Annotated in this window: 202 protein-coding genes, 1 tRNA gene and 1 riboswitch (2 of these 204 cut by a window edge); of the genes, 155 read left to right on the forward strand and 48 right to left on the reverse strand. The window is 46.1% G+C overall.

What is annotated here, in order from left to right:
• Nucleotides 1-900, reverse strand: the 5' portion of a protein-coding gene (gene coaA, locus MHH25_RS08910; RefSeq protein ID WP_036610217.1) for a type I pantothenate kinase. It extends 30 nt beyond the left edge of the window; only the first 900 of its 930 coding nucleotides appear in the window; the start codon lies at nt 898-900; its stop codon lies beyond the left edge, outside the window.
• A 195-nt stretch (nt 901-1,095) separates the two neighbouring features.
• Here coaA and MHH25_RS08915 point away from each other — a divergent pair, with 195 nt between their 5' ends.
• The 6 genes from MHH25_RS08915 (at nt 1,096) to odhB (ending at nt 8,710) form a co-directional block, all read left to right on the forward strand.
• Nucleotides 1,096-1,884, forward strand: a complete 789-nt coding sequence (locus MHH25_RS08915; protein WP_253506943.1) for a DUF3891 family protein — start codon at nt 1,096-1,098, stop codon at nt 1,882-1,884.
• Nucleotides 1,885-2,122: 238 nt separating this feature from the next.
• The gene (locus MHH25_RS08920; RefSeq protein WP_340019837.1) at nt 2,123-2,632 is read left to right on the forward strand and encodes an 8-oxo-dGTP diphosphatase; all 510 of its coding nucleotides are present in this window, start codon (nt 2,123-2,125) and stop codon (nt 2,630-2,632) included.
• Nucleotides 2,633-2,992: 360 nt separating this feature from the next.
• Nucleotides 2,993-3,490, forward strand: a complete 498-nt coding sequence (locus tag MHH25_RS08925) for a GNAT family N-acetyltransferase (protein ID WP_036610208.1) — start codon at nt 2,993-2,995, stop codon at nt 3,488-3,490.
• Complete coding sequence (locus MHH25_RS08930) at nt 3,491-3,925, forward strand: NUDIX domain-containing protein (RefSeq protein WP_253506948.1); 435 nt, start codon at nt 3,491-3,493, stop codon at nt 3,923-3,925.
• A 634-nt stretch (nt 3,926-4,559) separates the two neighbouring features.
• Complete coding sequence (locus MHH25_RS08935; protein ID WP_340019838.1) at nt 4,560-7,433, forward strand: 2-oxoglutarate dehydrogenase E1 component; 2,874 nt, start codon at nt 4,560-4,562, stop codon at nt 7,431-7,433.
• Nucleotides 7,434-7,438: 5 nt separating this feature from the next.
• Entirely contained in the window at nt 7,439-8,710 is a 1,272-nt protein-coding gene (gene odhB / locus MHH25_RS08940; protein WP_074094281.1) for a 2-oxoglutarate dehydrogenase complex dihydrolipoyllysine-residue succinyltransferase, read from the forward strand.
• Between the two features lie 126 nt (nt 8,711-8,836).
• Here the strand turns inward: odhB and MHH25_RS08945 are convergent, their stop codons facing one another.
• The 4 genes from MHH25_RS08945 to MHH25_RS08960 all read right to left on the reverse strand — a co-directional run bounded on the left by MHH25_RS08945 (nt 8,837) and on the right by MHH25_RS08960 (nt 12,564).
• Nucleotides 8,837-9,817: an alpha/beta hydrolase gene (locus MHH25_RS08945; protein ID WP_340019839.1), complete on the reverse strand. Its 981-nt coding sequence runs from the start codon at nt 9,815-9,817 to the stop codon at nt 8,837-8,839.
• 41 nt (nt 9,818-9,858) lie between these two features.
• Nucleotides 9,859-10,836: a type I phosphomannose isomerase catalytic subunit gene (locus MHH25_RS08950; protein WP_340019840.1), complete on the reverse strand. Its 978-nt coding sequence runs from the start codon at nt 10,834-10,836 to the stop codon at nt 9,859-9,861.
• Between the two features lie 189 nt (nt 10,837-11,025).
• Nucleotides 11,026-11,610 (reverse strand): class I SAM-dependent methyltransferase, encoded by a 585-nt coding sequence (locus tag MHH25_RS08955; RefSeq protein ID WP_036669733.1) that lies wholly within the window; start codon nt 11,608-11,610, stop codon nt 11,026-11,028.
• Entirely contained in the window at nt 11,611-12,564 is a 954-nt protein-coding gene (locus tag MHH25_RS08960) for a TIGR01212 family radical SAM protein (protein ID WP_036669734.1), read from the reverse strand.
• A gap of 439 nt (nt 12,565-13,003) precedes the next feature.
• Here MHH25_RS08960 and MHH25_RS08965 point away from each other — a divergent pair, with 439 nt between their 5' ends.
• Nucleotides 13,004-13,204 (forward strand): hypothetical protein, encoded by a 201-nt coding sequence (locus MHH25_RS08965; RefSeq protein ID WP_036610190.1) that lies wholly within the window; start codon nt 13,004-13,006, stop codon nt 13,202-13,204.
• 152 nt (nt 13,205-13,356) lie between these two features.
• A complete protein-coding gene (gene trmB / locus MHH25_RS08970; RefSeq protein WP_076252463.1) occupies nt 13,357-14,112 on the forward strand; it encodes a tRNA (guanosine(46)-N7)-methyltransferase TrmB in 756 nt (251 codons plus the stop codon).
• A gap of 130 nt (nt 14,113-14,242) precedes the next feature.
• On the opposite strand, the gene MHH25_RS08975 is transcribed toward trmB, so the two are convergent.
• Nucleotides 14,243-16,495, reverse strand: a complete 2,253-nt coding sequence (locus MHH25_RS08975; protein WP_340019841.1) for an AraC family transcriptional regulator — start codon at nt 16,493-16,495, stop codon at nt 14,243-14,245.
• A 408-nt stretch (nt 16,496-16,903) separates the two neighbouring features.
• Between MHH25_RS08975 and MHH25_RS08980 the strand changes: the two genes are divergently transcribed.
• The 3 genes from MHH25_RS08980 (at nt 16,904) to MHH25_RS08990 (ending at nt 20,423) form a co-directional block, all read left to right on the forward strand.
• Entirely contained in the window at nt 16,904-17,809 is a 906-nt protein-coding gene (locus MHH25_RS08980) for an ABC transporter permease subunit (protein ID WP_017689672.1), read from the forward strand.
• A 30-nt stretch (nt 17,810-17,839) separates the two neighbouring features.
• Nucleotides 17,840-18,769: a carbohydrate ABC transporter permease gene (locus tag MHH25_RS08985; protein WP_081745926.1), complete on the forward strand. Its 930-nt coding sequence runs from the start codon at nt 17,840-17,842 to the stop codon at nt 18,767-18,769.
• Between the two features lie 106 nt (nt 18,770-18,875).
• A complete protein-coding gene (locus tag MHH25_RS08990) occupies nt 18,876-20,423 on the forward strand; it encodes an extracellular solute-binding protein (protein WP_340019842.1) in 1,548 nt (515 codons plus the stop codon).
• A gap of 140 nt (nt 20,424-20,563) precedes the next feature.
• Here MHH25_RS08990 and MHH25_RS08995 read toward each other — a convergent pair whose 3' ends face one another.
• Nucleotides 20,564-21,715, reverse strand: coding sequence for a UDP-N-acetylglucosamine--LPS N-acetylglucosamine transferase (locus tag MHH25_RS08995; protein WP_036669745.1), 1,152 nt, complete (start codon nt 21,713-21,715; stop codon nt 20,564-20,566).
• A gap of 50 nt (nt 21,716-21,765) precedes the next feature.
• Nucleotides 21,766-22,293, reverse strand: a complete 528-nt coding sequence (locus MHH25_RS09000) for a phosphatase PAP2 family protein (protein WP_017689668.1) — start codon at nt 22,291-22,293, stop codon at nt 21,766-21,768.
• A 710-nt stretch (nt 22,294-23,003) separates the two neighbouring features.
• Here MHH25_RS09000 and MHH25_RS09005 point away from each other — a divergent pair.
• From MHH25_RS09005 to MHH25_RS09045, 9 genes are all read left to right on the forward strand, one after another.
• On the forward strand, nt 23,004-24,242 hold the full coding sequence (locus tag MHH25_RS09005) for a glycosyltransferase family 2 protein (protein ID WP_036610177.1): 1,239 nt from the start codon (nt 23,004-23,006) through the stop codon (nt 24,240-24,242).
• Between the two features lie 336 nt (nt 24,243-24,578).
• On the forward strand, nt 24,579-25,073 hold the full coding sequence (infC, locus tag MHH25_RS09010) for a translation initiation factor IF-3 (protein WP_017689666.1): 495 nt from the start codon (nt 24,579-24,581) through the stop codon (nt 25,071-25,073).
• A gap of 24 nt (nt 25,074-25,097) precedes the next feature.
• The gene (rpmI, locus tag MHH25_RS09015; RefSeq protein ID WP_017689665.1) at nt 25,098-25,301 is read left to right on the forward strand and encodes a 50S ribosomal protein L35; all 204 of its coding nucleotides are present in this window, start codon (nt 25,098-25,100) and stop codon (nt 25,299-25,301) included.
• Nucleotides 25,302-25,389: 88 nt separating this feature from the next.
• Nucleotides 25,390-25,749, forward strand: a complete 360-nt coding sequence (gene rplT / locus MHH25_RS09020; protein WP_017689664.1) for a 50S ribosomal protein L20 — start codon at nt 25,390-25,392, stop codon at nt 25,747-25,749.
• 579 nt (nt 25,750-26,328) lie between these two features.
• Nucleotides 26,329-27,369 (forward strand): BMP family ABC transporter substrate-binding protein, encoded by a 1,041-nt coding sequence (locus MHH25_RS09025; protein WP_076327056.1) that lies wholly within the window; start codon nt 26,329-26,331, stop codon nt 27,367-27,369.
• Nucleotides 27,370-27,668: 299 nt separating this feature from the next.
• A complete protein-coding gene (locus MHH25_RS09030; protein WP_036610171.1) occupies nt 27,669-29,207 on the forward strand; it encodes an ABC transporter ATP-binding protein in 1,539 nt (512 codons plus the stop codon).
• A complete protein-coding gene (locus MHH25_RS09035) occupies nt 29,200-30,279 on the forward strand; it encodes an ABC transporter permease (protein ID WP_036610168.1) in 1,080 nt (359 codons plus the stop codon). The genes MHH25_RS09030 and MHH25_RS09035 overlap by 8 nt, the downstream gene beginning before the upstream one ends.
• Nucleotides 30,280-31,242 (forward strand): ABC transporter permease, encoded by a 963-nt coding sequence (locus MHH25_RS09040; RefSeq protein WP_036610165.1) that lies wholly within the window; start codon nt 30,280-30,282, stop codon nt 31,240-31,242.
• A gap of 214 nt (nt 31,243-31,456) precedes the next feature.
• Nucleotides 31,457-31,846, forward strand: a complete 390-nt coding sequence (locus MHH25_RS09045) for a hypothetical protein (RefSeq protein WP_047842246.1) — start codon at nt 31,457-31,459, stop codon at nt 31,844-31,846.
• Between the two features lie 6 nt (nt 31,847-31,852).
• Here MHH25_RS09045 and MHH25_RS09050 read toward each other — a convergent pair whose 3' ends face one another.
• Nucleotides 31,853-32,299: a GNAT family N-acetyltransferase gene (locus tag MHH25_RS09050; RefSeq protein WP_100529523.1), complete on the reverse strand. Its 447-nt coding sequence runs from the start codon at nt 32,297-32,299 to the stop codon at nt 31,853-31,855.
• A 601-nt stretch (nt 32,300-32,900) separates the two neighbouring features.
• On the opposite strand from MHH25_RS09050, the gene ilvB reads away from it, so the two are divergent.
• The 4 genes from ilvB (at nt 32,901) to MHH25_RS09070 (ending at nt 38,066) form a co-directional block, all read left to right on the forward strand.
• Nucleotides 32,901-34,652: a biosynthetic-type acetolactate synthase large subunit gene (gene ilvB / locus MHH25_RS09055; RefSeq protein ID WP_036610160.1), complete on the forward strand. Its 1,752-nt coding sequence runs from the start codon at nt 32,901-32,903 to the stop codon at nt 34,650-34,652.
• Nucleotides 34,649-35,131 (forward strand): acetolactate synthase small subunit, encoded by a 483-nt coding sequence (ilvN, locus tag MHH25_RS09060; protein WP_024628317.1) that lies wholly within the window; start codon nt 34,649-34,651, stop codon nt 35,129-35,131. Before ilvB ends, ilvN begins: the two co-directional genes overlap by 4 nt.
• A 261-nt stretch (nt 35,132-35,392) precedes the next feature.
• Nucleotides 35,393-36,385, forward strand: a complete 993-nt coding sequence (gene ilvC, locus MHH25_RS09065; RefSeq protein WP_036669754.1) for a ketol-acid reductoisomerase — start codon at nt 35,393-35,395, stop codon at nt 36,383-36,385.
• Between the two features lie 139 nt (nt 36,386-36,524).
• Complete coding sequence (locus tag MHH25_RS09070) at nt 36,525-38,066, forward strand: 2-isopropylmalate synthase (RefSeq protein WP_017689653.1); 1,542 nt, start codon at nt 36,525-36,527, stop codon at nt 38,064-38,066.
• Nucleotides 38,067-38,327: 261 nt separating this feature from the next.
• Here the strand turns inward: MHH25_RS09070 and MHH25_RS09075 are convergent, their stop codons facing one another.
• Nucleotides 38,328-39,308: an aldo/keto reductase gene (locus MHH25_RS09075; RefSeq protein WP_036610151.1), complete on the reverse strand. Its 981-nt coding sequence runs from the start codon at nt 39,306-39,308 to the stop codon at nt 38,328-38,330.
• A gap of 233 nt (nt 39,309-39,541) precedes the next feature.
• Between MHH25_RS09075 and leuB the strand changes: the two genes are divergently transcribed.
• The 14 genes from leuB (at nt 39,542) to MHH25_RS09145 (ending at nt 60,217) form a co-directional block, all read left to right on the forward strand.
• On the forward strand, nt 39,542-40,627 hold the full coding sequence (gene leuB, locus MHH25_RS09080; RefSeq protein WP_340019843.1) for a 3-isopropylmalate dehydrogenase: 1,086 nt from the start codon (nt 39,542-39,544) through the stop codon (nt 40,625-40,627).
• 277 nt (nt 40,628-40,904) lie between these two features.
• Nucleotides 40,905-41,444 (forward strand): peroxiredoxin, encoded by a 540-nt coding sequence (locus MHH25_RS09085; RefSeq protein ID WP_036610146.1) that lies wholly within the window; start codon nt 40,905-40,907, stop codon nt 41,442-41,444.
• A gap of 357 nt (nt 41,445-41,801) precedes the next feature.
• Nucleotides 41,802-42,218: a hypothetical protein gene (locus MHH25_RS09090; protein ID WP_017689649.1), complete on the forward strand. Its 417-nt coding sequence runs from the start codon at nt 41,802-41,804 to the stop codon at nt 42,216-42,218.
• 448 nt (nt 42,219-42,666) lie between these two features.
• Complete coding sequence (locus MHH25_RS09095) at nt 42,667-43,773, forward strand: ATP-binding protein (RefSeq protein WP_340019844.1); 1,107 nt, start codon at nt 42,667-42,669, stop codon at nt 43,771-43,773.
• A gap of 121 nt (nt 43,774-43,894) precedes the next feature.
• Nucleotides 43,895-44,860, forward strand: a complete 966-nt coding sequence (locus tag MHH25_RS09100) for a MoxR family ATPase (RefSeq protein WP_017689647.1) — start codon at nt 43,895-43,897, stop codon at nt 44,858-44,860.
• A gap of 4 nt (nt 44,861-44,864) precedes the next feature.
• Nucleotides 44,865-45,980 carry a DUF58 domain-containing protein gene (locus MHH25_RS09105; RefSeq protein WP_036669763.1) on the forward strand — a complete coding sequence of 372 codons (1,116 nt, stop codon included), beginning with the start codon at nt 44,865-44,867 and terminating at the stop codon, nt 45,978-45,980.
• The gene (locus tag MHH25_RS09110; protein WP_340019845.1) at nt 45,977-47,290 is read left to right on the forward strand and encodes a DUF4129 domain-containing protein; all 1,314 of its coding nucleotides are present in this window, start codon (nt 45,977-45,979) and stop codon (nt 47,288-47,290) included. Before MHH25_RS09105 ends, MHH25_RS09110 begins: the two co-directional genes overlap by 4 nt.
• Before the next feature lie 83 nt (nt 47,291-47,373).
• Nucleotides 47,374-48,330 (forward strand): aldolase catalytic domain-containing protein, encoded by a 957-nt coding sequence (locus tag MHH25_RS09115; RefSeq protein ID WP_036610133.1) that lies wholly within the window; start codon nt 47,374-47,376, stop codon nt 48,328-48,330.
• Nucleotides 48,331-48,619: 289 nt separating this feature from the next.
• Nucleotides 48,620-50,746: an EAL domain-containing protein gene (locus MHH25_RS09120; RefSeq protein ID WP_076318305.1), complete on the forward strand. Its 2,127-nt coding sequence runs from the start codon at nt 48,620-48,622 to the stop codon at nt 50,744-50,746.
• Nucleotides 50,747-50,905: 159 nt separating this feature from the next.
• Nucleotides 50,906-50,976, forward strand: a tRNA-Gly gene (locus MHH25_RS09125).
• Nucleotides 50,977-51,496: 520 nt separating this feature from the next.
• Entirely contained in the window at nt 51,497-53,389 is a 1,893-nt protein-coding gene (abc-f, locus tag MHH25_RS09130; protein WP_340019847.1) for an ABC-F type ribosomal protection protein, read from the forward strand.
• 410 nt (nt 53,390-53,799) lie between these two features.
• A complete protein-coding gene (gene pheS, locus MHH25_RS09135) occupies nt 53,800-54,834 on the forward strand; it encodes a phenylalanine--tRNA ligase subunit alpha (protein ID WP_340019848.1) in 1,035 nt (344 codons plus the stop codon).
• A gap of 82 nt (nt 54,835-54,916) precedes the next feature.
• Nucleotides 54,917-57,370 carry a phenylalanine--tRNA ligase subunit beta gene (gene pheT / locus MHH25_RS09140; protein WP_340019849.1) on the forward strand — a complete coding sequence of 818 codons (2,454 nt, stop codon included), beginning with the start codon at nt 54,917-54,919 and terminating at the stop codon, nt 57,368-57,370.
• A gap of 138 nt (nt 57,371-57,508) precedes the next feature.
• The gene (locus tag MHH25_RS09145; RefSeq protein WP_340019850.1) at nt 57,509-60,217 is read left to right on the forward strand and encodes a hypothetical protein; all 2,709 of its coding nucleotides are present in this window, start codon (nt 57,509-57,511) and stop codon (nt 60,215-60,217) included.
• 104 nt (nt 60,218-60,321) lie between these two features.
• On the opposite strand, the gene MHH25_RS09150 is transcribed toward MHH25_RS09145, so the two are convergent.
• Both MHH25_RS09150 and MHH25_RS09155 read right to left on the reverse strand, forming a co-directional pair.
• Nucleotides 60,322-60,714 carry a cytochrome c oxidase subunit II gene (locus MHH25_RS09150; RefSeq protein WP_036669784.1) on the reverse strand — a complete coding sequence of 131 codons (393 nt, stop codon included), beginning with the start codon at nt 60,712-60,714 and terminating at the stop codon, nt 60,322-60,324.
• Between the two features lie 220 nt (nt 60,715-60,934).
• Nucleotides 60,935-61,294 (reverse strand): phage holin family protein, encoded by a 360-nt coding sequence (locus tag MHH25_RS09155; RefSeq protein WP_036610114.1) that lies wholly within the window; start codon nt 61,292-61,294, stop codon nt 60,935-60,937.
• 188 nt (nt 61,295-61,482) lie between these two features.
• Between MHH25_RS09155 and MHH25_RS09160 the strand changes: the two genes are divergently transcribed.
• The 4 genes from MHH25_RS09160 to MHH25_RS09175 all read left to right on the forward strand — a co-directional run bounded on the left by MHH25_RS09160 (nt 61,483) and on the right by MHH25_RS09175 (nt 66,370).
• On the forward strand, nt 61,483-63,849 hold the full coding sequence (locus MHH25_RS09160) for an endonuclease MutS2 (RefSeq protein ID WP_340019851.1): 2,367 nt from the start codon (nt 61,483-61,485) through the stop codon (nt 63,847-63,849).
• A 50-nt stretch (nt 63,850-63,899) separates the two neighbouring features.
• A complete protein-coding gene (locus MHH25_RS09165; RefSeq protein ID WP_082219034.1) occupies nt 63,900-64,340 on the forward strand; it encodes a DUF350 domain-containing protein in 441 nt (146 codons plus the stop codon).
• A 119-nt stretch (nt 64,341-64,459) separates the two neighbouring features.
• On the forward strand, nt 64,460-65,026 hold the full coding sequence (locus MHH25_RS09170; protein WP_076327048.1) for a hypothetical protein: 567 nt from the start codon (nt 64,460-64,462) through the stop codon (nt 65,024-65,026).
• Between the two features lie 129 nt (nt 65,027-65,155).
• On the forward strand, nt 65,156-66,370 hold the full coding sequence (locus tag MHH25_RS09175) for an MFS transporter (protein WP_340019853.1): 1,215 nt from the start codon (nt 65,156-65,158) through the stop codon (nt 66,368-66,370).
• Nucleotides 66,371-66,465: 95 nt separating this feature from the next.
• On the opposite strand, the gene MHH25_RS09180 is transcribed toward MHH25_RS09175, so the two are convergent.
• Nucleotides 66,466-67,686, reverse strand: coding sequence for an FAD-dependent oxidoreductase (locus MHH25_RS09180; RefSeq protein ID WP_340019854.1), 1,221 nt, complete (start codon nt 67,684-67,686; stop codon nt 66,466-66,468).
• Nucleotides 67,687-67,783: 97 nt separating this feature from the next.
• Between MHH25_RS09180 and MHH25_RS09185 the strand changes: the two genes are divergently transcribed.
• The 7 genes from MHH25_RS09185 to MHH25_RS09215 all read left to right on the forward strand — a co-directional run bounded on the left by MHH25_RS09185 (nt 67,784) and on the right by MHH25_RS09215 (nt 72,050).
• Entirely contained in the window at nt 67,784-68,020 is a 237-nt protein-coding gene (locus tag MHH25_RS09185) for a hypothetical protein (protein WP_036610100.1), read from the forward strand.
• A 31-nt stretch (nt 68,021-68,051) separates the two neighbouring features.
• Complete coding sequence (locus MHH25_RS09190) at nt 68,052-68,447, forward strand: spore coat protein (protein ID WP_062833450.1); 396 nt, start codon at nt 68,052-68,054, stop codon at nt 68,445-68,447.
• Between the two features lie 160 nt (nt 68,448-68,607).
• The gene (locus MHH25_RS09195) at nt 68,608-69,108 is read left to right on the forward strand and encodes an Lrp/AsnC family transcriptional regulator (RefSeq protein ID WP_024628343.1); all 501 of its coding nucleotides are present in this window, start codon (nt 68,608-68,610) and stop codon (nt 69,106-69,108) included.
• Between the two features lie 13 nt (nt 69,109-69,121).
• Nucleotides 69,122-70,330 carry an aminotransferase class I/II-fold pyridoxal phosphate-dependent enzyme gene (locus MHH25_RS09200; RefSeq protein ID WP_047842264.1) on the forward strand — a complete coding sequence of 403 codons (1,209 nt, stop codon included), beginning with the start codon at nt 69,122-69,124 and terminating at the stop codon, nt 70,328-70,330.
• A 143-nt stretch (nt 70,331-70,473) separates the two neighbouring features.
• On the forward strand, nt 70,474-70,740 hold the full coding sequence (locus MHH25_RS09205) for an aspartyl-phosphate phosphatase Spo0E family protein (protein ID WP_017689627.1): 267 nt from the start codon (nt 70,474-70,476) through the stop codon (nt 70,738-70,740).
• Between the two features lie 178 nt (nt 70,741-70,918).
• A complete protein-coding gene (locus MHH25_RS09210; RefSeq protein ID WP_017689626.1) occupies nt 70,919-71,470 on the forward strand; it encodes a hypothetical protein in 552 nt (183 codons plus the stop codon).
• Between the two features lie 37 nt (nt 71,471-71,507).
• Nucleotides 71,508-72,050: a bifunctional adenosylcobinamide kinase/adenosylcobinamide-phosphate guanylyltransferase gene (locus tag MHH25_RS09215; protein ID WP_036610092.1), complete on the forward strand. Its 543-nt coding sequence runs from the start codon at nt 71,508-71,510 to the stop codon at nt 72,048-72,050.
• A gap of 85 nt (nt 72,051-72,135) precedes the next feature.
• Here MHH25_RS09215 and MHH25_RS09220 read toward each other — a convergent pair whose 3' ends face one another.
• Nucleotides 72,136-72,747 carry a DedA family protein gene (locus MHH25_RS09220; RefSeq protein WP_340019855.1) on the reverse strand — a complete coding sequence of 204 codons (612 nt, stop codon included), beginning with the start codon at nt 72,745-72,747 and terminating at the stop codon, nt 72,136-72,138.
• 148 nt (nt 72,748-72,895) lie between these two features.
• On the opposite strand from MHH25_RS09220, the gene MHH25_RS09225 reads away from it, so the two are divergent.
• The 8 genes from MHH25_RS09225 (at nt 72,896) to MHH25_RS09260 (ending at nt 80,207) form a co-directional block, all read left to right on the forward strand.
• Entirely contained in the window at nt 72,896-73,471 is a 576-nt protein-coding gene (locus MHH25_RS09225; protein WP_036610088.1) for a cob(I)yrinic acid a,c-diamide adenosyltransferase, read from the forward strand.
• Complete coding sequence (locus tag MHH25_RS09230; protein ID WP_340019856.1) at nt 73,468-74,451, forward strand: RluA family pseudouridine synthase; 984 nt, start codon at nt 73,468-73,470, stop codon at nt 74,449-74,451. The genes MHH25_RS09225 and MHH25_RS09230 overlap by 4 nt, the downstream gene beginning before the upstream one ends.
• A gap of 399 nt (nt 74,452-74,850) precedes the next feature.
• Nucleotides 74,851-75,216, forward strand: a complete 366-nt coding sequence (locus MHH25_RS09235; protein ID WP_047842267.1) for an arsenate reductase family protein — start codon at nt 74,851-74,853, stop codon at nt 75,214-75,216.
• A 139-nt stretch (nt 75,217-75,355) separates the two neighbouring features.
• Nucleotides 75,356-76,249: a 5'-3' exonuclease H3TH domain-containing protein gene (locus MHH25_RS09240; RefSeq protein ID WP_017689620.1), complete on the forward strand. Its 894-nt coding sequence runs from the start codon at nt 75,356-75,358 to the stop codon at nt 76,247-76,249.
• Nucleotides 76,250-76,254: 5 nt separating this feature from the next.
• On the forward strand, nt 76,255-77,361 hold the full coding sequence (locus MHH25_RS09245; RefSeq protein ID WP_301291341.1) for a phosphodiester glycosidase family protein: 1,107 nt from the start codon (nt 76,255-76,257) through the stop codon (nt 77,359-77,361).
• A gap of 30 nt (nt 77,362-77,391) precedes the next feature.
• Nucleotides 77,392-78,078, forward strand: coding sequence for an MOSC domain-containing protein (locus MHH25_RS09250; protein ID WP_340019857.1), 687 nt, complete (start codon nt 77,392-77,394; stop codon nt 78,076-78,078).
• Between the two features lie 72 nt (nt 78,079-78,150).
• Nucleotides 78,151-79,029 carry an ROK family protein gene (locus MHH25_RS09255; protein WP_047842269.1) on the forward strand — a complete coding sequence of 293 codons (879 nt, stop codon included), beginning with the start codon at nt 78,151-78,153 and terminating at the stop codon, nt 79,027-79,029.
• A 176-nt stretch (nt 79,030-79,205) separates the two neighbouring features.
• Nucleotides 79,206-80,207 carry an HRDC domain-containing protein gene (locus MHH25_RS09260; RefSeq protein WP_076318310.1) on the forward strand — a complete coding sequence of 334 codons (1,002 nt, stop codon included), beginning with the start codon at nt 79,206-79,208 and terminating at the stop codon, nt 80,205-80,207.
• A 70-nt stretch (nt 80,208-80,277) separates the two neighbouring features.
• Here the strand turns inward: MHH25_RS09260 and corA are convergent, their stop codons facing one another.
• A complete protein-coding gene (gene corA / locus MHH25_RS09265) occupies nt 80,278-81,213 on the reverse strand; it encodes a magnesium/cobalt transporter CorA (protein ID WP_340019858.1) in 936 nt (311 codons plus the stop codon).
• Between the two features lie 451 nt (nt 81,214-81,664).
• Nucleotides 81,665-81,788, forward strand: a riboswitch (SAM riboswitch).
• A gap of 236 nt (nt 81,789-82,024) precedes the next feature.
• Between corA and metA the strand changes: the two genes are divergently transcribed.
• The 6 genes from metA to MHH25_RS09295 all read left to right on the forward strand — a co-directional run bounded on the left by metA (nt 82,025) and on the right by MHH25_RS09295 (nt 88,921).
• The gene (gene metA, locus MHH25_RS09270; protein WP_340019859.1) at nt 82,025-82,942 is read left to right on the forward strand and encodes a homoserine O-succinyltransferase; all 918 of its coding nucleotides are present in this window, start codon (nt 82,025-82,027) and stop codon (nt 82,940-82,942) included.
• 24 nt (nt 82,943-82,966) lie between these two features.
• Entirely contained in the window at nt 82,967-84,154 is a 1,188-nt protein-coding gene (locus MHH25_RS09275; RefSeq protein WP_036669806.1) for a PLP-dependent transferase, read from the forward strand.
• A complete protein-coding gene (locus tag MHH25_RS09280) occupies nt 84,151-85,323 on the forward strand; it encodes an aminotransferase class I/II-fold pyridoxal phosphate-dependent enzyme (RefSeq protein WP_340019860.1) in 1,173 nt (390 codons plus the stop codon). Before MHH25_RS09275 ends, MHH25_RS09280 begins: the two co-directional genes overlap by 4 nt.
• 241 nt (nt 85,324-85,564) lie before the next feature.
• Nucleotides 85,565-86,701, forward strand: coding sequence for a cyclic dehypoxanthinyl futalosine synthase (mqnC, locus tag MHH25_RS09285; protein WP_074096829.1), 1,137 nt, complete (start codon nt 85,565-85,567; stop codon nt 86,699-86,701).
• A gap of 232 nt (nt 86,702-86,933) precedes the next feature.
• Nucleotides 86,934-87,911, forward strand: coding sequence for an aldo/keto reductase (locus tag MHH25_RS09290; RefSeq protein WP_340019861.1), 978 nt, complete (start codon nt 86,934-86,936; stop codon nt 87,909-87,911).
• Nucleotides 87,908-88,921 carry a zinc-binding alcohol dehydrogenase family protein gene (locus tag MHH25_RS09295; RefSeq protein WP_340019863.1) on the forward strand — a complete coding sequence of 338 codons (1,014 nt, stop codon included), beginning with the start codon at nt 87,908-87,910 and terminating at the stop codon, nt 88,919-88,921. Before MHH25_RS09290 ends, MHH25_RS09295 begins: the two co-directional genes overlap by 4 nt.
• An 85-nt stretch (nt 88,922-89,006) precedes the next feature.
• Here MHH25_RS09295 and MHH25_RS09300 read toward each other — a convergent pair whose 3' ends face one another.
• The 4 genes from MHH25_RS09300 to MHH25_RS09315 form a co-directional block, all read right to left on the reverse strand.
• A complete protein-coding gene (locus tag MHH25_RS09300) occupies nt 89,007-89,912 on the reverse strand; it encodes a YitT family protein (RefSeq protein WP_051447155.1) in 906 nt (301 codons plus the stop codon).
• Between the two features lie 113 nt (nt 89,913-90,025).
• Nucleotides 90,026-91,264 (reverse strand): cation:proton antiporter, encoded by a 1,239-nt coding sequence (locus tag MHH25_RS09305; protein WP_036610060.1) that lies wholly within the window; start codon nt 91,262-91,264, stop codon nt 90,026-90,028.
• Between the two features lie 4 nt (nt 91,265-91,268).
• The gene (locus tag MHH25_RS09310; RefSeq protein ID WP_036610059.1) at nt 91,269-91,763 is read right to left on the reverse strand and encodes a cation:proton antiporter regulatory subunit; all 495 of its coding nucleotides are present in this window, start codon (nt 91,761-91,763) and stop codon (nt 91,269-91,271) included.
• 293 nt (nt 91,764-92,056) lie between these two features.
• Nucleotides 92,057-92,461: a hypothetical protein gene (locus tag MHH25_RS09315; RefSeq protein ID WP_051447154.1), complete on the reverse strand. Its 405-nt coding sequence runs from the start codon at nt 92,459-92,461 to the stop codon at nt 92,057-92,059.
• Nucleotides 92,462-92,641: 180 nt separating this feature from the next.
• Here MHH25_RS09315 and MHH25_RS09320 point away from each other — a divergent pair, with 180 nt between their 5' ends.
• From MHH25_RS09320 to MHH25_RS09395, 16 genes are all read left to right on the forward strand, one after another.
• Nucleotides 92,642-93,586 (forward strand): putative sporulation protein YtxC, encoded by a 945-nt coding sequence (locus MHH25_RS09320; protein WP_124113713.1) that lies wholly within the window; start codon nt 92,642-92,644, stop codon nt 93,584-93,586.
• Nucleotides 93,587-94,001: 415 nt separating this feature from the next.
• A complete protein-coding gene (gene thrS / locus MHH25_RS09325) occupies nt 94,002-95,939 on the forward strand; it encodes a threonine--tRNA ligase (RefSeq protein ID WP_036610058.1) in 1,938 nt (645 codons plus the stop codon).
• Nucleotides 95,940-96,115: 176 nt separating this feature from the next.
• Nucleotides 96,116-96,907: a 3D domain-containing protein gene (locus MHH25_RS09330; protein WP_256720077.1), complete on the forward strand. Its 792-nt coding sequence runs from the start codon at nt 96,116-96,118 to the stop codon at nt 96,905-96,907.
• A 111-nt stretch (nt 96,908-97,018) separates the two neighbouring features.
• Nucleotides 97,019-97,234 (forward strand): hypothetical protein, encoded by a 216-nt coding sequence (locus tag MHH25_RS09335; RefSeq protein ID WP_340019865.1) that lies wholly within the window; start codon nt 97,019-97,021, stop codon nt 97,232-97,234.
• A 199-nt stretch (nt 97,235-97,433) separates the two neighbouring features.
• Nucleotides 97,434-98,462 (forward strand): cell wall-active antibiotics response protein LiaF, encoded by a 1,029-nt coding sequence (liaF, locus tag MHH25_RS09340; RefSeq protein WP_340019866.1) that lies wholly within the window; start codon nt 97,434-97,436, stop codon nt 98,460-98,462.
• Between the two features lie 3 nt (nt 98,463-98,465).
• On the forward strand, nt 98,466-99,491 hold the full coding sequence (locus MHH25_RS09345) for a sensor histidine kinase (protein WP_036669825.1): 1,026 nt from the start codon (nt 98,466-98,468) through the stop codon (nt 99,489-99,491).
• An 18-nt stretch (nt 99,492-99,509) separates the two neighbouring features.
• Nucleotides 99,510-100,172, forward strand: coding sequence for a response regulator transcription factor (locus MHH25_RS09350; RefSeq protein WP_017689597.1), 663 nt, complete (start codon nt 99,510-99,512; stop codon nt 100,170-100,172).
• A 148-nt stretch (nt 100,173-100,320) separates the two neighbouring features.
• Complete coding sequence (locus MHH25_RS09355) at nt 100,321-101,985, forward strand: trypsin-like peptidase domain-containing protein (RefSeq protein ID WP_340019867.1); 1,665 nt, start codon at nt 100,321-100,323, stop codon at nt 101,983-101,985.
• A 175-nt stretch (nt 101,986-102,160) separates the two neighbouring features.
• Nucleotides 102,161-102,850 carry a response regulator transcription factor gene (locus MHH25_RS09360; protein WP_338708229.1) on the forward strand — a complete coding sequence of 230 codons (690 nt, stop codon included), beginning with the start codon at nt 102,161-102,163 and terminating at the stop codon, nt 102,848-102,850.
• 1 nt (nt 102,851) lies between these two features.
• Complete coding sequence (locus MHH25_RS09365; protein ID WP_340019868.1) at nt 102,852-104,312, forward strand: HAMP domain-containing sensor histidine kinase; 1,461 nt, start codon at nt 102,852-102,854, stop codon at nt 104,310-104,312.
• A gap of 67 nt (nt 104,313-104,379) precedes the next feature.
• Nucleotides 104,380-105,333 (forward strand): 4-hydroxy-3-methylbut-2-enyl diphosphate reductase, encoded by a 954-nt coding sequence (locus MHH25_RS09370; RefSeq protein ID WP_036669829.1) that lies wholly within the window; start codon nt 104,380-104,382, stop codon nt 105,331-105,333.
• Between the two features lie 286 nt (nt 105,334-105,619).
• A complete protein-coding gene (aroF, locus tag MHH25_RS09375) occupies nt 105,620-106,684 on the forward strand; it encodes a 3-deoxy-7-phosphoheptulonate synthase (RefSeq protein WP_036610039.1) in 1,065 nt (354 codons plus the stop codon).
• A gap of 413 nt (nt 106,685-107,097) precedes the next feature.
• The gene (glnA, locus tag MHH25_RS09380) at nt 107,098-108,522 is read left to right on the forward strand and encodes a type I glutamate--ammonia ligase (protein WP_036669830.1); all 1,425 of its coding nucleotides are present in this window, start codon (nt 107,098-107,100) and stop codon (nt 108,520-108,522) included.
• Nucleotides 108,523-108,919: 397 nt separating this feature from the next.
• Nucleotides 108,920-110,008, forward strand: coding sequence for a 3-phosphoserine/phosphohydroxythreonine transaminase (gene serC / locus MHH25_RS09385; protein ID WP_340019869.1), 1,089 nt, complete (start codon nt 108,920-108,922; stop codon nt 110,006-110,008).
• Nucleotides 110,009-110,147: 139 nt separating this feature from the next.
• Nucleotides 110,148-110,615 carry a tRNA (uridine(34)/cytosine(34)/5-carboxymethylaminomethyluridine(34)-2'-O)-methyltransferase TrmL gene (gene trmL, locus MHH25_RS09390; protein ID WP_017689589.1) on the forward strand — a complete coding sequence of 156 codons (468 nt, stop codon included), beginning with the start codon at nt 110,148-110,150 and terminating at the stop codon, nt 110,613-110,615.
• Nucleotides 110,616-110,782: 167 nt separating this feature from the next.
• Nucleotides 110,783-111,037, forward strand: a complete 255-nt coding sequence (locus tag MHH25_RS09395; protein WP_036610032.1) for an AbrB/MazE/SpoVT family DNA-binding domain-containing protein — start codon at nt 110,783-110,785, stop codon at nt 111,035-111,037.
• A 101-nt stretch (nt 111,038-111,138) separates the two neighbouring features.
• On the opposite strand, the gene MHH25_RS09400 is transcribed toward MHH25_RS09395, so the two are convergent.
• A complete protein-coding gene (locus tag MHH25_RS09400) occupies nt 111,139-112,062 on the reverse strand; it encodes a serine hydrolase (protein ID WP_340019870.1) in 924 nt (307 codons plus the stop codon).
• Between the two features lie 473 nt (nt 112,063-112,535).
• On the opposite strand from MHH25_RS09400, the gene MHH25_RS09405 reads away from it, so the two are divergent.
• From MHH25_RS09405 to MHH25_RS09430, 6 genes are all read left to right on the forward strand, one after another.
• Nucleotides 112,536-113,300, forward strand: a complete 765-nt coding sequence (locus MHH25_RS09405) for an alpha/beta hydrolase family protein (RefSeq protein ID WP_076318319.1) — start codon at nt 112,536-112,538, stop codon at nt 113,298-113,300.
• An 11-nt stretch (nt 113,301-113,311) separates the two neighbouring features.
• Entirely contained in the window at nt 113,312-114,271 is a 960-nt protein-coding gene (locus tag MHH25_RS09410; RefSeq protein WP_017689585.1) for an ABC transporter permease subunit, read from the forward strand.
• Between the two features lie 18 nt (nt 114,272-114,289).
• The gene (locus tag MHH25_RS09415; protein ID WP_036610027.1) at nt 114,290-115,192 is read left to right on the forward strand and encodes a carbohydrate ABC transporter permease; all 903 of its coding nucleotides are present in this window, start codon (nt 114,290-114,292) and stop codon (nt 115,190-115,192) included.
• A 52-nt stretch (nt 115,193-115,244) separates the two neighbouring features.
• The gene (locus MHH25_RS09420; RefSeq protein ID WP_047842284.1) at nt 115,245-116,840 is read left to right on the forward strand and encodes an ABC transporter substrate-binding protein; all 1,596 of its coding nucleotides are present in this window, start codon (nt 115,245-115,247) and stop codon (nt 116,838-116,840) included.
• A 98-nt stretch (nt 116,841-116,938) separates the two neighbouring features.
• On the forward strand, nt 116,939-119,104 hold the full coding sequence (bglX, locus tag MHH25_RS09425; RefSeq protein ID WP_076318320.1) for a beta-glucosidase BglX: 2,166 nt from the start codon (nt 116,939-116,941) through the stop codon (nt 119,102-119,104).
• A 77-nt stretch (nt 119,105-119,181) separates the two neighbouring features.
• On the forward strand, nt 119,182-120,198 hold the full coding sequence (locus MHH25_RS09430; protein WP_076318321.1) for a LacI family DNA-binding transcriptional regulator: 1,017 nt from the start codon (nt 119,182-119,184) through the stop codon (nt 120,196-120,198).
• 298 nt (nt 120,199-120,496) lie between these two features.
• Here the strand turns inward: MHH25_RS09430 and MHH25_RS09435 are convergent, their stop codons facing one another.
• A complete protein-coding gene (locus MHH25_RS09435) occupies nt 120,497-121,561 on the reverse strand; it encodes a phosphodiester glycosidase family protein (RefSeq protein WP_338708232.1) in 1,065 nt (354 codons plus the stop codon).
• Complete coding sequence (locus MHH25_RS09440) at nt 121,558-121,968, reverse strand: uroporphyrinogen-III C-methyltransferase (RefSeq protein WP_017689578.1); 411 nt, start codon at nt 121,966-121,968, stop codon at nt 121,558-121,560. The genes MHH25_RS09435 and MHH25_RS09440 overlap by 4 nt, the downstream gene beginning before the upstream one ends.
• Before the next feature lie 439 nt (nt 121,969-122,407).
• Between MHH25_RS09440 and MHH25_RS09445 the strand changes: the two genes are divergently transcribed.
• From MHH25_RS09445 to MHH25_RS09455, 3 genes are all read left to right on the forward strand, one after another.
• A complete protein-coding gene (locus tag MHH25_RS09445) occupies nt 122,408-123,064 on the forward strand; it encodes a response regulator transcription factor (RefSeq protein ID WP_017689577.1) in 657 nt (218 codons plus the stop codon).
• Between the two features lie 136 nt (nt 123,065-123,200).
• Nucleotides 123,201-124,424 (forward strand): PLP-dependent aminotransferase family protein, encoded by a 1,224-nt coding sequence (locus tag MHH25_RS09450; RefSeq protein ID WP_036610015.1) that lies wholly within the window; start codon nt 123,201-123,203, stop codon nt 124,422-124,424.
• A gap of 190 nt (nt 124,425-124,614) precedes the next feature.
• Entirely contained in the window at nt 124,615-125,241 is a 627-nt protein-coding gene (locus MHH25_RS09455) for an FMN-dependent NADH-azoreductase (RefSeq protein ID WP_036610012.1), read from the forward strand.
• Between the two features lie 111 nt (nt 125,242-125,352).
• Here MHH25_RS09455 and MHH25_RS09460 read toward each other — a convergent pair whose 3' ends face one another.
• The gene (locus MHH25_RS09460; RefSeq protein ID WP_338708233.1) at nt 125,353-126,198 is read right to left on the reverse strand and encodes a DUF2161 family putative PD-(D/E)XK-type phosphodiesterase; all 846 of its coding nucleotides are present in this window, start codon (nt 126,196-126,198) and stop codon (nt 125,353-125,355) included.
• 361 nt (nt 126,199-126,559) lie between these two features.
• Here MHH25_RS09460 and MHH25_RS09465 point away from each other — a divergent pair, with 361 nt between their 5' ends.
• From MHH25_RS09465 to MHH25_RS09485, 5 genes are all read left to right on the forward strand, one after another.
• Nucleotides 126,560-128,455 carry a PrkA family serine protein kinase gene (locus tag MHH25_RS09465; protein WP_036669848.1) on the forward strand — a complete coding sequence of 632 codons (1,896 nt, stop codon included), beginning with the start codon at nt 126,560-126,562 and terminating at the stop codon, nt 128,453-128,455.
• A 243-nt stretch (nt 128,456-128,698) separates the two neighbouring features.
• Nucleotides 128,699-129,706 carry a globin-coupled sensor protein gene (locus tag MHH25_RS09470; protein ID WP_076318323.1) on the forward strand — a complete coding sequence of 336 codons (1,008 nt, stop codon included), beginning with the start codon at nt 128,699-128,701 and terminating at the stop codon, nt 129,704-129,706.
• 129 nt (nt 129,707-129,835) lie between these two features.
• Nucleotides 129,836-130,840, forward strand: a complete 1,005-nt coding sequence (locus MHH25_RS09475) for a LacI family DNA-binding transcriptional regulator (protein WP_017689571.1) — start codon at nt 129,836-129,838, stop codon at nt 130,838-130,840.
• A gap of 273 nt (nt 130,841-131,113) precedes the next feature.
• Nucleotides 131,114-133,936 carry an endo-1,4-beta-xylanase gene (locus tag MHH25_RS09480; RefSeq protein ID WP_340019871.1) on the forward strand — a complete coding sequence of 941 codons (2,823 nt, stop codon included), beginning with the start codon at nt 131,114-131,116 and terminating at the stop codon, nt 133,934-133,936.
• Between the two features lie 265 nt (nt 133,937-134,201).
• Complete coding sequence (locus MHH25_RS09485; RefSeq protein ID WP_340019872.1) at nt 134,202-136,682, forward strand: EAL domain-containing protein; 2,481 nt, start codon at nt 134,202-134,204, stop codon at nt 136,680-136,682.
• A 139-nt stretch (nt 136,683-136,821) separates the two neighbouring features.
• Here MHH25_RS09485 and MHH25_RS09490 read toward each other — a convergent pair whose 3' ends face one another.
• Entirely contained in the window at nt 136,822-138,258 is a 1,437-nt protein-coding gene (locus MHH25_RS09490) for a SpoVR family protein (RefSeq protein WP_076252399.1), read from the reverse strand.
• A complete protein-coding gene (gene yhbH / locus MHH25_RS09495; protein WP_036609998.1) occupies nt 138,255-139,424 on the reverse strand; it encodes a sporulation protein YhbH in 1,170 nt (389 codons plus the stop codon). The genes MHH25_RS09490 and yhbH overlap by 4 nt, the downstream gene beginning before the upstream one ends.
• 254 nt (nt 139,425-139,678) lie before the next feature.
• On the opposite strand from yhbH, the gene MHH25_RS09500 reads away from it, so the two are divergent.
• The 10 genes from MHH25_RS09500 to MHH25_RS09545 all read left to right on the forward strand — a co-directional run bounded on the left by MHH25_RS09500 (nt 139,679) and on the right by MHH25_RS09545 (nt 149,898).
• Complete coding sequence (locus MHH25_RS09500) at nt 139,679-141,013, forward strand: MFS transporter (protein WP_340019874.1); 1,335 nt, start codon at nt 139,679-139,681, stop codon at nt 141,011-141,013.
• A gap of 424 nt (nt 141,014-141,437) precedes the next feature.
• Nucleotides 141,438-142,706 carry a sulfotransferase gene (locus MHH25_RS09505; protein WP_340019875.1) on the forward strand — a complete coding sequence of 423 codons (1,269 nt, stop codon included), beginning with the start codon at nt 141,438-141,440 and terminating at the stop codon, nt 142,704-142,706.
• On the forward strand, nt 142,703-144,634 hold the full coding sequence (locus MHH25_RS09510) for an asparagine synthase-related protein (protein WP_036609989.1): 1,932 nt from the start codon (nt 142,703-142,705) through the stop codon (nt 144,632-144,634). Before MHH25_RS09505 ends, MHH25_RS09510 begins: the two co-directional genes overlap by 4 nt.
• A gap of 65 nt (nt 144,635-144,699) precedes the next feature.
• On the forward strand, nt 144,700-144,834 hold the full coding sequence (locus tag MHH25_RS09515) for a paeninodin family lasso peptide (protein WP_105598020.1): 135 nt from the start codon (nt 144,700-144,702) through the stop codon (nt 144,832-144,834).
• A gap of 53 nt (nt 144,835-144,887) precedes the next feature.
• Nucleotides 144,888-145,025, forward strand: coding sequence for a paeninodin family lasso peptide (locus tag MHH25_RS09520; RefSeq protein ID WP_174806426.1), 138 nt, complete (start codon nt 144,888-144,890; stop codon nt 145,023-145,025).
• 139 nt (nt 145,026-145,164) lie between these two features.
• Nucleotides 145,165-146,112: an aldolase gene (locus MHH25_RS09525; RefSeq protein ID WP_340019876.1), complete on the forward strand. Its 948-nt coding sequence runs from the start codon at nt 145,165-145,167 to the stop codon at nt 146,110-146,112.
• Nucleotides 146,109-146,408, forward strand: coding sequence for a lasso peptide biosynthesis PqqD family chaperone (locus MHH25_RS09530; protein WP_036669864.1), 300 nt, complete (start codon nt 146,109-146,111; stop codon nt 146,406-146,408). The genes MHH25_RS09525 and MHH25_RS09530 overlap by 4 nt, the downstream gene beginning before the upstream one ends.
• A 1-nt stretch (nt 146,409) precedes the next feature.
• On the forward strand, nt 146,410-146,895 hold the full coding sequence (locus tag MHH25_RS09535; RefSeq protein ID WP_101313307.1) for a lasso peptide biosynthesis B2 protein: 486 nt from the start codon (nt 146,410-146,412) through the stop codon (nt 146,893-146,895).
• Nucleotides 146,896-146,947: 52 nt separating this feature from the next.
• Nucleotides 146,948-148,081 (forward strand): nucleotidyltransferase family protein, encoded by a 1,134-nt coding sequence (locus MHH25_RS09540; RefSeq protein WP_340020479.1) that lies wholly within the window; start codon nt 146,948-146,950, stop codon nt 148,079-148,081.
• A complete protein-coding gene (locus MHH25_RS09545) occupies nt 148,081-149,898 on the forward strand; it encodes an ABC transporter ATP-binding protein (protein WP_340020480.1) in 1,818 nt (605 codons plus the stop codon). Before MHH25_RS09540 ends, MHH25_RS09545 begins: the two co-directional genes overlap by 1 nt.
• A 77-nt stretch (nt 149,899-149,975) precedes the next feature.
• Here the strand turns inward: MHH25_RS09545 and cysC are convergent, their stop codons facing one another.
• Nucleotides 149,976-150,614 (reverse strand): adenylyl-sulfate kinase, encoded by a 639-nt coding sequence (gene cysC, locus MHH25_RS09550; protein ID WP_017689556.1) that lies wholly within the window; start codon nt 150,612-150,614, stop codon nt 149,976-149,978.
• Between the two features lie 207 nt (nt 150,615-150,821).
• On the opposite strand from cysC, the gene MHH25_RS09555 reads away from it, so the two are divergent.
• Together MHH25_RS09555 and pdaA are read left to right on the forward strand one after the other, a co-directional pair.
• Entirely contained in the window at nt 150,822-151,232 is a 411-nt protein-coding gene (locus MHH25_RS09555; protein ID WP_036609973.1) for a hypothetical protein, read from the forward strand.
• Nucleotides 151,233-151,329: 97 nt separating this feature from the next.
• Nucleotides 151,330-152,109 carry a delta-lactam-biosynthetic de-N-acetylase gene (gene pdaA / locus MHH25_RS09560; protein ID WP_340019877.1) on the forward strand — a complete coding sequence of 260 codons (780 nt, stop codon included), beginning with the start codon at nt 151,330-151,332 and terminating at the stop codon, nt 152,107-152,109.
• Nucleotides 152,110-152,304: 195 nt separating this feature from the next.
• Here pdaA and MHH25_RS09565 read toward each other — a convergent pair whose 3' ends face one another.
• Nucleotides 152,305-153,153 (reverse strand): DegV family protein, encoded by an 849-nt coding sequence (locus tag MHH25_RS09565; RefSeq protein ID WP_036609970.1) that lies wholly within the window; start codon nt 153,151-153,153, stop codon nt 152,305-152,307.
• A 106-nt stretch (nt 153,154-153,259) separates the two neighbouring features.
• Nucleotides 153,260-153,730 carry a hypothetical protein gene (locus MHH25_RS09570; protein WP_340019878.1) on the reverse strand — a complete coding sequence of 157 codons (471 nt, stop codon included), beginning with the start codon at nt 153,728-153,730 and terminating at the stop codon, nt 153,260-153,262.
• Nucleotides 153,731-154,017: 287 nt separating this feature from the next.
• Between MHH25_RS09570 and MHH25_RS09575 the strand changes: the two genes are divergently transcribed.
• Complete coding sequence (locus MHH25_RS09575; protein WP_017689551.1) at nt 154,018-154,404, forward strand: DUF423 domain-containing protein; 387 nt, start codon at nt 154,018-154,020, stop codon at nt 154,402-154,404.
• A 124-nt stretch (nt 154,405-154,528) separates the two neighbouring features.
• Here the strand turns inward: MHH25_RS09575 and MHH25_RS09580 are convergent, their stop codons facing one another.
• On the reverse strand, nt 154,529-155,101 hold the full coding sequence (locus tag MHH25_RS09580) for a hypothetical protein (protein ID WP_340019880.1): 573 nt from the start codon (nt 155,099-155,101) through the stop codon (nt 154,529-154,531).
• A gap of 463 nt (nt 155,102-155,564) precedes the next feature.
• Between MHH25_RS09580 and MHH25_RS09585 the strand changes: the two genes are divergently transcribed.
• The 3 genes from MHH25_RS09585 to MHH25_RS09595 all read left to right on the forward strand — a co-directional run bounded on the left by MHH25_RS09585 (nt 155,565) and on the right by MHH25_RS09595 (nt 157,101).
• Entirely contained in the window at nt 155,565-155,825 is a 261-nt protein-coding gene (locus tag MHH25_RS09585; RefSeq protein ID WP_340019881.1) for a hypothetical protein, read from the forward strand.
• Between the two features lie 144 nt (nt 155,826-155,969).
• Entirely contained in the window at nt 155,970-156,584 is a 615-nt protein-coding gene (locus MHH25_RS09590; RefSeq protein WP_340019882.1) for a hypothetical protein, read from the forward strand.
• A gap of 214 nt (nt 156,585-156,798) precedes the next feature.
• Nucleotides 156,799-157,101, forward strand: coding sequence for a DUF1805 domain-containing protein (locus tag MHH25_RS09595; RefSeq protein ID WP_017689545.1), 303 nt, complete (start codon nt 156,799-156,801; stop codon nt 157,099-157,101).
• 127 nt (nt 157,102-157,228) lie between these two features.
• Here the strand turns inward: MHH25_RS09595 and mtnA are convergent, their stop codons facing one another.
• On the reverse strand, nt 157,229-158,302 hold the full coding sequence (mtnA, locus tag MHH25_RS09600; RefSeq protein WP_340019883.1) for an S-methyl-5-thioribose-1-phosphate isomerase: 1,074 nt from the start codon (nt 158,300-158,302) through the stop codon (nt 157,229-157,231).
• Between the two features lie 23 nt (nt 158,303-158,325).
• Complete coding sequence (gene mtnK / locus MHH25_RS09605; protein ID WP_340019884.1) at nt 158,326-159,543, reverse strand: S-methyl-5-thioribose kinase; 1,218 nt, start codon at nt 159,541-159,543, stop codon at nt 158,326-158,328.
• A gap of 296 nt (nt 159,544-159,839) precedes the next feature.
• Between mtnK and MHH25_RS09610 the strand changes: the two genes are divergently transcribed.
• The 10 genes from MHH25_RS09610 (at nt 159,840) to MHH25_RS09655 (ending at nt 169,417) form a co-directional block, all read left to right on the forward strand.
• Nucleotides 159,840-160,301: a Dps family protein gene (locus MHH25_RS09610; protein WP_017689542.1), complete on the forward strand. Its 462-nt coding sequence runs from the start codon at nt 159,840-159,842 to the stop codon at nt 160,299-160,301.
• A gap of 124 nt (nt 160,302-160,425) precedes the next feature.
• Nucleotides 160,426-161,001, forward strand: coding sequence for a DUF1802 family protein (locus MHH25_RS09615; protein ID WP_338708266.1), 576 nt, complete (start codon nt 160,426-160,428; stop codon nt 160,999-161,001).
• A gap of 378 nt (nt 161,002-161,379) precedes the next feature.
• Nucleotides 161,380-162,162 (forward strand): Fe-S cluster assembly ATPase SufC, encoded by a 783-nt coding sequence (gene sufC, locus MHH25_RS09620; RefSeq protein WP_036609931.1) that lies wholly within the window; start codon nt 161,380-161,382, stop codon nt 162,160-162,162.
• Nucleotides 162,163-162,187: 25 nt separating this feature from the next.
• The gene (gene sufD / locus MHH25_RS09625; protein WP_237176150.1) at nt 162,188-163,492 is read left to right on the forward strand and encodes a Fe-S cluster assembly protein SufD; all 1,305 of its coding nucleotides are present in this window, start codon (nt 162,188-162,190) and stop codon (nt 163,490-163,492) included.
• Entirely contained in the window at nt 163,489-164,709 is a 1,221-nt protein-coding gene (locus tag MHH25_RS09630) for a cysteine desulfurase (RefSeq protein WP_017689538.1), read from the forward strand. Before sufD ends, MHH25_RS09630 begins: the two co-directional genes overlap by 4 nt.
• Entirely contained in the window at nt 164,699-165,130 is a 432-nt protein-coding gene (gene sufU / locus MHH25_RS09635; protein WP_017689537.1) for a Fe-S cluster assembly sulfur transfer protein SufU, read from the forward strand. Before MHH25_RS09630 ends, sufU begins: the two co-directional genes overlap by 11 nt.
• Before the next feature lie 20 nt (nt 165,131-165,150).
• Nucleotides 165,151-166,548: a Fe-S cluster assembly protein SufB gene (gene sufB, locus MHH25_RS09640; protein WP_036669904.1), complete on the forward strand. Its 1,398-nt coding sequence runs from the start codon at nt 165,151-165,153 to the stop codon at nt 166,546-166,548.
• 298 nt (nt 166,549-166,846) lie between these two features.
• Nucleotides 166,847-168,199 (forward strand): jacalin-like lectin, encoded by a 1,353-nt coding sequence (locus tag MHH25_RS09645; RefSeq protein ID WP_340019885.1) that lies wholly within the window; start codon nt 166,847-166,849, stop codon nt 168,197-168,199.
• A gap of 207 nt (nt 168,200-168,406) precedes the next feature.
• Nucleotides 168,407-169,126, forward strand: a complete 720-nt coding sequence (locus MHH25_RS09650) for a M23 family metallopeptidase (protein ID WP_338708271.1) — start codon at nt 168,407-168,409, stop codon at nt 169,124-169,126.
• A 150-nt stretch (nt 169,127-169,276) separates the two neighbouring features.
• On the forward strand, nt 169,277-169,417 hold the full coding sequence (locus MHH25_RS09655) for a hypothetical protein (protein WP_017689533.1): 141 nt from the start codon (nt 169,277-169,279) through the stop codon (nt 169,415-169,417).
• 132 nt (nt 169,418-169,549) lie between these two features.
• On the opposite strand, the gene MHH25_RS09660 is transcribed toward MHH25_RS09655, so the two are convergent.
• The gene (locus MHH25_RS09660; RefSeq protein ID WP_036609925.1) at nt 169,550-170,599 is read right to left on the reverse strand and encodes an HD-GYP domain-containing protein; all 1,050 of its coding nucleotides are present in this window, start codon (nt 170,597-170,599) and stop codon (nt 169,550-169,552) included.
• Nucleotides 170,600-170,723: 124 nt separating this feature from the next.
• On the reverse strand, nt 170,724-171,470 hold the full coding sequence (locus tag MHH25_RS09665) for a molybdenum cofactor biosynthesis protein MoaE (protein ID WP_036609923.1): 747 nt from the start codon (nt 171,468-171,470) through the stop codon (nt 170,724-170,726).
• Between the two features lie 120 nt (nt 171,471-171,590).
• On the opposite strand from MHH25_RS09665, the gene MHH25_RS09670 reads away from it, so the two are divergent.
• The 8 genes from MHH25_RS09670 to MHH25_RS09705 all read left to right on the forward strand — a co-directional run bounded on the left by MHH25_RS09670 (nt 171,591) and on the right by MHH25_RS09705 (nt 178,924).
• Entirely contained in the window at nt 171,591-173,021 is a 1,431-nt protein-coding gene (locus MHH25_RS09670; RefSeq protein WP_338708273.1) for a 5'-nucleotidase C-terminal domain-containing protein, read from the forward strand.
• Between the two features lie 73 nt (nt 173,022-173,094).
• Nucleotides 173,095-174,216 (forward strand): HD-GYP domain-containing protein, encoded by a 1,122-nt coding sequence (locus MHH25_RS09675; RefSeq protein WP_338708275.1) that lies wholly within the window; start codon nt 173,095-173,097, stop codon nt 174,214-174,216.
• Between the two features lie 219 nt (nt 174,217-174,435).
• On the forward strand, nt 174,436-175,572 hold the full coding sequence (yfkAB, locus tag MHH25_RS09680) for a radical SAM/CxCxxxxC motif protein YfkAB (RefSeq protein ID WP_143781368.1): 1,137 nt from the start codon (nt 174,436-174,438) through the stop codon (nt 175,570-175,572).
• 46 nt (nt 175,573-175,618) lie between these two features.
• A complete protein-coding gene (locus tag MHH25_RS09685; protein ID WP_340019886.1) occupies nt 175,619-176,971 on the forward strand; it encodes a hemolysin family protein in 1,353 nt (450 codons plus the stop codon).
• A 278-nt stretch (nt 176,972-177,249) separates the two neighbouring features.
• Nucleotides 177,250-177,489 (forward strand): spore coat associated protein CotJA, encoded by a 240-nt coding sequence (locus MHH25_RS09690; RefSeq protein WP_036609912.1) that lies wholly within the window; start codon nt 177,250-177,252, stop codon nt 177,487-177,489.
• Nucleotides 177,479-177,754 (forward strand): spore coat protein CotJB, encoded by a 276-nt coding sequence (locus tag MHH25_RS09695; protein ID WP_036609910.1) that lies wholly within the window; start codon nt 177,479-177,481, stop codon nt 177,752-177,754. The genes MHH25_RS09690 and MHH25_RS09695 overlap by 11 nt, the downstream gene beginning before the upstream one ends.
• Nucleotides 177,755-177,852: 98 nt before the next feature.
• Nucleotides 177,853-178,422 (forward strand): manganese catalase family protein, encoded by a 570-nt coding sequence (locus MHH25_RS09700; protein ID WP_101313332.1) that lies wholly within the window; start codon nt 177,853-177,855, stop codon nt 178,420-178,422.
• Nucleotides 178,423-178,615: 193 nt separating this feature from the next.
• Nucleotides 178,616-178,924, forward strand: coding sequence for a hypothetical protein (locus tag MHH25_RS09705; RefSeq protein WP_076327012.1), 309 nt, complete (start codon nt 178,616-178,618; stop codon nt 178,922-178,924).
• 263 nt (nt 178,925-179,187) lie between these two features.
• Here the strand turns inward: MHH25_RS09705 and MHH25_RS09710 are convergent, their stop codons facing one another.
• The 4 genes from MHH25_RS09710 to MHH25_RS09725 form a co-directional block, all read right to left on the reverse strand.
• Complete coding sequence (locus tag MHH25_RS09710) at nt 179,188-180,180, reverse strand: 3-oxoacyl-[acyl-carrier-protein] synthase III C-terminal domain-containing protein (RefSeq protein ID WP_076252338.1); 993 nt, start codon at nt 180,178-180,180, stop codon at nt 179,188-179,190.
• Between the two features lie 54 nt (nt 180,181-180,234).
• Nucleotides 180,235-180,585, reverse strand: coding sequence for a hypothetical protein (locus MHH25_RS09715; protein WP_036609902.1), 351 nt, complete (start codon nt 180,583-180,585; stop codon nt 180,235-180,237).
• 186 nt (nt 180,586-180,771) lie between these two features.
• On the reverse strand, nt 180,772-181,140 hold the full coding sequence (locus tag MHH25_RS09720) for a carboxymuconolactone decarboxylase family protein (RefSeq protein WP_017689521.1): 369 nt from the start codon (nt 181,138-181,140) through the stop codon (nt 180,772-180,774).
• 12 nt (nt 181,141-181,152) lie between these two features.
• A complete protein-coding gene (locus tag MHH25_RS09725; protein WP_340019887.1) occupies nt 181,153-182,784 on the reverse strand; it encodes a thiamine pyrophosphate-binding protein in 1,632 nt (543 codons plus the stop codon).
• A 412-nt stretch (nt 182,785-183,196) separates the two neighbouring features.
• Between MHH25_RS09725 and MHH25_RS09730 the strand changes: the two genes are divergently transcribed.
• On the forward strand, nt 183,197-184,168 hold the full coding sequence (locus tag MHH25_RS09730; protein WP_340019889.1) for a Gfo/Idh/MocA family oxidoreductase: 972 nt from the start codon (nt 183,197-183,199) through the stop codon (nt 184,166-184,168).
• A 179-nt stretch (nt 184,169-184,347) separates the two neighbouring features.
• Here MHH25_RS09730 and MHH25_RS09735 read toward each other — a convergent pair whose 3' ends face one another.
• On the reverse strand, nt 184,348-186,066 hold the full coding sequence (locus tag MHH25_RS09735; protein ID WP_100529464.1) for a methyl-accepting chemotaxis protein: 1,719 nt from the start codon (nt 186,064-186,066) through the stop codon (nt 184,348-184,350).
• Nucleotides 186,067-186,360: 294 nt separating this feature from the next.
• On the opposite strand from MHH25_RS09735, the gene MHH25_RS09740 reads away from it, so the two are divergent.
• The 8 genes from MHH25_RS09740 (at nt 186,361) to MHH25_RS09775 (ending at nt 196,544) form a co-directional block, all read left to right on the forward strand.
• Entirely contained in the window at nt 186,361-187,047 is a 687-nt protein-coding gene (locus MHH25_RS09740) for an HAD hydrolase-like protein (protein WP_036610980.1), read from the forward strand.
• A gap of 205 nt (nt 187,048-187,252) precedes the next feature.
• Nucleotides 187,253-188,143, forward strand: coding sequence for a sugar ABC transporter permease (locus tag MHH25_RS09745; protein WP_340019890.1), 891 nt, complete (start codon nt 187,253-187,255; stop codon nt 188,141-188,143).
• A gap of 203 nt (nt 188,144-188,346) precedes the next feature.
• Nucleotides 188,347-189,216 carry a carbohydrate ABC transporter permease gene (locus MHH25_RS09750; protein ID WP_340020481.1) on the forward strand — a complete coding sequence of 290 codons (870 nt, stop codon included), beginning with the start codon at nt 188,347-188,349 and terminating at the stop codon, nt 189,214-189,216.
• Between the two features lie 14 nt (nt 189,217-189,230).
• Entirely contained in the window at nt 189,231-191,072 is a 1,842-nt protein-coding gene (locus tag MHH25_RS09755) for a sensor histidine kinase (RefSeq protein ID WP_340019891.1), read from the forward strand.
• Between the two features lie 11 nt (nt 191,073-191,083).
• A complete protein-coding gene (locus tag MHH25_RS09760; protein WP_340019892.1) occupies nt 191,084-192,688 on the forward strand; it encodes a helix-turn-helix domain-containing protein in 1,605 nt (534 codons plus the stop codon).
• Nucleotides 192,689-192,823: 135 nt separating this feature from the next.
• A complete protein-coding gene (locus MHH25_RS09765; RefSeq protein WP_340019893.1) occupies nt 192,824-194,221 on the forward strand; it encodes a sugar ABC transporter substrate-binding protein in 1,398 nt (465 codons plus the stop codon).
• 68 nt (nt 194,222-194,289) lie between these two features.
• A complete protein-coding gene (locus tag MHH25_RS09770) occupies nt 194,290-194,625 on the forward strand; it encodes a cupin domain-containing protein (protein WP_036669940.1) in 336 nt (111 codons plus the stop codon).
• Nucleotides 194,622-196,544, forward strand: coding sequence for an alginate lyase family protein (locus MHH25_RS09775; RefSeq protein ID WP_340019894.1), 1,923 nt, complete (start codon nt 194,622-194,624; stop codon nt 196,542-196,544). The genes MHH25_RS09770 and MHH25_RS09775 overlap by 4 nt, the downstream gene beginning before the upstream one ends.
• Nucleotides 196,545-196,606: 62 nt before the next feature.
• Here MHH25_RS09775 and MHH25_RS09780 read toward each other — a convergent pair whose 3' ends face one another.
• Genes MHH25_RS09780 through MHH25_RS09800 form a run of 5 tightly spaced genes read right to left on the reverse strand, consistent with a single transcriptional unit; the run spans nt 196,607 to nt 202,969 of the window.
• Nucleotides 196,607-197,785 carry a YheC/YheD family protein gene (locus MHH25_RS09780; protein WP_143781262.1) on the reverse strand — a complete coding sequence of 393 codons (1,179 nt, stop codon included), beginning with the start codon at nt 197,783-197,785 and terminating at the stop codon, nt 196,607-196,609.
• A 35-nt stretch (nt 197,786-197,820) separates the two neighbouring features.
• Nucleotides 197,821-198,927: a YheC/YheD family protein gene (locus MHH25_RS09785; RefSeq protein WP_340019895.1), complete on the reverse strand. Its 1,107-nt coding sequence runs from the start codon at nt 198,925-198,927 to the stop codon at nt 197,821-197,823.
• Nucleotides 198,927-200,300: a YheC/YheD family protein gene (locus MHH25_RS09790; RefSeq protein WP_036609869.1), complete on the reverse strand. Its 1,374-nt coding sequence runs from the start codon at nt 200,298-200,300 to the stop codon at nt 198,927-198,929. The genes MHH25_RS09785 and MHH25_RS09790 overlap by 1 nt, the downstream gene beginning before the upstream one ends.
• Nucleotides 200,301-200,360: 60 nt before the next feature.
• A complete protein-coding gene (locus MHH25_RS09795; protein WP_076252321.1) occupies nt 200,361-201,551 on the reverse strand; it encodes a YheC/YheD family protein in 1,191 nt (396 codons plus the stop codon).
• Between the two features lie 50 nt (nt 201,552-201,601).
• Nucleotides 201,602-202,969 carry a YheC/YheD family protein gene (locus MHH25_RS09800; RefSeq protein ID WP_340019896.1) on the reverse strand — a complete coding sequence of 456 codons (1,368 nt, stop codon included), beginning with the start codon at nt 202,967-202,969 and terminating at the stop codon, nt 201,602-201,604.
• Between the two features lie 237 nt (nt 202,970-203,206).
• Between MHH25_RS09800 and MHH25_RS09805 the strand changes: the two genes are divergently transcribed.
• The 3 genes from MHH25_RS09805 to MHH25_RS09815 all read left to right on the forward strand — a co-directional run bounded on the left by MHH25_RS09805 (nt 203,207) and on the right by MHH25_RS09815 (nt 205,582).
• On the forward strand, nt 203,207-203,554 hold the full coding sequence (locus MHH25_RS09805; protein WP_036609862.1) for a YlbF family regulator: 348 nt from the start codon (nt 203,207-203,209) through the stop codon (nt 203,552-203,554).
• A gap of 196 nt (nt 203,555-203,750) precedes the next feature.
• The gene (locus MHH25_RS09810; protein WP_085981456.1) at nt 203,751-204,035 is read left to right on the forward strand and encodes a hypothetical protein; all 285 of its coding nucleotides are present in this window, start codon (nt 203,751-203,753) and stop codon (nt 204,033-204,035) included.
• 212 nt (nt 204,036-204,247) lie between these two features.
• Nucleotides 204,248-205,582 (forward strand): DRTGG domain-containing protein, encoded by a 1,335-nt coding sequence (locus MHH25_RS09815; RefSeq protein WP_036609860.1) that lies wholly within the window; start codon nt 204,248-204,250, stop codon nt 205,580-205,582.
• Nucleotides 205,583-205,727: 145 nt separating this feature from the next.
• On the opposite strand, the gene MHH25_RS09820 is transcribed toward MHH25_RS09815, so the two are convergent.
• The 3 genes from MHH25_RS09820 to MHH25_RS09830 form a co-directional block, all read right to left on the reverse strand.
• The gene (locus MHH25_RS09820; protein WP_017689501.1) at nt 205,728-206,069 is read right to left on the reverse strand and encodes a YtpI family protein; all 342 of its coding nucleotides are present in this window, start codon (nt 206,067-206,069) and stop codon (nt 205,728-205,730) included.
• An 82-nt stretch (nt 206,070-206,151) separates the two neighbouring features.
• Complete coding sequence (locus MHH25_RS09825; protein WP_036609856.1) at nt 206,152-206,640, reverse strand: hypothetical protein; 489 nt, start codon at nt 206,638-206,640, stop codon at nt 206,152-206,154.
• A 21-nt stretch (nt 206,641-206,661) separates the two neighbouring features.
• On the reverse strand, nt 206,662-206,991 hold the full coding sequence (locus tag MHH25_RS09830; RefSeq protein ID WP_026081169.1) for a YtrH family sporulation protein: 330 nt from the start codon (nt 206,989-206,991) through the stop codon (nt 206,662-206,664).
• Nucleotides 206,992-207,259: 268 nt separating this feature from the next.
• Here MHH25_RS09830 and MHH25_RS09835 point away from each other — a divergent pair, with 268 nt between their 5' ends.
• The 8 genes from MHH25_RS09835 to MHH25_RS09870 all read left to right on the forward strand — a co-directional run bounded on the left by MHH25_RS09835 (nt 207,260) and on the right by MHH25_RS09870 (nt 217,586).
• Nucleotides 207,260-211,405: a DNA polymerase III subunit alpha gene (locus tag MHH25_RS09835; RefSeq protein ID WP_340019897.1), complete on the forward strand. Its 4,146-nt coding sequence runs from the start codon at nt 207,260-207,262 to the stop codon at nt 211,403-211,405.
• Nucleotides 211,406-211,713: 308 nt separating this feature from the next.
• On the forward strand, nt 211,714-212,205 hold the full coding sequence (locus MHH25_RS09840) for a phosphatidylglycerophosphatase A (RefSeq protein ID WP_036609851.1): 492 nt from the start codon (nt 211,714-211,716) through the stop codon (nt 212,203-212,205).
• Nucleotides 212,206-212,489: 284 nt separating this feature from the next.
• Nucleotides 212,490-212,678: a hypothetical protein gene (locus MHH25_RS09845; RefSeq protein WP_017689496.1), complete on the forward strand. Its 189-nt coding sequence runs from the start codon at nt 212,490-212,492 to the stop codon at nt 212,676-212,678.
• Between the two features lie 405 nt (nt 212,679-213,083).
• Nucleotides 213,084-213,977: an acetyl-CoA carboxylase, carboxyltransferase subunit beta gene (gene accD / locus MHH25_RS09850; RefSeq protein ID WP_036609844.1), complete on the forward strand. Its 894-nt coding sequence runs from the start codon at nt 213,084-213,086 to the stop codon at nt 213,975-213,977.
• The gene (locus tag MHH25_RS09855; RefSeq protein ID WP_036669951.1) at nt 213,978-215,009 is read left to right on the forward strand and encodes an acetyl-CoA carboxylase carboxyltransferase subunit alpha; all 1,032 of its coding nucleotides are present in this window, start codon (nt 213,978-213,980) and stop codon (nt 215,007-215,009) included.
• A gap of 105 nt (nt 215,010-215,114) precedes the next feature.
• Nucleotides 215,115-216,542 (forward strand): pyruvate kinase, encoded by a 1,428-nt coding sequence (pyk, locus tag MHH25_RS09860; RefSeq protein WP_017689492.1) that lies wholly within the window; start codon nt 215,115-215,117, stop codon nt 216,540-216,542.
• Between the two features lie 101 nt (nt 216,543-216,643).
• A complete protein-coding gene (locus MHH25_RS09865) occupies nt 216,644-217,180 on the forward strand; it encodes a thioesterase family protein (protein WP_340019898.1) in 537 nt (178 codons plus the stop codon).
• 7 nt (nt 217,181-217,187) lie between these two features.
• The gene (locus MHH25_RS09870) at nt 217,188-217,586 is read left to right on the forward strand and encodes an FxsA family protein (protein ID WP_036609835.1); all 399 of its coding nucleotides are present in this window, start codon (nt 217,188-217,190) and stop codon (nt 217,584-217,586) included.
• A 100-nt stretch (nt 217,587-217,686) separates the two neighbouring features.
• On the opposite strand, the gene ytvI is transcribed toward MHH25_RS09870, so the two are convergent.
• Nucleotides 217,687-218,805 carry a sporulation integral membrane protein YtvI gene (gene ytvI / locus MHH25_RS09875; RefSeq protein WP_036609832.1) on the reverse strand — a complete coding sequence of 373 codons (1,119 nt, stop codon included), beginning with the start codon at nt 218,803-218,805 and terminating at the stop codon, nt 217,687-217,689.
• A 531-nt stretch (nt 218,806-219,336) separates the two neighbouring features.
• On the opposite strand from ytvI, the gene citZ reads away from it, so the two are divergent.
• The 4 genes from citZ (at nt 219,337) to MHH25_RS09895 (ending at nt 223,407) form a co-directional block, all read left to right on the forward strand.
• Nucleotides 219,337-220,449 carry a citrate synthase gene (gene citZ, locus MHH25_RS09880; RefSeq protein ID WP_017689488.1) on the forward strand — a complete coding sequence of 371 codons (1,113 nt, stop codon included), beginning with the start codon at nt 219,337-219,339 and terminating at the stop codon, nt 220,447-220,449.
• Nucleotides 220,450-220,596: 147 nt separating this feature from the next.
• The gene (icd, locus tag MHH25_RS09885) at nt 220,597-221,889 is read left to right on the forward strand and encodes an NADP-dependent isocitrate dehydrogenase (RefSeq protein WP_036609828.1); all 1,293 of its coding nucleotides are present in this window, start codon (nt 220,597-220,599) and stop codon (nt 221,887-221,889) included.
• Nucleotides 221,890-221,904: 15 nt separating this feature from the next.
• Nucleotides 221,905-222,846: a malate dehydrogenase gene (gene mdh / locus MHH25_RS09890; protein WP_340019899.1), complete on the forward strand. Its 942-nt coding sequence runs from the start codon at nt 221,905-221,907 to the stop codon at nt 222,844-222,846.
• A gap of 141 nt (nt 222,847-222,987) precedes the next feature.
• On the forward strand, nt 222,988-223,407 hold the full coding sequence (locus MHH25_RS09895) for a hypothetical protein (protein ID WP_036610969.1): 420 nt from the start codon (nt 222,988-222,990) through the stop codon (nt 223,405-223,407).
• A 263-nt stretch (nt 223,408-223,670) separates the two neighbouring features.
• Here MHH25_RS09895 and MHH25_RS09900 read toward each other — a convergent pair whose 3' ends face one another.
• Nucleotides 223,671-225,230: a histidine kinase N-terminal 7TM domain-containing protein gene (locus MHH25_RS09900; protein WP_036609826.1), complete on the reverse strand. Its 1,560-nt coding sequence runs from the start codon at nt 225,228-225,230 to the stop codon at nt 223,671-223,673.
• A gap of 390 nt (nt 225,231-225,620) precedes the next feature.
• On the opposite strand from MHH25_RS09900, the gene MHH25_RS09905 reads away from it, so the two are divergent.
• From MHH25_RS09905 to MHH25_RS09920, 4 genes are all read left to right on the forward strand, one after another.
• Complete coding sequence (locus MHH25_RS09905) at nt 225,621-226,493, forward strand: SDR family oxidoreductase (RefSeq protein ID WP_076326999.1); 873 nt, start codon at nt 225,621-225,623, stop codon at nt 226,491-226,493.
• Nucleotides 226,494-226,971: 478 nt separating this feature from the next.
• Entirely contained in the window at nt 226,972-228,792 is a 1,821-nt protein-coding gene (locus MHH25_RS09910; protein WP_036669981.1) for an ATP-binding protein, read from the forward strand.
• Between the two features lie 116 nt (nt 228,793-228,908).
• A complete protein-coding gene (locus tag MHH25_RS09915) occupies nt 228,909-229,637 on the forward strand; it encodes a response regulator transcription factor (RefSeq protein ID WP_036609823.1) in 729 nt (242 codons plus the stop codon).
• Nucleotides 229,638-229,789: 152 nt separating this feature from the next.
• Nucleotides 229,790-230,686, forward strand: partial view of a methyl-accepting chemotaxis protein gene (locus MHH25_RS09920; RefSeq protein ID WP_340019900.1) — the 5' portion only. The gene runs 285 nt beyond the window's last position; the window shows 897 of its 1,182 coding nt (coding positions 1-897); it begins with the start codon at nt 229,790-229,792; its stop codon lies off the right edge, out of view.

The raw sequence follows: 230,686 nt of genomic DNA on the forward strand, positions 1-230,686 counted from the left end.
GGAGTGATCGGCTTCCTTTTTCAGAATCAGTCTGGCACGTCCTTTGGTTGGCAAAATGTTTTCATGCAGGTTTTTGGCATTGATATCTTGCCAGATCTGGTTGGCCGTACGTACGGTTTCTTCTTCATCGATATTGGCGAATCGTTGATGGAAAAAGGAATCTGTGTTCTGGAACGCTGTATTGCGGAGTAGCTTAAAACGCTCAACGTACCAGTGTCGTATATGCTCTTCTTCCGCATCAATGTAGATGGAAAAATCGAAGAAATCACTAACCAGCAAAGGCGTTTCCTTTTTGATCTGAAGTACATTGATACCTTCAATAATGAGAATATCCGGTTGACAGATCTGCTTCTCTTCTCCTTGAATGACATCGTAGGCGAGGTGAGAGTAGACGGGTGCTTTCACTTCGGGTTTGCCAGATTTCACATCACCCATGAACTGAATCAGGGATTTGATATCATAACTTTCCGGGAATCCCTTGCGGTTCATGATGCCCTTCTCTTGCAGCACCGCATTGGGATATAAGAAACCGTCGGTTGTGACAAGGTCAACCTTCGGGCTATTCTTACCTCTGGCGAGCAGTGCCTGTAGTAAGCGGGCCGCTGTACTTTTGCCCACGGCAACACTCCCCCCGATTCCAATGATGTAGGGAGTGGGGAGGGCTTCTTTTTTCATAAAGGAGGCCGTCAGTTGATTCAGCTCTCGTGAAACTCTTGCATATAGGTCAATAAAGTGGGTAAGAGGCAAATATATATCTTCGACTTCTTGAATCGATACCTCTTCATTCAATCCCTTTAACTGTTCTAATTCGGCTTCCGTCAGTGGAAGAGTGGTCTGATGTTCTTTAAGTTCAGCCCATTCCTTGCGGTTAAACTCGATGTAAGGAGAGTATAAATTCATGAGATCCCGCTTTCTGTATGTAATATAATTGTGGACACAACCTTTAGTGTATCAAATTTCAGGAAACTGACAACACCTTTACATTGTGCCTTTCATAATGCCTTTCGTCAAAATGGAGCGAAAAACAACTTACTAGGAAAGTTTAACCCAATTTATGTTAAAGTCAACGTATACCATGCGGAAGGGTGACAGCACATGATCGTATATGAGAGAGAGCATGATTTTGTTTTGACCGCACAGCATGAGCATGGATTAGTAGCCGGAGAGATGGCTTCCCACTGGAAAAATGAATTATTAGCCGATGCTGCGCATCGGGATGAATTGATTCTTGCGGCCAAGGAACATGACCGTGGTTGGATTGAACTGGATTCATCTCCGTTCTGGAATGATTACAGTCAATCGCCGTATTCGTTTCGTGACTTTCCATTGCGTCCGCGTTTTGTATTCTACCATAAAGGGATTGAAGAAGTTCGTCAGAAAAACCTCTACGCCGGATTATTGTGTAGCTTGATGTACACCGAGCTATTTCAGAAAAATCTGGGGGCCAATGCTCAGGATGATGATGACATCCGAGATTATCTGCAACAAGAACACGAACGTCAGCTGGATTGGGAGAAACAGCTTGGTGGTGATGCTGAAGCACTGAAACAGAGGCTGCAAAGCGATGTGGAGATTATGCTTTTCTGTGATCAGCTCAGTCTGTTTCTCTGTATGGAGGAACCTGGAACACCTGCTGCGCGTTATGATTTTTTTGCAGAAGGGCTCAGTTGTACATTTGATGCCTGTTCCAGACAACCGATTCAGGCAGAGTGGTTATCCAATGAAAAAGTAGGCCTGTCTTTTTTCCCGTTTGATGAGGACTTTACGATCGTTTTACCATATAAATCGGTACCAAAGGCAAGTATCCGCAAATTTGGTATGCAACAGGCTTATCGCCGGGCTGAATGGAAGGAACGCCGGGTGTTGATTACGGAATTGAACTGAGAACTGGAAACTCCAGGCTTGAGGAAATAGCAGCATAGAATATAACAAAACAGGCGGGCTTCTGATGTACAGGTGTACAGGGCGTCCGCCTTTCGTATGCATATATATCATCATAGACTATACTGTGAGACCGGTGAAAATACGAATGAATCAGAGTGGGAATAAAGAAGGAAAACACAGGTTATTCCCAGAAATGTTAGTGTACAACAGAGAAGCGCATGTTAGCAGGAGGACGAATATGGATACTAGAATAGAGATATTAACGATGTGTATGGTATGGGACAAAACGAATGATCAGGTGTTGTTAATGAATCGGCCGGACCGCAAAGGATTTCCGGGATACATCGCTCCTGGGGGGAAGGTAGATTTTCCGGAGAGTATCGTGGATGGTGCCGTGCGGGAGGTTCTGGAGGAGACGGGGCTAATAGTTAATGAGATTACGTATAAAGGGCTTGATGAGTTCTGTGATCCCGAACAAGGGTTGCGGTACATGGTATTTAACTATTTGGCGACTTCATTCGAGGGTCGGTTATTGCAAGATCCGCCCGAAGGCGAGCTGTTATGGGTGCCGATGAAGCGGGTTTTTGAGCTGCCTATGCAGGATTGGTTCGCTGAACGTTTCCCACGTTTTTTCCAAAAAGGCACTTTTGAGCGGAGTGTGATCTGGGAGAAGTCGTCCGGACGTACGTTGCAAGAAACATTTATGGTGTATAGCGATTCCGTACTTGAACAGAGTAGGACCCGATAAGTTAAACCGTCAGAAGGAGGAAAAATCATGGGATACCAGCATGCCCTGCAAGGATACATTGCGGCGACGCTTGATGGGGAATGGAAATTAATCCATGAGCATTTAAGCTTGGGTTAGGATATAAAATAATGCCTCATAATGTATCATCCATATCTATATATTTATATCCAAATATTATGATATAATGAAGTTTACTATTTTTATAGGAGATGACTAGTCTGTGGGTAATAGTGTGTGATTAATAGCTTGAGTAAACTAGTTTGTTGAAATGAAGAATGATATATTTGTAGATTTGCCATACATAGGCTTCTGCAAACAGAACGTAAATGAATATTGTACGATGAAAAGGTGGAGATTGGCATGAAATTGTCGTTCCGGATTTTGGACTGGGAAGAAGAGAGACCCTACGAACTTTTGTTGATGGCTGATCCTTCAAAAGCAATTGTGGATGAATACCTGAGTCGGGGTGTTTGTTTTATTGCCGAGTACGAAGGAGAGATGGTTGGGGAGTTCGTATTGTTGAAGACTCGTCCAGAGACTGCGGAGATTGTTAATATTGCCGTACAGGAAGAACTGCAGGGACAAGGTGTAGGCAAACACATGATTAAGGAAGCGATGGAAGCTGCACGTAGATTGGGATGCCGAATTCTCGAGATTGGGACGGGCAACTCCAGCTTTCATCAATTGAAGTTATACCAACGTTGCGGTTTCCGCATTATCGGGGTTGATCGTGACTTCTTTGTGAGGCATTATGAGGAAGAGATTATAGAGGATGGTATCCGCTGTGTGGATATGATCCGTATGGCCATAGATCTGGATGCTGTTACAGAGGATGAAAACGAAAGGAAGAGTCCTTAAGTGAATCGGCATACACATATTGGGGTATATGGCTTGGTAGCTTGGGAGGGCCAATTCCTGTTGATTCATAAGGCTCGCGGAGCATATCAGGGGCAATGGGATTTACCAGGCGGAAGGCTGGAATTTGGCGAGCAGCCAGAGACTGCTCTTCATCGTGAGATTGAAGAGGAGACGGGCCTGACCCATCTACAAGTGATGATTCGTTCTGCGGAGTCTACGGTACTGGAATGGGTGTATCAAGGTGAGCCGGAAGAGTTGCACCATATCGGGATGTTGTATGATGTTGTTTTGACCGCAGCCAGTCAGCCGGATCATATCAAAAAAGAACCCGATGGTGAAGATTCGTTGGGCGCGGACTGGTTTACACTGGAGCAAGTTAGAGATCTTTCCCTAACGCCGTTTGCAGAGTATATGATTAGCCAAAGTACATCTTGATGTGCATCCTCAACTTTATTGTTAACTTAAATTTGATGAATCCAAAGAAGCTGCTCGGATAATTTATGTCTGGGCCAGCTTTTTGCTGTGGGTCTCCTGAAGAAAACCCCAATTATTTGTTGAATGTGACGTCAAATGGTTAATGTTTAACTTGACGGTTTGTTTTTGCACATAATGGACCACAATTCAATTAAGGAGGTAAAATGGGAGATCGTATGCCTATTTTGTTGTAATTAAGCGTTCGTTGTTCTACCCAAATTGATCGATTTATTCGATTCATCTAATTTATGCATCAATTGAACTAAAAATAGGAAATGCTCCTGAGCGTAAAAGTTTATAGAATAGATAGTAGAACATGGACTTCACTTGAAGAAGTGGAGAAAGTGTAACCTTCGAACGGATCAGGACAGTATTCGACATCTGTGCGACGGTATATACAATCATTGTTTTACTTTGATTTTGAAAACGCAGACAAACCTTGACGGGAGCGTCGGACTAACGTTACTACCACCAACAGCACGATTATTGGACTTCATGAAAAATTTCGCTTAAAATGTTGAACGAACGCAAATTACGGCTTAGTCAATGATTTCCGTCAAAAACTTATGACTAAATCAAGACGGAGGGAACGTCGATGACGATCGTGGAAGGCAACAAGAAGCCCTGGGAAAGTTACTATGGCCCCAATATGGGATACGTACAGGAACAATATGAATTATTCACTCAAGACCCTGGTTCGGTTACACCGGCTTATCGTGAACTATTTGAACAATGGGGTGCACCGCCGATGTCTGGCAGGGATGCACGCACAACCTTGAATTCCGGCAACGCCCAATCGGCTTCCGGAAGCGTAGACATTCAACTATTACAGAAAGCGGTTACAGCGGGTAAACTGGTATGGAACATCCGCACCTATGGTCATCTTGCTGCAGATATAGATCCGCTTGGAATCAGTGAAGATACAGACACATCTTTGCTAGAACCTCAGCATTTTGAATTAAACGAAGAAGATCTGAAAGCTTTGCCTGCTTCCCTGATCTGGGAAGGTGCAGATGGGCAGACAGCAACCGGATGGGATGCAATCCAACGTTTGCGTCAGATATACACTGGACCCATGGCCTACGAATTCAGTCATGTGCACGAAGTTCAAGAGCGTGAGTGGCTGAATCGTCGTGCGGAATCTCGGACATCACCGGCTCCACTTACGCCGAAAGAACGTAAGGCTTTGCTGGAACGTTTGGTTGAAGTCGAGCAATTTGAAGATTATCTTCACAAAACATTTGTTGGGCAGAAACGTTTCTCCATCGAAGGTAACGATGTGCTTGTGCCGATGCTGGATGAAGCTGTTCGCATCATGGCAGAAGCCGGATCAAGCCACATTCTGATGGGTATGGCCCACCGTGGACGGTTAAATGTACTGGCTCATGTTTTGGGCAAACCGTACAGCAAAATTTTCTCTGAATTTCATCATGCTCCGAACAAAGATTTGGTTCCATCGGAAGGTTCGACTGGGATCAACTACGGTTGGACGGGGGATGTCAAATATCATATGGGTGCCAACCGTTTTGTGAAAGACGGGGAAACTGTACAGGCACGCCTTACTCTGGCGAATAACCCGAGCCATCTGGAATACGTTAATCCGGTTGTACAAGGGTTTGCTCGTGCGGCTCAGGATGACCGTCGTGACCCTGGGTATCCGAAGCAGGACGTGACGAAGGCAGCTACCATTTTGATGCACGGTGATGCAGCATTCCCTGGAGAAGGGATCGTTGCAGAGACGCTTAACTTCAAAGCTCTGCCAGGATATCAGAATGGCGGAACCATCCATATTATCGTCAACAATCGTCTGGGTTTCACTACAGATAGCAGTGATTCCCGTTCAACGTACTACGCAAGTGACCTTGCTAAAGGGTACGAAATTCCGATTGTACACGTGAATGCGGACAATCCGGATGCTTGTATTGCAGCCATTCGTATGGCAGCCGAGTATCGCAATCGCTTCAAAAAGGATTTCCTGATCGACTTGATCGGTTATCGTCGCTACGGCCATAACGAAACCGATGATCCCGAAACAACTCAACCTATCGTTTATGACAAGGTGAAAAACCATCCAACGGTAAGCCACTTGTATCAGGATCAGTTGAAAGAGGAATCGATTATCGATGATGCATCCATTACGAGCATTCGCGATGGAGTAACGAACAAATTAAAAGAAGCTTATGACCAGATGAAGAAAAATGAAGTACATGAATATTATCAGCGGAAAATCAGTGAGCCGGAGGCTGTTACGATTACTCCGACTGCGGTACCGCTTGAGAATCTTCGCAGCATTAATGCCGATCTGCTGAAATGGCCTGAGAACTTCAATGTGTATCCGAAGTTACAGCGAATTTTGCAACGCCGGAGCACTTCCCTGAACGAAGGGGAAAAAGTGGATTGGAGCCTTGCGGAGACACTCGCATTTGCAACCATTCTGGCAGATGGCAAGCCAATTCGGATTAGTGGACAGGATGCCGAGCGTGCTACATTCGCTCATCGGAATCTGGTGTTGCATGATTCGGAGAATGGAGCAAAGTTCTGCCCATTACATCACTTGCCACAGGCAAGAGCATCCTTTGCAATCTATAACAGTCCGTTGTCTGAAGAATCCGTTGTTGGATTCGAATACGGATATAACGTATATTCACCCGATACACTGGTCATCTGGGAAGCTCAATTCGGTGACTTTGCCAACTGTGCACAGGTTATCTTTGATCAGTTTGTATCAGCGGGTCGTGCCAAGTGGTCTCAGAAATCCAGTCTGGTCATGTTGCTTCCACACGCGAATGAGGGTCAGGGACCTGAGCATACAAGTGCTCGTCTGGAACGCTTCCTGCAGCTTTGTGCAGAAGACAACATGACGGTTGCCAACTTGTCGAGTGCTTCGCAGTACTTCCACTTGTTGCGTCGTCAAGCTTCGTTGACTGAAACGGAAGATGCTCGTCCACTTGTGATGATGTCACCGAAAAGTCTCATTCGGAATCCGCGTGTTGCTTCACCGGCAGTCGAATTCAGTGAAGGCAAGTTTGAGCTTGTGCTGGAGCAAGCCGGACTGGGTACACAGCCGGATCGCGTAGAGCGCATTATTTTGTGCAGTGGCAAGATTGCCATTGACTTGGAAGATGCTTTTGAAAAAGATAAAGCAGATTGGTCATGGCTTCACATCATTCGAGTGGAACAGCTATATCCGTTCCCGGCAGAAGAGCTTAAACGCATACTCGCACGTTTCAGCAATGTAAAAGAACTGGTATGGGTACAGGAAGAAAACAAAAACATGGGTGCCTGGACATACATGGAGCCTCGTCTTCGTGAAGTTGCCCCGGAAGGCACAACCGTTAGATACGAAGGTCGCCCGGAACACGCAAGTCCTTCCAGCGGTTATCAGCTTGTGCATAGTATGGAACAGCAACAGATTATTACATCTGCGTTGAAACAAACGACGAAGAATAATATTCCACTGGGGAGGTAACAGCTGTGAGTGAAATTAAAGTACCTGCAATGGGTGAGTCAATAACTGAGGGAACTGTATCCAGATGGATGGTTAAAGAAGGGGATACCGTTAATCAGGGTGATGTGCTTCTTGAACTGGAAACGGATAAAGTAAATATTGAGATCAGCGCAGAAGAAAGTGGCGTGCTGGAGAAGATCATTCGTCAGGAAGGAGAGACGGTAGTGATCGGTGAAACGATCGGTACACTCTCAGCTGGTTCTGGAGGAGGAAGCGGTGCACCCGCTTCCGAACCAGCAGCTGAAGAGAAAAAGGCCGTTACTCCTGCACCTGAAGCTCCAACACCACCACCAGCACCTGTTGCGGCAGCACCGGAGTCATCCGATAGTGCCAAGACGGCTTCACCGTCTGCCCGTAAGCTTGCACGTGAACGTGGTATCGAACTGGATCAGGTTCAGAGCAAAGATCCGATTGGACGGGTATACCAGGATGATGTGAAGAGTCATAACAATCAGGCGCCTGCTCCTGCTGCTCCACCTGCGAGTAAAGCTCCAGCAGCACCAAGTGCTCCGGCAGCTGGAAATTCAACCTATACCAAACCAGTGGAGCGTCAGCGGATGTCTCGCCGTCGTGCAACCATTGCGAAACGTCTGGTAGAGGCTCAGCAGACAGCAGCCATGTTGACTACGTTTAATGAAGTTGATATGACTGCGATCATGGATGTACGTAAACGCCGTAAGGACAAGTTCAAAGAGAAACATGAAATTAACCTGGGCTTCATGTCCTTCTTCACCAAAGCGGTTGTGGGGGCTCTGAAAAAATTCCCTACAATTAACGCAGAGATTGATGGCGAAGATGTTGTACTCAAAAAGTATTATGATATCGGCATCGCCGTATCTGCGAAGGAAGGACTGGTTGTACCGGTTGTGCGTGATGCAGATCGTCTGGGCTTTGCCGAGATCGAGAAGAGCATTGCGGACCTGGCATCCAAAGCTCGTTCCAACACTTTGGCGTTATCTGATCTGCAAGGTGGAACGTTCACCATCACCAATGGTGGAACATTTGGTTCCTTGTTGTCTACGCCAATTCTGAATACACCTCAAGTGGGTATTCTGGGGATGCATAAGATCCAGCTTCGTCCAGTGGCGATTGATGCAGAACGGATGGAGAACCGTCCAATGATGTACATCGCGTTGTCCTACGATCATCGGATTATCGACGGTAGTGAAGCTGTTCGTTTCCTCGTGACCGTGAAAGAACTGCTTGAAGACCCGGAATCCCTGTTAATTGAAGGTTAATCCATAACGTTTGATTATAGCTATCATTCATATCGCTTAACAAGAAAACCCCTGAACTGGTGCGCAGCGTGAGCTGTACATCCGATTCTGGGGTTTCTTTTTGCTCTTGATATGTCTCCGACTCTATTATATAGAGTCAGCCGTCTCAGTACGGTTCAACGGACTAGAGTGTGTATTCGGGCCAGGGGTATTCCGCTCTAACCAGTTCACAACATGCTGAGCCACTTCTGTTCGGTTGATCTCATGCAGCATTTCATGCCGTCCATCCGGATACAGGCGATACTCAATGTTCTCCAGCTGAAGTTTCTTATACTGCGAGACCAGATTAAGAACGCCTTTGCCATGAAGTCCGACAGGGTCCTTCTCACCTGAGAACAGGTATACGGGTTTGTGTTTGGGTATGCGCTCCATATTGTGTGGAAGATGGACTTCAAGCAGCAATTTGAAGAAGTCGCGGAAAAAGCCTGCTGTACACACTGCTCCGCACAGGGGGTCATCAATGAATCGCTGAACCTCTTGTGAGTCCCGGGACAACCAATCAAACGGTGTCGTTGCAGGGCGGAAAGAGCGATTAAATCCACCAAATACAATCGCGTTGAGTAGCATGCTGGGGTGGGTAGCACCCTGAATGCCGCACTGCAAGAAGGCCAACTTCTCTCCAAACCGGAGCAGACCACGTCTGCCGTTTGTCCCGGATAAAATAAAGGCATGGTACTGCTCATGACCAGCGTACATGAGATGTTGTACCAAGAATGAGCCCATGCTATGTCCCATTAGAAACAGGGGCACCCCAGGATTCTCTTTGGCGGCTACTTCGCCCAGATTGATCATATCACTCGCCATCCAGCGGAAGGCATCGATACCAGCATTACCAAGCAACTTGGCATTCTCCACAGTTTTGCCATGACCCCGATGGTCATTAGCATAAACCGCATAGCCATTTTGGGTAAGGATGTCGGCAAATTCGGCGTATCGGGCTGCTGTCTCGCCCATGCCGTGTGCAATTTGCACTACACCTTTAACGTTGCATTCCGGATCGGGAAGCCAGCGGTACACATAAATACGGGTACCTTCACTAGCGACCAAGGCAAAGGTAGATTCCTGCATCTCGTGTAATTCCTCCTTCACAGGTTACATATAAGCTTGATTTAGGGTAGATAAGAGCGAAGAACAGTGGTATTCCCGTTCAATGTATAAGAACCCAGATTGGCTGGCAAGAGATAACATTGTCCAGCTTTCAATTCAATGCTGTCTGATTCAACATGTGCCCACTCCAAAGTTCCTTCTCCTTCACAGACAACGAGAATCGTGAAGCTGTCAGGATTGGTGGAGAGTTCCCAACGTTTGTTCACAATACCTTTTTCAACTACAAAATAAGGGCATTCCGCAAGCTTGAGCCATTCACCAGGAGTAGCGTTATTTGTTTTCATCGTTGAGGCACCTGCGCCCTCATAGGCGGTGACATTTAATGAGTCTTCAACATGCAACTCGCGTGGTTTGCCATCCAGTCCTGGACGATTGTAATCGTATATCCGGTACGTCGTATCCGAGTTTTGCTGAATCTCAGCGACAACGACACCTGCACAGAGCGCATGCACTGTTCCGGCAGGGATAAAGAACGTATCACCAGCTTCTACAGGTACCTGACGAAGGGTATCCATCACCGTGCCGTTTTCCAATGCTTCTTTTAATGTTGCCCGATTAACGCCTTCGTTCAAGCCATAGATGATGTGTGCGCCCGGTTTTGCGTCGAGTACATACCACATTTCTGTTTTGCCAAGCTCGCCAGGAGGAAGTGCCTCATACTCGTCAGTTGGATGAACCTGAACGGACAGGTCATCGTTGCAGTCAAGCAACTTAATCAGAAGGGGGAAACGGCCGCCTTTTTCAGAGACACCTTTGGTTCCAAGCCATTCGGTGCCCAGTTGTTCACGAACTTCATCCAGACCTTTGCCAGCCAGTGCTCCATTTAATACCTTGGTTGTACCGTTGGGATGATCCGCAATCATCCATCCTTCTCCGATATGTCCTTCAGGGGGCGTAAGGCCGAATTGCTCCAGCGCACGACCGCCCCACACACGTTCTTTGAACTCAGGTTGGAATTGTAATGGGTATGGCGTAGACATCAGTAATCTCTCCTCTAGTATATGAAATGGTGGATCGCTTTAATCAGTCATGGGCATGTAGTCGCCATGAGCAAACAAGTGAATACGTTTGCATATGTAGATGTAGAACACAGATCGCAGTAAGAAAAAGCCGTTAATAGCTCGCCTTGCGATTGTGTCTAGTTTATTGTATTTGGTGAACAAAGGAAATTATTTTTTCTCGATTCCGATCAGAAAAGGAGAAGTTTTTCGCTGTAACTGGCGATACATCACAACCTGTGCCTGTTCCACCGGAAGGGCAGAGGACCAGTCCAATACAGCTTCTGCTTCCTGTGCCCCTCCGTCATGACCGGGGTAGAGCACAACTGTAATAATTCCGCGAGGGCGTAATAAAGCGAGTGCAGCCTCGAGTGCAGCGATTGTGCTGTCAGTCTCGGTGATGATGGAGGAATCTGCACTTTCTGAAGGCAGGTACCCCAGATTGAACATAACTGCACCAACCGTACCAAGCCATGACTCAGGAACTGCTTCTGCCATTCGATCATGGCTTAGTTGAAGCATGGAGATGGAGCCAAGCTTGGCTTCATCGGTTTGTTTTCGAATCCGGGCCTGTGCCAGCGTGAGGGCTTCACTTTGAATATCGAATCCAATGACTTGACCACGCCGGCCTACTTGTTGTGCCAAAAATAGTGTGTCTGCTCCTGTACCCACCGTTGCATCTATGGCCAGATCACCTGGCTGCAGACGGGAAGCAATCCACTGATGCGCACAGCTGAGAACTGAAAGAAAGCCCATCTATGCTCGCCTCCAATACTTACCTTGCCATGAATCCCGCTCTCGCAGCTCACGATCAATGGAGTTCAACACTTCCCATTTGTTCATGGACCACATCGGTCCAATCAACAGATCACGTGGTGCGTCGCCTGTAAGACGGTGTACGATCATTTCCGGTGGAAGCATCTCCAGTGTATCTACGATCAGCTTGATATACTCGTCCTGATCCAGAAAACGTAAAAGACCAGCTTCGTATTGCTTCACCATTGGTGTTTTGCGCATCAGATGCAGCAGGTGAATCTTGATTCCCTGTACATCCATATTGGCAACTGCCCGTCCAGTGTCCAGCATCATCTCATGTGTCTCTTGAGGCAGACCATATATGATATGTGTGCACACACGTATATTCCGTTTACGCAGTTTCTCAACCGCCTCTTCGTAACACTTCGTGTCGTGCGCGCGATTAATCAATGTTGATGTGGAATCATGGATGGTTTGAAGCCCCATCTCAACCCACAGGTAGGTGCGCTCGTTCAGTTCAGCCAAATAATCAACAACGTCATCTGGCAAACAATCCGGGCGAGTGGCGATGGACAAACCAACAACACCGGGTTGCTCCAGAATTTCTTCAAAATATTCGCGCAGCTCCTCAACCGGAGCATACGTATTCGTATAGGCTTGGAAGTAGCCAATATAATGGGCTTTAGGCCACTTGAGGTGCTGTTTATCTCGAATTGTATTGAATTGGGTGACCAGATCTTCACGTCTGCTGCCAGCAAAATCGCCTGATCCACGCGCACTGCAGAAGGTGCATCCACCTTTGGCAATGGAGCCGTCGCGGTTGGGACAGGTGAATCCAGCATCCAGCATCACTTTGAAAACCTTATTGTTAAATTGATCGCGCATCTCATAATTCCAGGTATGGAATCGTTTATCTCCCCACAGGAGAGGGGACTGTAATGCAGGTGCATTCATCTTCAGGGTACTCCTTTGGCTGTCGAATTACCGTAATCATACGTGAACAAAAGAAGAAGCGCTATGCGATTTCCGTCATAGACGATGGATAGCGATTATAGGTGTCTTCATGAACTTTAGCATTTTGCATTATTCGATTTCAATCACTCACGGGTACAAGATATGGACAGGAAAAAGCATCCTGATCCATATCTTGCTGATTGGAAGACGCTTATGGGATTTATGCAAAATGCTCACTTTATCATTGTATCAAAAAACTAAAAAAAAAGGGAATCTAAACGCAAAAATAGGCCGTAAAATCAAGGTTTTCTCCTTGCTATAGTTTACACCTTATGTTATATTTAAATCAGCGTCAGACACCATCTAATGGGTATTATTCATCATAGCATTTGAATCAACGTTGACGTCATGGACCATACTATACCGTGAGGTGATATGAATGAATTCCCAAGTTAAAAACAATGAATTGAATCATGTGTCTGTTGAATTGACGGCAGAAGAAGCACTGGCTTTAACAGGTGTTCGTTTTAATGGAAATCCGAAAGTGAAAGCGGCTGCAAGACAAAAAGTTCGCGATGCTTTCGAAAAGACATTTGATTTTTCACACCAAGATAAGGTAGACTATGAACTACTAAAGTAGTTGGACCCCAATTCCAAATAAATCGAAGAGGGAATCTTTGAGATTTGCCCAAAGTGGCAGATCCGAAGATTCCCTTTTCATTGCTCTTTACAATTTGCCAGTTCTTCGGCAAAATAAGTCTGAGACAAGTATGGGACAAACGGAGGAATAACATGCGTTTACGTGGCAGAAAAGGGATAAGAGAAAATCTGGAGCAGCAAGTTGATCTTGTTGTACTGGACCCGAAGCAACATAAAGGAAAATGGTCTGAACTGTTTGGCAATGACCATCCGATCTTCGTGGAATTTGGTATGGGTAAAGGTCAATTTATCAGCCAAATGAGTTATAAATATCCGGAATTTAATTTCATCGGTATTGATATGTATGATGAACTGGTGCGTCGTGCCAGTGAGAAAGCTCGTAATGCGTGGAGTCAGGCTGATGTGGAGACACCTCCGAACCTGAAGCTTGCGCTGGCGAATATTGAACAGATCGAAGAAGTTTTTGAACCGGAAGAACTGGAACGCATTTATTTGAACTTCAGTGATCCTTGGCCAAAAGCAAAGCATGCACGTCGTCGTTTGACGCACCCGCGCTTCCTGAAGAAATACACGGAATTGCTTAATCCCAAAGGTCAGATTCATTTCAAAACCGATTCGGAGACGCTGTTTGATTTCTCACTCAACGCCATTGCCGACTTCGGCCTGCAAATGACCAATATTTCTTTGAATCTGCATCGTGATGGTTTGAATGAAGAACATGTGATGACGGAGTACGAGCAGAAATTCATGGGTAAAGGTATGAACATTCACCGGGTTGAAGTGATTGTGGGTGAAGAGGCCCTGCGTGAGTATCAGCAGACACGTCTGGACAAGTATAAAGTTCGTGAAGCTTCTGATGAGTCTGGTGAAGATCAGGAACAGGAATAAATCGAAATCTAACTTAAACTCATTAAAGAAGAGCGACACATGAGGTGAATGATTCATTCTCATAGGTCGCTCTTTTTTTTGCATTAACAATCCATGTGCAATGCTCCATAAACTCAAGTCTGGGATGATTTCAAAAGTTTTCTGAATGAAATTCTTTGCGGCGATAATCGTTTGGTGTAACCCCATTGAACTTTTTGAACATGCGATAGAAGTATGAACTGTTGGTGAATCCGGTCCTCTCGGCAATGTCGGCAACGGAGTTTTCTGTCTCCACCAGCAGATGCTGTGCCTTGGCTATGCGGGTTTCGTTAATCACGTCCGTGAGCCCTTTCAGGGTAAGCTGTTTGTAGAGCCTGCTTACATAGATGGGCGACATGCCCAACTCATCTGCGATAGAAGTTAGACATAGATTGGGGTCCGCATAGTCCCGCTCAATAATGCCATTGATTTTACGAATCAACTCTTCGTGCTTCAGCGTACGTTTCTCCTCCACTTTGGAACCAAGCTCATCAAACATCCGATAGAAGTGTTCATGTACTTCACTGATGTCTTCCGCGTCTTTGACAGGCAACATTAGACCATCCGAGACTGAATTAAGCGTGAGTTGATTATTCTTCTTGAGGGTATTTCGTACATGGTTCAGTGTCATCGTCAGATGGGATAAGGCTAGCTGGAAGACGGTAAATGGATATGCAGCTGTTTCGCCCACGATATCTGCATAGACTTGTTTTGCTTCTTGCGTCTTACCTGTCATTAGATGATCGACAAGTTGTCTTTCCTTACCTGCTGGGAATGCGTACTCCTTGGCGTGATAAGCCATGATGTCAGAGGTATAGATCAGACAGCCTGGTCCCATGAACAAACGATGCAGTGAGGCTTCGGCTGATCTGGTGTAGGATGCAATACTGTCTTCCAATGAATCTTCTTCCGTGCCGATCGTACAGGAGATGGAGCATTTCAAATGGGTCATTACAGCTGCCTGCATCATACGTAGCAGCTCTTCAATCCGGTTATGAGCAGTTTGCTCAAGTTCATGGCTTTCCGCTTTCTCATTGAAGATGAGTGTGATCAGATCACCGCCCATGTCCACAGCTTCCGCATTGTAGTGGAGATCGGCTGTCTCGGTGCATATGTTCATCATGGCGTATTTTACAAGCTGGGTCTCATCACGGTACGTTTCGCAGAATTCGGTAAAATGGTCAATACGCAGCAATACCAGCCTGGATGCACGCTGAACATCAATGGAGGAACCATAGAACTTCATCCGTTCTTCCAGCATACCTCCAGTTACTGTTTCGCGGCCTTGCAGGGCTCCTCGTAGAAAATCCTGCCGTAACAAATGAAGACTGCCACGTCGCTCTGCTTCCATCACACGTAAACGAACAAGCACCTTATCAATAGGGTGATATAGTTTTCGGGACACAAGGTAAGAGAGCAGCAAGCCTGCAATGAGAAGTCCGACACAAAACAGAACGGTATGTGTGCGCATACTCCGTATATCTGAAGTAATCAGATCATAAGGTGTTATTCTCACATAACGCCAACCCAGGTCATCGGGAGCGGTATAGGTGATGAGCGATTTTTCTCCGTCGACCTTCTCGGTAAAGTAAGCTGATTGCCCCGTATCCTGCATAATTGGCTTCATAAAAGCTTCGCTGGAGAGATTTTTCATCAATGCACGGTCGGCAAAGTCAGATAAAAGGTCTCCATTCTCATTCACGATAAAGGTTTTGCCTGGTTGATCCACAGCATTCATATTTGGGCTGAGCCAATCATCCTTGATATTAACGATGACAGCATAATTTAGCTTTGCGTTATCATTAATCGTGTCATAACAGAGATAGGTGTAGCTGTTAACCTCTGTTGCTTCGGTAGACCCGACCTGATATGTACGCGGGATGGGGACAAAAGGTTTATAGTCATGGAAGCGTTGGAGGATGCTTGTAATCCCCTGATCGTCGATTTCCGAGACGGACTGCTGCCCATTGCGCACGTTGGAACTGATAAAGAATTCATTGCTTTTGGAGTTATATACATAGATGGATTCGATAAAGGGAAGGGACATACGGTAGTTGTCTAGCTGCTCCATCGCCGATGTGATCTCATAGATATTCGGTTTGGAATAGAGCAGTAATGAAGAGATGGTGTAGTCCTGATAAATCTGATATGACAATGATTTTGCAGTCTCGGTCATTTTGGCCACTTCACGGCTGGTTTGAGTAAGACTGTTCATATCTGTACGATACACCTGACGAAGAGCAATCCGATTATAGTTGACGTACAAAATAGAAGAAGCCACAAGTAAGGTAGCGACGGTACTGATAATAATGCCGATCAGAATCCGTGTGAAGACCTTCTGACTGTCCTCTGAACGTTTACGCATTCTGTTTCCCCCTCAGACCTCCTATTTTGGGTGAACAACATAGAATTTCATATACATATGTGAGGCTTCATATATCGATGTACAGAAGAGCAAGAGTAACTTGAATTATATATTATGTATGCGTTTACATCAATGCTGGACAGGCCATTTTGCCTGTTTTCTCTACATAAAGTTCAACTTTCGCTGGATTGTTCACTAGGTGTAGCCTATGCACGATATCAACATTTGTGAACGGATGTGTGTGGATGTCTGTTCATTTCATGGTTCGTTCATTTTGTTCATAGTTCATTTCGCAGAATCGTTCATTTTCTGAAGGGAAGCTTCAGTATCCGTGAGTGAAGAGAGCATCTACAATAAAAAGAGAGCTCCACCACGCAGCACCGCAAGAAATTCGGGAGGGATCGAGCCATGCTCAAAGAATTGAACAAAAACAAAATCATGTTTCTGATGCTGTTGCCCACGCTGATCTTTTTTCTGATTAACTCCTATTTTCCGATGGTCGGCATCTATTATGCGTTCACCCGGTATGATTTTGAAGGCGGATTATTTGGCAGTCCATTTGTCGGCCTGGAGAACTTTAAGTTCCTGTGGCAATCCGGAATGCTGCTGAAGCTCACAACCAACACTGTGGGTTACAATCTCGCCTTCATTATATTAGGAAACGGTCTGGCGATCTTCTGCGCGATCATGCTTAGCGAGATCCGGGGCAGGTTATTCAAAAAAATCACGCAATCCGTCATGTTCTTGCCGTATTTCATCTCATTTGTACTATTAAGTGTAATCGCTTACAACATGTTTAACTACGAGTCGGGTTTTGTGAACACTGTGCTCAAACGTTTTGAGGCCGGCCCGGTCGACATTTATAACACACCCTGGATCTGGGTGTTTCTGATCATCATCTTTTATCTATGGAAAAATCTTGGATACAGCATGGTCATCTATCTGGCCGCCATAACGGGTATCAGTGACGAGTATTATGAGGCTGCCCGAATCGACGGAGCCAATATTTTTCAGCGGATCTGGTACATTACGGTACCGATGCTAAAGCCAACCTTTGTCATCCTGCTGTTGTTCTCGCTTGGCAGCATTATGAAGGGGCAGTTTGACCTGTTCTATCAACTGATCGGCAACAACGGGGTGTTGTACAACGCTACAGATATTATTGATACGTATGTGTATCGTTCACTGAAAGTAACGTTTGATATCGGGATGGCAACAGCTGCCGGTTTGTATCAGTCGTTATTCGGATTCATTTTGATCATGACCGTCAACTATATTATCCGCAAAGTAAATGAGGACTACGCCTTGTTCTAGAACGCCCGCAGGGCAGGAGGGAGAACGATCATGAACACGCCAATGAATACTCACACTCGTACGAATACTCGTCTCAGAGATTCGGAATTCACTTTCATGTTCCAACTGATTTCCTACAGCTTCATCATCATTTTATCAATCATGTGCTTGCTACCGTTTCTGCTGATTTTATCCGGTTCATTCAGCAGCAACGAGTCCATTGTGAGGGATGGTTATCACCTTTTTCCAACGGACTTTTCCCTGGAAGGTTACAAAATGGTGTTCAAATTCCCGACTCAGGTACTCAAGGCTTATGGGGTAACGGTCTTTACAACGGTGGTGGGGACTACGCTAGGGCTGTTCCTCATCACGATGGCTGGATTTGTGCTCCAGCGTAAGGATTTTAAATATCGGAACACGTTCTCGTTTTTTATCTACTTCACAACCCTGTTTGGTGGGGGACTTGTGCCTTGGTACATTATGCTGGCGAACTACTTCAATCTCACAGATACGTACACCGTACTTATTTTCCCGGGGTTGATGACGCCATTCCTCATTATCCTGATGAAAAACTTCATTCGCTCGGCAGTGCCGGATGAATTGATTGAGTCCGCCAAAATTGATGGAGCGAATGACTTCCGTATCTATTTCAGCATTGTGTTGAAACTGGCGATGCCTGGTATCGCCACCGTAGGTCTGTTCTTGGCACTCGGTTACTGGAATGACTGGTTTACCTCATCCCTCTTCATTAACAACCCGGATATGTACCAACTGCAATTTTATCTCTACAACACGATGAACACGATCACATTCATTGACCAGATGGCGATTGGCACAGGGATCACACTCAGTCAGGATGTGCCTACCGAATCAACCAAGATGGCAATGGCCATCGTTGTAACGGGACCGATTTTGTTCCTGTATCCGTTTGTACAACGTTATTTTGTCAAAGGACTCACCATTGGTGCAGTGAAAGGTTAGAACGTGAACACGCTGTGGGTGTCAGGCCATTGACATCATTTCCGGTCTGAAGCATGGCGAGTCTGCGCTAACATATAAAGGTTCACCACAAAAAGGGAGGATGCGTATGCGTAACAAAACAATTCGGCACCTGTCTCTGGTACTTGCCCTGATGTTGTTCGCCGGGGTGCTTGCCGCATGTAATAACGGTTCGGGGGGACCGACGCAAGGAAGCGAGCAGGGAGGAACATCCGGGAACAAAGGAGAGAAAGTCACACTTCAATTTTACATGCTTGGGGATGCTCCGAAAGATCTACCTGTTATTGAATCCGAGATCAATAAGCTGGCGGAGGCTGATCTGAACGTCAATGTGAAATTCAACTACACCTCATGGACCGACTGGGATCAAAAATATAAATTGCTGCTGTCTTCCGGACAGCCGATCGATCTGATCTTCACAGCAGATTGGACATTCTACCAGTCCTATGCCAAGAAGGGTGCGTTCCTGCCACTGGATGAAATGTTGCCTACAGCAGCGCCAGCGCTGAAAGCTCATGTACCTGATGACATGTGGAATGCTGTCAAAATCAATGACAAAATCTATACAGTTCCATCCACTTGGATTGAGTATGTAACCGAGGGAATTGCGTACCGTGAGGACTTGCGCGAGAAGTACAATCTTCCGAAACCGGAATCCTTGGAGACGCTCGAAGCGTATCTGGAGGGCATCAAAGCCAACGAACCCAATATGATTCCGATTGCGGATAGCAATGCCAACCATACCCATGGTATTCGTCAATTGACATCCAAGCTGGTTAATACAGCAGGTCAACTTCCATATGGACTGGATATTATGTATGATACACCAACAACTGTGACGTCCTACTGGGGATCGGCGCAACACCTGGAAGACCTGAAAACATACAAACGTTGGATGGACAAAGGATTTTTCCCGAAAAACGTACTGAATGTAAAGGATACTTCCAACTCATTGCTGCAAAATGGAAAAGCGGCTGTTGTTCTTTCCGGGGAGAACCCGAACAAATTTAATGCAGATGTCATCAAGGTGCAGTCTACTCATCCAGATTGGAAACTGGCTTATTTCCCGTACCCGAATGCGAAAGGGTTTGCACAACCGGTTCACCCGATCCACAATGGTTTTGCGATTCCGCGTAGCAGTAAAAACCCGGAAAAAGCATTGGCATTTTATGAGAAACTGGTGACAGACAAACGATATAACTGGTTGACTGAATACGGCGTTGAAGGCAAAAACTTCGAGGTAGATAATGGATACTACAAAATGGTAGGCGATGCACAAACAAACGGCTTCCCGCGTGAGGGCATGAATGGTTGGGCATGGCGTAACCCGGAATTCATGCTCTATGACAAAACCTTTGATGACGTGCTGACCATGTTTGAAGATCTCGACAAAATCAAAAAGCCGGATATTTATACCGGATTTGCTGAAGACTGGACACCGTACCAAGCCGAGAAGGCTGCATTGGAACAAGTGGAAAAACAATATCTGTATCCGCTTAATGTAGGTTTGGTGGCAGACGTAGAGGCTGGATTGAACACATTTATGGAGAAGGCTAAACAAGCAGGTTTGGAAAAAATTCAGGCAGAATACACCAAGCAGTGGCAGGAGTATTTGAAGTCAGCAGGCACTCAATAGTTTGTACTTTCCTTCATAAAGAAAAGGTGCCTTCAAATTCGAAGGCACCTTTTCAATGTGGTTGCAGGCTTGTTTGAAGCCGTTGGTTAGAGGCGTTATTGGACGAAGAATACAGGAAGCGACATCCTAATAGGATAAATTCATAAACGGGCCTCTTCTGCGGATGAAGGACGAACGTCCTCCAGCAGATCGATAATACTTTGAGCGCTCTGCATTGGATGAACCTTGGCGATTTCCGCCAGATGACGTTTGCGTTTACGTACAACATCCGGGTAGTGATGCAACAGCTTGTTCATCCATTTAACCACTACGTCGGGCGAAGTTATGGGTTCTCCCAACCCTCTTGCTGTAAAATAATGGACGTTTTCTTCTTCCTGACCAGGTATAGGGTTGTGGAACAACATGGGAATTCCTTTCGCCAAGCCTTCACTGCATGTCATTCCCCCAGGTTTGGTGATCAGAAGGTCGGATACTTCCATTAATTTGTCCACTTCGTTGGTGTACCCCATAATGTGAATATTTTCTTTGCGATACATCGGGTTCTGTTCCATGCTGATCCGTGTTTTATCATTGCGACCCAGACAAAAAATGATCTGAATATCTTCATGCCAGCGTGTCAGCAACGGATGGACCAGCTTGTCGCTGAGCATTCCCCAACCGCCGCCCATCACCAGTACAGTAGGCATGTTCTTGAGGTTAAATCTGCTTCGGATCTCTTCTCGCCCGGGATGCTCCCAAAAATTTGGATGCACCGGAATGCCCGTGACTCGAATGTTGTCTGCAGGTACGCCTCGTAGCATTAGTTTGGACTTAACCTCATCTGAAGAAACCAGATAAAGGTCTACTTCACGGTTAATCCACGTCCCATGTGCATCATAGTCGGTGATGACTGTGCATAGGGGAACCTGTACACCCAGACGTTTCAGTCTGGATATGACAGCACTTGGAATCGGATGTGTACAGACAATCGCATCGGGACGTAACTGGCGCACAACGCTGCGTGTGTGTGTATAGAACAGTTTATGCAACGCCAGTGTGGTCAGCCTGTTCAATGATTTTTTATATTGGTGTCTGTATACGTATCCGAAAAGTTTGGGTTGGTTGGTAACCGTTTTTTTGTATGCTGTTATAATCAGAGGTGCAACCTTTGGATTTAAGAAACTTCCCAGTTCAAGCACTTTTGTCTGCACGTCTGGCGAGAGCTTTCGCAAATTGCTGGACAGTGCATAGGCGGCTTGAGTATGACCCGTACCAAAGCCTTCAGATAATAGTAATACTCTTTTTTTCTCCACGCTTACTTCACCTGTTCCTGCTAGGTTTTTCTGAGTCTAACATATCGGCTTTAAGACCAGAATGCAACTGTTGCAAGTGCGACTAAAGTACCTATTGTGGCACCCGCCAGAACATCGGAAGGATAGTGTAACCCCAGATAAATTCGAGAGAATCCGACAATAAGGGCCACAGGCAACAAGATTAGCAATAAGATCGGATCAGTGGTCATAAAGGGAACTGTGACCGAAAAAATGGCAGTTGTGTGCCCTGAAGGAAACGAGTGATCCGTCAGTGGATTACGGAACGTAATTGTATCCGGCAAGGCCAGATAAGGTCGAATGCGGGGATACAATTTTTTCGCGATGGCTACAGGGATGTGGCTGACCGCAAGGGCGATACATGCCTGGAGTCCTGTTGTGCTCCATGGAGCTGGAGCAAGCAGCCAGATTAACAAGGATATTGCAATAGATGAAGTTGCTCCACCCAGATGGGTGAAATAATACAGCCAAAAATTCATAAAACGATTATGAAGTCGGCCGTTGATCCACATAAAAACATTTCGATCATAATCTTGAAACTTTAAGAATAAACGGCTCATATTGGCCTCCTGCCAGTCAGGCCGCCCGTAATGGCGGCATTATTTCCGGTGATTTTCTGCATCCGGTTTCGTCCTGATTAGTATATAACCGTTTTTCATGAACTTGAGGTTATTTCAGGTATATGTTTATCATATTTTTAAATGTTGTCCTTTTCAAGAAGAACCCATGTAAAGAACGTGAAATTCATGTTAAAGAGTGGATATATACCCATCTTAACTTTTTGACTTGGGTCAGCCAAAAAAGATACAATGATTCAACATGGCTGAAATGAGGTAAAAAAATGTGAGTTCTGTTTCAAACTTTCTGAGGTCTGTTTGCGTTATTTGTTATAGAGCCTCTGACGAAGATTATCATGCTGATGAAAAAAGCAGGGACTTTAGAAATAAAAATCAAGTAAACGGCTGAAAATAAGATATAACAGGCATGAATGCGAGGTTGTGGTATCACGAAGTGTCTATTCAGCGTTTAAAGATCACATTTCTGCTTCAGAAAGTGGAATTGGGGTTTTGACAAATGACTGAAAAGGATACAGAATCGATAAAGCAGCCAACTGATAGCAACCAAGCTTTGAAACATTGCCTGATATATTCACGTAGTACACAAAAGAACAGGGTCATATTCTGCAGATCAAAAAAAAATAAATTGCAGAATCAGGAAGAGAAATGCTTGAGTAAACTGGGTTTTGAAAAAAAGGGGGTAACAGAGAACGATGTTGGACGCTATATTCGTCACGATGCAGGTCATTCTGGCACTGCTAGCCGTGTACCAATTCACGTTTTCGCTTTTCGGTCTGATTAAGAAAAAGAAAAAGAAACATTATCCGGCGACAAAATCATTCGCTGTACTCGTCGCAGCACACAATGAGGAACAAGTCATTGGTGCCTTGATGGAGAACTTGAAACAACTTGATTATCCGGAAGATCTGTACGATGTGTTTGTCATCTGTGACAACTGTACGGATGGAACGGCTCAAATTGTCAGAGAGCATGGATTAAACGCCTGTGTACGTACCAATGCCGATTTAAGAGGTAAAGGGTACGCCATCGAATGGATGCTTAAGTACTTGTGGAAATTGCCACGTCAGTATGACGCAGTTGTTATGTTTGACGCGGATAACCTGGTTGACCGTAACTTCTTGCTTGAGATGAATGATGACTTGAACAATGGTTCGCGTGTTATTCAAGGATACATTGATACGAAAAATCCGGAGGATTCCTGGATTACTGCAGCTTACGGTGTTTCTTACTGGTACATCAACCGTCTGTGGCAGTTGTCTCGTCATAACTTGAATATGGCGAATTTCCTCGGAGGAACCGGAATGTGCTTTGAGACCAACCTGTTGAAGGAAATTGGTTGGGGTGCAACAAGTCTGGTTGAGGATCTGGAGTTTACGATGCGCAGTGTGCAACGTAATGTGTATCCTGTTTTCAACTATGACGCCAAAGTATTTGATGAGAAGCCATTAACATTCAAAGCTTCAGCGAGACAACGTCTGCGCTGGATGCAAGGTCACTTTACAGTTGCGCGTAGATACTTCTTCCCGTTGCTATGGCAGTCCATTAAGGAAAGAAGCCTGGTGAAATTTGACCTTGCTATCTACGGAGCCAATGTCTATGTGGTGTTGCTTACGTTCCTGATGACGGCTGTGATGTGGGTAGACATGGCTATATTCAGTGGTCCGCACATTGCTAATATTTATGGATACTTCCCGTTATGGGTTGGGTTCGTGGCTATTGGTTTGAACATTCTGACGTTCCTGTTGTCCATGGCGCTGGAGAAGGTTACCTTTGCCAAAGTTTATCTATATCTGATTTTGTTCCCGATCTACCTGCTGTCTTGGTACCCGATTACGTTCTACGCTTTCTTTACGCAGAACAACAAACAGTGGAGCCACACTCAACATACACGTGTTGTACGGTTGGATGAGGTACAGAGCAAGCAAGGGTAAGGAACATGCGTGCGATACTTTGTTGACATCTGATATAACAAATGTATAATTTGCGAAAAAAAAGTTGTGAAGAATGTTGACAATGTGTTTCATGGGTGATATAGTATTCAAGTGCCTTAAAACGAATAGCAATGGAATCACAAGCAGAAGTCCGACTTCTCACCTGATCAACAAACATGTTGGCTGGTCAACGATCCCAATAATTTATGAAGTGTATACTCATGAAGAATTGTGTTGATTACAGGGATGTCGGTAGCTTGACCGGCATCCCTTTTATTTTTGTTTAACTGGATATTCAAAATGACCTGGAGGTGGACGATTATTAGTAAAGATCACATGATTAATGATGAGATTCGGGCGAAGGAAGTACGCCTTGTCGGAGCTGAAGGAGAACAAATTGGGATTACGCCCATTCGCGAAGCACTGCAAATGGCGATTGACCTGAATTTGGATCTGGTCAATGTGGCACCACAGGCTAAACCGCCGGTGTGTCGTATTATGGACTATGGCAAATTCCGCTATGAGCAACAAAAGAAAGATAAAGAAGCCCGTAAGAACCAGAAAATTGTTGATATTAAAGAAGTATGGTTCCGTTCCAATATTGAGGAGCACGATTATCAAACGAAGCTTCGTAATGTAGTTAAGTTTTTGAACGAAGGCGACAAAGTGAAATGTTCTGTTCGTTATCGCGGACGTGAAATTGCACATGCCGCGATTGGTCAACGGATTTTGGAGCGCGTTAAGGTAGAAGTTGCAGAACTTTGTACTGTTGAACGTCAACCAAAATTGGAAGGCCGCAGTATGATCATGATCTTGGCTCCTAAAGCCTGATAACATTGGAGGAGGAAACACAAAATGCCTAAAATGAAAACACACAGCAGTTTGAAAGGACGCTTCAAAATTACCGGTTCCGGTAAGGTCCTTCGTTACAAAGCTCACAAAAACCACTTGCTTTCCCACAAATCCAAACGTGCTAAGCGCGTTCTGAACGGTAACCCAGTTATGGCTGCCGGGGATGTTAGACGTTTGAAACAAGGCTTGGCTAACTTGAAAGGCTAATTCTAATTAGTACATTCCGTATGGGGGATCGGCTACGGCCGTACACATACCACGGATACATTTATATTTATTTGGGAGGTTCTTTAATATGGCAAGAGTAAAAGGCGGTTTTGTAGTACGTCGTCGTCATAAAAAGGTTTTGAAACTGGCAAGAGGTTATTTCGGTTCCAAACACCGTATTTTTAAAACAGCTAACGAGCAAGTAATGAAATCCCTGGTATACGCATACCGTGACCGTCGCAACACGAAACGTAACTTCCGCAGACTGTGGATCGTTCGTATCAATGCTGCAGCACGTATGAATGGTTTGTCTTACAACAAACTGATCCATGGTTTGAAACTTGCTGGAGTAGACATGAACCGCAAAATGTTGGCTGATCTGGCCGTTAACGACATCAATGCGTTCAACTCTTTGGCTACTGTAGCTAAAGGCAAAATCAACGCTTAAATTGTATGATACAAGCCGCCGTACCTATATGGCGGCTTTTTTTACGGCTTGGAAGAAATTCGAAGATGAATCTCTGAATGAGTAGAGCGAATAGGCTATAGTCTGGAAGGGAACAATGAAACTAGATAACTGGTGAATAACGATCCATGGGAATACATAAAATACGAACGGTGAAATAATACAAATAAAAACAGGTAAATCCCACTCATCACTAAAGTTCGCGATATGTTTTTGTTATATAACATCACATCGTTGTAACGTTAGTGTGTTAAAACGCTAAATTATTAAGCGTTTTCAATAAAAAAAGAACAAAAATATGTGATATTTGGTGATGAAACATCTGGATTTTAACACTGGTTGATTGTATAATCACCTCTAGTAGGCTAGTCCTAGATTTTTCTCTCCATGTCATAATGTTCGGTTTTTCGACAGATGATAGGATGCTTTAAGGGTGAGAATGCGCTTTTAATGTCGAAGAAACCATACATTCTGCATAAAAGTCATTCCTGCTATCTGTTAACCGTTCAATTGTAGGCTGGATTGGAATGAGGGATATATCATTAAGGGGGAAAAAGAGAAATGAAAAAGATGCTCAGCTTGTCTTTGGTAATGTTGCTGGCGGTATCGGTTATGCTCGCAGGTTGCGGTAGCAAACCGAAAGAAGAAACAAATGCCGGAGGAGATAAAGGTGGTACACCCACTGAAGAGAAATCCGATCTCAAAATCGGTATGGTTACTGACGTAGGTGGAGTTAATGACAAATCCTTTAACCAATCCGCTTGGGAAGCTTTGCAAGCGACCGAAACAGAAACAGGTACTGCTGTTAAATACCTGCAAAGTAAATCCGATGAAGAGTACATTCCTAACCTGAACGAATTTGTTAAAGGCGGATATGATCTGACTTGGGGTATCGGTTTCCAATTGGCTGATGCAATCAAAACTGTAGCTGAGCAAAACCCTGATGCTAAACTCGCGATCATCGACAGTGTTGTTGATGCTCCTAACGTTAAATCCGTAACATTTGCTGAAGAAGAAGGATCTTATCTGGTTGGTGTTGTGGCTGGTCTGACAACTAAATCCAACAAAATTGGTTTTGTAGGCGGTATGGAAAGCCCACTGATCAAAAAGTTTGAAGTAGGATTCAGAGAAGGCGTTAAAGCAGTTAACCCTGATGCTCAATTCATTTCTAACTACACAGGTGCATTTGATAAACCTGACTTGGGTAAAGCAGCAGCAGCAACACTTTACAATGAAGGCGTAGATATTATCTTCCACGCTTCTGGCGCAACAGGTAATGGTGTGTTTAACGAAGCAAGTGCTCGTAAGAAACAAGGTCAAGATGTATGGGTTATCGGTGTAGACAAAGACCAATCTCTTGAGTTTGGTGATGAGATCACTTTGACTTCCATGATCAAAAAAGTTGACGAAGCAGTTAAGCGCGTTAACAAAGAAGTAGTTGATGGTACATTTGCTGGCGGTTCCGAGAACCTGACTTTGAAAGAAAACGGCGTAGGTATTGCTGATACCTCTACTGCCAATGTATCTGCTGATACACTTGCTAAAGTAGAAGAGTACAAAGAAAAAATCATCAGCGGCGAAATCAAAGTTCCTACAGAGTAATTTTGATCTAAGTTGCAAATGAATAATCATTGGGGCCGGTCTTGACCGGCCTTATGATTGCAAGAACAGGAACATTTGATCAAGTCATCATAACAATTGTACAAGGTCACTGTGCACCAACGCTCCGGTAGGAGCTTTTCTTAAGATAATGGAATTGAGTTGTTCTTAATGAGCTGAACCATTCGATTATCGCAAGAAAAACTTCAGCTAAGCGCGGTCTGTCTTCTTTGAAAGTACGTCGATAGACGTTTTTTTTTACGTTTGCGGAACCACACTATATCAGTTATAAGGGTGATTACATGGGTGCAGCAACCCCCGTCGTTGAGTTAAAACAAATTACGAAGCGTTTCCCAGGCATTGTTGCCAACGACGCCATCAGCCTTCAGCTTCGTAAGGGCGAGATCCATGCGCTACTGGGCGAAAACGGCGCTGGTAAGTCAACGTTGATGAATATTGTATTTGGTCTCTATCAGCCAGATGAAGGTTCCATTGAAGTGAATGGCAAGCCTGTCATCATCGACAGCCCTAACCGAGCGATCGATCTTGGCATAGGCATGGTGCATCAGCATTTTAAACTTGTACAGCCGTTCACGGTAACAGAGAACATTATTTTGGGATCTGAACCAACGAAGGGTCTCAATATTAACTATAAAAAAGCAGCCGCTGAAGTTCAGCGTCTTTCCGAACAGTATGGACTGAAGGTGAATCCTCATGCCAAAATTCATGATATTTCTGTCGGAATGCAGCAACGTGTAGAGATTGTTAAAACGTTGTATCGCGGTGCAGACATTCTGATTTTTGACGAGCCTACAGCCGTATTGACTCCTCAAGAGATCAAAGAACTGATGATCATCATGAAGAAGCTTGTAGCTGAAGGAAAGTCCATTATTTTGATCACGCACAAACTGAAAGAAATCATGGAAATCTCCGATACGGTAACGATTATTCGTCGGGGTAAAGTGATTGATTCGGTCAAAACTTCGGAAACGAATCCGAATGAGCTGGCAGAGAAAATGGTGGGTCGGAATGTCACATTCAAAGTGGACAAAAAACCGGCTACACCTGGAGCCAATGTGCTCGAAGTCAGTAAATTAACGGCCAAGAATAAAGAAGGTATTTCGGTTCTGAACCAACTTAACCTGAACGTACGTGCAGGAGAGATTGTCGGAATCGCAGGCGTGGATGGTAACGGCCAAAGTGAACTGATTGAAGCCCTTACCGGACTTCGTAAAGTAGAGAGCGGTTCGATTCTTTTGGAGGGCAAGGAGCTGTCCAATCATTCTCCGCGCCATATCTCGGAGTCGGGTGTAGCCCACATTCCGGAAGATCGACATAAACACGGACTTGTACTTGATTTTTCAGTGAGTGAAAATATCGTTCTGGAATCGTATTATAAAGCACCATACACCCGTAAAGGGTTCCTTAACTTCGATGCCATCAAACAGCAGGCGAAGCGGCTTGTTGAGGCATTTGACGTGCGTACACCAAGCATCGAGACCAAAGCTCGGTCCTTGTCCGGAGGAAACCAGCAAAAGGCCATTATCGCCCGTGAGGTAGATAAAAACCCTGAACTGCTTATCGCTGCGCAACCAACACGTGGTTTGGATGTAGGGGCTATTGAGTTCGTGCAAAAGCAACTGATTGCACAGCGCGATCAAGGGAAGGCTGTTCTGCTGATTTCATTTGAGCTTGATGAGATTATCAATGTATCTGACCGAATTGCTGTTATTTATGAAGGCCAGATCGTTGGCGAGGTGCTGCCGGAAGAAACCAATGACAGGGAGCTCGGCTTGATGATGGCGGGCAGCACCCAAAAGAGAGGTACTGCGCATGAATAACGTATTGAAATGGTTTACGCGAGATTCATTTATTTTACCTGTAGTAGCTATTATTATGGGTCTTATTCTCGGTGGAGTTGTCATGCTGATTGGTGGTTACAATCCAATTGAAGCCTATGGTGCATTGTTCACCAAGGTATTTGGCGACATGTACAACTTTGGTGAAGCAGTACGGGAAATGACACCACTAATTATGACTGGACTTGCATTTGCATTTGCATCACGTGCGGGGTTGTTTAATATCGGGGGAGAAGGTCAATTTCTCGTTGGTATGACCGCTGCAACATTTGTTGGTGTTAAGTTTGCAGGTTTGCCGATCTACCTTCATGCGCCACTGGCTTTGATTGCCGGTGCATTGTTTGGTGGTCTGTGGGCCGCTATTGCTGGTTATCTGAAGGCGGCACGTGGGGTCAATGAAGTTATCAGTAGTATCATGTTGAACTGGATTGGTCTATATCTCGCCAACCTTATCGTTCGCCAATTCTTGCTGTTGAAGGGCGAGAATCGTTCCGTGGATATCAGCGAATCGGCTTCGATTAGTTTGACATGGCTCTCTGAACTGATGGGCAATTCGCGTGTACACATGGGGACGTTGATTGCCCTTGTGATGGCTGTGCTCTTTTATATCTATATGTGGAAAACAAAACAAGGTTATGAAATCCGCGCGGTAGGTTACAACCCTAATGCGGCTGAATATGCAGGTATGCATGTTAACCGGAATATCGTAAAAGCGATGTTTATCAGTGGTATGCTTGCCGGTCTTGGTGGTGCATTCCAGGTTCTTGGTGTGTTCCAATACCAAACCGTAATGTCGGGTTCACCGGGAACAGGCTTTGACGGAATTGCGGTTGCCCTGATTGGTTTGAATCATCCATTTGGGGTGTTATTGGGGGCGGTATTGTTTGGTACCCTCACGTACGGATCTGCAGGTATGAGTTTTGCTGCGGATGTTCCGCCTGAGATTATTCGGATTGTGATCGGTTCGATTATCTTCTTCATTGCGGCACAAGGCATCGTGCGCTGGATACTTAAACCGTTCTATTCGAAGCGTAAGAAAGAGAAGGTGTTGTAGATGGACTTGTTGACAATTGGGCAAATTATCAATACGACGCTTGTCTTTGCTACGGCATTGATTTTTGCATCACTCGGCGGAATTTTTTCGGAAAAATCAGGTGTAACCAACCTTGGACTTGAAGGTTTTATGGTCTTTGGTGCCTTTGCAGCTGGAATCGGGGCGCATTATGCTCAAGAAGCGGGCATGGGCGGAACGACATCGGCCTGGATGGGGGTTTTGCTCGCGATTGTATTGGGCGTAATGGTATCTCTGATTCATGCCGTTGCGTCTATCACATTTAAAGCAGATCAGATTATCAGTGGTATCGTCATTAACTTTTTGGCAGCAGGAAGTACGTTGTACTTGGTTAAACTGTTGTTTGAAGGTTCTGGTGATTCACCGTTGGTTCAAGGTTTCAGCAAGTTTGATGTGCCATTGTTGAAAGACATTCCTTTGCTTGGAGAAGCCTTCTTCAAGAACGTATATCCAACAACATATCTGGCCATTCTGTTCGTATTCCTGACGTATTACATCATGTTCAAAACGCCATTTGGTCTGCGTCTTCGTTCTGTAGGTGAACATCCAAGTGCGGCTGATACAGTTGGTGTTAAAGTGCTTCGTTATCGCTATATTGGCGTTATGATCAGTGGTGCGCTTGCGGCTATTGGTGGAGCTGCGATTACGTTGACGACTACGGGTACATTCTCACACAATACGGTTTCCGGCCAAGGTTATATTGCCATTGCAGCTATGATTTTTGGTAAGTGGAATCCGATTGGTGCCTTTGGTGCGGCTGTCTTCTTTGGATTCTCACAAGCGATCCGAAACTATGTACAGTTGTTTGAATGGTCACAAAGTATTCCCCAGGAAATTATTTTCATGTTGCCTTACCTGCTTACCATCATCGTTCTCGTTGCAGCGGTTGGACGTTCTTCGGCTCCGTCTGCACTCGGTGAAGCTTATGATCCGGGTAAAAGGTAACAACCTTTTCCATATCAGCTTAGCTATTCAGAGTTCTGATAAAGGGTCCGCCATGTGCGGGCCTTTTTTTGTTTTCTTGAACGCCCATCGACTTTTACATGCTTAACTTGGTTCTCGTGCAGATACCCATATTTTCAGGTAGGGACAAAGAAACAGGCGAATTCAGTAATGGACGAATACACTGTTTTGAACGATCCGAGGAGGAGGGGAAAGTATGAAACAACAAGTTACGCGTGATGAAGCGATGAAATTAATAGGCAAAAATATTGTTGCAATCAAAAAAGACGGCACTCGGGTTACGGGAAAGCTGTTGAAAGTATCGGGCAACAAACTGGTACTCAAGCGTTTGAATGGCAAAAAAGTACGTACAAAAGCGATTCTGCCACTGGTATTGTTTGATCTGCTCGCTATTGCTACACTGCCTTATGCTTATGGAGGTGGTCCCGGCTTTGGTCCCGGATATGGACCTGGACCAAAACCAGGGCCTGGATATGGTCCAGGCTACGGACCGGGATATGGACCTGGAGGACCTGGTGGCGGATATGGACCTGGTCCTGGATTCGGCCCTTATGGTCCAGGTCCACGCCCACCAGGATTTTTCTAGGACATTCTATAATGTTTTTTCCAATTCGTAGCAGCGGCTTATCATGATGTATCGAATCGCACTGTATCCATTTTTTTGATAAAACTGAAGTCCTTTGGTATTGCCCTCATCCACCATCACTTTAGATCTTCGACAACCCCGAGATACCGCAAAGCTCTCTGCTTTGAGCAACAAAGTTTGCCCGTAACGTTTGCGTTGTTCTTTCGGACTAACGGCCATCATATCGACATAGAGCAATTCCCCATGCATGAGAAAATGGATGAATGCCACAGCAGCTTTGTCTGGCTCCGGCGAGACAACAAAGGTCATGCCCCTGTTCATTCGCAGGGGTATTTCTTTGCGGATTTTATTAATTTCCTTTTCGCTCATATGGGATAAAGGAACAAGTTGAGTGTCAATCAGCTTCATGATGGCGCCATCATCCAGCTTGGATGTGCGTTGCCGAATCACCATGCGGAGCCTCCTTTCAGGACCAGTCGTGCTGCTCGTATATCCTATGCCCGAAGCAAGATAAAAGGTGACTGAATGAATCGCTGGGATTAGGGCAACCTTATAGGCTGAAGAGGAAGGAAAGAAGGTTCTCTGAATTTTTATGCAAAACAGGTATTGACTTATCGGTTGGAGGAATCATATAATGTTCCTAACATTTAACGAGAATATTTCATCGGCTATGAAGAGGACGAAGTTTTAAGGGCTCTTTTGCTCAGAGAGTGGCTGGAATTGCTGAAACCACCACCATTACCCCTTATATACGAGCTCACCTCGGAGCTGTTTTCCTGAAAAGCACTGGATGTCACTCCTTTCGCGTATTAGGGAAAATCGTATGTCTGCGTTACAGACAACAGGTATGGGAAACGACTATGTTCGTTTGAGCTATTCGTTTTGTTGTACCTGGTAAGGTCCGTTATTGCGAAATTTCGGGCAAAGTTGGGTGGTACCACGGAAGCGATAACCTTTCGTCCCTCGCAAGCATGAACTTGTTTGCAGGGGATGGAAGGTTTTTTTTGTAACTTTAAATGTCAGAATGGTGTAAATTCCGAGAGGAGGATGACTAATGGGAGCTCAAATTCCAGAAGTACGATCGACAGATGAATTACGTGAAAAATGGATGAAGCCGGAGGTCATTAGCGGTTCCGAGATTCTGCTGAGAAGTTTGTTGCTTGAAGGTGTGGATTGCGTATTTGGTTACCCGGGTGGCGCAGTGTTGTACATTTACGATGCAATGTATGGTTTCGAGGATTTCAAACACGTCTTAACCCGTCACGAACAAGGTGCAATTCATGCAGCTGACGGATATGCACGTGCAAGCGGCAAAGTTGGTGTTTGTATCGCTACCTCCGGGCCGGGAGCAACCAATCTGGTTACTGGAATAGCCACGGCATATATGGATTCTGTGCCGCTGGTTGTCATTACGGGAAATGTTAATTCCAGCCTGATCGGCTCGGATGCTTTCCAGGAAGCGGATATTACCGGGATTACAATGCCGATCACCAAACACAGCTATCTGGTAAAAGATGTTAAGGATTTGTCGAGTATCATTCATGAGGCATTCCATATTGCCAACACCGGCCGTAAAGGTCCTGTACTGATCGACATTCCGAAAGATGTCTCAGCCAACAAAACCTTGTTTGAACCAAGTACTGAACCTGTTACATTAAGAGGGTACAATCCACGGACAGTACCAAACAAACTGCAGGTTGACCGTTTGGCTCAGGCCATTCAGGAAGCAGAACGTCCAATGATTCTGGCCGGTGGCGGTGTGGTATACTCGGGAGGACATGAAGAACTGTTCGAGTTTGTTGAGAAGACAGGCATTCCGATTACGACAACCCTTCTGGGGCTTGGTGCATTCCCAAGTGGGCATGAACTATGGACAGGGATGCCAGGAATGCACGGAACATACACATCCAACCTGGCCATCCAACAGTCGGATCTGCTGATTAATATCGGCGCACGATTCGATGATCGGGTAACAGGTAAGCTGGACGGATTCGCTCCACATGCCAAAATCGTTCATATTGATATTGATCCGGCTGAGATTGGTAAAAACATTGCAACCGATATTCCAATCGTTGGTGATGTGAAGACCGTACTTGAAATAGCCAACAAAGAAGTTGGACGTGCAGAGCGTGCAGATGCATGGAGAGACCAGATCAAACAGTGGAAACAAGAGAAGCCATACAGCTATACGGATTCAGACGAAGTGTTGAAACCGCAGTGGGTTGTTGAAATGTTGAATGATACAACCAAAGGTGAAGCGATTGTGACTACGGATGTGGGACAACATCAGATGTGGGCGGCACAATATTACAAGTTTAATCAACCACGTTCATGGGTAACTTCGGGTGGTCTCGGAACGATGGGCTTTGGATTCCCTTCTGCAATTGGTGCTCAGATGGCCAATCCGGACAGACTCGTTATCTCCATTAACGGTGACGGCGGAATGCAGATGTGTTCCCAAGAACTCGCAATCTGTGCCATTAACAATATACCGGTAAAAATTGTGATCATTAACAATCAGGTACTTGGAATGGTTCGCCAATGGCAGGAACTCATCTATGAGAACCGTTACAGCCACATTGATCTGGCAGGAAGCCCGGATTTTGTAAAACTGGCTGAAGCATATGGCGTGAAAGGATTGCGTGCAACGAATAAAGAAGAAGCAGCGCGTGCTTGGCAGGAAGCTTTGGATACACCAGGACCAGTCGTTGTAGAATTCGTAGTACGCAAGGATGAAAATGTGTATCCAATGGTTCCGCAGGGAGCAACAATTGATCAAATGCTGATGGGGGATGCTGACGAATGATTAGACATACGATTTCAATATTGGTAAACGATCAGCCAGGCGTCCTTCAGCGTGTGTCAGGGTTGTTCGGTCGACGCGGATTTAACATTGAGAGTATTACCGTAGGTCAATCGGAAGAACCAGGACTCTCCCGGATGGTTATTGTCACCATTGGTGACGATAAAACGCTGGAGCAGATTGAGAAACAATTGTATAAAATCATCGATGTTATTAAAGTGGTTGATTTCAGCCTGAAACCGATGGTAGCCCGTGAACTCGCTTTGATTAAAGTGAAAGCAGAGCCTTCCGAGCGTCCTGAAATTCTGGGTGTGGTAGAAACATTCCGCGCATCCGTTGTAGATGTTGGTCCAGGCAGCCTGATTGTGCAGGTAGTCGGAGATACGGACAAAATTGATGCTATGATTGAATTGCTCAAGCCATATGGTATTCGCGAATTGTCCCGTACAGGCATAACTGCATTGGTACGCGGCAACGTATAAAGTTATAATGAATGAAGAGGGACGACGGTTAGCTAACATATACAGTTGATCTTATGTGAGTGTCAGTCCCTTAACAGTTGTAATTTAACATTTTAGTGATGTAACGCTTGAAAATATAGCTACATTCCCGCATTAATGGGCGGGTGTCTGAACGGATCGGATCAGACCAGAGATGCTTTTGACACTCCAAGCGAGGCGGTCCCTTGAGACACCCGCTCATTAATGAAGGGTTCTTTACAATACAAAGGAGGACTTATAAACATGCCAGTAACTACTTATTATGAACAGGATGCAGAGCTTAACGTATTGAAAGGAAAAACGATCGCGGTAATCGGTTATGGTAGCCAGGGCCACGCCCAAGCTCAAAACCTTCGTGATAGTGGATTGAACGTAGTCATCGGACTTCGTGAAGGTAAATCCTTCGACACTGCAAAAAATGACGGATTTGAAGTTCTGTCCCCGGCTGAAGCAACAAGCCGCGCAGATGTAGTTCAAATCTTGCTGCCAGACGAAACTCAAGCTTCTGTATACAAAAACGAAATCGAACCAAACCTGAAAGAAGGCGCTGCATTGCTCTTCTCACACGGTTTCAACGTTCATTTCGGTCAAATCGTTGCTCCAAAAAACAGCGATGTATTGCTGGTAGCTCCTAAGTCCCCTGGTCACATGGTACGTCGTACTTATGTGGAAGGTTTTGGTGTACCGGGCCTGATCGCGATTGAGCAAGATGCAACGGGTAAAGCTAAAGAAATCGGTTTGGCTTATGCTAAAGGTATCGGTTGTACACGCGCAGGGGTTATCGAAACTTCCTTCCGTGAAGAAACAGAAACAGATCTGTTCGGTGAGCAAGCTGTTCTGTGTGGTGGCGTGAGTGCATTGGTAAAAGCTGGATTCGAAACATTGACAGAAGCGGGTTACGCTCCTGAAATGGCATACTTCGAATGTCTGCACGAACTGAAGCTGATCGTTGACATGATGTATGAAGGCGGACTTTCAAGCATGCGTGATTCCATCAGTAACACAGCTGAGTACGGTGACTATGTAACTGGACCTCGCGTTGTAACTGAAGATACGAAGAAAGCAATGAAAGAAGTGCTGACGGATATCCAACAAGGTAAATTCGCACGTGACTTCATTCTGGAAAACCAATCCGGACGTGCATTCTTGACAGCTACTCGTCGTAACGAAGCTGAACACCCAATCGAAGTGGTTGGCGGACAATTGCGTGAGATGATGCACTGGATCAAGAAGTAAGCATTAACTTCTAGAACATGCACTATAAGGTATTCAAGTAAACTTAGAGCTTTAACTGGGAATAGCGGCCGTGCTTATGCGTGAGCCGCTATTGCTGGTTCAGAGAAACATATAATAACAAGTACAGGAGGTGCGAAGCGTGCGTAAAATCTATGTATTTGACACAACGCTGCGTGATGGAGAGCAATCCCCGGGAGTCAATCTGAACACTCGTGAAAAGGTGGAAATTGCCCATCAGCTCGAGCGGCTTGGCATTGACCGGATGGAAGCGGGTTTCCCGGCGGCATCTCCAGGTGATCTGGCAGCTGTCAATGCAGTAGCAAATGCGGTCAAAAATGTGACTGTAATTGGCTTGTCCCGTTCCAGAGAGCAAGACATTGATGCGGTTAAGGAAGCACTTAAAGGTGCACAGGACCCGTGCATTCACGTTTTCCTGGCAACTTCACCTATTCACCGCCAACATAAATTGCGCATGGACAAAGCGCAGGTACTGGATACAGCTCGTTCCGCGATTCGTTATGCAAAGAAAACATTCTCGAAGATTGAATTCTCCCTTGAGGATGCAGGTCGTACCGAGTATGATTTCCTCGTGGAAATGGTGAATATGGCTGTTGAAGAAGGTGCAGCCGTCGTGAATATTCCGGATACGGTTGGTTACCTGAGCCCATATGAATACGGAAACATTTTCAAACATCTCAAGGAGAATGTACACGGTATTGAAAAGGTACAGCTGAGTGCCCACTGTCATAATGACTTGGGTATGGCGACGGCCAATACACTTGCAGCCATTCTCAACGGAGCCGATCAGATCGAAGGTACGATCAATGGCATTGGTGAACGTGCCGGAAACACGGCGATCGAGGAAATTGCTATGGCGCTCGAGACACGTCAGGAATTTTTCCAGGCGAAAACATCGCTGCAGTTGTCTGAAATTGCACGGACCAGTCGTTTGGTTAGCCGTTTGACAGGTATGGTTGTGCCTGGAAACAAAGCCATTGTTGGGGCAAATGCCTTCGCACATGAATCAGGCATTCACCAGGACGGCATGCTTAAGGAAAAAACAACGTATGAGATTATGACTCCAGAGTCCATCGGTCTGAAGGAAAGTAAACTTGTACTGGGTAAACATTCTGGTCGTCATGCCTTCCGTGAACGATTGATTGATCTGGGATATGAGCTGGAAGAAGAAGCATTGAATCGGGCTTTCGCCCAGTTCAAAGATCTGGCTGATAAGAAAAAAGAAGTTACTGACGAAGATCTGCTTGCCGTAATCGAAGAGAAATTGCAGGATGCACCTGAGGTGTATAAACTGGAATCCATCTTCGTAACGTACGGAGACGAATCGGTACCAACGGCCAAAGTCCGCATTGCAACGCTTGACGGGGATACGCTTGAGAAGCAAGCAGAGGGTAACGGATCGGTAGATGCAATCTACAATGCGATTGACCAAGTGAGTGGGGAAGACGTAACGTTGTCTGACTATTCCATCAAATCGGTAACGCATGGTAAAGATGCATTGGGTGAAGTACATGTTGTGCTGACTCAGAATCAGGTTTCGGTACAAGGACGTGGCGTAAGCACAGATATATTGGGTGCAAGTGCACGCGCCTATGTAGACGGCCTGAATCAATTGATTGAGAAGCGCAAGACATATACGAACCGTGTAAACGTTAATCTGTAGGCTCCAATGCAAGAAGCACGCACCTTTCATTGAACTGAACTTTAAGCTGAGACACATGTATGCTGCTAGAATGATCTATCTTTAATTTAATGGATATAGAAGATCGTTCGGCTTGCTTTGTTACGTTCAGTGAGGGACGTAAAGAGTCTGACTCTCCTGTGGAGGGTCAGACTCTTTTGCTTATTATTTATATGATTATGGCAGTAAAACACAGAACATTTTCTACGATTACCTATTACATTGACTTACGCTATCAAGCTATTACCACGCGTATGCATTAGGTGCATGTCCACCTGGACCTGGGAAAATCTCATCCAGACGTTTGAGCACGGCTTCATCCAAAGTCACGTCCAAACATTTGAGTGCGGTCTCAAACTGCTCCAGCGTACGTGGTCCGATAATCGGGGCGGTCACCGCCGGATTGGCTGCAACCCATGCCAAAGCCACCGTATCCTGTGGTTCACCGAGATCACGACACAGTGCGGCAAAGTCTTCAAGCTGAGTTTGCTGTTGCTCGATCCTTCCAGCGATGCCCCCGCTGCGTGTTCCTTCCAGCTTTTGCAGAGCGTTACGTCCCAGTAATCCACCATCCAGTGGACTCCATGGAATGACGCCGAGGCCCAGCTCTTTGGCAGCGGGCAGTACTTCCAACTCAGGCAAACGACAGTTGAGACTATATTTATGTTGTTCGGAAACCAGGCCGAGGAAATGACGATTCTTGGCTTCACTTTGAGCGATTGCAATCTGCCATGCAGCAAAGTTACTCGATCCTACATAACCGATTTTACCCTGTTGAACGGCATTCTCGAACGAACCCCACAGCTCGTCCCACGATATGGCAGGGTCTACATGATGCATCTGGTATAACTCGATATGATCGGTCTGTAAGCGGCGGAGGGAACCCTCCAGATGCCGTCTGATTTTGTAGGCGGAGAGGCCAGCTTCGTTGTTGGGGCCATCTGTATCATCATGCATGGAGCCATAGACTTTGGTGGCCAGAACTACTTTTTCACGTCTGCCCCCACCCTGGTTGAACCAGCGTCCGATAATTTCTTCGGTAAGGCCGGAATTTTCACCCCAACCGTAGATGTTAGCGGTATCAAAAAAGTTCACCCCTGCATCAAGTGCTGCGTCCATAATGCGGAAAGCTTCTTTTTCATCTGTAGCAGGCCCGAAATTCATGGTACCGAGACAGATTCGGCTGACCTTGAGGCCTGATTTACCCAAATACGAATATTGCATATTGCTTATCCCTCCTGCGTACCTGATTTGAATTCAGCTATATTTTAACCCAGCCGGGAGATCAGAACAACTTGGAAAGGCCAATCTCTATTGGCTTATAGGTAAAATCTATTAAAGTCATAGATTGTATATCTTGGTCAAATGACCTTGGAATATGATACAAAAGAGAGAGTTAATATGAGACGTTACTTTATGAATAATTAATGAATGAAATATAAGGAGTGGACAACCCAATGGCAGACGTGAAAAAAATTGCAGTTATTGCAGGTGACGGAATTGGCCCTGAAGTCGTAGCTGAGGCTGAGAAAGTTCTTAAACGTACGGAGGAAGTATTCGGTTATCGTTTTGAGGCAGAGCATGCGTTGTTTGGCGGAATCGCGATTGATGAGAAGGGTACGCCTCTTCCTGAAGAAACACTGACTGTATGTAAAAGTGCAGATGCAGTCCTGCTTGGAGCGGTTGGTGGTCCAAAATGGGATAACAACAGCAAGGAGCTTCGCCCGGAAACAGGCCTGCTGGGTATTCGCAAAGCACTTGGATTGTTCTCCAACCTGCGTCCGGCTGTTGTATTTGATTGCTTGAAGGATGCTTCAACTCTGAAGCCTGAAGTACTGGAAGGTACAGATCTGATGGTGGTACGTGAGTTGACAGGTGGGATCTACTTCGGTGAGAAATTCAGACGTGAAAGTGCACAGGGCGAAGAGGCAGTAGATACGTGTGCATATAATGTAACAGAAGTGGAGCGGATCGTTCGTCAGGCATTCGAAATTGCGCAAGGACGTCGCAAAAAGCTGGCTTCTGTAGACAAAGCCAACGTATTGGAAACTTCCCGTCTCTGGCGTGAAGTCGTGAACCGGGTAGCACCGGATTATCCGGATGTTGAACTGGAGCATGTACTGGTAGACAACTGCGCGATGCAATTGCTGCGTCGTCCGTCCAGCTTCGATGTCATCGTAACGGAAAACATGTTCGGAGATATCTTGAGTGATGAAGCAGCGATGTTGACAGGTTCCATCGGTATGCTCGCATCTGCATCACTGGGAGAGGGCAGCTTCGGACTCTATGAACCGGTACACGGTTCCGCACCGGATATCGCAGGTCAAGGCCTCGCTAATCCGATTGCAACCATTCTCTCTTTGGCGTTGATGTTCCGTACAACCTTTGGTTATACAGAAGGTGCGGATGCCATTGAAGCAGCTGTGTCGGATGTATTGAATGCAGGACACCGCACGAGTGATATTGCTGTAGACAAGAGCACAGCGATCAGCACGACCGAAATGGGCGATTTGATCGTGGCGGCTATTCAGAAACAGGCGTAATTATATTACCAACTACAGGCAGCCCTTTGTTTCCAGTTATGGAATGTACAGAGGGCTGTTCCTTTATCATTTTTGCCACGAAAAATCCTTATTTATAATGATTATAAAAAAATAATGTTTATAATCTTGACTTTGGGAAGTCCGGATGATAACATTTTACTTGTACTTGTTATCAAGTATCAAATCATTTTAATTACAGGAAAAGCGTACGCGTTTTTCTTGATGATGAGCAATCCGCAAGGATGCTTACATAATCCCAAAGGAGGAATTTTTAGTTATGGCAGAACGTTTGGTAGGTAGACCAGCACCGGATTTCGCAATGGAAACAGTATCGGGAGACGGACAAGACTTCGGTTCCGTTAAACTGTCCGATTATCGTGGCAAATGGCTTGTATTCTTCTTTTATCCTTTGGACTTCACATTTGTGTGCCCAACTGAAATTACAGCTTTGAGCGTTGCTTCCGAGCAATTCAAAGCTTTGGATACAGAAATTCTTGGCGTGAGCGTAGACTCCGTACACAGCCACAAAGCATGGATCAATACACCTGTAGACAGCAATGGTCTGGGTCAATTGAACTTCCCGCTGGCTTCCGATATCACGAAGCAAGTGGCTAAAGATTACGGCGTTCTGATCGAAGAAGAAGGCGTAGCATTGCGCGGTCTGTTCATCATCGATCCAGAAGGCGAACTGAAATATCAAGTGGTTAACCACAACGATGTAGGCCGTAGTGTTGAAGAAACACTTCGCGTACTGCAAGCACTGCAATCCGGCGGATTGTGTGCAATGAACTGGAAACCAGGCGACACTAACCTGTAAGCCAGATTAACTTGAACGGTTTTTGTTCAAGCCCTCATCCCGTTAGGGATTGAGGGCTTTTTGCACCCTTTTGCCGGAAGTTATCACGAAGTTAATCAAAAGTGTTTGAACAAGCAGCTAAGCGTGTTAATAATATATTAGAAGAAAGTCTTCTTTTTATCTGTTGAAAGAGGAATTGATGGCCTTCAAGGCGAATAGGGTATGGAAACCCGGTAAATATTCCGGTGCTCTGCATTTATAATCTGTACATGAATGTGATACACTGATGGAACTATTCCTTTTTGGAAGTGCTGTAAGTGTACGGGATGGCATTTTAACAAAAAAAGTCCCGGCACGTAATAAGGAGGGTGAACAAAAATGAGTTACTGTTGTGGGGCAAGTATGGTTGGAACGAAGGGCACGCTGAAGCATTACCGCACCCAGGTTCATAATGTTCCCCTGCTGTTTTGCCCGGTGTGTCACCGGGTTGAGGTGCATTATAAAGTGGAAAACGAATACGAAATTCTGGCTGAATATGCGCATGGAGACGGTGCATCCGAGATCGACTTTCAAGATTATGTTACAGAAGATGAGGATGCGATTTTTGAAAACTGTGTAAACCGTGAGAGCGAGGATGCCATGGTCATTGTGCAACGCCAGATTGATATGGCTCTGGATTTGCTCAGGCTCGCCAAGGAAACCAAAGACGAGAAGTGGGAAAGCGAACTTAAACGTCGATTAGCTGTGATGAGTCAGCGCAGACTGAAAATTCAGCATAATAAGACCGGACTATAGATGATCTCGGATATATCACCAATTAAAGATATTAAAAACGAAGCTGATTTGCCTAACTGGGTGAAACGGCTTCGTTTTTGTGCTGTATTCTGGAACTAATTCGAGGTTTTTTTTAAAATAATTTCCATTCGACACTTTCTCCGATTGACTCTCTTCTATAAACTTGTCTATGATAAAAACAGACTTGCAAAAGAGGCGGAGCAAAAAATGTTCGTGTTTGGGAATAGGAGAAGGTCAGAATGGGACAAACGTATATGATTTTCCGGATCGACTGTTGGTTACCGGGAATAGACCAGCTTGAGTTCCGGCCATGCCATCCATATTTTCGGCTCAGCCCCCCAACGAAAGGGCACCGGTAATGAAAAATAAAATCGGCCCTTCCTGTTTCTGTGATGATATGATGTCCGAATGGCAAGTTTATCATTTACGTGAAAAGGAGGAACCTGACATGATTAGTGAATTTCAGGATACAGTGCCTCAACCAGCGGATGGTTTCCCGCCTGTGCATCTGGATAACAACAAGTACGAGAATGTACTGGAACATCTGGATAGCGGTATTATGTTGTTTGACAGTCACGGTGTATTGACGTTTATTAACGTTCAGATGGCAAAGTTGTTGGAACTTCCAAGAAGTCTGTTGAGCGGCTGCACCCTGATGCAAATGCTGCATCATCCGCAGATGAGCCGATTCAAGAAAAAGAAAATTTTACGTATCTATCGGGAAACTATTTTTCATCGTAAGCGCTATCATGAATTGATTGATGAATACGGAAGGCATTGGCTGGTTACTGTGACGTACGGTGATCAGATGGATGGCGACTTCTTATTCAGCGTCAAAGATGTATCTGATTATAAACAAATTGAACAGACCGCTTATCAAAATGACAAACTTGCGATGCTGGGGCGAATTTCAGCATCTATTGCTCATGAAATTCGTAATCCGTTGACTGCAATCCGTGGGTTTATTCAACTGCTCAGGCCCCATTTGCTGCAGCTCGGCAAAGACGAGTACGCTCGAATCATACTGACGGAGATTGATCGGGCGAATGACATCATCTACGAATTTTTGAATTCTTCCAAACCGTCAGCTCCACAGAAGACCGTGATATCCGTCGACTCTTTGCTCAAAGAGGTGGTCTTGCTGACCGAAAGCGAAGGGTTGATGAAGGGATGCGAGATCGTACTGGATGAAGGGGATGCCCCGCTGAATGTGTCCATTGATGTCAAACAGATTAAGCAGGTTATTTTGAATATGGTGAAAAACGCAATGGATGCCATTGAGGAAGTTGGCGAAGAACATACGGGTCTAATTCGAATATCTACCGCCACGGAAAACAAGTTCGTGCAGATCTCCATCGCGGATAACGGTCATGGGATGGACCATAACACGCTTGTACGTCTGTTTGATCCATTCTTCACGACCAAGGAGAGCGGAACGGGGCTTGGACTTTCGGTGAGTTACCGAATCATCAAGAACCATGGAGGCACCATCTCTGTGGATAGCAAAAAGGGCGAAGGCACGCGGTTTATAATTATGTTACCCTTGGTATATTGAGAAAAGCGGGGAGTCGAGGAGTTGGTCATTTGCCAACTCCTTTGTTTTATGTTGCCAATAACGGTTATAGTTAGTAATGAATGCGAATACATAAGCTCCATAACGGAAGGATGAGATGCAGATGGAAATCCAAGGAATGGAACGAATGAATCAACAACTGATGGATCACGTGGGAAAAGTGATTGTGGGAAAAGAGCATACGATAGAGCTGGTGATGACAGCGATCATAGCGTCAGGACATGTGCTGCTGGAGGATGTACCGGGTACTGGGAAAACGATGCTCGCCAAATCGGTAGCCTCTTCATTGGACTGCACATTCCAACGGATACAGTTTACACCGGACTTGCTGCCCTCTGACTTAACAGGGATTCATTTTTTTAATCAAAAAGAAGGGGATTTTGAATTCCGACCCGGCCCCTTGTTTGCCAATCTTGTACTAGCCGATGAGATTAACCGGGCTACACCGCGTACACAATCAAGCTTGCTGGAGTGTATGGAAGAGCGCCAGATCAGTATCGACGGTTCAACGAGACAGTTGGAACGGCCATTCATCGTTATCGCCACCCAGAATCCTGTAGATAACCAGGGAACTTTTCCGCTACCTGAAGCGCAGATGGATCGTTTTATGATGAAAATTCGCATGGGTTATCCAAGCAGTGAAGAGAGTGTAGAAATTTTGAGACGTACGGTAGCCAGTCGTTCTGTTGATGATCTCTCGGCAGTGATCAGTCGTGAAGAACTTTTGAAGGCGCAGGATACGTATAAAACAGTGCAAATCAACGAAGATTTGCTACGATATATCATTCAGTTAACCGAAGCGACAAGGCAACATCCAGAGCTCTCGCTTGGCGTAAGTCCACGAGGGGCTCAGGCATTACTCAAGGCAAGTCAGGCATGGGCTGCACTGCATGGCAGAGACTTTGTTTTGCCTGATGATATTAAAGTACTGGCGGAACCTGTGCTGGCCCACCGACTCGTATTCCGTAACCGGATCAGACAACAAGAGGGCTTGGCGGAGCGTATCATCCAGGAACTTCTGAATCAGACAGAAGTGCCTACGGAGAATCTCGCTACAAGCGGGCGTTAATCTTATGGCATTATTATGGCTTGTCCTTGTTGGAGGCATTGTCGTTGTTATACATGGTGTGTGGTTTGGACGACCTGCACTGCGAAAGCTCAGGTACAGCAGACAATTCAGCAAGCTGCGTTGTTACGCTGGAGATGAACTTGAGATGGTGGAGACGATATCGAATGAGAAACGAGTCTCCGTACCGTGGCTCAGACTTGAATCGATGATGCCAGTGTCGTTTGTATTTCGTTCCGGCTCAGGTATGGATATTAGTCAAGGCGAAATCTATCAGAACCATAAGAGTATTTTTACGTTAAAACCGTTTACTCGTATTACGCGCAAGCATCCTTTTACATGTACTCAGCGTGGAATTTATCCATTAAATACAGCAACGATGACAGGGGGGGATCTCTTTGGCGTGTGGCGTTCCACCAAACCGATTCCTTTGCAAATGTCTATGATTGTGTATCCCTCATTAGTGAATGCAGAGGATCTTCCTGCAATTTATCAGGTATGGCAGGGAGAAGTGGAAGTATCACGATGGATCGTTGAAGATCCTTTCTTGATTCTGGGTGTTCGGCCTTATGGTGCAGGCGACCCCATGAATCGTATTCACTGGAAAGCGAGTGCACGTACAGGTGAATTACAGGTCTACAAGCAGGGATGGACGGCTGATCCGCAATCCTGGATAGTAGTCAACATTCAGGAATCTGCAGACATGTGGAGTGTTGTTACTCGACCGGAAAAGATTGAGCGGGCACTTCGTTACGCTGCCACGGCTGCAGTGGATGCCATCGGTAGAGGGTTGCCAGCAGGTTTCGCCCATAATGGTTATCATGTGGGTGGAGGCCGCGATACACTTCGGATTGAACCGGATTATGGCACGCCCCATCTGGAACGGTTACTGGAAGCTATGGCTGAGACAGAGTTGAAATGCATGGTGCCCATGGAGCAATTCCTGAATGATGAAGTACGTCTGAATGAAGAAGCACAGCAAATCCGCAGCTATCTGCTGATTACATCCTATGTATCTGCCGCTATGGAGCACGAGATTGCACGTCTGCACGAACAAGGACATCGTGTAACGATTCTCCCGGTAGAGGACGTGAAGGGTAATACGAAGGCGGTGAGTGCATGAGGAACAGATCAGTAGCGACGACCACAGGACTCATAACAATGCTTGCCGTCTTGATGGCTGGCATATACCTTTTTCCGATATTTACGCTTGCTTCATTCTACGCAATGGAACATTTGCCGTACACATTATTCATCCTGGTTGTTCTTGTAGGTTGGTTAGGACAGTTCATTCAGCATAAAATTCCAGGTTTTAGCGAGAAAAGCACACTCATTCGTGGATTAACGGCACTCGTCATAGGATTTCTCTTCGCACTCGTTGTTGGGATGAGCCTTATTCTCCCGTTGCCGGATATCATCACATTGGTACTGTGTGGAGTCATATCGGCTTATACAGGTCTGACCTTCCAGCCAGTCTTTCATTCAGTGTTGTTATGGCGCTTGCAGATTATGGGTGTAATTAGTGCAATCGTGCTTATGATTGCTTCGAATTCGTTGGAATTCATGCAGCCGATACAAACCTATACCCTATGGATCTATATTGCGGGAGTGATCAGTTTTGCCTTTTGGCTGGTTGGACGATATATGCTACAACTGGATCAGGCAATACTCAATGACGGCAAGAGAAGATTGGTATTAAGAGATTTTGCACGTGCGAATCATCAGCGGTTCATGTGGATGTTTATTGTTATCGTAGCGATTGGTGCTTTCCCAAGTCTGGCTGCCTGGCTGGGACCGCTACGTGATCGCTTGCTCGCATGGATCAGGGGATGGTTTGGTCCGATTTCCGGCGAGGAGCCACGATTACCAATGGACAACCCCAATCAGCAGTTAAATATACCGAATGACTGGAGAGAGCCGCCATCCGAGCCCTCAGTCTTCTGGAACATCCTCGGATGGGTAGTGATGTGTGCTGTAGCAGGAGCAATTCTGTGGCTGCTTCTGAGGTTGGGACAAAAAACGATAAACAGACTTATGGACCGATTCAAGGGGATGTTACAACCAGGTGAAAAGAAGGCAGAACCACGGACGGAGTATATCGATGTCAGTGAGACGCTTGATGCGCCAGCAAAAGTCCGAAAGAATTGGTTTCGCAAGAAAGAGGCGCCCCCTGCACAGGATGCCGAACGTGTTCGGTATTACTATCGGACTTGGATTGAAAGAGCAGCTCATCGAGGCGTGGAAATACAGGGGACGCATACTCCGCTGGAGGCTGCACAGACCATTATTCAGAATGGTGTGAAGGTAGAAGAAGATGAGCTGTCTGCGAGACTACCAGATACGTATAATGCCGTTCGTTATGGAGAGAAAGCTCCCGATCGTTCTGATATGGTTGAGATTGACCGAATCTGGAGATCTTATCGAAGTAAATAAGTCCGGAATCCCTTTACTTTTCTTGTCACGTTCAAGTATCATGAGAGGAATACACAAGTTGGTCAGAAAAGGAGCAGACATTAATGAAGACAAATCATTGCAAAATTGTAGATTGTACGATCCGTGATGGCGGATTGGTGAATAATTGGGACTTTAGCGTGGACTTTGTTCAACAGCTATATGCTGGATTGAATGAAGCCGGCGTTGATTATATGGAAATTGGATATAAGAACTCTCCGAAGTTGCTTAAAGGTGCTGAGGAAGCAGGACCATGGCGTTTCCTGAACGATGATTTCCTGCGTAAAGTTATTCCTCAAAAAGGAAATACCAAACTGTCTGCACTGGTTGACGTTGGGCGTGTGGACGAAAATGATATCTTGCCTCGCAGTGAGAGCATGCTGGATCTGATCCGGGTTGCCTGCTACAGCAAAGATGTAGACAAGGCACTTGCACTGGTTCAAACATTCCATGATCGTGGATATGAAACTACACTTAATATTATGGCACTCTCCAATGTTATGGAGAATGAATTGCTGGAAGCATTTGAATTGATCAAAGAAAGCGCTGTGGATGTTGTTTACATTGTAGACTCCTACGGTAGCTTGGATCATAATGATGTGAAATATCTGGTAGAGAAGTTCAAGACTCACTTGCCTAACAAACGTCTTGGTGTTCACACACATAATAATATGCAACTTGCGTTTTCTAACACATTGGTTGCGGCAGAACTTGGCGTTGAACTGCTTGACGCTTCTGTGTATGGTATGGGACGTGCGGCAGGAAACTGTCCAACCGAATTGCTCGTAGCTCATCTGAAAGGAACAAAATACAATCTGCGTCCAGTACTTGGTGTATTGGAACAGTTGATGGTTCCACTCAGAGAAAAAGAAGAATGGGGTTACATTCTGCCTTACATGATTACAGGTGCGTTGGACGAGCATCCACGTTCAGCGATGGCGATTCGCTCATCGGAAGACAAGGATAAGGTTGTTGATTTCTATGATAAATTAACAACACCAGAAGTGAATTTTGAGAAGTAATATAGTCTGAAATACAGTTGCAAAATAGGAAAACATGGACTCTAACTGGAGATCCATGTTTTTTTAGTTCTTAATGCCTTGTTTTTCTCTATATTTGTGAATAAATATTCCTAGGAGTAACTATTTTTTAGTTCACGTATACAAAATTAAATGTTATTATGTACCAGATAGCATGTGTATGCATGTGAATTGAACGTTGGTTAATATGTTTTTTGTCGAATCATGTAGTAAGTTGTTGAGTTTGGTTAATGTAATTCAGGATAGGTGATCCCGGGAAGGAAAACACGGCATGAAGGTTAATCTGCAAGATCAGAGAAAAATAATTTGGGTCGCTGTGGGCGGCTTATTATGTTTCCTCGCAAGTCAATGGTTTCGTTCTTCTTCAAGCTCTGATCTGATCATATCGGGTTACCCGGTTTTGACACTCTTGGGTGGATTTGCTGCGGTAGCGGCTTGTATCGGCATCTATAATCAAAGCTGGTTGTTTCGGACACAGAAGCTAACGCTTCGGAGGACATTATTGACAACACTCTTTTTATTGATTGGTCTGTTTGAACTGGTTCATATCGTTTCATTTGCAGAAGAGATTCCAAATGGAGCCATGATGGAATCGGAGTTCTCCTTAATGATGTCAACCATGGGATCTTTGGTATGTTCCGTAGGTTTACTGCTCGTGTATACCTTAAATGAGAAAGAATTTGCATTACCACGCAAATTCTTACTTTTAAGTGGGACATTGGGTACCTTTGTTATTTTGTACATACTGGCTATTCAGGAATGGAGCATGTTGCCGAGTATGCTTGATGGGGAAGTGCTTGGTGGTATCTTCACTCGAGTTCATCTTATGGTTGGATTGCTCTATGGCATTATTGCAGTTCTTTTGTTTGTACAATGGAAAAAAACCAAAGACGGTGATTTACCAACCATTCTATGTGGCATTCTGTGTTTCTTTTTTGGTGAATGTTATTTTGTTTCAGCAACTGGGGTGAACGATCTCAATCTGTTATTAGGATTGCTGAGTAATTGTATGGCATATTTTTTCATTCAAAAAGGGCTGTATACGTCCGTAGTGGACACACCTTTCCTGCAACAGCAGGTCGCGGAAGCCAAGATGAACTATATTGCTCATCATGATGACGTGACGGGACTTCCAAACCGTCGTCGCCTTTCACAGCAGCTGAAAAAGATGATGGATGATGCCGTGGTGCAGGAACAGCTTGTTGGTGTATTGGTCCTGAATATTAATCGGTTCAAGACCATTAATGATTCGCTTGGACAGCAAGCAGCTAACCGTGTTTTGCGTCAGGTAGGTCAACGACTGAAACAATTGTCCCTTCCAGGAGAAGAAGTCTTTGGATTGGGAAGAGATGAGTTTGCATTAACGATGACAGATTTCAGTTCAACCGATACAGCGTTGCGTCGGACAAGATCCATTTTGCAACTTTTTGAGAAGCCCGTCTTGGTTGATGGCAATGAGTATCATCTGACACTTGGAATTGGGATGGCCATTTTCCCACATGATGGGGAGTCACCACTGGAGATTATTCAGAATGCCGATACGGCTTTGCACAGTGCTAAGGAACAAGGAATGGAACTGAATCGTTTTGCCCATGCGATGCAGATGAAGGCACAGGAGCGTTTGCAGCTTGAGAATGATCTGCGCAAGGCGTTGGATCGAGGTCAGTTCTACCTGGTCTACCAGCCGCAGGTTAATCTGCAAAGTGGGCTAATCGTCGGCATGGAAGCTTTGGTGCGTTGGCAGCATCCGCAACGAGGCTCGGTATCTCCGGCGGACTTTATTCCTCTGGCAGAAGAGAGTGGGCTCATTGTGCCACTTGGCGAATGGGTGCTTCGTGAAGCGTGTGCACAGAACAAACAGTGGCAGGAAGCCGGTTATCGTAAACTGTGTGTTTCGGTGAATCTGTCGATGAGACAATTCAGGCACTCCCATTTGTTGGACAATATCAATGGCATTCTCAAAGAGACGGGACTAGAGCCTGTATGGCTTGAACTGGAGATTACAGAGAGCATGACATTTGATAAAGACCGGTCATTCGAACAGTTGCGCAAAATCAAAGAAATTGGTGTGCATATCAGTATCGATGATTTTGGAACGGGATACAGCTCGTTGCACTATCTGAAGGATCTGCCAATTGATCGGCTTAAGATTGACCGTTCATTTGTGAATGAAGTCATGGAGGACAGCAATAACGCAGCGATCGTATCTACCATCACTTCAATGGCGCATCATTTACAACTGAAAGTCACAGCTGAGGGCGTGGAGAACGAAGATCAGATGGTCTTTCTTCGCAATCAACACTGTCACGAGGCTCAGGGTTATTTCTTCAGCAAACCGATTAAAGCCGCTGAATTTGAAAAGCAGTTTTTGAGAGATGTGGATAAGCCTACAGGATAGGGAACAGCGGGGGCGCGAGGGTGCTCCTGCTTTTTTTGATGGATTCGTAATGAAAAAAATGGAAAATATGACTTGCATGCTATAGAGGATCATGGTATATTATTATTTGTAAAATCACTGTTAAATTCCTAAGGAACTTAACAATAAATCTTCAATCATGCGGGTGTAGTTCAATGGTAGAACTTTAGCCTTCCAAGCTAATAGCGTGGGTTCGATTCCCATCACCCGCTTAACGAAGCAGTACCGAAGCCCTTGCGATGCAGGGGCTTTTTCTATTACCTTAAAGGGAAATCCCGTGGTAACAGCGATCAGAAGATTTTTCTGTTTTCGGAGTAGCGAGTAAGTAAGTATTCTTTAGTTTAATGTATATACCCTTTGCTTTTTTCCAATGATCTGGTACAATAACGGAGAAATTGATACTACACATGAATGAGAGGTAACCATACGTCCCATGAAGTAAAACACATGAATTGAACCCCAGTTAACTGCAGACGGTTTTATGACGCAGTCAGCCAGAGCGGCTGAGCAATGAGGGGATTCGTGTGTCCAAATTCAGCTATGGGAAAAGGTATGGAGCAAGTAAGCCATTGAGGTTTACGTGTACCCTGTATTTTGGGTTTCTTTGTTCATGCCGTAGCTTACCTTAGATCTGTCTTTGAATGCTTGATCCAACCCTGAATTGCCAAACCGCCGGCTGATGCCAGCGGTTTTTTTTGTTCGGCAAAAAGGATGCAGGAAGGATGAGGCCTCATGATGACATTGGTACGCTTACATGAAGTATCAAAAGAGTGGAACGGTATTGAATTGTTTACAGGATTGAATTTGGAGATTAATGAGGGCGAACGACTCGCCATTTTGGGTCGCAACGGATGCGGCAAGACAACGTTGTTACGCATCATTTTGGGTGAGGAGCATGGTGGTGGACGGATCGAACGTCATAGCCCTCAGCAGGAATGGGGGTTCATGCGCCAGCGCTCGGAGATTGAGACCGGGATGAATGTACTGGATGCGGTCCGGCGTGAGAGCGGTCAGATCTATGAAGTGAAACGGAACTTGGAAGAACTGGAACAACGGTTGAGCATGAGCACTGAAGCGGATGAAGAGCTGCTTGCAGCTTATACACAAGTGATGGAGCAATATGAACAGTTGAACGGTTATATGTGGGAGACTGAGGTAGAGAAGGTACTGACTCGCCTTGGATTATCCGCAGAGCATTGGAACAGACCCTATCATTCCTTGAGTGGTGGACAAAAAACAAAGGCTCGTTTGGCGGGGCTACTTGTCAGCAAACCCAAATTCCTGATCCTGGATGAACCGACAAATCATCTGGATGAGGGAAGCATGCGCTGGCTGGAAGAGTGGTTATCCTCATATGAAGGTACGCTGTTATTTGTATCACACGATCGTACGTTTATTGATCAGGTAGCAACAGGAGTCATTGAGTTCAGTCCAGATGCCCTGACCAAATACAAGGGCGGATACTCCGACTACAAGATCCACAAAGAGCGTGAATTACGCGAACAGGAAACGATCTACCGCAGGCAGGAATTGGAACGTAAGGCGTTGGAAGAAACGATTCGAAATTATCAGGAATGGTTCCATAAAGCGCATAATTCGGCGACCGATGTAGAGGTGAAGATCACCCAGAGCTTCTACAAGGCCAAAGCCAACAAAAATATTTCACGATACCATGCGAAACAAAAACAGCTGGAACGTTTGGAGCGGGAACGGGTGGATAAACCTCGTGAAGCTGCAAAGTTGAACATGGAATTACAGATGAATCCACTGGCCGCACGCCAACTGCTTGCGCTGGAAGAGGTGAGTTTTTCATATACGGGAGAGAAACCATTACTGCGTGATCTTCGGATTGCTGTGGAACGTGGAGATCGGCTTGCTGTACGAGGTCCTAATGGAACGGGCAAGACAACACTGCTGAAGTTGATGATTGGTGAACTGGAACCTTCGCAAGGCAAGGTCACACGGCATCCACAGCTGAAAATCGGTTACTTTTCACAGGAGCTGGAAGGGCTTCCCGAGAATCAGACGCTGCTGGACAGCTTGCTTACCCTTCCATCCATGACACAAAGTGCGGCACGTACCATTCTGGGATGTTTCCTATTTTCCAGAGATGATGTGTTCAAGCGCATTGGGGATTTGAGCATGGGGGAAAAGTGCAGAGTGGCATTTCTGAGACTGTATTTTGGCGGAGCGAATCTGCTGGTGCTGGACGAACCAACGAACTATCTGGACATCGATACCCAGGAAGTCATGGAAAATGTATTAAAACAGGCTTCAGGTGCTTTGGTGCTTGTATCCCATGACCGGATGCTGACGAAGTCACTCGCGAATCGGTTATGCGATCTGGAGGCTGGTGGCACAGTAACTCTGTTTGAAGGAGGTGTGTCGGATTGGGAGCAGTCCACCAAACTTCGGGAGGTGGCGCTGGAGACCCGGGAATCCGATGATGAGCGGTTACGATTGGAGATGCGCCTATCGGAGTTGCTGTCTCCTGTGAGCACTGCTGGAAAAGACAGTCTGACACAGCCCGAGCATTCGAATGAGCGAGCAGTCGAGGCAGCTGAGATTCGCGAAATCCAGCAGCGCCTGAAACAATTGAAAGATAATGGTGCAAGCATAAATTAGAACATGGACGGCTTGCTATTTCGATCTATTTTGCATATAATTATGAACGATCATCGATGATTACATCGATATAGGTAAACTAAGCAAACGTGATGATGGAGATAAGTAAGCAGTGCCTCTGGACAGGGAGGAAGCGCCGTAGATTGAGAGCGTTTCTGTAGAACAAGGCTGCCGAAATTCACTCCGAAGCGGTTCCCTGAACCTGTTTGTGTGCAGACACAGAGGCAACAGTAGGGGCAAACGGTTAACGGTCGTTATTCCGTACAAAGTGAGACAGAACCAGTTGCAGGCCATAAGGGCCACGCAGCAATGGATGTCTAACAAGGGTGGTACCACGGTCTTTTCGTCCCTTCAGGGGAGAGAAGGCCTTTTTTTGTTGCAAAAACACCACAAAAAGGGGGCAATTACACATGAAAGAACGTTTAGAGGCATTGAAGATCGAAGCGCTGGAGCAGTTGTCTGGTGTGAATGATCCGCAGACGCTCGGTGATCTGCGTGTAAAGTATTTGGGGAAAAAGGGTGCATTAACTGAGATTTTGCGTGGTATGGGTGCGCTTAGTGCGGAGGAACGTCCAGTTATTGGTCAAGTCGCCAATGATGTTCGGGCTGCCATTGAGGAAGTCATCGACAGCAAGCAGGATCAGTTCCAGAAGGAAGAGACGGCGAAGCGTCTGCAATCCGAGAAAATTGATGTGACTCTGCCAGGACGTCGTGGACGTCAAGGCGGACTGCATCCACTGACCAAAGTGGTACAGGAGATCGAAGATATTTTCATCGGTATGGGATACCGCGTTGCGGAAGGTCCTGAAGTCGAAATGGATTATTACAACTTTGAAGCATTGAATCTGCCGAAGAATCACCCGGCGCGCGATATGCAGGATTCTTTCTATGTTACCGAAGAATTGTTGATGCGTACCCATACATCTCCGGTTCAAGTACGTACCATGCAGAGCATGAAGGGCGCAGTGCCTGTCAAAGTCATCTGCCCAGGTAAAGTATACCGCCGTGATGATGACGATGCGACGCACTCTTTCCAATTCAACCAGGTTGAAGGATTGGTCATTAGCGAAAACATTCGTATGAGCGATCTGAAAGGAACCCTACTGCAATTCGTACGCGAAATGTTCGGTTCCCACACAGAAATTCGTCTGCGCCCAAGTTTCTTCCCATTCACAGAGCCAAGTGCGGAAGTGGATGTAACTTGTGTACAATGTGGCGGCAGCGGCTGTCGCGTATGTAAGCAAACAGGCTGGCTTGAAATTTTGGGCGGCGGTATGGTTCACCCGAAAGTACTGGAAATGGGTGGATACGATCCGGAGAAATACAGTGGTTTTGCATTTGGAATGGGCGTAGAACGTATTGCGATGCTGAAGTATGGTGTCGATGATATCCGTCATTTCTACAATAGCGATCTGACCTTCCTGAAGCAATTCGGACGGCTGTAACTTTAAGACAAGAAAGATTAACCATATAGAGCAAGCGAATGAACCGGGAACACCAATTTATAGATGAAGGAAGTGAACGTCCATGAGAGTATCGACAGATTGGCTGTCTGATTATATTTCCCTTGAAGGTGTGACGCCACAGGAATTGGCTGAGAAAATCACCCGTGCGGGTGTCGAAATTGATGTAGTGGAGAACCGCAACAAGGGCGTCAATAAAGTTGTTGTAGGTTATGTGAAGAGCAAGGAGAAACACCCCGATGCAGACAAACTGAATGTATGTGTCATCGATGCTGGTCAGGAAGAAGATCTGCAGATCGTGTGTGGTGCGAAAAATGTGGATGCAGGCCAAAAAGTAGTCGTAGCCCTGGTTGGAGCAAAGCTCCCTGGTGGATTGGATATCAAAAAAGCCAAACTGCGCGGTGTTGTCTCCCTTGGCATGATCTGTTCCGCCAAAGAGCTGGGCATGAACGACAAATTGTTGCCGAAAGATCAGCAGGAAGGTATTCTCGTTCTGCCGGAACAAAAAGAGGTTGGCACGCCAATCAGCCAGGTTCTTGGTCTTGACGATCATGTTCTTGAACTGGACCTGACACCGAACCGTTCCGACTGTCTCAGCATGCGTGGTGCAGCTTATGAAGTGGGTGCCATCCTGGGTCGTGAAGTGAAGCTGCCAAGTCCCAAAGACCAACTGGTTGAAATTGGTGATGCAGCCGCGAATCATATCTCTGTAGAGATCAAGGCACAGGAGCAATGCATTCACTATGCAGCTCGTTATGTAACCGGCATTAAGCTGGGTGCTTCCCCGCTGTGGATGCAAAACCGTCTCATGGCGGCAGGTGTTCGCCCAATCAATAACATCGTTGATATCACGAACTATGTCATGCTGGAATACGGTCAACCGCTACATGCATTCGATGCGGATAAGCTGGAAAAGGGCCATATTGAAGTGCGGATGGCCAACGAAGGCGAAACGATTGTTACGCTGGATGGACAAGAGCGTAAGCTGGAGCCACACATGTTGCTCATCACGGATGGCGTGAAACCAGTAGCCATCGCTGGGGTTATGGGTGGCGAGAATTCCGAGGTATCGGAAGACACGGTGAATCTGTTGCTGGAGTCCGCCAAGTTCGACGGCGGAACCGTTCGGAAAACGTCGCGCCAACTGGGGCTACGTTCCGAAGCAAGCATGCGTTTTGAGAAGGAAGTAGACCCGGGTGCGGTGATTACGGCTTTGGATCGTGCGGCTGAACTGATTCAGCGTTATGCTGAAGGTGAAGTGCACCAGGGAATCGTGGAAGCTGGAGCAGAAGCTGCGGAGAAACGTGTAATTCAATTGTCGCTGGACCGACTGAATCGTTATCTGGGAACCGATCTGTCTTTGCTTGAGGTAAAAACGATCTTCGCTCGCTTGCACTTTGCATGTGGTGATGCTGATCAAGGATTGCTGGATGTGGAAGTGCCAACACGCAGAGGGGATATTACGCTTGATGTAGACTTGTTTGAAGAGATTGCACGCCTGTACGGATACGACAACATTCCAACCACATGGATTGAAGGACCGACGACTCCAGGGGCATATACACGCTCTCAAGCGATGCGTCGCACGATTCGTGGATTGCTCTCAGGCAGTGGCTGGCAGGAAATGATCAGTTACTCCTTTGTACACCCGGATAAAGCGACATTGTTCCCGGCATTGACACAAGGCAGTAAAGCCGTGAAACTCGCGATGCCTATGAGTGAGGACCGCAGTGTGCTTCGTACGAGTATTTTGCCGCAAATGCTGGATGCAGCGGTGTATAACATGAACCGTAAACAGGATTCACTGGCTGTATTTGAAGTGGGCAATGTGTTCTTCACTGAAGAAGATCAGTTGACCAAACAACCACATGAGATTCCGGTACTGGGCTTGCTGCTCACCGGGAATCGTGCAAGCCAGCAGTGGAATGTTGGAGCGGAGAAAGTAGACTTCTTCGATCTGAAAGGTGCTCTTGAGCATCTGTTCGCCTATGTGGGGCTTGAACAACGCATTCGCTTGGTAGCAAACAGCCCTGAAGGATTCCATCCGGGACGTTCCGCATCGGTTTACCTGGAAGGTAAGGATGGCGGGGAAGGCACATTGATCGGTACATTGGGTCAATTGCATCCGGAACTGCAACAGCAGTATGATCTGAATGATGTGTACATCGCAGAGATTGCACTTGAATCGATCTACAATGAAGCAGACGCTGACATTCGTTATCGTGAACTTCCGCGTTTCCCAGCCATGGAACGTGATATCGCGGTTGTTGTGAATGAGGATATTGAAGCGGGAGATATGCTGCGCGCCATTCGTGAATCGGCGGGTGAATTGTTACAAACTGTACAGGTGTTCGATGTGTTCACTGGTAGTAAACTGGGTGAAAACAAGAAAAGCGTGGCGATGGCACTGGTATACCGGAATCGTGAACGTACACTGACCGATGAGGAAGTTACTGAAGTTCATGCCCGTGTAGTGGCTCGTCTGGAAGAGCAATTCGGAGCGGAATTGCGTAAATAGGACAAAAGAAGATTTTTTGAACAAAGATTAGCAGGAATTGTTTGAAGTCACATCGAATCCTTAGCATTAGAGGATCGATGTGACTTTTTTGTGATTACAGCTTAGAATCAACATACAGACTTGAAGGAGGGCACAACTGTGACTACACCTGATCGTACACGCGTCACCGTAGAGATCTACGGGACTTCCTATAAACTGGTTGGCAGCAGTGCCGACTATATGAAACAAGTAGCTAACCTGGTAGATGAGCGTATGGGCGCGATCTCCAAGCAAAATTCCCGTCTGGATACTCCGCGTATTGCGGTACTGGCGGCTGTACATATGGCTGAACAGTCTCTTCAGACTCAGGAAATCCGTAATGAACTGAAGATGCTCACTGGAGAACGTACAGAACTGAGAAACGAATTGAATCGGTTAAACGCCATACAAAATGAACATCAACAAGAATTGGAACGGCGTGACCAGGCTCTTGCTGATTTGCAACAGCTGAAGATTGAAGCAGAGCAGGCGTTGCAAAAGTCCGAATCGGACAAAAATTCAGAGATAGCCAAGTTGAATAAGCTGCTGGAGCAAGAACGCGCTCAAGCAACGGAGCGAGTGCAGAAATTGCAGGCCCAAGCGACGGCACAACTGAAGGAAGCAGAAGCCAAGGGAACGAAACAGCTGAAGGAAATGGAAGAGAAAGCGGCTAACCAGCTTAAAAATGCACAGGCACAGGCTGCTTCCCAGCTCAAAGAAGCTCAGAACCGTTCTGCAGCCGAATTGCAGCAGGCGCAGGCCAAAGCTGCGGCGCAATATAAAGAGTTGCAGGACAAGACTGCAGCTCAATTAAAAGAAGCCGAAAGCCGTGCCGTTGCAGAACGTCAACAGATTGAAGCCAAGGCTGCGCAGCAGGTTCAGACAGCCAAGGAAGAAGCCGAGTCGGCCATTTTGTCCGAGTTGGAGCAGGCAGAGAGCAATCTGAAGAAAGCTCAGGAAGAGGCAACGTTGCAATATAACGAACTTCAGCAACAGATGGAACTTCGTCTTCAACAGGCTGAAGAAAAAGCGCTGCAACAGACACAAGAGCTTACGGATCAGGCGAATCAGGAACGGGCTGACTTGCAGGAACAAGCGGAGCAGAAGCGCCTGACTGAGATAAATCAGTTGAATGCGGAGTTCAAGGCGTTATCCGAGCAGTTGGAACTCGAATGGATGGAAAAAGAAGCAGCCCTCGAGGAACAATTGCAGCAAGCCAAGGAAGCAGCAGCGTCCCAGGCGAAAGAAGCCGAAGCGGCGGCAGAGGCCTTGTTGCAAGAAGAACAGGGCAAGCTCAAGCAGCAACTTGAGGAACAACGTAAACAGGCGGAGACTCGACTATTAGATGTCGAAGAGCAATTAGAAGAAGTGATGACCCAGCTCATCAGTGCACAGGACATGGTTGCAGAGCAAGAACAGCAGCTTCAGCACGAGCGTGGTCAATTGGAATCGTTACGTCATGAGCATGGGGTCCGTAAACAGGAGCAGGAAGTTCAGACTCGCCGAATTACGGAACTGGAACAACAACTGGAGCAGTTGAAAGAGGACCGTTCCCAGTTGCAGGAGCTTCTACGTGAAACGGAACAGGCTGCCCAGCAATCCCGTGATCTACAGGAACAATGGAAGCAGAAGTATAATGAAACTGTGGATAGAGAAACCTCTCTAACAGCACAGCTACGCAAACTTCAGGAGCAACATGCACAGCTTGAACAGGAAGCCCAAAAGCTTCGTGAGACTGAAGTGAAGTCGGAAGAGGAACAGCGCAGACTGCAAAAAGTGCTTGAACAGGCTCATGCTGCGGTGCGTACATTGCAGAATGAGATCGGCACGCTTACGGAACGTGAGCAGTCCTTGAAGGATCTTGCTGAGCAGCGATTGGCTGAGATCGGAGACCTGGAGAATCAGATTCTTGAAGTTGCTGAACAAAATGAAACGTTGGAGTCTGGTGTGCAATCCCTTCATGATGAATTGTCCGTGGTGAAGGAAGAGTCTCGTTTCAACCATGAAGAGGCTGTGCAATACCAGAAGGATGCAGAGCTTTTGGAAGAGAAACGCAATCAGCTTGAAGTTGAGCTAAATGTTGTTCGGGAAGAGCTGAACCGACTTCAGGATAACTATAAACAAATCCGTAATGATTACAGTGATGCATTACAACGGGAAGAGAATTACAGTTCCAAGCTGGATGAATTGAGCAAGGAGAAACAAGAGATTGTGAGCGCACTTGAAGAAGCAAGACAGTCTTCAGCTAAACTTTCCGAGCGCTACTCGGAGCAAGAGAGCCGGCTAGCCCAGACTGAGGAAGAAGCGTTGGAATGGCAGATCAAATACGAAGAACTGTCAGCCAAACAGACCGAGTTGGCATCCCGTCTGGAGCAGTTGACAAGACGTGAAGAAGAACTTCGCTCAAGCGTTGAACAAGCAGAGCAGAACGACCAGGTGTGGCAACGCCGTGCAGATGAATGGGCGGCTCAGGAACAATCCTGGCAGGAACGCTGGGCTACACTTGAGAATGAACTGACGGTTTGGAAGAGAGAAAGTGCGGCAAGTAGTGAGTTGCTGGAGGGACTGGAGCAAGAACGACAGCAGCTGGACAAGTTACGTGCAGAAGCGACCCAAGAGAAAGAGATCATGGAAACTGAACTGCTTGAGATGGGGGAGCGTTACGAACTAGCGGCCAATCAATTACGTTTGTTACAGGTTGAACGTGAAATGGAGCAGGAAAAGGCAGAGCAGCTGAACACGGAATATCGTCAGTTGCATGATGAATATACGAAATTGCAGACGGAATATAACGAATGGATTGAATTGATTGAACAGGACCAGACCTAGCGGAATGAATGTAGCAGAACTGGCTCGTGGGCAACGTACTCTGGTACAATTTGTTATACTAAAGAAGGAGCTCCCGTCGCTGCGGGGGCTCCTTGTCTTGAATACTATTCTTCAACGATAATTTTGGAGATCATGCTGCTGTGTCCTGAACCACAGAAGACAGAACAGGACATTTCAAACTCACCAACTTTGTCCGGGGTTATGACTTTGGAGCTATTTCTGGTATCCAGTTGAAGATTCAGCTCAGGCACAAGGATACCGTGATTCCCGTTTTCATTTTTATAAACAATGTTAACGGGAACGCCTTTTTTAAGATGGTACTCAGGTTGATCGAATTCATAGTTACTCGCCTTGATGACCAATTCTTCACTGGCTGTAACTCCAGCATCAGCATCGGATCCATTGCTGCCAGATTCTGCGGACTGTTTTGCCCCTCCACATGCAGTGAGGACCAGAATTAACATACAGGCAGCAAGCCATGTTATGCCTTTCTTCATCATATGCCTCCTTAAAGCGTGATATGGATAAAATTTGAATGATTGCTCCAGTCATCATACCGCAATATGTGGATGCCTGTACACGCTGCGTATGTCGTTTTTTTGAAAATTGTACGTGTACGGCAGAGCGTGTGTACTGCCCGAATGAAATAAACCCCTTCCGGCACAGGGCCTTCAGAGGTTTAGGAGAATACATGGGGACGTTAGGGTGAAGTGGAGATTAACTTTTGGAGCTTCGTCCGGCATCAAAAGGGGTGGATACCGGGATGAAGAGATCGATAATCCCGATAACCAGCGCAGCGAGAATGGCACCGAGCAGGCTGACTTCAACATGATCTACAACATATTGACCAAGCCAAATCACCAGTGCGCTAACGATAAATCCGACAATACCGCGACCAAACGGGTTGACTCTTTTGCCGAAGATACCTTCAACGATCCAGCCGAGCAGGGCAATGACAAGAGCAAGCAACAGAGCGCTCCAGAAGCCACCAACGGCGAATCCGGGAACGATCCAGCTGACCACCATTAATACAATTGCAGCGATGACAAATCGCACGACATGTCCCAGGAAATTCATGGTGTTTACCTCCTTTTATTCGGATTGAACTGAGCAGGGCAACTCCAAGGGGGATGGAGAGGTTGCACAATCCTGACACCTGTAGTTTGTGGTGTTATGGTTGAAGTTATGTGTGGAAGGATTCGTTAAATAGCGTAAGAAAGTTTCTTTCGTTATAATACAGATATAGTTTGGAAGGAGTTGTACACTTGGACACGAAAATTTTACACACACTGGAATATCGCAAAATTTTAAATACATTGCTTAGCTTTGCCCAGACGACCATGGGAAAAAAGAAAGCGGAGCAACTTGAACCAAGCAGTGAACTTGAAGAAGTGAAGCGGTTGCTGCAGCAAACCGATGAAGCCTTCACATTTGATCGCTTGAAAGGCTCACCGTCGTTTGGGGGAATTGTAGATATCACGGCTTCCATCAAACGTGCTGAAATTGGAGGCACACTTAACCCTCACGAACTTTTGGGAATATCCAATACAACCTTTGCAGCGCGGCGATTGAAACGTCAGATTGGTACTTTGCATGAAGATGAGCCCATCGAATCATTGTTCTATATCAGTGATCAACTGTCAGAGCAAAAAACGCTTGAGGATGCTATCAAAATCTGTATTGACGATAATGCAGAGGTTGCCGACAGTGCAAGCGTAACGTTGGCGCAGATTCGTCGTGAGCTGCGAGGCGGAGAAGCGCGGATTCGCGAAAAACTGGATTCCATGATTCGATCCTCTACCGTATCCAAGATGCTTCAGGATCAGCTCATCACCATCAGAGGAGACCGTTTTGTTATCCCGGTGAAAGCTGAATATCGTTCGTACTTTGGCGGGATTGTGCACGATCAATCCGGTTCGGGTGCTACATTGTTCATTGAGCCAGAATCCATTGTTGCAATGAACAACAAATTACGCGAGACCCGGATTCGGGAAGAACGCGAAATAGAAATTATTTTGCAGAAATTGACGGCACTTGTCAGTGAGCAGGGAGAGTGGCTGTTGTATGATGTCGACTTGCTGGGATCACTTGATTTTATCTTTGCCAAAGCACGTCTGGCTCGTGAACTGAAAGCAACATTGCCTCGCATGAATGACCGCGGGTTCCTGAAGCTCAAGAAAGGCCGCCATCCACTGATTCCGATTGAAAACGTGGTACCAATTGACATAGAGTTGGGCAATGATTATACATCCATTATCGTGACAGGTCCCAATACGGGTGGTAAAACGGTAACGCTCAAAACGATTGGATTGCTGAGCCTGATGGCCATGTCCGGTTTATTTGTTCCGGCTGAGGATGGCAGTCAGTTATGTGTATTTGATGCAATCTATGCAGACATTGGGGACGAGCAGAGTATCGAGCAGAATCTGAGTACTTTCTCCAGTCATATGACCAACATCATTCGCATTCTGAAAAACATGACACCAAAAAGTTTGGTATTGCTTGATGAACTTGGCGCAGGGACAGATCCGGCTGAAGGTTCCGCACTGGCGATCTCCATGCTGGAGCATATGCACCGGACGGGATGTCGCATGGTTGCAACCACTCACTACAGTGAACTGAAAGCATACGCATATGAGCGTAAAGGTGTCATTAATGCCAGCATGGAATTTGACATCAACACACTGAGTCCAACCTATCGCCTTCTGGTGGGTGTACCTGGACGAAGTAATGCATTTGCCATTGCAGAGCGACTGGGACTGCCGGGTTACATTCTCGACTACGCCCGTGGCGAAGTGAAGGAAGAGGATCAACGGATTGAACACATGATTGCTTCTCTTGAAGAGAACCGTCTTACGGCTGAACAAGAGCGTGAGAAGGCAGAGAGCTTGCGCCAGGATATGGAGAAATTACGCAGTCGTCATCAGACCGAACTGGAGAAGCTGGAACAGCAGCGTGATCGCCGGATTGAAAAAGCAGAAGAAGATGCACGCAGCATTGTGGACAAAGCTCGCGCGGAAGCCGAGAAGATTATAGCAGATCTTCGCCTGTTGGCTATGGAAGAAGGTGCTTCCGTGAAGGAGCACAAACTCATTGCTGCCCGCAAACAGCTGGACGAGGCTGAACCGGAGAAACGCAGAAAAACGGTCAAGAAGGCGGCAACAGCGCCGAAGACTCGTGCTATCGGTCCTGGTGATGAAGTGCTTGTCTACAGTTTGAATCAAAAAGGCCATGTTGTAGAGATGGCGGGCAGCAAAGACGCTATGGTACAACTGGGGATTATGAAAATGAAAGTATCCCTGGATGACTTGGAACTGCAGCAATCGGCTCCCGCAGCCAAACCAAAGCAAAAACCGGTAACGGGTATGAAGCGCACACGTGATGACAATGTGAAAAGTGAATTGGATCTGCGTGGTACCAACCTGGAAGAAGCCCTGATGGAGACAGACCGGTTCATTGATGAAGCTTTCCTTGCCAACCTGGGCCAAGTTTATATTATTCACGGTAAAGGTACAGGAATTTTACGTTCCGGTATTCAGGATTACCTGCGTAAGCATAAACATATTAAAAGCTACCGGCTGGGCAATTACGGAGAAGGCGGGAACGGTGTGACCGTCGCAGAATTGGAATAGCCGGTCCATGAATCAATGATATTCTGCGACCTTATTCATGAAGGTCGCAGATGGGGAGAGGGGAACGGTGCGTGATAGAAAGCATTGACCAATTGCTGTCTCATCCCTTGGGGATGGTACTCGGTTTTTTCTCGGTAGCGATTATGGAGCTGCTTGTATTTCTGGCTTGCTTCGAACTGGTGACCAAGTATAAATGCTGGACGGAGATCAAGAAGGGCAATGTGGCCGTTGCGATGGCTACAGGAGGCAAGATCTTCGGGATCTGCAACGTATTGCGGTTCTGCATACAAGCGAAATCTTCGGTATATGAAGCCATGACGTGGTCATTCGTAGGGTTTATCCTTTTGCTCATTGCCTACTTTTTGTTCGAATTCCTGACACCCGTGTTCTCCATTGATAAGGAGATCGAATCGGATAACCGAGCTGTCGGATTGATATCCATGATTATTTCAGTCTCGCTGTCGTTTGTTATTGGCGCGAGCATTATCTAGGGGGACCGGTCATGAAGATATTGATACGGATTTTGTTTGCGGCATCGATCGTGTTTTTTGCCATCGGTGTCATCTATGTAATGAATACATGATTATATGAAAGAGAAAGGTTGATCAATATGGAAACAACAGTATGCCCTTGGTGTCAGACGGAGATTGTATGGGATGAGGAGCTCGGTCCTGAAGAAGAGTGTCCTTATTGCCACAATGAGTTAAAAGGATACCGTACACTCAACATTAACATCGATGATGAAGAGAACGATGAAGCTGAGGACGACATCTATGATGTAGACGATGTAACGAACGAGAAACAGACTACGGATCTTTCGGATCTGTGGGGGGATGAAGTCGAACTCAAATTGCCGGAGTTGCGAACGTTAACCAAATACGCGGATGAAGGTAATGATCTCATTCAGTATGAACAAGGTGTACAGAAGCAACTTGATCATCAGGAAGAAGTACCAGAGTGCCCGAATTGCCGGGAATTCATGATTCTCGCAGGTACACAAGCTACAACGCAGGATAACTTCACACCAGTTGCTAACGCAGCTTCAGGCGAAGGGTCACTATTGGCATCACCGTTTAAAGTATTGACCTATGTATGCTCGGGATGTTTCCAAGTTCAATACAGTCTGTCTGAGGAAGATCGTCTGCGTCTGATCAAGAACCTGAGTACGCAGGAATAAACATTTCGGCGATTCTAACCAATTTCATAGCAATCCTGAAGATTCATCATGTTTTCCTCTTGCTTGGGGCACGTTAACCCTAAGACCTACCTGTACATAGTTCACTTCAGGTGGATGAAGGAGGAGCAGATGAAGATTACTTTAGGCCGACAATCCATTCTGCTTTTGGGCGTGAATGGATTGTTTGCGTTAGCCGGAGCGCTGTCGGGAACCTTTTTGAATGTGTTTCTGTGGAAAAGCCGTCCGGATTATGCCATGTTGGGGTGGTTCACTCTCAGCCAGCAACTGGCCATTGGACTGACATTCTGGCTTGCTGGCAAATGGGTCAAGGAACACAATAAAATGAGTGCACTACGACTAGGTACTGCGCTGTCCGGTATATTTTATATGATAGTCCTCTGGGCTGGTTCCAAAGCTGTAGACTGGATATGGCCTCTGGGTATGCTACTAGGTTGTTCCTTGGGGTTATTCTGGATTGCATTTAATGTTGTGTATTTTGAAATAACGGATCGGGAAAACAGGGATTTATTCAATGGCTGGGTCGGGTTACTTGGTTCGATGACAGGAATTATAGGTCCATGGTTCTCCGGTCTGATTATTACTCGCATGACAGACAATACAGGATATCGGCTCATCTTCACGGTATCACTCGTTATTTATGTTATAGCAGTAGTTTGTAGTTTTTTTCTGAAAAAAAGAAAGGTGAGCGGTACATACCGCTGGTCGGAACCTTGGATACAGCTATCCAAGCGGGATAGTCCCTGGAGGACCTTAGGCCTGGGTTTATTCGCTCAGGGTGCACGTGAAGGTGTCTTTGCCTTCCTGATTGCACTGCTTGTATATTTGGCTACCGCACAGGAGTACAAATTGGGGCAGTTCTCACTCATCACTTCAGCTGTGGCACTAGTAAGTTATTGGGCAGCCGGGAAATGGTTTAAACCACAGTATAGATCAAAAGGCATGTTCATTGGAGCCCTCATTCTGCTTGTTGTGCTTCTTCCTCTTCTCTGGAAAGTGACCTATGGAACGCTGTTAATCATGGGTATTGGGAGTGCTGTTGCGATGCCGTTATATGTATTACCGATGATATCAGCGGGATTCGACATGATGGGCACAAGTGGCGAAAATGTGGAGAAAAGGGTTGAACTTGTCGTTTTGAGAGAGTTATGCCTGATGCTTGGCAGACTATGTGGGTTGGCCATATTTATTGTGACGGTCTTAAATGCTCCGTCTCTACGCATGTTAACCTGGCTTATTATTGTCCTCGGTGCTTCTCCGCTAATTGGATGGATCTTTATGCGCAAGTTATTGAACCGAACGGAAGGGCAAGAGCCCTCGGCTTAGCAGGCTACCCAATATATAAACAGGGTACAGCGACGGGAAAAGAGAACTTTCCGTGTGCTGTACCCTATTTGTAGTTGTATTGATTCGGTTGTTGGTTATACAGGAGATGGTTTACTTGTACGTGTGAGAGAGAACAGATCCATATCAGGGTTTTGTTTGCCAGTAATAGCATCCACAATTAAGGAAGCAGCAATCATGCTGTATACGGTTCCGTTACCTCCATATCCTTCTACAAAATATGAATGCGGATAATCGGGATGTGTACCGATCAGGGGGAGGCCATCATTCGTATTACCAAACACAGCACCCCAGGCATACTCGACTTCAAGATCATCTAAAGGGAAATAGGAACGGACCTCTTCTAGGAGTGTATCTCCCCGGTGTTTTGAACGTATTTCACGTTGATCCTCTCGAGGTGTTTCTTCATCCAAACCGCCTGCGATGATTCTTCCGTCCGGTGTTGTTCGCATATACAAATATGGGCGAGCTGTCTCCCAAATCATACTGTGTTCAAACCATTCACTAAGATCAGACAACGGTTTGGTAGCAATCGCGTAGGTCGTTTTCAGATAGGCTCCGCGATCCTTTTTGATGTCCTGTGTCTCGTAACCGGCAGCAAATATGACTTTCTTGGCACGGATTTTACCGTTGGCAGTGTGGCAGACTACACTATCTTCATCGTATTCACAGTGTATCATCTCCGTCTGACCATAGATTCGAGCGCCACGCTTATTGGCGGATTCAAACAAGGCATGAACAAAACGATAGGGGTTCACTTCCGCATCTCCCATGGTGTACAGTGCAGCGGGTTTGCTGAAGGGGAAATGCTGGCTTATTTTGTCGGCATCCCACAGTTCAGCTTCAAAACCATAACGCTTCAAGGTCTGATATTCTTCCTCCAATAGGGCCACATCATCTTCACTGCTCGCAAAACAAAGACTTGTTCGTGGGATAAACCAAGGGTCTGTATCCAGGCTGTCTGCAATTTGAGCAAGTTGTTTCATGGCTTCACGACAAAGCTCATAAAAACGTACGCCTTTTGCTTCACCAAAAGTGTGGATACATGAGGTTAGTGTCTTGTCATTGGTGTATTGTAAAAGACCTGTATTGGCAGAACTGCTGCCGTTGGCAATGTCTCGCTTATCAATCACAACAGTGTTAACACCCTGTTCCGTGAGTAGTTTAGATGTCAATGCGCCCCCCATGCCCCCACCAATGATGAGGCAGTCACAAGAGATGTCTTCTTGCAGAGCAGAATAATTAAATGTTGAATTGAAAGTGGAGGGCCAGAAAGGTGTGCCATAGACCAGATCCATTAGAAACATCTCCTTTATAATTTAAATTTGTATACTTTTGTGTGACCGGGTTAACAATAATTGCGCATAAACTTTATGCCGAGGAGGCCATCGAAACATGCAGAATCATACTATGCAAGCGCTGAGTCCCAAGGAATTGAACTACATTGCGGACTCTATCACCAATGAAGAACTGCTGATTAAGCAGTGTGCAGCCACAGCTTCCATCACACATAATCCACAAATTCAACAAGCTCTGAATCACTATGTTCGCTCACATGAACAACATCTGAACACGCTTGTCAATGCACTGCAGCAACATCAGTCTCTTGCACCGGCGCAAGTCAGTAATTGAAGACAACTCTAACTGTATAGGAGGAAAACGCATGTATTCTCAATCTTTATCATCTAATGGCGCTTTTATGCAGGAGCAGGATCTGCTGAAGTCGATTCTTGCAGATTTAAGACGAACCTCGCGCGAATATACGACTGCGACAACGGAAGCTTCCTGCCCCATGACACGTCGAATGTTCACAGACCTGACGAACGATACCCTAAGATTACAAGGGGAACTGTTCAATCTGATGCAGCAAAACAACATGTATTCTGTCTCGTCCAAGGCACTTCGTCAGGACGTGGACAAGCAAATTCAGTCCGCCCACCAGACCCAACAAAAGTGTCAGCAATTCATTCAGGAAAAGAATACGCAGAACAGTTCATATAGCCAAGCTCCTAATGTGCCGCAGCATCAACCGAATTACGGTAACCCTTATTACATGTAACCTTTGCAAAAGAGGTTTGAAGCACCTAACGTTACAGGACCATACCACCGCTTGCCTGAATTCAGGGCAGGCGGTCTTTTGTCTATGCATCAACGTCAAATTCATGTAATATAAGTATTAATTCATTTTCAGGAACCTGGATGACGCTGGAGGGAAAACCATGAAAGATTTGAACGATCTGCAATTAAAAGTTCTGGATCTGCTGAAGGAAGACGCGAGAAGGACTCCCGCACTGCTGTCGACGCTGCTGGGGGAGTCGGAAGACAAGATCAAGAACGCCGTGGCACAGCTAGAACAAGACCACGTCATCGTGAAATACGCAACCGTCGTGAACTGGAGCAAAATAGATGATGAAAAAGTAACGGCCCTGATTGAAGTGCAGATCACGCCGGAGCGTGGTCGTGGTTTTGAAGGGATTGCCGAACGTATTTATCTCTATCCGCAAGTAAAGTCCGTATATCTCATGTCCGGTGCATACGATCTGCTCGTTGAAGTGGAAGGTGGCAACCTGCGTGAAGTCGCTAATTTTGTGTCGGAGAAACTGTCTCCGATAGACTCTGTACTTTCAACCAAAACGAATTTTATTCTTAAAAAATATAAGCAGGACGGGATTATTTTTGAAGACCATCAGGAAGACAACCGTCTCATGATCTCGCCGTAAAGGAAGATGTGTCATGATAGTGAATGAACAGACAACCGGGAACAACAAGAAAATGACATCTTATCTGGCACCCCTCGTGCAGCAGATACCTCCATCCGGAATTCGTAAATTTTTTGATCTGGTTGGAGACAACAAGGATATTATCACATTGGGTGTGGGTGAACCTGATTTTGTTACCCCTTGGCATATGCGTGAAGCTTGTGTATACTCGCTGGAAAGAGGTATGACCAGTTACACATCCAACGCAGGTATGCCGAAGTTGAGAGAAGCCATTAGTGAATATCTGGATACTCAGTTTGATACGAAATACGATCCCAAGGATGAGATTATTGTTACGGTGGGTGGCAGTGAAGCGATTGACCTGGCTTTGCGAGCATTAATCGTACCTGGTGACGAGATTCTCATTCCTGAACCTTCGTACGTGGCGTATTCACCAATCGCTTCAATCGGTGGCGGTATACCAGTTGGTGTTGATACCTATGCGAAAGATCAGTTCAAGTTAACGGCCGAAGCGCTTGAGGCAGGAATCACGCCGAAGTCAAAAGTGGTTATTCTGTGTTATCCGAGTAATCCCACTGGAGCCATCATGACGTATGAAGAGTGGCTGCCTATTGCTGAAGTGATTAAAAAGCATGATCTGATTGTGATCGCGGATGAAATTTACGCTGAATTGACGTATACGCAAAAACATGTTAGCTTTGCAGCTATCCCTGACATGAAGGAGCGGACCATTCTCGTAAGCGGATTTTCGAAGGCTTTTGCAATGACAGGTTGGCGGATCGGTTACATGTGTGGTCATCCTGAGCTTATTGCAGCCATGCTCAAAATCCATCAGTATACGGTAATGTGTGCGCCGGCCATGGGTCAGGTTGCTGCACTTGAGGCGTTGACAAATGGTTTGGGTGAGAAAGATCGGATGGTAGAATCGTATAATCAGCGTAGACGTTTAATTGTGCAGGGCTTCAGAGATATTGGACTTGATTGTCATGAACCTCAGGGAGCATTCTATGCATTCCCGAGCATTCAAAAGACGGGTATGAGTTCAGACCTGTTTGCTGAGCGATTGTTAACGGAGAATAAAGTGGCTGCTGTTCCGGGCAATGTTTTTGGCCCTCAGGGTGAAGGCTTCTTGCGTTGTTCTTACGCTACTTCTGTAACCCAATTAAATGAAGCTTTGGAACGAATTGGAAACTTTGTTTACAAACTGCAAAAAGAGGGTTAATACTAAAGTAGAATCTTTTTACAAATGTGACATTTTTATCATTGGAAAAAAATAACTTTCTTTTACAAAATAATGTGATATAATTTCAATTTGAAATAAGTTTTCATAAATTTGGAAACCATTTTTCCAAGGAGGGGTTAGCTTTGTTTTGTGTTGAATATGATTTACCGACGAATCGTGGGCACTATCTGGCAGAAGGCGATCATGGCGACCGATGGTCGGTGAAACCCGATAACGCATCTTTGCATGACATTTCCTTGGAAGATGAAATTCATATGCTTCGTCGCAAGATGGAACAGATCTTCCTCGAAGAGAAATCATTCACATCCGATATTGTAATTGAAATCAGCAGTTTGCTGGATTTAAAGATTAATGAATATATGAAGGCTAACCCGATTAAAGCAAAATAACGTTTATGCTGGATTGAAACGTTTCATTAATCGATTTAGAAAGTAAAGAAAGGGAGACCTGAGAAGGTCTTCTTTTTTTTGTGTGTAAAGGCAGGGTGATCCCCCGATAAGCCAGGTTATTTTTTTGCGTGGAACAATTGTGATATATTGGACATAGGAGACTAAAGGGGGAACTGGAATGAAGAGATTTTGGGGGCTTACTGCAATCATTTCTATCGTTTTTCTGCTTGCTGGTTGTGGAGGTAAAGATGGTTTTTCGATTTTCATCATTGATAACCAAGGAAATCCATCTGTAATCTCAGAGCAGTTACAGGCCAATCTGCAACAGAAACTGGGCGAGGAACCCAAGGTAGAAGTGATCACCAGTGCGATGTATGATGTTCAGAAAATTATGGTAGAATATGCGGCTGGAGGACATGATATTTTCATATTGCCTGAATCCGACATGAAACAATACGGAAGTAATGGCTCCAATGTTCCGCTGGATGATACTTTTGATCCCAAGAAGTTTGAACGGGGTGTATTTGAGGGTGGAGTATTGGTAGAGAAGGGTGAAGGAGATGGAGGTTCAGATCTCAAGCAAGAATCACATCTTTACGGCATTCCACTCGAAGATATGAAAATGTTTAAAGATGTAGAATATGCTGCGAGCAATTTGTTCGCTACCATTCCAGTGTCATCTTCCAATGTCGAAGAATCCAAAAAAGTGCTGAAGGCGCTGACAGAGTAAAGAAAATTCAGAATGGCTATGGAAGGAGGGAAGCGGATTGCTGATTACGGTCACAGGCGGCATAGGTAGTGGTAAAACCCGGTTTGCCCTCAAGTACGCAGCCGGGATTAGCCGGGAGGGTGTGTATTTATCCACCGGTGATCATGATCCCGTTATTCCCGAATTGCCATCCGCTCATTATCGTGCCATTCATGCCGGGAACGGTCAGCATCTGACAGAGGTGATCACCCAGATTAATCGGGAATCCAATCTGTTTTTGGCGGATCAGCGAATTGTAATTGTAGACAGTCTGACCTCCTGGATGGCTGCCGGTTTCAGGGCAACAAAGGATCTGGATCATCAGCGTTCAGAGACACAGCTTTTGCTTGATGCATTATTGTCTTATCAGGGGAAGTTGCTTGTGATTACCAATGAAATGCATGGCACATTGCATCCTACCGAGGAAGAACGAATATTTACAGCGAGAATGGCTTCGGTTAATCGGATGCTGCAGATACATGCTGAAAAGATGTACTTGCTGGTATCTGGTCTGGCTATCGATCTTAAAAGTCAGGGCATGCGAAATGAAGATGAACGATAGTGAGATGACATAAACGGGTGATATAAAGAAGCCTCCTTAACCACGAATTGGTGGCGAGGAGGCTTTATTTATTAAGCTATTCTTTTTATTTCTGCTTTTTGCTACGTCTGATCCACCAGATGATACATCCGATGAGAATGATGGCCAGAATGACATACACTACAATGGAATAGACGTCCATAAAGTGCAAAATGCTCTCCCATGATGCGCCAAGCGCAGCACCAACGCAGACTAGAATGACATTCCAGATCAATGTACCAATGGTTGTGAAGAGAAGGAATAAACCAAATTTCATATTGGACATGCCTGCGGGAATGGAGATAAGACTACGAACGAGGGGAACCATTCGGCAGAATAATACGGTCCACATGCCATATTTGTCAAACCATGCATCGACACGGTGAATATCCTCTTTTTTGATGCGCAGAACATGTCCCCAGCGTTCCACAATTTTCTCAAGGCGTTCGACGTCAATGAGTAGACCAATACCATACAGGATCACAGCACCAAGGACAGAACCGATAGTTGCAGCGATAATAACTCCTGGAAGAGTGAGACTGGTATAGGTGGTCATGAATCCGCCAAACGGCAAGATGATTTCGGATGGAATCGGGGGAAATACGTTCTCAAGAGCAATAATGAGTGCAATGCCTATGTAGCCGTATTGTTCCATGAAATCGGTTATCCAGTTTTGCATAATCGTCTCCTTTACTTTTGGTTTCCTTTGATTTGTCGTATACTCGGCAGAGCACACCAATTCTTATATACGTGTAAAGCGATAGACGGGTTTCTGAAAAAATGGCATTCCCGTATTCATTATTATATTACCAATTGGAGGGATAACGATGGGCATATATACACGAACAGGTGACGAAGGACAGACTTCGGTCATCGGTGGACGCGTCATCAAGGATGATGACCGAGTTGAGGCTTATGGCACGATTGATGAGTTGAACTGTTTTGTAGGCCAGGCGATCAGCCTTATTGACTCGGCTCAAGGGGAATTTGAAGATCTGCGTGAACATCTGCTGGAAGTTCAGCAGGAACTGTTTGATTGCGGGTCGGATCTGGCCTTTGTGAAGATTAGTGAGACGAAATATAAGGTGAGAGATGAAATGGTCACACGTCTGGAACAATGGATCGACCAGTATGATGCAGAGAATCCAAAAGTGGAACGATTCATTATTCCAGGTGGCAGTCAGCTGTCCTCTGCTCTTCATGTGTGCCGTACTGTATGTCGTCGCGCAGAGCGTCGCACGGTAACACTTGGACAACATACAGATATTAATCCGTCTGTACGACGGTATCTAAACCGACTGTCTGATTACTTCTTCGTGGTTGCACGGACGGCCAACGCGAGACAACAGGTGGCCGATATTGAATATGTGCGGAGCAAAAAAGTCTTCCGCCGCAAAGAATGAGCCAGTATTATTCGCCGATTGTCTACACGGTGACCGAACAAGAAGATGGCTGGCTGCTGAAGACCGTGCTTCAGCGGCGGCTGCTGGTGTCGCGTAAGCTTTTGTCCAAAATTAAGCTGACGGAGCAAGGTGTCATGCTTAATGGAGAGCGCGTGTACATTAGCGTCAAGGTAGCTGCGGGTGATGTCGTTGAAGTTCGGATGGAGCAAGAGGAATCGGATGATATTTTGCCCGAGCCTATTCCATTTACCGTTCTGTATGAAGATGAGCACTTGCTTATTGTCAACAAGGATGCGGGCATCATCGTTCATCCAACACATGGACATTACACGGGGACTTTGGCAAATGGCGTTGTTCATTACTGGAAAACCAAGGGCGAGCGTTTCCGGTTCAGACCGATTCATCGACTTGATCAGGAAACGTCAGGTGTGCTCGCAATAGCCAAGAACCCTTATGTGCATCAGCATGTTTCTGAACAGATGATCGCTGGAACAGTAGACAAGAAATATATTGCACTTGTGCACGGCAGCCCTGTCCCGGAACAAGGGGCAGTAGATGGCCCGATCGATCGCGATCCTGAAGAGCCACACCGCCGAATCGTAACACCTGATGGTTACGCTGCAAGAACGTTGTACACAACCTTAACACGTTGGTCAGGGGGCAGCGCCAGTGCGATAAGCCTCAAGCTGGAAAGTGGCAGAACCCATCAGATCAGGGTACATATGACGTCCATCGGCTGCCCGTTGATAGGTGATCGAATGTACAAGACACTACCTGTGCATGAGATCGATGAGCAGACCATGGCTGTTCGAGAAGAACGGGATACCTGGATCGAACGCCAGGCATTACACGCTTGTGAATTGACGTTTGAACATCCAATTCTAAAGGAACGCATAACGTTTCAAGCTCCTTTTCCAGCAGATATGGCCGCGCTAGAGAAGCGTTTGAATGATGAGGTAGCTCCAAGGGAGATGCTCTAGGAGAAAGCGCCAAAGCACTTCCCTAAGAAATGACGGCTTTGCCGTAGTTTTGTGCAAAGCCCGTCCTGCTTGTCAGTCAACGCTAGTTGGCTAACTTGTGTGAGGGATGCTTTATGCACCCGAACAACATGCCGTAGGCTAATCTTTATGGTTTAATGTATTGATGCTTACCCATTTCATGTTAAATATTTCAAGAATTCAAATCTCAAAAGCTTTAAGGATACAAAAGCTGTAAGATTTTGATCGAAAAAATATAGCCGAATGTGAGTTTTTGATCTCATTCGCAAAAGTCAGTAAAATTACATGGCGATGGTATCGATTTGGAGCGACTTTTGGATTTGCGAAGCAAACCAAGGGAAGCGAGAAGTCGATACCGGAGCATTTGGAGGAACACATACCATGAGTAACTTAAAAATATATCAATATGCCAAATGCGGCACATGCCGCAAAGCTGTAAAATGGCTTGAAGCTCAAGGACATGAGCTGGAGTTAATCCCTATTTTTGACTCACCGCCTTCAGAATCTGAACTAACAGAACTCATCCAAAAGAGCGGGCTGGAAGTGAAAAAGTTCTTTAATACGAGTGGGGAAGTATACAAAGAACAACAATTGAAGGACAAGCTTCCAGGCATGTCCGCTGATGAACAGATTCGTTTACTGGCTTCCAATGGTCGACTGATCAAACGTCCGATCGTTACGGATGGAGAAAAGGTGACGGTTGGATTCAAGGAAGAAACGTACGAGCAGGAATGGAATAACGCATAAACGCGCTGAATATCAGCCTTGAATTGTTCAAAATTCAGGGCTTTTTTGGCTGAACGATGGTTGGCGGAACTATGCTATAATGATAGAATTAGTTTCGATATTTTATATGCTAGATTTAGATAGGAGAGAACAAATTCAAGTGAATCAACGTAATGAACCTACTTTGTTGCTGGTAGACGGTATGGCGGTGTTGTTCCGTGCTTTTTATGCGACATCTGCAAGCGGATATATCAGACGTACAAAGGCAGGATTGCCTACCAACGCAGTCTACGGATTTATCCGTTATTTCTGGGATGCGGTTCAGACTTTTGGGCCAAGTCATGTCGTATGTTGTTGGGATATGGGCGGTAAGACGTTCCGCGGTGAAGAATATGCAGCCTACAAAGGCAACCGGGCCGAAGCTCCGGATGACCTGATTCCCCAATTTGCTCTGATTCGTGAAGTCATGGATAGCCTGGGTATTCCGAATATAGGTGCACAAGGATTCGAAGCCGACGATTGCATCGGGACGCTTGCGAAGTATTATACCGAAGAGACCGATATGAATGTTATGGTACTGACGGGTGACCACGACATGTTGCAACTGATCAATGACCGCACAAGTATCATTATTATGAAAAAAGGCCATGGCAACTACATGGTGTACAACCCTGAAACGCTCATGGCTGAGAAACAACTGACACCTCGTCAAGTGATTGACATGAAGGGTCTGATGGGAGATGCCAGCGACAATTATCCCGGAGTACGGGGAATTGGTGAGAAAACAGCGTTGAAGCTTGTACAGGAATACGGCTCCATTGAAGGGATTCTGAGCAACATGGATAAACTGACCCCTTCGGTGCGTAACAAGATTGAGAATGATCTGGACATGCTTCATCTGTCCCGCAAACTGGCAGAGATTCATTGTGCTGTTCCGGTTGCCTGTGCGCTGGATATCTGTGAATTGCGTCTTGATCCGGATATGGTGATGGACAAGTTTGAACAACTTGAGATGAAGAGCCTTGGCTCTTGGATGGGAGTGGCAATAGGGTGAGCAACATGAAGAACGTACGAACAGGCAAAAAGTGGTGGACAGGGGCTATGGCCCTCGTCCTGGCCTTGCCCGTAATTCTTTCGGGAGCAGTTAGTGCACCACAGACAGTGGATGCCAAAGCAGCAATTAGCACCAAAGTACAGAAAGTAAAAGCAGCAGGACGTAATTTTACCGTACAGACCGTTTCGATTCCAAAGGGAACACCGGTTACCGTGGGACTCGCGAAGAAGCAAGTTGGCCAGACGGCAACATTGCCATCGATTGTGAAAGCCTATGGTGCGCAAGCAGCCATTAACGGAGCGTTTTTTGAAGCATATAACGGAGCACCAGATCCATACGGTATGTTAATAGCAAATGGTAAGGTCATACATATTGGAAGATACGGAACATCCATCGGATTTAAGGAAGACGGCTCGGCGATCATGGACTCACTTCAGGTGAGTTTGACAGGTAAAGTAACGGATACAAAAGGTAAATCACGCAGTTGGTATGCAACCTTTATTAATCGAACACCTTCAGCGAACGCGAGCATAACAATGCTGTATACCCCTGAACGAGGTGCCACAGTAGGGTTCAAAGGTGGCACTGCGGTTGTTATGGAGAAAGGTATCGTGACCAAAAAAGTGCCCAATACCAATGTAGCGATTCCTAAGAATGGCTCGGTATTGGTCTTCACAGGTAATCAGAAGTCTTCTTCGGACCGTTTCACCGTTGGTTCGACCGTAGAAATGAATTATAAGTATACGAACGCAGCAGGCAAAGAGATCCCTTGGCAAGATGTAGTGACTGCTGTTGGGGCAGGACCCCGTCTGGTAAAAGACGGTAAGGTAGCTGTCAATCCGACGAGCGAAGGTTTCAAGGATGCCAAGATTCTTAATGCTTCCGGAGCCAGAAGTGGTATTGCGATCATGGCGGACGGCTCTGTTATGCTGGCTACCGTTTCCGGAGCAACAATCAAGGAGTGGGCAGCGGTGATGCAGAAGCTTGGTGCCAAACAGGCCATGAATCTGGATGGCGGTGCTTCCTCGGGTATGTATGCCGGGGGCAAAATGCTGACTTCTCCAGGTCGGCTATTGAGTAATACACTCGTATTTGGCGGCTCTGTGCGTTAAAAGAAAGTGATTATGGGAGGTATGACGCAAATGACACTCACATCTGATCGAAAGCCAGGGGAGGGCAATACAGCTGTTCTGGCCATTAATGTAGGACTGCCGCAACTGCTCCCTGGGCAGAAGCGTGAAGTGCTGAGCGGCATTGTGAAACATCCTGTATCCGACGCGGTTTTCCTGTCATTCACTGGAATGACAGGGGACGCGCAGGCGGATCTGGTGCATCATGGCGGCCCTGACAAAGCCGTTTGTGTATACGATTACAGTCGTTATCCGGCGCTGGAACAACTGATGGATCGCAAGCTGGATTGGGGAGCTTGTGGAGAAAATCTGACGGTTGAAGGCTGTGCCGAAGAAGACGTACGGATTGGTGATGTGTACGAGTTGGGCGAAGCCACAGTGCAGGTCAGTCAGCCCAGACAACCTTGCTTCAAGCTGGGTGTGAGGTATGACTATAAGGAGCTGCCTGTTTATTTTCAGGAGAGTGGATATACCGGCTTTTACTTTCGTGTACTGCAAGAAGGTGAGGTAGGGCCTTTATCGATATTTCGACGGATCAGCACCGATCCAGCCTCAATGACGGTTCTTGAAGCCAATCGAATCATGCATCAGGGGAAAGAAAATGTCGAAGGTATTCAGGCGTTGCTGGCCATTCCTGCGCTGTCAGACAGCTGGAGGCAAACGTTAATGAAACGATTGTCCAAGCTGGAGAACAAGTAGCAGGGTAATTATCGTGTCATCAAGTAAAGCAATTTGAATTCCTTTTTAAACTAACTTGGGAGTGTGACTAACATGACGATCTTAGGCGCAATTGAAGCAGGCGGAACCAAATTTGTATGTGGTATTGGCACAGAAAACGGAGAAGTTCTGGAACGCGTAAGTTTTCCAACAACAACACCGGAAGAGACCATGGCTCAAGTGATTTCATTTTTTGAAGGCAAAGGCATTGAAGCTCTGGGTGTAGGTTCATTCGGTCCGATTGATCCGATTGAAGGAAGCCCAACATATGGCTATATCACAACAACACCTAAACCACACTGGGGACAATATAACGTGATTGGCAAGCTCAAGGAGCATTTTGATGTGCCGATGACATTTGATACGGATGTGAATGGTGCGGCACTTGGAGAAGCAACCTGGGGCGCTGCACAAGGTCTTGAGAGCTGTCTGTATATCACTGTGGGTACAGGTATTGGTGCAGGTGCTGTGGTTGGCGGTAAAATGGTCCATGGATTGTCACATCCAGAGATGGGACATATCATTGTACGCAGACATCCGGAGGATACATACGAGGGTTTCTGTCCGTATCATGGTGACTGCCTCGAAGGCCTTGCAGCAGGACCGGCCATTAACAAACGTTGGGAGCAACCGGCTTATGAACTGCCTGCAGATCATAAAGCTTGGGAGATCGAAGCACATTACCTGGCACACGCCCTGATGAACTATGTTCTGATTCTCTCTCCGCAGAAAATTGTCATGGGTGGCGGAGTAATGAAGCAGGAGCACCTGTTCCCGATGGTTCGTAGCAAACTGCAGGAGTTGCTGGCTGGATACGTTCAGCATCCGGCACTTCAATCCGACATTGACCAGTATGTTGTTTCACCAGGACTTGGTGACAATGCGGGTCTGTGTGGTTCACTGGCGCTTGCCAAGTTGGCATTGAATAAGTAGGTCATTAAGGGATTGACGAATTTTACCATTGTGGTATGATATGGGCAACAGCATAGTACGGTTAATGAGGAAGCACCTCTCTTGCATGGATTTTGCAGGAGGGGTGTTTTTTTGTGCTGCCTATAGGTAGTATCTCTAACTCGTATAAGCTGAATATTCAAAGGGAGGGAACGAAAATGGAAGTCATTTTCATGAACAGATTGTCCAGAATGTCAGATCAGAATGCAGAGTATGCACAGTTATGGATTGGGGAAGAGGAAGATAGTTGGCAGCTGGGATGGAGTCGCTACGAGGAAGGAGAGCGTGAGGACAGCATCTGGTATGAAGGGACTTCTTGGGAGGAGCTGCTTCATATTTACCGTCATCAGCTTGCCATACAGATGAGTGAGGGGTACCGACCGCAGTTGCAGGGGTTATTTCATGAGAATGATGATCTGAAGTCACGCAGTTATGGTGGACAGCGGCTCCATTGTTACAGTGAGTTATACGGCAATGAACAATTATATACGGATCTGTGCACATGGCGCAGGAAGAGAGCTGTGTCTGACCGGAAGGCACCGTATTTTATTGCAACGAATCGTCTGCTGCGTTTGATCAGTGCCTTTGTTCCGCAATCGCTGGATGAACTGATGCAACTTCCGGGCGTAGGAGAGAGCAAAGCAACTGAGTATGGTGCGGAATGGATGGAGATTACAACCGGACTGGAGCGTTCAACGACATTCCCGCTGGACTGGGTATACACGGCGCTGAAGGAAGAAGAGTATGAGAGTTGGTTATACAAGCAGAGAGAGCAGAAGTACAAGCAGGAACTTGATAAGTTCACCACGCGTAAGCAGGTGCTTGAAGGCATGAAGGAAGGGCATACGTTAGAGGAGATTGTTAATCGATCTGGATTATCCCGACGCGAGTTGGTTGAGCTGTTAGAGGCACTGGATCATGAAGGTTATGACACCGATTGTCTTCTTGATGTGGAGCTGGCAGTGATGCCAGAGAACGAACAAGAGGCCGTATGGAGTGCGTATGAGGAGCTGGGAGATACGTTCCTGAAGCCAGTATTACATAAGGTGTATGGAGGAGAGAAACCCGATGGAGGAAGTCTGGAGCAGGTCTATGAAAGACTGCGCATGATTCGAATCCGCTTCCGTCGGCACGCAGAGACAGAGAAGAATGTTGGTTAATAATCAGAAATGAAAAAAGACGAGGCGTTTCTCCCGGAGGAGCGCTTCGTCTTTGTTATTTCATACGAGTTCATACCCAGTCTTTCTTGCGGAAAATGAAGAACATGCTCAGGCCCAGTGTAACCATCAGGCCAATCACAACAAAATAGCTGTATTTCCAGTTAAGCTCTGGCATATTCGTAAAGTTCATGCCGTATATACCGGTAATGACCGTCAGCGGCATGAAGACCGTGGTAATGGCGGTAAATACACGCATGATCTCATTCGCCCGGTTCGCAATACTGGATTGGTAGGCTTCTCGTAAGTTGCCCATCAGGTCGCGATAAGTCTCAAAGGTTTCAGATATTTTTACAGCATTCTCATAGATGTCACTGAAATACTTTTGCAGTTGATCATCGATGAGACGCAGATCTTTTTTGTTCAGGGTGTTAATGACCTCTTTCTGAGGTCCAAGCACTTTTTTCAGCCACAGAATCTCACTGCGTAGCCCGATAATTTCATTCAGATGTGACTTTTTGGTGTGCATCAGAATGTCTTCCTCAAGCTTCTCGATCCGTGCTTCAATTCGGTCACCTACGGTGAAATAATTATCAACAATCAAGTCAACCAGCAAATATAGCAGACGATCCGGTGTACTGATTTCCTGTTCCCACAGGATGGGTTTCAGTGTGCGCAATTCGCTGATCTTGTGCTTTGTAACACTAATAATGAAATGTCTGCCAAGGAATAAGTTAACCGCACGTAGAAATATCTCTTCATCATCAAAACGGATGCTATTAATAACAATAAAATAATGGTTCTCATAAATTTCAATCTTCGGACGTTGTTCTTCGTCACTAAGACAGTCTTCCACAGCCAGATCATGCATCAAGAACAGCGGCTGAAGTAACGCCAAATCGTCTACGTCTGCATCAATCCAGTAAAATCCTTCCGCTGGTGGAGTCAGCGCCTGCTGAATGTCGTCCACCGGAATAAATACACCGTTGTTTACCAACCGGATTTTCATCGTTAATCTACTCCTTCTGCACCCGCCAACTTGGCGGATATTATCATTATGGGCGCAAAAAGAACAAATCAGCCGGTCGGCAGCGGAGCCTGGAGATCAGGGCTGCGTTCACTATATAATCAAACGGAAGTCACTTCCCGCTGCCGGCATGCTGATGTCAATTCTCTATGCAGTTTGTCGGAATTCGGCTGCCAGTCAGGCCTCGGGTCGCCATCCATTTAATATGTCACCTCTCACATAAGGGTTTATAACACCTTGTTTAGTATACCGCTGGTACAAGGTGCTTTCAAGCGCAAAAATGTGTCTATTTCGCGCCCTGAGGCAGTGTATGACAACGGATGATGAACGGTTCCGGTCTGGGAAGCAGACATTGAACTGCAACTTGACGTGAGGGCATTAATGTAATAAAGTAGACGGTGAACCATATTAAATTACAATCTAATACAGCGAAATCTTATCAAGAGTAGGTGGAGGGACTGGCCCGATGAAACCCGGCAACCGGCGGTATACCGCACGGTGCTAATTCTTGCAGCGACTAAGTGTCAAGTGGCACTGTTGTAACTGAGAGATGAGAGAGGCGCATATCTTTTTTACATATGACCTTTCTCGAAATCCGAGGAAGGTCTTTGTCATATGCCCCGACTTCTCAGCAGTGATTTTCGCTAAGGAACTTGAGGTTGTTTGTAACGTTGGATGAAAGAGCAATTCAATGTTTTTACAAGCTCAAGGCAGTCTATAACTGTATTGATGTGAAGACATCAAGCCAGGGGTGGCTGCATCTATTTATGCACAAGGAGGAGTTAGACTTACTATGCCAATCAAAATACCCGATACTCTACCTGCAAAAGAAGTACTTGAGGGAGAGAATATCTTCGTCATGGATGAAACTTCTGCATATCAGCAGGATATTCGTCCACTCCGTATCGCTATATTAAACCTGATGCCCACAAAGGAAACGACCGAAACACAATTGCTTCGTCTGGTGGGAAACACGCCTATTCAGGTGGATGTCGTTCTCGTACATCCCAAATCCCATACGTCGAAGAATACGTCTCAGGAGTATTTGGATCTGTTCTATAAAACCTTCGATGAGATTGAGCACCGTCGTTTCGATGGAATGATCATTACGGGTGCCCCGGTGGAACAGATGGATTTCGAAGACGTGAACTATTGGAATGAAATCCAGGAGATCTTCGAATGGACCAAAACCAATGTGACTTCAACCCTCCACATATGTTGGGCTTCTCAGGCAGGTTTATACCATCATTTTGATGTACCCAAGGTTGCACTTGATGAAAAGTGTTTTGGCGTTTTCCCACATACCATCAATAAACCACATGTTCCGTTGTTGCGTGGATTCGATGAAGTATTCAACGTTCCACATTCCCGCCATACGGAAGTGAGACGCGAAGATATTGAAAAGAATGAGAATTTAGAGATTTTGGCTGAATCCGAGGAAGCGGGGATCTTCCTGGTTGCTACCAGAGACGGCAAACAGATTTTTGCCACAGGACATGCCGAGTATGACCCGTTCTCATTAAAGTGGGAGTATGACCGGGATGCAGCTAAAGGTTTGGATATCGCATTGCCTAGACATTATTATCCGAATGACGACCCTTCCCGTGTGCCACCAGCTACTTGGCGCGCTCATGCCAACTTATTATTCTCTAACTGGCTCAATTACTATGTGTATCAAGAAACACCTTACGATATTGGCCCGCAAATCTAATCGAGATTACAGGAGGATGCAGCAATGGAAGACAACAACAAGTTGAAAATCGAAAGCCGCTTAGCACAAATTGGGTCCATTAATGAACCGGTAACAGGCGCCATTAACTTTCCGATCTATCAATCCACTGCGTTTCGCCACCCGAAGCTTGGACAAAGCACGGGGTTTGATTATATTCGTACGACTAATCCAACCCGTAAAGTGTTGGAAGAAGCTGCCGCAGCGCTGGAGTCCGGTGATGCAGGGTTTGCCTGTAGCTCGGGAATGGCCGCGCTGCAAACGATCTTCGCCATGTTTGGTCAAGGGGATCATCTGATTGTATCGCTGGATCTGTATGGTGGAACCTATCGTCTGCTGGAACGCATCTTGTCCCGTTTCGGCGTAACTGCAAGTTATGTGGACACAAATGACCTGGCAGCACTGGAGAAGGTTCGTCAACCGAATACAAAAGCTGTATTTATTGAGACACCAACCAACCCACTGATGATGATCACCGATGTGGAAGCCGTTGCTTCCTGGGCGAAAAGTTACAACCTGTTGACCATTGTTGACAACACGTTGTTGACTCCATTTTTCCAACGTCCGATTGAACTGGGTGCCGATATCATCATTCATAGCGCTACCAAATATCTGGGCGGACATAATGATGTGCTCGCCGGACTAATTATTACCAAAGGTGAGGCGTTATCTGCTGAGATGGCGTTCCTGCATAATTCCATTGGAGCGGTATTATCTCCAAGTGACTCCTACCAGTTGATGAAAGGTATGAAAACGCTGGCTCTTCGCATGGAGCGTCATGAGCACAATGCACTTACTATTGCCAAATACTTGCTTGAGCACCCAGCGGTGGTTGAAGTGTATCATCCAGGTCTATCCGATCATCCAGGGTATGAGATACAGAACAAACAATCCACGGGTAATACAGGTATCTTCTCTTTCAAAGTGAAGGATGCACGTTATGTTGAACCGTTGCTACGTCATATCCAACTCATTGCTTTTGCCGAAAGTCTCGGCGGAGTTGAATCACTCATGACTTATCCGGCAGTACAGACTCATGCGGATATTCCGCTTGAAATTCGTGAAGCCGTAGGTGTGGATGACCGTCTGCTCCGGTTCTCCGTAGGCATTGAGCATGCAGATGATCTGATTGCAGATCTCGGCAATGCTCTGACAGCTGCACAACAGGAAGTGGAAGGAGGAGTGCACTCATGAGTGAGTCCAACAACAAGCCCAATTCCGAGTTGAAATTTGATACCAAATTGCTCCATTTTGGCGATGAGATTGACAAAACGACTGGAGCCTCCAGTGTACCGATCTACCAAGCATCAACATTCCATCATTTTGATATCTTCAATCCGCCTCAACATGATTACAGTCGTTCGGGTAATCCGACACGTCAGGCTCTGGAAGATTACATCACATTGCTGGAGGGCGGCGCACGAGGCTTTGCCTATTCTTCGGGGATGGCTGCGATCTCAAGCGTGTTCATGATGTTCTCTGCAGGGGATCATATGATTGTAACGGAAGACGTATATGGAGGTACGTATCGTTTGCTTACTTCCATATTAAGCCGTATGCAGATCGAGACAACCTTTGTAGACATGACCAATATAGATGAAGTAAAAGCGGCACTCAAGCCAAACACCAAGGCAATTTATATGGAAACACCGTCCAACCCTACACTGCGAATTACGGATATCGCTGCCGTAACTGACTGGTCGAAGGAACATGACCTGATCACGATTCTGGATAACACCTTTATGACACCGTACTATCAGCGTCCAATTGAGCTTGGTGTGGACATCGTCGTACATAGTGCTACGAAGTTTCTCGGAGGTCACAGTGATGTACTGGCAGGGTTAGCGGTTGCTCGCACGGAATCACTTGGCGTACAACTGAAACAGTTGCAAAATGGACTTGGAACTGTACTCGGGGCACAAGAATCCTGGCTTCTGATGCGCGGGATGAAAACCTTGGGGGCTCGCATGGCTCATAGTGAACGGAGCACAGCCAAACTTGCGGCATGGCTTAATGAGCGCAGTGATATTACCGCTGTCTTTTATCCTGGACTGGAGGATCATCCGGGCCGTGAGGCACATGAGCGCCAGTCCACAGGATATGGAGCTGTCGTTTCATTTGACGTTGGTTCAGGTGATCGCGCAAAAGCAGTTCTTAACCGGGTGAAGCTACCTATTGTTGCTGTAAGCTTGGGAGCTGTGGAGAGTATTCTGTCCTACCCAGCGATGATGTCTCATGCGGCAATGCCGGCTGAGGTTCGCCGTGACCGTGGCATTACAGATGGGTTGCTGCGCTTCTCCGTAGGTCTGGAAGATATCGAAGATCTCATTGTAGATTTGGAACAAGCACTTCAGGAATCCTAACAAAAGTGGATGCCCGAATACGCCGATGCGTATCACTTAATCTCGAACTAATTCTTTTCCATATGTAAAAATTTTTACTTATTTTTAAAGCACCTGTACATAAGGTGCTTTTTTTCACATGTAACCTGTGTTACGATATGTGGAGTACAGAAATACGATGTTGCCACCAGAACTTGCTTCTCTTGAACAAGTTGGGACGGATCGTTATATAATTTCTCTTCATGAGGGAGGCTTTTTTACGATGAGTACGGTAGACCGTATCTTAGATAAAGCCCTTCGGGGCGAACGTTTGGACTTGGAAGACACGATTCAGCTATTTGAATCCAATGAAGTGGACAAAATCGGGGCAGCTGCTAATGTCATTATGAAACGCATGCACCCTGAACCATACAGAACATTTGTAATTGGGCGTAACGTCAACTACACAAACGTGTGTGATGTGTACTGCCGTTTTTGTGCTTTCTACCGCAGACCTGGTTCGGATGAAGGTTATGTGCTTCCGGACGAAGTTATTTTCCAGAAGATTCAGGAAACGGAAGATGTGAATGGTACCGAGATTTTGATGCAAGGTGGAACGAATCCAAACTTGCCTTTCAGCTATTATACAGACCTGTTGAAAGCCATCAAAGAGCGTTTCCCGAACATCACGATGCACTCTTTCTCCCCAGCGGAGATTATGAAAATGGTTGAAGTATCCGATGGCCTTACATTGGAAGAAGTTGTTCGTGCCATTCACGAAGCTGGACTGGATTCCTTGCCTGGCGGCGGCGCTGAAATTCTGGATGACCGCACACGTCGGAAGATCAGCCGTTTGAAAGGTTCATGGCGGGATTGGATGGACGTTATGCAAACTGCACACCGCATCGGAATGAACACAACGGCAACGATGGTTATCGGCCTTGGTGAATCGATGGAAGAGCGTGCATTACACTTGCTCCGTGTACGTGAAGCTCAGGACGAATGTATAGCGAACAAGTATGACTCCGAAGGTTTCCTGGCGTTCATTCCTTGGACCTTCCAGCCGGATAATACCAACCTTAAGCTGGAGCGTCAGACTCCGGAAGAATACTTGAAGACTGTAGCCATCAGCCGACTGGTGCTTGATAATATCAAGAACATTCAATCCTCTTGGGTAACGATGGGTCCTGAGATCGGTAAGAAGTCGCTTGAATTTGGCTGTAATGACTTCGGTAGCACGATGATTGAAGAGAACGTTGTATCTGCTGCTGGTGCAACATATAAAGTTAACATTGAATCCATTCTCCGTTTGATTCGGGAGTCCGGTTATATCCCGGCACAACGTAACACCCGATATGACATCGTTCGTATGTTCGACGAAGAGAATGCCGTACATGAAGATTTCGTAATGCAGAACTAATTCTAATTAATTCAATACTACTCTCCATAAACTTTGATCGTTAGATAAGTATTTATGAAGCCAAGCCCGCTGACTACTCCGTTTGGAGAGACGGCGGGCTTTTTGATTTCTTTCTGCGGTTCGAGGTCATCAAACAGTACATGTTACGCAATTGGCGATATTTTATATTGAAATTGAACTGTTACAATGAAAGGGAACTTGTTTAGTCAGACACGCTGGAAGGGGTAAACCGATGAAGAGAAGAATACTTGGCAAGACGGAAATGGACGTACCTGTATTGAGCTTTGGAGCATCCTCACTCGGTTCTGTATTTCGTGAAATTGATCGGGACGAAGGGATTCGCACTGTACATGCGGCCGTAGATGCGGGGATGAATTACATAGACGTTTCGCCTTACTATGGGCTGACAAAAGCGGAGGCAGTGTTGGGTGAAGCCATCCGCAGCTTGCCGCGCAGTTCATATATGTTATCAACCAAAGCCGGACGGTATGGGGAAAATGAGTTTGATTTTTCACGTCAGCGGATTCTGGATAGTGTGCAAGAGAGCCTGGATCGATTGCATACAGACTATATCGACATTCTGTTCTTGCATGATATAGAATTTGTGCCAGCAGAGATTATTGTCGAAGAAGCTTTTCCAACGTTGCTGCGTCTGAAAGAGCAGGGAGTTATACGACATGCGGGCATTTGTGGATTGCCCTTGCCGTTGTTCGAGAAGGTTCTGCCACAGATCGATGCGGATGCGATCATCTCGTATTGTCATTATTCATTGAATGATACCTCATTATTATCGTTATTGCCCCTGTTGGAAAAAAAAGAAATTGGCCTCGTCAATGCTTCGCCTCTTTCTATGGGCTTGTTGAGTACCCGAGGGGCTCCTGCCTGGCATCCGGCAGACGATCGGGTGAAAGAGCTCTGCCTGAAGGCTGCCCGCTTCTGTGCAGAACAAGGTAGTGACATTGCCAAGCTGGCCGTGCAATTCTCCACATCGAATGAACGAATTCCGACAACACTGGTGAGCAGTGCCAGCCAGCGCAATATCCTCAATAATGCAGCCTGGATAGAGGAAGCGATGGATCAGAGCCTGCTGGATGAAGTGCTGCGCATTCTGGCTCCATTGCATAACGAGACGTGGTCAAGCGGAAGACCTGAATATAATACGAAGCCAAGCAACACGACAGCAGAAGCATCCAAGGGGGAACAACGATGAGAGCCATTGTATGTGAAGAAATAGATCAATTGAAGCTCCAGGACCTGCCTCAACCAGAACGAGCAGAAGGAGAGGCGTTGGTTGCCATTCGGCGGATTGGGATCTGTGGAACGGATCTGCATGCGTACAAAGGCAATCAACCATTCTTTACTTATCCTCGTGTTCTGGGTCATGAACTGGCGGCTGTTATTGAAGAAATCGGTCCGAACGAGGCTGGGTTACAGCCTGGGGATCAGGTAAGTATTATTCCGTATCTGCACTGTGGTCACTGTATTGCATGTCGCAGTGGAAAAACCAATTGTTGTGCGTCCATGCAAGTCATGGGTGTGCACGTAGACGGAGGCATGAGAGAAAAAATCAACGTGCCTGTCTCACATCTGCTCTCAGCAGAAGGTTTGACGCTGGATGAGACGGCAATGGTAGAACCATTAAGCATTGGAGCCCATGCCGTCAGAAGAGCAGGAATTAAACCTGGTGAGCATGTGATTGTGATTGGAGCTGGCCCCATTGGATTGGGTGTGATGGCATTTGCCAAACAGGCGGGGGCGCGTGTTATTGCCGTTGATCGTAATCTGGACAGGCTGGAGCTTAGCCGGACTTGGGCTGGAGCGGATGACCTGGTACAGGCCAATGAACATACCGTACAACAAGTGGCTGAAATTACGGGAGGCGACTATGCTACAGTTGTCTTCGATGCAACAGGTAACGTGAATTCCATGAATGAGGCCATTCAATATGTGGCGCATAGTGGTCAACTCATTTTTGTAGGACTGGTGAAAGCGGATATTACCTTTCATGACCCCGAATTTCACAAGCGGGAGATGAGCATCCTGGGCAGTCGAAACGCAACCCGTGAAGATTTTGAACAAGTCCTGTCGACCTTGCGTCAAAAGAAATTAAGTATGGATGGGTATATCACACACCGCGTGGAGTTTGATGAGTTACCTACTGCAATAGATCAATGGTTATTGCCAGATTCACATGTAGTCAAAGCTATCGTTGAACTATAATAACAATTAATTATAATAACAGAAAAAAACGCTCTCTGACCTTGGTGGACAATACTGTCCATCCATAGGGGAAGAGAGCGTTTTTTTATTTTTCCGGATTCGTTACAATGCCCGCATGTGGATCAATGTGACGCACAATGGACTTCAACCAGATCATCTCCAGCACATGTACCTCATAATAAAGTGCACCCGGGATTTGCCTGATCCATCCTTCCGCCATCGCGAGTTGTGTTGAGTCAGAAGTGGCTTCCAGAATTCCAGGTTCACGGCGTAGCCGTTTGCGTACAGCTTTTTCAACTTGAGAGCTTTGTGTGGTCAATATGCATACTTTGCGTTTGGAAGAGAAGCCCCTGAACGCAATGTACACCATTTCATAAGCAATAAGGTAGGCGATTACGGAATACATCGCTTGGTCCCAGCCAAAGACAACACCAGCGGCTGTCAGTATCAACAAGTTAAGCAGCATGATTATTTTTTCGATAAGCATCCGTTTTCCGCTAAACACACGTTCAGGTGGGCGGGAAGACGGATCACCGATTTCCAGCGTATCCAGTGTCCCGCCATACCGCACGACGAGTCCAATTCCGAGTCCGAGGCATAATCCGCCAAACATGGCAGCAGCCAGCGGATGCTCTACAAGTGGCGGCATGGGATGAAGCACAATGGCACCGATCGAAAAGACAACCAGACCTAGAACAGTAACCAGTACAAATTTCTTCTGCACAATCTTGTAAGACAGAAATATAAACGGCACATTGAATAAAAATAGGAACAAACCAATCCTCATTTCGGTCCAGTGGGCGAAGAGTGAGGAAATGCCTGTAATGCCTCCAATAATAATCTTATTGGGGTGTAAGAACAATTCAAGTCCCACGGAGGCCAGAATTCCGCCCGCAATAACGAGAAACAGGTTTAACCAGCGGCGGGTAGACGATATCCTGGTCTTGGCGGTGTTTGGCACCGGATTAGCCGATATCAGAGGTGCTTTCATAGGTCATCCTCCTTAGTGCGGCTTTCGAGCCATTCTCCCTGGGTTAGTCACAGAAAGATCGGCGTAAGAGCCGCGAAGTACGTTAGTATGTCTGTTCTGTACAGACATAGGGATTATCCTTCTTTCTGCAGAACCTTTGGTTCTTCTTTCTTTTTCCGAGGATCTTTGAACTTGAATATTTTATCCAATAAACGGAATACATGTTTGGACTCTTTGGTTAATAAAGGACCCAGAATGGCCAGAATTAGGACGTACAGCGCGGCAAACGGTTGAATCATTGGCAACAGTCCCCCGGCTTTACCCATGTTGGCCAAGATGATGGAAAACTCACCCCGTGACACAATGGTTAATCCAATATTCGCCGATGCTTTGGGTGATAGTCCTGCACTGCGCCCGGCCAGCATACCCGCCAGGAAGTTACCGAACAATGTAATAACAACTGCAATCAGAGCTAACCATACGGCATCGCCACCCAAGGACAACGGATCAATGGACAATCCAAAGCTGAAGAAGAAGATTGCTCCGAAGAAGTCACGGAACGGTAGAATCAAGTGCTCAATCCGTTTTGCGTGTTCTGTTTCAGCAAGCACCAGACCAACCAGTAATGCACCAATCGCTTCGGCAACATGAATGGTTTCAGAGAAACCAGCTACCAGGAACAAGGCTCCAAATACAACGAGAGAGAATAGCTCATTCGATCGAATTTTAAGCAATTTGTTTAGTAGCGGTGTTGCTTTGCGTCCAAGGATAATTACGATAAGCATGAATCCGAGTGCAATAAGTGCGGACATGATGACGCCTCCGATGGAGGATGAATCACTAAGCACAAGTCCGGACAAGATCGAGATATATACAGCGAGGAATACATCTTCGAACATAATAATACCCAATATCATCTCTGTTTCCGGGTTGGCCGTTCGTTTCAAATCAACGAGTACCTTGGCCACAATGGCACTGGAAGAGATGGTAGTTATACCTGCGATAATAAGTGCTTCTGCAACTGGAAAACCGGACACAAAACCGAATATTAATCCCAGCGTAAAGTTAATGCCGATGTAGATCGAGCCGCCTACTGCAATGGAGCGACCCGATTTAATTAAACGACCTACCGAGAATTCAAGTCCAAGGTAGAAGAGAAGGAACAGGATACCGATCCGACCCATAAATTCAATAAAAGGCTGACTCTCAATAAAACGGAAGTCCAGATGCCAGATTTTCATGGCATGTGGCCCCACGGCCATCCCGATCAGAATATAAAATGGAACGACCGAAAATCTTAGTTTTGCCGATAAAAGGCCGGCTGCTGCAATGAGCACAAGGGCCAGACCTACTTCGAATATCAAATGATCCATCTATTTACCCCCTTCCAGTCAGGAGGAGGGATTTAAACAGTTTCTGCTGATTGCGTTCGCCAACGGCTACCACCGTGGATTCTGCACTGATAACTACCTCCGGACCTGGGCTGATATGTTTTTTGTGATTTTTCTCTACAACGGCGATAACCGTTGCCCCAGAGTTTTGACGTACGTCCAATTCACCGATGGATTTACCGATACTTCCGAAGGATGGTTCGATTTTGTACCACTCGATAATCAGGTCGTCAAACGTTACTTCAATATTTTCAAGCTGTTTTGGTTTGTAAGTTAATCCGCCAACAATAGCAGCAATCTGTCGTGCTTCGTAATCGTCAAGTGTGATCATCGAGATGCTTTGATCGGGATCATCATACTCGAAGTGGTACATTTCCCGGCGACCGTCATCGTGAATAATTATGACAATTTTATCACCGCTGCTTGTTTCAATCTGAAATTTTTTGCCGATTCCCGGCAAGTCTGTTTCGCGTACATCCATGGATTGTTGCCTCCTTATAATTAGGGGCTGGCCATAGAAGACAGGCTTATTTCCCGAAAATGATTAATCTGCTGCTCAAGGGAACATCAAAAGATGCGGGTAAACAGAGCCAGAAATTCCTGACACAGCCATATGATTTGAATTTGTCGGTGTGGGTACAACAAAAATAGGTACTGTCATAAACATGGGTTTATCTAACGTGTGCTAAAAGGGTTATAAGTTATGCACAAGCGCACCGTCTTTCATTACAGAGGTGTCTTCATGCAAAAGCAACCTGTAATACGTCGTAACGGCTAGTGAAGAGCGTTCACGTATTTTGGTGCTATAGGGGTGAGGGATACATACATGCTGGTAAACTTAATAGGTAGCAGAAATAATCTGCGTTTAAACAGACAATACCACGGTTTAAAGGACAGACCCGTTGTAGGGATTCGCAGCATCAATAACAATGCGAGGACAAGAAAGACAGGCTTATTATGCGTAACCGCAATCAGCTTGGACATAACTTGTGGATATTTGCGAATGACAGGTTTCTGCTGGGATTCGGGTATTTGCAACAGCACTTCCTTGTTGGAAGTTGCTTCTACAGACACCCCAACGGCAGATTCGGACTGCATCGGAATAGGGAAGCACAAGGCTTGGAAAACGCACAAAATGATAATGATAGTGTAGTGGAGTATTCTAGGTTGTTGTCTCATTTTGGCTTCCCTCCTTTCCCGTGAAATATACTGTTATTAAAATAATAACACATTTTTGTCTTAACTCCAAACCTCTTTATAATATACTGAGAAATCATGACACGCTTTCCATCAATCCGCTTCGTATATCCCCATCGGCCTTGCCATATACTTTGAACAGGAAGGAAAGGAGTGATTCTTGTGGAACTGTTTGCTGTATGGACCGATGTATCGGGGCAAGAGGAAGCGGATCAATTTTATCGTTGTGTCAAGGAAAAAACCAAAGGTTTACATATAAGTAAAAGAGGATTTCGGCTCACCTTCAAACATAATGATGGAAGAGCAACCTGGGTGTGCAGAGGGAATGAGAATCACGAAGACTTCCAGCAATGGCTTCCCCGGATCAGTGATCTGCTCTCCCTTGGACTCGCCGACTTCATTATGGAGACACAAGAACGGAGCATGGTGGAGGATATGATCGCCAAGGCGTGTTCTGTCATGGATGAGCATGAGGTGGAAAAGGTCAATCGAATCTGCATGCCACTTCTATTAAATGGTGATCTGGATCAGCCCGGACTTCGAGAGCGCCGTCGTACTACGTTAGCCAGTGGACTACGGCAGGATCTGGAGGATGTTCACTTTTTTCACCTTGAAGGCATTATCAACTTCCGCATACGGCCATATAAGCAGGAGCTTCAGGAATTAGTGGAGTATGCGCTCGATGAGTTCTGGATGGATCGGCAGTATGAAGAGTTTATGGGGTTGCTAAAATATTTTGTGTTTTTTCAAGAAGCCAAAGTACCTCTGGTTCATCTTGTACACAAGGGAATGCATGAATTTCAGGTCCTGGATGCTGGACTTAATCTGTTACCCGTGCAAAAGGATGAACAGGTCGTTGTGGAAATGCCGGGTCTGGAACTGGAGATGGATATTGAAGATATGATTGTAAGTACACTCATCTCGATCTCTCCTGAGAAGGTCATGCTCCATACACGCACCCCGGATCTGCCAATCATCTCGACCATATGCCAGATCTTTGAAGACAAAGTGCAAATATGTCATCATTGCCCGGAATGCGAAGTGCTGCGCTCAGGATTGTTGACAGGTCTTGACGCAAGTGATCTCGGCAATTATAATAACTGTTGATCCATGAATTTTTCATGTGAACCATTGAACCAAAAGCGTTGACAAAGACAATAACCACACGCAAGATCGGTGCAGAGAGAGGAACCTAGGCTGAAATTTCCTCCGGATATCACGTATGGTTTACCCCTTTGTAGCTGCAATTTTGAAAGTGGAGTTAGAATATCGCCTTTATTGGGGATTATCCGCGAGTAAGGATCTGCCGGGTCATGCCCGTTATCGTCATGCCAATGAGGGCTGTATTTCCGAATATGGATGAATCAGCTGAATTAGGGTGGAACCACGAGTATATATCACTCGTCCCTTTGCCGGGACGGGTGTTTTTTGCGTTCCTTTGCAAAATGACTGGAATAGCAATAGATAATCAGTCCATAAATATCTGGACACGAAGTTTACATTAACAGGAGGAATGAGACAAATGGCAGTGAACATTAAATTACCGGATGGTTCGGTACGTGAGTACGCGGATGGCAGCAGCATTGAGGACGTAGCCGCTTCAATTAGCAGCGGATTGCGCAAAAATGCCGTAGCCGGCAAGCTGGATGGTATCGTGGTGGACTTGTCCACAACACTTCATGAGGGTGCATTGGTGGAGATCGTAACTCTGGATTCACCAGAAGGACTTGAAGTGATGCGTCATAGTACAGCTCACTTGATGGCTCAAGCAGTGAAACGTTTATATGGTAACAAAGAGGTACGCCTCGGTATCGGCCCTGTCATTGAAGATGGTTTCTACTATGATATGGACCTCGAACATGCGCTCAATCCTGAAGATCTGCAAAAGATCGAGAAGGAAATGGAACGTATTGTGAACGAGAACTTGCCAATTGTACGTAAGGAAGTTAGCCGCGAGGACGCGATCAAAACGTTCGAAGAAGTGGGCGATCCTTACAAACTTGAGTTGATTCGTGATTTGCCAGCGGACAGCGTGATTACGATTTATGAGCAAGGTGAATTCTTCGACTTGTGTCGTGGCCCTCACGTACCATCAACTAGCAAAATCAAAGTGTTCAAACTGATGAATGTCGCGGGTGCTTACTGGCGTGGAGATAGCAAAAACAAAATGCTTCAACGTATCTATGGTACGGCTTTTGTGAAAAAAGCACAGCTGGACGAGCATTTGCACTTCCTCGAAGAAGCTAAAAAACGGGATCACCGTAAGTTGGGTAAAGAGCTGGAAATGTTCACATTCTCCCAACTGGTCGGTCAAGGCTTGCCAATCTGGTTGCCTAACGGTGCGAAGCTGCGCCGTACTCTGGAGCGTTATATTGTGGATCTGGAAGAAAGCCTGGGATACCAGCATGTATACACACCGGTTCTGGGTAACGTGGAATTGTACAAAACATCTGGACACTGGGAGCACTACCAGGAAGATATGTTCCCGAAAATGGTTATGGATAACGAGGAACTTGTTCTCCGTCCAATGAACTGTCCTCACCATATGATGGTGTACAAGTCCAGCATGCACAGCTACCGTGATCTGCCAATCCGGATTGCCGAGCTTGGTATGATGCACCGTTATGAAATGTCGGGCGCATTAACAGGTCTGCATCGTGTACGTGCAATGACACTGAACGACTCACACATTTTTGCACGCCCGGATCAGATCAAAGAAGAGTTCGCTCGTGTTATCGAGTTGATTCAAACAGTGTACAAGGATTTCGGTATCAACGAATACCGTTTCCGTCTGTCCTATCGTGATCCGCAGGATACCGAGAAATACTTCCAGAACGACGAGATGTGGGAAATGTCCCAACGCATGCTGCGTGAAGTTGTGGAAGAACTTGATCTTCCTTTCTATGAAGCTGAAGGTGAGGCGGCATTCTACGGTCCGAAGCTGGATGTGCAGATCAAAACAGCCCTGGGCAAAGAAGAGACATTGTCTACAGTTCAACTGGACTTCCTGTTGCCTGAGCGCTTTGAACTTGAATATGTGGGAGATGACGGACAGAAACATCGTCCGGTCGTTATTCACCGCGGGGTAATTAGTACAATGGAACGTTTCACAGCATTCTTGCTGGAGAACTTTGCAGGAGCTTTCCCCCTGTGGTTGTCTCCGGTTCAGGCGAAAGTGATTCCGGTATCCGGAAACTTCGACGATTATGCGCGTGAAGTGGAAGCGAAGCTGAAACGTGCGGGAATCTCTGCTGAAGCCGATCTGCGGAATGAGAAGCTTGGATATAAAATCCGTGAGGCGCAGCTTGAGAAAATGCCTTATATGTTTGTTGTTGGTGAGAATGAGCGTAATGCAGAAGCCGTATCCGTGCGTAAGCGTGGAGAAGGCGATCTGGGCATGAAACCGGTCGATGAAATAATCGCTCAATTGAAAGAAGAAATTGCAACACGTTTGGTATAAATGAACAAATGATTTATCAGATAACCAGTGCATAAGTTGCGCTGATCACTCTGCATAACGCCTGAATGACATGGGATTGACCTATGTTATTCAGGCGTTTTTTCGTAGTGTTTGCAGTAAAAAGTATAGATTAATTGCTTTTTGGAAAACCTTTGCAGTGAGGGGGAGGTTATACAATGAAAAAGCAATTCTCAATTCAAAAGGAACATATACGGGGTTTATTGGTTGGCTGTGTAATATTCGCCGGGATGATGATCAACCTGAATCAGGCGGATGCCTATACATTTGAAGAGGAAAGTACAGTACTGCATGTCGAGAGTCAGAGCAGCGGCATTGAAGGTCCAATTATTGAAACTTCGAGCAAGTCTGATCAAGAATTTCCGGAACAGGTTAGCCATCAATACAGCGATGAGGCTCAGTTGACGACCATGGTGTATATGGCTTTATTGTGGTCACCACAACCAATGGTCATTCCAAGACCTGAGCTTCCAGAGAAACAAGTGGCAGATCCGTCTATGCCTGTGCTTGCTCCGCGTTCAGAACAAATCCTGGGTACACAAAAGGTTACAGCAACGGGATATACGGCAGGTGTGGAGTCTACAGGAAAAGGACCAAAACATCCTCAATACGGAATTACGTATTCTGGTGTAAAAGTACGTCGTGATAAAGAAACAGTTTCCACGATTGCAGCTGATCCAAAATTATTCCCGATGGGTTCCATTCTGTACATACCGGGCTATGGTTACGGAATTGTTGCAGATACGGGTTCAGCGATCAAAGGCAATAAAATCGATCTGTATTTCCCGACAACCAAGCAAGTGTACAAAGAGTGGGGCAAAAAGGATGTGGAGGTACAGGTGATCAGGCAAGGCGCTGGGAAATGCACAGAAAAGATGCTCAGCGAGTTGGCCGATGCAATCGATGTGTACAAATCTGTACCGGATTCGTGGTTGGACAAGGCCATTTAATTTCACATGGTCACATGAATAACTGAAGTGCTCTCTCCACATAATACTGACTGGGGACGAACCCCGCGGTGCAGCAATGTATCGTAAATATGAAGAGAGAGGTGATTCGTTGTGGCTAAAAAATCACAAGGGTACCAAACGCCAAACGAGAAGTACAATGCAGAGTTTGGAGAAGAGAATGCAGCAGCAAAAGTGAAGCAATCCGCTCAAAACAAAGTACAAGATAATTTCCAAACACCTGATGAAAAATACAATGCCGAGTTCGGTGTAGAAAACATAGGCCAAACTGGCCAAGGTCAAGGCAAAGCATCAAAATACAAAAAATAATTGAAGATTCATTAATCTAATGATGATTCAGCACCCTGGAGCAGCAGCTCCGGGGTGTTTTACATATGCGAAGTTTTTTTACATTAATATCCTCTGATCTCAGTCTTGAGACCGAGATGAATTCCACCTGCCGCCGCTGTTCTCATTGTCTTGTCTGAGTTACACTGGATACATAATATAGACAAAGGAGACATGAGCGATGAAACGATCGACGCGTGACCGCTGGTGGGTTGGCATACCTCTTATTGCTATTGGTGCGATGATCTTGTTCAGACAATTGGGATATGACATTGATGTAGGATATATTTTCAGAACATATTGGCCGTTATTTCTAATCTGGTGGGGGGTCAAAGGAATCTCTGAGATTCGTCGCAACGGGGGTTACGCCTTTATTGGACCGGTAATTGTACTGGCGATTGGTGGTTACTTTCTTGCCCGTAACCTGGGATGGATTGATTACTCCATGGGGGAGTTCATTCGTTATCTGATCCCGGTTATGCTGATTGGCGGAGGATTGTTTGTACTGATCGGGCCACGACGTCGTGATCGGAAACATCATGACAAGATGCAGCCACCTCCAGCACCTGAGCAACCTTATAAACCGTTGGCTCCGGAGGATCTGGAGATGCCGTCGTCGTTTGACGAACAGTTCGAGAAAACATTTGGCAAACCAAAACAGGAACAGAAAAACGATGCACATGGCCCTCACTTCACAGGATCAACGGATTCATCATCACAAGGGCATCAATATAAGAAGAAACATCAATCGTATAACTCTAACGATACCGGATATGGAGAACATTATGATGATGACTACGGAAATGGTTATGGGGATTATGGCAGTGGCAATACCATTAATAAATCGGCGTTCATCGGTGATCTGTACATGGGGCAGGAAGTGTTCTCGTTGAAACCAATGAACATCTCGGCTTTTATCGGAGATACCGTAATTGATTTGACGAAGGCACAGATTCCTTATGGGGAGACGAAGATTGTCATTTCTTCATTTATTGGGGATGTGAAAGTATTTGTTCCGGAAGATATGGATCTGGGTGTGACGGTGACGACAAATTCCTTCATTGGAGATATGTCACTGTTGAACCAGAAACGCGGCGGATTCCTGAGTAGTGCCCAGGCTGAAACTGCCCATTACCATGAAGCAAGCAAAAAAGTACGGATTATTGTAAGTGTGTTTATCGGAGACGTCAAAGTGAATAAGGTGGGTTAATGCATGATTCGAACAATTCTCAAGGCCAATAAATGGGAACTGATGATGTATTTTGCGCTAACTGGTCTGATTACGCTGGGCGGATTCTATCTATTGTATGGAGAGGTGTTGATGGGGGCTGGTCGTCAGCGGGCATGGACCTATGTTGCTGTTGTTGTGCTGGCCACCGTTATCACCGGATATATCGCTGCATTACGGCTCCAACGCAAGATCGACCTGCTTGATCTCAACATGTTGAAAGTGTCCAAGGGTAATCTGGCAGTGCGCATGCCTGAAGCGGATGACGCTTCGTTTGGTCGTGTCTATCAGGAGTTCAATGTCATGATGGATTCGATTGAGAAAAAGATGAGACTGCTTCAGCGCCTCGGTGAGCAGGAAGTCATTGAGAAGGAGCAAGCCTCGGAGCGGGCTGTGCTTGAAGAGCGCAAACGAATGGCAAGGGACCTCCATGACACGGTTAGCCAGCAGCTGTTTGCCATGCATATGTCGGCTTCGTCTTTACCGCGACTGCTGGAGATGAATCCGGAACATGGTGGTAAAGTACTGGACCAGTTGATCCAGATGTCACATATTGCACAGCGTCAGATGCGAGGATTGATTGCCCAACTTCGACCGGTGGAGCTGGAAGGGCGTGACCTCACCGCAGCACTGGATAGTTGGTTTCCTGATTATTGCAGGCAGAATGGTCTTAAAGGTGTGAAAGAGCTGGAACTGGATGGCGGAATCTCGGATGCCATTGAGCACCAGCTGTTTCTTGTTATTCAGGAGGCGGTTGCCAATGTCGTGAAGCATGCAGAGGCTGGAGTGGTTAGTCTGTCCATACGGGAGAGTGAACATCAGATCAGCATGAGCATCAGCGATGATGGTCAGGGATTTTTACAGCAAGCGGAGCGTCCGGGTTCATACGGGTTATCTACCATGCGTGAACGGGCGGAGAAGCTTGGGGGGCAAGTTCAGATTATATCGAAACCGGGAGCGGGAACGACGGTACGGGTATTGATCCCGAAATTCCCGAACGTTCCTGAGTGAACCAGAGGGGGAGACGCAATGAGTGGTAAAGTAAACGTGATGATTGTGGATGACCATGATATGGTGCGCATGGGGTTGAAAACATATCTGATGCTGGAACCTACTTTTCATGTGATGGGAGAAGCGGGCCACGGGCAAGATGCGCTTGATCAGTTACGTAAGTTAAATGATAGTGAAATGCCGGACCTGATTCTGATGGATCTGATGATGCCTGTAATGAATGGCGCTGAAGCAACAAAAGCCATCATGACTGAATTTCCAGGAATGAAAATTGTGATGCTTACCAGTTTCCTGGAGGATGATCTAGTTGTGCAAGCGATTGAAGCGGGTGCGGTAAGTTATGTACTGAAGACAGTCTCTGCTGAAGAACTGATCTATGCTCTGCAAGGGGCCTATAGAGGCATGCCTGTTATGACAGGTGATGTGTCGCAGGCGTTAACCCGGGGAATCAGACAACGTACAGCGAGAGAGAGTGAATCAGGTCTGACTGAACGGGAGAAGGAAGTGCTGCTGCTTATTGCAGAGGGAAAGACCAACAAAGATATCGGAGAAGAATTACATATCAGTATCAAAACCGTCAAAACACATGTGAGTAACCTGCTGATGAAATGTGAGATGGACGATCGTACACAATTGGCCATCTATGCGCATCGTCAGGGTTGGGTGAAAACGAAAGGGTAAAATGCTGTCGTGACGGGGAAAAGAGTCTATTCTTACGTGCTTTTATCTCCTTTTTAATTGTTTTTAAGGTACGGTTAAGGTTTAAAGTACAAAATAAGGACAGTTAAAGAATATCTCTTGGGAATAAGAGATTGGGAGGTAGAGAGGCATGGACGAACGCAACTATAGATCGAACCGTCAAGACGAGGAAAACGAAACCAAACAAACGGAGAACCGCAATTCTTCCGGAACGGACGAATCCTCCTATTATTATTCTTATGGACCTTTTCAGTCCGTGAATCAGGAAGATACAGCAAATCACATGGGAAGCAATAATCAACGTGAAGAAGGAAATGTAGAGATTACAAAACCTGATCCGGTGAGACCCGTACCTACTTACTATAATAGTGAATCAACCGAACAAGCGAAAAGATCATCAGCAGGCGGCGGAAACGGCTCAGGTAACGGTGGAGATCAAGGGAATGGCGGCAAAGGCAACTGGAACTATAATAACCGCAAGCCACGTTCTTCCGTAAGATCACTTCTATTTTCCTTTATTGCCGGGATGCTGGTCATTACCGTTCTCATGTACACAGCTGACAGAACAAACATGTTCACACCGGAGACGGCACTTACGAACACGGACAATCAAAGTTCAGGACAGGAAGCGTCTACAAACACAGGCGGAGGCAACAATGTCACAGCGTCGTTACTGCCAACTGGCAAAGAAGATGTGTCTTCCGTAGTAACAAGCACAAGTCCGGCTGTCGTCAAAATCGAAACACTCGCAAAGCAGTCCTCACGTACAGGATTGGGTCAGGGTGGATCAAATACAAGTGATCCGCTGTACCAATACTTCTTTGGTAATGGCGGCGGAACGGAAGGCAATCAAGGCCAAAGCCAGCAACCACAAAGCGGTAATCAGCTTGTGCCGATGGGCATTGGTTCCGGGTTCATTTTTGACAAAGAAGGATATATCCTGACGAATCAACACGTTGTTCAGGGTGCAGATGTAATCCAGGTAACGCTGGAGAACAACAGCAAACCTTATGAAGCTAAATTGCTGGGAAGCAGCTTTGATCTGGATTTGGCTGTATTGAAAATTGAGAAAAACAGTGGTGACGATGCGTTCCCTGTAGCTCCACTGGGTGATTCCAACAGTACTCAAGTCGGTGAATGGCTTGTAGCTATTGGTAACCCTGAAGGATTCGAACACACCGTTACAGCAGGTGTACTGAGTGCCAAAGAACGTACGATCAGCATTCCAGATGAAGAAACAGGAAAAACACGTGAGTACAGCCATTTGCTGCAAACCGATGCTTCGATTAATCCGGGTAACTCCGGTGGTCCGTTGCTTAACCTGAATGGGGAAGTTATCGGAATGAACGTTGCAGTAAGCGCAGATGCACAGGGAATTGGTTTTGCAATCCCGTCGAGCGTCATCTCTGAAGCCGTTAAATATCTTAAAGAGAACAAAGAAGTTCCCAAAGAGCCAGTACCCTTTATCGGTGCGTCTCTGATGGCTCTCACGCCTGAAGTTGCTAAACAAATGGGAACAGACGTTACCGAAGGTTCAGTTGTAGCCAGCACGATCTTCCAATCACCGGCTTACCAAGCAGATCTTCGTGCATATGACATCATCACAGGTGCCAATGGTACGCCGTACGCGACAAGTCAAGATCTGATTGATTTTATCAAGAAACAGGAAATCGGTAGTGAAGTTACACTGAACGTGGTGCGTGATGGTAAAAAGATGGATTTGAAAATCAAAATCGGCAACAAAAATGATTTTGATACTTCACAAACAACAGATACACAACAGCAGCAACCATAAATATCGGGTAAGGATTAACACAACGGAAGGGTTTGAAGGCCCTTCCGTTTTTTTGCCCTGATGAAGCAGGGTTACAATGGACCAGGACGGATTGGAGACGCCTACTTGAAGATGCAGATTGTGCTTCTGCCTGTTACAATGGGATAAAACGTTAGGATAAAGGAGAAAGACCACCATGCGCTCAACTATTTTGATTGTGGATGATGACGAAAAAATTGTATCCATGCTCCGCCGGGGGCTGGCTTTTGAAGGATATGAGGTACAGACGGCTTCAAATGGAGCCGAAGGCCTCAGCAAACTGATGGACAAGGAGCCGGACATCGTTGTGCTGGATGTGATGATGCCGCAGATTGACGGATTTGAGGTGTGTCGCAGATTGAGAGAAGCAGGCAGCAAAGTGCCTGTGCTGATGCTGACGGCCAAGGATGAAGTACAGAGCCGGGTGACCGGACTGGACACAGGAGCCGATGACTACCTTGTAAAACCTTTTGCGCTGGAAGAATTATTGGCACGTGTCCGGGCATTGCTGCGCCGCAAGTCAGATAGTGCGGGTACACCAGACAATCGTCTGATGTATGAAGATATCATTCTGGACAATGACTCACGCGAAGTAGTGCGAGATGGGCAACGCCTGGAACTGACTGCCAAGGAATTCGAACTGTTGAATCTGTTCATGCAAAATCCGAGACGGGTACTGTCACGCGATCTGATTATGGATAAAATCTGGGGTTATGATTACAGCGGTGAGTCTAACGTGCTTGAAGTATACATTGCCATGCTCAGACAGAAGACCGAAGAATACGGTGGCAAACGTCTAATCCAGACCATCCGGGGAGCCGGTTATATTCTGAGAGGTGACTCCTGACATGTCCATTCGGTTAAGACTAACCGCATGGTATTCTGGTATTCTGGCCGCCGTGCTTATTTTTTGGGGCGTTGTCATCTATGCCTTTGTTTATTTTAATTCCTATCAGGAAGTCGAACAGCAATTAAAGGTGAAAAGTGCCCGGATTACGGATCAAATTGGTGTAAATCCTCTTTCGCAGTCGTTGGATCTGGACCCATTTACAGAGAGCCAGCTTCAGGAGGCACAAATTTACATTCAACTCTGGGATTATCAGAGTCGCACAGGCATAATTTCCGGCAATATGAAAAAACTGGAGATTCAGTTTCCGGTATTAAAAGCCAATGAAATTCTTGAAAAGCGAGGCATATCCAAGATCTATGTGGATGGTACACCGTTTCTGGTGAATCAGCTTCCTCTTTCTCTTCAGGGAACCAATGAAGTACGTGGAATTCTTCAGGTTGGTGCGAATGTAAGTTCACAAGAGCGCTTGCTGGAAGCGTTGCTTAATATTTTGGTTTTTGGCTGGCTGGTAGCGATGGCCCTCGCTATTACCTCAGGTCTCGTCTTGGCTCGCAAGTCGATGCGTCCGCTCGTGACTGTCATTGATGCCGCCAATCAGATTCAATCTGGAGATGACTTAAGTGTACGTATTCAATACGCTGGGCCTAAGGACGAGATCGGGCGTCTGATTGAAACGGTGAATAATATGCTTGAACGTACAGAATTGTCATTCCGTGGTTTGGAGGAGACGAATGCTGCCCAGCGCCGCTTTGTATCCGATGCATCGCATGAACTGCGTACGCCGCTGACCACCATTCGCGGGAACGTAGACTTCTTGAAGAAGCTGTGGGATCAGGAAGGAAGCGACCGACCGAATCTGGATGAGGAGACTGTCAAACAAATGTCGCTGGAAGCCATTGAAGACATGGCGGACGAGGGAAAACGTATGAGCAGGCTGATCAGCGACATGTTATCGCTGGCGAGAGCGGATACGGGTCAGAAAATTGAACTGAATCCGATCCCGCTGCAGATACTCGTACAGGAAGTAGCACGCAGAGCACAATTTCTGGATCGTCAGGCAGACTGGCTTCCAGGAGATTTTTCCATCCTGAACGGCATTTATGTGAATGGTAGCAAGGACTATCTGCAACAGATGCTGTTTATTTTCATCGAAAATGCGTTTAAATACACACCTGAAGGCTCTGTGACGCTGGATGCCGTATTATACAAGGGCCAGGTGGGACTACGCATTAGCGACACCGGTATTGGGATGGATCGGGACGAAGTGCCGTTCATCTTTGATCGTTTCTATCGGGCAGATGAATCCCGCGGGGCTACACCGGGCATAGGTCTGGGACTTTCGATTGCGAAGTGGATTATTGAGGAACACCATGGATCGGTTGAGGTTGTGACCAGACGTGGAGAAGGAACCACCTTTATTATCTGGTTGCCGGTTGTCTTTGCTCCGCCTATCGAATAAAGGTATAATAGACAGGACTGCAATTACATCGGCAACGTTGCCGAGAAAGAAAGCGGGTGGCAACCAAGTGGAAGTACTACGAATTTCGCCGCGGGGATATTGTTACGGCGTTGTGGATGCGATGGTGCTCGCGCGTCAAGCGGCACGCAATCTGGATTTACCACGACCTATTTATATATTGGGTATGATTGTGCATAACCAACATGTGACGGATTCCTTTGAAGATGAAGGTATTATTACATTGGATGGTCCGAACCGGATGGATATTTTGAGCCAAGTGGAGAGTGGCACGATTATTTTCACAGCTCACGGTGTATCTCCTGAAGTGCGCAAGTTGGCACGGGACAAAGGATTGACAACAGTGGATGCAACATGCCCTGATGTCACCAAGACCCATGATCTCATTCGGGAGAAGACGGCAGAAGGTTATCAGATCATCTATATCGGCAAAAAGAATCACCCTGAACCAGAAGGTGCCGTTGGTGTTGCACCAGATCTCGTTCATCTGATCGAGAAGGAAGAAGAGATCGAAGAGCTGAACGTATCTCCAGGCAAAATCCTTATTACAAATCAGACAACGATGAGCCAGTGGGATATCAAACACATTATGAGCCGTCTGCTGGAGAAGTTTCCGGGCGCAGAGATTCATAATGAGATTTGCCTTGCAACTCAGGTTCGTCAGGAAGCTGTTGCGGAACAGGCAGGTCAGTCGGACCTGGTTATCGTGGTGGGTGATCCTCGAAGCAATAACTCTAACCGTCTGGCACAAGTGTCGGAGGAGATTGCGGGTGTTACGGCCTACCGTGTATCTGATGTTTCCGAGATTCAGCAAGAATGGCTGAAAGGTGTAAATAAGGTGGCGGTTACTTCGGGTGCATCAACACCAACACCGATCACGAAAGAAGTCATCCTTTACCTGGAACAGTATGAACATGACAAGCCGGAGACGTGGGAGATCAAACGTACCGTGAACATGAGCAAACTGTTGCCTCCAGTTAGAGAAAAAACACGTACACCTTAGGAAATGTAAAAGTAAGTCTAAGTGTATGTGAATTAAAAACGAGATGTGAATGAGAAGAATCCTGTTATGCAGATCCGAATGTCGGAGCCTGTGGAGCAGGATTCTTTTTTTGTATATGGATAAGGAATGTGTACCTTGACGCAATCAGATAACTATGGTATATTCACTTTAACGGATAAAAGCTTAAAAGCGAACAAGCGTTTAAGCGCGACAGAGTTTTTATATTTAATCAGACGCACGTTAAGGAAATTATTGTGCTCTCATACAAGGAAGGATGGGAATTAATATGATCGTTATTGCAGGCAAAGCTACACCGGAGGAACAGATTCAGGATATCGTTGCAGTTATTGAAAAAGAAGGGCTTCAGGTGCATATCTCTCGCGGAGAGGATCGTACTATCATTGGTTTGATTGGTAAAGTTGAACCTAAAATGCAAGAGCATCTTCGCCAAATGAAAGGTGTCGAGAATGTCGTTAAAATCTCGAAGTCTTACAAATTGGCAAGTCGCGACTTCCATCCGGAAGATACGGTGATCTCCATCAAAGGTGTAGATATCGGCGGAAAAGAACTTGTTGTCATGGGCGGACCATGTGCGGTTGAATCCGCTGCACAGATTGATGAGATTGCAGGGCTTGTGAAAGCTGCTGGTGGGCAAGTGTTACGTGGTGGTGCATTTAAGCCTCGTACGGGTCCTTACAGCTTCCAGGGAACGGGTGTAGAAGGATTGATCATGATGGCGGAAGCAGGCAAGAAACATGATCTTCTGACCATTACAGAAGTCATGACACCTGAGTATGTGGATATTTGCGCCGAGTACGCAGATATTCTGCAAGTAGGTACACGTAACATGCAGAACTTTGACCTGCTCCGCAAATTGGGTGAGTGTGGCAAGCCGGTATTGTTGAAACGTGGTTTCAGTGCGACATACGATGAATTGTTGAATGCGGCTGAATACATTCTTGCGGGTGGTAACCCAAATGTTATGCTGTGTGAACGTGGTATTCGTACGTTTGAATCCTACACACGGAATACGTTGGATCTGTCAGCGATCCCTGTTCTGCAGTCTCTGAGCCATTTGCCGGTTATTTCCGATCCGAGCCATGGTACTGGACGACGTGAACTGGTGGAACCGATGACAAAAGCTTCTGTTGCTGCAGGTGCCAATGGCCTGATCATTGAAATGCATACCGATCCGGATAACTCCATGACAGGAGATGGTGTGCAGTCTTTGTTCCCTGACCAATTCGCTAATCTATTGCAGGATCTGGAGAAATTGGCACCAATCGTGGGTAAATCATTCAGCACAGCCAAACAACCGGCAGAATTTTTCCCGGCACGTGTAGGCGTTTAATAAGAATTTCATAGTCAAGGTCTGGATCATCATCCGGGCATCTCCTCTGATCTCGTTCATTGCAACGGAATCAGATAGATGCTCGGTTTTTTGCATATTTTGCAGTTTTGAACGTATTTATTAATCAATAGTGATAAGAAACATTTATGATGTGAAGTTTTTCCCATGATTTAGGTTAAAATAGAGGGCGCTTTACCGCATTAAACCAGTTAAATGTATATAAAACTAGTTGTTATATGAATTTATGTTATTTATAAAGTGTGAGTATATCTAACATACCTTCAAAAAATACCTTACATAAGTATTGACGATGTCATGTTTTAAAATTTATAATGACGACAGAAAAAAATTCGAATTTAGACATTTTCTTAGTGGGGTTGTTTAATGTTCGGAATATTTGGGAGGACGAATACATGTCGGTTGAAAACGTATTGAAATCAATTCAAGAGAACAACATCGAGTGGGTAGATTTTCGTTTTGTAGATTTAGCTGGTCGTGCACATCACATCTCGTTGCCAGCTTCGGCTGTTGATGCAGACACGTTCGTAAATGGAGTAGCTTTTGACGGTTCTTCTATCCAAGGTTTCCGCGGAATTGAAGAGTCCGATATGGTTATGATGCCAGACCCTGAAGCGACTTATGTCGATCCGTTCACTGCACACCCTACATTGAATGTTATGTGTGATATCTTCACTCCGGATGGCGAGCGTTATGAGCGTGACCCACGCAGCATCGCTGTTAAAGCAGAAGCTTTCCTGCAAGAAAGCGGCGTAGGTACAACAGCATTCTTCGCACCTGAATCCGAGTTCTTCATCTTCGACGATGTTCGTTATGAGAGCGGCACGAACAGCTCTTCCTACTTCGTAGATTCAGAAGAAGCTTCTTGGAATACCAACCGTCAGGAAGAAGGCGGAAACCTGGGCTTCAAAGTTCGTACTAAAGGCGGATATGTTCCAGTAGCACCAGTGGATACACAACAAGATATTCGTAGCGAAATGTGTCGCCTTTTGGAAGAAGCTGGCCTGTCAATCGAGCGTCATCACCATGAAGTCGCGACAGCGGGTCAAGCCGAAATCAACTTCCGTTTTGATACACTGAAGAAAACAGCAGATAACCTGCTTGCATACAAATACATCGTGCACAACACTGCACGTCAATATGGCAAAGTAGCAACATTCATGCCAAAACCATTGTTCGGTGATAATGGTAGCGGAATGCACGTTCACCAATCCATCTTTGATGGCGATTCCCCATTGTTCTATGACAAAGCGGGATATGCTAACCTGAGTGAAATGGCTCTGCACTACATCGGAGGTATCCTGTACCATGCTCCGGCACTGATCGCTTTGACGAACCCTAGTACGAACTCGTTCAAACGTCTCGTACCTGGTTACGAAGCACCAGTAAACCTGGTTTACTCTAAAGGTAACCGTTCCGCAGCAGTTCGGATTCCGGTTGCAGCTGTGACACCGAAGGGTTGTCGTATCGAGTTCCGTACACCAGACTCCACAGCTAACCCATACTTGGCATTCTCCGCAATGTTGATGGCGGGTCTGGATGGAATCAAACGCAAAATTAACCCAACTGAGCTTGGATATGGTCCTCTCGATAAAAACATCTATGACCTGTCTGATGCAGATAAAGAAAACATCCGCAGTGTGCCAGCTTCCCTGGAAGAAGCACTTGATGCTCTGGCAGCTGACAACGAGTTCTTGACTGAAGGCGGCGTATTCACAAAAGACTTCCTTGATAACTACATCAACCTCAAACGTGATGAAGCGAAAGCAGTAGCGATCCGCATTCATCCGCACGAGTACAGCCTCTACTTCGACTGCTAATCGGTCGGGGTCGGAACAGTTCTTGTTCCAACTTAAAGCCTCCGGGACACGCTCTCGGAGGCTTTTCCTTGAATTAAACAATGTAGTGCTTTAACTTTGCAGGGTGATAAAGGAATTTGATGACCTGAATTCAACACTTCAGTGCATATTGCCCTTGAAGCAGATAGAGAATACTGATATCATAGCGATAATATTTACTTTGAGTGCATTTTGCACAAATCCATAGAGCGACTTTCAATAAGTAAGATATAGATCAAAATGATTCAATTTGTCTATACGTTGGTTGGATCAGGATGCTTCTTCCTGTCCAACTCTTATACCCGTGAGCGATTCTAATCGAATTGTGCAAAATGCTGTTTGTATGTCAGAGTTACGGATGGAAAGGGCGGGGGATTTTGTGACAAAAAGAGCGTATAACTTTAATGCAGGACCTGCGGCGTTACCACTTGAGGTACTGGAGCGTGCACAGGCGGAATTTGTAGATTTTCGTAATACAGGCATGTCGATTATGGAGATGTCTCACCGTGGAGCGGTGTATGAGTCTGTACATAATGAAGCTCAGGAGCGGTTGTTGTCGCTTCTAGGCAGTCCAAAAGGATACAAGGTCCTCTTTCTGCAGGGCGGTGCAAGCACTCAGTTCGCGATGTTGCCAATGAACCTGCTCGGTGCAGGGCAGACTGCAAGTTACGTGATGACTGGCAGCTGGGCGAAGAAGGCTCTGTCTGAGGCGAAGTTGATCGGCGAGACACATGTTGTTGCATCTTCGGAAGCAGAGAAATTTATGAAATTGCCGGATGTTTCGAATCTGAGTTTGCCAGAACGTACGGCTTATGTGCATCTGACTTCCAACGAAACGATCGAAGGTACGCAATTCAAGTCGTTCCCGGATACCGGTTCAGTACCTCTGATTGCGGACATGTCGAGTGATATTTTCTGTAAACCATTTGATCTTAATCAGTTCGGCATGATCTACGCGGGTGCACAGAAGAACCTGGGTCCATCCGGAATTACGGTTGTAATTGCTCGTGAGGAACTGGTGAGCGAATCGCCTAAAACGATTCCAACCATGCTTCGTTACAGCACACATGTAGATAACAATTCCCTGTACAATACGCCACCATCCTTCTCAGTATATATGGTGAATGAAGTATTGAAATGGATTGAAGAACAGGGCGGACTGGCTGGTATTGAGCAAAAAAATACGAAAAAAGCGGAATTGCTCTATAACACAATTGATGGTTCCGGTGATTTCTACCGTGGTTGTGTGGAACAAGAAGATCGTTCCCTCATGAATGTAACCTTCCGTCTTGCTTCTGAAGAATTGGAGAAAAAGTTCATCAAGGCTTCGGAGGAAGAAGGATTTGTAGGTTTGAAAGGACATCGCAGTGTGGGTGGTCTCCGTGCCTCCATTTATAATGCTGCTCCTTATGAAAGTGTTAAGGCACTGACAGACTTCATGAGCCACTTCCAGAAGACAAATGGATAATTAAGTATAGGTACGGTGTAATGGACCTTTGTGTCTTATCCTGTGCCTTACCAGAGCCTTCCACATTGACGTGTGGAGGGCTTTTCTTTAAGATTAGAGGGTTGTCGTCAACATGAAATGAAAAGGAGATTGAACACATATGGCTTTACACATCGTTCTGGTTGAACCAGAAATTCCGGCGAACACAGGCAATATTTCGCGTACTTGTGCGGCAACCGGTACCCATCTGCATCTCGTACGTCCACTTGGATTTCGAACAGATGATGCTACATTGAAACGTGCAGGGCTGGATTACTGGCATGCTGTCCATATTGAATACCACGACTCATTTGCTGAGGTTCAGGAAAAATATCCGGAAGGTCGTTTCTTCTATGCAACTACGAAGGCCAAGAACCGATATAGTGATTTTAATTTTCAGGATGGGGACTTCCTCGTTTTTGGTAAAGAGACTAAAGGCCTGCCGCCTGAATTAATTGCTGCGAATCCCGATACATGCATGAAAATGCCAATGACTGGTGACGTTAGATCATTAAATCTGTCCAATTCGGCAGCAATTATTGTATATGAAGCGTTACGGCAGCTCAATTTCCCGGGGTTAGAAGGATAAAATTTGGTTATAAATGACGGCTAGAATTCGGAAAAAAAACATTTTTCAAAAAAAAGGACAAAAAATGTTTATTTCCAGCAGGATTCGACAAAATCTTGGCGAATCTATAAACATAGTACAAATGTACCTAGAAATTTAGAGTAAGATAGGAGAGGTGTGCCGTAGCTATGAAGCCAGCTGGAGTAGTTCGCAAAGTTGACCAATTAGGTAGGATCGTATTGCCTAAATCTTTGCGTAAAAGGTATCAAATGAATGAGGGAGATCCTGTAGAAATCTTAGTACAAGGGGACCATATTATCTTGGAGAGATATCGTCCAAAATGTATTTTCTGCGGATCCATCGAGGAAGTCAACGAGTTCAAAGAGCGTTACATATGCGCACAATGTTTAGATGAAATGACTCAGCTTCCACAACACGGATAAGAAATAACGTCATGGGGTCCATTGACCCCGTGGCGTTTTTTTTGTTTTATTCTCAATTGAATGGCATAATTGCAATTTGAAAAAAAGATAAAATACGTATACTAACGCTGGGTGTAAAGGGGTAAAACCTCATTCCACACGGCATTCAGGATGCCTTGCATATTTTCTTCCTCACTATTAATACATATGACAGCTTCCTTTGAGGGAATTATGATACACAACTGACCATAGGCACCATCGGCGCGGTAAGCGTCATGAGAACACATCCAGAACTGATACCCGTAACCTTTTCCCCAATCTCCTTCTCCAGTCGTTTCGATCTGCTGGGACGTAGCCTGTCGAATCCAATCTGCAGGTACAAGCTGTGTGCCTTCCCAATGGCCCTCCTGCAGCAGTAACTGTCCAAATCGACTCAGTTCCTCATTACTTATCCAAAGACCTGCACAGCCAAGTGTTACCCCCAGTGGAGAGGTTTCCCACTCTACATCATGAATGCCAAGTGGATCAAATAATCGTGGAGTCAGGTAATCTTTCACGGTTTGGCCGGTAGCAGCCTGTAGCATGGCCGAGATCATAAACGTATCCCCGCTGCTATATGTAAATTGTTCTCCAGGTACCCGGTCCAGAGGAAGAGACATATAATATTTCGCCCAGTCCTTTTCGGTCAATGAAGCTCGTTCATCAGCCCAAAGAGGGGGAGAGTCATGACCCGAAGTCATTCGGAGAAGATCACGCAGTCTCAATTCCTGCGGCGATGGGAGATTGCGCTGTGCGGCGGGTACATGATCATGATCATAAGAGAAATAATCACCAAGTGTCGCATCGAGATGTATCAGACCTTCTTCAAGAGCAAGACCAACGGCCATACATGTGAAGGATTTACTGATGGAATGTTGTACCCTGCGCTGATCCTTATCCCGGTCCCAATGGGCAAGCAGATGCCCTTTTTGTAATATGCGAATGGAAAAAACGTTCAATTGTTGCTCCGTAATCGTATGAATGAAACCTTTGAGTTGCTCAGACATATTAACCTCCCTAATATCAGGTGAAACCTGAGTAAAATCGGTTGGTGAAACGTTTCCGTAATTCGAATGCAAAATCAGAACCCATGTTAGTATAAACCTGGTTTGGTGTCAATTAAAGTTGTAATAGTACTTACTAAATTTTCATTTTTTCGTAATAATAGTGTCTTTGGACGCAAATTTAGACTTAAAAGAGCATTTTTTCGAGAAAAAAACGCGAAATTTGTAAAAAGGTTATTGACAGGATTTACTCATCGGGCTTATGATTTATTCGAAACGATTCGAAGAAATCGCTTCCACATTAAAAGTGTTGTAATGAACTCCATGTGAATCAACGTTGGCTATGTTTTGAAACGATTCGAGAAAATCGTTTCGATAACCCATCGTAATACAAGGGAATCTACAACAGCCTGCAATCCAACGCCAGAGAAACGAATGAGTAAAGACAGCAGGCGATGATGAGAGGGGTTACATTTATGGCACATATAACGATCGAAACTGGATCGCCAACCTTATGCATGAATACCAGCATACATGTTGTGTCCAGTGACTCCGGAGAGACTTCAGGCGGTACACTATATCTGTTGCACGGGGCAGGCGATAATGCGAGTACCTGGCAGCGGTTAACCACAATTGAGATGTATGCAGCGCAATATGGCTGTACGATCATTATGCCGGAAGCGAATCGAAGCTATTACACCGATATGGAATACGGCCTGAATTACTTCCACTACATCACTCAGGAGTTACCTGAAATATGCAAGCGTCTGCTCAATCTGAATCCTGATCCGGAGAAAACATACGTCGCCGGTTTATCCATGGGTGGATATGGTGCACTGAAATGTGGACTAACTTATCCAGAGCGATATCGCAAAGTAGTGTCTCTATCCGGCGTAACGGATATCCAGACACGGCTTCATGATCCCCATATGCCAGCGACCATGATCAAGGAAATGAAAGCGGTTTTTGGAGAACGTTTACAGGTAAAAGCCGATCAGGATATTTACGCACTGTCGGCCAAGCTGCTGGAACAGGGTGTTCCTTTACCGGATATCCTCAGTTGCTGTGGCGATAGTGACCCCTTTGTAGAGATGAATCGCGACTATGCGAAATACATGCAGGGGACTGCCTTTGATTTTCGGTATGTGGAGACGCCGGGGGCTCATGAATGGAGATTTTGGGAGCACCACCTGAGAACGATGTTTGATTTTCTGTACAACGACAAGACCATAGTAGAGTGAGGAGATGCAATGTGAAACCTGCAGCCGAAGGACCTAGCAAAAAGCTGAAGGGAAACGTGAAGGGCAATTCGCTCTGGACTGAAATCTGGAAGCACCGAATGACATACACCCTGCTTATTCCGGGGCTTGTCTGGCTAATTCTGTTTGCCTACATGCCGATGGGTGGCCTGTCTCTGGCATTCAAAGATTACAAGGCCAACCTGGGCATCTGGGGAAGTCCATGGAGCGGATTCGAGAACTTCAAATATGTTTTCCGTGATCCAACCTTTATCGACGCAGTATGGCGTACGCTGTACATCAATATTCTGAAACTGATTATTCAGTTCCCGTTCCCAATTATTCTGGCGCTGTTGCTGAATGAATTGCGGATGCGCAGAGGGAAAAAATTGTTCCAAACCGTTCTTACGTTCCCGCACTTCCTGTCCTGGATCATCGTATCCGGGGTAGTCATCAATGTGCTGGCATATGACGGACTGGTAAATAGCGCGCTCGGATTACTCGGATTGCCAACGATTAACTTCCTGGGGTCTGAATCCAACTTTGTACCCATGTTGCTGTTGACTGATATTTGGAAATCAAGTGGATGGGGCGCGATTATATTCCTGGCTGCCATTTCCGGTATTGATCAGGATCAGTATGAATCAGCACAGATTGACGGGGCTTCCCGTATGCAACAGATGTTCAAAATTACTTTACCGAACATCCTTCCAACCATCACAATCATGTTTATTCTCTCGGTTGGTGGATTGATGTCTTCCGGGTTTGACCAGATCTTCAACTTGGCAAATGCCGCTACCAAAAATGTATCGGAAGTACTCGATGTATATATCTATCGGATTACGTTCCAGTCATCTACCGATTTCTCATTCTCGACAGCGGTCAGCTTGTTCCGTTCCCTGGTGAATATGGCCTTGCTGCTTCTTGCTGACAGATTTGCCAAGTGGCTTGGCGGAGACGGTTTGTTCCGATAAGAGAGGAGGAAAAATGAGATGAGCAAGAAAGCTAATAAAAAACCGAGAATTGGTACAGAAAAAATGACACTTCTCGATTACATTATTTTCGCCGTATTACTAGTGCTTGCCCTGATGATCCTGATTCCATTCTGGAATGTCATCATGATTTCGTTTGCAACACAAAAAGAATATGCTGACAATCCATTTTTGATGTTCCCTAAAGAATGGACATTGGATTCCTACAAGGCATTGTTCGCTGACGGAACGATTCTGACGGGGTACAAAAATACAATTATATTGCTAGTCATCGGCTTGCCACTCAGCTTGTTCCTGACAACAAGCATGGCATATGGCCTTAGTCGCAACAAATTTCCGTTTAAGAAATTTCTCTTTTTCCTGGTACTGTTCACCATGATCTTTAATGGTGGTATCGTACCGCTGTACCTGATCATGAAATCACTTCATCTTACAGGTACGCTGTGGTCCGTTATCCTGGCGGGAAGCTTCAGTGCTTTTAACATGATTCTGATGATGAACTACTTCTACACCTTGCCTGAATCACTCATGGAATCGGCGAGACTGGATGGAGCCGGAGAGTGGAGAATTTTGTTCTCCGTTGTTCTTCCGCTGGCTACACCAATTATGGCTACAATCACGTTGTTCTACGGTGTAGCTTACTGGAACAGTTGGTATGATGCGATGATATTCCTTCGAAAAGCGGATCAGTTACCGCTCCAGAATGTACTCCGAAATATTATCGTGACATCTACGACGAATGCATCCAATGCATCCAGTGTGGATGCTGCCCAAGCAAGCAACTTCTCAATGGGTATGAAGATGGCGGCCGTATTTGTCACCATGGTACCAATTATGTGTTTCTTCCCAATGTTGCAAAAACACTTTGCCAAAGGGGTATTAACAGGGGCAATCAAGACCTGATATACGTATAGGATTTTGCAATAAAATTCTACTAAAAACATGGGGGTAAAACATGAAAACGAAAAAAAAGTTGTCAGTAAGAGCTCTCTTTGCCATCACGCTTAGTGTAGTTATGCTGATGGTGACCGCTTGTTCCAGTCAAGGAGCTTCAGGTGGTAACGAAAAAGATGCAGAGGGAAATTACAAAGACAACCTGACCATCTCTGTAGCTAACCTGACAGAAATCAAAAACGGGAACCTGGATAATGACTTCCACAAGTTCTGGACAGACAAATTTAATGTAACTTGGGACTACAACTATATCGATTGGGATTCATGGGGCGAGAAGCTTCGTCTGTGGATCAACTCTGGCGACTTGCCGGATGTAGCGGTATGGAACTACGTACATGGCGATGCCATTAACAGCATTGAACAAGGTTTGTTCTACAAATTCCCGGATGACTGGAAAGAACGCTGGCCTAACGTGGCAGCAGCTTACAATTTGACGGGTCTTGGAGACAAGTTGGAAGAATTGACAGGTGGAACTTATGTCCTGCCTAGACCAATCTATTTCGAGAACAAACCGGCTGACCCACTGACGAACCAAATTGGTGTCATTGCGCTTCGTAAAGACTGGGCTGAAGCGGTTGGTTTTGAACTGAAAGATGCATATACAACAACCGAATTGAATGAATATGCTGCGCTAGTAAAAGAAAAAGATCCAGGCAAAGTGGGTAACAAGCTTGTACCTCTGTCCTACAATGCGGCAGATGCTATGACAAACATGATTATGCCAAACAGTGTGCATGCCATGACTGACTCTCCTTTCTACAAAGGTGAAGATGGCCAATTCCACTGGGGACCAGCAGATCCTGAAACGCTGACAGGACTTAAATTGATGCAAAAAGCCTATAAAGACGGACTGCTCAATCCTGAGTTCTACACATGGAAAAACAATGAAGGTCAAAACAACTTCAAAGTAACAGGTACAGCTGCTGTAACAAGTCTGGGCGGACTGGCTTCCTACAGACAAGGTCTGGATTCCGATATGAAAAAAAATCTGGGTGTAGATAGTGATGAACTGGTACACACAGCAATCGTAGTAGGCGATGACGGGAAATACCGTAACATGGAACAAGCCAACTTCTGGTCTGCATTGATCTTCAATCCGGACATCAGTGACGAGAAATTCGAACGGATCATGGATCTGATCGATTACTCCGCAACAAAAGAAGGACAGTTGCTCATCAACATGGGCTTTGAAGGAAAAGATTGGAAATATGATGAAAACAACGAACTCGTTAGCTTGTTGCCAGAAGGAACGGTATTGGAAGATAAATACCCAGCACGTTTCGAAGGTCTGTACCTGCTCGGTGACGACTTCAGTGTTGTAAACCCTGCAATCAAAAAAGATTACCGTGATAGAGCCGTGAAATTGTTCGAAGAAAAAGCAAAACTTGGTACAGAAGGCAAATCCCTTGCACCATACGATTGGGATGTCAACCTGTACGATTCCAAAGCTAAGAGTCAGGCTTCATTCGACTACCAGAATGAATATGCCAACTTGATCCTCAAAAACGGAGATCTAGAGGCAAACTGGAAAGAATGGGTAAACAGTAAAATGTCCCTGGTTCAACCTTATCTGGATGAGCTAAACGATAAATTCTAGTAATCATTCAGTAATTAATTTTGAACCCGGTGCGCGGTCTCTCCCCGAACGCAGCCGGGTTCTTTATTTCAACAACTTGTAGTGGAGGATACGATCAGATGAATAACGAGCAGTTGTTAGACCTGGTGAAACAGATGACGTTGGAGGAAAAAACAGCTCAGCTTCTTCAGTTGACTGCCAACTTCTATGAAGGAACAAATGTTGAAGGTCAGATCACAGGGCCGATGGAAGAGATGGGAATTACGGAGCAGTCCGTAGATGCCAGTGGGTCCATTCTGGGGTTGTCCGGTGCGCAGGCCATCATTGATGTACAGCAAGCTTATATGCAAAAAAGTCGTTTGGGCATTCCGCTTTTGTTCATGGCTGACGTAGTTCATGGATTCAAAACCATTTTCCCGATTCCACTGGCGATCGGTTGTTCATGGGACACAGAACTGGCTGAGAAAAGTGCTGAAATTGCAGCACGTGAATCAGCTGTATCCGGTTTGCATGTTACCTTTGCACCTATGGTGGATCTGGTTCGTGACCCGCGCTGGGGCCGTGTGATGGAAACGACAGGAGAAGATCCTTATCTGAACAGTTTGTTCGCGGCTGCGTTTGTACGTGGATATCAGGGCGACAGCTTGAAGGATGAGCCAGATCGTCTTGCAGCCTGTGTTAAACACTTTGCGGCTTATGGAGCGGCTGAGGGTGGTCGGGATTACAATACGGTGGACATGTCTGAGCGTAACCTGCGTGAGTACTATTTGCCAGCGTACAAAGCAGCGTTGGATGCGGGCGTGGAAATGGTCATGACTTCGTTCAATACGGTTGACGGTATTCCGGCAAGTGGCAATGAGAAGTTAATGCGCGGTATTTTGCGTGACGAGTGGGGCTTTGATGGTGTATTAATCTCGGATTGGGCTTCCATTCGCGAAATGATTGCGCATGGCGCTGCGGAAGATGATCGTGAAGCGGCATATCGTGCCATTCGCGCAGGAGTAGATATGGAGATGATGACACCTTGTTATGTGCATCATTTGCCTGAACTGATTGAGAGTGGTGAAGTGGATGAGAAGCTCATTGATGAAGCCGTTCTGCGAATTCTGCAACTGAAAGAAAAGCTGGGATTGTTCGATAACCCACTTCGTGCAGCTGATCCTGAACGTGAACGTGAGATTGTATTCTCCAAAGAGCACCGTCAGGTATCGTATGAACTGGCAACGAAATCAGCTGTCCTGTTGAAGAATGATGACAGTGTGCTTCCACTTCAACCTGACGCTAATGTAGCCCTCATTGGTCCTTTTGCACAGAGTCCTGATATTCTGGGCTGGTGGTCCTGTGAAGGAGTTAAGGAAGATGCAGTTAAGTTGGGAACAGCTCTGCAAGAACGCCTGACGGGTGGGAAAGTTCAATTCGCTCAAGGCAGTAATGTTCATACGATTACAGCTGAGCAGATTGCCGAAGCCCTGGAAGTGGCAAGCAAAGCAGATCTGATTGTCCTTGCTCTTGGTGAAGACTCCGAGATGAGTGGAGAAGGTGGATCACGTACTGATATTCGTCTGCCGGCAGCCCAATTGGAATTGGTTAAACAGCTCAAAGCAGCGGGAAAACCGATTGCCAGCGTTATTTTCAACGGCCGTCCATTGGATCTGCATGGTGTAATCGATGAATCGGATGCCGTTCTGGAAGCCTGGTTTCCGGGTAGTGAAGGCGGAGCGGCGATCGCAGATGTTCTGACAGGTGTAGTGAATCCATCTGCACGTCTGACGATGTCTTTCCCGCAGTCCGTAGGTCAGATTCCGGTCTATTACAACCATTTCAATACAGGTCGTCCACTGAACCCGGAGAAGACGGAAGAACGTTATGTCTCCAAATACATTGACAGCCCGAATGAACCTTTGCTTCCGTTCGGTTATGGTCTCTCGTACACTTCGTTCTCTTATGGTGATCTTGAAGTGTCAAGTAACGAGATGACTGCCGAAGAGTCCCTGAGCATCCAAGTACGTGTAACAAACACGGGTGAGCGCGCAGGCGTAGAGACCGTTCAGTTGTACGTTCGTGATGTAACGGGTGAAGTCGTTCGTCCTATGCGTGAGCTGAAAGGATATGTGAAACTTGCACTGGCGCCAGGCGAGAGTGGTACAGCCACATTTACGTTAAATGAAGAACAGCTTTGTTATCACCATTCCGATTTAAGCCACCGCAGTGATCGAGGCGAGTTCCATATTCTTGTGGGTGCAAACAGTCGGGATACTCAGAAGAAATCATTCAGACTTGTTTAATCTTGTGAATGTAAAGAGTAATGTGTCAGGCCTTTTGTTATGGAAGGCCTGATGAACATAACAGGGGAGCGAAGAATGTGGTCAGTATCAAGGATATCGCCAAACAGGCGGGAGTTTCCATCTCTACTGTGTCATATGCGCTGAATGGCAGCAACAAAGTGACCGATGAGACGAGTTCCAAAATTTTGGCCATTGCCAAAGAACTGAACTATGTTCCAAATGCCGCAGCAAGAACACTGAAGAAGAGGGAATCCAAAATTCTAGGTGTTTTCTTGACCGATTTTAGCGGAGATGTATATGGAGACTTGCTGAGTGGCATGAAAGCCGTATGTAACGCTCAAGGCTATGACCTGATCGTGTGCAGTGGTAAACAATCCCATCGCATGCTTCCAGAGAGAATGATTGATGGTGCGATCATTCTGGATCATACGTTTGCAAGTGAGGAACTAATGCAGTATGCCGATCGTGGGCACAAAATCGTTGTATTGGACCGTGAGATGGATCATCCCAACATTAATCAGGTTCTGCTGGATAACAAAGCCGGGGCGACACTTGCGATGGAACATCTGATTGAACAGGGACATAAGAAAATCTACGTGGTGACAGGACCGGAAGGTTCGTTTGACTCTGTGCAGCGGTTAAAGGCTGTAAGACAGGTTGCGGAACGTGAAGCCGATGTGGAATGGATTGAGATCACGGGAGATTTTGAGAAGAGTGGTGGAGAACAAGCCGCAGATCAGATTGTGCAGGTGTATGATGGACCCGCAGCGGTATTCTGCCTCAATGATGAGATGGCTATTGGCTTGTGTGATCGTCTGGCAGACAGTGCACTTGGCGTTGGTCAGGAGATTGATGTCATCGGATTCGACAATATTGAATTGAGCAAATACGTCCAGCCGAGATTGGCAAGCATTGATTATTCCAAGCGCAAGTGGGGATCGCTCGCTGCTGAACAATTGATCAAGATTATTGCTGGAGAACCCGTTGATCATGAACGAATTTATGTGACATTAGTTGAGGGTGGGTCGGTGAGTGGGCCTATTCCGTCTGATTCGGTTATATCCATGCGGAATGACCGGGCGGTTAGCTATTGATCCCGAATACAGCAAGAGACAAGGCTTAGAAGAATCGAATCATTCTTTTAAGCCTTGTCTCTTGTTATTTCGAGGATGAAGCAATAGAAAAAGCCTCTCCGGAGAGAGGCTTGGCCTTTACAAGCCTTTTGTTTTGTCATTGTTGTAGGATGAAGTGAGAATGCCTGTAATGAAGAGAGTCAATACGATTGCAATAATCCAGAATGTCAGTGAAAATGACATGCCCTTCGCACCTCCTGCACAAGCTCATTTTCTTCTATTATAACCATTATAGGTAGAAAAGAAATGCTTCACCCTATTATTTGTAAAATAAAAAGTGTGTGGGCACTGGTCTGAGGCTGCCATCTGAAGGGTTATTTACAACCCGATTATTCAGAATAAGCGAGGATGATCCACCGCCATCCAGATTATAAGCGTCGATCACCCCAAGCTTGTACAACCGCCCTTGCAACTCTTCAAGGGTAGCACCGGAACTTCCGCCCTCATTATATCCGTCAACTACAATAATCAATAACTGATCATCTTTATAATTGCCAATGACTGTACGTGGTGCTCGTTTGGGTGATACTTTCCATTTGGCAGGAATTGTGGTTTTACGCCCATTCTGTAGCAGCACCGGTACAAACGTAGCCCCGAATTGCGGTTGCAGGCGATCCAGTGAGTTTTTGTCGGTGAACTTGCCTCCGATCAGTTTACCGGCATCGTTAAGTCCTACAAAAAACAGATCTTTGAAACTGGCCTGGAAACCGTTCACGTATTTCCCGTCCATGACGGTTGTGCTAAGTGGATAACGTTTGCCGCCACTGTCAGCAAATCCACCTGCGTTAATCCCGGCAATAGCGCCGTTACGCTTCACAGCCTGCATGGTCGTCTCAGAACGCCCAGGTTCACTGTCTAGAGCCATCTGCATGGCTGTAGGGTCTTTTAGCTTGATCTTCATGGCATAGCCCTTATAGCTGCCAGGATTCACTCTGTACATTTCAATCGTTAGCCGTTCACTGTCTACCCGTTCAAATGGAACGCCAAGCTTGGATGAAATCCGGTTGTTGTAAATCTTTTCCGGACGATCCGCTTGGGTGGAAGCCTTCTGCACAAGTGTAGACATCGTACTTGTTGTTTTATTATAGAGCTGTGTCGTTCTTTTAATAGAAGAAGAAGTCTGGACAGCAGCATCTTTTGCCCCCGCAAGCTCTTGGCTAATTGCTTGGGTCCGGGGTGTAATCGTATCCTCTGACAGTTCGGTAGGCATCAAACCTCCGGGTTCAAGTGGAGGACGAAGCAGCAGCAGGCATAATATCAATCCAACAAAAGGAGCGAGTGCAAGCATAAAAAAACGATTAACCTGTTTGACGGGTGTAATCATTTGAGCAGGTCCATCTTTTTCTGGAGTGTCTCCAGTTGTTTTTTGACTTCGCTCAGCTGGGTATACAGTTTGTTGCTGTTATCCGTTTTGTCACTTGCATTATCCTTGGTGAAAGTCAGCAATTCATTGAAGGATTGAACCTGTCCCTGCAGGTCTTCTACTTCCTTTGATATCGTTGTTAGCTGATTTTCATAGTCGGTTTTTAGCGCTGCAATCTGCTGCTGATTATGGGCTTGAAGCTGGTTAATCATCTGTTGCTGGAGATGGTTACTATAATAGTAGGTTCCAACGACTCCTAGTGCAATGAGAACAATCCACATTACCAGAAACAGCTTGATTGAAGATCCAGCCTTGCCTTTGGCGCTCCGGGTGTGATGGATGTCAGAGGACGGGGCAGATGGTTTCATATCATCACTCCTGGTCATTTATAGGTACAAAAAAATTTCCAGTCCTCATTCTATCATGCCCCTATTGATTACGCAAAAATGAAATTCTTTACTTAATAGAGTAAAAAGAGATTGCATCGGAAGGAAGTCCTAGGATACAATTTCTTATAGATGCAATAAGTAGGAACTTTGGGCAGGTTTTTCGACTTTTTTAGATAGAAATGCAGGAAATTTATACTATATTTTGACCTTTCCGGGGATGGAAAGATGGACGTCATGGTGTTTTTATAACAAAATACAGTGAAAATAGAGCTTTTTTATCGGCTTCCTCCTGTATTTTTCTGTTTTTCGACATAATCCGACCTATGCTTCTTCTATACTCGGATTGTCGCATAGACGATGAAATCATCATGACAGAATTTAAAAGTTATTTGTCCAATACATAACAGGGGGAACAACAATGAAAAAAGTATGGCAGGTGGTCATCATAGATATCCACCCCACCAGCATGCTCGGTACAAAATTGATTTTGGAAGAGCAGCAAGATCTGACGGTACGTGGCATGACTTCGACCGGAACAGAAGGGCTCGATCTGGTGAATATTCACCAGCCTGATCTGATTCTGATGGATTATCGTCTTCCGGAGGGTCAGGCAGATCAATATATTGCCCAGATGAAGAATCTGTCAGCTCACAGTCACATCATTATTTTGACGGATGAAGACAATGTGAAGCTGTTTCGTCATCTGATGAGCCTTGGTGCTAGCGGCATGTTATCCAAACAGGCTTCCCCTAGCCAGCTGATTCATCTGATCTCTGGATTGCGTGAGGGCCATGTGTCCATTCCATTGTCGTGGTTAAACAGTGCGGAGTGGGCGCAACCTGTGGAGTCTCCGACAGAAGCACGTGTCATTGAATTAACAGAAACCGAAACTTTTATCATGGAAAGAATTGTTCAGGGTGTAACCTATGATAAAATAGCGAATGAGATCAACGTTAGCAGACGTTCCATTGATAATTACCTGCGTAAAATATACGTGAAGCTGGAAGTGAGCAGTAGAGCACAGGCCATTGAACGTTATGCCTTGCATGCAAGACAAGTGAAGACGGGATCCTGACGAAACAGGTCTGTTCTTCCCATGATCACAACAGTTCGGTATGCATCCGGTCATATTCGATGGTGAGCAGGAATAGGTTGTAGGGCTGCGGACTGCGAGTACAGTTTCGGAATAGGGACGAAAGGGGAACGGATCGATGAAATATTTCTTTGCTTCCCGTACCAACAGGCTTTTGTCATCACCACTGAGGGATATACGTGAGATGTCTGGCAGGGATTATTTCATTTCTCTGGCGGAAGAATTGCCTGCGGAGGAGTTGTTTCCTTTCAAATTGTTGGAAGAAGCAGCGGTGTCTGTCTTTAGTTCAGGCCCTTCCGCATTGCAATATGGAGAGCCAGCAGGCTACACACCCCTAAGAGAGTGGTTGAACAAAGACTGGAATGCACGCAAAGGCATACGAACGGTACCCGAGCAGATTCTGTTGACCACTGGTACCCAGCAGGCCATCGATCTGGTGATGCGTCTATTGCTTGAGCCAGGAGATTCTGTACTGGTTGAACATCCCACATCTCCAGGCTGTCTTGAGGTATTGGAGATGCAAGGAGCCAAGATTGTGCCCGTAATGGGTGATCGGGACGGCATACTGCCAGACCTTTTGGAGCATCACATGCAGCAGGTTAGACCGAAGCTGCTTTTTGCTGCACCCAGTTTCTCGAATCCGACCGGTGCTTTGTGGAGTATGGAGCGGCGGGAGGCTGTCCTTGAACTGTGTTCGCGCTATGGTGTACTGCTTGTGGAAGATGATTCTTACGGGGAGCTCCATTTTGATGGCCTTGAGCCAACGGAATTCTATCGTAAATATCCTTCACTCTTTGCACTGGATACTGCCGATCAGGGTGGACATGTTCTCTACATTGGTTCATTCAGCAAAACGGTAGCGCCCGCTCTTCGAACCGGATGGGCCGCTGGACATCCTGCGCTGATTCAGGCAATGGCCTCGGTTAAACGAATTGCAGATGGTCAGTCCAGTCCGATGAATCAGCGGCTGTTGTATCAATTGCTTGCTCATTCCCCTTTTCGTTGGAGTGATCACCTATCGATGTTGAATCGGGAGTATAAGACAAGACTCAAACTGATGCTTGAACTGTTAAAAAGGCCGGGCTGGAAAGGGTGTCAGTACAACATCCCTGAGGGCGGAATGTATCTGTGGGTACAGTTGCCGGAAGGGTTGGATAGTGGCGCTCTGCTTAAAGCGGCTTTGCCCAAAGGTGTATCTTTTCTTCCTGGATCACTATGCTCCACAGGTGTACAGGATCAACGTTACATCCGATTGAACTTTAGCCATCCGGGCCGGGATGAATTGCTGCTTGGCATGAACCTGATCAGTGAAGCCATTTCCGAATTTACGGCTCGTAGCTAAGTCAGATCAAAATAGATTTTGTAGCAAAAATTAAAATTGGTTCATGACCAAAGTGATTACGTTATTGCATCCACTAACATTTTTATATATAATATGAATTAATGAGTTGTTGGTTTCTTTATATAAGCTACAATGGTGGCCAGTTCAGGAAAAGCACTCATATATTTTATTTAACGGGGGAAAATTCAACATGTCTAATATTTTATTTGTTAAAGCAAATGACCGTCCTGCAGATCAAGCAGTCAGCGTTAAATTGTACGATGCATTCTTGAGCGCATACAAAGAGTCCCACCCAGGTGACACAGTTACTGAGTTGGATCTCTACAATACAGAATTCCCATTCTATGGTAACACTGCTATCACAGGTACTTACAAAGCAGCTAACGGTTTTGAACTGACAGCTGACGAGCAAAAAGCAGCTTCACTTGCAGCACAATTGCAAGATCAATTCCTGGCAGCTGACAAAGTTGTATTTGCATTCCCACTGTGGAACTTCACTGTTCCAGCTCCATTGGTAAACTACATTGCTTACCTGAGCCAAGCTGGTAAAACATTCAAATACACTGCTGAAGGTCCTGTAGGACTTGCTGGCGACAAAAAAGTAGCTTTGCTTAACGCACGTGGTGGCGTTTATTCCGAAGGCCCAATGGCAGCTGCTGAAATGTCCCTGAACTTCCTGAAAACAGTTCTCGGCTTGTGGGGCATTCAAAACCCTGAAGTGGTTATCGTTGAAGGACATAATGCTTCTGCAGATCGTGCTGAAGAAATCGTTACTGCAGGTCTGAAATTGGCTTCCGAAGTAGCAGTAAAATTCTAATAACAATCTTCTATATAGAACACATCAAAACACCTGTAGTCTCCAGTGGAGATTACAGGTGTTTTTTTTGTCTTCTCATTTTTCATATCACTTACTTCGAGTGGTTTCATATCAGATATGGCCTGTATTTTTTAAGTACTGCTCCGCTGTTTCAGCAATGTGTGCAAGGTCGTCCTTATTTACACCAGATACAGAATACGTTACATCGAGTTCATTAATGGTTCGTTCAATCATATCATTATCCTCAAGCATGTGTGCATGCTCGGTTAACGCCTGTACTCCCTTAATCGTCAAAATATACTTTCCACGGGAGAGGCGTTCAAACCAGCCATAATAATTTTTTTGCAGAATCGCTGCGGCAGAACCTACACCTGTCTGTCTGGCAAGGTTGGCTGGAGAGGCTTCTCCGTTCGTTCGTAGAGCGGATGCGACACGTAAAGCCTTCTCACGATATGCTGTGACCAGCTGTCTTCGTGTGCTGCCTCCCGTATTGTAGTCTCCGCTGCGTTCGTCGAATTCCTTGAGCAATCGTTTCCGCCGAACTCCGCTTTTACGGGCAACCTGATTGCGGCCAGTGGGGGGGATCAGGGCGGAGGGCTCGCACAATACATCAATCAGGGGAGCTTTGGTTTTGTAAAATGTGACAGTCAGCAGCCCCAGACCGAGCTGTCTGCATAGTGCGGTCAGTTCGCTCCAGCGTTGGTTTACGGCTCCGCGTTTACTGCGATTGCGCTCGACGGCCAGATACACGAACGGGCTAAGTTTCAAGCGCTGCATGCCCTGCAGCAACAAGGAGAGGTTAAATGTTTTTTTCATCTCCACAATGAGTGGTTCGTCCTGGTCCGGTCTGACTCCGACGAGGTCACAATGTCTGACTTCCGCCTTGACGTCGAAGCCACGCTGCTCGAAGAACGCCTTCACGGGCGAATATAATTCGGTTTCGTATTTCACTGCCATCGTCCGTGCTCCTTTCCAGAAGTGGCCTGTCTCTGACCATGTGTTGTCCGGTTTCCTGAATTTAGAACCCTCATTATATCATATTCGTTCTTTTTTTTCTGAAGGCACAAGATGTCTGATAGAACAGGGAAAAGCCAAAATTCGAAGCGGTTGATTGAAAAAAAGAGGTCAACTTATCCGAATTGCCGCATAGGTATGTAATACACTTTTCACAACAAAACAAGACGTTTGGACAGAGGGTGGCGGGACTACACAGGACCGCAAGATTGGTATTCAAGCAGGAGCCGCAATTCTATTGATTTCTTCATACCATTCGGAATGGTTGACAATCACACTAAAGGAGCCATGGGAGGTACCAAGCATGAATATTTTTGAACGCGTTGCGGAACATCGGGCAGAGAGTGACCGTTTGACATGGAACGGAACATTTGAAGATTATATTGCACTGCTGAGAGAGGACCCGACTCCGGCAATGACGGCTCACGCCAGAGTGTATGAGATGATTGAATCGTTTGGGGTGGAAGAAGTAGGTGGGCATAAGCGGTACAAGTTTTTTGAACAGGAGATCTTTGGGCTGGATCGTTCGATTGAAAAGCTGGTTGAAGAATACTTTCACTCGGCAGCACGCCGTCTGGATGTACGGAAGCGGATCTTGCTCCTGATGGGTCCCGTAAGTGGAGGGAAATCGACGCTGGTGACGCTGCTGAAGCGTGGGCTTGAACAGTTCTCGCGGACAGAGAAAGGTGCCATATACGCCATTGATGGATGCCCGATGCATGAGGAACCGCTACATCTGATTCCACTGGAGCTTCGTCCTGAAGTGGAAAAGGAAATTGGAGTCCGTATTGAGGGTAACCTTTGCCCATCCTGCCAGATGAGACTCCGTACCGAATATGGTGGTGATATCAGCAAGGTACCGGTGGAACGGGTCATTGTTTCCGAAGATAATCGCGTGGGAATAGGAACGTTCAGTCCATCCGATCCGAAATCACAGGATATTGCCGATCTGACGGGGAGTATCGACTTCTCCACCATTACGGAGTTTGGTTCCGAATCCGATCCACGTGCCTATCGTTTTGATGGGGAGTTGAACAAGGCGAACCGTGGGTTAATGGAGTTCCAGGAGATGTTGAAATGTGATGAGAAATTCCTATGGAATCTCCTGTCGCTCACGCAGGAAGGAAATTTCAAAGCGGGACGTTTTGCCTTAATCAGTGCGGATGAAATGATTGTGGCGCATACGAATGAATCGGAGTATAAATCTTTTATCTCCAACAAGAAGAATGAGGCACTGCAATCCCGGATGATTGTCATGCCTATTCCGTACAACTTGAAGGTATCCGAGGAAGAGAAAATCTATGCCAAGCTCATTCAGCAAAGTGACATGAAGCATGTTCATATTGCACCGCATGCACTGCGGACTGCAGCCATTTTTTCCATACTTACCCGCTTGAAGGAAACGAAGAAACAAGGCATGGATCTCGTTAAAAAAATGCGCATGTATGATGGTGAAGAAGTGGAAGGATACAAAGAAGCTGATCTGCGCGAGATGCAAAATGAGTATCTGGATGAAGGGATGTCCGGCATTGATCCACGGTATGTCATTAACCGGATCTCCAGTGCTTTGATTAAGCAAAATCTTCAGTGCATTAACGCGCTGGATATTCTGCGGGCGATCAAGGATGGTCTGGACCAACATGCCTCGATCACGAAGGAAGAGCGGGAGCGTTATCTGAACTTCATTGCTCTTGCACGCAAGGAGTATGATGAACTGGCCAAGAAGGAAGTGCAGAAAGCATTTGTTTACTCATTCGAGGAATCCGCAAGAACGTTATTCGAGAATTACCTCGATAACATTGAAGCATTCTGCAACTGGTCCAAGATGCGTGACCCGCTCACGGATGAAGAGATGGACCCGGATGAGCGTCTGATGCGATCCATAGAGGAACAGATCGGGATCTCCGAGAATGCAAAGAAAGCGTTCAGAGAAGAGATTCTGATCCGAATCTCGGCATACTCCCGCAAGGAGCGCAAGTTTGAATACAGTAGCCATGACCGTTTGCGTGAAGCGATTGAGAAAAAGTTGTTCACCGATCTGAAAGATATTGTCAAGATCACAACCTCAACCAAAACACCGGATGCAACACAATTGAAACGTATGAATGAAGTCATTAAACGCTTAATTGAGGAACATGGATACACTGCAGCCAGCGCGAATGAACTGTTACGTTATGTGGGTAGTCTGCTTAATCGCTAATCGGCAACGAACCATTCCGGATCAGGCTCCTGATGCCTGTTGTGAGGCTCCTTCACAGCAGGGTCAGGGCCTTTTTAATTACATGAAGGTCATATTAGTCTAAAAAGCTGACAAATAAGGTTAATTTTAAAGAGAATTAGTTCTAATGGTATATGTATATTTAGGTATTTTAGTCTATAATCAATACATATATTTACAATTTAAAGTAATTTAGTGTTTATTAAGGAGCTGACTGAACCAGATATGAGCAGTATTTCCGCAACAAGACAGAAGCAACTTGATTACATGGGATTAACCGCAGGGGATCTAAAACTGCTTGCCGATCATCGGCCTGTTTTTAAAAAAGTCGTTAATGAAGTGGTGGATCATTTCTACAATCATGTGGGGAATTATCCTGAATTGGTAGATCTGATCGCTCGATTCTCTACCATTGATCGTCTAAAAGAAACACAGAAGATGTACTGGTTATCAATGACGGATGGAATCGTGGACGACGCATATATTGAGCAACGGATTGCGATTGGACTTGTGCATTCACGGATTGGTCTGTCTGAAGATTATTATCTGGGTACCTATATGGTCTACCTGGATATTGCAACGAGCATATTCCAACAGGTTATCCCTGATTCCTGGCATCTTGTCATTCAAGCGCTCAGCAAAATGTTTAATCTGGATTCACAGCTTGTCCTTGAAGCCTATGAGAAGAAAGAAAAAGAAAAGTTACATCAGCTTGCCGATGACCAACAACATACATTACAGGCAATTACGCAGATTACCCAAGAGCTTACAGGCATGATTAGTGAATTAAATGAAAGTGCAATGGCGATATCAAGTGTAGCCAAAGAAACAGCGGCTTCTCAGGATCAGGCTCAGGTTATGCTTACCGAATTAACAGGAGAGATCCAGCAGATCGGAAAAATGGGTGAACTCATTCGCGAGATATCGGATCAGAGTCATCTTGTCGGCCTGAACGCAGCGATTGAAGCTGCTCATGCAGGAGAGTTTGGACGTGGCTTTGAAGTAGTCGCTAGTGAGGTGCGCAAGCTTGCAGCCAGTTCCCGGGATGCCCAGGGTAAAATTCAGTCTAATCTGGAGCAGATCATGAAGAAACTGAGCAGTGTGCAGCAGGAGTCGGATCATACGTCCAGAGGGGCACGTAGCCAAGCTTCACGCTCGGCTGAACTCGCTGTATTTGCAACAACAATGGAGAAACTGTCTCTGGATTTGAAGAAACTGGAACAGCAGGAATAGAGCTTAAAAGCATTAGGAACCTTCCATACCGTTTCAGGCTGTTTTAAGCTATAATGGGTAGACAAACCTGCCGATGTTATAGAAAATGCAGCCGGAGACAGGGGATTTGAAAGAGGTTGAGGTGATCAGATGGCTTCTATCCATGATGTAGCCAAGGAAGCGGGAGTATCTGTTGCAACCGTTTCCAAAGTGATAAACGATTATCCTGATGTAAGTGAAAAAACACGCAAAAAAGTCAATATAGCCATCGAATTATTGAAATATCAACCCAATGTGGTCGCACGTGGACTTGTCAAACGCCGTTCATGGACGGTGGGAGTACTGTTAACGGTTCCGTTTACGAACCCTTTTGTGTCCGAGTTGCTGGAAGGGATCAAGACAGCGCTGGAGAACAGTGGATATGACCTGGTCCGGTTGTCTACTCGATTCGATGATCCGGCGTACTCGTTCATCAAACATTGCCGCAGTCGTAATGTGGATGGCGTTGTGGTATTCGGGGAAGGCAGAGAAAACGCGAGTATTCAGGAACTGGTGGATGCAGAGATTCCAACGATGTTTGTTGATACGGACATGTTGGGCAAACGTGCCGGTTACATTACTACGGATAACGCGAACGGGATCTCGATGGGTGTCAAACATCTGCATGAGCTTGGGCACCGCAAAATTGCCTATATCTCAGGGACACTTGGACCTGCTGTAGCCAATCTGCGATTGGAAGGATATCGAGAAGGGCTGCGAGAATGCGGCATCCCGTATTCTACGGTATATCTGGAGATCTGCGATTATTCCTTCGACGGGGGAAGCAAGGCTGCCCGGCGATTGCTGGCACTTCAGGATCAACCAACGGGAATTGTCTGTGCATCAGACATGTCTGCCTTTGGTGCGATTCATGAAATTGAAAAGCATGGACTGAGTGTACCAGAAGATATCTCGGTTGTCGGGTTCGATAACACGTATTATGCTGAGGTATTCAAACCGGGGTTGACCACGGTGAATCAGAATATCTATTCCATTGGCATTAAGTCCATTGAATATCTGATTGCCATGATCGAGAATCCATCTTATTCTCCTCCTGTGGTGACGGAACCTTCCAATCTGGTCATCCGTCAGACGACAGCACCTTTAAAAGCTTAAAAACGTAAATAGTAAAGATGTTTACACGAAGCACAGCTAATAAGCTGTGCTTTTTGTCGTTATATATCTCATTTGGAAACATATGGATTAGGGAGTGGTACAAGTCCTATAGTTTAACGGGTAAACAAAGTTTACTGGCAATCGTATAATGAAAGTGCTTACAATTTTCTGTCCATTTGCATCTATCCATCCTGTATAACGATCTTGTAAAGGGCTGGCACATGGCAGAGCAAAGGTTATTCTTCACAAACAACGAACCAAGGAGGAGATCGGATGCATTTGAGAAAATGGTGGAGCTTGTGCTTGTCGGCTGTATTGATCTTCAGTTTGTTCCCAAGTGTGGGAACAGGAGGGACACGTGCTTCGGCAGCGGACGTTAAGACTGGCGATGATAAAGTACTGTTCAAGGCTGATTTTGAAGATGGTGTGTTGGGACAATGGCGTCCACGTGCAAGTGAAAAGCTTGATATCGTAACGCAAGTAGGTCATGACAGTACACGCAGCCTGAGAACCTCTTCACGTACCGAAACGTTCCATGGACCCTTAGTTGAAGTGCTGGATCATGTACAGAAGGGCAGCACAGTTCATATTTCATTTTGGGCCATGTACGATGAAGGGCCGGACAGTCAGGTCCTTAACGGTGCACTCGAGAAAGAATACAATAAAGACGCTTCGAGTCTTGAATATGCTACCTTTGCCTCCGCTACCTTGAACAAAGGACAGTGGAAAAAAGTCGAGGCCGATGTGGTGATTCCCGAAGAAAATAGTGGCATCACCGGATTCCGCATGTATGTGGAGACACCATGGAAGACGTCAGCGGAAGTGACGCCGGCAGATACGATTTCATTTTACGTGGATGATGTTCTGATTACGGCTGCTCAGAAAATTGAAATTGAGAAGGATATTCCGAATCTGGTCGATATCGTGGGACAAAATTACGCAATGGGAGCTGCCATCAACCAGTCTGCACTAGACGCGGAAAACCAGCATTCCCAGTTGTTGACGAAACACTTTAATAGTATTACAGCGGACAATTTTATGAAAATGGATGCGATGCAGCCCAAGGAAGGAGAGTTTGTCTGGTCAGAGACAGATCGCCTGGTGAAGTTTGCCGAAGCAAATGACATGGAAATCAGAGGCCATACGCTGTTATGGCATAGTCAGGTGCCGAATTGGTTCTTTACTGATCCGAATGATGCATCGAAACCTGCCACGCGGGAACAGTTGCTTGCACGGATGAAAACCCATATTCAAACCATCGTGACCCGGTACAAAGGAAAGGTTCATACATGGGATGTCGTCAATGAAGTCATCTCAGACGGAGGCGGCTTGCGGAATGAGGCCAGTAATTCCAAGTGGAGAGATATTATTGGGGATGTAGATGGCGACGGAGATGACAGTGATTACATTGAGCTGGCTTTCCGTTATGCACGTGAGGCTGACCCCGATGCTGTACTGGTGATTAATGACTATGGAATGGAGGGCAATGGAAACAAGGTGAATGATATGGTGAAGCTTGTAGAGAAGCTGCTTGCCAAAGGAACACCGATTGATGCGGTTGGATTCCAGATGCATGTATCCATGTACGGACCGGATGTAAAGCTCATTCGTGAGGCTTTTGAGAAAGTGATCGCTCTTGGTGTAAATGTACAGGTTACAGAGCTGGACGTTTCGATCTATTCAAGTAATTCCGAGTTGGAGATGCCTGTAACAGATGAATTAATGCTGCAACAAGCTTACCGTTATCGTGAACTGTTCGACCTGTTCGACGAGTTGGGAAAACGCGGCGTAATGGACAGTGTTACAGTCTGGGGACTTGCGGATGATGGTACATGGCTTGACAATCATCCAGTCAAAGGACGCAAAGATGCACCATTGTTATTTGATCGTAAATTAAAAGCAAAACCGGCATTTTGGGCACTGGTGGACCCTACGACTCTTCCGATCTATCGCAATGAATGGACAGCATTGAAGGCCAGCCCTTCTTTCCCGAATCACAAAGGACAGGAAGATATTCTTTGGGGTGCTGTGAAAGGACTCGAAATTAATCATCTGGCAGATGGTACATCTGCAGTTACGGGTGAGGCTCGTATGATGTGGGATGCCAAAAAGGTGAATTTACGAGTGGAAGTGAAGGATACCACACGTCGCAAAGGGGATCAGGTGCAGGTTTTCCTCGCGGAAGAAGTCAAGGGGACAGGCGCTGCAACTTCTGAGGCTGATCTGTCTGCCAAGAAGAAAAATCCGCCGTCTGCAAATGGTCAATATACATTTAAACGGGATGGCGCTAAAGGCAAAGATAAAAACACTTACAACGTACAGGAGACAAAAACCGGGTATGTTGTATACGCATCACTGCCTATGTCAGCTTCTTTACTTACCGAAGGCCAGGTCTTGTCTCTGGATTTTCGGATTACGGATGAACATGCTGCTGGAAAGACAGCGACCATTGTTTGGAATGATATTTCCAATCAACAGCCTGACAAACCAGCCAACCGGGGCAAACTGAAGCTCGGTTCTGTCTTGAAACAAACCAAGGTCACTTATGGCAAACCTGTCATTGATGCAAAAAAGGATAACGTCTGGAAAAAGGCTGCATCTGTTAAAACAGATGTCTGGGTGGTCGGAAACGCCGGTGCAACGGCGACTGCACAGCTGTTATGGGATGAGAAATACCTGTACGTATTGGCAGATGTGAAAGATCCTTTGCGAAGCAAATTAAGTTCTAATGCACATGAGCAGGATTCGATCGAGATTTTTATCGACCCGAGCAAAGATCAGACAACATTCTATCAGGAGGATGACGCCCAGTACCGGGTCAATTTTGATAATGAGGCTTCTTTTGGTGGAAATGCACGGAAAGAAAGTTTCAAATCAGCTACCCGATTAACAAGCGGAGGTTATACAGTTGAAGTGGCAATCCCACTAGACAGCGTTCGTGCTGAAGGGCAAAGATGGATTGGGTTTGACCTTCAAGTTAATGATGATGGCGCGGGAGATGGCAAGCGAAGCGGTGTATCCATCTGGAGTGATTCATCAGGTAATTCTTATCAAGATACTTCCGGTTTTGGCAGTCTGTTACTGACTCGTAAATAGAATATTTAGTTGTGAATTAGAATATGAGAATGTTAGTTATTCAACATTGTATATCTGGAAATAAGTGTTGATTTTAAAGGCTGGGACGTTTAGACTATATACATTCATATAAACGGGTTCCAATGTATGACAACTGCTTCAACTAAGTCTGTTGTCACGAGTCAAATGATGCGGAGGGAGTGCCTGTCATCCAGACAGCGCACTCGCTTCTTTTTTACATTTTTGCATACATACAAGGCATTTCCCGGTTGAAAGGACAGAGTGAGTGGAGCACCTACATGGCACGTACAACTTAGAACTTGTTATTTTATCCTATATTATTGCATCGTTAGCTTCATACGCTGCCCTTGACCTTGCAGGCCGTGTAAGTCAGGCTAGCGGGATGGCGCGGAATGTATGGCTTACCTGCGGTGCAGTCTCGATGGGGCTGGGAATCTGGTCCATGCATTTCGTAGGTATGCTGGCTTTTGTTCTGCCTACGCAAGTCTCCTATTCCACCGGTAAGGTTGTTTTATCTGTTCTACTTGCTATTGTCGCATCGGGGGTGGCCTTGAACATTGCGGGTAGACAATCGGGCAGGATAAGCAAGCTCATGATTGCTGGAGTACTGATGACGGCAGGGATCAGCTCGATGCATTATGTGGGAATGGCAGCGATGTCAATTCCGGTTACGTATGAACCAGGCAGAGTGGTGTTATCTATTCTGATTGCAGCGCTTGCTTCATTTGCGGCATTGTGGCTCATGTTTTTCTTCCGTTATCATCAATCAAGGCATACCTGGGTTTACAAGATGGGCAGCGGTCTCATTATGGGTATTGGAATCTCTGGCATGCATTATACTGGGATGTCAGCCGCACATTTCCATCATTCACATGGCTTGAAGGTAAGTTCAGGTATGCAGATTGAGCCAGGTATTCTCGCCTACTTGATCGCATCGGGCACATTTATTGCTTTGGGCTTGACGTTGTTTGGCATATTTATCAATCAGCGAATGTCACAGAAAGATCGACGGATTCATGAGAATGAGCAATGGTATCAGGCCCTGTATCATAACCATTCGGATGCTATTATTTCAGTGAACAAGGAAGGTATTGTCAAAGGGATTAATGCTGCTGTAACAACAATCACCGGATATCCTGAAAAAGAGGTCATGGATCGTTCCATTGATGAGATCGCTCAGCAAATCGATATAGAGTGGATAAGTGAATTTGATTCCATTGATTGGGATGATCATGGGCTGGAGCAGGCGCACTACATGGCCAAAATGAGAGACGTGCAGGGTGAACTTCTGGACCTTAGTATTGTTGTAGTTCCTGTTGTCATTGATGGCAGACATGTGGGAAGTCACATTTTGATCAAAGACGTAACGGAGGAGAAACAGGCTCAGGAGAAGATTCGTCACCAAGCTTTGCATGATCCGTTGACGGGGCTGCCCAATCGGCGCAAGTTGGATGATGTGCTGGCTTGTACGATTAACGATTCAGCAGAAAAAGGGAACTCTTTTGCCGTTATGGTGATGGATATAGATCGTTTCAAGATGATTAATGACTCGCTGGGACATTCCATTGGAGATGTATTTCTAAGAGAAGTGAGCAACCGGATCATGAAAGCCATAGAAGCTTCTGATCCCTTGGCTATGGAGAATGTCATGCTGGCCCGGATGGGCGGGGACGAGTTCACACTCGTTGTGACCCAGGGTCAAGCGACAGAAGTAAGAGTGGCAGAACTTGCAAAACAGATTGTTGAAGCCATTCAGTTACCTTATCGACTGAAGGAGAATGACTTTTACGTAACCGCCAGCATTGGAATTGCGATGTATCCGGATCATGGAGTGGGCGTGGATGCTTTGCTGAAACATGCGGACTCCGCCATGTATGAAGTGAAGAAAAACGGCAAAAATGGTTTCCAATTCTACACGGCCCAACTGGATTCGGAACTATATGAACGTATTGAGCTGGAGGGTTATCTTCGTAAAGCGTTGGAACGCGATGAGATGGTCCTGTACTATCAACCACAGATTCGTACCGAGGATAGCCGCATGATTGGTGTGGAGGCTCTTATACGTTGGAACCATCCACTCAAAGGTCTGCTCGCACCCAATGTGTTTATCCCGCTTGCAGAAGAGACAGGCATGATCTATGAGATTGGCAATTGGACGCTGCGGGAAGCATGCAGGCAGATGAAACTCTGGCATGCCAGTGGCGGACCACTCATTCCGGTATCGGTTAACTTGTCCAGCCAGCAGTTCCACCAATCCAACTTGGTAGAACAGGTCAAGAATGCACTCTTGGAGACAGGGCTGGATGCTCGATATCTGGAACTGGAAATAACAGAGAGCATGATGATGGATGCAGCCGTATCCACGGCGATTCTTAATGAACTGACAGCCCTGGGTGTGAAGATCAGCCTGGATGATTTCGGTACGGGATACAGCTCACTCAGTTATCTGAAGCATTTCCCGATTCACAAGCTCAAGATTGATCGTTCGTTTGTGACGGACATTACAGAGAGTCACAGCGATCAAGCCATTGTGGCGACCATTATATCGATGGCACAGAATCTCAAGATGGAAGTCATTGCTGAAGGCATTGAGACGAAAGGCCAACTGGATATTCTGATGCAGAATGATTGCCGCGAGATTCAGGGATATTATTTCAGTCGGCCACTGCCGGCAAGTGAAGTGGAGCATGATTTTTTTGTGCCGCTGCGATTGCAGGGTAATAGTACACCACCGGCACCATCCTAATTTTATGTATGCCAAGCGGCAAGTCCCCGTTTATGTCGGGAACTTGCCGCTTTTTTATGTCTTATCTTTTATTAATCATTAAACTCACCCATGATAAGAGCATTTATATTTTCGTTTCCTATAATGATAATCGAAAACCTTACATAAACTTGCGGTGGTGTTTCTTGCCATCATACGTAAACCAGATCGGTTTATCCTCGACACGTGTCTCGACATGTACGGTACGTCCCCAGAGGCGATACAGATAGGGCAGAGTGCGTTCCATATATTTCAGATCCAACTCAATGCCTTCATATTGATGCTTGAGCACGAGTTCCCCTGTCCGCAGATAATCAGCATCTTGCACGACCAAGTAAGGGGAGCCCCCGTTGACACGTGAAAATACGAGCTGATCCCGTATGTTCTCCCAGGACTTGTCGGTGATTTTCCAGTCCGGGCCTTTTTTCTCAAATACGTAGAGGTCCAGATCCTCGGTTAATTGCTTGGTCATGTAATTGCGGATAAAGGAGGTATCGGAATCGAATTCACGCACCTCGAACATTTTGGCACGACCTTGCCCTGGTTTGCGGCCCCAACGTTCCTGTTCTTCACGGGTTGGGTTATCCCAGCGCCGTTCAATATCCTCAAAGATCTTCAGTCCCAAATAATATGGATTCAGACTTTGTTTGGATGGCTGCACCACGGAGGAGTTGAGTTTGGCAAATTCGATCGTATCCTCACTGTTCAGATCAAGCTCACGGATAATGCGTTGATGCCAGTAAGATGCCCAGCCTTCGTTCATGATTTTGGTTTCCATCTGTGGCCAGAAATATAACATCTCCTCACGCATCATACTCATGATATCCCGCTGCCAGTCGGTCAACACTTCCGAGAATTCCTGAATAAACCACATGACATCCTTCTCCGGTTCAGGCGGAAAATGATGGACCTGAATACCTTCAGCGGGTGCTTCTTCCGTCTGCACGTCATCAAGTGACCATAGATCATCATAGCGACCTTCCGGCCGTGGTTTTTTCTCACCGCGCTGCTCCCGCATTTTCATCTCCATGTAACGTTGTTTGTCCAAATGGCGGGGTTTAATCAGCTGTGGGTCCACATGTTCCTGAATTGCGATCACGGCATCGATAAATGCTTCAACCGCTTCCGTGCCGTATTCCATCTCATAATTGCTGATCCGATCCGCCGTAGCGGCCATGCTTTCGACCATATTACGGTTGGATTTGGAGAAGCGGGCATTGTTTTTGAAAAAATCGCAGTGTGCCAATACGTGGGCTACGATCAATTTGTTCTGAATCAGGGAATTTCCATCCAGCAAGAAGGCATAACAAGGGTTGGAGTTGATGACAAGCTCATAAATTTTGCTGAGTCCAAAATCGTATTGCATTTTCATCTTATGAAATGTTTTGCCAAAGCTCCAGTGGCTGAATCTGGTCGGCATGCCGTAGGCTCCAAATGTATAAATAATATCCGATGGGCAGATTTCGTACCGCATGGGGTAATAATCCAGGCCAAAACCATTGGCAATCTCCATAATCTCGGCAATAGCGTATTCTAGGTCGCGGATCTCATCTGTCATCTAACGCTGCCTCCTTCCCGTTTCTGGAAAAAGCTGCGCAAAGCTTTGTACACTTCGCCTTTTTCTTTGATCACATAATACATGAACTGATCCATCTTGATATGACGATAAGCCGACATCAGTGTGCTGCTGCGGTTGTACTGATTCACTTCGCCGTATCCAAACATATTGCTACGCTTCATTAACTCACCGATTAGCTTCACACACCGTTCGTTATCCGAGGTCAGATTATCCCCGTCAGAGAAGTGGAAAGGGTAGATGTTGTAGCTGGAAGGTGGATACCGACTGTCAATAATATCCAGCGCCTTCATATATACAGAGGAGCAGATGGTGCCTCCGCTCTCGCCGCGGGTAAAGAACTCTTCTTCGGTTACTTCCTTGGCTTCCGTATGATGGGCGAGGAAAACAATCTCAACTTTCTCATACTGACGGCGTAGAAAACGGGTCATCCAGAAGAAAAAGCTGCGCGCGCAGTATTTCTCAAACGAACCCATGGACCCGGATGTATCCATCATGGCAATAATAACGGCATTGGATTGTGGAATGATTTTGTCTTCCCATGTCTTGTAGCGCAGGTCATCTGGACTGATGTGATGGATGCCTGGCGTACCAGTCGTTGCATTGCGACGCAGATTCTCCAGAATGGTACGTTTCTTGTCAATATTGGACTGCATGCCTTTTTTGCGAATATCGTTGAAAACTACCGTATGTGTCTCAATCAGGTCTTTATCTTTCTGCTTCAGATCGGGTAATTCCAGCTCAGCGAAGAGCATATCTTCCAATTCCTCAATACTAACTTCGGCTTCCACAATATCATGACCAGGCTGATCACCAGCTTTTTCGCCTTTGCCGGGTTTCTGCGAAGCAGAGGGATCACGACCGATGACGTCTCCGACCTGACTGTCACCGTCTCCTTGACCGACATGTTTTTGCTTCTGGTAGTTATACACAAAACGGTACTCATCCAGACTGCGGATTGGTACCTTGATGATTTGTTTTCCATCAGACATGATGATGTTTTCTTCCGTAATCAGATCAGGCAGATTCTGCTTGATGACATCTTTCACCTTTTGCTGATGGCGCTGTTGGTCCTGGTACCCTTTGCGGTGAAGCGACCAATCTTCCTTCGACACAACGAACGAGTAAGGCTGGTGTGAATTTGACATGTAGGCACCCCCCATTAATTACGCGGCACAGTTTGGCCTGTCGGTAATTAAGTATATTCACGGGCGAGGACGATATGTGATGAGAGTGGATATAAAATGATACAATTACGCAAGTTCACCTCAGAGGTAAGGTGAGTCGTAAGAACAGAACTGCACCATATTTTACAGAAATAGTGAACAAGTGTGCTATCCTTCCTTTACAATAGGAGAAAGACATCAATTATTTAATAGATGCATGTAAAGGAAGAATTTATGTGAATAAAAAGGCGATCAAGGCTTGGATTATGTATGATTGGGCCAACTCGGCTTATGCAACAACTGTGCTGGCCGCAGTACTGCCTGTATTCTATGCTTCGGTCGCTGCAGCAACGCTGGATACGGATACCGCCGCCTCCTACCTGGCCTATACACACTCCATTGGCATGTTGTGCGTAGCTCTGCTAACACCGTTGCTAGGCACGCTAGCTGATTTGTCAGGACGGAAGGGCGACTTCCTGCGTGTATTTGCAATTATAGGCGTCCTTGCTACATTGGGATTCAGCGCAATCGGTGAAGGGGACTGGTTCCTTGCTTCCGCGTTGCTGGTCATATCTACAATCGGTTTTGCGGGTGGTAACACCTTTTACGATGCAATGCTGCCGGATCTGGTACCCGTGGAACGAAGGGGCATGATATCCTCCAAGGGTTATGCCTATGGTTATATTGGAGGAGGCTTGCTGCTTGCAGTGAACCTGCTGATGATTCAGCAACCGGGCTGGTTCGGGATGAGCAGTACACTGGCAGGCACAAGACTTGCTTTCATCTCCGTCTCGTTGTGGTGGTTGCTGTTCTCGATACCGATTTTCCGCCATGCTCCGAGACGGCCTGCATCACCGGATCTGCCCGGAACGTGGACAGGGTACGTTGCGGTGGGCGTGCGCAGACTGCGGCAAACCTTTCGTCAGATGCGGCGTTTTCCCCAGTTAATCCGCATGTTGGTGGCTTTCTGGTTTTTTAATGACGGCATTAATACCATCATTCTAATGGCTACGATCTATGGGACAAGTATAGGCATAGGCACAGCCGACCTGATGCTCGCGCTACTGTTAACCCAGTTCATTGGGTTCCCGTGTACATTGTTACTGGGAGCATGGGCACAGCGTTGGGGAGCAAAGCAGGTATTAATCGTTAGCTTATCGGTCTACATATGTATTGTGATTCTCGGTTATTTCATGACACAAGCGATCCACTTCTACGTACTCGCCGGGTTGGTTGGTGTCGTGCAGGGTGTGAGTCAATCCACAGCGCGTTCCCTGTTTAGCAATCTGATGCCAGCAGGCAGAACAGGAGAGTATTTTGGTTTTGTGAATATTACAGGCAAATTCTCTTCGATCTTTGGTCCATTTGTGTTTGGTTATGTTGGGCAGATCACGGGTTCCACACGTTGGGGTATTCTGTCGCTCATCTTCTTTTTCGTCGCGGGCATTGCTGTATTGTTAACCGTGAAGGTACAGAAGGGGATGCAGGATGCTACACGGGCAGATCAGGAAGAAGAGCGAAATGGGAGCGTTGGAGCTACTGGGAAAAGTTCAGATGTAAGATTTACCTGATGGTTGTTCAACCGTTTTCATATTAAGTTTCTCAACGGATTACGTATGGCTTCAGGCATTGTTCCTCACAGAACATGTCTGGAGCTTATTCGCGTTTGTGCAATCAGAACATAATTGATCCATGAATAAGTGCTTAAATGACAGACAGCAGAATACAGTGAAAGAGTATCAATTTATGAAAAGGTGAAAATAAAAGATTGACATGATACATTTTGTATCATAGAGTAAAACTATAAATACATATTGTATCTGAGAGTTGTCGAATGTAATCATGTGTTTTGCTTCATTCCCGGGTGAACTTCCGACGGAATATTGCAAAATGCTGACCTATAGCGTGCATATTACTCGTTTTGCCAAACACAAAGGTAGAGTCTGGTCTATCCCAGCTACACATTTATACTAATGAACAGAGGAGAGGCTGCCATTGATCGATGCTCAAGGTAACGGACTTGTTTTCTTACTATGTGTTCCCCGCAGTGGTAGTTCCTTATCCACCGTAATGCTGCAAAATCATAGTCGTATATTTGCCACCCAGGAAATGTGGTTTCTGATGAATCTTGTCGATTTACCCAAGGCTGATTCACGTGCTTACGGTGGCAGCTCCATCATGCGCCAGTTCTACAATGCCATGGTATCTGAGGATGTCTTCGAGAAGGCGTGCAGAAGTTTTGCTCTTGAAATCTACAATGGATTCCTGGAGGGGAGCGGAGCAGACTTCGTCGTTGATAAATCTCCGCGTTATTATTACATGCTGGAATGGCTGGATCGTCTGTTCCCACAGTCCAAGCGCATTCATCTCCAGCGTAATCCTCTGGCTGTAGCAGCATCATTCAAAAAGGTAAACCGCCACACAGGAGAAGGATTCGACCTGATTCATAGTCTGCAGAGTCCCAAATTAAATATGAAATCCGTAGATCTCACACTTGGGATGCTCCGCTTGAATGATTATTTTGCCAAACCCCACTCCAATGCGTATGAATTGCAATATGAACGATTGGTTTCCAATCCTCAAGAAGAACTTGAGAAACTATGTGCGTTTCTGGGAATTCGATATGAACAGGGAATGGAGCAGTATGGACAGTTTCTGGACAGTGCCAAGTCTGACATGTTCTACAGTATGGGCGTGGGTGATCCTTTCCTCTCTTCGCATCAAGAGGCACATCAGGGTTCTGTTAACAACTGGAAAAACATATTAGAACGACATGAAGTTGAACTGTATTGCCGTGTGATGGGGGCAGATCTGTTCCACCAGATGGGATACAGTGAACAGCTCGCAGAAGCCGAACAATGGACGGGTGTACATTATGATGCAAGTCCGGATCAAGAGGTCATTGACCGAATCACGCATCAGTTGACAGCAGCGACCGGTTGCCAGTGGCAACCACAATACCGAATGCAACCGGCAGATTCTGTCGTTCATGATCCGGTTGGGAATCGTAATGACCCAGTTGTCGAAGAACCGGAAAAGACAGACCCGACGCTAGCTGCACTGGTAACGATCAGACAGCTGCAAGCCGCATTACGTGCAGCAGATCATCGTCTGGAACGGGGTTACAGTGAGCGAGAACGCTTGAAAGTCCAGCTGGCTTCTGCTCAAAGCAAAATACAGCGTATCAAATCATGGGTACCATTTGGTCATCAGATCAGCGCCTGGGCTTCACAGCGCAAGATTCTACGGGGAGGCAAGTCATGAGCGCCATAGCAGGAATTGTTCACAACGATGGTCAGCAGGCGCTATGGGAAGACAGCTGGCGTCTGTACGCAAGCCTGGGGCATGTCCCTGCGGATACAACAGGAGTGTGGAAAGGCAATGAGGCGTTCCTCAGCTGTCATGCCCAATGGATTACACCGGAATCGGTTAGCGAGAAGTTGCCTTTATATGATGAGGAAAGTGGTCTGACCATCACGGCAGATGCCATTCTGGATAACCGGGAACAACTGGCAGATCAATTACAAATATCCAGAGCTGAACTGGCTATGTTGGCGGATAGTGAATTGATCTTGCGTGCCTATCAGCGCTGGGGAGACGATGTAGCCGTCCGATTGCTGGGGGATTTTGTATTCGCGATATGGGATGAGCGGAATCGAAAACTGTATGCAGCGAGAGACATTACAGGCATGAGGGCTTTTTATTACCGACATGATGGTTCACGTTTTGCTTTCTGCACACTGATGAATCCGTTGCTCGGGCTTGAAGGGGTACATAAAGAACTTGATGAGACCTGGCTGTCCGAATTCCTTGCCATTCCTGACATGCATGATTCAGCAGATATCAATTCAACTGTATATCGGGGAATAAGCCAGCTGCCTTCTGCACATACACTTGTCTTCCGGGATGGGAGACTGGAGCTGAAGCAATATCATCGCTGGAATGAAGTGGAACCTCTAAGGCTTAAATCCGATGGCGAGTATGTAGAAGCGTTTCGGGAGGTCTTTGGGCAGGCGGTTGGATCACGATTGCGAACGCACAGACAGGTGGCTGCTGCATTAAGTGGCGGACTGGACTCGGGAGCCGTGGTTGGTTTTGCTTCCGGAACACTGAGAAGTCAGGGCAAACGGCTGCAGGCCTATAGTTATGTTCCCGTACCCGATTTCACAGATTATACGTCGAAAACGTTGCTCGCAGACGAACGGCCCTTCATACGTTCCACGATTAATCATGTCGGCAATATCACAGAGAACTACCTCGATTTTGAAGGCAGAAGTCCACTCAGTGAAGTAGATACCTGGCTCGACATTATGGAAATGCCCTATAAATACTTTGAAAATTCATTCTGGATTCGCGGATTCTATGAAAAAGCGAGCCAGCAAGATGCAGGCATCCTGCTCACAGGGGCACGTGGTAATTTCACCATCTCCTGGGGACCGGCTCTGGATTATTACGCCAGTCTACTGAAAAGTGGCCGCTGGTACCGCTGGTTCCGTGAGATGCAGCAGTATAGTGAACGAACGGGCATGCCTTTCTCACGTATAGCCAAGATCACCGGGAAAAAGGCATATCCGGATTGGTTCAAGGCTCAGTCCAAAGGAGCCAGCCAGGCCGCATCCGTACAATTGATCCATCCTGACTTTGCGCAGAGAACGGGTGTACTGGAAAGACTCAAATCCATTATTGTTCTGCAGGGCGGTGCCCAGGCTGATGCACTCAAAGTACGTGCCGAGAAATTTAATAACCTGGCCATCGCCAACAAAAACGGTGCTGTAGCTACGAAATGTTCTCTGCGTTACCGCGCTTGGGAACGTGATCCGACAAGTGATGCCAGAGTCATCCGGTTCTGTCTGTCCGTTCCGATTGAACAATATGTGAAACAAGGGACGGATCGTTCATTGATTCGCCGGGCTACTTCACCGGAGTTGCCTGACAAGGTCAGACTGAATCAGCGGGTACGGGGTGTGCAGCCTGCAGATTGGTTACATCGCATCATTCCGAATTGGGATGCTTTTACCGCCGAGTTACGTGCTTTGTGTTCTGACAGCAAGGTCGCTGGCATATTAAACACGGAGCGTATCAAGTCTGCCCTGGCCAATTTCCCGAGTCCAAGACCTGAACTTGCTTCGCATCCAGATCTGCGATTGATGATGCATAGTCTGATCGTCTATCGGTTCATTCGGAAATTCTGATATAGCCCGGTGAACTGTGGGCCCGGACTTTTCTTACATTTGACTCATGATAGGAGGTGAATACGATGCAAAGGGAAAAAAAGGAATGGCAAGAACCAGCACTGGAAATATTGGAAGTCAACCAAACAATGGCGGGCACAGGTTACAAACATATCGACTGGGTTACGGTTCACGATGCGGATCTCTACGGAACTAGTTAGAAAGCTTTACCATATGCCATCATACTTAGAAGTGCGAAAAGGAGGTGAATACGATGCAAATGGAAAAAAAGGAATGGCAAGCACCAGCTCTTGAAGTGTTGGAAGTCAATCAAACAATGGCCGGTACTGGCTACAGACAAATTGACTGGATCACGGTTCACGATGCGGATCTGTACGATCCAACTTCCTAAGTTGTTTAGTTTTATGAAGTGTCATCATACTTAAAGGGCGGAAATGCAACAAATCCAGCTTTTCGCCTCCGCCCTTATATTGAGCAACATGAATATAAGGGCTTTTTTTTACATTTTATTACGTAGGAGGCGTCGTTCATTGTTGCCTGTGCATTATGTGGCGTATGGTCTGCGCTGGTCGAGCCAAATTCGAATGCCTGAACTACAGATCGCACCCAAGGATGCGGAGACTGATTTTGATGTCGTGGATGTGCACATCGAGTCTTCAGATCTGACCCCATTGTGGGAGGATTGGGATGTAGGCAACGACAACTTTGTGGCACGAGAGGGCAGTCTTTTTTTCAAAATCGAAGATACAGGTCTGTTTCTAATGGAGCATGGAAAGCGTATCGTTGTATCCCCTCAGCCAGGAGCGGATGAGAAAAAGGTCAGATTATTCATCCTGGGCACCTGTATGGCGATCATTATGATGCAGCGTGGCATCCTTCCATTGCATGGTAGTGCAGTGGTTATTGATGGCTGGGCTTACGCATTCGTCGGACATTCGGGGGCAGGCAAATCGACACTGTCGGCCGCACTGGCATCACGCGGATATCCGCTTCTCACCGATGATGTTGTTGCACTGACCTGGGATGCTGGAGGAAGAGCTATTGTATCACCTGGTTACCCGCAACAGAAGTTATGGCAGCCCAGTCTGGACGGCTTCGGCATGAAGGAACAGGATTATGCAACGGTTCACGCAGAGATTACAAAATATGCGATACCTGTTCAGCACTATTTTCATGAGATGGCCGTACCACTAGGTGGAATATTCGAACTTGCTCCACAACCAGAGGCAAACCATACAGCTGTTCAACTGGTGGAAGTGACGGGGCTAGAACGACTGCATCTGTTATGCTCGCATACGTTCCGTGGTGGACTCGTTGCAAGACAGGGGCTGGCACAGTGGTTGTTCGAGACGGCTTCAAGACTTTCAGCAAGTGTGGAGATTGGCAGATTGGTCAGAACGGGTGCTGAGTTTACAGCATTTGAGATGGTGGATCGGATCACAGATCATATACGCAAAGGAGTGCATACAGGACAATGACAGCGACTACGCCGATGAATGTGGAAGACCGGGTAACCCGGAAGGAAGGCAATCTGGTCAGTGATATGGGTAGTGAGAAAGTCATGATGAGCATTAGCTCTGGAAAATACTATAATCTCGGGAGTACCGGTGGACGAATCTGGGACCTGATCGCAGAAGAACGCACGCTGGGTGAAGTTGTTGAGGTACTTGCTGCGGAGTATGAGATTGAGCCAGATGTATGTCGTGAGCAGGTGGTGCAATTCATGGAACATCTGTCCCGTGAAGGTTTAATCGACGTTACTCGCGGAGTGTAGAATGATGTTGCGAAAAATAAAGGCTTATCTCTCGCTCCCGCGGTCGATGCGTCGACTGGTATGGGAGGCCTATATCCTCCTTGGCTGGGCACGCATACAGAAGGCTATGCCATTTGCCAAAATCGCGCCAGGGCTGGGTACGCCTATGGTAGAAACACCGATGACAGGACTCGAACGCAGCGAGGTCATCACTATACGGAATATTTCCAAAGCAATTTCGCTCGCCAGCAAATATACGTTATGGGAAAGCCGCTGCCTTGTAATGGCGATTGCCGGGATGAAGATGCTTGAGCGACGCAAGATAGAGAGTACGTTATATATGGGGACTGCACGGAATAAGCAAGGACATATGATGGCTCATGCCTGGCTGCGAAGTGGTAAATTGATCGTGACCGGAGCTGATACTATGGACCAATATACGGTTGTCGGTGTGTTTGGCAAACGGTGTCCGGAGAAGGGATCTGGGGAGATTGTCTATGATACATGAAAGTGAACTCTATTCATCAGGGTTTCCAAAGGAGCTTAAGCTGATTTTGAGCATGATTAGAGGTGATCTGACGGCTCTATCCCCTGAAGAACTCAAGGCGGGTTTGCAAGGTACCGATTGGCAGCTTTTTCTGCGGCTTGTCTATCATCACCGCTTATACTCTGTGCTTTATGTGAAAATGAAAGAATTCAACTCTGCAATCATTCCTGCAGATGTTATGGAGAGTCTGAGACAACAATATACGGTCAATACGTTCCGCATGTTACATCTAACAGCTGAGATGGAGCAGGTGTGTGGAGCTTTTCGTGAACGCGGTATCCGCAATATTACACTAAAGGGACCGGCGCTCGCCCATGATCTCTATGGCGATGTATCGATGCGAACCTCCAAAGACCTGGATATCCTGATTCCGTTTGATGATGTGGAAGCAGCTGAAGGCATTCTGGCTACCCTCGGATACGTATCCAAGGAAGGGGAGCGGGCACCTACGGTGCGCAGCTGGAAATGGCGGGAACATCATATCTGTTACACCCATCCGGTCAAAAGGACTCAAGTGGAGATCCATTGGCGTCTGAACCCGGATTCGGGCAAAGAAACCGATTTTGAATTGCTGTGGAAACGAAGCCGGTTCAGTTCATACACACAGACACCTGTCCGTATGCTTGAACAAGAAGACCTATGGGCTTATCTCGTAACCCATGGTGCACGACACGGCTGGTTCAGACTGCGCTGGTTACTGGATATCGACCAGATGATCCGCAGCATGCCACTTGATGTGAAGAAATTAGAGAGACGTCTGAAAGCGGAGGGTCGTTTACCGATCGGTTCGCAGGCTCTTCACTTAGCCTCGGAGCTGCTGAATACGCCGCTGGATGTAGAGTACAGGTCCTTGATGTCCTTGAGTGACCGTACAGGCAAGCGATTAGCCAACGAAGGCGCAAAGTTCATGAACGACATGCTGGAAAGTCCGGCTGATATGAAGTCTTATCAATCGTATTTGTTTAAACTTCGAAGTACAAAACAGAAATGGTTTTTCTTTATTGAACGTTTATATCCAAGTACATGGGATGTGGATCAACTGCCGCTTCCGCGTTCTTTGTTTTTTCTGTACTTTCCGTTACGTCCGTTTCTCTGGTTCTGGCGGCGAATTAAAAGGTATACGGTGACGGAAAGGGGTAAAGTATGATCTCGGAATTAAGGTATTTCATGCGAAAGTTGCATCATGTCACGGGGCCCATTTTATATTGGAATCTGCTAGGGATGATCTGTATCAGTCTCATGGAAGGGATCGGCATCTACATGCTTGTTCCGATGTTGAGTCTGATTGGCATATTTGAGATGGGCTCCACAGGCTTAAACATTCCCTGGCTTGGCGACGTGTTGAATCGTTTTTCTGAAAATAGCCAATTGTTACTCGTATTGTTCACCTTTGTGTTAATTGTCTCCGGACAGGCCTGGATGCAGCGTCTCCAGACGATCCGTAATACGCGAATCCAACAGCAATTTGTACGAACGCTGCGCATGGAAACCTATGGTGCTATTATTATGGCGCAATGGTCATTTTTTCTCCAAAAACGAAAATCCGATTTTAACCATATATTAACGACTGAACTTGCACGTGTGAGCCAGGGAACGAGCATTATGCTGCAAATGGCAGCCTCTCTGATCTTTACGGGCATTCAGATCGGTCTTGCTTTCTGGTTATCCGCCAAGCTGACGGCACTTGTGCTGGTCTGTGGATTGTTATTATTTTTTGTCTTGAGAAAATTCGTCAAGCGCGCCAAGCAGATCGGGGATCAGACCTCTGAATTCTCGCAAAGTTATTATAACGGCATTACCGAGCATTTCAACGGCATTAAGGATATTAAGAGTAACATGCTTGAGCGCTCCCACATGAACTGGTTTGAGCGCATGTGCAGACAGATAGAACGCAATGTCATTCAGTTTAGCCAATTGAACAGTGGAACACAGCTGATTCACCGGATGTCAGCGGCAATCATTATTGCGGCATTCATCTATCTTTCTCTCCGTGTAATGACGGTGCCTCCCGCAAGCCTGCTACTCATTATCCTAATCTTTTCCCGCTTATGGCCAAGGTTTACGGCAATTCAGTCCAATCTGGAGTACATCAGCTCCATGCTGCCTGCATTTCGGGTAGTCAGAGAATTACAAGCGCAGACGGCGAAGAGTCGTGAGATTAGTGAAGAGATTGCTTCGGCAGGAGACGTTGGAACTGATGGGATTCAACCTATGGAACTGAAGGGATCTATCACCTGTGAGGATGTCTGCTATCGCTATGAGGGAAGTGATGCTTACTCATTGAGAAATGTGCAAGCTTCGATTCCATCAAGGGGTATGACCGCAATTGTGGGGAAATCCGGAGCAGGTAAAAGCACGCTGATAGATCTGATTATGGGCCTTGTGAGGCCTGAAACTGGTCGTATTTTGATTGACGGTGTTCCTCTGTCAGAAGAACGATTATTGAGCTGGCGAAGTTCAATCGGATATGTCTCCCAGGACCCATTCCTGTTTCACACAAGTATTCGTGAGAATCTGCGTCTGGTTGATCCAAATGCAAGTGAAGAACAGATGTGGCAGGCTTTGCAATTTTCCTCCTCTGCGGCATTTGTACGGAAGCTGCCTCAGGGTCTGGATACGATTATTGGTGATCGGGGTATTCGTCTATCCGGGGGTGAACGTCAGCGATTGGTGCTTGCCCGGGCTATGCTGCGTAATCCTTCTGTATTGGTACTGGATGAAGCAACAAGTGCGCTGGACAGTGAGAATGAACAGTACATTCATGAGGCGCTGGAACGGTTAAAAGGACATGTGACCATTATCGTGATTGCACACCGATTGTCCACGATTCGGACGGCAGATCGTGTAATTGTACTTGATGAAGGTCGGGTGATTCAAGAGGGCGGGTACCAGCAGTTATCTACTGATCCGGTAGGGACGTTCAGCAAACTTTTGAACATGCAAGCGGGTGTTGTGGGGCAGTAAAGGGTATGACATAACGTAAAGAGGCGCGCCACGAGGGGCGCGCCTCTTATGTAGGTGGTTCGTATATTGAGCAAGAATTAATGAACGAGGGCTGTTTTCGTAGGAAGCGGCAGTTGAAGAGCACCGATCTGCTCCAAATGCTGTACGATCTCTTGCACGGCTTCCTCAATGGACCACTGCTCTGTATCGATGATAAATGAAGGAGATTTGGGTACATCATAGGGGGCGGAAATGCCTGTGAAATGCGGGATGTCACCATTGCGTGCTTTTTTGTATAGACCCTTTGGATCACGACGCTCACATTCTTGAATTGAACAGCGCACATAGATTTCAATGAAATCATCTGGTTCAAATAACTGTCTAACCATCTCCCGATCCTGTTCATGAGGAGAGATAAAAGCCGAAAGTACAAACAACCCGGCATCTACCATTAACTTCGATACTTCACCAATTCGCCGCAGATTTTCTTGACGATCCCCTGCTGTAAAACCGAGATCACGGTTCAGTCCATGACGTACATTATCCCCGTCCAGAACATAACAGCGTACGCCTTGATCGTAGAGATACTGCTCCAGGGCAAATGCAAGGGATGACTTTCCTGCACCTGATAACCCGGTAAACCATATGGCACGACTATGGTGCCCATTATGCTTCTCCCGGTCTTGCCTGTTGATGCTGGATGATTGCCAGGTTATGTTGCGCTCTTCCTTCGACATGAGTATCCCGCCTTTTCCCTACCATGATATGTATAATATTTTAACATATTTACAAGATTATAGCACCTTACAGATTTCTTCAAAATAAGCGTGAATCGACAAAATATCGGGTATAGATGTAGTACATACATAAGCATTATGCATATATCCAAGGAGTATTTTGAATCAAATGATGCAAAATGCTCACATCGCAGGAGGAACAATGTCATGAATAAAAACATACAAAACATACAAGTTGGGTTCAAATGCCCGGATTGCCAACAGGATATCCGAGCGGAATTTATAGATGAACAGGTCAGCACGGTTCGTTGTAAGGGTTGTGACAGAGCGTATACACTTTTGAAGCCAACCATAGGTGATGAGATTCTACTGGATTGGGAGCAGGAGGCTTTGTATCACAAGCTGAGGGCAGAGCGGTCCGAACTGGATAATCACAATATGTCGGCCTTGATTATCAAAGTTATCGAGTTGCTTACATGGCGTGATCGGGGAGATGGACAGACCCGTGCTATACAGACCGTGAGGGAATGGCTTGCTTCCAGTGGCAAACCTCAGACCTTACTTGAATTGTTCCATCAATCTCCGCCACAACCTGAAAATAAACGTTTCGATCGTTAATGATTTACATACATTAGCCGTTCCTGTGGCATATTACCTGAAGGTGTTCGTGTGTGCAAACGACTAACCGAATTTTTCAGGAACAGGAGCGGATAGAATGAAGCGAATGGTTCTATATATACTGTTGGGACTGTTATCCATCAGTATGGTACCGGCACAGACTGAAGCATCACCGGTTACCGGAGCGTATCACTTTGGCTTCAAAAAAAGTCAAAACGGTCAACTGCCCTCCATTGATCAGGAAGGCTTCAAATCAATCTTACAACATAACGATGCCATTTTCCTGGGGGATACAAAACAGAAGGAATTGTATCTCACGTTTGATAACGGGTATGAGAATGGATTCACACCTGCCATACTGGATGTTTTGCGTACCAAGAAGGTGCCAGCGGCTTTCTTTGTGACAGGTCATTATCTGAAAGATCAGCCTGAGTTGGTCAAACGTATGGCGGCTGAAGGTCATATTGTCGGTAATCATTCATGGAGTCATCCGGACATGACCCGCATCTCCAATGAAAAGCTTAGAGAGGAACTTGAGAGGGTCAAGACGGAGGTCAATCGGCTGACCGGTCAACAAGCGACCTTTTTACGGCCACCGCGTGGAATTTTTAACAATCGTACGCTTGCAGAGAGTCATGCCCAAGGGTATGTGAATGTGTTCTGGTCTGTTGCTTATAAAGATTGGGATACGAATGTGCAGCGTGGCGCACAATATGCTCATCAACAGGTGTTGAAACAACTCCATCCGGGCGCTGTCATTTTGCTTCATTCGGTATCCAAAGATAACACGGAAGCTCTGGGTTCCATTATTGATGAGGCCCGCAAGCAAGGATATGCATTCAAAAGTCTGGATGATCTGCGGACCAAAAGTTATTGATCCATTATCATAATGAGCAATGGACCAAATGTAGGTCATTCAAAAGTTTAGCAAAAATATTAAAGGGCATCCTGAGCGTTTAAGCTCGGAATGCCCTTTTTTGTTTATAACGGTATGCCAGTCCAAGTATTGGATGTACCACATACAGATTTAGAAGAAAGGATTGGGTAATACGATACGATGTAACGTGTAATACTATAAAACAGTATTATAGATGATTCCAATCGTTTTCGGGCCGCAGTGACTGCATACTACACAACCAGCAGTGGTCAGTTCCACGCGGGCACCCGTCTGTTCCTGCAAAGACTTCTGCAAGTCAAGCGCATCCTCTTCAGCCATGGTGTGCACAACAATCAGCAGGTCTGGATCGATCTGATCCTTCTGGCTGAGCGTATTATTCAGCATTTGTTCCAGAGCTTTTTCCCGTTTGCCGCGCACTTTATAGGCAGGTGCCATCTTGCCATCTGTTACCCGGATGACAGGACGAATCTTCAACAGGCTTCCAATCAGATTCTGCATGCCCGAACAGCGTCCACCTTTATGCAGATACTCCAGTGTATCGATGACAAACTCCGTGCGTACATTTGATTTCATCGCCTCAATCAGGTGTGTAATCTGAGTCAGGTTTTGCCCTTTATCAGCAGCATGTACAGCTTTCATCACCATCAGCGCAATTCCTGATGAGAGATTCTGTGAGTCAATGACCGAAATTCGACCTTCCGGGAACTCGGAACTCGCTAGTCGTGCATTTTGATAGGTAGAGGAAAGTTCAGAAGATAAGCTGATATATAAAATCTCATCCCCTTGATCTATGTAAGGTTGAAATGCCGTTATGAAATCAGCGGGGGAAGGTGCAGCCGTTTTGGGAAGACGCCCATCTTGGCTAACACGTTCATATAGCTGTTCAGGCTTAATCTCAGCACCGTCTTTCAGTGATTCTTCACCGAACACGACATATAAGGGGATGATACCGATATCGTGCTGCTGGATCCATTCTGGAGCCAGATCACTTGTGCTGTCCGCAAAAATTTTGATTCGTGACATGTCAATCTCCTTTGAAAACAATGATTTTGGCAAAAAAATATAGATTATACTTATGTGTAAACCCATTCATTTTAATTATAAGGAAACATGACGCTGATGCAAAGCGTTACATCAGCGTCATGCCTACCAAGATAAGTCCAACGAATAACAGAATCATGATCCCATTTAATATGGTTCCGATAATGGCAAAAACTTTCTTTCGATTCTTGAGGACAAGACCAATAATTCCGACGATGCCTCCGGCCAGATTGAGAATCAGGCAGACCAGGATGGCTAATGAAGCCAGAACCACTGCTGGATGCAAGGCGATCTCTTCTGTCTGCAACGGGGTTAGAACTCCGATGGACTCGTTTACAGCCATGGTGGCAATAAAGAATATCAGAATATAACCCAAGATTGCAACCAATCCAATGACAAAGCTGGCGATCCCAGGTCCGGAATGTTTCAGTGGTACCATTGGTTGCCTCTCATGATCTGGCGGGTATGCTTCATACCCATTGTTATTGTATGGATCTACATGGCCAGGATTCTGATCCGTGTTGTTATAACCTGAATTATAGGAATCGCGATTATCCATAATGTTGACTTGCCTCCCTTAATCATCGTACTGAGTGTTATTAACCTAATCGATGAGTAATGATTCTCCTTTTAAAATACAACGATTACATACCTGTTTACTTTTCCATAAATATCGATAAAAATCAAGGATTTACGCTTGTTTCCTACAATTTATAGGGCAGGGATAGGATTGTTAAGTATAAACAGACATATGATCTTTGAAGCTCTGTCCCGACTGGTAAAGGAGGAGTGGATTCGCTACAATAATAGGTGTGAAGTGTAGTTGAATTAAGGGAGAGAACTTATATGCAACGAAGATGGATGATGCTTGGAGCTGTAATGACCATGCTGTCGGTGGCGATTGGTGCGTTTGGTGCTCACATGCTCAAGGATACGATTGGGCCGGCGGCCATAGCTACATATGAGACAGGTGTGCAATATCACATGATTCATGCATTGGCTTTGCTCATTATTGGCTTGACGGCTGGTCAACTTGGAGCATCGACAAAACTGAAGTGGGCAGCGCGTCTGTTGTTTATCGGAATTATCGTGTTCTCGGGCAGTTTGTATGTGCTTAGTATTTCTGGCATCAAGATTCTGGGTGCCATCACACCGATTGGTGGGGTAGCCTTTATTGCCGGATGGTTGTTATTGGCATTAGATGTATGGCAGCGAGGTAAGGATCGCTCCTGATCGGTCCAAATAAATCTCGGAGGGTTCAATCCTACATGAACCATTGAACTAAAAAAGCAACTTGCGTTAGAATGTCCCGTCATTCTAACGCAAGTTGCTTTTTGTTTTAATCTGATGAAGTTAGTTAAAGAAACTCATCGATTTCATTGGTTCGGAACGTATACACCTGTTTTTCATCGACATGGTAGATGCTCACAATACTGGTATCACGATCAAAATTCAGAATACGGCAAGGAATGCTCTGATGTTTACCATTTTTGTTATTGACAACAATACGGGTGAGTTTATTCTCTTTAATGAGCGTGTCAATCCACGCGTCAAACGAGTTTCCATCGGAAACATTGGATGTTTGGGTGGCAGGCTTTTTCTCGCTAACCGATTGTTCTTGTAGATTCTGTGTTTTGACTGGAGCAGGTGAGGCAGGTGTCTGAGCTGCAGTGGACGCCTTCTGTGCTGCGTTGGCTTTTTTGCGTTCGTTGTGAAGTGTGACGAAAGAGTCCTTCTTGGACTGGAGTGTCGCTTCAATAATTTTGCCTAGCTCTATGCCGGATTGAATCCGAAAGTCCGCAATTTGTTCTTCATTGTTTATGAACTCCAACAGGGACTGCAGTGCCAATGCATTTGAGCGGCTCTTAATAAGTATATCGACATTAAATAAAAAGCCGATGTCCTCTTGATTGGATAAGGTTTCTTTCATTCATCCCAGCCCCGTTAAAAATTATGTCAGCTCAAAAAAACGCTTCAATTCACTATATCATTAAAAAGGAAATTATCATAGTGCTAGAGACGCAGAAATATGCCGGAACAATTGGGTGAATATCACAATAAACCTTATTATTCACGACTTTTAGAAGGGGTCCACAAGACAATCCAGAATGAGGGAAACAACATTCGTGACCTGTGGAAGAGGAGGTGGATCGGGAAATTTGTTGACCGATGCAGTCCATTATTGTTGGAGAGCACGGATTGGCATGTGTGGAGCAACTTATCGTATCTCATTTTGGACTAGAGTCTCAAAGCGCTGGTACATGTAAATAATGAACCCGTATGAGACAACATTCATCTCATGCCCACTTTAATTGTTTGCACTCTGACGTTTAACAACTGTCTTCTCGTTATTATGTTACAATAGGCTCATCACACATTAAGGAATGAAGACCATGCATCAAGAGGACAGTGTATTTGAACAGATTATGAAGCAGAAAAGATTGAAGCCTGTCAAGCCTGAAACTACAAAAGTTCAAGTTAAACCAATACATAAAAAGAAACTAGCGCAGGAGCCATTAATTGAATTGGATGTCCAGCTCAAAAAGTTGGTAGCTGAATCAATGGACCGCAGTGTACTTCATAGACGAGTACTGGGGATTAGAAGAGATTTAACGGAGATAAGGCGATTAAAGAATGATGAGCATACGTTATAAGGTAGGCCCAATTCAACTCACCTTGGGTGGGGGCTTTTATTAGTGTTTATTCCCCTGCGTTCTAATCCCTTCTATCGAATCCCATAGACCCACTCCTTTTGGCATGGTATAATCATTCCATAATTTAGGAAACGAGGTCTACGTATGAAGAAGTTGGTTTTATCGTTTTTAGTTTTACTATTGTTTGTCGTTTCAACTACATATGCACCCGCACCAGCAACAGCAGCTACTAAGTATGATTTTAAAAATGTCAATTGGGGAATGACAGTCAATCAGGTTAAAAAGAAAGAGAAGTCGAAATTGTTAGATACAACCAAAATCAAGGATATCTCGCTACTGGAATACAAAACAACGGGATTCAGAGTAAACGCAAAACTAGTATACATATTTTACAAAAACAAATTAGTACGTGCAGTATACGAGATTTATCCTAATGATTCTAGTAAAACCACTATGGATAAGTACTATAAATACTTCAGCATAAAACGTGATCTCTTTGATGAATATGATGGTTCAATTAACTTCAAAGATGGTTTAACTCCAAGTGGGAAACGAGTACTTTATGATAGTGAAGACGTAGAAAAAGATTTAGTCTCGGGTGCTATTGCTCTTGAATCTAATTGGATAATTGACAAGAAAAAAACCAGCATTAGTTTAATGTTGGCTAGGGTTACTGATGCTGTAAGGCTTAGAGTAATATACACGGATAATAATTTAAAGTATGACCTTGATGAACTTATAGACGCTCAAAAATATTAATGATTATTATGAGAGCTGCCTCATTTCTGAGGTGGCTTTTTATATTTCACTGAAAGCTCAGTTCTACTATCTAAGTCTGCGAAAAGACTTACCAACAGTATATTTGAACTGTAAGTACCTACATTTTCTCAAACACGGCTGGTGTCCACACGACAATCCAGAATGAGGCATACAATTATCGTGACCTGTGGAAGAGGAGGTGGATCGGGAAATTATGGTGACGATGGAGCCCATTGTAGTTGGAGAGCATGTATTGGTAGGGGTAGAAGTCAAGCTGCCCAAAACAACGTTGTTGACTATTAACACATCCAAAGGATATATCATGTGCGGAGCACTCGACGTGGGATTACTTAATGAGAAGCTCGGGGATCGTAAAATTATTGCGGCTCGGGCGGTTGGTGTGCGTACACTGGAGCAATTGTTGCATGCACCTATGGAGTCGGTGACAACAGAAGCCGAGGCCATGGGCATTACGGTTGGCATGACGGGTGTAGAGGCTTTGTTGAAAATGATCTAAGCACTAACAAAAGGGCTCCCCATATGGGAAGCCCTTCTTTAGCGTCTTAGCGTTCTAATACAGAGCCTGGCACATCGTAAGTACTAACGCTATACACGACAATCTCTTCTTGAATACTCTTATTAAATTAAGCTTCTTCCTTCGCGAACAAGGCAGCTAGATTTTCTTGGAAAGGTGCGCGAACAACGCCTTTTTCCGTGATAATAGCTGTTACATATTCGTTAGGCGTTACGTCAAATGCTGGGTTGTATACTTTAACACCTTGCGGTGCTGTACGTTTACCAAATCCTTCGGTCACTTCTTCCGCAGCGCGTTCTTCAATCGGAATCAGGTCCCCGGATGGAGTGGACAAGTCGATAGTCGACAATGGGCTGGCTACATAGAACGGAATATTGTGAGCTTTGGCAAGCACAGCCACGCTGTATGTTCCGATTTTGTTTGCTACGTCACCATTGGCAGCAACACGATCTGTTCCGACGATAACGGCTTGAATCCAGCCTTTGGACATGACCATGCCTGCCATGTTATCACAGAGCAACGTAACGTCTATGCCGGCTTGCTGTAGCTCAAAAGCAGTCAGGCGTGCACCCTGAAGTACAGGACGAGTTTCGTCTGCAAATACTTTCAGGTGAATGCCACGTTCCTTTGCGAGATACATTGGAGCAGTTGCCGTACCGTATTTCGCCGTAGCTAGTCCGCCTGCGTTACAGTGAGTGAGCACACCCATACCATCTTCGAATAAAGGCAGTGCATTCTCGCCGATCATGCGGCATACTTCTTCGTCTTCTTTCTGAATCAACAGAGCTTCTACTTCAAGAGCATCATTGCCCTCATCTAGGCTCAGGCCGGATTCAACGACCTCATTTGCTTTTTGCATCATGCGATCCAGTGCCCAGAAAAGGTTCACCGCTGTTGGTCGGGAAGTAGCCAGATGAGCACATATGGATTTCACGTGGTCCAACCAACCTTGAACGGTTGTTCCGTCATATGATTTGGCACCCAATACAACACCAAATGCAGCAGCAATACCAATCGCCGGAGCACCACGTACTTTCATGGAGTGGATGGATTCCCATACTTCCTCGGGTGTATACAATTTCAACATGAGGATCGTTTCGGGCAGCAGACGCTGGTCAAGCATTTCAAGCTTGTCCTTTTTCCAGATGAGAGAGGACAGAGGCTGATATTCAGGGGTTGTCATGGGTGGTTCCTCCGTTCCTTATGTTAAACCTTAGTAGTAGTAACAGCTGTGGATACAATATCCAGTACTTCGCCGATGGTATTCAAGCAACGATTGTTCTTGATCAGTGCTTTACCAATGGCCAATGATTTACGCTGAGCATGTTCACGTTCAGTCGCATTTGGAATGGTATCTATATCCGCCACGTGAGCGAGTCCCACGATACGACGAACCATTTTGGCACCTGCGAAGCCAATGGAATCTCTAAACAATTGTTGCACATATAGATCCTGATACCCTGGCGTTTTTGCCATCGGATCAACGAGGTCATTAACCCAGAGGGCACGGAAACGAGATTCGAATTCAGTCCATACATCACGAACCATATTCAGCAAAAGCGTCTCACGCTCACGCAAAGCAGTCTCATCCTGAATCCATCCTGGCAGGGATGCGTAATTCAAGAGCAGGTTCGCTAGGACTGCACCGACATCAAATCCCATGGGGCCGTAATATGCAAATTCGGGATCGATGACCTTGGTTGATTCAGGTGTAACAAAAATACTGCCTGTATGCAGATCTCCATGAAGCAATGCCTGCCCATGTGTCAGGAATTTTTCCCGTAGTAATGCGACTTCAAGGTGAAGCACTCCATCTGTGCGGAGGGCTTCAGCCTCGTCCTCAATGGAAACATCATAATTATTTTTCTCAGCGATCCGGTAGGGTTCATCAAAGATCAGATCCTCCGTTATTTTGCATTGGTCCGGATTAATGAATCTGCCCTGTTGTTCCTTCTTCAATTGCTGATCCATGCCCAAGTCTGATGTGAAGAACAACGTTCTTGCCATGAATTCCCCGATATGCTGTGCAAAAAGAGGATAGGAAACACCTTCGATCAGGCCTTTACGCATGATCACATGATCACTCAGATCTTCCATAACCGTTAACGCAAGGTCATCATCGTAATGATACACTTCGGGTACCATCCCTGGACACAGACGATACTCTTCCTGCAGAATCTCACGTTCAATGCGGGCACGTACCAGAGAGAGCGGCCATGATTCTCCAACCACTTTCGCATAAGGAAGCGCCTGTTTGATAATGATACTTTTATCGGAGTTCTGATCCGTGATGTGGAATACCAAATTCAGATTGCCATCGCCGATCTCGTGACAATCCAGATTTGCATCTGCCGCAAATGGACCCGGTAATGTTTTGGCCAGTTCAATTGCATCCTGGGGGGTAAACGGGCGATATTGGGACAAAGGTGCCACCTCCATATATATGAAGAAACAGGAAAACCCACTTCTTTGCTTGGTATATGTCAGTATATCGGAAATAACGCGGTTTTTGAACTTTTTTTTGAGACAAGTCAAGTCGATCCTGATTCGAACTTCCGGTTCAAGGGTAAAAACAAATAGGCCGGACGGTTGAGAGAAACGCCGTTAACAAGCCTCTCCACTACATGTGGTGACACACTATTAACTCTCTGTTATGCATTGCGGGACAACCTGCTTATCATGGCATGACAGACTAATTTTAAATAAAGGATGGGATTAATATGGCTACAAAAAACAAAACAGATCAAGCAAAATCGGTGGAACAAGTACTTAATCGTCAGGTAGCTAACCTGAACGTATTGTATGTCAAAATTCATAACTATCACTGGTACGTTAAAGGACCTAACTTCTTCACGTTGCATGTGAAATTCGAAGAGTTCTACAACGAAGTTACAGTACAAATGGATGAAATCGCAGAGCGTATCCTTACGCTGAAAGGTAGCCCAGCGGCTACAATGAAAGAGTATTTGGAGCTTTCCTCTATCCAGGAAGCAGCAGGCGGAGAAGACGCAAAAACAATGGTGCAAAACCTGATCGAGGACTTCGCTACACTTTCGAATGAATATCAGGAAGGTATCGAAGTTGCAGATGCAGCTGAAGATCAACCAACATCCGATATGCTGACAGGCTTTAAGGCTGACCTGGAGAAACACATGTGGATGCTTCGCTCTTTCCTGGGTTAATATAGGTAAGATTTTGCCTAATACAAATGGTCTCTTACGTAAGCTTTCTGAGCCCGGATCATGTTGTCAGAAACGCCCTGAGCGTCTATACTGCTGACAAGAACGATAGGGGAGGGGACCGCTTATGTTAGAACCAACGATACCGGCTTTAAAAGAATGGGCTTCTGCAATCAAAGCACTGGAAACGGGTCGCCAGATTATGGTGATGCGCAAAGGTGGCATTGTAGAGGAAACCCGACATTTTGAGCTGAAAAGTCCAGCGTTTTATCTGTATCCGACTTATGAACATCAGCGTAAAGAACTGATTAAGTCCTCGGATCAATCCTATGTTGAAGAATCACTGGCCGAATGGGTGCCCGAAGCTTCGACAATCCGTATTACTGCATATGCCGAAGTAACGCAGGATCTGGAGATACGAGATCAGGAGATGCTGGATCGACTTCTTGACTTTCATATGTGGACAGCGGATTTTGCCGAAGATCGTTTGAAATGGAAACGCAAAGATCCGCTCCATGTATTGATTTTACGTGTGTACCTTTTGAAAGAACCGATGGAAATCCCCGTACTGCCTGAATATAATGGTTGCCGTTCATGGATTTCTATTCCGAATGGTCCGGTGCTGCGCGAAATGACGCCGGTGGTGGACGTTGCGGATTTTGACGAACAGGTACAGAAGATTAACGAGATGCTCAAATTGTAAATGGTAACGTTATTTAACGGAGGGACTTGTCCATAATATGGATGAGTCCTTTTTTTAGATTAGTGTACAGCAGATGACATAAAAGCTTGAATTGCTGTGATTTTTCTCACTGTGCATTTGTGCTTAAGATGTTTTCTGATTTGATTCAATTTGTCTTTTACTATAGAATCAGAAAGAATAAGGTTTCATGCAAGGGACAAAGGTTCTTAGGAAATGACTTGATTATCATTGAGAATCAGTTTAGAATTATTCTAAAGTGCTCTTGCTTGAAGATTCGAGTACAGGAGAAATTCAGGGGAAGCCCTGTTCAGATATAATAGGCGCTTTTTCTTTTTCGACAGTAAACATCAATTTAATCAATGGAGGGAAACAATACACATGGCTACGAATTTCGTCATTGAAGGTCTGAAAGCGACGATCGAAGGTAAGGAAATCCTGAAAGGCATCAACCTGGAAATGAAAGGTGGAGAAATCCACGCAATCATGGGACCAAACGGAACAGGTAAATCCACTCTGGCTTCTGCCTTGATGGGTCACCCTAAATATGAAGTAACAGACGGTAAAATTACACTTGATGGTGAAGATGTATTGGATATGGCTGTAGATGAGCGCGCACGTGCAGGTCTCTTCCTGGCTATGCAATACCCAAGTGAAATTGCAGGTGTTACGAACTCCGACTTCTTGCGTAGTGCAATTAACGCACGTCGTGGCGAAGGTAACGAGATCTCCCTGATCAAGTTCATTCGTCAAATGGAAGGTAAAATGAAAGAACTCGACATGAACCCTGAGTTCGCTCACCGTTACCTGAATGAAGGTTTCTCCGGTGGTGAGAAAAAACGTAACGAGATTCTGCAAATGATGTTGCTTGATCCGAAAATCGTAGTACTTGATGAAATTGACTCCGGTCTGGACATCGATGCTTTGAAAATCGTGGCTGACGGTGTGAACGCTATGAAGAGCGAAGACCGTGGCTTCCTGATCATCACTCACTACCAACGTCTGTTGAACTACATTACGCCTGACTATGTTCACGTAATGATGCAAGGTCGTATCGTGAAATCCGGCGGACCTGAATTGGCTCACCGTTTGGAAGCGGAAGGGTATGACTGGGTAAAGGCAGAGCTGGGAATTACAGACGAAACTGTAGGCCAAGAAGCGTAAAGACAAAACGGAGGAGGATTAATTAATGACTACACAAACAATTCTTCCGGTTGAATCTGAAGCGCTTCGCGCCTTGTCGGAAAGCAACAATGAACCCGGCTGGTTGACCGAACAGCGGCTTGAAGCTTTAAAGCTTGCGAGCGGGCTTGCGCTTCCTAAACTGGAAAAACAAAAAATCGAACGCTGGAATGTCAGCGAGTACGGAACATATAAAACAAGTGAAGCTATTTCTTCTTTGACAGAAGTACCTGCTTCTATCAAAGATCTGGTTCAGGATCAAGCTGAAGGCAGTCTGGTTATCCAGCGCAATTCCGGTACGGTATACTCCAAGGTGTCTGCTGATCTGGCAGCAAAAGGAGTTATCTTCACGGATCTGGCTACAGCGGTTCGCGAACATGGCGATCTGGTAAAACAATATCTGAACACAGCAGTTAAAGCGGATGAGCATTCCCTCGCTGCATTGCATGCGGCACTTTGGAATGGCGGGGTCTTCCTGTATGTTCCGAAAAATGTCGAAATCGAAGTACCACTGCAAGCAGTGTTGCTTACGGACGACGCATCTGCAACGTTTGCACCTCACGTGCTTGTTGTTGTAGAAGCAAACAGTTCAGTAACTTATGTTGATAACTATGTATCTGGCGAATTGTCCGCACCTGTTTTCCATAATGGTGTTGTGGAAGTATTCGCAAAATCTGGTGCTAAAGTACGTTTCGCATCGGTTCATCAACTGAGTGTAAATGTAACTGATGTTTCATTCCGTCGTGCAGTGTTGGAGAATGATGCTTCCATCGAGTGGATTGTAGGCGAAATGAACAATGGCGACACAGCGAGCAACACGATGACCGTGCTGAAAGGCAATGGATCAAGTTCTGATTCTAAAGTCATCGCTGTAGGTTCCGGTTCGCAGAAAATCAACTACACCACAGAAGCTCGTCACTTCGGCAAGAATACACCAAGTCAGATGATTACACGTGCAGTTATGCGTGAAGAAGCTTCTGCAATCATCAACGGCATCACGAAGATTGAGAAAGGCGCTACCAAAGCCGATGGACAGCAGACAGAGAAAGTGTTGATGCTGAGCCCTAAAGCACGTGGAGATGCGAACCCAATCCTCCTTATTGATGAAGATGATGTAACAGCAGGTCACGCGGCTTCTGTTGGTCAAGTCAATGCCGAGCAGATTCATTACTTGATGTCGCGCGGAATTAACCGTACGGATGCCGAACGCCTGATCATCTATGGCTTCCTGGCTCCGGTGGTGGCGGATATTCCTCTGGAAGCACTGCGCACCCAATTGCAGTCCCTGATTGAGAAGAAGCTGGGACAATGAACCCGTCCATTCGCGAGCAGTTCCCGATCCTCCACCAGGAAATTAACGGACACCCGCTCGTATATTTAGATAGTGCTGCAACTTCACAGAAGCCTCATGCTGTGATTGAAGCAGTCAAACATTATTATGAGTATGAGAACTCCAACGTACACCGAGGTGTTCATACCCTTGGAAGCCGTGCAACGGACGCTTACGAAGGCGCACGTGAGAAGGTAGCCAAGTTTATCAATGCCCGCCGTACACAGGAGATTATCTTTACTCGCGGTACAACGACAGCCCTCAATCTAGTGGCTTCATCGTACGCCCGCGCCAATTGCAAAGAAGGCGATGAAATTGTTATCACGCAAATGGAGCACCATAGTAATCTGATTCCTTGGCAGCAAGTTGCCAAGGAGACAGGTGCAACATTGAAATACATTCCGCTTCAGCCTGACGGTCATATTGAATTGGCTGATGTTGAGAAGACGATTACGAACAATACTAAAATTGTAGCAATCGCTTATGTATCCAATGTTATGGGTCTGATCCATCCAGTGAAACAAATTGCTGAAATTGCACACCGCAATGGTGCTGTCATCGTTGTTGATGGCGCACAAAGCACACCTCACATGAAGGTGGACGTTCAGGATCTGGACTGTGATTTCTATGCATTATCCGGTCATAAAATGTGCGGACCAACCGGAATCGGTGCACTCTACGGCAAAAAGGCGCTGCTGGAGTCCATGGAACCCATTGAGTTCGGTGGTGAAATGATTGATGATGTGGGTCTGTACGAATCCAACTGGAAAGAGCTTCCCTGGAAGTTCGAAGGTGGAACCCCGATTATCGCAGGTGCGGTAGGGTTGGGAGCTGCCATTGATTTTCTGGAGCAGATTGGTATGGATGAGATCGCACATCATGAAAGTGTGCTGGCAGCTTATGCAACAGAACGACTGGCCGAGATCGATGGGTTAACCATCTATGGCCCAGCCAAGCGGCATGTGGGTGTTGTTACCTTTAATCTGGGGGATGTTCATCCGCATGATGTGGCAACCGTGCTGGATGCGAGTGGCGTAGCCATTCGTGCCGGACACCATTGCTGTCAACCGCTAATGCGCTGGCTTGAAGTTAGCTCAACAGCTCGTGCCAGCTTCTATCTATACAATAACGAACAAGATGTAGATCGGCTTGTCAGCGCCTTAATCCAGACAAAGGAGTATTTTGGCGATGCAACTTGATGATCTGTACAGACGTGTTATAATGGACCACTACAAAAACCCGCGTAACCGCGGAACATTTGATAATGACGCTGTCACGGTGAATTTGAACAATCCAACGTGCGGCGACCGGATTTCACTGCAAATTTTGCTGAAAGACGGAATCGTCCAGGAAGCCAAATATACGGGTGAAGGCTGCTCCATCAGCATGTCCTCTGCATCGATGATGACAGAGGCCGTCAAAGGCAAAACGATGGAACAAGCACTCGATATCGCTAACCGTTTTTCCTCACTGATGAAAGGTGAAGAAGTCGATTTCGACGATTATGAAGATCTCGAAGCCCTATCCGGTGTGAACAAGTTCCCTGCACGCATCAAATGTGCCACTCTGGCCTGGAATGCATTACGCAAAGGGATTGACGAAGAGAACAAAGTACAATAACGATAGGGAGGTAGAGCAAGATGGCTAAAAAAGCACCAGAAATGGAAGAGTACAAATATGGTTTTCGCGATGAGCACAAATCCATCTTTCAAACCGGTAAAGGTCTGACTGCAGAAGTGGTTACCGAAATTTCCAAGATTAAGAATGAACCGGAATGGATGTTGGAATTCCGTTTGAAATCTTTGAAACAATTCGAAAAGATGCCAATGCCAAAATGGGGCGGAGATCTAGACGGATTGGATTTCAATGAAATTCAGTATTATGTGCGTGCTTCGGAGAAACAAGGTAAAACATGGGAGGAAGTTCCTTCCGAAATCAAGGAAACTTTTGATAAATTGGGTATCCCTGAAGCAGAGCAAAAGTTCCTTGCAGGTGTATCGGCTCAGTATGAGTCCGAGGTTGTATACCACAACATGCAAAAGGAATTGGAAGACCAAGGTGTAATCTTCATGGATACGGACACGGCTCTGAGAGAGCATCCCGAAATCCTGCGTGAATATTTTGCAACGGTTATTCCACCAGCAGATAATAAATTTGCTGCTTTGAATAGTGCGGTATGGTCCGGAGGAAGCTTTATCTACGTGCCTAAGGGCGTTAAATGTGAAGTACCTCTGCAAGCCTACTTCCGGATTAACTCCGAGAATATGGGACAATTCGAGCGTACACTCATCATTGCGGACGAAGATAGCTTCGTTCACTATGTAGAGGGATGTACAGCTCCAATCTACAGCACGAACTCACTGCACAGTGCGGTTGTTGAGATCATCTGTAAGAAAAATGCTCGTGTTCGTTACACAACGATTCAAAACTGGGCACCAAACATCTACAACCTCGTTACGAAACGTGCGGTTGCTGAAGAAAATGCAACGATGGAATGGGTCGATGGTAACATCGGTTCCAAACTGACGATGAAATATCCAGCGGTTGTACTGAAAGGCCGTGGAGCTAAAGGTTCCGTACTCTCCATCGCTGTAGCTGGTAAAAACCAGCATCAGGATGCAGGTGCGAAAATGATCCACTTGGCTCCGGATACAACATCTACGATTGTTTCCAAATCCATCAGTAAACATGGTGGTAAAGTAACGTACCGTGGTTTGGCTTCCTTTGGGCGTCAAGCTGAGGGCGCGAAATCCAACATCAAGTGTGATACACTCATTCTCGATAATGAGTCCACATCAGATACAATTCCTTACAATGAAATCATGAATGATAACATCATGCTGGAGCATGAAGCTACAGTATCCAAAGTGTCTGAAGATCAACTCTTCTACCTGATGAGCCGTGGTCTGACTGATGCAGAAGCAACACAGATGATTATCATGGGCTTCATTGAGCCATTCACGAAGGAATTGCCAATGGAATACGCCGTTGAGATGAATAGATTGATTAAATTCGAAATGGAAGGTTCCATTGGTTAATCCAATGCAGCGCCTTTCGAAGCCGTAAAGCTGAAGCTAGTTGCTGATGTTAAGCGGTAGATATCGTTTTATGTGATCGAATACCCTCTAGAACAGACTTTCTAAAAAGTCTCTCTAGGGGGTATTTTTATTCAAAAAATCTGGGGATAACAGTGATCAGAAGGTTATTCTGTTATCGGAGTGGCAAGCGGAAATATTCTTTAGTTCAATTTGTATATTTACAAATGAATAGACCAGCGTTATTCTTCCATTAACGAATATTACATATATTTGAATAGATTCTAATATGAGGAGGGTTATGATGCGAAGAAGTATAGTTCAAAAAGGAGCAGCCTTGGTATTGTCTGCTGTTGTTGCCTTTACGAGCTCTCCGTTATTTTTATCAACGGCGAGTGCTGCAGAAGGTGGATCGGTATCGGGTTCATTCAACGTACTTAGTTACAATGTAGGTGGTCTTCCGGACCTGGTATCCAGTTCCAACCCCAAGGAGTACACCGTTCAGATTTCCCCCAAATTAAATGACTATGACATCATTAATGTGCAAGAGGATTTTAATTATCATAATGAGCTGATATCTCAGGTCACTCTGCCGTATTTGACGACAACCAGCGGAATTGCGGGTTTTGGTAGTGGGTTGAACAGTCTGTCCAAATATCCATTCCGTGACTTGAAACGTATTACCTGGGATAAGCGATCTGGTCTTTTTGACAATGGAAGTGATGAATTGACTCCAAAAGGATTTACAGCAGCTACATATGAGATCACACCTCAGGTAAAATTGGACGTGTACAACTTGCATGCGGACGCGGGTAGCGATGATAAATCGCTTGAGGCCAGACGAGATAATATCAGACAACTCTCCAATTACATAAAGGAGCACTCGGACGGGAACGCAGTTATCGTATTTGGGGATACCAATACACGGTACACCCGTGCTGCTGACAATATAGAGTTGCTCATGTCTGAGAATGGTTTAAGAGATCCGTGGATCGATTTGATCCGAGGTGGGAGTATTCCCGCTGATGGAGACGCCCTTATGGATGCAAGCAATTTAAATGGACCCAACTATGAGATCGTGGACAAAATTTTGTATCGCGGAAGTAAAGCGTTGTCTCTGAATGCACAGAGCTATCGGTTAGAAAATCAAACATTTGTTGACCCGAGTGGGAAGCAACTCTCCGATCATTATCCGATTACAGCGGAATTTGTGTACAGCACATCTTCTCAGTACCAACTAAGTTCAACAATCGGAGGATCTGGAGGAAGTGGGTTTAATGATCTAAATCATATTCCGGAGTCCAGACCTAGTTCAGTGGTACTTAACTCGGGCAACCGTGTAGACGGCATTTCAATGCTGTACAGGGATGGAACGGACCTGGCACATGGTGGTCAATCCAACATTGCCACACTGAACTTGGCAGACGGAGAGTACTTAACCGAGGCAACAATTGGTCAGGGGACACGTAATGGAGATAAACGGATCTTTTACGTGGAGTTGTCCACCAATCTTGGAAATAAAGTTGAAGGCGGACAAAAGACCTCGGATCAAATCAAACTTGAGGCACCAGCGGGGTGGTACATTGCCGGATTTTATGGAAGAGCAGGACAGGAATTGGATCTGCTAGGCGTCATATACAGACCTCTGAATTAGAAGTGAGCAGTGGTTAAAATGAAATAATAATATATACATCTCATAGAGTGTTCATATTAGCACAGCGCCGCTTGGAATATACGTTGGAGAGACCATAAGGTTTCCCTAATGATATTCTGAGCGGTATTTTTGTGGAATAAAATAAGACCAATAGCACAAGCCATTTCATAGATTTAAGCATTTAATGATAGAAAAGGATGTGAGTGTATGAGCGTGAACCCTTTCGAGGGATATCGGATTACAAGTTCATTCGGCTATCGAATTCATCCTATTCATGGTGGACAGACATTTCACCGCGGAATTGATCTCGTGACAGAGCCTTGGAATGGCCCCGTCTATGCCTTTATGGAAGGTAGGGTACGTTTTGCTTCCGAAGGAGTTACAGGCTCCGGATTCGGCGGTTACGGGCTTACAGTTGCCCTTCAAGATCATCGTGGCTACTTGCATTGTTATGCTCACCTTTCGCGGATTGCCGTAACCGTTGGGCAGCGGGTGAAGAGAGGCCAGCTTATCGGTAATCAGGGAAGCACGGGTCAGAGTACCGGCCCGCATGTACATTATGAGATTCGTAAAACAAGTGCACCATCGTACGGGTACACAGCTAGCGAAGATGGTGTGATGGAACCGGGTGCGTATCTACAGGCTGAATACGGAACTGCATCTCAGGAACAGGAGGCACCGCCGATGACCACTGAGCAGAAGAAAATGTTTGAAGCTATGCAGAAAACGCTAGAGATTCAAGGGGGATGGATTCAGCAACAGGAGCAACTTTCCAATATGGATTGTCCCGCATGGGCGAAGCAAGCATTTGATTATTATCGACCCTTTATTATGAACGACAAAGGCAGTTATGAATTTTGGAGATTACTTGTTATCATGTACCGCAAGGAAAAAGGCATCCAGGTTCATTCGGAGTCCGACATATAGATCCCTGCATAGGACAGGGAGTAACAAAAGGCTGATGCACTCAGGTAGATGCAGACAGATAACCATTTATCGAATGTTGCCTGTTCGCCCGGTTCATTCCACCGGAAACGTCATATGTTAGGGTATACCTGATGAAGAGGAGGCAATCACATGAGCGAAGTAGGATATGGCTGTGGTGGCAATGTAGGCGGAGTAGGCGGCGTTGGTGGATACAATATGTTCACAAACACTGGTGCAATCTTGGTACTGTTCATTCTGTTGGTTATCATCACAAAAGCATTCTGTGTCTAATCCAACATGATTGAATCGGAATAGACAAAAGGGAAGCCGATTACGGCTTCCCTTTTGTCATACGCCAACCTATAAGTTGGTTATTTCAGTTACTATGGGGTTCTTCGTATACATGCTGTGTACAATGAATAGTTACTGTACATAAATCTCAACGATAGCAATATCTCTTTCTTTCGCTAAATCGATAAAGGCCGTAGAGGTCTGAACGAGTGGTCGGAAATAATCCGCAGGATTATTCATGACAATGAGTCCCGTCTGACCCGTGGTGAGCAGAACCCTTTTACCGATAAAATTAGGCAGCATGTGCTTGATCAGTTCCTGTGTTGCTTCAGCATTTAACTGACCAAAGCTGAGGCTGTACAGCTCACACAGAACAGAGATCAGTTCCTGTTTGGTCTGGTATACCCGATTCGTCGTCATGGCGCTGTAAACGTCTGCTACAGCAGTTATACGGGCATATGGGTGGATCTCGTCTCCTCGCAGTCCATGAGGATAACCACTTCCATCCTCGCGCTCATGATGTTGAAGTGCAACCATTGCCAGAATTTCATCCTGCGTGGATTCTTTAATGATATCGTACCCATAGAATGTGTGTTTCTTCATTTCGTCAAATTCTTCCGTGGTCAATTTACCAGGTTTATGTAAAATCTCAGAAGGAATCTTGGACTTGCCGATATCATGAAGATATCCTGCTTTGGCTACAGTTAGACATTCCTCGGGGTTGTAACCCATCCAGCCGGCGATATAAAAAGCGAGCATTCCGACTTGCAATGAATGGTTGTACGTATAATCGCTATCCCCGTCCAGCATAAGCAACAAGGAGACAACATCTTTTTGTTTTTCCAACTGTTCTGTTAGGGTAAACAAAATCTCATCGACCTGTGTCTCATCAATAAAACCCTTCTCCATCGCTTGTTGAAATAGAGATTCAGTACCTTTGATCGTATCGTTAAACAAATTAGTTAACAGACGGGTTTGATCGGAAGGTAAGGTTTGTGCATCAGAGTGTAGGTCGGATGGTGTGTGTTCTACATCTGCGTACTCGATTCCATGTTGCAACAGTTTGGATAGGTCATCTTCACTGAGGGTGGAACCTTTCATCAGCATGTGGAGACCCGAACTGTTGTATACATCATTTTGTAACAGGTCACCCGGTTTAAGATCAGTAACATGCACTCTCACGTATAAACCACCTTTTCTCGACTAATATCGACACATATAATTATAATAACAAGAAAAAAATGGGTTGACAACGACTTATTTACTATTAACCCACTCTGTCTAAAAAGGTGTAAAGGCTCATTGTTTAGTTCTCCATGGGGTTCCATGGTCCTAATTGATGCCCCTTCCATTCAGATCCATCTTCCCAAATTTCCTTTTTCCAGATCGGAACGGTCTGTTTCAGTCTCTCTATGGCGTAACGGCTTGCATCATAACAGTCGTTGCGATGAGGCGAGGAAACAGCAATGACTACACTAATCTCTGCCACATCTACTTTGCCGATTCGGTGACTGATTGCACATAACACACCAGGCCAGCGATCGGAGATTTCCACACCAATGGCTGCCATCTGAGAAAGAGCCATCGGCACATAGGCCTCGTATTCAAGATGAACGGTGCGCTGTTCACCGGTCATTTCACGAGTTGTACCTACAAAAGTAAGAGCTGCCCCGTGATTCGGGGTAATCACTAGCGCCGTTGTTGCTTCCACGGACAAAGTGGATTCTGTAATTAGAAATAAGCCATCTTCAGTCCGATGCTCTGGAACGGTAGAGCGAAGTTGTTCATCGGATATATCCGTACCATCGCCTCCAGAGACGGGAGGGATCAACGCAAGTTCATCTTCTGAGCTAAGTATAGTATCGGCAGGAGCGTACTGCTGGTTAACTGCCAAAAAGGATGTCCTTATCTGAGAAGCTGCCTCTGGGTAGGCCAGACTCAGTTTTTCTTTTAAATCGGCAGCGGTTGGAATATCTCCAATGTACTCAAACTCCAGAAGGGATGTATTTAAACGTTCTGCAATGCCTGCAAATAGTTGAATTGTCAATTTCATAGATATGACTCACCTCTTTTTGATCTCTAAACCCTATAAATATATCATAACGACGCGGAAAATGTTATGCTTATCCATTAGAAGAATGAACGTTTATTGAAGAGCAGGGGAGGCGGTGTGATGAGCACCAGGGAGAAGCAAACGTTAACGATTCTGCACACCAACGACATTCATAGCCACTTCGGCTCCATGAGCACCATCGCCGCTATGATCAATGAGGAACGTGACCAAGGTGGCAACTTCCTTGTATTAGATATCGGCGATCATATGGACCGGATGGCCGTTGAAACAGAGGGAACACTGGGTACGGCTAATGTTGATGTTATTAACCTGACGGGCTACGATGCCATTACAATCGGTAACAACGAAGGACTAACCTTTACGCCAGATCAGCTCTCGCAGTCCTACGCTGGACTTCTGTGTCCTGTGGTATGCAGCAATGTTGTGGAGCAAGATACTGGACTTGCGCCAGTGTGGATGAAACCTTCTCTGATTGTGGAGAAAGGTCCATTTCGCGTTGGTCTGCTGGGGGCAACGGCCCCTTTTACCACGTTTTACGAATTGCTCGGGTGGGATGTTCTGGACCCTGTGGAGTCATTAAGAGCTCAAGTGGAAGCATTACGTGATGAAGTAGATGTTGTGGTTATTCTTTCTCATCTGGGGCTTTCGACAGATCGGAGACTGGCGGAGCAGATTACGGGAATTGATGTTATTCTCGGTGGACATACCCATCATGTTCTCGAAGAACCCTTAGTCATTGGTCAGACCGTGCTGGGTGCAGCTGGAAAATTTGGCCAATGGCTTGGGAAAGTGGTTCTGGAACGAACAAGTGTGGGAGAACCTCTCCAACTGGTAAGTAGCGGTTGTATGGCTGCCAAGAGTATATTACTGGATGATCAGGTCGCGCTGGCAATCGCTACGAATCGTACGGAGGCTGAAAGGACACTCAATCAGACGGCAGTGATAACGGATCGGGTGCTGCCCATCACGTACGACCGGGAATCCCCGTTTGCTACCTTGCTTGCACAAGCTGTTCGTCATTTCACGGGGGCACAGCTGTCTCTGGTGAATGCAGGTCAGCTTCTCGGAGATCTTCCACAAGGTAATATTACAAAAGGAATGTTGCATTCCCTATGTCCATCTCCTATAAATGCTTGTACAATATGCTTGAGTGGAAGTCATATTCGTGAAGCACTTGAGCAGTCCTTGTTGGACGAGTTTTCAGGTAAGCCCATTGTGGGATTTGGTTTTCGTGGTTATATTCTAGGCACGTTATGTATGGACGGAATGGAAGTTCAATACAATCCAGATGCGCCAGCCTATCAGAAGATCCAGACCATATCCATCAATGGAGAGCCTATGGACGAACAATGTGAGTATATCGTTGGAACACTGGACATGTTTACGTTCAATGTGGGGTATCCTCCTCTTGCTCATGGAACCCGTACGCTCTATCATCTTCCGGAATTCATACGCGATTTGCTGGAAACGGAAATAAAACGACCAGGGGCTCTGGACGACAGCCTGCGAGCCCGCTGGCATCAAAGCTAAATTTAAAGTGCTCGCCTTCTGCTGAAGCGGCGGCTAGTGGTAATTACATCTACGGAGCGGGAGAGGATAGGCTGTGCGTTTAGTACATATAAACTTATTGCAGCCTGGCATGAAGCTGGGGAAACGTATTTATAGTGAAGAAGGCCTTGTATTACTTAGTGAGGATGTAGAGCTAACCAGTCGATTGATTGGACGCCTTAAGGATCTCGGAGTCGGTTATGTGTATATTAAAGATGCTGCGACAGAGGACATCATTGTTCCTGAAATGTTGCAGGAAGAGACCCGAAGGAAGGCACTGGTAGAGATCAAGCAGCAATTTCAGAGCATGTCGGGAATGAAAACGAAGAATCGGATTCCTCATTTCGGTAAAGCGCTTAGTGGTGTGATGAATGCGATTCTGGAAGACATCGGCAGTCAGAAGGAAGCCATGATTATGCTGATGGACATGAACTCCAGTGATTTTGACCTGTATAATCATTCGCTGAATGTATGTGTGTATACACTGGTTCTTGGTGTCGCTTCGGGTTACACACGCCAGCAATTAATGGAGATTGGTCTGGGTGCCTTATTGCATGATATTGGCAAGACACAGATTGCACCAGAAATTCTGCATAAGCCTTCCAGATTAAGTGACGAGGAATTTAAAATCATTCAGCAGCACACTACATATGGACATCGTATTCTCAAAGACGAACCAGGTATACCGCTTCTATCTGCACATTGTGCATTGCAGCACCATGAGCGAATTGATGGCAGCGGATATCCCTTTGGGCTGAAGGATAAAGAGATTCATGAGTATGCCAAGTGGATTGCGCTTGCTGATTCGTATGATGCCATGACAACGAATCGAGTCTACAAGCAAGCCTTGCTGCCACATCAGGCCGTAGAGGTGCTGTATACGGGCTCAGGAACACTTTATGAACAACGAATGCTGGAGAGATTCAGGGATTGTGTAGCGATCTACCCCGTGGGTCTATCGGTCACGCTCAGTACGGGAGAGGTTGGGGTGGTCGCAGCGATTCATCCACGTGTTCCTCAACGTCCACTTATCCGGGTGCTCAAGGATGCCGACGGCCAGACCTTATCTTCGCCCTACGAAATTAACCTGTCTACAGCACTGTCTGTTATGATCACAGGTGTAGAGGGTCTGGAGGATACACCTTCATCTGCCCAAAGGGAACGGTTGGAAAGCTGAACAAGCTTAGAAATGATTAGCGCTCATGTCGTAATATCGGGGCCGTTTCGTGATTCGGCCCGGAGTTACCTGAGTGTTTTTTGTCATGTAATGGACAGGGTCTACGTATGCCGGAGCATTCAAAATTGTGCTATGATAAAAGATAACTCCAAAAAGAGAAACACAAGTATGATGTAAATAAAACTTTTTAGGTTAATAAAAGGAATAAGGTGAAGAACAATGACCATGCTAAACTCAGGATCGGTACAACCGATGCCTTTATCTCCGACGAATGATCCGTGGGATCCGATTGGCTCTCTGCGTACATATGGACGCCATGTGTTGACCAGTGTAGAAATGACTGTGACACATCTGTGCAACATGCGGTGTGAGCACTGTGCCGTAGGAGATATGCTTACGATGCGTGAAGCGCCGGCTCTTCCATTACCGCTGATGCTGAAACGATTGGATGAAGTGGAGCATCTGCAGACGATTAGTCTGACGGGTGGCGAGCCAAGCTTTAGCCAGAAAACAGTGGATGAGATGATCATCCCGCTGCTCAAATATGCCAAGGAACGTGGAATCCGTTCCCAGATCAATTCGAATTTAACGCTGGATATCAGCCGATATGAGCAACTTTTGCCGTATCTGGACGTTATGCATATCTCATTCAACTACCTGAATGCTGACGATTTCCATCAAGTCGGATTTGCAAATAGTGGCAGACCTGTGAAACGTGAAGTCGCGGTGAAGATGTATGAGAAAATGATTGAAAATTCCCGCAAATTAAGTGAAGCAGGCATGTTTATCTCTGCCGAGTCCATGATTAACTTCCGTACACACGACAAGCTGGATGGTATTCATCAATTGATTCGTGAGATGGGCTGTGTTCGTCACGAAGTGCATCCAATGTATAATTCGAACTTTGCTTCGTCGTTGCCTGTTTTATCACTGGACCATATGAGAGCAGCGATTCATCGTTTGCTTGATGTGCGTGACAAGGATATGTGGATGCTCTTCGGTACCCTGCCATTCTTCGCGTGCAGTGCAGCAGAGCAGGATCGGGAACTGATCAACCGTTTATACAGCGAACCAAATGTGACGGTACGTAATGATCCGGACGGACGCAACCGCGTTAACGTCAACATGTTCACGGGTAATGTGTATGTGACCGATTTTGCCGATATCCCGGAATTTGGTAATATTCGTGATCGTAAACTGGATGATGTGTTCCATGAATGGTCAGCTGAACATCCGTTGAATCAAACGGTCAATTGCCATTGCGATATTGCATCCTGTTGCGGACCAAACCTGCTAGTGGCAGATATGTATTACAAAGGTGTGGATTTCAAATCGAGAAAGGCAATCACACGTTGATATTCCAGGTGTATTCCTGAAATAGATAGAAAAGGGGAGTTTCAACTTGGATATTCATACCGAATTTCATCTTGGGCAGCTGGTATTTAATCTGGTCTGTGTCTTTTTGCTCGTATTTTTGAATGGCGTATTTGTCGCAGCGGAATTTTCCCTTGTGAAAGTAAGGCAGACACGCTTAACTCAATTGCAGAGTGAAGGAAATCGTATGGCTGGTTATGCACTGAAGGTGAATAGTAAACTGGATTCCTATCTATCGGCAACTCAGTTCGGGATTACGCTGACATCGCTTGGACTCGGGTGGCTGGGAGAACCGGCCATCTCCGAATTGCTCGTTGAGCCACTCATGTTTAAACTTGGTGTAGGAGATACAGGGCTTATTTCGACCGTGTCGGTCATTATCGGTTTTTGTATCATTACGTTTCTGCATATTGTGCTGGGTGAGCTTGCACCTAAATCGTTGGCAATTCAAAAAACAGACGGAGTGGCATTGTTTTTATCTGCGCCCTTGCTGTTGTTCTACAAAATCTTCTTCCCGTTCATCTGGGTACTGAATGTATCGGCCAATGCATTGCTGCGTCTAGCGGGTATCGAACCTGCCAGTGAAGGCGAAGCTCACTCGGAAGATGAACTTCGTATTTTGATGAAGCAGAGTGCCAAAAGTGGTGTCATCGATAAAGATGAGATCAAACTGATGGACAACATCTTTGATTTCTCCGATATGCTGGCACGTGAAGTGATGCTGCCACGTACAGACATGGATTGTTTGTACACGCATATGTCTTTGGAAGAGAACTTGGAGATCATTAACGCAACCAAACATTCCCGGTATCCCGTAGCATTAGAAGACAAGGATGAGATCATTGGATTTATACACATCACCGATCTGTTGCTGGCTAAACCGGAGCAACAACATGATCTGGCTTCACTTGTTCGTCCAATCTTAAACGTTCCTGAATCGATGGAAATCAGCCATGTGCTGCGTCTCATGCAGAAGAAACATTCACAGATGACGCTGGTTGTGGATGAATATGGTGGCACAGCTGGATTGCTGACTGCGGAAGAAATTCTGGAAGAGATCGTTGGAGACTTGTATGACGAGTTTGAGGATGAGCGTCCGCATATGGAACGGAGTGGAGATTCATTTTCCATTGATGGTCGTTCGCTTATTGAAGAAGTTCATAAGTGGACCGGAGCCATCATTGAGGATGAAGAAGTGGATACCATCGGCGGATGGTTGTTTAAAGAGCTTGGGGGCAATCCATCCAAGGGGAAAACGCAGGAGCTGAATGGGTACGTTTTTGAAGTGGAAGAATCGACTCGTTTGCGAATTACCCGTGTTCGAGTGTACAAGCAATCTGTCCCTCAAGACATGAATTCGGAAGAAAAACCAGCAGAATAGAACTCGTTGCAGGAGTAAGATAAGACGAGTAAAAGTATGAAATGATGCAGATTACGAAGATCTGCCAGGATGTAAGACCTTTGGACGTTACCTGAAAGGGGAACGAACCGAAGGTCTTTTTTTATTTTAAAGAAGAATTTGGAGAAATTCTGCACATAGTTGAAACGAATTTCGGATTAACTTCGGGGACAGCGTCATATGGATATAGAGACGGGAAGCGGGAAAGAACTCAGTGTTATTCAATATGCACCAACGATGTAATAAGGAGGCGTTGTTTTGTGAAAGATCCGCAGCTTCGTGCTTACGCCCCTTTTGTGGGGCCGTTTGATCCTTGTCCGCCGGTAGCGATTCGGACGTATCTGGTACCTCCGCAGTTATTTATTCCATTTCAGCCCATGGGCTGGCCGCAGTACAGCCCGGCGGAAGCGTTGAGATTGGGAACCTTATGGCCTGCATTATACAGCCCTTATACACCAGCTAGATCAAAGGGAAGGAAGGTGGAAGTGGATGGAACCTGAAGTGCCGAAACCCTGTGACGCTAAATACTACGAATTGCTTGAAGAACTTCAGGCGCTGGATTTCGTGTTGGTGGAACTGAATCTGTACCTGGACACCCATCCGGGAGACTTCCAAAGCATTGAGCAGTACAACAAGTTCAGCCAGGAGCGAATGAGGGTAGCCCATGAATTTCAGCAGTTGTACGGACCGTTGATGAACTTTGGGCATGCTTTCTCCAAGTATCCTTGGGAATGGTCTCAGACACCCTGGCCATGGCAAGTGTGACACATCAGCCTCAGGCTTCCTTGCAGGACTTTAGGGACAGGAAGCCCGAGGGTTAGAAGAAGGGCTGTATTTTAATAACGTAGAGGGAGGCGTCTTACATGTGGGTGTATGAGAAAAAACTGCAATATCCCGTAAGGGTTAGTAAATGTGATCCTCGTATGGCGAAATTGCTGATGGAACAATATGGCGGTGCCGATGGAGAGTTGGCCGCTGCCCTTCGATATCTGAATCAGCGTTATACGATTCCAGACAAGATTATCGGTCTGCTGACGGATATTGCTACAGAGGAATTTTCTCATCTGGAGATGATTGCCACCATGATCTACAAGTTGACCAAGGACGCGTCGGTGGATCAATTGGAAGAAGCGGGACTTGGGCCGAACTATGCTCAACGCGATTCTGCCTTGTTTTATACCAATTCCTCCGGTGTACCCTTTACAGCTGCCTACATTGCTGCGAAGGGTGATCCAATTGCGGATCTGTACGAGGACATTGCAGCAGAAGAGAAAGCCCGGGCTACATATCAATGGTTGATCGACCTGACCGATGACGTGGATCTGCAGGATAGTCTGAAGTTTCTGCGGGAACGGGAGATTGTGCATTCTCTAAGATTCCGCGAAGCCGTGGAGATTCTGAAAGACGATCGGGATACGAAGAAAATTTTCTGAATATTTGATATCGAGGCAGAAGTTCAGCAGTCCAGTAGGGCTGCTTTTTTGTATGAAAAGATAGTATTACTAAATAATTCATTTTAAAATAAAATTACATATAATTATATAATTTACAAATATTGTTGTTAAATGTACTCGCATACTATACAATGAAATTGTAGTTAAAAACTCTATTTAGGAGATGATCATTTTGAGACTTAGTAAAGTTCTTATGTTGACTGCATGTTCCTTTATTCTGACCACTTCCATTTCAAGTGGAGGCGTGTCTGCGGCAAAAGTTCAACCGAATACCAGTACAAATGTATCAGACGTAGTATCTCCTATGCTTGAAAGTAAATTTTTTTCTGTAGTGCATTATTACCCTGTAGGTTTTGGAGTACCGAAATATCTTACGGACTATATTACGCCAGATGGCTATGTAGGAACCTTGGTGTTGGTTAGTTATCATACTGTGGATGGAATTGTTGCTGCAAGATACGAAGGGACCGTTTACAGATAATCAGAAATGGTAGATTAAACCTTCTAGTATTTAAATTCTTATAACAACGCATTTATAATAAAATTGAAAGTAGCAGTTCCAAGATAAAATAATTTGGACTGCTACTTTTCATTTTTAAATCATATTTATTGTGTAATAATATGTAAGTGGTGCTTTTCACAATTATAGATGTTTAATCTCCAATGATAGGGGAGAAAAAGGAAAAAATAAAACCATCCCCGGTATACTACTGGGATGGTTTTATTGGATTTTGAAGTGTATACCTAATATTCAACTACCATGGCAACATTTTGCCACCCGGCTCCAACGGTCCAGAACAGAACTTTGTCACCACGCTGAATCTGACCGGTTGTAACCGCTCGATGTAATGCGATAAATGGACTGCTGGTTGAGGTGTATCCGAACTCATCTCCGATATAGACGGCAATATCATCACCAATGCCGACGTTCGCGGATACAGCCCGAATGTTACTAATGGATAGCTGGGAGAAGCAGGCGGCTCTGATCTCGTCTGGTCCAATCTCGTTACGTATCAGCAAGGTACGAATGGACTCTGAAGCAGCATCCACACAGATGGAATCATCAAATGGGATGAATTTCACATGAAAGGCACCCGCATCTACACCCGTTTTGCCCAGCTTTGCCAAGCCTTGTGCAGGAAAAAGAGAATTACCATACACGCAGGTGTCCGTCTGATAGATTGAATCAATGAAACCGACAGCATGTTCATCCCGCTCTACAATAACCGCCGCTGCTGCATCACCGAAATTGGCGAAGTATACGGGATCATCGGGACTGGCGTGAGGAGCCACGTAATCAGAGCCGATGATTAATGCGCGGCGAATTCGAGGATTGCCCAGCATCTGCCGGCTAACTTGTTCGAAAGCAGCAGTCATACCCGCGCAGTTGGCGTTGCTGTCAATACAGATCGTGTGAGAAGCTCCGTTAATCAGGCGATGGATCATCAGGGAATTCGTAGGAAAGATGTATTCTGGCGTTTGGCTTGCATAAGCAATCAGATCAATATCTGCACCGGTGAGTCCGGTTTTCTCCAGTAGGTTACTGGCTGCCTCATAGGCCATGCTTAGTGAATTTTCGTCATCGTTGTCAATTTTATAACGTGTATCACGACCAAGTGCCTGTAACAATCCACGAATATCTACACCTCTTGCATCAAAATGTTCAATATAAAAATCATTGTGCACCTTGGTTGCTGGATGATAGATATCGATATCTACAATACGAATTCCGGCCATCTTCATTCTCCTCTTGAGCGGAAGGGTGAATTCACAGCTTGTCCGCCTGGTTTATTAAGTGGTAACGGTAGATATGATTTCGAGATTGTCCAGACCGACTGATCGGCCGAGCCGGGACAATTGCATTTTTAGAATCGCGTTGTTCTCGAGGGTCAACACGACTTTTTTATATTCATCTTTTTTGAACAATTGAAGGCAGCCTTCCAGAAGAGGAACAATCTCCGGAGCAGTAACATTCAACTTTTTGCAATCGATGTTCAGGTCATACTCCTTGGTGTTAATAGAAGCGATCGTATCCTGATAGGCCGAGATGGAACGCAAACCGTCTTCTTGAGAGAAAGAACCCTCCAGTTCAATGTTTAACACCTTGTTTGGAACGTCAGTCTTCAGAATGAAATTTCCCATGTTTGATCTCTCTCCTTTAAATGAGTTAAGGCTATCCTGTTAGTGGATACACAGCCCATTGGGCCTCTGCCGAAAGCTTCTAAGATGCGAGCTGGTTCGAAGGATAATTTAACCATATTATAAAGGTAGGAATGTAAAAAGATCAATAAAAAAGTCGAATCATGTATAAAAATGTAGAAAAGTGAATTACTGTATTTCGTCCAAGGTGGCAAGCAAAATATTAAATGCACTTATAATGCGTGGAGCACCCACACATGGCGCCAGATGTAGCAATATTCCCTTGAGCTGATCTACAGTTACCCCGACACTCAGAGCCATCGTGTAATGTACGCCCAATTGTTCATACTGTCCTTGGGTGATCAACGAAGAGATGATAGCAACTTCCTTCCATTGATCCGTAATCGTGGTGCGCTGAAAGATATCCCCGTACGCCGTCCCCATAATAAATTCCGACAATTCGGGAAAATGTTCTTTGATGGGTGCGAGAGCTCTTGCACCGTACTCCCCAGAAAGTTTGGCGAAACGGTCTAGTCCCTGAGCTACATGTTCACTCATGATATGCTCCTCCTAATTCAAAGTTACGGTGCGGTGAGCTGTGGGTGGAATTTCATCTCGATCGGTCAGAAGCTCAATAACAGTTACCTGATTCAACGTCTGGGCTGTGTTCAGCGCAGATGAGAATTCAGCAAGGGTTTCTGCTCGAAACGCAACCGCACCGAGAGATTCGGCAAATTTGGCAGCATCCATAGGAACTTCATATAATGTGCCATCAATTCTGCCTGTTGTTTTTTCCATTCCTTTGAGTGCCATGTCCAGTTGTTTGTTGTTAACGACAATGAAAATGACGTTCAGATTGTTGCATACCGCGGTATTGATCTCCGTCCCCAGCATCATGAAGCATCCATCCCCGGTGATACATATAACGGTCTCTTCAGGTGAAGCTGCCTTTGCACCTATCGCCATACCAATGGCGTTCCCCATGCAGGCAAAGTAAGCGTCAAACACAAAGCTGCCTGGTTTCTTGACTTTATATCGCTGAACTGCATGAAATCCATGGCTGCCATCATCAACAAACAGCTTATGATCGTACGGAAGCAGATCGCTCATTCCATCTAGCACAGAAGCCAGAGACAGTTGGGGGAGATCTGGTAAAGGGACAGTGTAATCCATCGGTGCCGTGGTTCTCACAGGAGTAGGGAGGTCTTCTAATGTGCCCAGCAAATATTGCAGGTTGTCCTTCAAATCACCGGTGATATGTAAGGTTTGAGCGCTCAGAATCTTGCCTACAAATGTAGGATCAGCGTCAAATTGAATGAGGTGTGCCGGGTGATGTTCAGGCTTCAGATTGCAGAGGGTCATGTCACTTAGACGTGAACCGAGTACGATATAAAGGTCACTCTGGTTCAACATGTCGTCTGCATGTGGGAAACCTCCAACACCACAAGGTCCATGGTACAGGGGATGGTCCCACGCAATCGCTCCTTTTCCACCAGGAGTAGTAATGACGGGAATGTTGAACGATTCGGCCAATTGAAGCAATTCATCATGGGCTCTGGCGCGACTTACACCTTTACCAGCAATAATTAAAGGGCGGTTGGATTGTTGAATGAGAGGAAAAATGCGATTCAGATTAGATACGCTAAGCAGAGGTTCCGGTTCGGGAATGACAATCCGGCATTGGGATAACAATTCGGTCTGTACGTCAAAAGGAATACAGAGGTGAACAGGGCCTTTATTAGGGCCGAGTGCAATGGAAAGGGCATGGTTCAGCAGTGTGCCGAAGTGATCTCCACGCTCAACCAGTTTGCTGAATAGCGTAGCAGGTCTGAACATTTCGGCCAGATCAGCCAGATAAGAAGAAGAATCCTGACACTGGGGGAGCCCCAGTTCCTGAATGGATTGATGACCCGTAATAAATAGTACAGGCAGATTGTTGGCCTTTGCATGGGCTGCTGCAGTAAGCAGATTGGTTCCGCCCGGACCGGATGTGGCAAAGGCAACGCCGAGTTTACCTGTCTGTAATGCATAACCGGATGCAGCAAAACCTGAGCTGGATTCATGACGGCCTGGAATGAACTCTAATCCGTAATCCACCATTTTCAGTACAGCAGGACAGATGGATTTACCAATAATACCAAAGACATGAGTAACGCCTAGATTACGCAGAGTTTCTGCCAAATAGTCCGCAACTGTTCTCATGCGGGACACCTCGCTTCATGAAATAGGTTATTAGAACCATACGCATATTCCATTTATTGAATGCAAGTTACAGTCTAAGGTTGTAAGAGGAAATATTCATTGTTATTAGGAAGAGTATCTTTTTTTGTGGTTTTTTGTCAACCTGTTTTTGTGAGTCTAAATTCCTGATTCTTAAGTTGGTAACGCTTTAAGTATTGCTGGATAAAGTAAAAATAATTAGTTATATATCCCTGCAACGAATTACCCAATCGCAACCAAGTTACAAATAATGTAAAATAATGACTGTAAATGATGAATTTCAGCCTCTAATAGCCACTTGAAAGCTAGAGGTTTATTTTTTTTTCGTATCAATGCATCGCATTCGCAATTCTTTGCTTTCTGCTATACTGGAAAGGAATTGGGAGGGGATGGAATGACAGTCATCAAGATGGCTCTGATTGGGCTGGGTAAAATGGGATTACATATGGTTCATCTAATCGAGAATACAAAGATGGACACGGAGATTGAGATTGTAGCGGTGTGTGATGCGAATGAGGAAGGTTTGGCGTCTTTTGCAGCTTCTCATCGGGGAGTTAGGACGTATACGGACTACAAGCAATTGATGAATGAACATCAGATTGATCTGCTGTATATTGCAGTTCCGCCGAAATTTCATTATCCGATTGTCATGGAAGCACTGGAGCGCAAAATTCATGTGTTCTGTGAGAAACCGCTTGCCAATAGTGTAGAAGAAGCCAAAAAGATGCTGGAGGCAGCAGAGCAGGCAGGCGTTGTTCATGCCATCCACTTCTCGATGCCGCATGAACCTTCCGTGCTGAAGTTGCAAGAGATGATTGAGCAGGGTACTGTGGGGGCAATTCGCAAAATAGATCTCATTTTGCAATTCCCGCAGTGGCCACGATCATGGCAACAGAATGCATGGATTACGAGCCGGGAACAGGGTGGATTTATTCTCGAAGTGGGGATTCACTGGATTCATATGATTCAAAAGGTGTTTGGTGCCATCCGGGTTGTTAGCACTCAGGTTCAATATCCTGAGAATGGTGACTGTGAACTAGAAGTACAGGCTGCAATGGAACTGGAAGACGGAACGCGAATTCAGCTAAATGGCATCTCTCAATTTGCGGGGGAAGAACGTGTATCCATGGTGGTGTACGGCACAGAAGGCACGATTGCCTTGGAAAATTGGGAAGAATTGAAGACGGGTCTGGTGGGGCAGCCACTTTCTCCAGTGGAAGTGCTTGAATCCGCCAGTGAATTGCCGGTTCTTAAACATGTCATTGCCCGTATACAGGGCAAACCAGCTAAGATATATGATTTTAACGATGGGTATCAGGCACAATTGATACTTGAAGCGCTACGGAACACGGAACAATCGAGATAAGAAAAGGAGAGCTTAGGTTTTTTCATATGAGGTGCCCGGTGCACCTTTTCCTGATTCAGTTCTCCTTAACACAAAGAAGCATCGCAGAGGCTCGGGTGAGTCTGTCTGCGATGCTTCTTTCCTTTGATATATGTTCATGATACAGCTATTTAGATACTCGATCAGTATGTTGATTCAGTTCAAGCCAGCTTGAATTGCTTAACCAGCTGATCAAGTGCATCGGACATTTCATTCAACTGCTTGGACGTGTCAGACATTTCCTGCAGAGAAGCAAGTTGTTCCTCCGTCATCGCAGATACTTCTTCCGTGGCTGATGCAGTATCTTCCACAACAGCCGATACTTCATTGATGGACTTCATCACAGCCTCACTACCGGAAGTTAACTCCTCGACAACAGCAGATACCTCCAGAACTTCACCACTGAGGTTATGAATATGCTGAGTAATGGTTGAAAAAGCATTACCTGCATCCTCAATGGTCCGCAACCCTTCATTCACATGTAGAGTGCTCTCATCAACCACCTGCACCGTACTTTGAACACCTGCTACCACGGTTTCCAATATACTTGTAATCTCTTTCGCTGATGTTGCACTTTGGTCTGCAAGATTACGGATTTCCGCGGCAACGACAGCGAAGCCACGTCCATTTTCCCCAGCGCGGGCAGCTTCAATTCCGGCGTTAAGTGCAAGCAGATTGGTTTGTCTTGCAATACCTGACATTGAATCTGCAATGTTGATCACTTGATCAGACATCTTCGAAATTTCATTAATGGCTTCCTGTACAGAGAGGAAGGATTGCTCAATGGAACTCATTTTACCTACAGCATTATCAATGCGCTGTTGCCCATCCACGGCAATGGATTCGGTACGAACTGCACGGCCTGCCACGTCACTTGCCGAGGAGGCGACACGATTAAGCCCGTTGAGGGATTGCTGCATCGCAGCTACCATGGTTTGTGTAAGAGCAACCTGTTCATCAGCGCCTTCAGCGACGCGTTCCATGGCAGTGGCAACTTCTTTTCCTGCAAGATGGCTATCGGCAACCCCTTTATCCAATCGATCCGAAGCTGTGCTCAGAATCATGGCATTGCTCTGAACGTCCAGCATCATTTGCTGCAAACCAGTGAGCATTGTATTGGCTGCCTCCGCGAGTTCACGAGTTTCGTCTTTCATTGGCGTAGCGATTCTCAGTGTCAGGTCACCATTGGAAGAACCGATGTCATTTAATGCCTGCTTTACGGTACGAATGTTTCTAACAATGGCACGTGACAGGACCAAAGCAGTGATGAACGAGATAATGGCCACAACGATAAGTGCCCCATACAGTTCCAAGTTCAGTAGTGTGTTTTTTTGCTTCAGTGCTTCTGTACGGTTATCGGTTAACGTATGCTCGTTGGTTCGAAACGTATCGAGAGCAGTCCGAATCTGGTCCATGTCTCTTTTACCTGGATCATCTGCGAAAAAATCTCGAATGGCTTGCGTATTATTTGCTTGGCGAAGGGCGACCATAGGTTCACCAGCGACCTGGACCCAGTTCTCCATATTAGTATGTATGTCTTCCAAAAGTGCAAGTTGAGCCGGATTATCCGAAATTAAAGCAGCAAGTTCATCTCTGAGTGTAATAAGTTGCTCTTTTCCTTGGGTGTAGGGATCGAGATAGTTGTCCTGACCCGTGATGATGTAACCGCGTTGACCTGTTTCCATATCTACCATGTTTCTTTCGAGTTCATAGGTGAGGGCGTGTACCCTCATATCGTGATCGACCAGAAAATCCAGTTCCCGTTGGAGCTGACTTGTGCTGTTCTGAATCAGCAGGATGCAACCAGCCAGTACAGCCAGTACGAGTAAATATCCTAATCCGATCTTATAAAAAATCTTAAAGGTCTTTCGCTTTTTCATGTTTGTTATTCCTCTCTTTGGGGTATATGTAGTTGTCGAAAAAACCGGAAATTTGATAATTGTAGGTCTTTAGATCAGGTGTCTAAAGCACTATTTTTTAGTATTATACGTAAATAAACTTCTTTTGTATATAGTTTGTTTAACTATAATATAACGTTTGGTTAATGCTGTATAAGGTTGGGGTTGATGATGTTTTACAATCGTTGGTTTACACGTTCAAACGTTATGTTTATCATGGGAAGGGAACGATTCCAATTACATATACAATATCCCAATCCGAAAGGAACATTGGACATGAATAAAGAGAAGGTATTGCTCAAACCGGAAGCAATGATTTTTGACATGGATGGTACGCTGTTCCAGACAGAGACCCTGTTGTTGCCAGCTTACCAGCAACTATTTGATACATTGCGTGCCGAAGGGCATTTTGAAGGAGAAACTCCACCCGAGGAACGGATGCTGGGAAGTTTGGGCATGTTGCTCGAAGATATATGGAAAGTGGTTATGCCTGAGGCGTCGGAAGCGGCACATCGCCGTGCAGACGAACTGTTGCTTCAACTGGAGATTGAGGGGCTTGATCAAGGAGGTTCCCAATTGTATCCTGGGGTGAAAGAAACGCTGCAAGCATTAAAACAACAAGGAGTGCGTCTTTTTGTTGCAAGTAACGGGCTGGAGGACTATGTGAAGGGTGTGGCGTTTGCACACGAGATTATGCCTTTCTTTGAAGGGGTATACAGTGCAGGCCAGTACAAGACTCCTTCCAAAATTAATCTGGTGCAGATCCTGCTTGAGAAACATCGTATTCAGGACGCATGGATGGTAGGGGATCGCTCTTCTGATGTGGAAGCGGGTAAAATGAACGGTCAGGCGGTCATCGGCTGTGCCTATGCCGGGTTTGGTCGTGATGAGGAGCTTGCAGGCTCAGATGTGCTCATCTCTGATTTTACAGAACTGCTGCGTCTGTATGATGAAGCAGAGTAGCCTCTACGCCGTATACGTTTACTGAGATTTAAGATTACGAACCACATGATATGAACCTGTAGACTCAACGGAAATTCGTTGAATACAGGTTTTTTTATATGATCATGCAGTCACATTCTCCCCTGTAGAAAGTTGATTTCCCTATCCCGCTTTCCTCCGTATTCCCTCTATACTTCATTCAAAAGCTATAGGGGGTCCGATTCTGGTGAAACCATCCAAAATACATGCCTATATATTCATCTTTCCAAGTCTTTTTTTAACTGTTGTATTCGGGATCTATCCGCTGTTATGGGCGCTGCGTTACATGTTCTATGATTATCAAGGCATCGGGTCGCCTGTCTTCATCGGACTTGATAATTTTGGACGAATTTTGCGTGACGGCCAATTCTGGGATTCAGTAGGCAACACGGGTGTGTATGCCCTGGGCAAACTCGTCGTTACAATTCCACTATCGTTAACTCTGGCGATTATTCTGAATCGTAAATGGAGAGGGCGATCCCTCTTTAGGGCGATCTATTATCTTCCCACTATTTTTAGCGCTTCGGTCATGGCGATTGTATTTTTTATTATTTTCAACTCTTATAACGGAATATTGAATCAATTGTTGCTTAAGTATCATGTGATCTCCGAATCCATTAGCTGGCTGGGGGCTGAACATGCCATGTTAACAACCATCATCATTGCCATCTGGGGGGCCGTGGGCAACTATATGTTGTTGTTCATTGCGGGTCTTCAGAGCATTCCTGAAGAGCTATATGAGGCGGCATCGCTGGATGGAGCGAGTGAGTTTCAGAAACTGCGAAATGTAACGATTCCGTTGCTGGGTCCTGTCTTGCAGATGATCATCATGCTGGCAATTACCACGGCGCTGAAAGGTTACGAGAGTATTATGGTGCTGACCGAAGGGGGGCCGTATGGCAAAACAGAGGTGATGTATCTGTATTTGTTCAAACTGTTGTTTCCCGTGTCGGCTGACACCCAATCACTCCAGCAGCTCGGTTATGGCAGTGCGGTCGGTTTCACAACGGCTCTCATCGTAGGGGCTGTGACGCTCATTTATTTCCGGATATCCAAAAAACTCAATGATGTCTATTAAAAGGTTGTTCAAAAAGTCCGCTTTTGATTACGAATCATGCTTAGCAGCATGATCAGCATCGAATATGAAATTCAGCCGAAATGTCCGTTGCTCACGTAGTTTTCCCTACGCTCCGCTACTCCATTTCTAGCTTCATTCCATCTTCTCGGTACTGAAAACCACCCTTTTTGAACACGTATAAAATTAATCAGGAGGAAACGATGATGACTCAAAACGTACTTGCGCCCTCAGGGTCTCCCCAACTCATTCGCTGGGCCAAACGAACGGTACTTTGGTTGTTTTTGATCGCAATCGCTCTGCTGTCGCTGTTCCCCATCATACTTGTATTGCTCGGTTCCTTCAAAACAAACCAGGAATTGACTGGAGGAGCTACCATCTGGCCGAAGATTTGGCAGTTCTCCAACTATGCTCAGGCTTGGAAAAGCGCCAATTTTTCGGGTTTTACGATGAACAGCGTGTTTGTTAGCATCAGTACAACAGTTGGCACACTGCTGGTAGCTTCGATGTCTGCCTACGCTGTGGATCGAGTGAATTTCAAAGGGAAAAAGGGGTACACCCTGCTCATGGCATCCACTCTGTTTATTTCCATAGGCGCGGTTGTGCTGCGTCCGCAATTTGACCTCATGGTCAAGCTGGGGCTGAATACCACGTTGTGGGGCGTTATTATTATACTGATCAGCGCACACGCTGCCACATACTTTATTCTGATTGGTTTCTTCAAGAGCATCCCGCGCGAACTGGATGAAGCGGCGATGATTGATGGTTGTAATTTTTTCACCACATACTGGCGAATTATTCTTCCGCTCCTGCGCCCCGGACTCGCCGTTGCAGGTCTGGGTGTATTCCAGAGTTCATGGAATGAATATATTCTTCCTTTTGTGTTCACCATGAGCAATCCGGACTTGCAGACTTTGCCTGTTGGGCTGGCTAATCTGCGATATGGCATCGGAGCTGCTGCTGAGGTCCAACTGATGATGGCCGGAGCTTGTCTGTCCATTTTGCCGCTGCTCATCGTTTATATTTTTGCCAACAAATCATTCATGCAGGTGACCTTGGGAGCTGTGAAAGGATAGGCGTGAGCACAATCATGGAAACGGTTTTACGGGTTATTCCACTGTGCTATACTCATTTTAATTCACAGCGGACGGGCCAAGCCGTGTTCAAGGAGCGAGCGCCGATGATATTCGACTTTTATAAAATGTCCCTGAAAAAAAGAATACAGCTGCTGTACATTTTTCTCGTTGTTTTATGCATCAGTGTGACCGGGATATGCTCTTATCTCTTTGCTGCACGAAGCATTGAGCAAAATGCACTTGAACTGAAACAAAGCATTCTGAACAAATCAGTGCAGGTTATGGATGAACATCTAAGGCACATTGTTGTATCCTCTTTTTCTTTTATGCTCAATGAAACGTTCACCCAGGTCATGAAGGACGTGGGAAAAAATAACACATCTCATTATTATCAGAATCTCTCGCTGCTGCAAACATCGTTTGCTCAATTGAAGCTCGTAGAGCCACTGATTGATACCGCATATCTGACCACACCCATCGGTGATTTTTTCTCGACCAAAGATTTTCCGAATCACAATAACTCATTCAACAAGGAATACGGACGCTACGTGAAGCTGCAAGGCTGGAATACGATGTGGTTTGGTTCACATCAGAGTCAGTTATTCCAGTCCCAAGGAAATGTGTTATCTCTGTTGCTCAAACCCATTGTGATCGATAATCATACCTATTCGAATGTATATATGGTCGTCAATATGAAGGAAGAGGCGATGCGAGACATTCTGACGCAGGATCTCATGAATAACCAGATTCAACTGTTTTTGCTGCACAAAAACGGAAATGAAGTCATTCGGCCCAGGTCCCGAAATTACGATTTCATTATGGAGCCTGACTTTACCCAACAGTTTAGCCGTGGCGATGCTGGGGATTTTACCTACAGGAACGATCAGGGGGAGGACATGCTTGTTAACTATTCGGCATTGTCGATGAACGAGGATTGGGTCATGGTAAGTATACAGTCCAAGGCTGACTTGTTGTCCCCCCTCCAAAAGATACGCTGGCTGATCATCCTGATCATGTTGTTTTGCATTTTGCTCGCACTCGGGTTGTCCAAGCTGCTGGCCTCCGCTCTGCTGAAGCCACTGAACAAACTGCGACGCCTGATGGTTGAGGTGGAGTCCAATGATCTGGATGTACGGTTTCGCAGCAAGTATGACGATGAAGTTAGCGCTGTAGGGCATCGTTTCAATCGGATGTTGGATCAGATTCAGATTCTGTTTGAAGAAGTACGGACAACGGAGCAAGACAAACGGCGGTTTGAAGTTAAGGCGCTTCAGGCGCAGGTTGATCCTCATTTCCTCTACAATACCCTTAATACGATGTTCTGGAAAAGTGAGAGCGGAGAGAAGAAGGATGTAAGTGAGATGATCGTCTCCTTATCCTTATTATTCCGTCTGGGACTGAATGATGGGAAAGACATCACCAGTGTGGAGCAGGAGATCAAACATGTCGAACAATACATGCAGCTTCAGCAAAAATGTTACGAGGATCTGTTCGTTTATCGTATTGAAGTGGGGGACCCGTCTTGTTACGCTGTTGATATTTTAAAAATATTACTCCAGCCCTTGGTCGAGAATTCCATCCTGCATGGATTCAATGACAAAGAAGATTTGGGTGTTATCCTGATCCGCATTGATCGTCAGGGTGACACACTACGGCTGGAGGTGGCTGACAATGGATGTGGTATGGATGTAGCCAGCATCTATGCTGAGGATGTTCCTGACGGGGGACGCAAAGGTTATGCCCTATCCAATCTCCATGGCAGATTAAGCCTGCACTATGGGGATGTGGCCTCAATTGTATTTCATAGCAGTACAGATGTGGGAACAACGGTTGTTATCACGATTCCGATCACCTGAGGAGGGGCAGTATGGGCCAATTGACGATGTGTGTTATGGATGATATCCAGGCAGTTGTAAAGGGCATATCTTCAACTATTCCGTGGGAAGATCATCAGGTTCGGATTGTAGGCACGGCGAGCAATGGAGAGCGCGGTTGGTCCTTGTTGCTGGAGCAGCAACCCGACATCGTGATTAGTGATATCAGGATGCCCAAGTTGAGCGGGCTGGAGCTAATGAAGCGGGCATTGGATGCCGGACTGCGAGCCAAATTTATTTTCATCAGTGGTTATTCGGATTTCCAATATGCACAGGAGGCCATCAAGCTGGGTGCATCCGATTATTTGCTCAAACCGTTTACCCCTGAAGAAATACTCGGTGCGGTGTTGAAGGTAAGACAGGTGATTAAGGAAGAACAGGCACAGTGCAAGCAGTTGGAACAGCTGGAGCAGAAGGTGGAGAGTAGCAGCCAGTATGAGCGTCACAGCTATCTACTGGGCTTGTTGCGTCATGAAATCGGGGGATTCCTGAATGAAAGCCGCTGGAACGAGTTGCATATTGATCTCGATTCCTCCAATCTTCTCGTCATGGTCATTGAGGTGGATGGTTATACGCGGTATGGATACACGATGCATCTGGATGCCGAAATCGTTCCTTTTGCGGTCCAAAATATTGTGGAGGAAACCATAAATCGTTATACCAAAGGCGTTGTTTTACGGGAAAACCGATACCGGCTTGCAGCCATATTGAACACACCAAGCCAGATCGACGTCTCCGAGCTACTGGAGCAATGCCGCCAAAATGTGGAGCGATTCAGCAAAAAAACAGTCTCGATTGGTGTGGGTACGATTGCCCGCAGACCACAGGAAATCTGGACGTCCTACGCACATGCAGATCAGGCGATATCCTATCGTTTTTACAGTGAAGGCAATTGCATCCTCCAGTATGCTGAACTGGAAAATCAGGCCTGTGTGGCTCCGATATATCCTCTGGAGAAGGAGAAAGAGCTTTTTTACGCCCTCAAATGTGGTAATGAGAGCACCTGTCACCGCATCATTGATGAAATTCTCGAAGAATGGCAGGTTTCCGAAGGTTTTCCCGAGCCACTCACGATGATTCGTTTGCTGTCTGGACTTGCTTTTGCCATCTACCGTGCCTTTTGTGATGAGATTACAGCAGAGGAACGCTTGCGTCTGGAGGCCGACCTGACAGTGCTTGAGGCGATGCGTTCCTTGACGTTTGAGGGCTGGAGGGGATATATCAAACATTTTAGCAGCATGGGTTGCGAGATTATGGACAAAAAACGACTCACCGATGTCAAACAGGCCATTAGCAAAGCACAAGAATATATCAGTCTGAATCTTGCAGAAAATCTGACGCTGCATGCTTGTGCCCAATCCGTGCATTTAAGTCCAAGTTACTTTGCCAATGCCTTCAAAAAGGAAACCGGCATAACGCCGATTCAATATATTACTAAGATGAGGATGGAAAAGGCAAAAGAGTTGCTGGTTGCAGGTGTACAGGTGCAAGAGATATGCCAGAGGCTGGGTTATGAGGACAGGCCTTATTTCAGCGGTTTGTTCAAGAAATATTGCGGCATGACGCCAACCTGCTTCCGGCAAATGTATGAGAACTGAAAACAGATACGGATCGTCATTTTTCCCACCATGTAAAGTCAGAATGTCCCTCACCTCCATGAAAGCGTAGCGATTATCATTACGTTAACGGATAACTCAAACAGGTTGTCCAGACAAGCATAAGGGGGCATATCAATGGTTAAAAAGTGGATGGTGACTACGCTAAGTGCATTGCTGGCGCTAAGTTTGGCAGGTTGTTCTGCTGACAGTGGTACTTCGGCAAATAGCGAATCGGGGACCAGCGGGGAGAATGCCGGAGGGAAAACCAAAATCATATATTGGACACCGGACCGCCATGATGCTGATTTTATGAAATCCAAGATCGATGAGTTCAACCAGACGAACAAGGACAACATTGAAGTGGAGATGACCGTGATGGGGGACAACTATCCACAGGCGGTCGATATTGCTTTTGCCAGCAAGCAGGCACCCGATGTGCTGCAAGTTAATGATTTTCAGACATATTATCAGAAGGGGTATCTCGCCCCGATCGATGGATACATGAGTGATGAGATGAAGGCCGTGTTTAAAGACAGCTTGATTGAAAATAAAAACACGATTGATGGAAAAATATATTCCCTCCCCAATACAGGGCAGGTCTGGCGGCTTGTGTATAACAAAGATATTTTCAAAAAGGCAGGGATCGAGAGTCCGCCAAAAACGTTGGCTGAGATGGTTGCGGATGCCAAAAAAATTACCGAAGTTGGTAAAAGTGAAGGCATCTATGGCTTTGCCAGCCCATTCAAGAGTAGCAGCGGCTTCTGGAGAGCAGCCAATACAATTGCAGGTGCAAGCAATAATGTTGGTATTGATGGTTACAACTACAAGACTGGTCAATTTGATTTTGGGATGTACAAGGATATCGCAATGGCGCTTCGTCAGATGAATCAGGATGGCAGCATGCTGCCAGGGGTTGAAAGTCTGGACATCGATCCGCTCAGAGCCCAGTTTGCTCAAGGCAAAATCGGAATGTACATTAACCACTCCGGTGAACCAGGTGTATATAAAGATCAGTTTCCTACAAAAGAAAATTGGGCAGCCGCTCCTGTACCAACTAATGATGGAACGATCAAGGGCGCTTCACAAGTCATCGGGGGCTCCTACATCGGCATCAATGCAGATTCTGCCAACAAGGAAGCGGCATGGAAGTTTATGGCGTATGTGTACAGCACAGATCTTCAGAGTGAGTATTACGAAAAAGGATACGGAATCTCACTGATTCCTGCTGTACTAAGCTCTGACAAAAAACCAAGCATTCCGGGCATTGAAGGTTTCCTGCCCAAACGTTATGATGCCATTTTCCCGGCAAATCCAAGTGTGGTGACCGAGAGTTCACTGGAAGGCACCAAATGGGGTGAGGCTTTTTCAATCTTTGTATTCACGGGTGGCGATCTCGATGCTGTGATCAAGGATCTGGATACAAGGTATAATGCAGCTCTGGAGAAAACCAAAGCGGCAGGGCTGACCAACATAACTGCTGATCCTTCGTTTGATTCTTCCAAACTTCAGGGTAAATTGTCCACAGAAGACTAATAAACGTTCATAGCGGCCGTGGTTTAACTACTTCGGTCGCTTATTCACAAGGAAAGGGGAAAAGCAAAATGATTATTAATCATGCGTCTATCGATGCACATATCGTGAACGAAACGAGTTCCCGGAAGATCTTGGGTATGGGCGGTACATTAATGATGGTGGAGGTTACCTTTGCTAAAGGTGGTATTGGAGAAGTTCACTCCCATGATGCGCACGAGCAGGTCAGTTATATCGTCAAGGGTAGCTTTGAGGTTCAGGTCGGTGAAGAAACTCGCATCTTAAAAGCAGGGGACAGCTTTTATGCCGGTTTTAACGTCCCGCATGGGGTTAAGGCACTGGAGGACTCCGTCATTCTGGATGTGTTTACCCCGTTCCGTCAGGATTTTCTTGAGGCGTCCCAATGAGCGATTTTTACCTTTCGGCAACGGACCTGCAACGGGCTGCCCAATATTATGAAAAACATTTTCCGGAAGAAGCCCGAAATTCGCTCACGATTGCCAATCGTGCCATCCTGAATGAATTTATCGTTCCTTATACCAACGATCTGAATCGCTGGATTCCGATGGGGACACCCGTGGACTGGCTTCACAACCCGACCAATGATCTGGAGTTCACATGGGGCATCAATCGACACTGGCATATGCTCGATCTGGGCAAGGCGTATCTGATGAAGGGCAATCCGCTATATGTAACAGCATTTATTGACCACTTCCGTAGCTGGAGACAGCAAAACCCGGTACCTGTAAATCTGGTTTACGACGAGGCTGTGTTCTTTCAAAAACCTGGTCCGTGGCGCCTGCTGGAGACGGGACTACGTGTGCAGTCCTGGATATCGGCATATAAATATATGGAAGCGAGTTCACTGATAGACGAAGGCTTTCAGGCGGAGTTTCGACAAGGTCTGGACGAGCACGCCGAGTTTTTGACCCGTTACCTCGGCAGCACGGAAATCAATCATGCCATTATGCATATGCAAGGGTTGTTCATGATCGCTACGTTCTACCACCAGCACCCGCGAAGTCCATACTGGCGTCAAGTGGCGATGGAACGTCTTGAGCTGTGTTTGCTGCATCAGTTGGGTGAAGAGGGAATACAGGTTGAACTGACAACACATTACCACAATGCCAGCATCGAAATGTTTGGCACCCCTTATCGGTTGGGCGAGATATCAGGACATCCTTTCTCGGCATGGTATGCCCGCTGTCTACGCCAAATGGCCGCATTTACTGAGGCGCTGATCCGACCAGATCATCAGTCTACCGGTATTGGTGATTCGGATTGGGTTGGCGATGGACGACAACGACTGACCCTGCTTGGAGCGATCCTGGACGATGATGATTTGGTGGCTCGCGGAACGGATAGCTCGGAGTGTCTCTGGTTGCTGGGTGTAGAAAAATATGAGCGATGCCTCAGACTACAGGCTTCTTCTTCTCCGGTGTTGTCGAGCCGAGCCTTTCCGCAGACAGGATATTATGTCATGAGGGACAAGTATCAATATCTTTTTTTTGATGCGGCTGCCATGGGCGGAGCACACGGACATGCGGATGCGCTGAATGTGGAGTGGATGTGGAAGAACCAGCTTTTCTTCACGGACACCGGACGTTATACGTATGAAGAAGGGAAATGGCGTCGGTATTTCAAAAGTACGCGGGCACACAATACCGTCACGGTGGATGGTCTGGATCAGACACCTTATCTCTCCACACAGCAATGGGATGAACCGGAGGCTCAGGCCACAACGTTACGTTGGGAGAGCAATGACACCTATCACTTCATTGATGCTTCACAGGATGGATATACACATTTGCCAGATCCAGTTACACATCGTCGGTGGATGCTGGCAGGGGTGGAGATCCCTATACTATTAATTGTGGATTGGCTGGAGGCAGAAGCAGAGCATACTCTGGAGCAACGTTTTCACCTGCATCCGCAAGCGGATATTGCGTTGAGAATGAATGAAGCTGGAGAAATGACGGCGGATATGAGCTATGAGGCATCTTCCATAACGCTGACGATGCAATGGGTTACGGCAGGCATCGGGAAGGGAGCCTTCGCGTTGACGGAGCAGCCCGGCTGGGTATCTGAGGTGTATGGTTCCAAGTTGGAAACATCGGTCATCCAGGGCAAGACTGATTTCTCGGGTAAAGTGGGTATTCTGACGTTGTGCCTCCCCGCGGATCATACAGACCAGGTTACACGTGTAACCACATGCCAACTGGAACCTGACCTGATGAGATTGGCATTATCTTATGTGCAAGGTGAGGAAAAAGGGTATATTGTGATTGACAACGACACGCTGCAATGGTCGAAAGAACAGAAATAAAAACAGTGAAGCAGGAGCAGATGCTCGCACTTGGCGAACATAGACTCCTGCTTTTTCTTCACTCACTTGGCTTTATTTTTTCTTTTTACTCTGGGTGATTTTTGCGTAACGGGCTTGGGACTGGCTGGCTTTCTGGCCGTTCCGGGAGGTCTGTTGCGATATACCCATAAGGCATACTCCAGCGGCTGAGTGATGGCTTTATAATAGATATCCCGCTCCCCGATGCGAGCGAATACTTCACGTGCAGGTTTGGGGTTAACTTCAAGCAGGTAGATACGCCCGCTTCTGTCAATCGCCAAATCCAGTGCCAACTCACATAGGTCCCCATACGTATCTTCCAGAAACGAAGCAACATCAATGCCGAATTTCTCTGCAGTTGTGTTAATTTCTGCCCGGAGGTCGTCATCTTCGATCCATTGCTTCATGAGTCGGTCCATCGCTATTGCCTGACCGCCGCCATGCAGATTGGAGGTTACGCTTTTTTCTGCACCCATGCGTCCAGCACATCCAGTAAGCTCCCATTGTCCTTCTCCGTTCTTCTGAACGAGCATGCGATAATCATGCACACGTCCATTCGGAAGCTGAAGTTGAATGCCCTTTTGTACAAGATACTTGTCTTTCATGTTCCAGTGCTGGAGCAACGCGCCAAGTCGTGATAAATGAACTTTACGTGGAGTGATGATACGACGCTTCTGATCCCGCCCTTGAACAAGCACTGTATTAGCCTCGCTACTGCTGCGTTCAATGCGCAGAATACCACGTCCGCCTGTTCCATTAATGGGTTTGAGATAGACCAGAGAAGAAACTTTAAGCATCCGGTTTACATCGGACATATCCTGAAATAGAGCGGTTTCCGGCAGGTGTTCACGAAAGTTGGCTTTTTGCAAAAGGGTCTGGTGGATGGTCCATTTATTGCGCAGTGGCCTGTTCAGAAAGAGCAGATGCCCATATTTCTCACGAAAAGCAAGCAATTGCTGGAACCTTCGGTTACGCTGAATTCGGCAACGATCAAAGATCAGGTCCGGGAATGATCGCCACTCCCTGGACCAGCCTTTTCCCTCATGAAAAACCATGGCTTCAATTTGTTTGCCGCCGGGGTGTACGTCGGCTGGTGTGAATACATAGATATCGAGTCCCCGCTTGCGCCCTTCAAGAATCATTCTGCGATAAACGCTTCGTTCTTCAAGAGCGCGATGTTCATTTAAGTACAACGTCATAATGCCCAGAACAGGTGAGGACACAAACAATCACCTTCTTTTTGCAGTATTCCTGTCTATCATCGTTTGGACTGACGGGCAAGATAAGCGCTGTAGTGAAATATACGTTCCAATGACCGCCGTCTGATCTGTGGTTCATCAAACTTCATGGGCTTTGCATTGGCTTCGAAGAACCAGAGTTCCCCCAGGTCATCAATGCCCAGATCCATGGACATTTCTCCGAGCGTGTAACCTGATCCCCGTTCTACCTGTCTTGCGATCATTAATGAAGTGGATTTCACACGTTTCATCAGGTTTGTTGACATTTCTTCGCCAAAAAGCTCGGTCAGCAGCTTCTCTGGGTCTTCTACGCTCCCGCCGCGCGGCACATGAGTTGTAATGCTGCGGGAGCCAGCAAGTCTCGCTCCTACACCGGTTACGCTCCATTGGCCCTTGGTGTTCTTTTGTACAAGAACACGCAAATCGAAGGGGCGTTTACGAGAGGATGCCAGTTCAATGCCTTGTTGCATGATATAGGGCGTATGTCCGGTTTCTTTGCGAATTCGTGCCCATAACTTGGCAAGTGTAGATGCTTTATAGGTCGTGCTTCTACGTGTGGTTTGTATTTTGAGACGATAGGGAAGCCGTTCTTTTTCCTGAAATTTAAGCATCATGATTCCTTTACCAGCTTTGCCGCTCTCGGGCTTAAGGTATAGATAGGGATACGCCCGTAGAACGGCACCCAGAGAAGAAGCACTTCGCATCCGCCGAGTATAAGGGATCAGTTGCTGAGTCGATTTGGATTTCCTGAGCCATTCGAACAGATCCCATTTGTTGAAAAAGAATGGGTTATACAGTTCAATTCCTGATTGCATGCATTCGTCAATTTTACGCTGCACGGAAGGTTTTCCTTCGTCTTCCCGGTTGGGAATACGATTGTACAGAACATGGGGAAGGGGGAAAGGTTGTGAAACCCACTTTCCACTCCCCTTGTTGTACGTATATCCTTTCACGGTGGGGCCACTCACGTTCAGATCCCGTACAGTTACAATGTACACCACGTATCCCATGCTCTCGCCTGTCTGTAAGATATCCTGAAAATTTTGATGATTTCCCCTGAACATACGCTGTTTATCATGCATGGTCAAAACAGCAATGACAGGTTTGAAATCATCATGAAGGGTCATCAAATCTCTTCCTTCTTCCGGAACTTGCTCAAATACAGGCAGTGTTCCAAGATGTGCTCCACCGACGATTTGCCCTCCACCCGGAGTGAAGGGTGACGGAAAATGGAGCGCCCGGGTTTGGCGTTCGCTTCGAACATCCATACATGTTCCTCCTGATCAATGCCCAGATCAAAGCCAATCTCACCAATCAGATGCTGGTGCTGGGTTTCAATCGCCTGGGCCAGTGTAATAGCGACGGATTTGGCATGCTGAAGAACTTCTCCCGCACGATCGCCGAAGTTGCGACTGAGCGCCTGCTCAGGAGTCATTAGGGAGCCGCCATTTTTGATGTGTGTTGTGACGCTGCCACGTCCTGCCTTTTTGGCTCCAATCCCGACAACAACCCATTGATTGTTACCATTTTTGTGCATGTGAAAACGAAAATCAATTGGACATTCATCAATCTCAATTAGACGTATTCCCTGCTGAACTACATATCCGCGTAGCTGTTTACCATGTCTTCCCTGAAGCATGCGCATCAGACTGTTGAAGGACCCAAAACGCAGGAGTGCATTACCGCCTTTTTTGCGATAACGTGCGAAATATCCGCGTTTGGGCGAATAAGTCAGACGGTAGATCCCGTTCCCCAGACTTCCTGCAGTAGGCTTATAGTAGACGAACTGATGGCGTTCCAACATTTCCTTCATCTGTTCAACGGAAGGATTGGTAATCGATTCAGGGATATACCGTCCTGCTGCCGGCTCGTTCTCCAGCAACGTATAGATATCCGATTTGTTGAAGAAGCTCCAGTTGAAGAACGGAATTTTTCGACGAACAAATCGTTCTCGCAGCTGGTTGATTGCTGGTGAGAAGTCTGAGCGTCTGCTCGGCAATCGGTTGTAGACAACATCGGGCAGTGGTACCGTTCTGCGGGTGAAGCTTCCGTTATCATTCAGGAAAAAACCGGATACCGTCTCGTTCTGCCAATTGATATCCCGGGGAGTAAATGCGTAAATGTAGGATTTACGGCTGCCTTCACGGAGTAACTGTTTGATGAAACCAGTACGGGAACCGAATGGATTCGTGCTCGTCGCAGGCCCATCAGAGAGTACGCCGATCAGTGGACCTAACTGGACCTCATCATTTTGCAAATTCCGGAGATAAATACTGCCCCGTTTGGGAACGTTCATCATATTACGGATACCTGAAGCGAGATACAGATGTTTACCTGCTTTTTTGATTGGTTTGATCGTTGCAGGTACCCGGTCACGCCCGAAGCGAAGGTGCACCGTTTTTTTGCCGGACAGGTTGAGGCTCTTCATTAAAGCGTTGGATACATAAACCACTTTATCCGGTTGCTTGGTGAAATGCAGATTGCAAAAGGTCAAACTCATGATTTATCCTCCTATCCTGAAAAGATCCTTGGGCTCCATGGCAAGCGGGCGCTGCGGGCCTCAGCCGCCGTGAATCGGGATGGGTTTCAGGCCAGCTTTGCTGGATGTATTCGGCAATTTCATTGGACGAAAGACGTCCGTGAGAACATGTTGTTGCAACAGATAACGGGCATAGGCAAGCGGCCGGGTATAAGTCAAGGTATGCATGCGTCGGTCGCCCGCTTCTGCAAATGAGGTGCGGCCTGGTTTGGAGTTGACTTCAATTAGCCAGAGTTGGCCCTCTGCATCTGCTCCGAAATCAAGCCCCAATTCGGCTAACCTGCCGAAACGGCTTTCCAGCAGGGTGGGGATAAGCGTAGCAGTCTGCCGGATGCTCTTCAGCAGAGTTTCCGTGCGGATCGTTCCATATCGCTGGAGCAGATATGCGTGGGCAGGATATGCTTTACCCCCACCGTGAAGATTGGACGTGAGTGAACCTTCGGGTCCTTCCCGTACCATACATCCGGTAAGGGTCCAGCGACCTTGCCCATTCTTTTGCATTAGAGCCCGTATGTCGAATGCTCTTCCATGATGGCTAAGCTCCAGATATGGCTGCACGATCATCTTGCGCTCAGCCTGATGTAATGCTAGCCAGGAAGATACAGCCTGGGTATGGTTGAATGTAAGAAAAAAGGTTTCATTGTCCTCGTTACGCCCCTCCACGATCCATGTTGATGGAGTCGTTCCCCGAGACAGGCGAAAGGTATTTTTGCCATGAGTCCCGGATACTGGTTTGAAGAACAGTCCTTTGGGCCAACGGTCCAGCCATGTTTCCCAAGGAATATGCGATCCGATCCGGGTTGTGGGAGCAAGTTGTGACCTCAATTCAGGATTTCGGGACAACACACGATGTACCTCCCATTTTCCTGGAAGGGAAGCAGACCAATAACGGTGTTGATCTGTGCCGTTGGTTGGTATCCATTCCTTAAGCTGTTGTCTGACGTACCTGGAGATAGGGCGAAGACAACGATCCATAATGAGATCGACTGCAGGAACAGGTACCGAATTCCACTTCCCTTGATGATAGACATATCCCCATTGAAGAGGGAGATGGACTGCATCATTCGATATCGGGATCACAATAATCTGAAGGGCGTATTTCATGCTCCCCAAACTGAGACGACGGCAGAAAAGTTCATCCGTAAAGGGAGGTGAGCCTTCGGTTGCACGTACCAGAATGGCCAGTGTCTTGGTCTGAGATGTTGGAAACATTACGCTGCACCTCTCCTCTATCAGATTTGTTTCCAATAGGGAATAACTTTTCAAAAACCCGCCAGGTACGTAGAATATTCGAGCATGGCTTTGACGGAAGGGCGGATCTTGCTCTCACTCAGTGGTGTATTATCATTCTTGGATGGTTTGGAGTTGACTTCGAGCAGCCATACGCGCCCAGTGGTGTCCAAGGCCAGATCAATACCAAGTTCACCAAAATGAGCAGGGATGGCACTCTCGATTCCTTTAGCGATATCCAGTGCTGCGGTATGCAATCCTGCATACGCGGAAGCTTTGGCTGATCCAGACAACTGTGTTTTGGCAACAGCATCCTTGACGGTGCTGAGACTTCCACCCCGTGCCAGATTGGATACGTAGTGACTCCCGCCCGCAATCCGGGCGACGATGGAGGTTACACTCCATTTACCTGTACGGTTTTTTTGCACGAGCGCACGGAAATCCACGGGTCTGCTACTGTTGTCAATGAGAGTCAGCCCTTGTTGGATCTGATAACGCGTTGTTTTCATTTTCCCAGACATACTGGCATACAGTTTATCCAGAGAAGTATACGTTTGTTTCCGGGTACCCCCGACGCCAGTCGCCAGAGTCAGGAAGCTTCCGTCAATCTGACGTGAGACCCGGATGATCCCTTTGCCCAAAGAACCGCGGACGGGCTTCAGAAATACAACCGGATGTCGGTTGCACATCGTCTTGAGCATGGCAGACGTCTTGAGCAAATGAGACTCGGGAAGAACTCGTTTAAGCGTTGAAATGGACTTGAGTGCGTCAAACACTTCGTTTTTGTCCAGAAACTTTTCATTGAAGGTTTGCGTGCCGTAGAGCGATTTTACTTCTTTCATAAAATGCTGTACGCTAGGTTTGTTCTCAAGCTTGCGGGACGTTAGCCGGTTATTGACGACGTCTGCTACAGGCAGAACAGTCTTTTTCCAGCCGTCATCATACACCCAGCCTTTCATATAACCCGTTACCGCTCCAATATCCTCCGGTGTGAAAAAGGATACATAGGCGCCTTGCTTACGGCAGGCGTTCACCAGTTCTTGACAGAACATCGTGATGGAGCCAAAGGGCCGATCGGGCTGATCGGGATAATCCTGGCTAACCAGTACACTGATGTAGGGTCCAAGGCGAAGCGTACGGCTGGCTGAACGGTAGGATACCCTCAGGACCGAACGTGGAACGAGACCGGTCTTGCTGGCAACTGTCTGATTGATGCGCAGCCCGTCATACCTTGGTACCGGAATAACAGTGACTTCGCGGCGGAAAGAGCCAAATTGCAACTGAAGCGGCCTTCCTGAAGGGATTTTAAGCGCCTTAAGCACCCCTTCGCCCAGCATGATGACGTCGTCCTGCAGGATGCCCGAGCCGGTAACCTGAATCGTTACTTTTTTAGTGGACATCACGGATCTCCTTCCGGGCGGCAACTTGATGTCTGATCTCGAAGTTGAACGGCATCTGAACATGGCATGTGCTTCATCATATGAGGACATATAACCCTTGGTGATTGACCCATATGGATTAAATGCATTTGATTTCGAGGCAGGTTATGGATGGCCTGTTTCAGAGCGCCTTTGTTTGACAGGAGAGAAAAGCGTGTATTAACACGGATGAACAAACCAATCTGAGGAGGAATAATAGTGAACATTTATGACAAAGCCAATGATTTGGCCAAAGCACTGAGAGAAAGCAGCGAGGTGGAAGAGATTACTTCCGCGATGAAGCTGATTGAAGCTGATCCGGATGCAAAAGCAATGCTGGATAACTTCCGTGATCAACAAATGGAATTGCAACAACGTATGATGAGCGGGGATATGCCAGCTCCGGATGAGATGGAGAAAATGGAGAAACTGTTTGAAGTACTGAGCTTGAATCTGAATATCCGTCGCTTGTTTGATGCGGAGCGTCGCCTCAGTGTCATCATTGAAGACGTGAATAAAATTATTGCTGATAGCCTGGGTCATCTGTACGGTGGCGCTGAAGCGTAAAAAGATAGTTCAAAAAGTCCACTTTTGATTACGAAGGATGCCTAGCTTCATTCCATCTTCTCGGTACTGAAAACTGATCTATTTGAACACGTACTAAACGCTTGTCTTGTTTTTTTACCTGAACCTTTCATATTAGCTCCTTATCGTTCATAGACTAGACATATAGAGTCGATCAAGAACGAAGGAGCTGTGAATGGTGAAGAGGTTGAAAAAAGCAAAACATGTGATCTATCTGCTTATTGCGTTGTCGATGCTGGTCATTGCACTGCCGCGGATTTCCTTTGCTGGAGGAATGGACTGGGTTAATATTTTTGGCATCGTATGGGTGCTGTTCTCTTTATTAATCGTTGGTGCACATCTGCATTTTATTCTCGGTGTGGATGAAGAGAAGAAGCGTGCACTGGAAGCCGTTCGCCGGGCGAAGCTGCGGCAGTGGGAGATGAAACTGCTGGACAAGCAGGAGCGGAGCGAGTCTGTATAAGGTACAGAATGAGATCCAACATGGAAGACCGGAATCCCTTGATACAAAGGGGCCCCGGTCTTTTTTGGTACATACAGAATTAGAGGTTAATGGGATGATTAAATTCAGATGGCGAACTTGCCTGTGAGAATGGGTAGGGGTGGGGTTATTTTCCTAAAGCCGTGTTATAATAGATACAGTATAGTACAGATGCATCTTCGGGGGTGGTACAGTTGGACGGACAGGAAGAGAACGTCACGAAGCATGAACAGTTACTTCAACATATTGAACAACTGAAGGTTGGCAGCAAAATATCAGTACGTGGACTTGCGCGGGAGCTGGGTGTAAGTGAAGGGACAGCGTATCGTGCGGTGAAAGAGGCGGAGAACTTCGGGCTGGTCGTGACCAAGGAACGAATTGGAACGGTGCGGATCGAGAAGAGACCTCGGGGCATGTCGGAACAGTTGACCTTTGCTGATGTTGTGACCATTGTGGAAGGCCATGTGCTGGGGGGGAACGAAGGTCTCGCCAAACCGCTACACAAGTATGTGATTGGCGCGATGAAGGAACAGGCAATGGCCCGTTATATTGACGCTGGGAGTCTGCTGATTGTGGGTAACCGTGAAGATGCTCACTCGCTTGCCCTCGAACAGGGAGCGGGCGTGTTGATTACGGGTGGTTTCGGGACAAGTCGTGAAGTAAGAATTATGGCTGACGAGCTTGGGCTACCAATTATTTCATCCAGACATGATACATTCACGGTGGCTTCGATGATTAACCGTGCTATCTTCGACCGGCTGATTAAGAAAAAAATTATGCTTGTTGAGGATATCATTGGTCAGAAACCTCGCTTGCAGGTGCTGAAGGTGACCAGTTCAGCCGCAGATTTTCATATGTTGGTTTCAGAGACGGGTGAACATCGCTTCCCGGTCGTGGATGAATGGAACCGGGTCATCGGGATTGTGAGTCTGAAGGATGTCAGTGAGCTGAAAGAAGATCAAAGTATTGAGAAATGTGTGATACGCCGCCCGATTACGGCCTCATTGCAGACATCTCTTGCTTCTGCTGCCCAGATTATGACCTGGGAGGGCATCGATTTTCTGCCAATCGTGGATCGGAATCGCAAACTGATTGCGTCCGTCACACGCAAGGAAGTGCTTCAGGCCATGCGGGATGCACAGAAGCAGCCACAACTGGGAGAGACGTTTGATCATCTGATCTGGAACGGGTTTGCAGAGGAGCGCGGTGAACAGAACGAATTGTTATTTCACGGATTCATCATTCCTCAGATGGCAACGGATCTGGGTACGATCTCCGAAGGTGTTCTGTTGAATGTGATGACCCAGGCCGGCCGGCGGGCAGCGTGGGATGTTACAGGGAACGACCATGTGGTGGATAATGTAACGACGTATTTTGTTCGACCGGTACAGATTGAGGATCAGATCCTGGTTCGCCCGTTAATTCTGGAAACCAGTCGTCGAACGTGCAAAATGGACATTGTGGTTACCCGTGAAGGCAGTGTGGTATGCAAAGCGGTAATGACATTGCAGTCGATTGACCATGCCTAGCAGGGTACGTTGCCTCGGGCATAAACAAAGAGAGTACTCCCTGATCGAGAAGCTCTGCCGGGTTGCGCTGTCGCGCGGTTCTGGCTTCGCTTAATGAAGGGGAAGTACTCTCTTTTTGCAGTCACAACGATAGAGCTTCAACGAATCATGCAGATTGTCCGGAGGTTTTACCTGATCCATTACTGGACCGTTGTTGAAGCCGCGCATAATAACTGCGGTTACGTATTCCGGCAAATACATTATACGCACCCATAATCAGAAATAGCGCTTCCACAATCACAGATAAAGTGGAACCTGTGAAGACAAACATCAGAATCAGTGCAAGCACGACAAGCATGCCACCCATCCAGATATTTGTCCACGAACGGTACAGACCGGCGCTGGCAGCATCCGAGCTTCTGTGTGAACGAATACTGTTCAACGCTGCAAAAACCATGGCAACAGCAAAGATGGCGATTAGTGCATATTTGAGTACATCAATGAACACAAAGACGCAGCTCCTTTTCTGGAAAGCATTTACTGCCCTTATTGTACCATGCAGAGATGCAGACAAGGGCAGTTTTTTGCTGTTACGCAGGAACGTGCATGCGAATCTGTACCCAAACTTGCAGTACCCCTTCCATAACCAGCATCGTTTTGACCTGAACGGTGTATTCCTTTTCCCTGACCGAGTACACTTTTTGATTCAGCATGATTCGTGTCATTTTGCTATACTCATCGATGTTGAATACATCTCTGCCCCGAAGTACCTCAAGTTCGTCTCCGAGTTTCTGTAACATCACTTTCAGAGAAGCCTCATCTGGCCCCTTATCCGATTCTTCTGCACGGACCTTGATTTCCTTGATAACGGTTTGGCGTTTACTGTATTTTTTCAGCGTTTTGATATCCTCCTCATTCTGATGCAGCTGAAGCTGCAGCTCCTGATTGTTCAGCCACAACGCATTGTAACTCAGGTGAAATACGCCGTTGTAGACGACACATCCAGCGATCATTCCCAGAACAAACACAGCGGTCATTCGCATCAGCGGGCGGTAACGAGAAAATGGCGGAACTCTCATGAACGCTGTTCCTGTCTCATATTAGCTCCGGCCTCCGCCGCACACCCATTTCACTAGCTCGGTTCCCATATGCGCGCCCATAAAAGCAGAGATCAGATACAGGATTTGTTTGACCGCCGGAGACAGGTTACCATCCAGAAAATTGCTCTCGATGACACGCATGGGATCTATTGTGCCGCCAACAGCGGCTGCGAGTGCCCATATCTTTATTTTTCCAGAAATATCGAGCATCGTCTGTGTCGGAGGCTGAAGAGAGATCACTGCTCCAATACCTCCGATCATCGCGCCGCCCAGCACGATTCCAAACGCAATAAAGAAATCAAGAATGGCTTTGGACAAAAATGTGCTCACTGGCAACACCCCTTTCAGACCTAGCAGCACACCTCCTGTCTTCGGTCTGTCACAGGGGGAGCGGCTTGTACTTCTATTGTATGGGCGTGCCCCCAAACGTTATGATAAAATAGAATAATAAAGTCTCCTTTTAAGAGGTTGTCACGAATTTTAATAGGTGATTCCATTTTTTTTATTTATTTAATTCATATATATGAGATAGATAGGGTAGCAGACGGATCAGAAGATCGATGCTGCGACTATCTGCGGCGAAAGGAAGAAAAAAAACATGAGTTCTTTTGTGCATTTGCACGTTCATAGCGAATACAGTTTGCTGGACGGCGCTGCGCGTATTCCGGATCTCGTGAATAAGGCTGCAGATCTCGGAATGACGACACTTGCGCTGACCGACCATGGCGTGATGTACGGGGCAATTCCTTTTTATAAAGCATGTATGGAGAGAGGCATCAAGCCGATTATAGGTTGCGAGGCATACATGACAGCAGGGTCCCGCAAAGAGCGGGGAAGCCGCAAGGATCAACCCATTCATCATTTGATTTTGCTGGCCAAAAATATGACGGGTTACCGAAATCTGATGAAATTGTGCTCGATTGGACATCTCGAAGGTTTTCATTACAAACCCCGTGTAGATATGGAAAGTCTGGCTGCCCATCACGAGGGCATTATCTGTCTAAGTGCGTGTCTTGGTGGTGAAGTACCACAACATTTACTGCATGGACGAGAAGAAGAGGCGAGACGTGCGGCGTTACGCTACAAAAATATCTTTGGTGACGACTTCTATCTGGAACTTCAGGATCACGGGCTGTCGGAGCAAAAAAGGGTGAATCCGCAGTTGATCAAACTGGCTGCCGAGCTGGAGATTCCGCTTGTAGCCACCAATGATGCACATTATCTGTCCGAAGAGGACGCGGAGCTTCAGGATGTACTGATCTGTATCGGAACAGGCAAGACCGTGGATGATGAGAATCGGCTCCGAATTGGAACCAATCAGCTCTATCTGAAAAGTGAAGAAGAGATGGCTCGTTTGTTTCCTCATGTACCGGAAGCTCTGGCAAACACCGTCCGCATTGCGGATTCCTGTGAGTTGAAGCTGGAATTTGGCAAATCGATTTTGCCGGAATACAGACCGCTTCCTGATGGACTCAGCCCTTCGGTGTATCTGCGTCAGCTGTGCGAAGAAGGAATGAAAGAGCGTTATGCGCAGTCCACACGTTGGACAGATGCAGAGCTTCGATCCGAACTCGAACAACGATTGGCGTATGAGCTGGGTATAATCGACAGCATGGGATTCTCGGATTATTTCCTGATTGTTTGGGATTTTATCGCCTATGCGCATAAACAAGGCATTGTTACTGGACCGGGCCGGGGCTCCTCGGCAGGTAGTCTGGTAGCGTACACTTTGCATATTACCGATGTTGATCCGATGAAATACAACCTGCTCTTCGAACGATTCCTGAATCCCGAGCGGATCTCTATGCCGGATATTGATATTGACTTCAGCGATGAGCGGCGGGATGAGGTCATTGATTATGTCGCGCATAAATATGGCAAAGCCCATGTCGCCCAGATCATTACGTTTGGAACGATGGCTGCCCGTGCAGCCGTACGTGATGTTGGGCGGGCCCTGAATGTGCCTTATGGCGAAGTGGACAAGGCTGCAAAGCTGATTCCGGCTCAACTTGGTATTAACATCGAGCGGGCTATGGAAGCTACACCTGAGCTGAAGGCGCTGTATGAAACCAAGCCTAAGACACGTGAGCTGTTGGATATGGCGATGAAGGTCGAGGGCATGCCACGTCATGCTTCGACCCATGCTGCGGGAGTGGTTATCTCCCGTGACCCGCTGACTGATGCGGTGCCACTTCAGGAGGGCAGTGAAGGGACGGCGTTAACCCAGTATTCCATGGAAAACCTGGAGTCTATTGGGCTGCTTAAGATGGACTTTCTTGGTTTGCGTACCCTCTCAATCATTGAGCGGTGTGTACGCTGGATTGGGGAACATGGAGAAATTCCGGATTTCCGCCTTATCCCCGATGATGATCCGTTAACGTACGAGATGCTTGGGCGAGGGGACACGATGGGCATATTCCAACTGGAATCTGCCGGGGTACGCCGTGTGCTGAAAGAGATGAAGCCAAGTGGTTTTGAAGATGTAATCTCTGTACTTGCCTTGTACCGTCCGGGTCCGATGGAGTTCATATCCAAATACATTCAGGGCAAGCATGGACAGATTGAAGTGGATTACCCCCATGTGGATCTGGAGCCTATCCTGAAAGATACGTACGGGATCATCGTGTATCAGGAACAGATCATGCAGATAGCCTCCCGGATGGCGGGTTTCTCGCTGGGTGAGGCAGATTTGCTCCGCAGAGCAGTCTCCAAGAAGAAACGGGAAGTGCTGGATCTGGAGCGTGGACACTTTGTACAAGGCAGCCTGAAACAAGGGTATAGCGAAGAAGAGGCAGACCTGGTCTATGATATGATCGTCAAGTTTGCAAACTATGGCTTCCCGCGTGCTCATGCCGCGGCATATGGTGTGCTTGCGTTCCAGACGGCTTATCTGAAGGCGCATTATCCGGTTCATTTTATGGCATCCATGTTAACAGCCGTAATGGGCAGTCATCGGAAAGTGGCAGAGTACGTGGTGGAATGTCGGCGTATGGACATGGAGGTGCTTCCGCCGGATGTGAATGAGAGCGGTATTCTGTTTACACCTGTATTTGTGCCGTCCGGCAGCGCAGGAGCCGGGGATCAGAGCAATGCATCGCAGCAGACTGCGGGAGCAGATCCAGAGAGTGACGCCGGAAGCCCTGCCGAAGAACATGCCACGAATGGTAACGGGAGTTCCTTGAGGGAAGATCGCGTTCATGAGCATGATGGGCATTCGGGACAAGCCGAATATGGTGAAGCACCTCTGCCGGATGATCCCGGTCCTGGACCGGAAGAGGACGGTGGTGGATATGAGTGGCAGGCAGCGACAACCATGCCTGAGGCATCCGACAACCGGAAGGAAACGGGATTGGTGACGGCTGCTTCAATGGAAAATGGTAATGACGAGGGACAAGAGGCGTCTTCTTCGCGCGCGGAGCAAGGGGAACTGTCCTCTGTGAAGAAAAACGATGCAGTGTCTAATGCAAATGCGGATGAAGATAAGGAAAAATTAACGGGTGCAATACGATTTGGTCTGGCCGCTGTGAAAAATGTCGGTACCCAGGCAATGGAAAGCATTATGATCGTAAGGCAAGAGAGACCGTTCGACAGTCTGCTCGATTTTTGTCGTCGTGTGGATCTGCGTGTATGCAACAAACGTGTGATTGAATCGCTGATCCAGGCCGGAGCTTTTGACTCATTACCTGGGCACCGTGCCCAATTGCTGGCGATGCTGGATGAGACTGTTGAAGCAGCGTTGAAATGGCGCAAGGAACGTGAGGATCTGCAGATTCAATTGTTCGACTTTGTTGAGACGCCAAACTGGGAGATTGAATATCCGGAAATTCCTCCTTATTCCTCAGGGCAGCAACTGGAGCTAGAGCGAGAGTTGTTAGGTTTGTATCTCTCTGGGCATCCTCTGGATGACTATGAAGATGTGCTGGAATCGAGTGGGGCTGACCGGATCATGGAGCTGACCGAGGCGGCAGACGATACGATGACCGTCGCAGCGGGTATGGTTGTGTCTGTGAAGTCGATTACGACGAAACAGGGCAAGGCTATGGCGTTCATGGAGCTGGAAGACCAGATTGAACGCTGTGAAGTGGTTCTCTTTCCCGAGGTATGGCGGCGTAGCCAGCAACATGTCGGGAAAGGTGAACTGCTCGTCGTGCGTGCCAAAGTGCAGCAGCAGGACGAAGGGTTTAAGCTGCTGGCTGAGGAAGTGGTGCCGTTGTCACCGGCGGCACTGGAGCAGCAGCTGCGCAGCCGTGACCGGCGCGTCAAGCCCGGCAGCGGCAGCTCTTCGCGCCCGGCGCAGGCGGCTTCGCCGCGGCGACCAGCGGGCGCAGGAGCCGAAGCGCAGCGCAGCAGCGCAGGCGGGGATGTTTCCGCTGCGCGTAGCAGCGGGAGCCAAGGCTCGGCAGCGACGCGTAGCGATGCGGCGGGTATGGGCGCAGCCACGGCGGCGGCTTCCCGGCCTGGCGGTGCCGCTGAGGCGGCAAGCAGCCCGGCGCAGAGCCGCGAACCGCGGGCCGTGGAGCAGCGGGTGTTCGTGAAGATTGCCCCTCATGCGGAGAAGCCTGAGCTTCTGGCACGTCTGAAGCAGCTGCTTCAGGAGCATCCCGGACCTGTGGCGACGGTGCTCTTCTATGAGCAGCAGCAGAAGCTGCTTGCGCTGAGTGATGCCTACCGGATTAAGCCATCACCAACCTTGTTCTCCGAGATGGAGAAAATGCTGGGTGAAGGCACAGTCAAAATTAAATAAGAGGCTGTCCCGTAAGTGATAGCACTTATCCATAGTATGAAACCTGTTTGGCTCAATGCTGAACAGGTTTTTTTGATTATTTTAGTGCGAGCTCGGTTCCCTGACGACAGGGTTTAAACAAACAAATTGCAGACTTGTTATAGGCCAGCTACAGACCAAAGCGGAATGTACAATCCTGAAACAGGTTTAGGCTGCGACTGGTCTTAACCATCCGCACATTTTATGAACATTTTAACAGGTTGCTGCATACACTTGAGAACACCGAAGGACCTCGTGGTCCTCGGGGGATTGATGCGGGAGGTCGAGATATGTCATATGAAATCGTAGAAGCCATGCTGGCCCGGCGGGGTGTACGGATTGATGCAATCGCAGCAATTGTATACCGTCTGCAAAAAGGGTACCACCCCGAACTGACCTTGGACGACTGTGTAACCAGCGTGAAATCCGTTCTGCAGAAACGAGAGGTGCAATATACGCTCTATACGGGTATTGCTCTCGACGAACTTGCGGAGAAAAAACTCTTGCCCCAACCGTTACAGGCTATTATGGAAGCGGATGAATCCCTGTATGGAGTGGACGAGACTCTGGCCCTCGGCATTACTCATGTGTATGGTATGATTGGTTTAACCAGCTTTGGTTACCTGGATAAAGAAAAAATAGGTGTAATTCATGATTTGAACGAACACACAACAGCCATTCATGTCTTTTTGGATGATCTGGTCGCAGGGGTGGCTGCTGCGGCTTCTGCCCGGATTGCACACAAAAATATTAAAGCCAAAAAATACCCCTCAGACCTTTAACCCCCTGTATTTCCATGCTTGTCTGTTATGGTCAATCTAATGGCTCATATGAAGGTCTTCAAGGGCGGCTGACGCTGCCCTGATAAGCTTGCGGCTGCTTATGGAAGAGGTATGAACAAGAAGATTTCGTCAACCATATGAGTTATTCGTGGGGGACTAATGTCCCTCATGATCCCAAATTCTCCCCAAAGGTCCCGAACCCTTTCTTGCAGAAAAAAAGTGAGGTATGTTATCATTAGTCCAATATACGGGCTCTGAACATTAGCTTAGGGGGCGGACAAGGCATGTGGACGGTGATTTACATTGCACCGACAGCAAAGGTTGCGGACAAGATCAAGACCAAGCTTTCGGAAGAAGGTTTTCTGGTACAGACCCGTCCCATCAGTTTATCCAAGCAGCAATTTGAGATTCGCGTCCCTTCTGGGGAATTGGAAGAGGTCCAGGAAGTGCTGAATTCCATTCTGCATTCCTGATTTGTTCGACATCAACGTGCCTTGGCAGATGAAGAAGTACCATCGGTACATAAGGGACTAATCGCGTAAGCGGAGAGAGGAATCGACTTGCATGTATTGTATGCTGCTGTCCTTCCTTCTTTTTTTGTTAGGACAAGGACCGACCTGGTTGCTCCCGGAGACCCTACCAAGATAGATTCAAACATCGGCGCAACAATCTTTCGGTTTTTGCAGGTAACATCAATCGTGCTGACAGAAGCCGGTGATCCTTGCCCTGTACCGGCGGATTTTTTTGTTGTGAATGCTGGACAAGGCCCATGGCAGCGTGTGGGTCGTAAGCGGTTTACCGTAACACGCGGATGAAGCTGCCACAAGCAGCGCTCTGCAGGTTGCGGCCATCAAATCAACGGCTGGAGAGGTGTAGTTGTGTTCAAAGATATATTCCAGAAGAAACGGAAGTACGCTACCATACCTTCCGAGCGTGCACTTCCCGGCGAAGGCCAGGAAGTCCTAGAACGCCCAAAACGTGAAATACCTGAAGGGCTTATGAACAAGTGCAGCAAATGCGGCACCATTCAATATAGCAAGGAATTGGAGAAAAATCTGAAAGTATGTCCTGCCTGCGGTTACCATATGCGTCTTAACGCTATGGAGCGCATTGCTATGGTACTTGATGATCAAGGATTTGTTGAGTTTGATGCTGATATGATATCGGTTGATCCACTTGGCTTTCCTGGATATAGCAACAAATTGGAACAACAGCGTCTGAAATCGGGCCTGAAGGAAGCGGTAATTACAGGGGAAGGAACCATTGATGGCCTGCCTGTAGTTGTTGCTGTCATGAGCTTTGATTTCTTCACAGGCAGCATGGGTTCTGTTGTAGGGGAGAAAATCACCCGTGCCATTGAGCATGCCACAGAGAAACGGTTACCATTGATTATTTTCTCAACATCAGGTGGTGCCCGGATGCAAGAGAGTATTCTTAGCCTCATGCAAATGGCTAAAACAAGCGCAGCTTTATCCCGTTTGGATGAACAGGGCGGGCTGTACATTTCGGTCATTACGGACCCAACGACAGGTGGAGTCTCGGCAAGTTTTGCGAGCCTGGGCGATATTAACATTGCCGAACCTGGCGCTGTATTTGGTTTTGCCGGCAGAATCGTTATCGAACAGACGATCCGTCAGAAGTTACCTGATGATTTCCAGACGGCTGAATTTAATATGCAACATGGTCAGTTGGACATGGTTGTGCACCGGAAAGAGCTTCGGGCCACTCTTGGCAAGCTTCTGGATATGCATAGTGAAAAAGGAGGGGTCTAAATGGCGGGTGAGTTGCCATATGAAGCGCCTCTGGTTGAGATGCGCAAAAAGATTGATGAACTCGTACAGTTTGGACAGGAAAAAGGGATCGACTTCACGGACGAGATTGCCCGCCTGGAAGAACGTTACCATAGACTTGAAGAAGAGATCTACACTGGCATAACAGCAGCTCAGAAGATGCATCTGGCCCGTCATCAGCAGCGCCCAACGGCGCTGGATCTGATCCAACTGATATTTACGGACTTCATTGAGCTACACGGTGATCGCATGTTCGGAGACGATCTTGCGGTTGTTGGCGGACTTGCCAAGTTGAATGGAAAGACAGTAACGGTAATCGGACAACAGCGGGGGAAAGACACGAAGGATAATATCGCCCGCTTTTTCGGCAGCGCTCATCCAGAAGGTTTCCGAAAAGGACTGCGTCTGATGAAACAAGCGAACAAATTTGGCCGTCCTATTATTACGTTTATTGATACTAAAGGGGCGTATCCGGGTAATACTGCAGAAGAGAGAGGTCAATCGGAAGCGATTGCTCGCAACCTGATGGAAATGGCGAAGCTATCGGTTCCTGTTATTGTTGTGGTCATCGGCGAAGGTGGAAGCGGCGGTGCCCTCGCTATGGCTGTGGGTAATCGTGTGTTGATGCTGGAACATGCGATCTATTCTGCAATCTCTCCGAACGGCGCTGCTTCGATTCTCTGGAAGGATGCATCCAAGGCAGATCAGGCGGCTGAAGCAATGAAAATAACAGCCAAAGACCTGTTGGAGATGGAAGTCATTGAAGAGATTGTCCCTGAGCCACGCGGCGGTGCTCATCGGGATTATGAAGCGTCTGCTGCTTTCATCAGTGAAGCTTTGGTCCGTCATCTCGACGATATGAAGGGTTGGAGCGGGGATCAGCTGAAACAGGATCGTTATGAGAAATTCCGTAAAATTGGATCGGTCACGTTTGAACCTCAAGCATCCAATGAAGCCCCTCAAGAGCTTGTAAAAGTCGATGTTGCGAGTAATTTGTCGGGAAATGCTGAATAATGTGACGAATTTCCTATACAAATGAGCAAAAGTATAGTAAATTTAATAGTTGGAAAAAGAAAAATAGATAAAGAGTAATACCTTTAAAATCGGAGGAAACCCAAAATGCGTAAAACGAAAATTGTATGTACCATTGGTCCATCCAGTGAATCTCTGGAGAACACCAAAAAATTGATTATGGCCGGTATGAATGTGGCCCGTCTGAACTTCTCCCACGGTGATTTCGATGAGCACGGCGGACGGATCATTGCGATTCGCCAAGCATGCGAAGAGTTGAACAAAACAGTAGCGATCCTGCTGGACACCAAAGGACCGGAAATTCGGACAGGTAAACTCGAAGTTGAACCGATCGAATTGGTTCAAGACGAGTACATCACTTTGACAACAGAAGAAATTCTGGGAACCAAAGAACGTCTTTCCATTACGTATACAGATCTTCCGAATGATGTTGAACCGGGATCTACAATTCTGATCGACGACGGTCTGATCGGACTGACTGTGGTGGAAGTGCAAGGCACCGAGATCAAATGCCGTATCGTTAACGGCGGATCGATCAAAAGCAAAAAAGGTGTTAACGTTCCGGGCGTTGCCATTTCTCTACCGGGTATCACCGAAAAAGACGCTAACGATATCGTATTTGGTATCGAACAAGGTGTCGATTTTATCGCGGCTTCTTTTGTACGTAAAGCAAGTGACGTACTTGAGATTCGTGAATTGCTTGAAAAACACAATGCTGGACATATCCAAATCATCTCCAAAATCGAAAACCAACAAGGTGTCGATAACCTCGACGAAATCCTTGAAGTGTCTGACGGCCTGATGGTTGCTCGTGGAGACCTGGGTGTTGAGATTCCTGCGGAAGAAGTACCATTGGTACAAAAACGCATGATCCAAAAATGTAACGTTGCAGGTAAACCGGTTATCACAGCTACACAAATGCTGGATTCCATGCAGCGTAACCCGCGTCCAACACGTGCGGAAGCAAGTGACGTGGCGAATGCGATCTTCGACGGTACGGATGCAATCATGTTGTCCGGTGAGACAGCTGCGGGTAAATACCCTGTTGAATCTGTTCTGACCATGTCCCGTATTGCTGAAAAAGCAGAATCTGCTCTGCCTTACCAAGAGTTGTACCTGAAACAACGTGTTGCTCAACAAACAACAGTTACAGAAGCAATCAGCCAATCGGTTGCTCTTCAAGCTCAAGATTTGAACGCAAAAGCGATCATTACTTCGACTGAATCAGGACATACTGCACGCATGATTTCCAAGTATCGTCCAGAATCTCCAATCATCGCTGTGACAACGGAAGACAGAACTTCCCGTCGTTTGGCTCTGGCTTGGGGTGTAACTCCTGTCAAAGGAAGACTGGTTGATTCCACGGATGCTTTGTTCGAGAATGCAATTGAAGGCGGCGTAAAATCCGGACTTGTTAAAGAAGGAGACCTGGTTGTGATCACAGCAGGTGTACCTTTGGGTCGTTCCGGTTCTACCAACCTGATTAAAGTAAGCCAAATTCCAAACAACGCTTAATAGCGTCTTGGATGGAGAAGCAACAGGAAAGAAGCAATGGGGCTTTATTGTCCCGTTGCTTTTTTTCCATCTTATTGACACTTTACAACGAGGTAACACGTATGAATGATAGAGCGAAGGAGGCCGATAACGTGCGAGAACAGAGCAATGGTAACTGGTATGTGGCACGTCTTCGTGTACGCTATCAAGAAAGTGACCAGATGGGCGTGGTCTACCACGCGAACTATTTGAATTGGTTTGAAATTGGTCGAACTGAGATGATTCGCCAAATGGGGTATACATATCGTAAAATGGAGGAACAGGGGTTACTGCTTCCCGTAACCGGACTGGATGTGAAGTATCACAAGCCTGCCCGATATGATGATGAGATTATCATTTTCACCCGTATTGCTGCATTTAGTGGTCTACGACTGAATTATGAGTATGACGTAAGACGCATGTCTGAAGAACCTAATGAGCGTATGGCGATTGGAGAACGGGTATGGTCAACTGATGAATCACTCCCCGGTGAACGGCTAGTTACAGGTTCTACCCAGCATGTATGGGTGAATGGGGACTGGAAGCCAGTTCGGCTGGATAAGGCAGCCTCTGAGTTATACAGCGCGCTTGAAAAGGTGTGGCTTTCGGGAAAGGGGTAATACGTCAATGCGAAAATGGATGTGGGCTTTACTCTTAATCATTCCGGTGATTGAATTATTTGGTTTTATTCTGATGAGTGACTGGATCGGAGCCGGAAAGACATTGCTTCTCATGATTCTCACGTCCTTGATTGGTATAGCAATGTTGCAGTTTGAAGGGCGAAAAGTACTTGTGGATGCCAAATCCGAGATGGAGCGTGGCAAGGTACCTGGAAGAAAAATGGTCGATGGTCTTTTTATTTTTGTCGGTGGTTTCTTGCTTTTGATTCCAGGCTTTGTAACGGATCTGATCGGCTTTACACTGGTATTTCCATTAACACGTCCGGTGTACCGTCTGTTCTTCCTGGGGTGGCTGGAGAAAAAAATGAAAAGTGGCAAAATTACGTTTTATCGTCGTCCGAAATGAAACACCAGTTGTTTTGCATAATGAAAAGGCTCCGCTCAACAGATGATTTCTGTTGAACGAAGCCTTTTTCTATTTTCTTGGGTGCTCATAAGATGGTGCCTCATCGGACACGGCCGTTGATGATATACGTTCTGAGGTCGCGTAATACGTTAGCCCGATTGAACGCATCGAGAATCACGAGACTGACAGGGCCGATAATCAAGCCTAGAACACCAAACAACTTCAAACCAACAAACATGCCAACCAGCGTGGCGAGTGGGTCAAGCCCTACACTGCTTGCAAGTACCTTCGGTTCGATAATCTGACGGGCGATCAATAAGATCAGATAGATAATACTAATCCCAATGCCCAGATACAGATCCCCATTCATAAAGAGGTACGCTGCCCAAGGCACCATGATAAGGCCAACACCCAGATAAGGAAGCAGATCGACCAAACCAATCATCAGAGCGATGGTGAAGGCTGAATTGACTTGCAATATAAGCAGTCCAATCATGACGAATAGTGCTGTAATCGAGATCATGATCAATTGTGCTCTTGCGTATCCGAACAGTGCCTTCTTAAGGTCGGTCCAGATGTCGGATATCGGCTTGCGAATGGAAGAGGGTACCCATCCCGATACGGTGATGTTGTGCCTGGTCCAGCTTTTGCTAATGAAGAATGTAGACAACAGAACAACGATTAATACCGCGCCCATGTTCGGCAGGGAAGTCAGCAGACTCAGAATCATGTTGAAAAATCCGGTGACCAGATCTGTCACGGCTGTACCCACCGTTTCAGTTGTTTTACTAATATTGCTGTTGATGGTTTCCTGGTAGTTGGGATTTTCCTTGTAAAACTCATTGATCTGCGCAGTCAAACTTTGAATGGTGTCATTCTGGGTCCAGCGCACAAACGTGTCCTTGATCTCATCAACATGAAGATCAAAGCTTGTCGTAAGTGAAATGACTTCTTTTACCATACGGGTAATCGCCGCAGACAGCACCACCGCAATGGCTCCAAAATAAAGGATCAATGAAAGAGTCACAGCCAGCCAGCGCGGGAATCGTGCTCGATGCTGAAGCAGTTTCACTAAAGGATTCATGGCATAGGCGATAATCCAAGCAATCGCAAAAGGGTACAAAAGCGGGAACAACAAGTATATGGCAACGGCGATCAGAACGGCCGCAATGATAACCCATAAGCCACGGAGCAGGCGTTTCATTATTATTCTATCCAAGCATCAACTCTCCTTATTTCAATTAAGCCGACCTATGTATGATCCATGAAGCAGTATTAAAAATAGATGGCTATCTTAATTAATATAGAGCATTTACAAGGTTTTGAAACGCCGGGATGTTACCAGATCTTGTTCAAAAGTGGATTTTTGAACAAGATCTACGGGGATTCTTTCTTTTGCCTAGAGTATGCCTTAGTATTACAGAATATAGCAATAGAAAGTTCTTCATACGACAGGATTGGTTAAAAAACATTAAATGTCAACCTTGTTTTTGTAAAGGCTTTCAAAAATGCTTTATCGGTCCGATAAAGAAGTTTGATGTGCGAATGAACTCTCATCGTGTTCACATAAACGACAAAATCCAGTATGATGTTATAAGTAAATACCGATTGACAGATAGGAAAACCGTAGTTTGAAATATTTGTTAATTTTAAAATGAAAATGTTTACAAAAAGAGAATAGGTGCATTTTGGCACTTATATGACACTCTGGAATGGTTCCTGATTTCGCTTATTAAAGGAGAGATGTAATATGACAGCTACCAAAGGTCTGGAAGGCATCGTTGCGACAACCTCTTCGATCAGTTCTATTGTAGACGGTGTGCTCACATACCGTGGTTACGATATCGACGATTTGGCTGAACATGCCAGCTTTGAAGAAGTTGCCTATTTGTTGTGGTTTGGTAAATTGCCAACAACGGATGAACTGAAATCCCTTCGTAAAAGCCTGAGCGATTACGCGCCGATTCCGAGCGAGTTGATTGCACAAATCCAATTGTATCCGAAAAACGTCAGTACCATGGCAGCACTTCGTTCCGCTGTCTCTGCACTTGCACTGTACGACGAGCAAGCGGATGAGATGACAACGGAAGCGAATGAGAACAAAGCGGTTAAGTTGCAAGCACAGTTGCCAACGATTGTGGCAGCCATCGCCCGTATCCGTCAGGGCAAAGAACCTGTGGCACCAAAAGAAGGCGCTTCCATCGCAGAGAACTTTTTATATATGATGACTGGTGAAGAACCATCCGAGACCGCAGTGAAAGCATTGGATCAAGCCCTTGTCCTGCATGCGGATCACGAGTTAAACGCTTCGACATTTGCAGCCCGTGTAACGGTTGCTACGCTGTCGGATATCTATTCCGGTGTAACTTCCGCCATTGGCGCACTGAAGGGACCACTGCATGGCGGTGCTAATGAAGCCGTTATGAAAATGTTGAATGAGATCGGTACGCCTGATCGTCTTGAAGCGGCAATTCAGGAAAAACTGAATAATCGTGAAAAGATCATGGGCTTTGGACATCGGGTGTACAAAAACGGTGATCCACGCGCCAAACATCTACAGAAGATGTCCAAGGAACTTGGCGAGATGAACAATGATACGCGTTTGTATGATATGTCTGTGAAGATCGAGGAACTGGTAACAGGACAAAAAGGACTGAAGCCTAACGTAGACTTCTATTCTGCTTCTGTATATACCCAACTGGAGATCGAACAGGAATTGTTCACTCCGATCTTTGCCATCAGCCGGGTGTCTGGATGGACTGCGCATATTTTGGAACAGCTTGCGGACAATCGCATCATTCGTCCACGTGCGGAGTACACTGGTCCTACAGAACAGAAATACGTTTCTATTGAACTTCGCTAATAGCCGCAAAAACAGTATAATAATATGGACGAGGTGAAGGGTTGGAAAGCAGAGGCTTTACTGGCTTAAGCTCTCAGGACCCTTCTCTCAACAAGACTAGTGGTATGATGAATACTGCATATACGAAACCTAGGAGGAATTTTAACTATGAAATTAGAAAAATTTGCTCACCCAACTGAAGGCGAAAAAATCCAAATTGATAACGGTACACTTCAAGTACCTAGTAATCCAATCATTCCATTTATCGAAGGTGACGGTACAGGCCGTGATATCTGGAAAGCTTCCAAACGTGTATTGGATGCAGCTGTTGAAAAAGCTTATGATGGCAACAAAAAAATCGCATGGTATGAAGTGTTTGCTGGACAAAAAGCATTCGATACATACGGTGAGTGGTTGCCGAATGATACACTGGAAGCCATTCGTGAGTATATCGTAGCGATCAAAGGACCATTGACTACGCCAATCGGTGGCGGTATCCGTTCCCTGAACGTAGCCCTGCGTCAAGAGCTTGACCTGTACACATGCTTGCGTCCTGTTCGTTATTTCGACGGTGTACCTTCTCCGGTTAAACGTCCTGAGTTGGTAGACATGGTCATTTTCCGTGAGAATACGGAAGATATCTATGCAGGAATCGAGTATGCTGAAGGTTCTGAAGAAGTGAAAAAAGTGATCCAGTTCCTTCAACAGGAGATGGGTGCTAACAAAATCCGTTTCCCTGAGACTTCCGGTATTGGTATCAAACCAGTTTCCTCCGAAGGTTCGAAACGTCTGGTACGTGCAGCAGTGCAGTATGCAATTGACCATAACCGTAAGACGGTTACACTGGTACACAAAGGTAATATCATGAAATTCACAGAAGGTGCCTTCAAAAACTGGGGATATGAAGTGGCTGAAGAAGAGTTCGCTGACAAAGTATTCACATGGGCACAATACGACATCATCAAAGAAAACGAAGGTACAGATGCAGCGAATGCAGCACAAAAAGCTGCTGAAGATGCTGGTAAAATCATCGTAAAAGATGCGATTGCCGATATCGCTCTGCAACAAGTATTGACTCGTCCAGGCGAATTTGATGTTATCGCAACATTGAACCTGAACGGTGACTATCTGTCCGATGCACTTGCAGCGCAAGTTGGCGGAATTGGTATCGCTCCTGGAGCGAACATCAACTACGTAACAGGACATGCTATCTTCGAAGCAACTCACGGTACTGCACCTAAATACGCGGACAAAGATGTCGTGAACCCTGGTTCCGTTATTCTGTCCGGAGTAATGTTGCTTGAGCACTTGGGATGGCAAGAAGCAGCTAACCTGATCTACAAAGGTATGGAAACATCCATTAACAATAAAACAGTAACGTATGACTTTGCACGTCTGATGGACGGCGCTACTGAAGTGAAATGTTCTGAATTCGCGGATCAAATCATTAAAAACCTGTAAGGGGAGATGTGAATCTTGACTATTCAGCGCAAAAAAATCACAGTAGTCGGCGCCGGTTTTACCGGTGCTACGACCGCATTAATGCTTGCCCAAAAAGAACTCGGGGATGTTGTGCTGGTTGATATTCCTCAACTGGAGAACCCGACGAAGGGGAAAGCACTCGATATGATGGAAGCAAGTCCTGTTCAAGGATTTGACAGTCATATCGTCGGCACTTCCAACTACGAAGATACTGCAGGTTCTGAGATTGTAATCATCACCGCTGGTATCGCCCGTAAACCGGGTATGAGCCGCGACGATCTGGTCAATACGAATGCGGGTATCGTGAAGTCCGTTTGTGAAAATGTGAAAAAATATTGCCCTGATTCCATCGTCATTATTCTAAGCAACCCGGTGGATGCGATGACTTATGCAGCTTATCAGACCCTTGGTTTTCCTAAAAACCGTGTTATCGGTCAGTCAGGTGTTCTGGATACAGCACGTTATTGTACCTTCATTGCGCAAGAGTTGAACGTATCTGTTGAAGATGTTCGTGGATTCGTTCTTGGTGGTCACGGAGACGATATGGTGCCCCTCGTTCGTTATTCGAGCGTGGGAGGCATTCCGATCGATACGCTGATTCCGGCTGACCGGATCGAATCCATCGTTCAGCGTACACGTGTTGGCGGTGGTGAGATTGTGAATCTGCTCGGTAACGGCAGTGCATATTACGCACCGGCGGCTTCACTTGTTCAGATGACCGAAGCCATTTTGAAGGACAAGAAACGTATCATTCCAGTGATCGCTTATCTTGAAGGTGAATATGGCTATAATGATCTGTTCCTCGGTGTACCAACCATTTTGGGTGGTAACGGCATCGAGAAAATATTCGAACTTGAACTGACAATGGAAGAAAAAGCAGGGTTGGATAAATCTGCTGATTCGGTTCGCAACGTCATTTCGGTAGTAAACCTGTAAGTTTGAAAACTTTTTGAACAGAAGCTAAAAGAAAACCTCCGGTAAACCCGGAGGTTTTCTTTTCTTTGGATAAGTTCCCCAGTATAATGGAATGTGATGTATAGCACACCGAAAATGTTGAGGAGGATGAAAATTTTGACAATGATTATGTATTTGCTCCATATTGTTGGAGCACTGGCGATGGGATTCTATTTGATTCTGCCATTTGTGGTCGGTAAAATCCGTACCCTGAATGCTGCAGCACAAGAGGGAGCCTTTGCATCACTTCGTTCTTTGAACAAAGTCGCGCAGTATGGACTTGTAATCCAACTTCTTACTGGTGGTTACCTGATGACCAAAGGTGAGTATTCTCATGTCTGGATGGCTGTCGTTGTTGTTCTGCTCTTGGCTATTGCGGCTATTGGAGGAATCATGGGTAAACCGCTGCGACTCGCTGCAGAAGGTGTGAAAAACAAACGTGATGTGGGTCCTGAGCAAAGCAAGATCCGTATGTTCAGTACACTTCTGGCTGTATTCTTGCTAATCATGGTGTACCTGATGGTGAATAATCAGGTGATCTAAGTGCGTTGCGGACGGTTAATCCACCTTACGCAGATGTATTGTTAGTTGTTGGTTAAGCGTTTGCAGACGTACTTAGGACAAGCCGGATGAGATGTAAGATGGTGTTTCGTTGAAACAAACAAAAAATAGACAGCCTCATTGGCTGTCTATTTTTTGTTATTACCAAGATGAAATCAGCAGTCCTCGGTTTATTTGAACTGGAACTAGAGGGATCACTACCATACATATCATCATACATATTTATCTGACAAGGTCTACATTGGTTAGGATGTACTCACAGTATACGCCCGCACTGCATTTCGACCATTACGCTTGGATTCGTACAAGGCAGTATCAGCATCGCGTAACAAGGACTCCAGCGAATCTGACCCTCCATTGTACTGGGCAATACCAAAGCTTGAGGTGAGCGTAATAGGCACTCCCTTAACATCCAGGGGGTCATTCAACAAGGCAACTCTCAGTTGTTCGGCAAGTTTCTCGGCTTCTTGAAGCGAGGTATTCGGAAGAGCGATGACAAACTCCTCTCCTCCATAACGGGCAAATAACATCTCAGGGCTTAAATATCGATTACAGACAGAGACCACATGAATGATGGCCTGATCGCCAACATCATGCCCGTACGTATCGTTGATACGTTTAAAGTAATCAATATCAAATAAAATAAATGAAACAGGTTGCGGATTAAGCTGAGCTTCACTCAAAATCTCCCGTCCTCTATGCAAAAATTGAGTGCGATTATAGATTTTGGTCAGACCATCGAAATAAGCCAGTTGTTTCAACTGTTCTTGCAAGAAGCGTTGTTCCGTTATATCAATTAACATAATTAGACTGCCCACAGTCTGTGCATCCTTGTTATATACGTAAGATGTCCTGACCTGATAACAGACGGTCTCTCCATTTAACTGCCAGTACAGATCCGTTTGCAATCCTTCTCTTCCGTATTCAACGGGAAATGTCTTTCCAGCAAGATTAAGCCAGATATCATCCAAGGGTTGGCCAATCATGGTTGTATTAAGCTCTGGCAACATGTCACGCAGAGATCTGTTGTAATCGACCAGTCGATTGAAGCTATCCAGTACAATAACACCTTCACGCATGCTCTCGAAAATACTGTCTTTGGCGATGGGTACGATGGTTAGTAGACGTGAGGATAGAATCGCCCAGATATACATGGCAGATGTGATACACATGAGTACGGGTACGGGGTCCATCCCGCCGGGGGTCAAACCAAGCAAATACAGAAAAGCTGCGACCATAGGAATAATCTGTGAAGTAATGAGAGTAAGTAATTGACGACGATACATCTTTTTGGTGTGTCTCCATTGTCCGATCAAAATGAGGCAGGCACATAACAGACAGGAGAAGGTGAATGCACCATGTACAACATACCATTGACCCACTGCGATATCCATCAGAGGAACGGGACTATCTTCTCTCAGCCATACTTTTTTATAAAATAGATGATGAAAGTCATTGGTTGCAACCATACCTAGTGTAATGGAAGGGATTACAAACAGCGCGGCAGTTACCTTTTTGGATAACGTTTTTCCTGTGTACTTTATCATCAACATGAGGCCAAGAGATGCGGAGAAGGGCATGCCTATATACTCCACGGTGGTCCAAAACATCATCTGTTCCAGCGTGTTGCTGGCTAGCTCAATCGCATAACCAAAAGTATATACGGAGAGTGCTGCTGTGTAGAGAATGAATATTTTGGAACTGGGAATCTCGGATCTTCTGAAATAGGTATATAAACACAAAAAGACATTCAGCACGGCTGAAGTAGCGACGAGTGTTATATATGAATTAATATGCGATTCCATTGTCAGGTCTCCATGTTAGGTTAGAATGATTAAACCAATAAAGATGAGAGTTAAAGCACATCAGTATACTGTACATTGTACATCAGCCCAAGCAGCATAGGAATACACTTTGTATCATGAAACAGTCTAATTTCGAATAAATTTCGAATTTTTGGCCAAACAGGCATTGAAGCAAATTGGTTGTTTGATATCTAAAGAGAGTGGTAAATAACGATTAGAGACAGCACGCTGAGGCTTAAGTTGCTGTTCATCGCAGAAGAATAATCTGAACTGTTCATGCCATCCTACAGAATGAGACTTTTTCAGAGAACGAAAGACAAGGAAGTATACAGTTAGGGTCCATGTCTTCTGTAATCCAAACATGTTCACATTTTGAGAGGAGAATGTTAGATGTCAACCAACACACAACAAAATCAAAAAACAATGCCAGCACAGCATCAGGATCAACGCCCCGGTATTGAATCGGAGATGCATCCCAGACCGGAATTTGAGAAGCCTGAATACAAGGCAGCAGGTAAACTGACGGGTAAGGTGGCCCTTATTACAGGGGGTGACAGCGGAATTGGACGTGCTGTTGCTGTTACGTATGCCAAGGAAGGCGCGGATGTCGCCATTGTATACCTGAGCGAGCACGAAGATGCCAAGGAAACGAAACGTCAGGTCGAACAAGAAGGACGCAAGTGCATCTTGATTGCAGGTGACATTGGTGATGATGCCTTTGCGAAGAAATCTGTTCAGCAGACAGTGAATGAACTGGGCAAACTGGACATTGTCGTGAATAACGCAGCAGAGCAGCATCCACAGCAGAATCTGGAGGATATTACGCCAGAACAGTTGGAGCGTACATTCCGTACCAATATCTTTGGCATGTTCTATGTGACACAGGCAGCCCTGCCACATCTGAAGAAGGGCAGCACGATTATTAATACAACCTCTATCACAGCTTATCGCGGAAGCCCAACCCTGCTTGACTATTCATCTACCAAAGGAGCAATCACTTCGTTCACTCGTTCGTTATCAATGAATGTGATTGAGAAGGGAATTCGTGTCAATGCCGTTGCACCAGGGCCGATCTGGACACCACTCATTCCATCTACATTTGATGAGAAAAAAGTAAGTGAGTTCGGCGCAACGCAGCCAATGAAGCGGCCAGGACAACCGGATGAACTGGCTCCCGCTTACGTATACCTTGCTTCGGATGACTCTTCGTATGTAAGCGGACAGGTGATGCATGTAAACGGCGGTGAAGTGGTGAACGGATAATACGTAATGAACGTTTAGACTCAGGATAGGATTGATTATATAGAGAGGCGTATCGCTTTCAGCATGGCTGAGCGGTGCGTCTTTTTTATATCAGGTGAATATGTATGTCAAAGATGCGGTTAGCACCTGTTTACAAAAGTCGGCATCTCTGTTGATACAACTATGATATTTTATTATTAGCCTTGTCTCACTGCAGTTGATAGCGTATTGCAAAGTACTGACTGAAAAGATTGGGAGTCCCCTAATCTGTGATATGATAGATCGAGCAATTATACTCGGAGGGACAAGTCATATGAAAATGAGCAAACAGAATGCAGCACATTATATATGGGGTGGGAAATTGCGATGATGAATCGGAGCGACGAAGAAGTGGAGTTTCTTGTAATTTCCAATCCGGGTACCCGTGGGGACCGAATTGAACTGGATTCAATGTAGAGCAATTCATTAGATATTAATCTGATCATAAAGGAAGAGATAGATGAGACCGTTCCGAATTCGCCTTGCCATCATTATGATGGTGCTGATCGGTGTATCCGTCATTGTGGCTGGATATACGATGGGCAGAGTGTTTAAGACTACGCATATAGCCGCATTGGAGCAAACCATGGTGCGTGAAATTAATCTGCTCAAAGCAACTTTTCCATTCCATGATGCAAGTGATCCAACCTCGGAAGCCACACGAAAGTATTATTCAGATCGGGCGCTGGAACTGGATCGTCTGACGGATTCCCGGGTAACCTTCATCAATAAAGACGGCATGGTCATTGGGGATTCCGAGAGTGATCCGGCCTCCATGGATAATCACTTGAACCGTGAGGAGATTAAGGGTGCCGTCGGAGATGGATACGGGCAATCCATACGTTACAGTGAGACATTGGGACAAGACATGCTGTATGTAGCGCTACCTGTGAATTCGGATCAAAGTGACATGATTGAAATACCTAGTGGCAAATTTGATGGTTACATTCGTCTATCCATGAGTCTACAGGCTGTGGATCAAGGGCTTCAGCGTGGTTGGATGATAATGTTTGCTGCACTTGGGCTATTGTTCTTAATTGTCGCGTTTGTCAGTTATCGGGTTGCACGTGGATTAACCTCCCCGATTGAGCATATTACAAAAGTGGCCCATCGGATCACCAAGCTGGAATACGATGCCAGAGTTGATGTAACGCGTAGAGATGAGATCGGACAGCTGGGGCTTGCCATAAACGGAATGGCAGACAGCTTGCAGTCCCAGCTGAAGACGATCCGTGACAATGAAGCGTTGTTACAGAGTGTCCTCGCGAACATGACCGGAGGTATTGTCATGATCGACGCAGGGCAATCCATTGCACTGGTCAATCGGGAAGCGGAGCGTATGCTTGGTATTCAGGCAGGAAAGGTTACGGGTAAACCTTATACTGAATTGAAAAGACACTACGAATTAACTCGCACCATTGAAGAGAGTGTTGCACTGAAAGAACGGATGCATGAAGAAGTGAGTGTGTTCAACCCGGAGGAAAAACTGATCCGTATTGATGGAGTACCGATGTCCGAAGATGATGGTGGGTATCGAGGCATGTTGTTCCTGTTGCAGGACGTGACGGCGATTCGCCGATTGGAGTCAATGCGCAGTGAGTTTGTTGCAAATGTCTCTCATGAGCTCAAGACACCAGTCGCTGCGGTCAAAGGGTTTGCCGAAACGTTGCTCAGCGGCGGGGTACAGGATAAGGAGACAGAGCGATCATTCCTGAAAATCATCTATGATGAAGGAGATCGACTTAACCGATTAATCGGGGATATTCTGGAGTTATCCAAAATTGAATCGAAACGCGCACCGTTGCAATGCTCACCTGTGCATGTACACTCTTTCTTCGAAATGGTGCTGGGCACCTTGTCCAAGGTGGCGGAGAAAAAGCAAATTCGTCTGGAAATGCATGTTCCGGAGGAACTGTACATTGAAGCGGATGAGGACAAGATGAAGCAGATTTTCATCAATCTGTTATCCAACGGCATCAACTATACCCCCGATGGTGGACGAGTGAAGTTACAGGTGACGATGGATAATGATGATGAAGTTGTCTTTGCCGTGTCAGATACAGGAATTGGCATACCGAAAAAAGATTTGCCGCGAATCTTCGAGCGGTTCTATCGTGTTGATAAAGGCAGATCTCGTAATTCAGGGGGCACAGGCCTTGGACTTTCCATCGTTAAACATCTGGTGGAATTGCATCATGGCAAATTGTCTGTAGAGAGTGAACTGGGCATGGGGACAACGTTCCGTGTGATCCTTCCATTCATTCAAGACGAAGAGATGTAGGCGTCTGGTATCAAATTGTAAAAAGTGTGTATTGTTTTACACCGCGTTAACAAATTAGTGCTATGATAGAAAAAGTGTTGTGGCAACAGACAACCTATGAAGAGAGAAGGGGTATCATGGCACAGCGTTTACTAGTTATTGAAGATGAACCTACATTATCAAGATTACTCACGTATAACCTGACACAGGAAGGTTACGACGTTACGGCAGAGGATCACGGATCTGCAGGATATGATCGGGCCTTGTCCCAGGAATTTGATCTCATTTTGCTGGATTTGATGCTTCCGGGCATGAATGGTCTGGACATTCTGAGCAAGTTAAGAATACAGGGTGTTAGTACACCGGTTATCATTCTGACGGCCAAGAACGGTGAAGCCGAGGTTGTACAGGGACTGAAATCGGGTGCCGATGATTATATTACCAAACCGTTTGGTGTATCTGAGTTATTAGCCCGAGTGGATGCGGTATTAAGACGTTATTCCAATGGTGAAGATTTACCACAGCTTGAGGACAAGGATGGCTCACGAATTATTCTGGGAGAGCTGGAGATTTATCCTCTGAAATATGAAGTGACACTGGGTGGACAATCCATCAGTCTGCGTCCGAAAGAGTTCGAAGTACTTCTATATTTGGCCAAAAAGCCGGGTGTGGTACTGACAAGGGATGATCTGATGAACGCTGTGTGGGGCTTCGATTATATCGGAGGTCAACGAACCGTGGACGTTCACGTCAGTTCATTACGTAAAAAGCTGGAGCTGGACCCGGAATCGGTTCACATTGATTCGATTCGTGGTGTAGGTTATAAATTGGTTGTCAAAAGAAAAACTCCCCATCATTCAAGTTAGCAATGATCGGGGAGTTTTATTTTACGTTCATTTAACATAAAGGAAGATTTTTCTTTACGTAGAGGGAGTAGCATGGACTTATCTGAGTGATACTTTGTACCTACATAACCCACCTCAAGACGGAGGTATTACGTAAAGGAGATTGCGCATTTATGCCCATGTTGCTCGAAGTGAAACCTGACCAGCCTCATGTTGTTTTACATAATGAAGAATTAACGACACCCATAATGGAGCAAACTGAAGTAGCACTAGTTGCTGAAGAATCTGTGATCCATTTGCAGGACTATTATCGTCAGGTACCTGTCGCGGGGGTCCATACGACCTGTGGAGAAGCTGCTGCGATGATGAATCAGGATAAGGAACACCCCTGTATTGTACTGTGTGATGAGCAGATGAAACCCACTGGATTGTTAATGCGAGAGACGTTATATCGGATGTTAAATGGCCGTTTTGCCGCAGATCTATTCTACCGTAAGCCGGTCATACAAGTAGTGAATACATCTCCGGTTATTGCAGATATTCATATGGAAGCCTCAACGATTATTGATATCGCACTTGGACGCGATGAACAGCATTTCTACGATTGTCTGCTGGTTACGGACCAAGGCAGACTGCTTGGTGTGTTGACGATGCGAGACGTAATGTCGCTATCTCGCAGATTGCAACAGGCTGTTACGGAAGAGCGCATACGTACAGTAACCGAGAGCAGACAGGAGATATCCAGAATCAACAATGCGGTCACCAAGCTGGTGAATGCAGCGAATCAGACCGTTCATGAGGCCCGTGAGATCATGGCATTGTCCAAGCAGGGCGAAGAGAGTTTGAAGCACGTTGACGCTTCTTATAACCGGGTACATCAGCATATGGAGAGTCAAGGACAACATGCGGATCACATGCTGAATTCGATCAAAACAGGCTCAGGCATGGCACAATCCATTCGCTCCCTGGCAGATCAAAGTGGTCTCCTCGCCCTGAATGCTTCCATCGAAGCAGCTCATGCCGGTGAATATGGACGAGGTTTTCAGATTGTTGCAGGCGAGATTCGAGCG

Origin of the sequence: Paenibacillus sp. FSL H3-0457 (assembly GCF_037981725.1) — a bacterium.
Lineage (GTDB): Bacteria > Bacillota > Bacilli > Paenibacillales > Paenibacillaceae > Paenibacillus > Paenibacillus amylolyticus.

Bases quoted from the DNA above. Each gene is read 5' to 3' on its own strand.
- MHH25_RS08915 (WP_253506943.1), top strand. From the start codon at position 1,096: ATGATCGTATATGAGAGAGAGCATGATTTTGTTTTGACCGCACAGCAT.
- MHH25_RS08920 (WP_340019837.1), top strand. From the start codon at position 2,123: ATGGATACTAGAATAGAGATATTAACGATGTGTATGGTATGGGACAAA.
- MHH25_RS08925 (WP_036610208.1), top strand. From the start codon at position 2,993: ATGAAATTGTCGTTCCGGATTTTGGACTGGGAAGAAGAGAGACCCTAC.
- MHH25_RS08935 (WP_340019838.1), top strand. From the start codon at position 4,560: ATGACGATCGTGGAAGGCAACAAGAAGCCCTGGGAAAGTTACTATGGC.
- MHH25_RS08945 (WP_340019839.1), bottom strand. From the start codon at position 9,817: ATGCAGGAATCTACCTTTGCCTTGGTCGCTAGTGAAGGTACCCGTATT.
- MHH25_RS08950 (WP_340019840.1), bottom strand. From the start codon at position 10,836: ATGTCTACGCCATACCCATTACAATTCCAACCTGAGTTCAAAGAACGT.
- MHH25_RS08955 (WP_036669733.1), bottom strand. From the start codon at position 11,610: ATGGGCTTTCTTTCAGTTCTCAGCTGTGCGCATCAGTGGATTGCTTCC.
- MHH25_RS08960 (WP_036669734.1), bottom strand. From the start codon at position 12,564: ATGAATGCACCTGCATTACAGTCCCCTCTCCTGTGGGGAGATAAACGA.
- MHH25_RS08965 (WP_036610190.1), top strand. From the start codon at position 13,004: ATGAATTCCCAAGTTAAAAACAATGAATTGAATCATGTGTCTGTTGAA.
- trmB (WP_076252463.1), top strand. From the start codon at position 13,357: ATGCGTTTACGTGGCAGAAAAGGGATAAGAGAAAATCTGGAGCAGCAA.
- MHH25_RS08975 (WP_340019841.1), bottom strand. From the start codon at position 16,495: ATGCGTAAACGTTCAGAGGACAGTCAGAAGGTCTTCACACGGATTCTG.
- MHH25_RS08980 (WP_017689672.1), top strand. From the start codon at position 16,904: ATGCTCAAAGAATTGAACAAAAACAAAATCATGTTTCTGATGCTGTTG.
- MHH25_RS08985 (WP_081745926.1), top strand. From the start codon at position 17,840: ATGAACACGCCAATGAATACTCACACTCGTACGAATACTCGTCTCAGA.
- MHH25_RS08990 (WP_340019842.1), top strand. From the start codon at position 18,876: ATGCGTAACAAAACAATTCGGCACCTGTCTCTGGTACTTGCCCTGATG.
- MHH25_RS09000 (WP_017689668.1), bottom strand. From the start codon at position 22,293: ATGAGCCGTTTATTCTTAAAGTTTCAAGATTATGATCGAAATGTTTTT.
- MHH25_RS09005 (WP_036610177.1), top strand. From the start codon at position 23,004: ATGTTGGACGCTATATTCGTCACGATGCAGGTCATTCTGGCACTGCTA.
- infC (WP_017689666.1), top strand. From the start codon at position 24,579: ATGATTAATGATGAGATTCGGGCGAAGGAAGTACGCCTTGTCGGAGCT.
- rpmI (WP_017689665.1), top strand. From the start codon at position 25,098: ATGCCTAAAATGAAAACACACAGCAGTTTGAAAGGACGCTTCAAAATT.
- rplT (WP_017689664.1), top strand. From the start codon at position 25,390: ATGGCAAGAGTAAAAGGCGGTTTTGTAGTACGTCGTCGTCATAAAAAG.
- MHH25_RS09025 (WP_076327056.1), top strand. From the start codon at position 26,329: ATGAAAAAGATGCTCAGCTTGTCTTTGGTAATGTTGCTGGCGGTATCG.
- MHH25_RS09030 (WP_036610171.1), top strand. From the start codon at position 27,669: ATGGGTGCAGCAACCCCCGTCGTTGAGTTAAAACAAATTACGAAGCGT.
- MHH25_RS09035 (WP_036610168.1), top strand. From the start codon at position 29,200: ATGAATAACGTATTGAAATGGTTTACGCGAGATTCATTTATTTTACCT.
- MHH25_RS09040 (WP_036610165.1), top strand. From the start codon at position 30,280: ATGGACTTGTTGACAATTGGGCAAATTATCAATACGACGCTTGTCTTT.
- MHH25_RS09045 (WP_047842246.1), top strand. From the start codon at position 31,457: ATGAAACAACAAGTTACGCGTGATGAAGCGATGAAATTAATAGGCAAA.
- MHH25_RS09050 (WP_100529523.1), bottom strand. From the start codon at position 32,299: ATGGTGATTCGGCAACGCACATCCAAGCTGGATGATGGCGCCATCATG.
- ilvB (WP_036610160.1), top strand. From the start codon at position 32,901: ATGGGAGCTCAAATTCCAGAAGTACGATCGACAGATGAATTACGTGAA.
- ilvN (WP_024628317.1), top strand. From the start codon at position 34,649: ATGATTAGACATACGATTTCAATATTGGTAAACGATCAGCCAGGCGTC.
- ilvC (WP_036669754.1), top strand. From the start codon at position 35,393: ATGCCAGTAACTACTTATTATGAACAGGATGCAGAGCTTAACGTATTG.
- MHH25_RS09075 (WP_036610151.1), bottom strand. From the start codon at position 39,308: ATGCAATATTCGTATTTGGGTAAATCAGGCCTCAAGGTCAGCCGAATC.
- leuB (WP_340019843.1), top strand. From the start codon at position 39,542: ATGGCAGACGTGAAAAAAATTGCAGTTATTGCAGGTGACGGAATTGGC.
- MHH25_RS09085 (WP_036610146.1), top strand. From the start codon at position 40,905: ATGGCAGAACGTTTGGTAGGTAGACCAGCACCGGATTTCGCAATGGAA.
- MHH25_RS09090 (WP_017689649.1), top strand. From the start codon at position 41,802: ATGAGTTACTGTTGTGGGGCAAGTATGGTTGGAACGAAGGGCACGCTG.
- MHH25_RS09095 (WP_340019844.1), top strand. From the start codon at position 42,667: ATGATTAGTGAATTTCAGGATACAGTGCCTCAACCAGCGGATGGTTTC.
- MHH25_RS09100 (WP_017689647.1), top strand. From the start codon at position 43,895: ATGGAAATCCAAGGAATGGAACGAATGAATCAACAACTGATGGATCAC.
- MHH25_RS09105 (WP_036669763.1), top strand. From the start codon at position 44,865: ATGGCATTATTATGGCTTGTCCTTGTTGGAGGCATTGTCGTTGTTATA.
- MHH25_RS09110 (WP_340019845.1), top strand. From the start codon at position 45,977: ATGAGGAACAGATCAGTAGCGACGACCACAGGACTCATAACAATGCTT.
- MHH25_RS09115 (WP_036610133.1), top strand. From the start codon at position 47,374: ATGAAGACAAATCATTGCAAAATTGTAGATTGTACGATCCGTGATGGC.
- MHH25_RS09120 (WP_076318305.1), top strand. From the start codon at position 48,620: ATGAAGGTTAATCTGCAAGATCAGAGAAAAATAATTTGGGTCGCTGTG.
- abc-f (WP_340019847.1), top strand. From the start codon at position 51,497: ATGATGACATTGGTACGCTTACATGAAGTATCAAAAGAGTGGAACGGT.
- pheS (WP_340019848.1), top strand. From the start codon at position 53,800: ATGAAAGAACGTTTAGAGGCATTGAAGATCGAAGCGCTGGAGCAGTTG.
- pheT (WP_340019849.1), top strand. From the start codon at position 54,917: ATGAGAGTATCGACAGATTGGCTGTCTGATTATATTTCCCTTGAAGGT.
- MHH25_RS09150 (WP_036669784.1), bottom strand. From the start codon at position 60,714: ATGAAGAAAGGCATAACATGGCTTGCTGCCTGTATGTTAATTCTGGTC.
- MHH25_RS09155 (WP_036610114.1), bottom strand. From the start codon at position 61,294: ATGAATTTCCTGGGACATGTCGTGCGATTTGTCATCGCTGCAATTGTA.
- MHH25_RS09165 (WP_082219034.1), top strand. From the start codon at position 63,900: ATGGGGAGAGGGGAACGGTGCGTGATAGAAAGCATTGACCAATTGCTG.
- MHH25_RS09170 (WP_076327048.1), top strand. From the start codon at position 64,460: ATGGAAACAACAGTATGCCCTTGGTGTCAGACGGAGATTGTATGGGAT.
- MHH25_RS09175 (WP_340019853.1), top strand. From the start codon at position 65,156: ATGAAGATTACTTTAGGCCGACAATCCATTCTGCTTTTGGGCGTGAAT.
- MHH25_RS09180 (WP_340019854.1), bottom strand. From the start codon at position 67,686: ATGGATCTGGTCTATGGCACACCTTTCTGGCCCTCCACTTTCAATTCA.
- MHH25_RS09185 (WP_036610100.1), top strand. From the start codon at position 67,784: ATGCAGAATCATACTATGCAAGCGCTGAGTCCCAAGGAATTGAACTAC.
- MHH25_RS09190 (WP_062833450.1), top strand. From the start codon at position 68,052: ATGTATTCTCAATCTTTATCATCTAATGGCGCTTTTATGCAGGAGCAG.
- MHH25_RS09195 (WP_024628343.1), top strand. From the start codon at position 68,608: ATGAAAGATTTGAACGATCTGCAATTAAAAGTTCTGGATCTGCTGAAG.
- MHH25_RS09200 (WP_047842264.1), top strand. From the start codon at position 69,122: ATGATAGTGAATGAACAGACAACCGGGAACAACAAGAAAATGACATCT.
- MHH25_RS09210 (WP_017689626.1), top strand. From the start codon at position 70,919: ATGAAGAGATTTTGGGGGCTTACTGCAATCATTTCTATCGTTTTTCTG.
- MHH25_RS09220 (WP_340019855.1), bottom strand. From the start codon at position 72,747: ATGCAAAACTGGATAACCGATTTCATGGAACAATACGGCTACATAGGC.
- MHH25_RS09225 (WP_036610088.1), top strand. From the start codon at position 72,896: ATGGGCATATATACACGAACAGGTGACGAAGGACAGACTTCGGTCATC.
- MHH25_RS09230 (WP_340019856.1), top strand. From the start codon at position 73,468: ATGAGCCAGTATTATTCGCCGATTGTCTACACGGTGACCGAACAAGAA.
- MHH25_RS09235 (WP_047842267.1), top strand. From the start codon at position 74,851: ATGAGTAACTTAAAAATATATCAATATGCCAAATGCGGCACATGCCGC.
- MHH25_RS09245 (WP_301291341.1), top strand. From the start codon at position 76,255: ATGAAGAACGTACGAACAGGCAAAAAGTGGTGGACAGGGGCTATGGCC.
- MHH25_RS09250 (WP_340019857.1), top strand. From the start codon at position 77,392: ATGACACTCACATCTGATCGAAAGCCAGGGGAGGGCAATACAGCTGTT.
- MHH25_RS09255 (WP_047842269.1), top strand. From the start codon at position 78,151: ATGACGATCTTAGGCGCAATTGAAGCAGGCGGAACCAAATTTGTATGT.
- MHH25_RS09260 (WP_076318310.1), top strand. From the start codon at position 79,206: ATGGAAGTCATTTTCATGAACAGATTGTCCAGAATGTCAGATCAGAAT.
- corA (WP_340019858.1), bottom strand. From the start codon at position 81,213: ATGAAAATCCGGTTGGTAAACAACGGTGTATTTATTCCGGTGGACGAC.
- metA (WP_340019859.1), top strand. From the start codon at position 82,025: ATGCCAATCAAAATACCCGATACTCTACCTGCAAAAGAAGTACTTGAG.
- MHH25_RS09275 (WP_036669806.1), top strand. From the start codon at position 82,967: ATGGAAGACAACAACAAGTTGAAAATCGAAAGCCGCTTAGCACAAATT.
- MHH25_RS09280 (WP_340019860.1), top strand. From the start codon at position 84,151: ATGAGTGAGTCCAACAACAAGCCCAATTCCGAGTTGAAATTTGATACC.
- mqnC (WP_074096829.1), top strand. From the start codon at position 85,565: ATGAGTACGGTAGACCGTATCTTAGATAAAGCCCTTCGGGGCGAACGT.
- MHH25_RS09290 (WP_340019861.1), top strand. From the start codon at position 86,934: ATGAAGAGAAGAATACTTGGCAAGACGGAAATGGACGTACCTGTATTG.
- MHH25_RS09295 (WP_340019863.1), top strand. From the start codon at position 87,908: ATGAGAGCCATTGTATGTGAAGAAATAGATCAATTGAAGCTCCAGGAC.
- MHH25_RS09300 (WP_051447155.1), bottom strand. From the start codon at position 89,912: ATGAAAGCACCTCTGATATCGGCTAATCCGGTGCCAAACACCGCCAAG.
- MHH25_RS09305 (WP_036610060.1), bottom strand. From the start codon at position 91,264: ATGGATCATTTGATATTCGAAGTAGGTCTGGCCCTTGTGCTCATTGCA.
- MHH25_RS09310 (WP_036610059.1), bottom strand. From the start codon at position 91,763: ATGGATGTACGCGAAACAGACTTGCCGGGAATCGGCAAAAAATTTCAG.
- MHH25_RS09315 (WP_051447154.1), bottom strand. From the start codon at position 92,461: ATGAGACAACAACCTAGAATACTCCACTACACTATCATTATCATTTTG.
- thrS (WP_036610058.1), top strand. From the start codon at position 94,002: ATGGCAGTGAACATTAAATTACCGGATGGTTCGGTACGTGAGTACGCG.
- MHH25_RS09330 (WP_256720077.1), top strand. From the start codon at position 96,116: ATGAAAAAGCAATTCTCAATTCAAAAGGAACATATACGGGGTTTATTG.
- liaF (WP_340019866.1), top strand. From the start codon at position 97,434: ATGAAACGATCGACGCGTGACCGCTGGTGGGTTGGCATACCTCTTATT.
- MHH25_RS09345 (WP_036669825.1), top strand. From the start codon at position 98,466: ATGATTCGAACAATTCTCAAGGCCAATAAATGGGAACTGATGATGTAT.
- MHH25_RS09350 (WP_017689597.1), top strand. From the start codon at position 99,510: ATGAGTGGTAAAGTAAACGTGATGATTGTGGATGACCATGATATGGTG.
- MHH25_RS09355 (WP_340019867.1), top strand. From the start codon at position 100,321: ATGGACGAACGCAACTATAGATCGAACCGTCAAGACGAGGAAAACGAA.
- MHH25_RS09360 (WP_338708229.1), top strand. From the start codon at position 102,161: ATGCGCTCAACTATTTTGATTGTGGATGATGACGAAAAAATTGTATCC.
- MHH25_RS09365 (WP_340019868.1), top strand. From the start codon at position 102,852: ATGTCCATTCGGTTAAGACTAACCGCATGGTATTCTGGTATTCTGGCC.
- aroF (WP_036610039.1), top strand. From the start codon at position 105,620: ATGATCGTTATTGCAGGCAAAGCTACACCGGAGGAACAGATTCAGGAT.
- glnA (WP_036669830.1), top strand. From the start codon at position 107,098: ATGTCGGTTGAAAACGTATTGAAATCAATTCAAGAGAACAACATCGAG.
- trmL (WP_017689589.1), top strand. From the start codon at position 110,148: ATGGCTTTACACATCGTTCTGGTTGAACCAGAAATTCCGGCGAACACA.
- MHH25_RS09395 (WP_036610032.1), top strand. From the start codon at position 110,783: ATGAAGCCAGCTGGAGTAGTTCGCAAAGTTGACCAATTAGGTAGGATC.
- MHH25_RS09400 (WP_340019870.1), bottom strand. From the start codon at position 112,062: ATGTCTGAGCAACTCAAAGGTTTCATTCATACGATTACGGAGCAACAA.
- MHH25_RS09405 (WP_076318319.1), top strand. From the start codon at position 112,536: ATGGCACATATAACGATCGAAACTGGATCGCCAACCTTATGCATGAAT.
- MHH25_RS09415 (WP_036610027.1), top strand. From the start codon at position 114,290: ATGAGCAAGAAAGCTAATAAAAAACCGAGAATTGGTACAGAAAAAATG.
- MHH25_RS09420 (WP_047842284.1), top strand. From the start codon at position 115,245: ATGAAAACGAAAAAAAAGTTGTCAGTAAGAGCTCTCTTTGCCATCACG.
- bglX (WP_076318320.1), top strand. From the start codon at position 116,939: ATGAATAACGAGCAGTTGTTAGACCTGGTGAAACAGATGACGTTGGAG.
- MHH25_RS09435 (WP_338708232.1), bottom strand. From the start codon at position 121,561: ATGATTACACCCGTCAAACAGGTTAATCGTTTTTTTATGCTTGCACTC.
- MHH25_RS09440 (WP_017689578.1), bottom strand. From the start codon at position 121,968: ATGAAACCATCTGCCCCGTCCTCTGACATCCATCACACCCGGAGCGCC.
- MHH25_RS09445 (WP_017689577.1), top strand. From the start codon at position 122,408: ATGAAAAAAGTATGGCAGGTGGTCATCATAGATATCCACCCCACCAGC.
- MHH25_RS09450 (WP_036610015.1), top strand. From the start codon at position 123,201: ATGAAATATTTCTTTGCTTCCCGTACCAACAGGCTTTTGTCATCACCA.
- MHH25_RS09455 (WP_036610012.1), top strand. From the start codon at position 124,615: ATGTCTAATATTTTATTTGTTAAAGCAAATGACCGTCCTGCAGATCAA.
- MHH25_RS09460 (WP_338708233.1), bottom strand. From the start codon at position 126,198: ATGGCAGTGAAATACGAAACCGAATTATATTCGCCCGTGAAGGCGTTC.
- MHH25_RS09465 (WP_036669848.1), top strand. From the start codon at position 126,560: ATGAATATTTTTGAACGCGTTGCGGAACATCGGGCAGAGAGTGACCGT.
- MHH25_RS09470 (WP_076318323.1), top strand. From the start codon at position 128,699: ATGAGCAGTATTTCCGCAACAAGACAGAAGCAACTTGATTACATGGGA.
- MHH25_RS09475 (WP_017689571.1), top strand. From the start codon at position 129,836: ATGGCTTCTATCCATGATGTAGCCAAGGAAGCGGGAGTATCTGTTGCA.
- MHH25_RS09480 (WP_340019871.1), top strand. From the start codon at position 131,114: ATGCATTTGAGAAAATGGTGGAGCTTGTGCTTGTCGGCTGTATTGATC.
- MHH25_RS09490 (WP_076252399.1), bottom strand. From the start codon at position 138,258: ATGACAGATGAGATCCGCGACCTAGAATACGCTATTGCCGAGATTATG.
- yhbH (WP_036609998.1), bottom strand. From the start codon at position 139,424: ATGTCAAATTCACACCAGCCTTACTCGTTCGTTGTGTCGAAGGAAGAT.
- MHH25_RS09510 (WP_036609989.1), top strand. From the start codon at position 142,703: ATGAGCGCCATAGCAGGAATTGTTCACAACGATGGTCAGCAGGCGCTA.
- MHH25_RS09515 (WP_105598020.1), top strand. From the start codon at position 144,700: ATGCAAAGGGAAAAAAAGGAATGGCAAGAACCAGCACTGGAAATATTG.
- MHH25_RS09520 (WP_174806426.1), top strand. From the start codon at position 144,888: ATGCAAATGGAAAAAAAGGAATGGCAAGCACCAGCTCTTGAAGTGTTG.
- MHH25_RS09530 (WP_036669864.1), top strand. From the start codon at position 146,109: ATGACAGCGACTACGCCGATGAATGTGGAAGACCGGGTAACCCGGAAG.
- MHH25_RS09535 (WP_101313307.1), top strand. From the start codon at position 146,410: ATGATGTTGCGAAAAATAAAGGCTTATCTCTCGCTCCCGCGGTCGATG.
- MHH25_RS09540 (WP_340020479.1), top strand. From the start codon at position 146,948: ATGATTAGAGGTGATCTGACGGCTCTATCCCCTGAAGAACTCAAGGCG.
- cysC (WP_017689556.1), bottom strand. From the start codon at position 150,614: ATGTCGAAGGAAGAGCGCAACATAACCTGGCAATCATCCAGCATCAAC.
- MHH25_RS09555 (WP_036609973.1), top strand. From the start codon at position 150,822: ATGAATAAAAACATACAAAACATACAAGTTGGGTTCAAATGCCCGGAT.
- pdaA (WP_340019877.1), top strand. From the start codon at position 151,330: ATGAAGCGAATGGTTCTATATATACTGTTGGGACTGTTATCCATCAGT.
- MHH25_RS09565 (WP_036609970.1), bottom strand. From the start codon at position 153,153: ATGTCACGAATCAAAATTTTTGCGGACAGCACAAGTGATCTGGCTCCA.
- MHH25_RS09570 (WP_340019878.1), bottom strand. From the start codon at position 153,730: ATGGATAATCGCGATTCCTATAATTCAGGTTATAACAACACGGATCAG.
- MHH25_RS09575 (WP_017689551.1), top strand. From the start codon at position 154,018: ATGCAACGAAGATGGATGATGCTTGGAGCTGTAATGACCATGCTGTCG.
- MHH25_RS09580 (WP_340019880.1), bottom strand. From the start codon at position 155,101: ATGAAAGAAACCTTATCCAATCAAGAGGACATCGGCTTTTTATTTAAT.
- MHH25_RS09585 (WP_340019881.1), top strand. From the start codon at position 155,565: ATGCATCAAGAGGACAGTGTATTTGAACAGATTATGAAGCAGAAAAGA.
- MHH25_RS09590 (WP_340019882.1), top strand. From the start codon at position 155,970: ATGAAGAAGTTGGTTTTATCGTTTTTAGTTTTACTATTGTTTGTCGTT.
- MHH25_RS09595 (WP_017689545.1), top strand. From the start codon at position 156,799: ATGGTGACGATGGAGCCCATTGTAGTTGGAGAGCATGTATTGGTAGGG.
- mtnA (WP_340019883.1), bottom strand. From the start codon at position 158,302: ATGACAACCCCTGAATATCAGCCTCTGTCCTCTCTCATCTGGAAAAAG.
- MHH25_RS09610 (WP_017689542.1), top strand. From the start codon at position 159,840: ATGGCTACAAAAAACAAAACAGATCAAGCAAAATCGGTGGAACAAGTA.
- MHH25_RS09615 (WP_338708266.1), top strand. From the start codon at position 160,426: ATGTTAGAACCAACGATACCGGCTTTAAAAGAATGGGCTTCTGCAATC.
- sufC (WP_036609931.1), top strand. From the start codon at position 161,380: ATGGCTACGAATTTCGTCATTGAAGGTCTGAAAGCGACGATCGAAGGT.
- sufD (WP_237176150.1), top strand. From the start codon at position 162,188: ATGACTACACAAACAATTCTTCCGGTTGAATCTGAAGCGCTTCGCGCC.
- MHH25_RS09630 (WP_017689538.1), top strand. From the start codon at position 163,489: ATGAACCCGTCCATTCGCGAGCAGTTCCCGATCCTCCACCAGGAAATT.
- sufU (WP_017689537.1), top strand. From the start codon at position 164,699: ATGCAACTTGATGATCTGTACAGACGTGTTATAATGGACCACTACAAA.
- sufB (WP_036669904.1), top strand. From the start codon at position 165,151: ATGGCTAAAAAAGCACCAGAAATGGAAGAGTACAAATATGGTTTTCGC.
- MHH25_RS09645 (WP_340019885.1), top strand. From the start codon at position 166,847: ATGATGCGAAGAAGTATAGTTCAAAAAGGAGCAGCCTTGGTATTGTCT.
- MHH25_RS09650 (WP_338708271.1), top strand. From the start codon at position 168,407: ATGAGCGTGAACCCTTTCGAGGGATATCGGATTACAAGTTCATTCGGC.
- MHH25_RS09655 (WP_017689533.1), top strand. From the start codon at position 169,277: ATGAGCGAAGTAGGATATGGCTGTGGTGGCAATGTAGGCGGAGTAGGC.
- MHH25_RS09665 (WP_036609923.1), bottom strand. From the start codon at position 171,470: ATGAAATTGACAATTCAACTATTTGCAGGCATTGCAGAACGTTTAAAT.
- MHH25_RS09670 (WP_338708273.1), top strand. From the start codon at position 171,591: ATGAGCACCAGGGAGAAGCAAACGTTAACGATTCTGCACACCAACGAC.
- yfkAB (WP_143781368.1), top strand. From the start codon at position 174,436: ATGACCATGCTAAACTCAGGATCGGTACAACCGATGCCTTTATCTCCG.
- MHH25_RS09695 (WP_036609910.1), top strand. From the start codon at position 177,479: ATGGAACCTGAAGTGCCGAAACCCTGTGACGCTAAATACTACGAATTG.
- MHH25_RS09700 (WP_101313332.1), top strand. From the start codon at position 177,853: ATGTGGGTGTATGAGAAAAAACTGCAATATCCCGTAAGGGTTAGTAAA.
- MHH25_RS09710 (WP_076252338.1), bottom strand. From the start codon at position 180,180: ATGGCCGGAATTCGTATTGTAGATATCGATATCTATCATCCAGCAACC.
- MHH25_RS09715 (WP_036609902.1), bottom strand. From the start codon at position 180,585: ATGGGAAATTTCATTCTGAAGACTGACGTTCCAAACAAGGTGTTAAAC.
- MHH25_RS09720 (WP_017689521.1), bottom strand. From the start codon at position 181,140: ATGAGTGAACATGTAGCTCAGGGACTAGACCGTTTCGCCAAACTTTCT.
- MHH25_RS09725 (WP_340019887.1), bottom strand. From the start codon at position 182,784: ATGAGAACAGTTGCGGACTATTTGGCAGAAACTCTGCGTAATCTAGGC.
- MHH25_RS09730 (WP_340019889.1), top strand. From the start codon at position 183,197: ATGACAGTCATCAAGATGGCTCTGATTGGGCTGGGTAAAATGGGATTA.
- MHH25_RS09735 (WP_100529464.1), bottom strand. From the start codon at position 186,066: ATGAAAAAGCGAAAGACCTTTAAGATTTTTTATAAGATCGGATTAGGA.
- MHH25_RS09740 (WP_036610980.1), top strand. From the start codon at position 186,361: ATGAATAAAGAGAAGGTATTGCTCAAACCGGAAGCAATGATTTTTGAC.
- MHH25_RS09750 (WP_340020481.1), top strand. From the start codon at position 188,347: ATGACTCAAAACGTACTTGCGCCCTCAGGGTCTCCCCAACTCATTCGC.
- MHH25_RS09755 (WP_340019891.1), top strand. From the start codon at position 189,231: ATGGAAACGGTTTTACGGGTTATTCCACTGTGCTATACTCATTTTAAT.
- MHH25_RS09760 (WP_340019892.1), top strand. From the start codon at position 191,084: ATGGGCCAATTGACGATGTGTGTTATGGATGATATCCAGGCAGTTGTA.
- MHH25_RS09765 (WP_340019893.1), top strand. From the start codon at position 192,824: ATGGTTAAAAAGTGGATGGTGACTACGCTAAGTGCATTGCTGGCGCTA.
- MHH25_RS09770 (WP_036669940.1), top strand. From the start codon at position 194,290: ATGATTATTAATCATGCGTCTATCGATGCACATATCGTGAACGAAACG.
- MHH25_RS09775 (WP_340019894.1), top strand. From the start codon at position 194,622: ATGAGCGATTTTTACCTTTCGGCAACGGACCTGCAACGGGCTGCCCAA.
- MHH25_RS09785 (WP_340019895.1), bottom strand. From the start codon at position 198,927: ATGACCCTTCATGATGATTTCAAACCTGTCATTGCTGTTTTGACCATG.
- MHH25_RS09790 (WP_036609869.1), bottom strand. From the start codon at position 200,300: ATGAGTTTGACCTTTTGCAATCTGCATTTCACCAAGCAACCGGATAAA.
- MHH25_RS09795 (WP_076252321.1), bottom strand. From the start codon at position 201,551: ATGTTTCCAACATCTCAGACCAAGACACTGGCCATTCTGGTACGTGCA.
- MHH25_RS09800 (WP_340019896.1), bottom strand. From the start codon at position 202,969: ATGTCCACTAAAAAAGTAACGATTCAGGTTACCGGCTCGGGCATCCTG.
- MHH25_RS09825 (WP_036609856.1), bottom strand. From the start codon at position 206,640: ATGAGAGTTCCGCCATTTTCTCGTTACCGCCCGCTGATGCGAATGACC.
- MHH25_RS09835 (WP_340019897.1), top strand. From the start codon at position 207,260: ATGAGTTCTTTTGTGCATTTGCACGTTCATAGCGAATACAGTTTGCTG.
- MHH25_RS09840 (WP_036609851.1), top strand. From the start codon at position 211,714: ATGTCATATGAAATCGTAGAAGCCATGCTGGCCCGGCGGGGTGTACGG.
- MHH25_RS09845 (WP_017689496.1), top strand. From the start codon at position 212,490: ATGTGGACGGTGATTTACATTGCACCGACAGCAAAGGTTGCGGACAAG.
- MHH25_RS09855 (WP_036669951.1), top strand. From the start codon at position 213,978: ATGGCGGGTGAGTTGCCATATGAAGCGCCTCTGGTTGAGATGCGCAAA.
- pyk (WP_017689492.1), top strand. From the start codon at position 215,115: ATGCGTAAAACGAAAATTGTATGTACCATTGGTCCATCCAGTGAATCT.
- MHH25_RS09865 (WP_340019898.1), top strand. From the start codon at position 216,644: ATGAATGATAGAGCGAAGGAGGCCGATAACGTGCGAGAACAGAGCAAT.
- MHH25_RS09870 (WP_036609835.1), top strand. From the start codon at position 217,188: ATGCGAAAATGGATGTGGGCTTTACTCTTAATCATTCCGGTGATTGAA.
- citZ (WP_017689488.1), top strand. From the start codon at position 219,337: ATGACAGCTACCAAAGGTCTGGAAGGCATCGTTGCGACAACCTCTTCG.
- icd (WP_036609828.1), top strand. From the start codon at position 220,597: ATGAAATTAGAAAAATTTGCTCACCCAACTGAAGGCGAAAAAATCCAA.
- MHH25_RS09895 (WP_036610969.1), top strand. From the start codon at position 222,988: ATGATTATGTATTTGCTCCATATTGTTGGAGCACTGGCGATGGGATTC.
- MHH25_RS09900 (WP_036609826.1), bottom strand. From the start codon at position 225,230: ATGGAATCGCATATTAATTCATATATAACACTCGTCGCTACTTCAGCC.
- MHH25_RS09905 (WP_076326999.1), top strand. From the start codon at position 225,621: ATGTCAACCAACACACAACAAAATCAAAAAACAATGCCAGCACAGCAT.
- MHH25_RS09910 (WP_036669981.1), top strand. From the start codon at position 226,972: ATGAGACCGTTCCGAATTCGCCTTGCCATCATTATGATGGTGCTGATC.
- MHH25_RS09915 (WP_036609823.1), top strand. From the start codon at position 228,909: ATGGCACAGCGTTTACTAGTTATTGAAGATGAACCTACATTATCAAGA.